This is a genomic window from Butyrivibrio sp. AE2032 (assembly GCF_000702965.1).
The window spans coordinates 230,685-461,370 of the sequence record NZ_JNLF01000003.1; the positions used below are offsets into that span (position 1 = coordinate 230,685).

The 230,686-nt window shown below is 44.0% G+C and carries 177 protein-coding genes, 3 tRNA genes, 1 pseudogene and 2 riboswitches (2 of these 183 only partly in view); of the genes and pseudogenes, 33 read left to right on the plus strand and 148 right to left on the minus strand.

Annotation, left to right across the window (positions count from 1 at the left end; all coding sequences use genetic code 11):
• The 41 genes from BO18_RS02800 to BO18_RS02995 all read right to left on the minus strand — a co-directional run.
• A protein-coding gene (locus BO18_RS02800; RefSeq protein WP_034443412.1) for a hypothetical protein crosses the window boundary here: on the minus strand, window positions 1-330 show its start. 714 nt of this gene lie to the left of the window's left edge; the window shows 330 of its 1,044 coding nt (coding positions 1-330); its start codon is at window positions 328-330; its stop codon lies off the left edge, out of view.
• A 107-nt stretch (window positions 331-437) separates the two neighbouring features.
• Complete coding sequence (locus tag BO18_RS34185; RefSeq protein WP_242856504.1) at window positions 438-1,232, minus strand: hypothetical protein; 795 nt, start codon at window positions 1,230-1,232, stop codon at window positions 438-440.
• 38 nt (window positions 1,233-1,270) lie between these two features.
• Window positions 1,271-1,867, minus strand: coding sequence for a hypothetical protein (locus BO18_RS02810; protein WP_034443414.1), 597 nt, complete (start codon window positions 1,865-1,867; stop codon window positions 1,271-1,273).
• Window positions 1,833-1,988, minus strand: coding sequence for a hypothetical protein (locus BO18_RS34685; RefSeq protein WP_185752333.1), 156 nt, complete (start codon window positions 1,986-1,988; stop codon window positions 1,833-1,835). The genes BO18_RS02810 and BO18_RS34685 overlap by 35 nt, the downstream gene beginning before the upstream one ends.
• A 114-nt stretch (window positions 1,989-2,102) precedes the next feature.
• Window positions 2,103-2,741, minus strand: coding sequence for a hypothetical protein (locus tag BO18_RS02815; protein ID WP_034443415.1), 639 nt, complete (start codon window positions 2,739-2,741; stop codon window positions 2,103-2,105).
• 219 nt (window positions 2,742-2,960) lie between these two features.
• Window positions 2,961-3,809, minus strand: coding sequence for a hypothetical protein (locus BO18_RS02820; protein ID WP_034443417.1), 849 nt, complete (start codon window positions 3,807-3,809; stop codon window positions 2,961-2,963).
• A 149-nt stretch (window positions 3,810-3,958) separates the two neighbouring features.
• The gene (locus BO18_RS02825) at window positions 3,959-5,044 is read right to left on the minus strand and encodes a M56 family metallopeptidase (RefSeq protein ID WP_185752334.1); all 1,086 of its coding nucleotides are present in this window, start codon (window positions 5,042-5,044) and stop codon (window positions 3,959-3,961) included.
• Between the two features lie 198 nt (window positions 5,045-5,242).
• Window positions 5,243-5,638 (minus strand): BlaI/MecI/CopY family transcriptional regulator, encoded by a 396-nt coding sequence (locus BO18_RS02830; protein WP_026667539.1) that lies wholly within the window; start codon window positions 5,636-5,638, stop codon window positions 5,243-5,245.
• Window positions 5,639-5,744: 106 nt separating this feature from the next.
• Complete coding sequence (locus tag BO18_RS32340; protein ID WP_051688461.1) at window positions 5,745-6,317, minus strand: hypothetical protein; 573 nt, start codon at window positions 6,315-6,317, stop codon at window positions 5,745-5,747.
• 332 nt (window positions 6,318-6,649) lie between these two features.
• Window positions 6,650-6,802: a hypothetical protein gene (locus BO18_RS34690; RefSeq protein WP_185752335.1), complete on the minus strand. Its 153-nt coding sequence runs from the start codon at window positions 6,800-6,802 to the stop codon at window positions 6,650-6,652.
• 440 nt (window positions 6,803-7,242) lie between these two features.
• Window positions 7,243-8,415, minus strand: coding sequence for an IS110 family transposase (locus BO18_RS02840; protein ID WP_034443423.1), 1,173 nt, complete (start codon window positions 8,413-8,415; stop codon window positions 7,243-7,245).
• A gap of 611 nt (window positions 8,416-9,026) precedes the next feature.
• Window positions 9,027-9,848 carry a hypothetical protein gene (locus BO18_RS02845; protein ID WP_034443425.1) on the minus strand — a complete coding sequence of 274 codons (822 nt, stop codon included), beginning with the start codon at window positions 9,846-9,848 and terminating at the stop codon, window positions 9,027-9,029.
• A 531-nt stretch (window positions 9,849-10,379) separates the two neighbouring features.
• Window positions 10,380-10,452: transfer RNA gene (locus BO18_RS02855), tRNA-Pro, on the minus strand.
• A gap of 190 nt (window positions 10,453-10,642) precedes the next feature.
• Window positions 10,643-12,979: a glycoside hydrolase family 9 protein gene (locus BO18_RS02860; protein WP_034443429.1), complete on the minus strand. Its 2,337-nt coding sequence runs from the start codon at window positions 12,977-12,979 to the stop codon at window positions 10,643-10,645.
• A 25-nt stretch (window positions 12,980-13,004) separates the two neighbouring features.
• Window positions 13,005-14,039: a galactose ABC transporter substrate-binding protein gene (locus tag BO18_RS02865; protein ID WP_034443432.1), complete on the minus strand. Its 1,035-nt coding sequence runs from the start codon at window positions 14,037-14,039 to the stop codon at window positions 13,005-13,007.
• Window positions 14,040-14,059: 20 nt separating this feature from the next.
• Window positions 14,060-15,037, minus strand: a complete 978-nt coding sequence (locus BO18_RS02870) for a substrate-binding domain-containing protein (protein ID WP_034443434.1) — start codon at window positions 15,035-15,037, stop codon at window positions 14,060-14,062.
• Window positions 15,027-16,829 (minus strand): cache domain-containing sensor histidine kinase, encoded by a 1,803-nt coding sequence (locus BO18_RS02875; RefSeq protein ID WP_081861032.1) that lies wholly within the window; start codon window positions 16,827-16,829, stop codon window positions 15,027-15,029. The genes BO18_RS02870 and BO18_RS02875 overlap by 11 nt, the downstream gene beginning before the upstream one ends.
• A gap of 74 nt (window positions 16,830-16,903) precedes the next feature.
• Window positions 16,904-18,502, minus strand: a complete 1,599-nt coding sequence (locus tag BO18_RS02880) for a response regulator (protein WP_034443436.1) — start codon at window positions 18,500-18,502, stop codon at window positions 16,904-16,906.
• Window positions 18,503-18,517: 15 nt separating this feature from the next.
• Entirely contained in the window at window positions 18,518-18,826 is a 309-nt protein-coding gene (locus tag BO18_RS02885) for a hypothetical protein (protein WP_034443437.1), read from the minus strand.
• A gap of 14 nt (window positions 18,827-18,840) precedes the next feature.
• Window positions 18,841-20,226, minus strand: coding sequence for a DUF4832 domain-containing protein (locus BO18_RS02890; protein ID WP_081860890.1), 1,386 nt, complete (start codon window positions 20,224-20,226; stop codon window positions 18,841-18,843).
• A 23-nt stretch (window positions 20,227-20,249) separates the two neighbouring features.
• On the minus strand, window positions 20,250-20,921 hold the full coding sequence (locus BO18_RS02895; RefSeq protein ID WP_034443439.1) for a DUF4956 domain-containing protein: 672 nt from the start codon (window positions 20,919-20,921) through the stop codon (window positions 20,250-20,252).
• Window positions 20,922-20,950: 29 nt separating this feature from the next.
• Window positions 20,951-21,676: a polyphosphate polymerase domain-containing protein gene (locus BO18_RS02900; protein WP_034443441.1), complete on the minus strand. Its 726-nt coding sequence runs from the start codon at window positions 21,674-21,676 to the stop codon at window positions 20,951-20,953.
• 5 nt (window positions 21,677-21,681) lie between these two features.
• The gene (locus BO18_RS02905; protein WP_034443443.1) at window positions 21,682-23,442 is read right to left on the minus strand and encodes a CotH kinase family protein; all 1,761 of its coding nucleotides are present in this window, start codon (window positions 23,440-23,442) and stop codon (window positions 21,682-21,684) included.
• The gene (gene pelG, locus BO18_RS02910; protein ID WP_034443445.1) at window positions 23,439-24,875 is read right to left on the minus strand and encodes an exopolysaccharide Pel transporter PelG; all 1,437 of its coding nucleotides are present in this window, start codon (window positions 24,873-24,875) and stop codon (window positions 23,439-23,441) included. Before pelG ends, BO18_RS02905 begins: the two co-directional genes overlap by 4 nt.
• Window positions 24,876-24,878: 3 nt before the next feature.
• On the minus strand, window positions 24,879-26,276 hold the full coding sequence (gene pelF, locus BO18_RS02915; protein WP_034443447.1) for a GT4 family glycosyltransferase PelF: 1,398 nt from the start codon (window positions 26,274-26,276) through the stop codon (window positions 24,879-24,881).
• The gene (locus BO18_RS02920; protein WP_034443449.1) at window positions 26,273-28,099 is read right to left on the minus strand and encodes a DUF2194 domain-containing protein; all 1,827 of its coding nucleotides are present in this window, start codon (window positions 28,097-28,099) and stop codon (window positions 26,273-26,275) included. The genes pelF and BO18_RS02920 overlap by 4 nt, the downstream gene beginning before the upstream one ends.
• Window positions 28,096-28,995: a hypothetical protein gene (locus BO18_RS02925; protein WP_034443451.1), complete on the minus strand. Its 900-nt coding sequence runs from the start codon at window positions 28,993-28,995 to the stop codon at window positions 28,096-28,098. The genes BO18_RS02920 and BO18_RS02925 overlap by 4 nt, the downstream gene beginning before the upstream one ends.
• The gene (locus BO18_RS02930) at window positions 28,992-31,097 is read right to left on the minus strand and encodes a DUF4118 domain-containing protein (protein WP_034443453.1); all 2,106 of its coding nucleotides are present in this window, start codon (window positions 31,095-31,097) and stop codon (window positions 28,992-28,994) included. The genes BO18_RS02925 and BO18_RS02930 overlap by 4 nt, the downstream gene beginning before the upstream one ends.
• A 90-nt stretch (window positions 31,098-31,187) precedes the next feature.
• Entirely contained in the window at window positions 31,188-32,237 is a 1,050-nt protein-coding gene (locus tag BO18_RS02935; RefSeq protein WP_034443455.1) for a threonine aldolase family protein, read from the minus strand.
• Window positions 32,230-32,451 (minus strand): hypothetical protein, encoded by a 222-nt coding sequence (locus tag BO18_RS02940; RefSeq protein WP_034443457.1) that lies wholly within the window; start codon window positions 32,449-32,451, stop codon window positions 32,230-32,232. The genes BO18_RS02935 and BO18_RS02940 overlap by 8 nt, the downstream gene beginning before the upstream one ends.
• Window positions 32,452-32,538: 87 nt before the next feature.
• Complete coding sequence (truA, locus tag BO18_RS02945) at window positions 32,539-33,291, minus strand: tRNA pseudouridine(38-40) synthase TruA (RefSeq protein ID WP_034443459.1); 753 nt, start codon at window positions 33,289-33,291, stop codon at window positions 32,539-32,541.
• Between the two features lie 3 nt (window positions 33,292-33,294).
• Window positions 33,295-36,360, minus strand: coding sequence for a hypothetical protein (locus BO18_RS02950; protein WP_034443461.1), 3,066 nt, complete (start codon window positions 36,358-36,360; stop codon window positions 33,295-33,297).
• 47 nt (window positions 36,361-36,407) lie between these two features.
• Window positions 36,408-39,176 carry a GH36-type glycosyl hydrolase domain-containing protein gene (locus BO18_RS02955; RefSeq protein WP_034443463.1) on the minus strand — a complete coding sequence of 923 codons (2,769 nt, stop codon included), beginning with the start codon at window positions 39,174-39,176 and terminating at the stop codon, window positions 36,408-36,410.
• 22 nt (window positions 39,177-39,198) lie between these two features.
• Window positions 39,199-41,646 (minus strand): glycoside hydrolase family 3 protein, encoded by a 2,448-nt coding sequence (locus BO18_RS02960; RefSeq protein ID WP_034443465.1) that lies wholly within the window; start codon window positions 41,644-41,646, stop codon window positions 39,199-39,201.
• 108 nt (window positions 41,647-41,754) lie between these two features.
• Window positions 41,755-42,744, minus strand: a complete 990-nt coding sequence (locus tag BO18_RS02965) for a galactose/methyl galactoside ABC transporter permease MglC (RefSeq protein ID WP_034443467.1) — start codon at window positions 42,742-42,744, stop codon at window positions 41,755-41,757.
• A 21-nt stretch (window positions 42,745-42,765) separates the two neighbouring features.
• Window positions 42,766-44,277, minus strand: coding sequence for a sugar ABC transporter ATP-binding protein (locus BO18_RS02970; protein WP_034443469.1), 1,512 nt, complete (start codon window positions 44,275-44,277; stop codon window positions 42,766-42,768).
• Window positions 44,278-44,514: 237 nt separating this feature from the next.
• Complete coding sequence (locus tag BO18_RS02975) at window positions 44,515-45,633, minus strand: galactose ABC transporter substrate-binding protein (RefSeq protein ID WP_034443472.1); 1,119 nt, start codon at window positions 45,631-45,633, stop codon at window positions 44,515-44,517.
• A gap of 253 nt (window positions 45,634-45,886) precedes the next feature.
• Complete coding sequence (locus BO18_RS02980) at window positions 45,887-46,279, minus strand: hypothetical protein (protein WP_034443474.1); 393 nt, start codon at window positions 46,277-46,279, stop codon at window positions 45,887-45,889.
• A gap of 43 nt (window positions 46,280-46,322) precedes the next feature.
• Window positions 46,323-47,261: a transglutaminase domain-containing protein gene (locus BO18_RS02985; RefSeq protein WP_185752336.1), complete on the minus strand. Its 939-nt coding sequence runs from the start codon at window positions 47,259-47,261 to the stop codon at window positions 46,323-46,325.
• A 111-nt stretch (window positions 47,262-47,372) separates the two neighbouring features.
• Window positions 47,373-48,491 carry a hypothetical protein gene (locus BO18_RS02990; protein ID WP_034443477.1) on the minus strand — a complete coding sequence of 373 codons (1,119 nt, stop codon included), beginning with the start codon at window positions 48,489-48,491 and terminating at the stop codon, window positions 47,373-47,375.
• A gap of 208 nt (window positions 48,492-48,699) precedes the next feature.
• Window positions 48,700-50,655: a hypothetical protein gene (locus BO18_RS02995; protein WP_185752337.1), complete on the minus strand. Its 1,956-nt coding sequence runs from the start codon at window positions 50,653-50,655 to the stop codon at window positions 48,700-48,702.
• Window positions 50,656-50,882: 227 nt separating this feature from the next.
• Here BO18_RS02995 and BO18_RS34695 point away from each other — a divergent pair, with 227 nt between their 5' ends.
• Window positions 50,883-53,465: a hypothetical protein gene (locus tag BO18_RS34695; RefSeq protein ID WP_051688463.1), complete on the plus strand. Its 2,583-nt coding sequence runs from the start codon at window positions 50,883-50,885 to the stop codon at window positions 53,463-53,465.
• A gap of 183 nt (window positions 53,466-53,648) precedes the next feature.
• Here the strand turns inward: BO18_RS34695 and radA are convergent, their stop codons facing one another.
• From radA to yfbR, 13 genes are all read right to left on the minus strand, one after another.
• The gene (radA, locus tag BO18_RS03005) at window positions 53,649-55,028 is read right to left on the minus strand and encodes a DNA repair protein RadA (protein WP_034443482.1); all 1,380 of its coding nucleotides are present in this window, start codon (window positions 55,026-55,028) and stop codon (window positions 53,649-53,651) included.
• A gap of 240 nt (window positions 55,029-55,268) precedes the next feature.
• Complete coding sequence (locus BO18_RS03010) at window positions 55,269-55,679, minus strand: hypothetical protein (RefSeq protein WP_034443484.1); 411 nt, start codon at window positions 55,677-55,679, stop codon at window positions 55,269-55,271.
• 147 nt (window positions 55,680-55,826) lie between these two features.
• Complete coding sequence (locus BO18_RS03015) at window positions 55,827-59,036, minus strand: hypothetical protein (protein WP_034443487.1); 3,210 nt, start codon at window positions 59,034-59,036, stop codon at window positions 55,827-55,829.
• 224 nt (window positions 59,037-59,260) lie between these two features.
• The gene (locus tag BO18_RS03020; RefSeq protein ID WP_034443488.1) at window positions 59,261-61,816 is read right to left on the minus strand and encodes an ATP-dependent Clp protease ATP-binding subunit; all 2,556 of its coding nucleotides are present in this window, start codon (window positions 61,814-61,816) and stop codon (window positions 59,261-59,263) included.
• Window positions 61,817-61,833: 17 nt separating this feature from the next.
• On the minus strand, window positions 61,834-62,211 hold the full coding sequence (locus BO18_RS03025; protein WP_034443490.1) for a GntR family transcriptional regulator: 378 nt from the start codon (window positions 62,209-62,211) through the stop codon (window positions 61,834-61,836).
• A 128-nt stretch (window positions 62,212-62,339) separates the two neighbouring features.
• Entirely contained in the window at window positions 62,340-62,903 is a 564-nt protein-coding gene (locus BO18_RS03030; protein ID WP_034443492.1) for a GtrA family protein, read from the minus strand.
• Between the two features lie 33 nt (window positions 62,904-62,936).
• Window positions 62,937-65,357 (minus strand): glycoside hydrolase family 3 C-terminal domain-containing protein, encoded by a 2,421-nt coding sequence (locus BO18_RS03035; protein ID WP_034443493.1) that lies wholly within the window; start codon window positions 65,355-65,357, stop codon window positions 62,937-62,939.
• 45 nt (window positions 65,358-65,402) lie between these two features.
• On the minus strand, window positions 65,403-68,339 hold the full coding sequence (locus BO18_RS03040; protein WP_034443495.1) for a glycoside hydrolase family 3 N-terminal domain-containing protein: 2,937 nt from the start codon (window positions 68,337-68,339) through the stop codon (window positions 65,403-65,405).
• Between the two features lie 227 nt (window positions 68,340-68,566).
• Window positions 68,567-69,697 carry a GGDEF domain-containing protein gene (locus BO18_RS03045; protein WP_034443497.1) on the minus strand — a complete coding sequence of 377 codons (1,131 nt, stop codon included), beginning with the start codon at window positions 69,695-69,697 and terminating at the stop codon, window positions 68,567-68,569.
• Entirely contained in the window at window positions 69,694-71,004 is a 1,311-nt protein-coding gene (locus tag BO18_RS03050) for an ATP-binding protein (RefSeq protein ID WP_034443499.1), read from the minus strand. Before BO18_RS03050 ends, BO18_RS03045 begins: the two co-directional genes overlap by 4 nt.
• Window position 71,005: 1 nt before the next feature.
• Window positions 71,006-71,710 (minus strand): LytR/AlgR family response regulator transcription factor, encoded by a 705-nt coding sequence (locus tag BO18_RS03055; RefSeq protein ID WP_034443501.1) that lies wholly within the window; start codon window positions 71,708-71,710, stop codon window positions 71,006-71,008.
• 19 nt (window positions 71,711-71,729) lie between these two features.
• Entirely contained in the window at window positions 71,730-72,788 is a 1,059-nt protein-coding gene (locus BO18_RS03060; RefSeq protein ID WP_034443503.1) for a type IV pilus twitching motility protein PilT, read from the minus strand.
• Window positions 72,789-73,036: 248 nt separating this feature from the next.
• Complete coding sequence (gene yfbR / locus BO18_RS03065; protein WP_034443506.1) at window positions 73,037-73,630, minus strand: 5'-deoxynucleotidase; 594 nt, start codon at window positions 73,628-73,630, stop codon at window positions 73,037-73,039.
• A 140-nt stretch (window positions 73,631-73,770) separates the two neighbouring features.
• Between yfbR and BO18_RS32350 the strand changes: the two genes are divergently transcribed.
• The 4 genes from BO18_RS32350 to BO18_RS03085 are packed head-to-tail and all read left to right on the plus strand — an operon-like array spanning window position 73,771 to window position 78,854.
• Window positions 73,771-74,577 (plus strand): formyltransferase family protein, encoded by an 807-nt coding sequence (locus tag BO18_RS32350; RefSeq protein WP_051688464.1) that lies wholly within the window; start codon window positions 73,771-73,773, stop codon window positions 74,575-74,577.
• 1 nt (window position 74,578) lies between these two features.
• Entirely contained in the window at window positions 74,579-75,451 is an 873-nt protein-coding gene (locus tag BO18_RS03075) for a phosphatidylglycerol lysyltransferase domain-containing protein (protein WP_034443508.1), read from the plus strand.
• Entirely contained in the window at window positions 75,448-77,202 is a 1,755-nt protein-coding gene (locus BO18_RS03080; RefSeq protein ID WP_034443510.1) for an MATE family efflux transporter, read from the plus strand. The genes BO18_RS03075 and BO18_RS03080 overlap by 4 nt, the downstream gene beginning before the upstream one ends.
• Window positions 77,199-78,854, plus strand: a complete 1,656-nt coding sequence (locus BO18_RS03085; RefSeq protein WP_051688465.1) for a PP2C family protein-serine/threonine phosphatase — start codon at window positions 77,199-77,201, stop codon at window positions 78,852-78,854. Before BO18_RS03080 ends, BO18_RS03085 begins: the two co-directional genes overlap by 4 nt.
• 44 nt (window positions 78,855-78,898) lie before the next feature.
• On the opposite strand, the gene BO18_RS03090 is transcribed toward BO18_RS03085, so the two are convergent.
• Genes BO18_RS03090 through rlmN form a run of 5 tightly spaced genes read right to left on the minus strand, consistent with a single transcriptional unit; the run spans window position 78,899 to window position 84,327 of the window.
• Window positions 78,899-79,474 carry a histidine phosphatase family protein gene (locus tag BO18_RS03090; protein WP_034443511.1) on the minus strand — a complete coding sequence of 192 codons (576 nt, stop codon included), beginning with the start codon at window positions 79,472-79,474 and terminating at the stop codon, window positions 78,899-78,901.
• 16 nt (window positions 79,475-79,490) lie between these two features.
• A complete protein-coding gene (gene rsgA / locus BO18_RS03095; protein WP_034443513.1) occupies window positions 79,491-80,402 on the minus strand; it encodes a ribosome small subunit-dependent GTPase A in 912 nt (303 codons plus the stop codon).
• 6 nt (window positions 80,403-80,408) lie between these two features.
• Window positions 80,409-82,463, minus strand: a complete 2,055-nt coding sequence (gene pknB, locus BO18_RS03100; RefSeq protein ID WP_034443515.1) for a Stk1 family PASTA domain-containing Ser/Thr kinase — start codon at window positions 82,461-82,463, stop codon at window positions 80,409-80,411.
• Window positions 82,456-83,217 carry a Stp1/IreP family PP2C-type Ser/Thr phosphatase gene (locus BO18_RS03105; protein WP_034443517.1) on the minus strand — a complete coding sequence of 254 codons (762 nt, stop codon included), beginning with the start codon at window positions 83,215-83,217 and terminating at the stop codon, window positions 82,456-82,458. Before BO18_RS03105 ends, pknB begins: the two co-directional genes overlap by 8 nt.
• A gap of 54 nt (window positions 83,218-83,271) precedes the next feature.
• Entirely contained in the window at window positions 83,272-84,327 is a 1,056-nt protein-coding gene (gene rlmN / locus BO18_RS03110; RefSeq protein ID WP_034443519.1) for a 23S rRNA (adenine(2503)-C(2))-methyltransferase RlmN, read from the minus strand.
• A gap of 80 nt (window positions 84,328-84,407) precedes the next feature.
• Between rlmN and rsmB the strand changes: the two genes are divergently transcribed.
• Window positions 84,408-85,829: a 16S rRNA (cytosine(967)-C(5))-methyltransferase RsmB gene (gene rsmB, locus BO18_RS03115; RefSeq protein WP_034443521.1), complete on the plus strand. Its 1,422-nt coding sequence runs from the start codon at window positions 84,408-84,410 to the stop codon at window positions 85,827-85,829.
• A gap of 47 nt (window positions 85,830-85,876) precedes the next feature.
• Here the strand turns inward: rsmB and BO18_RS03120 are convergent, their stop codons facing one another.
• Window positions 85,877-87,526 carry an InlB B-repeat-containing protein gene (locus BO18_RS03120; protein WP_034443523.1) on the minus strand — a complete coding sequence of 550 codons (1,650 nt, stop codon included), beginning with the start codon at window positions 87,524-87,526 and terminating at the stop codon, window positions 85,877-85,879.
• Window positions 87,527-87,649: 123 nt separating this feature from the next.
• Window positions 87,650-87,928 (minus strand): hypothetical protein, encoded by a 279-nt coding sequence (locus tag BO18_RS03125; RefSeq protein ID WP_034443524.1) that lies wholly within the window; start codon window positions 87,926-87,928, stop codon window positions 87,650-87,652.
• A 123-nt stretch (window positions 87,929-88,051) separates the two neighbouring features.
• Here BO18_RS03125 and BO18_RS03130 point away from each other — a divergent pair, with 123 nt between their 5' ends.
• Together BO18_RS03130 and BO18_RS03135 are read left to right on the plus strand one after the other, a co-directional pair.
• Window positions 88,052-88,588, plus strand: a complete 537-nt coding sequence (locus tag BO18_RS03130; protein WP_034443527.1) for a hypothetical protein — start codon at window positions 88,052-88,054, stop codon at window positions 88,586-88,588.
• The gene (locus BO18_RS03135) at window positions 88,585-88,776 is read left to right on the plus strand and encodes a helix-turn-helix transcriptional regulator (protein WP_034443529.1); all 192 of its coding nucleotides are present in this window, start codon (window positions 88,585-88,587) and stop codon (window positions 88,774-88,776) included. Before BO18_RS03130 ends, BO18_RS03135 begins: the two co-directional genes overlap by 4 nt.
• Before the next feature lie 34 nt (window positions 88,777-88,810).
• Here BO18_RS03135 and BO18_RS03140 read toward each other — a convergent pair whose 3' ends face one another.
• The 18 genes from BO18_RS03140 to BO18_RS03225 form a co-directional block, all read right to left on the minus strand.
• The gene (locus tag BO18_RS03140; RefSeq protein WP_051688466.1) at window positions 88,811-89,521 is read right to left on the minus strand and encodes a zinc metallopeptidase; all 711 of its coding nucleotides are present in this window, start codon (window positions 89,519-89,521) and stop codon (window positions 88,811-88,813) included.
• A 27-nt stretch (window positions 89,522-89,548) separates the two neighbouring features.
• The gene (fmt, locus tag BO18_RS03145) at window positions 89,549-90,544 is read right to left on the minus strand and encodes a methionyl-tRNA formyltransferase (RefSeq protein WP_034443531.1); all 996 of its coding nucleotides are present in this window, start codon (window positions 90,542-90,544) and stop codon (window positions 89,549-89,551) included.
• Between the two features lie 21 nt (window positions 90,545-90,565).
• Complete coding sequence (locus BO18_RS03150) at window positions 90,566-92,284, minus strand: hypothetical protein (RefSeq protein WP_034443534.1); 1,719 nt, start codon at window positions 92,282-92,284, stop codon at window positions 90,566-90,568.
• 2 nt (window positions 92,285-92,286) lie between these two features.
• Complete coding sequence (locus tag BO18_RS03155; RefSeq protein ID WP_242856567.1) at window positions 92,287-93,138, minus strand: GNAT family N-acetyltransferase; 852 nt, start codon at window positions 93,136-93,138, stop codon at window positions 92,287-92,289.
• A 23-nt stretch (window positions 93,139-93,161) separates the two neighbouring features.
• Window positions 93,162-94,214, minus strand: a complete 1,053-nt coding sequence (locus BO18_RS03160; RefSeq protein WP_034443539.1) for a YncE family protein — start codon at window positions 94,212-94,214, stop codon at window positions 93,162-93,164.
• Window positions 94,215-94,216: 2 nt separating this feature from the next.
• The gene (locus BO18_RS03165; RefSeq protein WP_034443541.1) at window positions 94,217-95,992 is read right to left on the minus strand and encodes a DUF6020 family protein; all 1,776 of its coding nucleotides are present in this window, start codon (window positions 95,990-95,992) and stop codon (window positions 94,217-94,219) included.
• A complete protein-coding gene (def, locus tag BO18_RS03170) occupies window positions 95,989-96,495 on the minus strand; it encodes a peptide deformylase (RefSeq protein ID WP_034443543.1) in 507 nt (168 codons plus the stop codon). The genes BO18_RS03165 and def overlap by 4 nt, the downstream gene beginning before the upstream one ends.
• Before the next feature lie 58 nt (window positions 96,496-96,553).
• Window positions 96,554-98,803, minus strand: a complete 2,250-nt coding sequence (priA, locus tag BO18_RS03175) for a replication restart helicase PriA (RefSeq protein ID WP_034443545.1) — start codon at window positions 98,801-98,803, stop codon at window positions 96,554-96,556.
• Window positions 98,804-98,897: 94 nt separating this feature from the next.
• Entirely contained in the window at window positions 98,898-100,385 is a 1,488-nt protein-coding gene (locus tag BO18_RS03180) for a UDP-N-acetylmuramoyl-L-alanyl-D-glutamate--2,6-diaminopimelate ligase (RefSeq protein ID WP_034443547.1), read from the minus strand.
• Between the two features lie 155 nt (window positions 100,386-100,540).
• Window positions 100,541-102,337 carry a single-stranded-DNA-specific exonuclease RecJ gene (gene recJ / locus BO18_RS03185; RefSeq protein ID WP_034443549.1) on the minus strand — a complete coding sequence of 599 codons (1,797 nt, stop codon included), beginning with the start codon at window positions 102,335-102,337 and terminating at the stop codon, window positions 100,541-100,543.
• A 96-nt stretch (window positions 102,338-102,433) separates the two neighbouring features.
• A complete protein-coding gene (locus BO18_RS03190) occupies window positions 102,434-104,710 on the minus strand; it encodes a protein translocase subunit SecDF (RefSeq protein WP_034443550.1) in 2,277 nt (758 codons plus the stop codon).
• 20 nt (window positions 104,711-104,730) lie between these two features.
• On the minus strand, window positions 104,731-106,170 hold the full coding sequence (gene scfB, locus BO18_RS03195) for a thioether cross-link-forming SCIFF peptide maturase (RefSeq protein ID WP_034443553.1): 1,440 nt from the start codon (window positions 106,168-106,170) through the stop codon (window positions 104,731-104,733).
• 101 nt (window positions 106,171-106,271) lie between these two features.
• Window positions 106,272-106,418 carry a six-cysteine ranthipeptide SCIFF gene (gene scfA, locus BO18_RS03200; RefSeq protein WP_013281386.1) on the minus strand — a complete coding sequence of 49 codons (147 nt, stop codon included), beginning with the start codon at window positions 106,416-106,418 and terminating at the stop codon, window positions 106,272-106,274.
• A 101-nt stretch (window positions 106,419-106,519) separates the two neighbouring features.
• A complete protein-coding gene (locus BO18_RS03205; protein ID WP_034443556.1) occupies window positions 106,520-106,975 on the minus strand; it encodes an aconitase X swivel domain-containing protein in 456 nt (151 codons plus the stop codon).
• A gap of 2 nt (window positions 106,976-106,977) precedes the next feature.
• Window positions 106,978-108,255 (minus strand): aconitase X, encoded by a 1,278-nt coding sequence (locus tag BO18_RS03210; RefSeq protein ID WP_034443558.1) that lies wholly within the window; start codon window positions 108,253-108,255, stop codon window positions 106,978-106,980.
• 48 nt (window positions 108,256-108,303) lie between these two features.
• A complete protein-coding gene (locus BO18_RS32355; protein ID WP_051688467.1) occupies window positions 108,304-109,842 on the minus strand; it encodes a PP2C family protein-serine/threonine phosphatase in 1,539 nt (512 codons plus the stop codon).
• A 106-nt stretch (window positions 109,843-109,948) separates the two neighbouring features.
• Window positions 109,949-111,328 carry a glycoside hydrolase family 53 protein gene (locus BO18_RS03220; protein WP_081860892.1) on the minus strand — a complete coding sequence of 460 codons (1,380 nt, stop codon included), beginning with the start codon at window positions 111,326-111,328 and terminating at the stop codon, window positions 109,949-109,951.
• 25 nt (window positions 111,329-111,353) lie between these two features.
• On the minus strand, window positions 111,354-112,019 hold the full coding sequence (locus BO18_RS03225) for a spermidine synthase (RefSeq protein ID WP_185752339.1): 666 nt from the start codon (window positions 112,017-112,019) through the stop codon (window positions 111,354-111,356).
• Between the two features lie 175 nt (window positions 112,020-112,194).
• On the opposite strand from BO18_RS03225, the gene BO18_RS03230 reads away from it, so the two are divergent.
• The 5 genes from BO18_RS03230 (at window position 112,195) to BO18_RS32365 (ending at window position 116,020) form a co-directional block, all read left to right on the plus strand.
• The gene (locus BO18_RS03230) at window positions 112,195-113,220 is read left to right on the plus strand and encodes a DUF2804 domain-containing protein (RefSeq protein WP_034443563.1); all 1,026 of its coding nucleotides are present in this window, start codon (window positions 112,195-112,197) and stop codon (window positions 113,218-113,220) included.
• A gap of 26 nt (window positions 113,221-113,246) precedes the next feature.
• Window positions 113,247-114,359, plus strand: a complete 1,113-nt coding sequence (locus tag BO18_RS32360; protein ID WP_051688468.1) for an alpha/beta hydrolase-fold protein — start codon at window positions 113,247-113,249, stop codon at window positions 114,357-114,359.
• 45 nt (window positions 114,360-114,404) lie between these two features.
• Complete coding sequence (locus tag BO18_RS34700) at window positions 114,405-114,554, plus strand: hypothetical protein (protein WP_185752340.1); 150 nt, start codon at window positions 114,405-114,407, stop codon at window positions 114,552-114,554.
• Between the two features lie 195 nt (window positions 114,555-114,749).
• A complete protein-coding gene (locus BO18_RS34705; protein ID WP_185752341.1) occupies window positions 114,750-114,893 on the plus strand; it encodes a hypothetical protein in 144 nt (47 codons plus the stop codon).
• Window positions 114,894-114,910: 17 nt separating this feature from the next.
• On the plus strand, window positions 114,911-116,020 hold the full coding sequence (locus BO18_RS32365; protein WP_051688469.1) for a helix-turn-helix domain-containing protein: 1,110 nt from the start codon (window positions 114,911-114,913) through the stop codon (window positions 116,018-116,020).
• Window positions 116,021-116,065: 45 nt separating this feature from the next.
• Here the strand turns inward: BO18_RS32365 and BO18_RS03245 are convergent, their stop codons facing one another.
• The 7 genes and pseudogenes from BO18_RS03245 to BO18_RS03275 form a co-directional block, all read right to left on the minus strand.
• Window positions 116,066-116,548 (minus strand): gamma carbonic anhydrase family protein, encoded by a 483-nt coding sequence (locus BO18_RS03245; protein WP_034446983.1) that lies wholly within the window; start codon window positions 116,546-116,548, stop codon window positions 116,066-116,068.
• A 4-nt stretch (window positions 116,549-116,552) separates the two neighbouring features.
• Window positions 116,553-117,185, minus strand: a complete 633-nt coding sequence (locus tag BO18_RS03250; RefSeq protein ID WP_034443565.1) for a hypothetical protein — start codon at window positions 117,183-117,185, stop codon at window positions 116,553-116,555.
• Window positions 117,175-118,740, minus strand: coding sequence for a xylulokinase (locus tag BO18_RS03255; protein ID WP_034443567.1), 1,566 nt, complete (start codon window positions 118,738-118,740; stop codon window positions 117,175-117,177). The genes BO18_RS03250 and BO18_RS03255 overlap by 11 nt, the downstream gene beginning before the upstream one ends.
• A 325-nt stretch (window positions 118,741-119,065) precedes the next feature.
• Window positions 119,066-120,151, minus strand: coding sequence for a tyrosine-type recombinase/integrase (locus tag BO18_RS03260; protein ID WP_051688470.1), 1,086 nt, complete (start codon window positions 120,149-120,151; stop codon window positions 119,066-119,068).
• Between the two features lie 126 nt (window positions 120,152-120,277).
• Window positions 120,278-122,491 (minus strand): EAL domain-containing protein, encoded by a 2,214-nt coding sequence (locus tag BO18_RS03265; protein ID WP_022762337.1) that lies wholly within the window; start codon window positions 122,489-122,491, stop codon window positions 120,278-120,280.
• 224 nt (window positions 122,492-122,715) lie between these two features.
• Window positions 122,716-122,844: pseudogene (locus tag BO18_RS36590) on the minus strand (4Fe-4S ferredoxin); the annotation flags it as partial.
• Window positions 122,845-122,927: 83 nt separating this feature from the next.
• Complete coding sequence (locus tag BO18_RS03275) at window positions 122,928-124,415, minus strand: radical SAM protein (protein ID WP_026523006.1); 1,488 nt, start codon at window positions 124,413-124,415, stop codon at window positions 122,928-122,930.
• A gap of 164 nt (window positions 124,416-124,579) precedes the next feature.
• On the opposite strand from BO18_RS03275, the gene BO18_RS03280 reads away from it, so the two are divergent.
• Window positions 124,580-125,164: a TetR/AcrR family transcriptional regulator gene (locus BO18_RS03280; RefSeq protein WP_013282475.1), complete on the plus strand. Its 585-nt coding sequence runs from the start codon at window positions 124,580-124,582 to the stop codon at window positions 125,162-125,164.
• Window positions 125,165-125,313: 149 nt separating this feature from the next.
• Here BO18_RS03280 and BO18_RS03285 read toward each other — a convergent pair whose 3' ends face one another.
• The 9 genes from BO18_RS03285 to BO18_RS32375 all read right to left on the minus strand — a co-directional run bounded on the left by BO18_RS03285 (window position 125,314) and on the right by BO18_RS32375 (window position 133,750).
• Window positions 125,314-126,516: an MFS transporter gene (locus BO18_RS03285; protein ID WP_013282474.1), complete on the minus strand. Its 1,203-nt coding sequence runs from the start codon at window positions 126,514-126,516 to the stop codon at window positions 125,314-125,316.
• Window positions 126,517-126,562: 46 nt separating this feature from the next.
• Window positions 126,563-126,931, minus strand: coding sequence for a fluoride efflux transporter CrcB (crcB, locus tag BO18_RS03290; protein ID WP_013282473.1), 369 nt, complete (start codon window positions 126,929-126,931; stop codon window positions 126,563-126,565).
• A 32-nt stretch (window positions 126,932-126,963) separates the two neighbouring features.
• Window positions 126,964-127,890 carry a GNAT family N-acetyltransferase gene (locus BO18_RS34195; protein WP_013282472.1) on the minus strand — a complete coding sequence of 309 codons (927 nt, stop codon included), beginning with the start codon at window positions 127,888-127,890 and terminating at the stop codon, window positions 126,964-126,966.
• A 279-nt stretch (window positions 127,891-128,169) separates the two neighbouring features.
• On the minus strand, window positions 128,170-128,517 hold the full coding sequence (locus BO18_RS03305; protein ID WP_013282471.1) for a type II toxin-antitoxin system HicB family antitoxin: 348 nt from the start codon (window positions 128,515-128,517) through the stop codon (window positions 128,170-128,172).
• Window positions 128,514-128,774: a type II toxin-antitoxin system HicA family toxin gene (locus BO18_RS03310; RefSeq protein ID WP_034443574.1), complete on the minus strand. Its 261-nt coding sequence runs from the start codon at window positions 128,772-128,774 to the stop codon at window positions 128,514-128,516. Before BO18_RS03310 ends, BO18_RS03305 begins: the two co-directional genes overlap by 4 nt.
• A 78-nt stretch (window positions 128,775-128,852) precedes the next feature.
• Window positions 128,853-130,181, minus strand: a complete 1,329-nt coding sequence (locus tag BO18_RS03315) for a hypothetical protein (RefSeq protein WP_092331979.1) — start codon at window positions 130,179-130,181, stop codon at window positions 128,853-128,855.
• Window positions 130,162-131,160 (minus strand): ATP-binding protein, encoded by a 999-nt coding sequence (locus BO18_RS03320; protein WP_022766335.1) that lies wholly within the window; start codon window positions 131,158-131,160, stop codon window positions 130,162-130,164. The genes BO18_RS03315 and BO18_RS03320 overlap by 20 nt, the downstream gene beginning before the upstream one ends.
• A gap of 3 nt (window positions 131,161-131,163) precedes the next feature.
• Window positions 131,164-133,101, minus strand: coding sequence for a Mu transposase C-terminal domain-containing protein (locus tag BO18_RS03325; RefSeq protein WP_034443579.1), 1,938 nt, complete (start codon window positions 133,099-133,101; stop codon window positions 131,164-131,166).
• Window positions 133,094-133,750, minus strand: a complete 657-nt coding sequence (locus BO18_RS32375) for a hypothetical protein (protein ID WP_051688471.1) — start codon at window positions 133,748-133,750, stop codon at window positions 133,094-133,096. The genes BO18_RS03325 and BO18_RS32375 overlap by 8 nt, the downstream gene beginning before the upstream one ends.
• A gap of 334 nt (window positions 133,751-134,084) precedes the next feature.
• Between BO18_RS32375 and BO18_RS03335 the strand changes: the two genes are divergently transcribed.
• Window positions 134,085-136,142, plus strand: coding sequence for a methyl-accepting chemotaxis protein (locus BO18_RS03335; protein ID WP_034443581.1), 2,058 nt, complete (start codon window positions 134,085-134,087; stop codon window positions 136,140-136,142).
• 76 nt (window positions 136,143-136,218) lie between these two features.
• Here the strand turns inward: BO18_RS03335 and ltrA are convergent, their stop codons facing one another.
• The 18 genes from ltrA to BO18_RS03425 form a co-directional block, all read right to left on the minus strand.
• Window positions 136,219-137,613, minus strand: a complete 1,395-nt coding sequence (gene ltrA, locus BO18_RS03340; protein ID WP_034443583.1) for a group II intron reverse transcriptase/maturase — start codon at window positions 137,611-137,613, stop codon at window positions 136,219-136,221.
• Entirely contained in the window at window positions 137,597-137,971 is a 375-nt protein-coding gene (locus BO18_RS35465; protein WP_242856505.1) for a hypothetical protein, read from the minus strand. Before BO18_RS35465 ends, ltrA begins: the two co-directional genes overlap by 17 nt.
• A gap of 135 nt (window positions 137,972-138,106) precedes the next feature.
• On the minus strand, window positions 138,107-139,381 hold the full coding sequence (locus tag BO18_RS03350) for an HlyC/CorC family transporter (RefSeq protein WP_034443585.1): 1,275 nt from the start codon (window positions 139,379-139,381) through the stop codon (window positions 138,107-138,109).
• A gap of 15 nt (window positions 139,382-139,396) precedes the next feature.
• Window positions 139,397-140,662 carry a histidine--tRNA ligase gene (hisS, locus tag BO18_RS03355; protein WP_034443587.1) on the minus strand — a complete coding sequence of 422 codons (1,266 nt, stop codon included), beginning with the start codon at window positions 140,660-140,662 and terminating at the stop codon, window positions 139,397-139,399.
• Between the two features lie 103 nt (window positions 140,663-140,765).
• Window positions 140,766-142,721 carry an EAL domain-containing protein gene (locus tag BO18_RS03360; RefSeq protein WP_034443589.1) on the minus strand — a complete coding sequence of 652 codons (1,956 nt, stop codon included), beginning with the start codon at window positions 142,719-142,721 and terminating at the stop codon, window positions 140,766-140,768.
• A gap of 3 nt (window positions 142,722-142,724) precedes the next feature.
• Complete coding sequence (locus tag BO18_RS03365; protein WP_034443591.1) at window positions 142,725-144,680, minus strand: EAL domain-containing protein; 1,956 nt, start codon at window positions 144,678-144,680, stop codon at window positions 142,725-142,727.
• Window positions 144,681-144,776: 96 nt separating this feature from the next.
• Window positions 144,777-146,981 (minus strand): beta-galactosidase, encoded by a 2,205-nt coding sequence (locus BO18_RS03370; RefSeq protein WP_034443593.1) that lies wholly within the window; start codon window positions 146,979-146,981, stop codon window positions 144,777-144,779.
• A gap of 54 nt (window positions 146,982-147,035) precedes the next feature.
• Window positions 147,036-148,034 (minus strand): LacI family DNA-binding transcriptional regulator, encoded by a 999-nt coding sequence (locus BO18_RS03375; protein WP_034443595.1) that lies wholly within the window; start codon window positions 148,032-148,034, stop codon window positions 147,036-147,038.
• A gap of 108 nt (window positions 148,035-148,142) precedes the next feature.
• Window positions 148,143-149,006, minus strand: a complete 864-nt coding sequence (locus BO18_RS03380) for a sugar ABC transporter permease (RefSeq protein WP_034443597.1) — start codon at window positions 149,004-149,006, stop codon at window positions 148,143-148,145.
• Window positions 149,006-150,403, minus strand: a complete 1,398-nt coding sequence (locus tag BO18_RS03385; protein ID WP_034443599.1) for a carbohydrate ABC transporter permease — start codon at window positions 150,401-150,403, stop codon at window positions 149,006-149,008. Before BO18_RS03385 ends, BO18_RS03380 begins: the two co-directional genes overlap by 1 nt.
• A gap of 99 nt (window positions 150,404-150,502) precedes the next feature.
• Entirely contained in the window at window positions 150,503-151,828 is a 1,326-nt protein-coding gene (locus BO18_RS03390; RefSeq protein ID WP_034443601.1) for an extracellular solute-binding protein, read from the minus strand.
• Window positions 151,829-152,122: 294 nt separating this feature from the next.
• Entirely contained in the window at window positions 152,123-152,791 is a 669-nt protein-coding gene (locus BO18_RS03395; RefSeq protein ID WP_034443603.1) for an HAD family hydrolase, read from the minus strand.
• Window positions 152,792-152,797: 6 nt separating this feature from the next.
• Window positions 152,798-154,327, minus strand: a complete 1,530-nt coding sequence (locus BO18_RS03400) for a Na+/H+ antiporter NhaC family protein (protein ID WP_034443605.1) — start codon at window positions 154,325-154,327, stop codon at window positions 152,798-152,800.
• An 81-nt stretch (window positions 154,328-154,408) separates the two neighbouring features.
• Window positions 154,409-157,672, minus strand: a complete 3,264-nt coding sequence (locus BO18_RS03405) for a mechanosensitive ion channel family protein (RefSeq protein WP_034443608.1) — start codon at window positions 157,670-157,672, stop codon at window positions 154,409-154,411.
• Window positions 157,673-157,776: 104 nt separating this feature from the next.
• The gene (locus BO18_RS03410) at window positions 157,777-158,508 is read right to left on the minus strand and encodes a hypothetical protein (RefSeq protein WP_034443610.1); all 732 of its coding nucleotides are present in this window, start codon (window positions 158,506-158,508) and stop codon (window positions 157,777-157,779) included.
• Between the two features lie 375 nt (window positions 158,509-158,883).
• Complete coding sequence (locus BO18_RS03415; protein ID WP_034443612.1) at window positions 158,884-159,264, minus strand: type II toxin-antitoxin system VapC family toxin; 381 nt, start codon at window positions 159,262-159,264, stop codon at window positions 158,884-158,886.
• Window positions 159,264-159,461, minus strand: coding sequence for a DUF2281 domain-containing protein (locus BO18_RS03420; protein WP_034443613.1), 198 nt, complete (start codon window positions 159,459-159,461; stop codon window positions 159,264-159,266). The genes BO18_RS03415 and BO18_RS03420 overlap by 1 nt, the downstream gene beginning before the upstream one ends.
• A 59-nt stretch (window positions 159,462-159,520) precedes the next feature.
• Complete coding sequence (locus BO18_RS03425; protein WP_034443615.1) at window positions 159,521-159,952, minus strand: helix-turn-helix transcriptional regulator; 432 nt, start codon at window positions 159,950-159,952, stop codon at window positions 159,521-159,523.
• 154 nt (window positions 159,953-160,106) lie between these two features.
• On the opposite strand from BO18_RS03425, the gene BO18_RS03430 reads away from it, so the two are divergent.
• From BO18_RS03430 to BO18_RS03450, 5 genes are all read left to right on the plus strand, one after another.
• On the plus strand, window positions 160,107-160,745 hold the full coding sequence (locus tag BO18_RS03430) for a flagellin N-terminal helical domain-containing protein (protein ID WP_051688472.1): 639 nt from the start codon (window positions 160,107-160,109) through the stop codon (window positions 160,743-160,745).
• Window positions 160,746-160,841: 96 nt separating this feature from the next.
• Complete coding sequence (locus tag BO18_RS36140; RefSeq protein ID WP_051688473.1) at window positions 160,842-162,707, plus strand: flagellin; 1,866 nt, start codon at window positions 160,842-160,844, stop codon at window positions 162,705-162,707.
• A gap of 387 nt (window positions 162,708-163,094) precedes the next feature.
• Window positions 163,095-163,994 carry a hypothetical protein gene (locus BO18_RS03440; RefSeq protein ID WP_034443618.1) on the plus strand — a complete coding sequence of 300 codons (900 nt, stop codon included), beginning with the start codon at window positions 163,095-163,097 and terminating at the stop codon, window positions 163,992-163,994.
• 334 nt (window positions 163,995-164,328) lie between these two features.
• Complete coding sequence (locus tag BO18_RS03445) at window positions 164,329-164,709, plus strand: nucleotidyltransferase domain-containing protein (protein ID WP_013280164.1); 381 nt, start codon at window positions 164,329-164,331, stop codon at window positions 164,707-164,709.
• The gene (locus BO18_RS03450; RefSeq protein ID WP_034443621.1) at window positions 164,702-165,142 is read left to right on the plus strand and encodes a HEPN domain-containing protein; all 441 of its coding nucleotides are present in this window, start codon (window positions 164,702-164,704) and stop codon (window positions 165,140-165,142) included. Before BO18_RS03445 ends, BO18_RS03450 begins: the two co-directional genes overlap by 8 nt.
• 170 nt (window positions 165,143-165,312) lie before the next feature.
• Here BO18_RS03450 and BO18_RS03455 read toward each other — a convergent pair.
• A tRNA-Trp gene (locus tag BO18_RS03455) sits at window positions 165,313-165,384 on the minus strand.
• Window positions 165,385-165,637: 253 nt separating this feature from the next.
• Here BO18_RS03455 and BO18_RS03460 point away from each other — a divergent pair.
• Entirely contained in the window at window positions 165,638-167,206 is a 1,569-nt protein-coding gene (locus BO18_RS03460; RefSeq protein WP_034443623.1) for a YifB family Mg chelatase-like AAA ATPase, read from the plus strand.
• 3 nt (window positions 167,207-167,209) lie between these two features.
• On the plus strand, window positions 167,210-168,418 hold the full coding sequence (dprA, locus tag BO18_RS03465; protein ID WP_051688474.1) for a DNA-processing protein DprA: 1,209 nt from the start codon (window positions 167,210-167,212) through the stop codon (window positions 168,416-168,418).
• 33 nt (window positions 168,419-168,451) lie between these two features.
• On the opposite strand, the gene BO18_RS32385 is transcribed toward dprA, so the two are convergent.
• The 4 genes from BO18_RS32385 to BO18_RS03485 all read right to left on the minus strand — a co-directional run bounded on the left by BO18_RS32385 (window position 168,452) and on the right by BO18_RS03485 (window position 175,831).
• On the minus strand, window positions 168,452-170,890 hold the full coding sequence (locus tag BO18_RS32385) for an EAL domain-containing protein (protein ID WP_051688475.1): 2,439 nt from the start codon (window positions 170,888-170,890) through the stop codon (window positions 168,452-168,454).
• Between the two features lie 43 nt (window positions 170,891-170,933).
• Complete coding sequence (locus BO18_RS03475; protein WP_034443624.1) at window positions 170,934-172,580, minus strand: ABC transporter substrate-binding protein; 1,647 nt, start codon at window positions 172,578-172,580, stop codon at window positions 170,934-170,936.
• A gap of 138 nt (window positions 172,581-172,718) precedes the next feature.
• Entirely contained in the window at window positions 172,719-174,374 is a 1,656-nt protein-coding gene (locus tag BO18_RS03480) for an alpha-glucosidase (RefSeq protein WP_034443626.1), read from the minus strand.
• 11 nt (window positions 174,375-174,385) lie between these two features.
• Window positions 174,386-175,831, minus strand: a complete 1,446-nt coding sequence (locus tag BO18_RS03485; protein ID WP_051688476.1) for a glycosyltransferase — start codon at window positions 175,829-175,831, stop codon at window positions 174,386-174,388.
• A gap of 88 nt (window positions 175,832-175,919) precedes the next feature.
• On the opposite strand from BO18_RS03485, the gene BO18_RS03490 reads away from it, so the two are divergent.
• The gene (locus BO18_RS03490; RefSeq protein ID WP_034443627.1) at window positions 175,920-176,579 is read left to right on the plus strand and encodes a 4'-phosphopantetheinyl transferase family protein; all 660 of its coding nucleotides are present in this window, start codon (window positions 175,920-175,922) and stop codon (window positions 176,577-176,579) included.
• A 96-nt stretch (window positions 176,580-176,675) separates the two neighbouring features.
• On the plus strand, window positions 176,676-177,029 hold the full coding sequence (locus tag BO18_RS03495) for a response regulator (protein WP_034443628.1): 354 nt from the start codon (window positions 176,676-176,678) through the stop codon (window positions 177,027-177,029).
• A gap of 79 nt (window positions 177,030-177,108) precedes the next feature.
• Here BO18_RS03495 and BO18_RS03500 read toward each other — a convergent pair whose 3' ends face one another.
• The gene (locus BO18_RS03500; protein ID WP_034443630.1) at window positions 177,109-180,135 is read right to left on the minus strand and encodes a hypothetical protein; all 3,027 of its coding nucleotides are present in this window, start codon (window positions 180,133-180,135) and stop codon (window positions 177,109-177,111) included.
• Between the two features lie 30 nt (window positions 180,136-180,165).
• Complete coding sequence (locus BO18_RS03505) at window positions 180,166-182,241, minus strand: MMPL family transporter (RefSeq protein WP_242856506.1); 2,076 nt, start codon at window positions 182,239-182,241, stop codon at window positions 180,166-180,168.
• A gap of 182 nt (window positions 182,242-182,423) precedes the next feature.
• On the opposite strand from BO18_RS03505, the gene BO18_RS03510 reads away from it, so the two are divergent.
• Window positions 182,424-183,035 (plus strand): TetR/AcrR family transcriptional regulator, encoded by a 612-nt coding sequence (locus BO18_RS03510; RefSeq protein ID WP_034443631.1) that lies wholly within the window; start codon window positions 182,424-182,426, stop codon window positions 183,033-183,035.
• 228 nt (window positions 183,036-183,263) lie between these two features.
• On the opposite strand, the gene BO18_RS03515 is transcribed toward BO18_RS03510, so the two are convergent.
• The 12 genes from BO18_RS03515 to BO18_RS03570 form a co-directional block, all read right to left on the minus strand.
• A complete protein-coding gene (locus BO18_RS03515; RefSeq protein WP_034443632.1) occupies window positions 183,264-184,313 on the minus strand; it encodes a tetratricopeptide repeat protein in 1,050 nt (349 codons plus the stop codon).
• A 21-nt stretch (window positions 184,314-184,334) separates the two neighbouring features.
• Entirely contained in the window at window positions 184,335-184,709 is a 375-nt protein-coding gene (locus BO18_RS03520) for a RidA family protein (RefSeq protein WP_034443634.1), read from the minus strand.
• A gap of 42 nt (window positions 184,710-184,751) precedes the next feature.
• Window positions 184,752-184,994, minus strand: a complete 243-nt coding sequence (locus BO18_RS03525; RefSeq protein WP_034443635.1) for a hypothetical protein — start codon at window positions 184,992-184,994, stop codon at window positions 184,752-184,754.
• Between the two features lie 20 nt (window positions 184,995-185,014).
• Window positions 185,015-185,983 carry a GDSL-type esterase/lipase family protein gene (locus tag BO18_RS03530; RefSeq protein WP_034443637.1) on the minus strand — a complete coding sequence of 323 codons (969 nt, stop codon included), beginning with the start codon at window positions 185,981-185,983 and terminating at the stop codon, window positions 185,015-185,017.
• Between the two features lie 28 nt (window positions 185,984-186,011).
• Window positions 186,012-187,382 (minus strand): MBOAT family O-acyltransferase, encoded by a 1,371-nt coding sequence (locus tag BO18_RS03535; RefSeq protein WP_034443638.1) that lies wholly within the window; start codon window positions 187,380-187,382, stop codon window positions 186,012-186,014.
• Window positions 187,375-188,730: a tetratricopeptide repeat protein gene (locus BO18_RS03540; RefSeq protein WP_034443639.1), complete on the minus strand. Its 1,356-nt coding sequence runs from the start codon at window positions 188,728-188,730 to the stop codon at window positions 187,375-187,377. Before BO18_RS03540 ends, BO18_RS03535 begins: the two co-directional genes overlap by 8 nt.
• Window positions 188,731-188,732: 2 nt before the next feature.
• A complete protein-coding gene (locus tag BO18_RS34715; protein WP_034443641.1) occupies window positions 188,733-188,897 on the minus strand; it encodes a hypothetical protein in 165 nt (54 codons plus the stop codon).
• 14 nt (window positions 188,898-188,911) lie between these two features.
• On the minus strand, window positions 188,912-190,291 hold the full coding sequence (locus tag BO18_RS03550) for a bifunctional folylpolyglutamate synthase/dihydrofolate synthase (RefSeq protein WP_081860894.1): 1,380 nt from the start codon (window positions 190,289-190,291) through the stop codon (window positions 188,912-188,914).
• Window positions 190,292-190,312: 21 nt separating this feature from the next.
• Entirely contained in the window at window positions 190,313-192,985 is a 2,673-nt protein-coding gene (locus BO18_RS03555; RefSeq protein ID WP_034443642.1) for a valine--tRNA ligase, read from the minus strand.
• A gap of 58 nt (window positions 192,986-193,043) precedes the next feature.
• Window positions 193,044-194,681 (minus strand): GGDEF domain-containing protein, encoded by a 1,638-nt coding sequence (locus BO18_RS32390; protein WP_051688478.1) that lies wholly within the window; start codon window positions 194,679-194,681, stop codon window positions 193,044-193,046.
• A 468-nt stretch (window positions 194,682-195,149) separates the two neighbouring features.
• On the minus strand, window positions 195,150-197,618 hold the full coding sequence (locus BO18_RS03565) for an ATP-dependent DNA helicase (RefSeq protein WP_034443643.1): 2,469 nt from the start codon (window positions 197,616-197,618) through the stop codon (window positions 195,150-195,152).
• Between the two features lie 102 nt (window positions 197,619-197,720).
• A complete protein-coding gene (locus BO18_RS03570) occupies window positions 197,721-197,960 on the minus strand; it encodes an HPr family phosphocarrier protein (RefSeq protein WP_034443644.1) in 240 nt (79 codons plus the stop codon).
• Window positions 197,961-198,172: 212 nt separating this feature from the next.
• Here BO18_RS03570 and asnA point away from each other — a divergent pair, with 212 nt between their 5' ends.
• Complete coding sequence (gene asnA / locus BO18_RS03575) at window positions 198,173-199,183, plus strand: aspartate--ammonia ligase (protein ID WP_034443646.1); 1,011 nt, start codon at window positions 198,173-198,175, stop codon at window positions 199,181-199,183.
• Window positions 199,184-199,456: 273 nt separating this feature from the next.
• On the opposite strand, the gene BO18_RS03580 is transcribed toward asnA, so the two are convergent.
• Entirely contained in the window at window positions 199,457-200,158 is a 702-nt protein-coding gene (locus BO18_RS03580; RefSeq protein ID WP_034443647.1) for an energy-coupled thiamine transporter ThiT, read from the minus strand.
• Between the two features lie 80 nt (window positions 200,159-200,238).
• Window positions 200,239-200,343: riboswitch (TPP riboswitch) on the minus strand.
• A gap of 63 nt (window positions 200,344-200,406) precedes the next feature.
• Between BO18_RS03580 and BO18_RS03585 the strand changes: the two genes are divergently transcribed.
• Together BO18_RS03585 and BO18_RS03590 are read left to right on the plus strand one after the other, a co-directional pair.
• On the plus strand, window positions 200,407-201,081 hold the full coding sequence (locus BO18_RS03585) for an HAD hydrolase-like protein (RefSeq protein WP_034443649.1): 675 nt from the start codon (window positions 200,407-200,409) through the stop codon (window positions 201,079-201,081).
• On the plus strand, window positions 201,078-201,518 hold the full coding sequence (locus BO18_RS03590; RefSeq protein ID WP_034443650.1) for a CPBP family intramembrane glutamic endopeptidase: 441 nt from the start codon (window positions 201,078-201,080) through the stop codon (window positions 201,516-201,518). The genes BO18_RS03585 and BO18_RS03590 overlap by 4 nt, the downstream gene beginning before the upstream one ends.
• On the opposite strand, the gene BO18_RS03595 is transcribed toward BO18_RS03590, so the two are convergent.
• The 3 genes from BO18_RS03595 to BO18_RS03605 are packed head-to-tail and all read right to left on the minus strand — an operon-like array spanning window position 201,513 to window position 211,221.
• On the minus strand, window positions 201,513-205,544 hold the full coding sequence (locus BO18_RS03595) for a UvrD-helicase domain-containing protein (RefSeq protein WP_034443651.1): 4,032 nt from the start codon (window positions 205,542-205,544) through the stop codon (window positions 201,513-201,515). The genes BO18_RS03590 and BO18_RS03595 overlap by 6 nt on opposite strands.
• A complete protein-coding gene (locus BO18_RS03600; protein ID WP_034443653.1) occupies window positions 205,531-209,067 on the minus strand; it encodes a PD-(D/E)XK nuclease family protein in 3,537 nt (1,178 codons plus the stop codon). Before BO18_RS03600 ends, BO18_RS03595 begins: the two co-directional genes overlap by 14 nt.
• A 15-nt stretch (window positions 209,068-209,082) precedes the next feature.
• Window positions 209,083-211,221: a GGDEF domain-containing phosphodiesterase gene (locus BO18_RS03605; RefSeq protein ID WP_034443656.1), complete on the minus strand. Its 2,139-nt coding sequence runs from the start codon at window positions 211,219-211,221 to the stop codon at window positions 209,083-209,085.
• Window positions 211,222-211,330: 109 nt separating this feature from the next.
• Between BO18_RS03605 and BO18_RS03610 the strand changes: the two genes are divergently transcribed.
• Window positions 211,331-211,861, plus strand: a complete 531-nt coding sequence (locus BO18_RS03610; RefSeq protein WP_034443658.1) for an ECF transporter S component — start codon at window positions 211,331-211,333, stop codon at window positions 211,859-211,861.
• A 23-nt stretch (window positions 211,862-211,884) separates the two neighbouring features.
• Window positions 211,885-212,448 carry a TIGR01440 family protein gene (locus BO18_RS03615; RefSeq protein ID WP_034443660.1) on the plus strand — a complete coding sequence of 188 codons (564 nt, stop codon included), beginning with the start codon at window positions 211,885-211,887 and terminating at the stop codon, window positions 212,446-212,448.
• Between the two features lie 58 nt (window positions 212,449-212,506).
• Here the strand turns inward: BO18_RS03615 and BO18_RS03620 are convergent, their stop codons facing one another.
• The 4 genes from BO18_RS03620 to BO18_RS03635 all read right to left on the minus strand — a co-directional run bounded on the left by BO18_RS03620 (window position 212,507) and on the right by BO18_RS03635 (window position 217,731).
• On the minus strand, window positions 212,507-214,267 hold the full coding sequence (locus tag BO18_RS03620) for a methyl-accepting chemotaxis protein (protein WP_034443662.1): 1,761 nt from the start codon (window positions 214,265-214,267) through the stop codon (window positions 212,507-212,509).
• Between the two features lie 10 nt (window positions 214,268-214,277).
• Window positions 214,278-215,570, minus strand: a complete 1,293-nt coding sequence (locus BO18_RS03625; protein ID WP_034443664.1) for an ABC transporter substrate-binding protein — start codon at window positions 215,568-215,570, stop codon at window positions 214,278-214,280.
• A gap of 258 nt (window positions 215,571-215,828) precedes the next feature.
• Window positions 215,829-217,007: a phosphoribosylaminoimidazolecarboxamide formyltransferase gene (locus tag BO18_RS03630; protein WP_034443666.1), complete on the minus strand. Its 1,179-nt coding sequence runs from the start codon at window positions 217,005-217,007 to the stop codon at window positions 215,829-215,831.
• A gap of 4 nt (window positions 217,008-217,011) precedes the next feature.
• Window positions 217,012-217,731, minus strand: coding sequence for an IMP cyclohydrolase (locus tag BO18_RS03635; RefSeq protein ID WP_034443668.1), 720 nt, complete (start codon window positions 217,729-217,731; stop codon window positions 217,012-217,014).
• Window positions 217,732-217,984: 253 nt separating this feature from the next.
• Window positions 217,985-218,070: riboswitch (ZMP/ZTP riboswitch) on the minus strand.
• A gap of 167 nt (window positions 218,071-218,237) precedes the next feature.
• On the opposite strand from BO18_RS03635, the gene BO18_RS03640 reads away from it, so the two are divergent.
• Window positions 218,238-219,776 (plus strand): alpha-amylase family glycosyl hydrolase, encoded by a 1,539-nt coding sequence (locus tag BO18_RS03640; protein WP_034443670.1) that lies wholly within the window; start codon window positions 218,238-218,240, stop codon window positions 219,774-219,776.
• Between the two features lie 211 nt (window positions 219,777-219,987).
• On the opposite strand, the gene glmS is transcribed toward BO18_RS03640, so the two are convergent.
• The 3 genes from glmS to BO18_RS03655 are packed head-to-tail and all read right to left on the minus strand — an operon-like array spanning window position 219,988 to window position 223,902.
• Window positions 219,988-221,859, minus strand: a complete 1,872-nt coding sequence (gene glmS, locus BO18_RS03645; protein WP_034443673.1) for a glutamine--fructose-6-phosphate transaminase (isomerizing) — start codon at window positions 221,857-221,859, stop codon at window positions 219,988-219,990.
• 33 nt (window positions 221,860-221,892) lie between these two features.
• Window positions 221,893-223,239: a phosphoglucosamine mutase gene (glmM, locus tag BO18_RS03650; protein WP_034443674.1), complete on the minus strand. Its 1,347-nt coding sequence runs from the start codon at window positions 223,237-223,239 to the stop codon at window positions 221,893-221,895.
• Window positions 223,240-223,902, minus strand: a complete 663-nt coding sequence (locus tag BO18_RS03655; protein ID WP_034443676.1) for an acyltransferase — start codon at window positions 223,900-223,902, stop codon at window positions 223,240-223,242. It lies immediately after the preceding gene.
• Between the two features lie 182 nt (window positions 223,903-224,084).
• Between BO18_RS03655 and BO18_RS03660 the strand changes: the two genes are divergently transcribed.
• Window positions 224,085-225,032: an SH3 domain-containing protein gene (locus tag BO18_RS03660; RefSeq protein WP_034443679.1), complete on the plus strand. Its 948-nt coding sequence runs from the start codon at window positions 224,085-224,087 to the stop codon at window positions 225,030-225,032.
• Window positions 225,033-225,159: 127 nt separating this feature from the next.
• Window positions 225,160-225,232 (plus strand) — tRNA-Thr (locus BO18_RS03665).
• Between the two features lie 170 nt (window positions 225,233-225,402).
• On the opposite strand, the gene BO18_RS03670 is transcribed toward BO18_RS03665, so the two are convergent.
• The 5 genes from BO18_RS03670 to BO18_RS03690 form a co-directional block, all read right to left on the minus strand.
• The gene (locus BO18_RS03670; RefSeq protein ID WP_051688479.1) at window positions 225,403-225,918 is read right to left on the minus strand and encodes a DUF4364 family protein; all 516 of its coding nucleotides are present in this window, start codon (window positions 225,916-225,918) and stop codon (window positions 225,403-225,405) included.
• Window positions 225,919-225,934: 16 nt separating this feature from the next.
• Window positions 225,935-227,089 carry an NAD(P)-dependent malic enzyme gene (locus BO18_RS03675; protein ID WP_034443681.1) on the minus strand — a complete coding sequence of 385 codons (1,155 nt, stop codon included), beginning with the start codon at window positions 227,087-227,089 and terminating at the stop codon, window positions 225,935-225,937.
• A 22-nt stretch (window positions 227,090-227,111) separates the two neighbouring features.
• Entirely contained in the window at window positions 227,112-228,932 is a 1,821-nt protein-coding gene (locus tag BO18_RS03680; RefSeq protein ID WP_034443683.1) for a DUF5722 domain-containing protein, read from the minus strand.
• Between the two features lie 31 nt (window positions 228,933-228,963).
• The gene (locus BO18_RS03685) at window positions 228,964-230,289 is read right to left on the minus strand and encodes a replication-associated recombination protein A (RefSeq protein WP_034443685.1); all 1,326 of its coding nucleotides are present in this window, start codon (window positions 230,287-230,289) and stop codon (window positions 228,964-228,966) included.
• Window positions 230,290-230,370: 81 nt separating this feature from the next.
• Window positions 230,371-230,686 carry the final stretch of a ComEC/Rec2 family competence protein gene (locus tag BO18_RS03690; RefSeq protein WP_051688480.1) on the minus strand. It continues 539 nt past the right edge of the window, so the window shows 316 of its 855 coding nt (coding positions 540-855); the start codon falls outside the window, past its right edge — the gene reads right to left on this strand; it ends in the stop codon at window positions 230,371-230,373.

Sequence of the window (230,686 nt, forward strand, 5' to 3'; positions counted from 1 at the left end):
GAGTTCTTTTAACCTGGCATCATTCTCCAGTGTATCCGCAGTCTTTTCGTTGATCTCGTCCTGAAGGCGCTTTATCTCATCTTTAATAGACTGCATCTGTGCATCCAGCTTCTTCTCTCCGCCAAATGCATCGGAAACCACCTTGAGTGCCTGTTTTCTGGCTAGGCCCTGCCTCTGCTGGACAAGGCTTTCACCCTTCAGATTGGCACCTGATACTGAGGACAAATTGCCGCTCTTATGTGCAGTTTTACCTGCCCCAGTAGTCGACTGGGCATTATTCTGATTTTGGAAAGGATTTATTTGAACATCCGTGTTCTGTTGTATCCTCATAAAGCACCTCCACTTATGGCAAAACTGATACTATCTTGTATCATTCATAATTATGGTCATCTATATGTATATCGGCAAAAATGATTCTTTATTAAAGCCTGAATAGCTCACTCTTTTTTATCAATATTTGACGGCAGAATTGATGGCAGCACATCTGAATAATTTCCAGTGCTCGTATACGTGCCACCAGCTCTTGCTGCGGCGTTTGTCATGGACTGCGCCTTGTCGTAAACCTTTGATGCAAAAGAGTTATAACCTGTAAATACACTCTTCAAAGTACTGATATCCGCCTTTTTAAGGGCATCCTCATCAAGCTCAAGCTTATTATCAGCACCTACCGATATACCGGCACGTTCCAAAAGTCTTTCTGTAGACTTTGTGGTCTTGGTCATCCATGCAGCATTTCTTAAAACATCCTTGGTGTTCGAATTACCGGCACTCTCAATAGTTTTGTTGTAATTATCAACAAATGACTTTACAGCCTTGGTAATTGAATCCCAGTCATAATCTTCTTTTGTAGTCTCTTCGCCCGTCTTCTCATCTTTGGTCTTGATCTGTTTCTTTTCCCAAAGAGAGTCCTTCATAAGAGCACTTGCGGACTTTGCCAGAGTACCTGCTGCACTTCCCATGGAAGTAAGTTTTGCAGATGAATCCCTGCCTGATGAAGCACCATCAGCCTTCTGCTTGGCATAATAGGCCTTAACAAGTTTCCCATAGGATCCATTCTTTATACCGGCGTAATCTGAGAGGTTTATTCCACCCATGATGCCATTGTTATTGCTGTTCCCTGAATTGATACTTAACCCAGCCAGGAACGAACTGGCATTTTGGTTATATGCACTATAATCGTTATCTGCGCTGTCATAATAGTTGCTCTGTGAATATCCTCTGATTGTTGACATATATCCACCCTCCTTTGCTATTACCCGGAATCCATTCCTTAAATGTGGTAATCAATATGCCTGTATTTTTCAGGCAACGCTTTATCAACCGGCATGTTGTTTAGTTCCTTCGCCTGTGCTATTGCAGCGGCATCGGATTCAGCAATTGCTTCATCTGATAACGCCTCAAGATTCTCTTCATTAAGCTCTGCCATGTCCTCTGCCATTTCGGTAAGTTCTTCAAGCTGATCCTCAAGTTCATCCATGACCTCAGAAAGAATACCTTTATCCTTATCGATACCGGTTGCTTCCTCGATCATTTCTTCACGATGCTCTTCCGGAGTCTTTGGAGCCATCTTCTCAGCTTCTTCAGCAATCTTTTCACCACGTTCTCTGGCCTCATCCAATATATGGAACATCTGAGAGTTGTTATATGAGGCTTTAGCTGCATCAATCTGGTCATCATACTGCTGGAACATATCGAGCTTTCTCTGGATATCCTCAAGAGAATTGCTTTTTATGTTCTTGAGGTTTTCCTTCTGCTTTTCAAAAAAGGCTATCTGATTATCACGCTTGGCCTGTCTTTCCATTCGGTCCTGCGTTGCTTTGCTCATAGGTCTGTTAAGAAGATTTAACCCTTGCATGTTTATATTCATAGGCGTTCTCCAATATTCTCTGAAGCTCTTCAAACTGCTCCATCGTGAGATCAACGTGCTTTTCTTTGATAGGACTTGGATCTAATAGTTCCCTAATAAATGTTTTAAGACCATCTGCCATTACCACCAGCCCCCTTATTATGATCAAACCACCGGTTGTTTAGAGTTGAGCAGAGCACTTAGCGAAGTACTTTTGAGCTTAGTGCGAGCCATGCAAGTTCACTTAGCGAGGTTCTTACGAGCTTAGTGAAGCTTGCTGATAATAATCCTCAAACAGCTTATTGGCTGCATTTATAGTCTCTTTGCATATAGCCGGAAGTTCACGTTCCCAGGTCTTAGTAGCCTGCTTGAATCCCTTTTCCATGGCTTTCTGCATTTCTTTCATCTTGTCTACATCATCTCCTGCAAGGGCTGCAGCAAAATCAAACAATCTTTGGGATGTCTGCTTTACACCGTAGTATCCGTCTTCCGAAATATCGTTCTGTGCCTGCGCTCTTGTAGCCGCATCAACCTTGATATTTCCACCAGCAAGCTGTTGCCACATGCTGTTTCCTGTAGCTTTGCCATATGCACCTACCTGTCCCTGCAGAGTTTTCTGAACTATAGTCATCAGCTGGTTTCTCTGTTGTTCCTCTGCTGCTTTCATCTGCTGAACAATAGCTGCTCTGTCAGTAGCTGATTTCTTATAGATTGCCTTGGAATCATCTTCCTTACTGCTCTTTTCTGTGACTGTCATCTCATATACAGCACCCTGCTGGTTTACCGCAGATTCCTTCTTTTCATCTTTCTCATCGTTCTTTGCCCAGCTAGGCTCAGCATTATTAACGCCTGCATAGTTGTAGTTCCCATAGTTTGTGTTAATCCCGATACTCATAATGTAATTCCACCTCCGTTTCACTTCGGATACAGTCTTACTAAGCTCGCAATGCTCGCTAAGTGCGACTAGCATCCTTTTATTAACATTTGTTAGCAGTATCTGTTAAAATAAAGAGCCCTAAAGGCTCGTTGCGCCCGAGCGGATTGCGCAAGCAATAATTTTCCTTACCACGAGGTGCGCATCCTCAGCGGAGCGACGTGATTATCGAAGATAATCTCAAACTTCAACATCAAATGATCCACCCGTTTCCACCGACATACTTTGCGATGATGTGGTGGTTACTGGCATATCCATTCCTCCAAGTGACAACGATACTCCGCAGTCATATCCTCCAGCTAATGAGGCTTTTCCAGCGTTTTCCTTTTCCGATTGTAATCTGTCAAACAAGGCTTTCAGATATTTTAGGTCAGCTTTCAGAATGTCCCTTGCTTCATCCGATCTGTGTTTCACTTTAAGCTGCTCCAGATCTTCCGGTGTCATAGATCCGGAAAGAGCTTCTGCCATCTCATCCAGATCCTCATCAAGCTCAGCTGTTTCTTCTGCCATCTCCATCATATCCTCAGCAGCCATCTCCAACTTTTCCATGAGAGCTTCAAACTCTTCCTGTTCCAGCTCTTTAATCTCTTCCTCAGAAGCCTCTTCCTCAATGTTTTCTTCAGGTTCAACAGGCATTTCTTCTTCGCTCTTCATACTCCTTTCTGCCTGTTCTTCCATCTTCAGATTCTTTTTTTTCTTGTCACAGGCACGCTGGACCATTTCCGCATGAAGTATAGCCCTTAGGATTTCTTCTTCATCATAGTCGCCGTTCTTTAGCTGCTTACGCAAAAGACCTATCTTCATCCTTATGCTCGTTGATACCTGTGCTGCTTTTCCTGAAGTCTTAGCAGCAAGCACCTGTGACGAGACCTGTTTGAAACTGTAAAGAGCTGCCTTTTTCTTTTTTCCGGTCTGTTTGGTAGGCTTGCAGATTCCTATGGTTCCAACATGATTGCCATAAACATCATAAAGTTTTTTTCTGTAATGCGTTGTATTTCCGCTTACATTTACTTCCCATCCGCCATTCACAGCATTATCACCTCCTATTCGCAGCAAGCTGCTCATAGGATTCGGAGCAATAATGAAATTTTCTTCGCAAAGATTGCTCCTCACTCCTGAATCATATTCTCACGAAATGTGCAGTAAATGCACATTTCTGTTGCTCACACATCCTTTTGTCATAGCCACATGATAATGCGGTCCCAAATATCCATATCAGTATGATTACCCAGCTTTATAATTCCATCATGTATTTCTTTTGCATTTATCTCTGCCCAACCACCACCGCCGCCGATTCCAGGGATCTTATAGTATCCGCCTGATGAAATGTAAAACCATCCATCAGCCTCTTTTGCCTCAGGATACTGTTCCAAAAGTGCTTTCCCATCAACATAGATATAGTCTTCATCAAAATCAACTACAACTGTTTTGTCAGTATCTGCATAGATTTTCTGGTTATTTCCCGTATAGCAAATACTGCTTATTATTCCCAGATTATTAATTCTTTTATATGAATTGGCTTTAATGATTCCCACAGAAGCCACCACCAAAATCATTATAGTAACTACCCCAATGGTCAGAATCTTTGGATTGTAGACTTTTCTGGCAACAATCCTTTCCAATCTCTTTTTCAGGATTGTATAACTGTCATCCCATGCAAAAGACATTCCGCCCTCACATCCAAGCTTTTTTCTTGTCTGCATCATATTCCTGGCGCAGCCTAAGATTGTCTCGCCATAATCACATGCATCAATTCCGCTTCTCTGGATTGTAACTGTGTCGCAGATGTCCTCCAGATCTCTTTTTAAAAAACTTACGCAAATATGCAGAAATACATTAGGCCATAGCAAAACACGAAAGATGTCATATGCCAGAAGTATCCAAAGATGTCCGAGCATAATGTGCGTCTCTTCATGCTTTATGACAACCCCAGCTTCATCTGATGAAATGCTTTCAGGGATAACAATTACAGGTCTTATGCATCCAGTGCAAAAAGATGACAGTTCACCGGGGAACACCTTGATAACATATTTTGAACTGTACTCTTCGGAATCATAAAAACGCTTTACTGAATCAGTAAGCTTTTTTCTTCTCCACCAAAATTTGAATCCCAATGCCAATATTACAATGATGTAAAGTATGCCTATCCATGTGTGCCTTACACATAGATCATGCCACCAAAGCATCAGATATAAACCGGCCTTAGTCTCATAGTAAACATGAAGCTTCCCGCAAAAAATAACAGGAATCAATAGACACCACAAAGCAGCCTTCCCAAAAACGCTCTTAGAAAACAGCGTGCTCCGCAGAATCATAATGATTCCCAAAACAAAAATCGATATAATCGCACAAAAACCAAGTATGGTCGCGAAATAGACACATACAAATTCTAAAAATCCATATAGCTTATTAAAGAATAACAGCATTCCCTGCATAACTGCTCCTTTGCTCATCCGTGAGACTCATTTATTCTTTTTTGCCTTAGCTATTAGGTTTTCCAGTTCCTTTATCTGTTCTTCAGATAGATTTTCTTTATCTAATACTGCAAATGCAGCTGAAAGCCTGTTGCCTTCAAAATAGCTTTCAACAAAAGCACTGCTCTTTGCCTTTTGGCACTCCTCTCTTCCTCTTGCAGCTGTATAGTGATAAACCCTGCTGTCATCAGGATCCACGGTATATGTAAGCATTCCCTTCTTGCAAAGTCTGTTTATCAGGACCCTTACCATTCTCTGTGTCATCTTGGAAGATTTCGGAAGCCTGTCTGTTATCTCAGCAGATGTAAGGTCATGGCCGCATCTCCACAGTACCTCCATGATCATCCATTCGCTTTCACTTGGAAGCATCTCTTCTCTTGGCATAATGTACCTCCCGCATGTGCTTAATCAGATTATTTCTCTATTTATAGGATAACACATGAAATAACAAACATTAATTATAAACGCAAATTAATAAACATTTAAGATTTTAAGTCTTTATATCCACGCTATGATTTACAGAAATGCTGGCAGAGACCTCTGATGGTGTTGTTGGAGCAACTCTTTCATCAATGTGAGGAACACTGGTATTATAAGTTGATGCAGACTTAGTTTTAACTTCTACACCGGCAACAGTAATCTGTTTTTCTTCGCCTTCACCCGGAATCTGAACATTTCCTGAAGCCTTTTCAGCGATCTGTTCCTGAAGCTGTTCGGCCTGCTCTCTTCTTTCGGCACGTTTCTTCTCGCGCTGCTTTTCAATACGTTCATTCTGCTTTTGTTCTTCAGCATCTGCTTTGGCTGCTTCGTTCATATTGCTGTTAAGCTCATATAGCTGTGACATTTCCTGCTGGCCTATTTCAGTAGCTTTTTTCTGTATGTGCTCCAGTTCTTCTTTCTTTTTAGTAACATCTCCACCTCTACCAGAATCCTGCTTAATCTCAGCTTCAAGCACTCCGGCCTTGCCTTCCATCTGTGACTTTATTGCATGCTGAGCCTTAACCTGTTTTATGGAGCTGCTGGCAGATATAAGTGATCTTGTCATTACATTTGATAAAGCCATTTGCCTACCTCCGTGTATTATGCTTCTATCCATAAAGTGCCTAAAAATATGTATCGTTTCCCTTACATCTTATTTATCGGATAACAATTGTTAATAGTTAATAGGTGTTATCAAACTTTTTTAATTTATTAATGACTAAAGCTGGAAGCTAGATGTTAAAAAAGGAGTGGGAACCACCCACTCCTGATGATAATGATCACATGATGTTTTCGCCATGTTTAATCCTTCTGTGTATTTTATAGATGATCACAATTGGAAGTGCACTTACAACATAGATTGTTGAGCCTCCTCCTAGAACAACCATGAACAATATAAACAGATATATAAATATATTACTCATGATTATCTTCCTCTCCATCTTCATTTTCCAAATCAATATTTGTGTCATCCTTTAAATCAGGTCTGAACTCATTTATTGCTGCCCATACAACTGCTCCAAAAGCCAGTACGCAGCAAACACCAACAATAATATCTGAAAGTATCATAAATCTCCTTTTCCAGCTGCCTATGCAGCATATCGAATAATGTGTACGCAAACTAGGACAGACAAAGTCTGCCCTGACATAGGAACACTAACGCCGTGCCCTAATCTCTTTTCATATTTGTGGGAAATAGGAGATTACTTTTCTCCGTCCTGATTGTGGATGTAGCAGATAGTGCTACACCTTGAAGATATAATACTGGTCCACGGGAATATGGAGGGCAAAACAGAAGCGTAATATGCGCCCTCACAAATCAGAATATATAAGACTAAAGAAAGACTAACTATTAGAAGTCAAGAAAAAATAAATGATTTTTAATCAAAACGCAGAAATGCGATTTGTATAGTGGCTGGGACTTATTTCCAGCAATCAGTTCCTTGAAAATTGCATGACAAACAGAGCATCCGATTGGGTGCTCAAATAGAAAAGGTATATCTGATTGATTAGCTCGGAGAGTAAGCTTGTCCGGTTAGTTCCATCCTATAGATTGTTCGGATCAGCTTTTTCGCCGCATGTGATACGGCTACATTGTAGTGCTTGCCCTCGGATATTTTTCTTCCGAGGTAGATGCCGAAGGATTCATCCCATTTACAGACAAACTTTGTGGCGTTGAAAAGCGCATACCGTAGGTATCGTGACCCACGTTTCTCCATGTGCGAGTGTGATGAATCAAGCTGCCCGGATTGATATGTTGATGGAGATAATCCTGCATAAGCGAGAATCTTGTCTGCATTATCGAAACGTGCAAAGTCACCTACTTCCGCCAGAATCATCGCTCCCATACGGTAACTGATGCCGGGGATGGTCATTATCGGGGATTGCATTTCATCCATGATTGCTTTTATGGAGGCTTCGATTTCTTCAATCTCTTCGGAAAGTATCCAGATGAGATGAATGGTATGTCGTAGTTCCATGGATTTTGCGTCCATAGGTGTGCCGATAGAATCGATAGCGGCATTCCTGATCTCAATAGCTTTATCTCGGCTGTATCGTCCTTTGGAAGAGGATTCGAGAAGCTTTTTGAGATGTGTCAAATGACATCCTGCAATGTAATCGGCACCGGGGAGTTCTTCTAAAAGCGTGTAGATGGAATTAAGGTGAAGCGAAGGAACAAGTTTCTCCAGTTCGGGGAATAGGATGTTCACAAGCCTGGCTAAAGAAGACTTGAGCTTAGAACGTTCATGAACCTTGTCAAAGCGATAGCGGGTTAATGATTTCAGCTCTTCTTTGTGATATGATATTTCCGAGTAGGGCTTGAGTGTCCTATCGGTCATCAACATCATAGCGATCGAAGAGGCATCGACTTTATCCGTTTTCGTCTTTCTAAGGCTTAGACCTTTTCTGTAAAGATTTGTGTGTAGCGGGTTGATAACAACGGTCGGGAAACCTTTATCAACGAGCGACGCCAGAAGATTGTTAGAATAGTGACCGGTAGCTTCAAGACCTACTTTTATTTCTGTCTTGTCAGAAGTCACTTCTTCGATTCTGGAGAAAAGCTCATCAAAACCGACCTTGTCATTTGAGATGGTGAAGACTGGATAGAGCTTCCTGCCTTCGTCGTCAAGAATACAGCAGTCATGCTTGTCCTTGGCAACATCGATACCAACATAGATCATAATCATGATCCTCCTTAAAAGTATTTGATGCTGCTGTTATAAGATCCACAGGGCTCTTTGCATGCTGTAACCTCGTTCTACATAAACCGTCATGCGGTATCTAACTGATTAACAATTAAACAAAGAGACTGTGGTTGGAGCCTTTCTTAAACCGTCTACGCGGTAGGACAAACACACCAATCCACAGCATCTTTAACAGCATACCTTATACCTATAGAAAAGGTAAAGAATGGGTATGACTATATAATACGAGGATGATAATTCTTTTGCAGGAAGAATTGTTTTCCATCCTTTTCAGTACTTCACTAATAGTTCTTACATCCCTCACTTCAGGGGTAGAGACAATAAAGGTGCTGCCAGACTTTATATACTGATTGCTATGTAATGGCAAACTTCGGTTATCAGCATTAACTTCAGCCGAAATGCATTGGCGCTCTGAATACTCTAATGTCTCATGCACATCAAAAAACAGACCACCAATTATGATGGTCCATGCCAAGATGAACAATATGAAGCTATTACAAGATAATTTATGATTCATTTCAGCAGTAATTGTCCTTTGATGTTCAGTGATAGTATACATCAATAGATAAGTGATTCAAACTATAAGATTAACTATGATAAAAACTGAGATCACAGAACGCCATCCTTGCTTTTTCATCTACAACTTTTACATCTAAGGGGCGCTCTTGCGTTTCAAGGGTTATGATGAGATTCTTCCCAAGTATCAAACCACACTCCTCATAGTCCAGTATCTTCTCGAAATTTCTGGAAGCATATCCTTCCTGTTCAATAAGCCCCAGATGCTCCCAATACATCGTTTTATTCAATCTAACATTGAGTATTCCAAAGTCAGGATACACGCGTTTTCCACTTTTTAATCTTATCTCCGGTTCACATACATAGGGGATTCCCTTGTTGTAAAAGTAATCCGCCAGGATCTTTTCTGACTTCGAACGGACAAGTTCTCCCCTTAGTGTAGGGAATTCATACTTTCTCTCATATGAATTCTGGTTACCCTTGTGGGTGGCGTACCAATTGTTAATGATCATTTCTCTTGTGGGGCGAATGGGAGTGACAAATTCCCTGCGACCATCGCGAAGATTTTCATAAAGATCATCTATGCTATCAGCATCATACTTACCATTAAACTTCTCCAGCCTGTTTATCATATCCTTCAGAAGATTATGTACCTTTTCATCGTACTCTCTCTGTACCAAGAGTCTTATCCTACTAATATCAATCTTGGAGATGTATTGTTCTTTTTCCTCGCCTTCCTTTCTGAAGTGATACTGGAAATGCCCTCTGCTTTTGGACACACGGATGCTCCCTTTTTCAAGGCCCTTGTATGTCTTCTCTCTGTTGGCAGCTTTCTTTTCAAGTTGTCTCAGTTCCTCCAACTGCTTGTTTAATTCATCTTTGTAACTAATCATGTTTCCCTTCCTGTCAATTTATCTTTGCTAATATACAGTCAAAATGATTAAAACCGTGTCCACTTCATGGGTATCACTTGGCTCATTTCAATCCCGTATTTACGTCTTTTTTTACGTTTTTGTTCCTGCGGATGCTTAAAAATAAAATCGTAACGTCTGGATTTTCGTTTTCTTTTCCTAAGACGTATAGATGCGTTGATTATTGTGACATTCATATAAACTCCGTACTGCTCATTTTCATATTTTTCGATTCTAGCAGTAATAAATGGCATTAAAGAATCATTAAAGACTCCACTATAGCCTCGCTAGTACTAATTCTTACTGCTATTTCCTTGAAAAGTGGAATTGAGACGTTGTCATAGATTTTGACGACATCTTTTTTGAACAAAACTGAAATAAAGACGTAAATCCCTATGTCGAGCCAACGAACCAGTACGGGTCTGGGGACAGTTCTCGACAAATAGTTCCTTCAGGAACCACTTTATGCGATAATGAAATAGAAAAACCGCTCAACTGAGCGGTTCTTCTAAATCGGAGTGACGTGATTCGAACACGCGGCCCCTACCTCCCTAAGATAGTGCTCTACCAACTGAGCCACACCCCGATTGGCTTCTGACTGTGTCAGCCATCAGCGACGTTTTTCATTATATAACGCATCCAAATGAAAATCAAGATGTTTTTTTCGTCGTCAGAATCATTAACAAAACCATATCAAAAAAGAGCCGCAACACCTTTTCCTGGTACGTCTAACAGCCAGGGCATAGAAATGTTGCGGCTCTTTCAAAATTCGTAATTTACTTAGTCTCTGCAATCTCGCCGGCAAGTAAGAGGATAACCGGTGAGTTCCAGTAGATTGTGATCTCGTTGGTTGAGTAGCTTTGGGAGTTGTCTACGTAGCACTTAGCGGAAGGAACGCCCTTGAGCACGTTGGCTGCGTATGGATCTCCGAGAGAGTTACTTGGACCACCGACGATCATTCCGGGAACAGTCTTACCAAGAGCCTGTGAAGGTCTGTGATGTGGGTGATCTGAGTAATTGGTTCCAAACTCTGTAAGGAAGCAGTAGCCGGTAGCATTGTTACCAAACAGGTAGTTAAGCTGTTTATCAGCAATAACCTTGTCTGCCATATCTGTAACGCCCTGCATCATCAGCATGAAAGCACCGTTGTTGGCAATGGTAAGGTTACTGCCCCAAGGATAATCGCCAACGATAGAAGAACCGTATGGATACATATTAGTCTTCTTGTCCAGAACTTCTGCCAGGTTGTTTACACTGTTAGTGAACTTCTCCACAAGAGCAGAATCCGTATTCTTGGCAGTAAGGTATGCGTAAGCGCCATAGCCTGCCATGCCCTGCCAGCCCAGTGAAAGACCATTGTTAGGGATCCACTCGCTCATGGATTTCTCGTAAGCCTTGTCACCGGTAGTCTTGAACAGCTCTGCATAAGCCCAGTATCTCTCGTCCAGATCATATTCATCTTCATATTCACCGGTCGAAACATCGTTAGGGTTCTTGTAACCGATCTTATCTGAAGGAACCTTGTCAAGATAAGCTGCTGCCTTCTTAGCTGCCTCGAGGCACTTATCTGCGTAAGGTTTATCAATATCCTCGTATACTCTGGCTGCCAAAGCCATGACACCTGCGAAATCGCCGGTAGCTGTTGTAGAAACAGGCATGATGATAAGCTCATCAGTCTCTTCCTCTGGCATTATTTCACCGGGGAAATTGCTGCAGGTAACCTTGTGATAAACACCGCCGTTATCTGCCTGCATCTTAAGAAGCCAGTCAAGCTCGTACTTAGCTTCATCAAGAACATCAGGAATTCCGTTTCCGCTCTCAGGAATATCCAGATCATCTCCGAATACATCCGGATATCTCTCGTAAGCGATCAAAAGATCTGCTGCCGCCTTTGCACCTGCTACAGAATATCTTCCGTAATCTCCTGCATCGTGCCATCCACCTGAAACATCAAGCTTCTTGGTTCTGTCCTCATAAAGAACAGCCTCTTCGTTGTGACATACAGGATGCGCAAAATCTCCTGCGTACTTGGCCGGAAGCTCAGTTCCGCATCTCTGGTAATAAAGCATCTTTATTGAAGCCTTGAAGGCCTCCTCATAAACATCTTTGCCGATCTTGAAACTTGGTGAAACCGCTTCTCCGGACTCAACGTGATAGGTTCCCTCATCTGTAACCTCTGTGAAAACAAAGGCTTCTTCCTTCTCACCTGTATCAGGATCCTTTATTCCGCCGCCAATTTCAGCCTCAAGAACAACCTCGCCTGTTGCTTCATTTATGAGCTTTGCAGTCTGCTTAAGCGCACTCTTTCTTAGGGTTGCAGACTTATATGCGCCGGGCAAATATCCAATCTGATTAACAGCTATGTCAGGCATCTGCACCTCCCCACTTCCTGCTACCTTTCCGGAATCATCAACAACAGTCAGTACAAAGTTATCAAAATATACATGGTGCTCAGCCACTGACTTATCAAGATCAGGAGTCAGCCCCATGTTGAAGCAGAATCTCGGAGCAGGATCAGTAGTCTCATTCATCGTGAAGGTGTACTCGTAGCTCTGAGTCTCAGGTCCCACAGCAACATTGTCGCTAAAGTAAGCGTGATAATCGCCGCCGTTTATCTGGAATCTCATCTCCAGGTTTCTTTCAATGTCGCACCTTGCGTCAAAAGTAAGCTTGTACTCACAGCCCTCATAAAGAGAGAAGCCATCATGGTACATCTGAACACCGTACTCAACTGTGCCCACATTCTTGATGTCCACATCCAGCTCGCCTTCGCTATTTATAGACATATCGCAGATACCGTTCTGGCAGAAGTATGACCAGGGATCCTTACCACTGGAGAAATCGCCGTTTGAAAGAAGGTTCTCACCTGTTACCAGTGAAGCCTCCTCTTCCTCATCTTCCTCTTCCAGGTCTTCCTCCTGGCTTGCTTCCTGAGTTGCCTCAGCTGAAGTCTCTGCCCCAGCAGCCTCATCAGCTGCAGTCTCCGCTTCAACTGCCTGTGTCTCTTCACCCTGTGTAGGTTGTCCTGTCTGCTCTCCACAGCCTGCTGCCCCAAACACAAGCATCGCAGACAATGTCACACAAAGCAGCTTCCTCAAAGCTTTGTTCTTCATAACACTTAATTCCTCCTCAAAAAATTTACTTCGAAAGGTAATCATGAACATTATCGATGGTCACCTTACCATAAGGAAGCCTCAAATACTTGCCCCCTGTAATCTCATAATCGCTGCTAAGATCCTCAATGGATCCGCCATTCGCAAGGGTCATGGCAAGCCTGTACATAGCCAGCGCCTGCCCCTCCTTGTCATTGTAGACTGTTCCGCACATTTTGTCATCACGAACTGCTTCAAGTCCCACATCTGTTCCGTCAACGCCGAAAATGGCGGGCCAATTTTCCCTGTCTATTCCTGCAGCTTCGTAGGCATCAATAGCTCCAAGAGCCATATCATCGTTGTTTGCAAGGATCAGCTCCAAACTATCACCGTAATCCTCAATGAACTGGGCCACCTTGGTCTGTGCCTGTGCTCTGTTCCAGTTGGCTATGGCATACCCAAGCTTATCCACCTCTACACCTTTGGAGATCAGAGTCTCCACAGAAAGCTCAGTCCTTACAATGGCGTCCTGATGCCCCGCTTCGCCCTCCAAGACCACGTATTGGATCAGGCCGTCACCGTTTCTGTCAACAGTCTTATCCCTGCGACACTTTGCAGCCGCCAGCTCACCTTCCATCTTCCCGGACTGGGCAGCATCCGCTCCCACGTAAAAGAGCTTGTCCCACCTTACAATATCTCCCTCAACCAATTCCCTGTTGAAGAATATTATAGGTACATTGTTCTTCCTGGCCGCATCAATAACAGCCGTAGGATCTGTCCTGTCCACCAGGTTTACGCAGATAACACTGCACCCCTCCTCGATCATTTTTTTGACCTGAGAATTCTGGGTCTGCTGGCTCTGGGATGCATTGTAGACAACCACCTCCACATCATCCTCCACCAGCTTCGTAAAGCACTCCGTCAGCTGGGACATAAAGGTGTCATACTGATCGTAGACCGTAACACCTATCTTTATCTTACCGGGTGCGACACTCCGACTTTTTGCTGCGCAGCCGCTTAAAAGAACTGTCAGAAGAATTATGATCATTCCCAAGGAAAGAACTTTCCTTTTTCTCCCCATTATGTAACTACCTCCAAAAACTACTGAACTACCGGGAACAACATTCTCTGGTTGTTCTCGTCAAAAAGATTATCCCTGTTCACAACCCTGAAGGCTATGGTCTCATCCTCCATGGGAGTAAGTTTGTTGTCCAGACGACTGGAAACAGCAGTAATTGACTGATATCCCATATAGTATTCATTGGGAACTACCATACTTGTAATAAGCCCGTCATCAAGATAGCTCACCACCTTTATGGAAGTACCCTCTCCAAAGATCGTCGGCGGTCCACTTTGCCTTAAAGCATACTCACAGGCTGCTTCAAGGCCTGAATTATCCAGTGCCACCAGTATATCTGCAGGGTTGTCCTGCTGCCTCTGACCAATCTTATCACTGACATAATTGATGTTGCTGTCGATCCAGGCTGTGGTCGCTCCGGATGCCTTGATATTTTCGGTAAATCCCTGAAGTCTCTCCGAATTGGAATTCTGCCTGAGGTTCCCTGCAACTATTCCAATCTTCTTGCCCTTAAGCTCCTTGCCGTAAGCAATGCTTACCTCATTAGCCAAAGCTCTTCCCAGCTCCACATTGTTGACCTGAATGCAGGCGCTTCTACCCTCAACATCAACGTCCATGTCTCCACTGGTATCCACCAGAAGAAGTACTGCCTTTCTGCTTATATCGGAAATCATATTCTCAGTGCCACGACTGCTGGTGAGCTGAAGGATTATCCCGTCAGCCCCATCATTGAGTTCCTGATTTATCAAAAGATTCTGCTGACTAAGTGACAGATTTTTCGTGGTGTTAACAACCTTCACCTTGATCCCTGTGTCTTTTGCAGCCTGCTCAAGCCCCGAAATAAAAGAGGTCCACCTTACCGAGGAGGAGTCATCCAAAATAACTGAAACCTGTACAGGTTCTTCACTTATGCCACTCATTATAAGAGCCGATGTGGATACAATAAAAGTAAAGGTAAGGAGCACTGCAATTGCAATGATAAAAATGTTCTTATTCTTCATTTCCTTGCTCCTTTCCGGTCTCCAGTGCCTTGGCATTTTCCGGATTATAAGGAATTGCCGGCAGATGAATAGTCACAACTGTACCTTCATCCGGCTCAGACTCGATCTTAAGCCCATACTGCTGACCAAAGCGCAGCTGTATCCTTCGCTGCACATTGATAAGGCCCACTCCTGAGCCCTTCTTCCGGACTCTTGTATCATCAGTTAAAAGAAATTCCAGCTGCTCTTCACTCATTCCAAAGCCATTGTCAGAAACAGTGATATAGATGTCACCATCCTCTCCCTTATAGCCCTTAACCTTGATCTCTCCATCCTCCATGTCCTTAACACCGTAGTACACAGCATTTTCCAGGATAGGCTGGACAATGAGCTTAACGGTGCAAAAGCTCTTTATCTCATCATCAATGTCAAAGTCTATGGAGAAAGCATCCTTAAAACGAACCTTCTGAATGTTCATATAATTGCTGGCGTGCCTTATCTCATCCTCAATGGGGATGATGGTCTTTCCGCTTGAAAGGGACACCCTGAAAAGAGATGCCAGCTGAGTTATCATGAATACCGCATCGCTGTACTTTTCACCCTCGATCATCCATACAATGGAATCCAGGGTATTGTAGAGGAAGTGTGGATTTATCTGGGACTGAAGAGCGTCCAGTTCGGATTTTCTCTTTTCCTCCTGGGAAGCAACCATTTCCTTCATAAGAACATTGATCTGGTTATAACTGTCTCTAAGTGTCCTTCCCAGATGCTCGATCTCAGATGGCCCTCCGATATAGATACTGGGCTTAACATTGCCCATCTCGATTTCCCTGATGGAATCGTTTAGCTTTACGATAGGTCTTGTAACGCGCCTTGCCACCAGTCTGTTCAGTATAAGCATGGCAAGAAGGGTTATGGACAGGACCATGACAGCAAAGTATCTGGTATCCTTCATTCCAAGATATGAATTACTTGTGGGAATAACACTGACAAGTTTCCAGCCCGTGTAGCTCATGGTCTCCACCGTAACGATCCTGGTCTGTCCCTGGAACACTTCCTTGTGGCTGCCATCATCGTAGGCGGCAGCATAGGCATTGTTTTCCCTGTAAAGACCTGCTGAGATCTGCATAAGCATTGGATGGTAGATTATGTTTCCGTTTCTGTCGCAAAGGTAAACATACTGCTCCGAGGGGTTATCGTTAACACCTTCCATCATCTGCTCAATGACAGCATAGTTCATGTCAACCAAAAGAACTCCCTGCCCCGGAACGCCGCCTCTGTTTAGCTCAACGTTTCTGCTAAGGGAGATTACCCAGTAGTACCTGAAGGTTGGGTCATCCACGAAAATATTCTGAACATGGGGAAGGGAAAAATGAAGGTTCTCAGGCTTTTGAAGAGCAGACTGGAACCAGGTCTGATCTGTCACATCAACATCCGGCTTCTCAACTCCAACCGGGGAAGCACAGATAAGCTCTCCCTTGTCAGAGTACAGCGCAAGAGATATAAGATAGTCCTTGTGAGCCTCATACAAGAGGTTCATCTGGTACACAGGGGTCTCCTTGCTGATGTCCTGATCCTTTATGACATTATAGTAAATTGCATCAGACATTCGTCTCATGCTTCGAAGGTAATCCTCAAGATTGATAACCGTCTGGTCAAGGGTAAGCTGGGTGCTCTCAGTAAGCATCTTTTCCGACCTTACGGCAAATCTCTGATAAAGAGCTATTCCCATGGCAAGCATACAAACAAGGGCTACGACCGTGAAGGATATGGAGATCGTAACCTGAATGCTTCTTGGCGCAGCGCCCTTCATAAATCTGGAGACCAGCCACTTAGCCTTTATGTCATTTGCTTTTTCCTCAACTTTACTCTTAACAGACACCCTTGTTATTCCTTGCCGGCTTTATACTTGGATGGCGAAACTCCGAACTGTTTTTTGAATACATAACTGAAGTAGTTAGGATCGGAATATCCCACTCTCTGGGCGATAATGTAGGTCTTCTCATCGGTCTCCACCAGCATCTTTTCAGCCTTCTCCATGCGGTAGTCCGTAAGATACCCGACAAAAGTCTTTCCGGTTTCCTTCTTAAATACAGTGGAAAAATAAGCGCTGCTTACCCCCAGATAATTGCAGATAAAATCTATTGAAAGATCCTGATCATCAAAGTGATCAGCCACATACTCCTGAGCCTTCGTCACAAAGCTCCTGGTGTTTCCGCTTCTCTTATCATCAATAAGCTCATGCATTCTTACACAGGTTGCACAGAACCAGTTGCTAAGCTCATTCCTCTCCAGCTGTTGGACCTTGGCATACACATCCGTGTTCATATCAAAGACCTCATTGACCTCCAGCTGATTGTTCCTGACAAACTTGTACAGCTCGCTCACAAGCTCCATCACCATGAACCTGTAGTTCTGAATGGACCCCTGCCCATCAAGACTGCTCTCGATATATTTTCTGGCTGCCTCTTCCACTGTGGCCTTGTCAGCCATCTTCATCTTCTTAAAGACATCCGTCAGGGAATCAGCGTTTTCCGCAGATTCAGTCTCTTTTTCCATAGGCGAGATCTCGTTAATATTGATAGCCTTGGTATGTCCGTATAAAACCCTGTAAGAAACTGCATCCCTGGCTCCCTGGTAAGAAGCGCGGATCTCGGAAAGGTTCTTTTCAATGCTGCCGATGCCGATGGTGACACTGGCCTTACACATGCTCTCAGCCAGTCTGCAAAGTCTGTCGCAGTCATCGGTAAAGGCAGATGCGTCCTTTTCACTTTCAAGCTGAGCCAGCATCACAGTACTGCCCAGATAGGAAAAGAACTTACAGCCCCATTTAGGATCCATCCTCTCCTCTAAAAGCTTTCTTACAGACACAGAAAGAAGCACCGGATTCATTCCCTCCGGTACGCTTGATGTGCTGATATGAACGATGGCTATAAGATAATATGGCCCGTGAAGCTCTATTCGGTAGTCGCTTAAAAGCTTTCCAATCCTGTCCTCTGCTATCCTTCCGTCCACCAGGGATGCAAAGAAATCCTCCTGCAAAAGAGGCAGTGAATCCATGTAATAATTCTCAAGTTTTTCCACATTTAGCTTCTCGTCCAGATCCCTGTCCAGAGCCTCGTGAACCCTTGAAAAAACACCCTTAAGCTCATCCGCATCAATGGGCTTTAGGATATATTCCTCAGCCTCCAGCCTTATGGCTTCCTTGGCATATTCAAATTCATCATAACCGGAAAAGATGATGATCCTTATGTTAGGATAGAGCTTACGAAGGTTCCTTGAAAGCTCCATTCCGTCCATGTAGGGCATCTGGATATCGGTCATGACAATGTCAGGTCGATACTCCTCGGAAAGTTCCAGTGCTTCCAGTCCGTTGTGAGCATACTTTGGAGTCTCGAACCCCATTTCCTCCCAGCTCATTTTCTTCATTATAGCTTGTGCAACATCTTCCTCGTCATCCACAAGCATTACTTTATATCTGTTCATTGTGCTCCTGATTCTTTACGCAAATTTATCGTATATGATCTTCCACATAACACTCATGATCACCACTGCAGCCACTATGATGACCACAGCTGCTGTAGCATTGAAGAAAGACACTACTCCCATAACGATGGCAGCAAGCCCAAGGAAAAGAATTATCAGCCCTCCATAAAGGGTATACTCCCTTGGATGCTTAATGCTGTCCGGGTCCTCTTTCTTAAGGATCTTGGGATCCCTTGTGATAATAAGCCTGATCCCAAAGAACATGCACACGGCAAATACTAATATTTCAATGCCCATCTGGTTTATAATTTCCTGAAAGTTCATTTTTCTCTTTTCTCCTATTTATTCTCCCACAAAAGGCTAAGCTTCCCTTTTCTCTCAGTCTCCATGTCGAACATGGCTTCCACCTGGCCTGTCCGGTCATTTTCTATGCCGGCATAGATCTTTGCTCCTTCCACGTCCAAAAGCTCTTTTGGCAAATTCAAAACAACTTCTTTTTCCTGATCCTGGCACAGAGTTTTCAGATCAACATCAAGCTCGTACCTTCGCATATTTTCCGGATCTCCGGGGACTTCCACATAGATGCAGGGCGTGAAATCAAAATAGATTGGTGCCACGCCGTCATTTATGAGTTTTAAACCACATTCATAGCTTTTTCCCCCAAAGGGCCGTTTAATGCTCAAAGTACTGATCCTGTACCTGTACCCCACATACTTTAGTAGTTTATCAGAGGATTCATAAAATTCAAGGTTTTCTCTTTTGAGATATGGGACCATGGGCCCAATAAAACTCATGTGTGAAGCCTTTAGAAGCTCTGCTGTCTTATCGTAGTCTTTTCCAAGCATAACACTTATGGGAACAGAGCTGGCAAACTCGCCGCCCACAGGGGCATACTCCCATATACCGGGCACCGCTTTCAGTGCTCCCTTTTCGCCGGTTTCATTGTAGTCGCCACCTTCATTTATCCAGGAAAGCCACATATTAGTGTCATTGGCTATACCTGTCATGTCATTAAAGACGCCTGCCCCCTCAGGAAGTTCTGCAAAGGGCCTTCTCATAAGGAGTTTACAATAATCAAAAGAGCTTACATAGTGCTGAACATATCTGGCTCTCACTATCGTTTCCGGCATCCTTGGCAGCCCAGCCATGTAGTAGGTATGCCATTCGCCCCAATGTCCAAGGCTTCCCAGTTCCACATAGGCAAGATAATCTTCCCCCCTGAAATGGTCAGCAATCTCTTTTATGGCCTTTTCATGGGCAGAAATGAAGATCTCATTATTGTAATCAGGGCAGTATCCTCTGCCATACTCCATGTCGTATGCAACGCCATCTCCGGTCTTGTCATAAAGCCACTGAGGAATATCCATGTGCTCTGTTTTTCCCGGCTTATCACACACAAACCGAATCACCAGTTTTTTGCCCTTAGTACGCCATCTGTCTATATAGTGATTATATTCTATATTATCCCAGTTAAACTGTCCTTCTTCCGGCTCAAGCTCACTCCAAAGGATCTCAAAATATACTAAAGAAGCTTTTTCGCAAAGGCTCACAGAATCTGAGCTTGGAGCATATCCGATATAGGGATTTAGCACAGTAGTACTTCCTTCGCTATATTTATAGGTTTTTCCCGTCATTCTTCCGAAATGCATTATCGAAACTCCCAATGCAATGCCGACCACAAGTAACACCCCTAGTAGTATCAGAGGCATTTTTATCTTATTCATATGAGCATTCCTCTTCTACCGAACTAGCCTACATACTCACCATTATACTGGATCAGAGTAACATCCTTAACTCCCTTGATATCCCTTATTCTCTCCTCAAAAGCAAAGTTGTCACCCCTGCAATATACTTCCACTGCAAGCTCCGTCACTTCGCCCCTGAGGGTCTTGGACTTCAGGAAGTGTTTGTTCTTGCCAAAGGCTCTCATGATATCATCACCGGCATCAGTCCCTTCGTAATGGATAACAGCCACATATACACTGCCTTTTGAAGGCCTTCCATAGAAGATCGCGATCATTATAATGACGATAACTGCAGAAGCTACCATGAGCACATACATTCCCGCTCCTGCCGTTATTCCGCTTGTTATTGCCCAGAACAGATACAAAAGATCAAGCGGATCCTTGACGGCAGTTCTGAATCTCACGATAGAAAGGGCACCTACCATACCAAGAGAAATAACGATATTGGTACTGATGGCCAAAGTCACCATGCAAGTAAGTACACACATGCCTATAAGTGTGATTGCAAAGCTCTTGGAATACACCACTCCTGCGTAGAAGCGCCTGTATACCAGATAGATAAGTATCCCAAGGAAAAGAGCTATGACCAGCGACAAAATGATGCCAACAACATCGTTCTGGCTGTAGTTCTCAGATGTAAGAATCGAATTCTTAATAAAATCTTTTACGCTCATATTTTTCTCCCATTAGTTCATCTAAGCTTCTATAGATTATATTTCGCATCCACATAGTACTGGTTTTTATGAAGGTAATTGGTTCTGTCACAGCAGATAACGTATTTTGAGGCATTTACAAATTCGCTGCTTCGCGGAGGAAGTAACTGCCTTACCAGCTGCGGAAGAAACTCCGTGTACTTGACCTCCATAATGAGTTTATCCAAGTCCATAGCTGCCAGTGCCGGCAGGTCTTTGTCGAAGATATCAAATCCACCAACTGCTGCCCTTACTTCCTTATCAAAGGTTACTCTCACGGTCCCTTCATCAAGAATGAATGGGGTCCTTTCATAATCCACTATCACTCTCGGTCGCATCATATTGCAGATGCATTCTATGTAGAATTCCTGCAGGAGCTTTTGGTCACTCCTTAAAAGAAATTCATAGTCACCCTCAAGTATCTTCTCAAACTCTTCTCTGGTGAGATTTGCCGATTCTTTGTATATGTACTTGTCCTGTTTTTTCTTTCGCTCAAGCTTTATGCTGCTATCGGAATAATTGTAGATCCTGATACGATACTTTTTTCTGAAAAAGATGCCGTCCTCTTTTTCCTCATAAGCACTTCCTCGAAGGTCGTCAAAATAAAGACTTCTTATGACGTACTCTCCATCCTTTGCATGCTCATCCAGGCTAAAGTAGGGAAGCATCCGGCGCCTTATGCCTTCATATTCCGGATAGCTTATCAGGTACTTGAGCTCATGTCTGTATTTTTCCATACTCGTCACTCTACTACTGTATATCTTGTAATATTGCCCTGAGCATCTACATAGATGCATAACCTTCCATATTCCTTGCCCTGCTCAGTTTCGTAGTAATCAAATGCATCCTGAGTAAAGCCACTTTCATTGGTAGCTGTAGCTCTTACAAAATACTGCCCCTCCGGCAAGTCATCACCTCTAAAGGAAGTCCAATTTCCCTCATACTTGTAGACTACGTCAGTACACTCCAGATCCCTTGCCACAATGACCTTATAGGTTATATCTTCCTGATCAAAATCATAACTGTCTCCCCACGTATAGGTCACTCCCAGATTTGTCTTCTGTGGTGTGTCAATATAGAACGGCATGGGCTTTTCTAAAGACTCTAAATACCTCTGGTAATAATCATCCACCAGGGATGGCAGGGCCTTTTCCACGATGTCATAGTTTTCAGGCGTCAAAGGTGCGTATGTGATATCCGGTTCTGAATAAAGATAGGGTTTTACCACCTGCTCATAGGCCTTAGTCATTGAAGATAGTCTCTCATAGCTAAGATATGATTTCAGGTCTAATATTGCAGCATCCAGTTCCTGCCTGAACTTCTCGGATTTAAGGCATCTGCAAAATAGCACATTTCCCCAATAGTTACTTACACCCTGGTCCCAGCTGCCGGCATCCTGATTCTGCACGATCTCATTTTCTGTTCTTCTGAAAAATGCATCCAGATCCCAGTTATATAAGTACCAGGTATCAAGATTCTGAGGACTGTACAGATAAGTATTTCTGCTCTGGGTATCAATATTTCCTGTCAAAATATTAAATGCCATCCAGTAAGCAAGGTTTTCCATGTCAAAGTGCTTGTCTATCACATCTTCAATAGGCATTCCATAGTTATTCACATCTTCCAGCATAGCTATGAGTTTTGTGTGATCCTCATTTCCTTTTATCTCCAGATACTTCTCAAATTCTGTCCTGTTATAGCCACTGTCTGTATTTAACTTAATAACATCCTCATATCTGAAAAACTCGAAGAAATTGATCTTGTATAGATGTCCTGTCCTATCCAGTCCATGATTCTTAAGGGCAGTCTTATTGAGCTGCTCAACCTGGGTATATAATCCATAGTCTTCAAAGCCGTCATCAGAGCCATCTGTAAGGTCATTCACATACAGATGCACAAAGTTGGTCCTAAGGCTCATGAGCTGATCAATCCCAGATAGGAGGTCAAAGCCCATTTTATTTCGGTATCTCAGGCCATCAGTCATGTGCTTATTTAGTGCGATTGTGGTCTGTCCCTTCCAGCTTCCCTGGTTTTCCTTAAGTTCTATCTTATAGTTCTTTTGATCATTCCTACTTGATGTCTGCCCTCTTATCTGAACTATAGCGTTGGGCACAGTCTCACCATAACCAAGGTTTCCCGCAGGGATTCCCTTCTCATCTCCCACCTGCAAAAGAGCTTCCACCTTATATCTGTCTATTCCCTTCTCGTCATAGTAGTAGGCAGAATAGGTATTGATCTCTTCCCAGGTATGATCAGTACCTTCTGAGGCGTTACCCTGTCGTACTGTAAGGTACATGGTCACCACTTCATTCCCGTCGTCATACAAAAGATTTTTGTCTCGAAGGTGCTTACTGCCTTCTGTCTTTACCACGTTCTCAGTAATGGTGTACTCAGCTTCTTTTCCTGCTTCCATGGCCAGATATCCGGAATACAGCCTGCTGCCTGCAATTACAACCAGCAGTAAAAGCCCTATTAAAATGATCGTTCCAATGCCCTTCTTCATTTCTTGATCCTCATATACAGCCTGGTTCCAAGTCCCCGCTTAGGTTCTACGTACATTGGCTGTGTACTTAATATGTGATAAGGAAGTTTCTTTGTATATTTCATAAGTCTGCTTGTGGCATAAATAAGGTAAACAATGCTTCCGAAAGCAAAGGCAAAGCCATAGTACTTTGCTTCCAGGAAAACAGATGCCAATGAGCAGACAGTTGTAGTCACTGCAAAAACTATATTGGCCTTTTTGGCATCCTCATAAGCTGTAAAATACATGAGCACCAGGGTCAGCACATTTGCAACGGCGTAGGCGCCATATCCCACGCACAGTATCCTGAAGTACCCTTCCATAAGTGCGTCAAAGCCCAGAGGAAGTCTTTCCAGGATAACCAGTCCCACGCTAAGGATCAGTGCCGTTCCGTAGAACTGTCTTCTGGCGGTATAAATAAGTTCATGGTCAAGAACTGTCAGCATCTCTTTTTCCGCCTGCTCTATCTCCGAGATGGAGCCCTGACCGTTGAACAGGTCGTAGTACTTCCTGTACTTGGGATAGAGATTTACTTCCACCGATGCCACGAAGTTGATGGTGGTGATAAGTATAGTCATGAATGCAAAAAGAGCTGATATATCGTGCTGGGGTGCTGAATAAAACAGTCCGGTGATCTTATGTCCAAAGCCGCTGAACCAGGCTATCACAAGATGTGAAAAGAGCCCTATGTTGGTGGTAAGGCCTATGACCATAAGGTCAGAATACTCATCAAACCAGGGAAGGAAATCAAAATGGTTTTTCTGGGAGTTCGGGAAAAAGCCATACAAAAGTGCAAAGTCTATGGACATCATCATTCCGTAGCCCAGAACCACGCTAAAGAGCATCAGCTCAATGCTCCCACCAAATATATTGCAGCCAATAATTGCAACAACTATTGCAGTTACAATTGAACCCACATAGGAAATAAGAATTCCTCTGTAATCCTTAATGGCAGACAGATAGTTCATCTCAGTCCAGGCTGCCAGAAGGGTTGTAAAGAGCATAAGCGCCAAAAATCCCTGAATAAAAGTCACCCCTGAGAAGAACAAAAATACGCCCCATAAAACTGCTCCGGAAGGAAGCATCAAAGTCAGTATTCCTTCCAGTGAAGGTATAACGTCCTCCTCATTATGTTCATACAAAAGATCCGCAACGTATCTGGTCAGCACCATGGAAAAGATACTGCTATAGATCATTGATGCCAAAAGTGAATAGGTAATGATGCTGGTCAGGGTCTCGCTGGCCTGTTCTGAAAAGCCAAAGCGCTTTGCGATAACCTGAATTGACAGCAGGAAGAAAAAGCCAAGGATCATAGGACCTGCAGTTACCATACCGGTGTAACCGTAAGCCCTAAGCTTTGACAAAACGCCTGTTGCCTTAAACAGCTTTTTTAACTCAAAACCTATTCCTGCCATATATCAGATACCCTCATAGAGCGATGCATATCTCTTTATCATGTCGGGGTGCTTAAAGTACTTCTCCACCCGCATCCGGCCAATCTCTCCCATTTCCTCCCGAAGTTCCCTGCTGTGACAGAGCTTGTCCATTGCATTTGCAAGACCTTCTCTGTGCATTGGTGGAACGCAAAAGCCTGCAGTTCCGAAAAAATCCCCCTCTTCACCATCTATCAGCTGTCTGCAACAGCCAACGTCCGTTGTTACAGCCGGCCTTCTTGCAGCGAAGGACTCAAGTACCGACAGAGGCTGACCTTCTGAGATACTGGTGAGGATAGTGAAATCTATTTTTCTCATGTACTCTATAACATTCACCTGTCCCACAAAGAGCACATCCTTAAGCCCCAGGCTCTTCACCAGGTCATAGCACTCCTTGGCGTATTCCTCGTCATCCGTTCCCCCAAGGATATGAAGCCTTGCGTTTTTCCTCATGCCACAAAGCTCGTTAAAGGCGTATATCAGAGTCTTAACATCTTTAATGGGTGCAAGTCTGATAACCGCAGCTATATCCACATATCCATCCTCTTCCTTCAGCGGAATGTCGCAGAACTTGTCATAGTGGATCCCGTTGGGGATAACTTTGCACTTTTCCGGAGCTGCCCCCAGCTCCATCTGGATCTTTCCTGCATTTCCAAAAAGGCAGGTGATGAAGGTAGCTCTTTTATATATTGCATCTGAGAGCATGTAAAAGAATCTTATCCAGTGTCTTTTAAATGCCGGCGTAACCCACCTGGCTCTTATGATCTCCTCTTCTCTTTCTCTTGAGTAGATGCCGTGCTCAGTAAGGATTACATGCTTACCTGTTACGTAATGGGCAAGGGCTGCCAAAAGCCCTCCATAGCCGGTGCAGATGGTGTGATAAACCTCTGCTTCCGGGACCTTGCTCTTTATGATGTGAAGCACAGGAAGGAGCATAGATCTGATGGTGTGGAAGGTATCAGCAAATGCCACGTAAGGGTACTTTTCTCTGCAAAGGTCCGTTAAGACATCCAGAAAATTTTCACTCATAAGAAAGCTTGCCGGGTTGTAATTTTTGCTCTGGAACATGTCAAAAAGGATGTCCCAGTCGGGCTTTTCACAGTCGATGAATTTCTTCAGTGTCTCTTTTTCTGCATCGTTTAGTTTGAATCTGTCTCTTTTATTGGCCTTTATGGTAAGTGCTTCATCCAGGAAAACCTCATGGATCTCCGACACATTTTCAGGAAGCTCGTACTTGAACACGCCTCTGTCTGCAGATTTTGCCCCTATTACCCACAGAACAAATTCGTGCTGGGGCATTGCCTTTATGTAATTGTGCATCCAGGAGGAAACACCACCAAAGGTGTAGGGATAGCTTCCCTCCAAAATAAGGCATATTCTCATTCCTGCACACCCCTGATCATAGTCACCCTTTGAGCCTGAGCCTTTAAGAGATAAAGAGTATCATTCAGCTTTACCAGTTCACCACCATAAGCGTTCTCTATAGTCCCGTCATTGTCGCGGATCAGGTAATAGCAGCTGTCGATGATTCCTTTACTGGAAAGAGATATGCTGTTGTCTTCCACGGTATAATCCGGAATCAGATTTACATATCTCTGGACAGCTCCTGCCACTTCAGATCCCTTAAGGTGTCTTATTTCTTTTCCAGATTCATCAACCCAGGTCATATAGTCATTAAGTCTGCCCTTTAGAACTTCCCATCCGATGTCCGCGCCTCTGTCCTCATCCAGAAGGTCATCGGGATGCATGAAGTGGGAGCTTATGAAATGAAGATTGAGCTCTCCAAGGGCCGTTATCTTCATGTAGTCATCAAGGATACATCCGGAAACCACACGGGGTGTCTCCACAATTCCATCCTCAGCAACTGAAAACTCCTGCACGTATTCGTCCTGGCCTTCCAGGTAAATACTAGCGATACACTTGATCTGTGGAAAATCCACACCAAGCATTCTTCGTCCCTCATCAGAAAGGACATCTGAGGGCGGCACATATACGCTCATCTCCTGGCCGGGGAAAATACTGGAGGAGAATCGGATAAGTTCTTTTATAGACTCATTCATCACCTCATAGTTTTCCCAGGTCCTGTAGCCAAGATCCTGTTTGTATTCAAAGTTATCAAGGCACAGGGGTTGGTGATTGTAGCCGTGATAGCCCAGTTCGCCTCCCTGGTTTAGCAGCATATTTCCGTAGTAGTAATAATTTGAAGTGCTGTTATTGGCGGGAAGTTCACCGCTGGTCTTATCCTGATAGGTCTCTATGATAAGTCCTGTGTACTTAATGTCGTGGTCCTTGGCCATGGACAACATATCAGGCCACCACACTCTGGAATAGAACTCAGCTATTCCCATGTTGTAATCTCTTTTTACATACTCGCCATTTCCCGCCGGAACAGGAGATGGAAAATCGTCCAGGTAAAACACCGAGGCGTTGATAACAGGATAGATAAACACATCATCCAAAAGGGTGTAGGCACTTGAATAAATCCCTCTGTAGGCCTTTTCTGTGTAGCCAAAGTTGCAGACCACAAAGCGCCCATCCTTGTAGTTTCTTGCCCATACCAGAGGAACATTCTTTTCCTTGGTATGGGCATAGACCTTGGCCTTGGAATCCAAAACTACGGACAGGGCTGACTCATAGCCATCAATTATTGGGTATGACATCTGGGCTCCCAGCATGAAGTTCTCATCGGAAATAAATTCCTCCACCAGGGCATATTCATCAGCACAGCTCAGTATTCCCAGTTTCCCGGAAACAAAATTAAAGATATCTCCTTTGTATGGCGGAACCCCAAGAAGAAGCCTGCCTCCATTTCCTACCCAGTTTGTAAGAGTCAGGATATCTTCACCTATTTCCTCCAGATTTCCTGTAGCCAGCACTATATCTTTATACTGTTTTATGAGTGTTTCAATATCCTCATGATCTTCGTCAATATCCACGCTCTCGTAGGGAACTCTCATATCTATGAGAATCTGATCGTAGATTCTGTAGGCCTTTTCGCTTGCCACATCACCTGACTGCCAGAGCAGGAGGCATGTCTTTTCCCTCTTACTCTCCTTCATATGAGTGATGTTGTCATCTGTAAGAAGTGCAACCTCAGACGCAGTCTCTTCATACATGATTCCGATTCTTTCTACAAGGAGCACCGCGAAGATGAGGATAAAGCCTATCGCGATGGCAATGAGCTCGCGAAATCTCTTATTCTTCATGCACTGCTCTCCTTCTTGTGATCATCCCAAAGGCTGACCATATCACGGATTTCCTTGGAGTAATATCTTCCGCTGTTATTGACCTGATTCACCATTTCCCTGATCTTTGATCCGGCTCCTGTCATATAGCAGTATCTGAAACGGAGCTTGAAGGTCTTGTCATCCTCAGGGAACAGTTCCTCCATCCTGTTGATTGCCTCGTCAGCGATAGACAGCTGTCTTGAGGATAAAAGAGCCAGTATCAGCTTTTCAAATATTTCCGGATTGGGGTCTCTGCTGACCTTTTCCATCAAGAGCTGCTGCAGGGTATTTTTCTGGATCTCAAGGAGCTGTCCCTGGATCATGTTGCTGGAGACGTACTGTTCCAGGAAAGTAATGTACTTATCAAGAAGTCCTTCTTTTTCAGGATCAAGTGCGTACTCGGTGCTGTACTCCTGAAGTCTTAGTTCATATTCCTTGGAAAGCTCCACCATTGCAGTAGTTGCATAGTGAACAACTTCAACGTCATCATTCATTCTTGCCTCGTTAATAACTGGCAGGTAATCTTTTGTGTCGCTCATGAGAACGTCCAGCATAACAGATCTCTTGGTGGCAGAATCATTCATCATAAGGGCATCCTGCAAAGGCACTACGTTGGCGCTTTCCGGAGCCTCAACAACGATAGTCTCTCCGGCTTCCATATTGCTGTGCATAACTTCCAGATCCTTGGTGTTTCGCCCAACTCTGTCCGTCCTTATAAGGAAGCTGACTATAAGCGCACTAATCAGGCCCCAGATGGGAATGCAGGCGATAATGACAAGCATCTGCTTATCAATGCGCAAAACATGCAGTCTCATCAGGAGATAGGAAAGTGCAACTATGAAGAAATGGACTAGAATGATAATCAGGGCAATCATGAAACTTTCTCCACAATGTCACAGGTAAGACCCATATCTCTGAATCTCTTAAGTACTATTCCTTCACTGCTTTCATCAACCTGAGCAGCAAGGAGGTAAACATTTCCATCACTTCCAAGTCCCACAATGTCGTTGTTTCTAATCTTGGACTGGAACATATCATCTATTTCACCAAGGCTCCTGCCCTCAGGTTTGATCCTGATGAGTCTGAAGCTTGTGAGCTTGTTGTCCATCATTTCTTTCTGGATCGTGAACTGTTGGATGAAGTATTCTGTCTTGGTAATACCTGTTCCTTCGATAAAGGTCTTGGCAGCCACAGCCTGCTGGTACTCCCATGCCTTAATGATGAAGTTCTCCATAAGGCCGCTGAGGATGCGGATAAGGTTTGAATAATAGGTGCTGATCTGCAGATACTCCACCTGGTAGATCATGATAAGAACCGTTACAAGACCATCGTTTTTGATACCTGCCACATAGGTTGGATATCCTTCCCGGACATCGTTGTTAAACCAGATATCATTTTCCTGAAGACACTCAATGACGCTTCTGTACTCATCCAGATTGATGGATTTTTTCAGCACCTGGTTCATCTGCTCTGAGCACACGTTAAGTCTTGCAAATCGGGCCTTGGAATCGTTTATGGTGTATATGGCGATGGACTTATTATTCAGTACGTCCTCCATAACCGGAATGGATTCAGCAAAGATCTCCTCAGGCACTGTAGTACTCAGCTTTTTAACAACATCGAAGATACGTCCAAAGCCGTCTCTACTGCCGATAAGATCAGCCTTATACTGATTCTTGTAATCCATGGCCTCCTGATAGAGCTGGGTGATAAAAGAGTTTTCGTCCTTTAAGGTCTCATTGTCTTCATTGACAAAAGCCATGTCCTCTTCAGTCTTTTGCTTGATGTAACCACAGACTGCAGCTGCAACCATCAGAAGAATAAATGCCACCCAGTTTCCTGGATCATAGAATAAAAGTAGCGCATTGGTGCCCTCGAAATAATATGCCACTATCAGGGAAAGGATTTCTATAATAGCAGTCAGGGCGCCAATCTTCGTTCCATATACAAGCGACATAAGTATGACAAAAAGCATCCTTACGTCGATCATCTTGAACTGTACGCTACCGTTGGCAAGGTAGTTATAAACTTCTACAAATGCCACACCTGCGATCAGCTCCAGGATCATGAAAGGTGTGCGGTTTAGCTTTAATCTTTCCCTTATTCTCTGGCTGATACTGGGCTTTTGATGATACTCTTTCTGGTAATCTCTGATAAAGCCTTCAAAATCCCAGCAGGCGTCCTGCTTTGCATACCAGCCATAGGTGGTCCTGGCCTTATCTTCACCATGTTCGATCTTTCCCTTGATACCGGACTTTGTAAGTGCAATATGGGCTTCCGGATAAAAGTCCAGGATAACCTTCCTTATCTCGCCATAGGTTGTCCTGCCACCGCTTTTTAGATATATTTCTTCAAAAGAGCTCTTCCTGTCTTCGTCAATTGTCCAGTCGTCAAAAAGGCGGGACAAAAACTCTGCAAGATCAGGCATCTTTAAAAAGTATGCCTTCTCATCTTCCAGGGATTTGATCTCTACCCACTCCTTGTTTTCAACCTGCTTTAAGATCTTGCACCAGTAGTCGTTCTTGTTGCTTATTCCCATAAGGTAAGGGCTGTAAACGATCTTCACGTCGATATGGTAGGTTTCTGCATAGTATTTACAGATGTTTGCCGTGGAGCTGAAAATGATCGAATCGCTGTTATCAACGTCAACAAGCGCTTCGTCAGAAACTATATACAAAAACTGCTTTACGGAATGCTTCTGGCTAAGAGAAAAGACGCGCCTGAGCTCATCCATTTCACCGATTTCATTGGTGTTTTTGCACAGTGTTTTGGACATAAAAATGACTCTTTGAAAACCATAGGTATCAAAGAGTCTTTTAAATTTGTCACTCATTATGGGCTGCTTAAAGTAAGTGATGTTTCCATCCCTGTAGGCATCACAAAGCTCATCACAAATAACAACTGCATCATTTGCAAATGCAGTCTCCAATGTATCCTTTGTAAAATATGCTGTATTGCCTACTAAGAGCGTATCCATCAGGCAAATCTCCCTAAAAGCAAGGCTTTTTATCGTATACTATATTATAATATATCGTCAATCCTTGTGCCATGCTTTATGGTTTTTTCATTATTTGCCCGGAAGATATTTCATCAGTTCCTCTATATCAGCTTCAGTTGTTGCCCAGTCAGTTGCAAGTCTTATGGCAGTGTGATCTTCGTCAACCTTCTCCCAGAAGCCGTATCCCACATGCTTTGACAGCTCTTTTAATTTCTCGTTCTCAAGAACTATGAACTGCTGATTGGTTGGAGAATCGATGTAAATCTTATAACCGCGCTTAACGAGGTTATCCTTAAGGATCTCGGCCATATCTATGGCGTTTTTGCTTATCTTAAAGTACAGATCATCTGTAAAAAGAGTATCGAACTGAAGTCCAAGAAGCCATCCCTTTGCAAGAAGCGCTCCATGCTGCTTAATTATCGGAATTGGATGTCTTGTAGGTGCACCCTTAGTGAAAACCACTGCTTCTCCAAACAGCGCTCCCACCTTGGTTCCGCCTATATAGAAAACATCGCATAGGCCGGCAATATCGGAAAGAGTCACATCAGCCTCTTTACTCATGAGACCATATCCCATTCTGGCACCATCGATAAAAAGAGGTATCTCAAATTCTTCGCACACCTCTGAAATAGCTGTCAGTTCTGCCTTTGAATAAAGGGTTCCATACTCAGTAGGAAAAGAAATGTACACAGCACCGGGGAAGACCATGTGCTCATGATTTCCGTCTTCATAAAAGTCCATAAGAAGCACCTTCAGATCTGTGGCATTTATTTTTCCTGCTTCTTCAGGAAGGGTAAGCACCTTATGCCCTGAAAACTCAATGGCTCCTGCCTCATGAGCTGCCACATGTCCTGTCCTGGCTGCCACCACACCCTCGTAGGGCTCAAGCAGCATATCAATAATAGTCTGATTTGTCTGGGTTCCGCCCGCAAGGAAGAACACGTCAGCATCAGGACAGTCGCAGGCTTTCTTTATCTTCTCTGCGGCACTTTTGCAGTATTTGTCAGTGCCATAGCCATCCTGCTGCTCCATATTGGTCTCAATCAGGCGCTCCAGTATCTTGGGATGCGCCCCTTTTGTATAGTCGCTGGAAAAAGAAATCTTGTTTTGTTCAGCCATAGAATTTGTGCACCTCTCCGCAGTATTTGCATCTTACGCTCTTTGCTTTTCCTGTAAACCTGATGTTATTGCCACAGGAACACTTAATCTCTAAGACCTGCTGTGGCTGCTGTGTTGTATCCGGATTACTGCTTTTTCTTCCGCCGCTTACCTGTTCAAGAGCTTCCTCCGTGAGCTTAAGCTCTTCAAGTTTTCTGTTTAAAATCTCTCCCATGGATCCATACCTCCTGCATTATTTCTTTACTCAACATAATACTTTATACGAACCTTTCTGCACAGGTGGCAACAAGGTCCGGGATCCTTAGTAATCTACCTTCATCATGCAAAGGCCTTCAGGTCTTGCCATGGGACCTGCTTTTGAACGGTCCAGGGCCTCAAGGATGTCCTTCATTTCTTCAGGCTTAATGTTTCCGTAGCCCACTTCCAAAAGAGTACCTGTCATGATCCTCACCATGTTCTGAAGAAAGCCGTTGCCATGATAGTAGAACCTGATATAATTACCACTTTCCTCAATCTTGATCGTATCCACGCACCTTACTGTGGACTTCTTCATCTTTTTATTACCGCAAAAGCTCTTGAAATCGTGGGTTCCTTCAAGGTACTTTGCAGCCTGTTCCATTAGTTCCACATCCGGCTTTTTCTCAAGAATAGTCACATATTTCCTGTCAAAAACAGGCTTTGAAGCTCCTACCCAGCATGTGTAGCGATAGGTCTTTCCAATAGCATTGAACCTGGCATGAAATCTGTCCGAGCATACCCTGACCTCATTTACGCTGATGTCATCAGGAAGATACTCATTCATGTAATCCTGGATCTCTTCCTCAGTCATGTCTGTGTCAAGAAAAGCATTGGCCACCGTTGCCCTGGCATGAACTCCTGAGTCAGTCCTTCCTGCACCTATAACAGTTACCGGCTTATCCTCAGGGGCATTCGTCATCCTTGAAAGCAATGTCTCAAGCTTTCCCTGGATAGTCATATCCTGGGTTACCTGTTTTTCCCAGCCGTAATATCTGGTTCCGTCATAGCTTATGGTGAATTTATAGTTACGTTTCATGAATTATTTAACCTTTATCTTCACAGTAATGCTCTTAGCCTTACCGTCTCTTATTGCTTCAGCGTCCTTTCCGGTAACTACGCCTTTGTCGAAGGTCTTGGAATCACCCTTTTCGAACTTTACGGTGATCTCCCCTATCTCATACTTGCCTGGGATAACATCCTTCTTGGCATCCATCACGTAGGTGAGCTTTGTATTTGATAAAAGAGTGCTCTCCACTGTGTACTTGCCCTTTTCCTCCATGATGAGATACTCAGGGATTGCAGGCTGTGGAGTGAAGGCAAGCTTGCCATCTGCCAGGCTGAAGATGCTCTTTCCAAAGAACATGAGCTTCCACATGCTGATAAACTCAATGGTTGATCCTGAAAGTCTTGCAACAAAGCCCTTTCCGTGGATATCACTGTTGGGGTTCTTACTGCTGGCAATGAAGGAAGAATTCTCCAGGGTGCTTCTGCCGTACTCCTCCTTGTCAAGGAAAGGAATTGCCTGGTCCTTGAAGTCCTCAAAGAACTCCTTGTAAAGTCCGCTTCTGATGAGCTCAAGAAGGTACTTGTACTCCATGTGGAGCCAGATTGACTCATTCTCAAGCCATCCGGGAGTAAAGGACTTACATCTTCCAAGCTCAAAGCTTGCGTTCTCAAGGGAAGCATTTACCTTGTACATTGACAGGCTCTTGTCGTACAGGTCGCTTGCCTTAACTCTGTCATAGATCTTTTTCTTCTCTTCATAGGTGTTCTCAAGCTTGAAGAATCTTACAGGTCCCTCAAGGAAGTAAGGTACCATCTGAACCTTGAAGCTTTTTGGCATAATGCCCTCTGCGCTCTTGTCATACTCAGGAACGTCATAGGTAAAGTATGCAGGAGAGATACCCTTTCCAAGGTCGAAGGCCTTTGAAACACCAGCCTCCAGTCTCTTTGCCATAAGGCCCAGGATCTCAATTGCATCTGCTGCAGTGATCACCTTAGTTTCACCGGAAAGCTTGTCATAAACCTTACTTCTGTAGCTCTCCTTAGCATCGTTTCTCTTATTCCATGCATCCATATCAGAGGCAAAAGACATTTCGATGGTCTTAAGCTCTTTTGCAAAATCCACAGACTCTGCTGGAAGAACGATGTCTCCGCCAAACTTCGAAAGAGCGTCCTTTGTGAATCTGATCATTCTAAGAAGCTCATAGGTCTCGTTCATAGATGAGCCGAACATTCCAGGCATACCGTTAAGGGCATCGTACCAGCCTGGCTTTCCACCTTCCATCTCAACGCCCATGCCCTCAGCATCAATTGCTGCGAACTTGCAGGTGCTCATAAGGAAAAGCTTTGACATGAGATTCATCTCGATATCCTGACCATTCTTATAGGTCTCAAAGCATCCGGCCTTCTGAGCGTTATCTCTATTTACAAGATAGTTGTACTGACGAAGTCCTCCTTCTGTCTCCTCATATCTCTTTGCTCTTGGAAGGATCTTAACCTTTGCCTCAAAGGACTTAACCTTTGTATCAAGAAGCAGCTCTTTTTCCTTGTCAGGATAAACCTCCAAGAAGTCCTCGATGAGGTCAAGGTTGTAATCCCAGTGATCTGACCAGTAACCCTCACCAAAGTCGCCGTTGATGGTCTCAGATGCCTCCTCCATCACAGCCTTGAATTTCTTATCCATATCCTTATCAGAGATACCTCTGTTAGAATCCTTAATAGCGGAGATCATCTGTCCGGGAGTAAATGGCTGCTTAAGCTCAAGTCCCTTAAGGGCACTTTCAGGAGCAGTAAAGGTCAGCTGCTCAATCTTGAGAGGGTTGTAACCGTCCATCTGGATGAGGTTATAAAATCTCTTGATGTTCTCGTTCTGAACAATGGGACTAAAGAAAGTATCGCACCTTCTGTTCTGGTTAACATCTCTGAAGTTACCATTACCCTGTGAATAGAACTCCGGAGACATGGAGAAGTAGTTGTAATCTCTCTCAAGATCTCCATGCTTTCTGGAATATACATAGAAGGTATGTCCGCCGGGAAGATCTATTGGTGTGCCTCCCCTTAAAACGTTGTCCATATAGTTATATCTGCAATAGTCGTCAAAGACCTTGTTGGCAGTCTTTGTGGCAACTGCATCTGTCAGCTTGTCTGTGAGTTTCTCAGCTTCCTTAAGCTTATCCTCAAAGAACTTCCCATCAATATCTCTGGTGAGGAATTCATCAAAGATGTCCTTGCTTCTAACCTGGCCAATGAGTTCATAAAGAGTCATGCTCTTTCCGGGAGCCAGCTCTCTCTTATCTGCAAAGAAGCATGAAGGGAACTCGTTGGATACATTCTGGTGAGCCTTTACAAGGGCCTCAAAGCTTCTCTCCTCAAATCCCACTGCCTCTGAAAGTGAAAGGTCATAGTCAAAGACAAGGCCGGGATCAACGATGGTGTCAAGGAGCCTTCCCTTGTCATCTCCTGCTATAGCGAAGTTACCGCCTGCAACCTTTTTTACTACAGCAGAATCTTCCATGGAAAATCTAACTCTGAAGAAAGGCCTCTTCTTATCAGCGTCCTCAACCTGCATATAAGCCTTGGTGGTCTGGACCATGTTCTTCATAACATCGATATGGCAGCCATATGGGATAAGAGCAGGCATTCCATCCAGAATCTCTAAGGTTCTCTTCTTATCTGAGGTATTGGTGATGGTCACAATTCTCATCAGCGCACCAATTTCCTCCCCGGGAAGTGTGGTGTAGCTGACCCTTGTATTAAGTCCATGCTTTTTAGAACTCTCCTCTATGAAAAGAGCGTTCATGTGGATCTCCATGGTACTGGAATTTTTGGGCTTTTTGAAGGGCTCATAGACCACTCCGTCTTCCTTGATAAAGGTCCTGAAGCCTGTACGGCTTACATTCTGATAAGCTGTGTGGGCAGGATAGAACTCCATGATGCTGTGGTCCTTGTCCTGAACGCCAAAGCTTACAACTGCCTGTCCCCTGTTGACGTAGTAGCACCAGATAGGTGTTCCCTTAACACCTGCAATTCCCGGAAGAAAGCTGGCAAAGGGACTCTTCTTGCCATATCCTTTGATAGTATCCTGTACTGTTGTAGTCTTCATAATCTACTAACTCCTCGACAATTATAATAAGTTTATATATGTATATTTTACTTAAGAGTCACTTCAATCCTGTGCTCAGCACCGCTAAGTCCATCAATCTTTTCTGCTGCGATCACTGCTGCGTTCTTGTCAAAGCCTGTCAAAGCCTCTCCATCAATTGAAACTCCGTCAATCTCATAAGCGCCAAAGTTCTTCTTAGCCCCGTTCTTATATACAACTTCGAAGTTCTTTCCCCTGAATGGAAGAAGGATTGTAGCCTCGCCCTTTTCATCAAACTGCTGCAAAAGAAGCTTTGGCTCAATGCACAGGTCTCCAGCATTTCCTCTTACACCGAAGTTCTCAGTAACAACAGTCATAAGGTACCAGCTGGCTGCTCCGGTAAGATAGTTGTACAACCCTCTTCCGTCTCCGTTAAAGTATTCCGGAACTCCGGGATAGATCCTGCTGACCTCAAAGTTCATAGCAAGGTCATAAAGTGAAGAAAGAGCCTTGTAACCTTCCTTAGCAAAGCCTCTCTTAAAGAGGGCATTACCAAACATAACTGCCATGTGGGAGAATACTGCGCCGTTCTCTTTGTCACCATAGGAGAATCCAAACATTCTTCCAAGGTCTGTTCTAAGAGCCTTGAAATCTGTATTGAGACGATATCCGCCAATCTCCTTTACATAGAGGTGCTTATCAGTACTCTTTATGATCTCTTTAACATTCTCAGTGGTTGCAGTTCCTGACATAACAGAGAATACCTGGCCAGTAAGCATCATTCTGACGTTCTTTCCGTCAGGAGTATCAAACTCACCCTCTACCCTGTCACCATTGTCATCATAGTATCCGTTGAACCAGCCGTTGCCTTCAGAGTCGGTTACCCACTCTTTTTCCCTGATTCTATCCATAAGGATCTGGGACTTATTCTCAAGAGCTTCAGCAATCTCCTCGATGTTGTACTCTTCCTTTTTACCGCTTAAGCTGTGAGATACGCTGTCCATGTACTCCATAAGAAGACCACGGCGTCCCTCAGGATTTCCAAGAACTTTACTGTCATCTGTGAAGATGAGCTTCCTGATCTCACCAGCCATAGCACAGGTGCTTACACCGGCCTTTTTAGCATACTTTCTAAGGTACTCGGCTATGTCCTTAAGGCTTCCTGCGTACCCACAGGTAAAGGCAACGCTCTCACCCTTGTGTGTAGCCATATCCAGAGCATCGTTCCAGTCAGCGCCGCGAAGTCTTATCTCTCCGTTATCTCCCACATCGTAGAAGGCTGTCAGGTTCTCAATAAGAAGGTGTTCCAAAACGCTTCCCTGATACTCTGCGCCGGCTTCGTCCTTCTGAACTACGCCATCCTTCTCATCATATCTGTCATCCCTCTTTTCTGCTCTGCAGGCAAGGGCATCCTTAAAGTAGGTAGCAGTCTCAGAAAGGATCTCCAGATCTCCTGTCTGATCCATATAAAGCTTAAGTGTAAGGAATGGCCAGAAGCCATGATCCATCCATACTCTGGGGATTCCATTTCTGTCAGCCTTGAACTCACCTGGCTTATCACCGATGATGGTTGCATTTGTTCCGTCAAGTCTCACACCCTTGAAGTTATCAAGGATCATCTTCCTTACCCCGTCAGGGTCTGTAAGAAGAAGTGCAAGACAATCCTGCCAAAGGTCTCTCCAGCCTCTTCCGCCGCGGCCATAGTCGTGATGCGGAAGGAATGAACAGCCATAGATCCTGCGAAGCTGTGGCTGGAATGCGATCCATTCCATAAAGCTGTCAAAGCTCTTATCGCCGGTCTTAACATGTATATTAGTAAGGTTGTTCCAGTAATTATTAATGCTCTCAAGTTCAGCAAGAGTCTTGTCTGCGGAGGTGATCACACCTAAAGCTTTTTTAACATCTTCGCTCTCAAGCTCCTTCATGTACCTTGCGCCAAAAGGAGTCTCTTTTCCTATCAAAGTTGCACCGATTGCGATCTGATAGGAAACACTCTCGCCGGGCTTTAAGGTAACCTGTTTGAACTTCAGGGCTCCGATCATCTCTTTTCCATCAGTCTCAAAAGGTGCCTTCTGCCAGGAGCCTTCGCCGCTGTGGCCCTTAATGATGCTTCCCGGTCTTGTGAAGGTTCCGCCCTCGCCCACGAAAAGATCTGCATCTGCGATTATAGTCTCAGGACAATTTCCCTGGGCATCAGAGCCAAAGACAAAGTAAGCTGTATCGTTGATCTGATGACCTCTCTCATCAAAAGAAAGTGTAGGCTTTACAACAACACCTCTCTCGCAGGCATAGGCCCTGTGAAGCAGAGAAGTTACATGTCTGTGATCCCTTAAATTATCAGCACTTCTGCCATATACAGGCACAGCTGCCACCGGGGTAAAAGAAATTTCGGCGCCGCTTTCATTTGACAGGCTGACGCTCATCACCTCTGATGCCACATCAAGAAGTGAGAAGATTGTAACCTTGGCTGTAATTCTGCCGTCCATAGGCTTTCTTGTTACGCTCTGCCACATACGTCCGGCTTCAAGGGTAACCTCATCCTCTTTATCAGTGAACCTCTCTGCCTCCTGGATTGCAGATGCTCCACAGGCTGACCAGATCCCATCATCAAATACACAGAAGAAATTCCTTGTATCCCTGTCAGCGTGAAGATTTGAAATACTCTTTGGTGCAATCAGAAAATGGTTCTGATCCAGCTTGGCATCTCCGCCAAAGTCCGGTGCTACAGCACTTCTAAGGCCTGCATTTCCCGATACCGGTAGGTAAAGGCCGCTGGTGTGCTGTGGGTCCTTCATGGAAAAAGAACCGTGATCATCAATAAACTTGTATCCGCTCATTTGTTTATTCCTCACCCTGTCATTAGTCAAATTTTAAAAGAGTATTAAGTATATGCTCAGCGCAGAACTCAAGATCTGCCCTGTTAAGCTCGCCCATATCCATGGCCTTTCTAAGGCGCTCCGGGAAGCCACAGGCCATCTTAAGGTCATTGCCTGCCTTAACTTCCTTGTAGTGCTCGCCTCTGGTCCACCAGTCTGATGTGACCATTCCCTTATAGCCCCACTCATCGCGCAATATTCCCTTAAGAAGGTCCCCACACTCAGAAGCTCTGTAGCCGTTGATTGCATTGTAGGAAGACATGATGGTGTAAGGGTCTGACTCATGAACTATCATCTCAAAGGCCTTAAGGTAGATCTCACGAAGTGCTCTCTCTGAAACCCTTGAGTCGCTGTGCTTTCTGTTGGTCTCCTTGTTGTTGCAGGCAAAGTGCTTAACGCTGGCACCTACATGATTTCTCTGGATTCCTCTTACCATGGCAGCTGCCATACGTCCTGTCAGATATGGATCCTCTGAGTAGTACTCAAAGTTTCTTCCGCACATAGGATTTCTGTGGATATTGATGGCAGGTGTGAGCCATACGCAAAGGTTGTTCTCCTTAAGCTCCTCTCCTCCTGCAAATCCGATATCCTCAGCAATCTCCTTATTCCAGGTGCAGGCAATAAGCGTTGCACATGGGAATGCTGTAGTAACAATTCCTGTCTCAGGAAGGATTCTGACACCAGCAGGGCCATCAGCTGTAACTGCGTTCGGAACACCATACTCAGGCATGTTACCCATACCAAATACGTTACCAACACCGGTGTTTGGCTGTCCACCAACCAGGAACATCAGCTCATCATCTGAAAGCTGAGCCATAAACTCTTTTACTGTGTGTTTTCCTTCTGCCACATCTGTAAATGGAATCACATCCTGCTTTACAGGATATGGGAAGTAATGACCTTTCTCTGCCCTGATTGCAGGAGTAAGAGCCTCTTCTGTGCCAGGCTCCATCTTCTCAATGACAGACTCGTTAATGTCTCTGTGCTCGCCCTTTGGAAGCTCCTCGTAGCTGCCATCTGCAAGCATTCTCTTTGTAAGTTCATTTGGTGTAACCTTGTGGCTAAGCTGAAGGACTGTGATATCCTCAGCATTATTCCATTCAAAAGAAACTTTGGCTGCATCTCTTACGTTCTCGCCAACGAAGAACTCATAACATCCTGCCTCCAGTACGTAAGCTGCATCCTTTACCTTTCCAAGATCGTCAAAAGAGCTCATGGCGTACTTGGACACTTTTAAAGTAAGCTCCTGGCTTTCACCGGGCTTAAGTGCCTTTGTCTTTTCAAAATCGCCAAGGGCTCTTGAAGGCTTTCCAAGCTTTCCGGCAGGAGCCTTGTAGTAGAGCTGAACTACCTCTTTTCCTGCTACAGAACCGGTGTTGGTAACCTTAACCTTGAACTCAAATCCACCACAGGTACCTGTTGGATCAGTAGCACCACCATGGATGTCCGGTATCTCTTTTCCCTCTAGGACTTCTATATCAAACTTAGTATATGAAAGTCCAAAGCCAAAGGGATAGATAACCTTATCCTTAGCTCCGGGAACAGTCTCGAAGTAGCGATATCCAACATAGATATCCTCATTATATTCAACATAGTCGAAGGACTCATGATAGCCTTCAGTAGAAGGATAATCAGTGAGCCTACCTGCGAAGGTGTCAGAGAGTCTTCCTGATGGATTTACATTTCCAAGAAGCACGTCTGCTGCTGCATCTCCGCCTTCCATACCGCCCTGGCACATGTATACAGCTGCATTCACCTTGTCATTGTCCCTGATAAAGCTGCAGTCTACTATTCCGCCGATGTTGAGCATTACAATGACCTTATCAAAGTTTGTCATTGCTGTATCAAGGAGCTTTTTCTCATTGGGAGTCAGATAGTAGTCTCCCTCAGGGAATATCTCTTTTGACAGCTCAGGCATGCTCTTGGACTTAGGCCAGGGATTGAACTCCCAGTTGGTCTCAATGTCACTTCTATCCCACCCCTCGCCGGAGAATCTGTTTATTACGAAAAGTGCTGTGTCCGAAAACTGGGCAGCTTCCTTCACCATATCATCAGAAAGGACAGGCTCAGCAGTCATTCCGGGGACTCTTCCCATCTCATGCTGCTTTTCTATATCTTCTTTATATAAGTCAACAAGCTTTTCAAAGACACTGATGCCCCTGCTCTTAAGGCCATCGTAAAGAGAGTGGATGTACTCACAGTAAACATCACCTGATCCGCCGCCACCCTTTACGTATTCTACAGATGCCTTTCCAAGAAGAACCAGTTTCTTATCCTTGCTAAGGGGAAGTACTCCGTCATTCTTCAAAAGAACTATACCTTCCCTTGCAGCGTTTCCGGAAATCTCAATGTGCTTCCTGCTTCCGGTCACCCTGTCTGCGCCATATAACGGCAAAGAAGGTTGATAGTTAAGTCTCGCCCATTTCTGCATATATATTTACCTCCAAAAATAGTTTCCACAATTGTCCTATCAAATATTACACTAAAAAAGAGACATAGCATAGCCATGTCTCTTCAAAAAGATATAAATTTTTTATTATTACTTCTTTGCTACGTACTTACGGATATCAAGTGAGATAGCTACGAAGATAACCAGTCCGATGAAAATGTACTGTGCGTTAGCATCTACACCAAGATACTGAAGAGCTGCCTTCAAAAGCTCGAATACGGCAACACCGATGATAGCTGATGAAACCTTACCACGTCCACCTGTTACTGATACACCACCGATTGTGCAGGCAGCGATAGCTTCCATCTCATATCCAAGACCAAGGTTAACTGATGCACCACCGGCCTTAGCACCAAGCATGAAACCTGCAAGACCATACATCATAGCAGCCTTCATGTAGATAAGAACCATTGTGAGACGAACAGGAACACCGGCAACCTCTGCAGCCTGTGGGTTTCCACCGATTGCATACATGTACTTACCATGACGAGTCATGTTGAAGATGAACCATGTGATAGCTGCTACCAGGATTGCGATCCAGATCAGATAGCTGATTCCAAGGAACTTACCTGTTGCGATGTTTGTGTACTGAGTTGTGTATCCACCAAGAGGAGTAGCTCCTGTGTAGATAAGTGCAAGTCCATAAACGATTTCCATCATAGCAAGTGTAGCGATGAATGGAGGTACGTGAAGGAATGCAATGAAGAATCCTGTTACTGCACCGAAAGCTCCTGTGATTGCCAGGACGATAAGAAGTGCAACGAAGATGTTAAGTGGCTGCATATCAGGGAAGAACTTTCCTGAGTAGTCAATCTTCTGAAGAAGTGTACCTGCGATACATGCTGCAAAACCGATCATACGTCCGGCTGAAAGGTCACAACCTGCTGTGATAACGCATCCTGCGATACCAAGGGCGATAACCAGTCTGGAACTCATATTCATAAGAATGTTGAACAGGTTGTTTGATGTAAGGAACCTGTCGTTTGTGATACCTGTGTAAATAACCAGGATGAACATAACGATGATAACACCGTTATTTATAAGAAAATCTGCTGCTTTTTGCTGCTTTGTTTTAACCATTTTTCCTCTCCTATTCCCATATTAGAACTGAGTAGCGTAGCTCATAACCTTCTCCTGGGTCATGTCGCTCTCTTCAGTTATTTCGCCTCGTAGTTTACCGTTACACATTACGTAAATTCGATCTGACATTCCCAGAAGCTCTGCCATTTCTGAGGATATCATTATGATTGCCTTACCCTGCTTGGCAAGGTCTGTCATGATCTCGTAAATCTCATGCTTGGCTCCTACGTCGATACCTCTTGTAGGCTCATCCATTATAAGAATATCAGGATCATTGGCAAGCCATCTTGATACGATAACCTTCTGCTGGTTACCACCTGAAAGGTTGGAGATGTGCTCCTGCATGCTTGGTGTCTTGATGCTGAGCTTCTCAATACTGTCATCAACAACCTTGTTAATTGCTTTGTGATTAAGAACAAATCCTGCTTTCAGGTATTTGTTGTAAACGGAAACGCCTACGTTATCCTTAATTGAAAGACATCCGAAGATACCGTTTCCTCTTCTGTCCTCGGTGATCATTCCTATTCCTGCATTCATTGCATCCTTAGGATTCTTGATCTTAACCTGTTTTCCGTGGATCTTGATCTCACCTGCTGACAGATTTCTGATTCCGAAAAGACCTTCCATAAGCTCAGTTCTCTGAGCACCTACCAGTCCGCCAAATCCAAGGATCTCACCCTTTCTTAAGTTGAAGGTTACATCCTGGAAGGATTTCTCGTGGATAGATGAAAGTCCATTTACTTCCATAACCACTTCACCCGGAGTTCTGTCTTTTGCAGGATAAATATTTGTAAGCTCACGACCTACCATCTTAGCGATGATATCGTCGATTGTAAGGTCTTTTGCAGGCCATGTTCCGATGTAAGTACCATCACGCATGATAGTAACATCATCTGCAATACGCTTGATCTCATCCATCTTGTGTGAGATATAGATCATTGCAACGCCCTTATTTCTGAGCATTTCCATGATCCTGAACAGCGCTTCTACTTCACTATCTGAAAGAGAAGATGTAGGCTCGTCAAAGATGATAACCTTCGCATCATGAGAAACTGCCTTAGCAATTTCTACTGACTGCATCTGTCCGATGGACAATGTGTCCAGCTGGGCCTTAGGATCGAAATCCATGTTAACTTCCTTGAGCCACTTCTCTGTTTCTTCGTACATTGTCTTGTGGTCAATTACTTGTAATGGACCAAATTTCTTTACCGGGAATCTTCCAAGGAACATATTCTCTCCAACGCTTCTTGCAAGAACCGGCTGTAATTCCTGATGTACCATGGCTATACCTTTTTTCATAGCCTCATCAGGATTGTCGATTGTTGTCTTTTCTCCGTCTATATAGATCTCTCCGGCATCCATCTTGTAAATACCGAAAAGACACTTCATAAGTGTTGATTTACCGGCTCCGTTCTCTCCCATAAGTGCATGGACGGTACCGGGCCTAACTGCCAATTGTACGTTATCCAGTGCCTTTACACCGGGAAAGGACTTGGATACGCCCCGTAGTTCCAATTTGTACTCTGATGCCATATCGTGTCCCCTTTTCTTCCATAAAGAATGCGGGAGCTTAAGTGCTCCCGCACCATATCATCTAAACATTTTGGATGAGAGTGATATACGGATTGCTCCGCTGCACTCTCGCAATCCTACATGCATTCGGAATCCGCACTGCCGCGCTACTTCCTCATGTATGTTCGGTCTTCAAGGTCATCTGATGTATCATGCAAGCATGACATCATATGACTTTGAATCCCTATATCACTCAAATTATTTAAGAGAGTCTAATACTGACTGAGCGTTCTCAGTTGTAACCTTTACGTAGTCACATCCGATGTAGTACTCGTTGCCAGCACCTGTGATGTAGTTGATAGCTGCATCAGCTGCACCATGTGACTGAGCGATGTGATCGTTGAATACTGTACCTGTCATTGTTCCAGCAAGTACGTCCTCAAGAGCCTCTGTAAGAGCGTCAACACCTACAAGGTAGATGTCCTCGCCAACCTTACGTCCAGCTGCCTCGATTGACTGAAGAGCACCAAGAGCCATAGCATCGTTGTTGCAGAATACTACTTCTGTCTCAGGATGAGCTGAAAGTGAGTTAGCAACAAGCTGCTGAGCTGTAGCCTGATCCCAGTTACCTACCTGATCATCAAGGCAATCAACTGTCCAACCAGCATCCTCAAGAGCCTTAACTGAGAACTCTGTTCTGTACTGAGCATCAACGTTCTCAGGGTCACCCTCGATCATGATGTACTGGATCTTGCCATCGCCGTTAAGGTCTACTTTATCCTGACCAAGGTCAACGATGATCTCACCCTGCATTGTTCCAGACTGACGAGCGTCACATCCAACGTATGTTACGTTCCAGCTGTTTGACTGCCATCTTGCTTCCTCGTCAGCATCAGGCTCACGGTTGATATAAACAAGAGGGATATCAGCGCCAACTACGAGATCTGTGATTGTAGCAGCAGATGAAGAGTTAACTGGGTTGATGATAAGTACATCAACACCCTGTGTGATGAAGTTCTGGATCTGGTTTGTCTGTGTAGCCTGGTCGTTAGCACCATCTACGATTGTGATGTTATCCTTTGAGAATCCCTGAGAAATGAGATAGTTCTCAAGCTCTGTTCTGAACAGTGTCATGAAGTTATCAGCGAACTGATAGATACAAACACCAACCTTCTTGTCTGCAAGATCAGCGCTTCCTGCTGTCTCTGCTACCTCAGTTGCAGCTGTCTCTGCTACATCTGTAGCTGTCTCTGCTACCTCTGTAGCTGTCTCTGCTACCTCAGTTGCAGCTGTCTCTGCAGCACCCTGTCCGCATCCAACAAGCATAGACATTGTCATTGCAGAAACTGTTAAAAGACTTACCAATTTCTTTTTCATTTATTTCATCCTCCTTAAAGATAATGTGTTGAGGCGCACGTGAATTAGAGCCCCAACGTTTGTTTACAATGAGAATTATAGCAATGGCATTTGTGCAAAAACATAGAGAATACTTCTTTGTATCTTAGAAATCCTTTTATATTTTAGGTCTATTTGTCGCTTTTGGACAAAAGAAAACACTCTGTTTTGTGCACTTTTTCCTTCCGGAAACGTTTTCTAAAAACAGAGTGTTGTCATTTTGTATTTTTTTCTATTATTCTATTTCAGTACTGCCGTCTGAATAGGTTATTACCCAGTATCCTTTACCTGTTCCGCAGTCCTCATGGTACTGCTTATCCACGATGACCAGCTCTGGTTCACTAGCTGTATCATCCGTAGCTTCCGGTGAAAGTGCCACTTGCTCATCTGCAAAACTCTGAACCACTGTCTCCTCCGGAACTACCTCTGGTACAGGAGACTCCTCTTTTACCATCTGGGGAGTAACCACCGGAATACTTCTGTCTGCCGTTTCAGTCATAGAATCGGTGACCGAAGCGGACACTGCATCGTGGTACGCCGGCCAAAAGGCGTACAAAAGCAGGTTAAATATGAAAACCATAAAAGCCGTTCCCGTAAAAAGAAGCAGGAACATAAGGACTTTTCTCATATGAACTCCCTTTCAAAAATCATTTCCTGATTGATCCAAAACCTTAGAAAGTTACTGTCCAGCTGGTTTCCTTCACTAGTGGACCTGCCGGGTAACTGTCGTAGGTCTGCTTGTAATACCCTGATCCCTTTGCACCCTGCATTTCCGGGTCAAAGATGTACCACTTATCGCCAAGCTTAACCTCAGTCCAGGCGTGGGCTGTACGGCCACCTAATGATGAAGTCACAGTCCCTGCGCACACTCTCGCCTCATATCCAAGGCCCTTTGCAATGTAAGCAAAGCCCGAAGCATAGTTGTAGCAGTTGCCCTTTCCCGTGGACAAAATCTCTTTTGCATAGGCACCAGTCCAGTCACCAAGGGGATAATCCAGCTTTCTTTCGTAGGAGGATGTTTTCACGAAATAGTTAAAGCACTTTTCAAGCTGCTTTCTCTGGGTCATTCCTTCAGTGGTACTGGTATCAACGATGGATGCTGCCAGCTTCATCAGCTCAGTATCCGGATCTTTGATACTTCCATCTGCATTCTTCCACTTAAGACCTGATGGGGTGTGGATGAAGTGTGCTCCCGGAACCTGGGCCTCTGTCATGCTTTCGCTGGCCTGCTCCTTGACTACACTTTTCACCTGCTCCTTCAGGTCTTCGCCCACTCCGTAGAGGGCATTTTCTCTTATTGAAACAACACTGTCAGGGATCACAGCCCCTGTAAGTGCTGCAGGAAAACATAAAAGCTCTGTCATATCTTTGTTGTACAGGCAGTTACTGTAAGAAGTATAGAAAGGATTACTCTCACTTACGGTTATGGACCGAAGATTCATCATTCCCCTAAAGGAGGCAGATGAGATATCAGTTACATCACTTCCTATATGAATAGTAGAAATACCTGTGTTGCCTCTGAAGGTAGAGGCATCGATCTTTTCAAGTCCTTTAGCTCCCGCCTTCAGTTGGGGCCCTACCAGCAGGGAAGCCATAAGCATGATGCACATGCCCAGGACTCTTATGCTATTTTTATGTTTGTAATAGAGCCTTTTCATATCTCCACGAACCTTTATACGAAATATTTTCTTCCTGTGGCAAAAGAAATTTATGCAATCCGATCAGTTACTGCCGTTATTAATCTGATGGTTCATATAAACAGGGCTTCCGCCATCCACCAGCTGTGGCCTTGTTGTAAAGATATCAGCCTCAGTGGCAAACTTGATGTAACTGGTAATATCCTTCTTGGATCCACCCTGATTTGGATGCTTTCCATACCCTGCTGAAGCGTATGTAGGGTTGGCATCTGCATAAGCTTCATGGTTATCACACACAACCTGACACCACTGGTCATCCCACTTGTTTGCATTTACGTGAACCCACTTAAGTGGCGGATATATAGTTGCGTTATTGTTTGTGTTTGATGTTTTTCCTGCGGCCTTATCTTCTTCCTGCTGTTTATAAACCTTTGCGTTGTTCTCCTGGCACAGCCCATCCAGATAGTCAAGGACCAGTCCCAATGCTCTTGTAGAACCTGCACTGGTATATTCCCGGGAGATAAAAACACCATAGGCAGTTCTATAGTCCTTATTTTTTGCTTTTTTAGCCTCATCATTAGTAAGGTGCCTGCCAACACTGCAATAAGCACTGACCATACCTGTAGCGTAGGCAACCATCTCAATCTGAGTTCCCTTGCCCTTTGTTGTAACCTGGGTATACACATGATCAGCTATCTGTTTGGCAATACTTCTGGCAAGATCCTCCTGTACCCTGGACATGCCTCCGTTACTATGAAGCTCGCCGGGAATGACGTTCAAAACTTCACTCTGCTTGGATGTCTTTTGATTTGATGGAACAACATATTCATAGCTGCTGCTTCCGGTTTGAGCATTTCTGACAACGAGCTTACTGGACACGCGCCTTTCATTAGCGGACCTTCCGTAAAGTGCCCAATGCTCTACAAGCTTTTCCGGGTTAGCCCCATAAGCCTCTCTAAGGTCAGAATAATTCATGAAATAATAAAGTGGATTATAGCCATCAAGCTTTCCATAATCGACACCATTGTAAACTTTGGTAGCATTAAAAAGGGTATTATAAGTATCCTCTGAAATTTCTACTCCAGAGACATAAACTTTACCATCAGCTTCAGCTTTTATTGAGAAAATCGGAGAAAACAGAACAAGACAAAAAAGAGCTAAACATAATAGTTTGCTAAAGGATCTGTCAAAAAGACACTTCATAGAACCCTCCTTCCCATCATACAGGATTTCATATATCTCTTTTATCGACATTATTGTTTCGAAAGTTTACACAATAGTAAAAGAAATTAAACAGCTCCACATTTGTCCTTTTTAAGCCCTAAAAAAAGAGCAACAAAAAACGCCATCAAGACGTGACACGTCATGATAGCGCTTCTTGCAAGAAATTTCCTGACCTTTGCTGACCTTTTTAATTCATATCACTGCTTCTTGCAGCCATGGTTAAAACGGCTAGGCAAGCAAAAATAATAAGTAATTTAGTCATTTCTCCACCTTCTCCTGTTTCCGCCCGTCTTGCACCTAGAACAGCGGCCTGAGTACTGTTAGCGCTTACTGCTCCTACCCTGTATGGTACATTTACATGGGTAGCAGAGTTTTCACCCTTGGCACTTCCCCCGCCGGAAGTTACGCCATTTCCCGGATCAACAAGGACAAGTCTTCCATCCTTATAGTCAATGTCGTACTGGGAAGTAACATCTCTTCCTTTGGAATCTACTATAGTAACACTGCTGATGTGGTTGGCCGTCTCGCCAACTCCTGTCTGAGTGCCATTGAAAACAACTTTTTCTATCTGATGGCCTTCATCCAAATTTCCTGAAATGATCTCATAGTTATCATTTGTCAGGGTCTGGCCATCATCATTTTTCACGGTGGTTCCGGCCTCAATAACAATTGGGGTTGTAACCTTAACCTTCTTTTCCTGATTCAGAGTGACACTAAAGAACGTGCTGATGACAGTACCGCTTTCATCTTTGATCTGAATATCTTCAGGACCATTTAGTTTTCTGCTTCCGCTGTAGAAATCTACGACTACTTCTCCAAGCTCTTTTACCATCGCGTAAGCTCCGGTGATATTAATGGAAAAGACTCTGTCTCTTACAGGAAACGTTGTATACCCATCTTCTGCATTAGAAGTGATCTTTCTAAGATAAACGCCGTTATAGTTATAGATAAGTTTTTCCCAGATATTTGGATTGCCCTTATCAATTACATTGATGGCAAAGCCTCCCACAATGTGCTCCTGACCATCAAAGACTATTTCATTTACTTCATTTCCGTTCTCATCCAGCAAAAGAGCTTCTACCTGGATCTCAACTTCCTTGGATAGTTCAAGGATCTTAGGATCAACCTGAGGGGCTTCCGGATCCGGGGTGACCGGAGTCGGTTTCAGTTTATCCGATGGCTTATCTTCAGTGATTGCTGTCGGGTCCGGCTTATCAGGCACTGGGTCTTCCGGTGTTACAGCCGGATCCGGTTTTTCGGGTGCTGGATCTTCTGTGGTCGCTGTTGGATCATCGCTGCCTGGCGTTATCGGCTCGTCGCTGCCTGGTGTTGCTGGCTTGTCGTTTTCAGGCTCAGGTGTTTCGTTGCTACCCTCGCCTGTGGACGGGTCTTCGCTGACATTCTCTCTGGTCCTGATAACACCATCTACGTGGATCACAACATCAGAGTTGTTGCCAAATGTGAGCGCAGGCTTGATCACGTACCAGATCACATAATGTTTTGCCGGATCAAATTCAGGAACCACGGCCTTAATAGCATTAGTGTCAGGAACACTTGTTAACACATTTGTTACGGAATTGGAGGCTGTAATGCCGTCCTCCATAAGGTTATCTCCGCTTCCGCCTGTTACTGTTCCGACGCCTTTTACATAACCGGAACCTGGAACAGCACTGTTTATTCTTATTGGATCTGAGTAATTGCTTACAATCTGCCAAAAGAAATCTGATGGAATCTGTGCATCAATGTGATCTCCACGGGCAATGTTTTTTCTTATATAAAAGCAAACGTCATATAGACTGTTTGAACTATTCAGAGAAGCACCAAGCATAGGCTGCTCATTCTCTGTGATTCCGTCAGGATTCTGCACTCCCTGGAGTTCTTGCATAGTAGCTGACTCTGTATCATCTAAAGGCTCTTGATCCTCATATAATTCCGAGGCAGCTTCCTGTGTCCGATCCGGCTCAGCGCCTAATCCTTGCGTCTCATCTAGCTCTCCGCCTTGAGACTGCTCATCAGGAATCGTTATATCTTCAGTTTGTTCGTTTGCATATGCACATAATGAATAGCTGCCACTTGAAACTGCAGCCACAAAGACAATCGGTGCAAGAAGAAGTCCCAAGACTCCCCTTCCTAACCTGTTCATTGCAACCCCTCGCTCCCTAAAAGCTCAAAAACACTGAAAACATCATAGCAGATAGTTAATCATATATCCAATCATATTTGAAATTTTTTATGTAAAATCTATAGAAATTATGAAATAATTTTTAGAAATCTTTTATCTCCATTTAATGGCCACAATGGGCTATTCAGTCGAATAAATAATAGAGAAACAATTGTATTGCAAGTATGTTTGGGTGAGGAGATAGAAAAATGAGAGGAAAGAAAAGAGTTTACACAGTCAAAAACTTAATAGCATTTATGCTGAGCCTGATTCTTATTTTCAGCTCAGCAACTACAGTATTCGCAGAAGGAACCGAGGTTCCAACAGATGAAACTACTGCAGTTACACAGGAAGAGGCTTCCGGGGAAGAGACTCCTGCAGTAACAGATGGTGAATCTTCACAGGAAGAGACTCCTGCTACTGCTCCTGCCCCTGAACCTGCTCCCGTAACTGTTGAAGAAACAGTTCCTGTTATACAGGCAGCGGAAGCAGAAGTAATCGCAGATATTCCTGAAGAGGAACGCAAGCAGACTGACGAGACCGGTAAAGAGGTTGGCTTAGAGGTAGATCTTAAGGCAGCCGAGACAATCCTTACCGAGGCAGATGTGGCCGGCGATGAGACCACTACCACTGAAGGCCACTACCAGAGCGCAGTTGACAACAAGGCTGAGGCTGATTCAAACCTCGCAGCTATTACAACTGAAAGCCAGAATTTCGACACAGCAATCGCCAACGAGGCTTCACAGATCACAGACTACAATACAAACGACACAAAGGGAACTGATTATTCAAACGATACTATCGCAGATGCAAATATAGCAAACACAGCGGAGACTTTTGAAGAAGCTTCAGCTGCAAAAGACAGCGCAATTGCAAACCTGGCTGTAGCTGAGGAAGGTCTTGATGCCGCAACAACAGCTTATGACAACGCAAGCGCAGAATATGATAAGGCTGATAAAGCTTATCAGAACGCAGTAGCAGATCTTGAGGCTGCCGAAAATCAGGTACAGGCAGCTCAGGCAGCAATAGCAGAAGCAGGGAATGATGCTACAAATGCAAGAAAGGTCCTTGAAGAAGCTCAGAAGAAGGTTGATGCCCTTGAAAAAGAGGTTGAAACCTGCGCTGAAAAGAAGGATGAACTTCAGGAAATAAAGGATCAGTACTATGCTACTCTGGTTCAGTACTATCGTGATGCTTATGGCGGAACAACAGTAAAACAGTACTATGATGAAGACGGACATCTCAAAACAGATGAATGCGCTGATAATATTACCACTGCAAAGGTAAATCAGCTGGCAAATGCTCCCGGCGACAAAAACATGAAGCTAGCCAGGGATCTGATGAAGAAGATCATCACTTATAAGGTTTTAAATGACGAGAATGTAGATCCTGACAACGCTAACCTTCAGATAGGTGTTCAGAAACTCGGAACATCAAAAATAGAATCCAGAGAAGGAATTGTCTTTTCAGATGATGACGGTCTTGACCAGGTCGTAGTTGATAAAGTTAGAGGATACGGTACTATTTTCCCAAATGACCCTGAATATATGTATATCAACAGATCCACTTCAGGTGATCAGGGAAGAAGTAACTATATCACTGTAACCTATACTGACAAAGATGGTGTAGACCACGAAGAGTATTACAACTACGTTTTCAAGCAGAACAACGGAACAACAATTACTGATGAGCTGGATATGAGGAATGGTCATATCTACCTGGCTCAGATCACCATTGACGAGAACAATAACAGAACAATTAACAAAGTAGTTGATACCAACAGCATGGACAACTACAGCAAGCTTAACTCCGCACTTGGTGCAGCTATAAAATCAGCTCAAAATCTCGATGCCTACAAGGCTGCACAGGCAGCTGTGAAAGCTGCAGCAGAGAAAGTTGCAGACCTTGAAGGAACATACTTAAAGCTTCAGAACGAACTTAACACCTACAATGCAACAATAGCAGGAAACAAGACAGCGCTTACTCTTCTCCAGAATAAGCTTACTGCTACAAAGGCAGAACTGGATGCAACAAAGGTAAAAAAGGCAGCTTTAGAGGACAAGGTTGACGAGGCAAGAAAGGCAGTTAAGGATATAGATCTTTCAAGATTCGATCCAGCTCCAGCACCTGCGCCCACACCGGCTCCTACTCCTACACCAACTCCTACTCCTGCACCTACACCAACACCAACTCCTGCGCCTACACCAGCTCCTACTCCTGCACCTACACCAGCTCCTACTCCTGCACCTACACCAGCTCCTACTCCTGCACCTACACCAGCTCCTGCTCCTGCACCTACACCAGCTCCTGCTCCTGCAACAGCAGATACTCCTTCATCAGAAGAAGCTCCTGCACCGGCAGCTGAAACACCTGTAGTATTAGCCAACGTAGCAACACCTGCAGATGCAGCAGTTGTAGCACCAGTAAACACAGCAGCCCCATCTGATGCAGCAGTTGTAAATGTAGCAGCTCAGGCAGTAAATGGTAATCAGGCAGCTGATCAGAATGGAGACAACGAGCAGACATTAGCCCCAGTTCAGAATGGTGTTCAGCAGCTCACAGCTCAGATTCCTGAAGGAGAAATAGCTCTTTCAGCAGCACCTTCAAAAGAAGAAGAAAAGGTTGATGAAAAGGTTACACCAGTTTCTACAGTAGAAATTGAAGATGAAGCCTCAGCAACTGCAGCAGGAATTGAAAAGATGGGCTTCAACCTCTGGTGGTTATTCCTTCTTATAATCATCGTAGCCATTGTAAAGAAATACATGGACTACCGCAAGGAATCTAAAGAATAATAAGAATAATCCATAATCGAGTAGGCTGACTCCTACTCGATTTCGCACACGAACATTCCGCACTTAGTGCTCCATGTTCTTACGACCGGCAAATGAATTTGTATGCAAGCATCCATTCGCTTGCCGGTCTTGTGCAACATAAAGAAATGCAGTCCGAAAGGGCTGCATTTTCTTTTGAAAAAATCATATGAGTCTCATGGCATCGGCAACTGATGAAACGCCGATTATTTCAATACCTTTACAGCTCTTTTTAAGCTTATCTTCCAAGGCCTTTGGAACTATGCAGGTCTTAAAGCCAAGCTTCTTAGCTTCTGATACTCTGGCTTCTCCCATGTTAACTGAACGAACCTCACCGGAAAGACCAACTTCTCCGAAGGCTATCACATCACTTCCTATGGGGATGTTCTTAAAGCTGGAGATAAGAGCAAGGCAGATACCCAGATCCAGGGAGGGCTCTGCGATACGCATTCCTCCGGCAAGATTAACATAGGCATCGAATTCTCCCATATTAAGCCCAATTCTCTTTTCCAGAACGGCCATGAGAAGGTTTACCCTGTTGTAATCTGTGCCGTTGGCCTGACGACGAGGGAAGCCGAAATTACTTCTGCACACAAGAGCCTGAACTTCGATAAGTATAGGTCTCGTGCCCTCTACAGAGCAGGTTACTATTGAGCCACTGGCGTTTTCAGGTCTTCCGTCCAACATGAACTCTGAAGGGTTGGCCACTTCCGCAAGCCCCTTCTCCTGCATCTCAAAAACTCCGATCTCATTGGTGGAGCCAAAACGGTTCTTCACTGCCCGAAGGATTCTGTAGGATGCATGTCTGTCACCCTCGAAGTAAAGAACAGTATCAACCATGTGCTCTAAGACTCTTGGGCCTGCCACCTGTCCTTCCTTTGTAACATGACCAACAATAAAGATGGAGATGTTCATGCTCTTGGCAATCCTGAGAAGTACCGAGGTGGACTCCCTTACCTGGGATACACTTCCAGGAGCTGAGGAAACAGATTCATTGAACATGGTCTGAATGGAATCGATTATCACAACTTCCGGCTTTGCCCTGGTGATAGCCTCCTCAATGTCCGAGAGATTGGTCTCACACATGAACTTAAGGTGTTCAGAAAAATCACCGATCCTGTTGGCACGAAGTTTGATCTGGCGAAGGGATTCCTCACCTGAGATATAAAGAACTTCCTTTCCATCGCCGGAGATATTTCCTGCTACCTGCAAAAGAATTGTGGACTTTCCTATTCCGGGATCGCCTCCCACAAGGATCAGAGACCCTTTTACAAGGCCGTCTCCCAGGACTCTGTTAAGCTCCCCAATGTGGGTGTCATATCTCTCCTCATCGTTCATGACGATCTCAGAAAGAGTTTTTGGAGCTGAGCCCCCTGAAGCTCCAGAAGCAGAGGTGGTTGTGCCCCTTGTAGTCTTTGGAGCAGGTTTTACGGTTTCCTCCACGAAGCTGTTCCACTCTCTACAGCCCGGACACTGCCCCATCCACTTTGATGATTCATACCCACAACTCTGACAGAAAAAAACTGTCTTGATCTTTGTTGCCATCGTTCCTCCCTAGTTATCAGTATCTAATCCGAAGTTTAGGCGCATATAATGAAATACTTGTTTGCTCCTGTGTCGTGATTTTCTAGAACTCAAAAAACAGCAAGTGCCTCATTTCGACGTTGCTCAAAGCAATCGGCACCTGCTGTTTTTTTCATTCTGAAAATCATCTCCTCGTGCGAGAACTGCGCATTTCCTCATATGCGCCTAAACTCCTCATTGGATGATTGAAATTCTTACTAATTAGCACTCGACTCTAACTGTAACAGGTGCATCTCCTGACAGTTCTACGCTTAAATTCAGCTTGCCTCCAAGGTTGGTGCTCATCTTACCAATACTGCTACCATCTACAAAAACATTATACTCTGTGTTCTCAAGGAGTCCCAAAGTTATCTGTGCGTCGCTGGCGCCTTCCACAGTGAATTCAACGCCTTTGTCTGTCTCCTTAAAATTTGTAACTGCTGTGCCTGGAACTGACTCATATACAAAGTTCTCATTGCTCTCAAGCTTTGTGATATCCTTAAAAGTCTTTACCTTAAGGACATTTCCATTGTGTTCAAAATTCTCAAGCTTCTTCTTTTCCGGAAGCTCGTAATTACCAAAGCTGATACTTCCATCCTTCTCAGCTCTGATCAACTGTTCTACGACAGCCATAGTAGCCCTCCTAAAATGTATTGAACTTAAGTAAACTGTGTACATAATTATTATAATTCACAGGAAGACAATAGGGAATTAAAAATTTCTAAAAAGGCTGCCACACCGATTTAGTGTGACAGCCTTCTATAAATGTATGTAAAGATTTTATTTCTGCTCTGATTCCTTGCGTGAATCGTAATACTTTTTAGCTGCGATGGCTAATATAACCAGAAGCAGAAGGAGTAACCACCAGTAGTTAAATCCTGTCTCTTCGATTCCTGCCGCCTTTGCAACATCGCCTTCGCCGATATCAGCTAGAACTTTAGGCTTATTATCATTTGCAGGCTTCATGTTGTCAGGAGTAGCTGCAAGAGCAGGTCCTGCTTCAGGGATCTCAGCTATAATCTGCTGATCACCTGCTGCATCATTTCCGCCCTGTGCTCCGGCGCCATTTCCTGCACCAGCACCGTTACCAGCACCACCTGCTGCCTGTCCGCCAGCTCCACCGGCTGCGTTTCCTGCTGCTCCGCCTACTGCGCCACCTGCTGCATCTCCAGCTCCGGCTGCAAGAAGGTTTGCAGGATTACCAGCTACTACTCCATCAGATGTAGGAACTATTACAGGTGTATCTGCTGTAGGAGCCACTGCAGGTGCTACGTCATCTGTTGCCGGATCATCTGCCGGTGCTCCACCTGCTGGTGTTGCTCCACCTGTAGGAGTTGTGCCACCTGTTGTTGGTGTAGTTCCAGGAGTAGGTGTTGTTCCGGGTGTTGTACCAGGTGTAGTTCCAGGGGTTGTGCCGCCTGTTGTATCATCTTCCGGAGCAACGTATGGTGTCAGCTTAGCAAGCTGAACTTCACCATCAAAGCCTGCCAACTTAATATTCTTAGCTGCTGTTACAGCTTCTCTAGCAGCCTGAACATCAGTCTCAAGCTTCTCCTTCTTGGTCTTTGCTGCAGTCAGTTCACCTCTGGCTTTTTCCAGTTTGGTCTTGGCATTTGAAAGATCAGCTTTCTTTGCCTTAAGGTTAGACGCAAGTGAACCATCCTTTTTCTCGTTCAGCTCATCCTGAAGAACCTGAATCTTAGCTTCCAAAGCAGTAACCTCAGCTACTGCATCATCTACGGCCTTCTTTGCAGCCTGATATGCTGCTAAGTTCTTAGCTACATTTATTGCCCCCGTCAACTTAGTGTAACTGTCCATGTTATTTGCATCAGTAACTCTTGTTACCTTTGCGCCATCTATTTCAGCCAGGAAAACCTGTCCATCTTTCAAATTAATGCTTCCTGCTTCATCCTTGTCTAAAGCCTCCTGTTTGAAAACGTAATTGTAATGCTTGGTCTGAAGCGTATTATTCTTATCCATGTAAGTTACAATTACATAGTTAGATCTTCCGTCATCATTATTTTGGGGCCTATACATATTTAGCGTATAAGTCTTTTTTGGTGAAACATCTTCCTGTTTATTGTTTTTTCTTGTTCTATCTACTGCAACCTGATCATGATTTTTATTAACACCATCAGAAGATTTGAAAACAGTTCCTTCTACTGCTTTTGCATTAGCATCAAGCTTATCTTTTACTTTACCATCGGTTATACCTATCTTAAGATCAGGATTTTGGGGATTAACATCGTCGCTATTTAAGATCATGTATGTAATGAGCTTAGTCATCAGATCTCTGCCAAGGTTTTTTTCAAGTTCTGTACTCTTCTTAGCCTTTTCGTCCGCTTTTTCTTTATAGGCATCAACGGTTGTCACTAATCTTATGCATTCTTCTAAATTTAGTGTTCCATCTGAGTTGTAACAGTTAAAAATATCTTGACTATTATCTGCCTTTTTTACTTTGATAGTTTTGTCAATGCTCCCACCAATTATATCTCGGTAGTACTGCACCATCATCGCATAGTACTGCTGCCTGATAGCTTCCAATTGCTCCTGTTTATCAGCATACTTCTGAACTTCAGCTTCCAGAGCTGCTGCCTTCCTCTGGGCCTCTTCCAGCTTCGCCTGAGCAGCAGCCTTATCTTTGCCTGCTGTTTCAAGAGCAGTCTTCGCATCTGCAACCTGCTTTTCTGCTGTCTCAAGTTCTTTGTTTACAGCGTCATAAGCCTTATCTGCTGCCTTGCAAGCGTTATCAGCTATATTATAAGCTGCTACAGCCTCTTTTAATCCATCTTCTGCCTCACCGAGAGCTTTTTCAGCATTCTCCTGTGCCTCTTTCATGTTTCCGGAAGCGTTCGAAACTTTGTCATTTGCGTCAGCCTTTGCACCAGCTACTTTATTCTGGGCTTCTTCAGCCTTCTTCTTTGCTTCCTCAGCTGCAGCCTGATTCTCAGCGGTCTTGTTTGCTTCTGCAGCTGCTATAAGCACATTTGCTTCTTCAATGACCTTATTGGCTTCTTCAATTATCTTATTTGTATCCTGTATAGCTTTGTTTGCAGATTCTCCACCAGAAGTTGCCTTCTTAGCCTCATCCTTAGCAGTAGTAATAGCATCTTCAGTCTTTTTCTCAGCCTTTGCTAAGTTTCCGTCTTTTCCAAGCTCTGTTTTTACAGAACCCTCAAAGGCCTTCTCTGCTTTTGCGAAGTCACCATTCTCTCCATTAAGAGAATCATTTGCCAATTTAACATTTTCTTTTGCAGCCTTAATATCAGCATCTGCAACATTATATAAACCGTCTGTATTAACAGTACCGGTCTTCTTAGATTCATCTACATCATCAGTCCCCTCGTACTTATACTGGTGATTTGTTTCAAGGGCACTATTTGCATCAGTAAGAAGCTGGTTGATAGCCTGCAATTCACTTTTTCGAGTTGCATCCTCTTCAACTTTAGCAGCCTCATTAACAGCTTTAATTGCTCCCTGATCATCATTGCCGATGCTATTTCTTAAATGCTGTAAATCCTGTGGAATTGTAGTCTCTGGTTTTGTTTCAGAAGTAGCCCCAGTAGCGGCTTCTGTAGTTGCTCCTGTAGCAGCATCTGTAGTTGCTCCTGTTGCAGCTTCTGTAGTTGCTCCTGTAGCAGCATCCGTAGTAGCTCCTGTTGCAGCTTCTGTAGTACCTTCTGTTGCAGCCTCAGAAGTAGCTTCTGTAACAGCAATTGAAACCGACACTTTTTCCACAGATGTGGACGCAACAAATACTACAGGATCTTCCTGGACTGCAGGCGCAGCTGATTCTGTGCTTCCTTCAGATGCTGAATTTTCTATCACAACAGGTCCATCTGCAGTTGCTGCAACAGGCGCGCCAGCAGGAGCTGATAAAGGCTCTGTTTCGCTAGCAAACGCTGTGATGGTTCCGCCAAATGTAAGAACCAGGCATAGAAGAAGAGCCAGAAAACTTCTTATTACAGATTTTCTTCCCATTTTCTTCATATTTAGTTTCCTCTCCACACACACATTTAAGATATAGTTTATATCTTATCCAAAAGAATTATAGAAAAATGATAATCATATAAATAATCATAAAGAAATGCTAAAACGTAGCATATATCTTAAAATATTATAAACATTTTAAATGCTCCCAAAGAATTAGCCGAACAGCTTATTTATACTAACAATAGTAAAAAATTCGTCGTTCGGCTTAGTCAATTCATTCTTTAAGCTTTTTTCTTAGCTCTTTTCGTGCTTACAACGCCCTTGGTCTTGGTGGAACCCTTAGCCTTGGTGGTCTTGACGGAAACCTTCTTAACAGAAGCGGACTTCCCGTCTTTTCCCTCGAAGACGATCTTATTGTCCTTAAGAGCTACAGTAACATCCATGCCGGCCTTGATATTGCCCTTTAAGAGCTCCTCTGCCATGGCATCCTCAATAGTGGACTGGATAGCTCTTTTCAGAGGTCTGGCACCCATCTTGGCATCGGAGTGCTTACTTACCAGGTACTTCTTAACCGCAGGTGAGATAGTCAGATTGATATCCATCTGAGTCTTGCATCTCTTTGAAAGGTTCGATGAAAGAAGGGTTACAATATCCATCATCTCCTTCTCCGTCAAGGTGTGGAATACCATGATCTCATCAATACGGTTGATGAACTCAGGCTTAAAGAGCTTCTTCACCTCGTCCATTACGCCGCTCTTCATATCCTCGTAGTCCCTCTTGGCATCAGACCCAGCGCCAAATCCAAGCTTCTTGGGATCAACGATCCTCTGGGCACCAACGTTGGAGGTCATAATAAGGATGGTGTTCTTAAAACTTACCTTCCTGCCCTTTGAATCAGTAATATGTCCGTCATCAAGAACCTGCAAGAGCACGTTGAAAATATCCGGATGAGCCTTCTCTATCTCATCGAAAAGAATTACTGAATAAGGGTGACGTCTTACCTTCTCAGAAAGCTGTCCGCCGTCATCAAATCCCACATATCCCGGAGGTGATCCGATCATCTTGGATACAGAGTGACCTTCCATGTACTCTGACATATCGACTCTGATAAGGGCATTTTCATCCCCGAACATAGCCTCTGCAAGAGCCTTTGACAGCTCTGTCTTACCTACACCTGTAGGTCCCAGGAAAAGAAATGAACCGATAGGTCTGTTTGGATCCTGAAGTCCAACTCTTCCTCTTCTGATAGCCTTAGAAACTGCTTTTACAGCATCCTCCTGGCCGATAACTCTTTTATGAAGTACTGACTCAAGCTTAAGGAGCTTGACTGACTCTTTCTCTGCGATCTTCTTTACAGGGATCCTTGTCCAGTCAGCAACAACCTCAGCAATGTCATTCTCATTTACAATGAAGCCTGCGCTTGCTTCCTTCTTTTTCTCAGCAGCCTTAACCCTGTTAAGCTTGGTCATAAGCTGGTTCTGCTCTTTGTTCAGGGTTCCTGCAGCAGTAAAGTCTGCATTCTTAAGGGCAGTCTCTATCTGAGAATCAAGATCCTTTATCTGCTCCTCCATAGCCTTAACCTTTGGAGAAACTCCCATGGTGCGAAGTCTTACTGCTGATGCTGCTTCGTCAATAAGATCAATGGCCTTGTCAGGAAGATTCCTGTCATTGATATATCTCTCGGAGAGATCAACTGCAGCCTGAAGCGCCTCAGGAGTTACAGTAACCTTGTGATGCTCCTCGTACTTGCCAACAATTCCTTTAAGGATGTCCAGAGCCTCTTCCTTGGTGGGTTCATCCACATTTACAGGCTGGAAACGTCTCTCTAAAGCTGCGTCCTTCTCAACATATTTGCGGTACTCAGTAATTGTTGTGGCACCGATCATCTGAATCTCGCCACGGGCCAGTGATGGCTTTAAGATATTGGAAGCATCAATGGCGCCCTCTGCTCCGCCGGCACCGATAAGTGTGTGCATCTCATCCACGAACAAGATGATATTGCCGTCCTCCGATACCTCTTTTATCACCTTCTTGATCCTCTCCTCAAACTCACCTCTGTACTTGGAGCCTGCGATCATTCCTGAAAGATCAAGAGTTACAAGGCGCTTGTTCTGAACGGTGAGTGGAACATCTCCCACAGCGATCCTCTGGGCAAGCCCCTCAACTACTGCAGTCTTACCTACACCGGGCTCACCGATAAGGCATGGGTTATTCTTGGTCCTTCTTGAAAGGATCTGGATAACTCTCTTTATTTCACGCTCTCGTCCGATTACAGGATCAAGCTTATTTTCCCTGGCCAGTGCAGTCATGTCGCGGCTGTACTGTGCAAGGATTGATGCCTTTTTTCCTGCCTTCTGAGGATTAAGCCTTCTGCCAAGATCCTCTTTTACAAGATTAGGGTCTTCACCCATGGCAGCAAGTGTCTCTGCGTAGATCTTCTGGGCAGGGACATTCATAGTACTGATGAGCCTTACTGCCACATTCTCCCCTTCCTTGATAAGTGCAAGAAGAATGTGCTCTGTTCCGGTCTTATCTGCACGAAATCTCTCAGCCATTCTGTGGGCCTCTTCAAGGACCTTTTCTGCCCTTGGAGAAAAGCCGTCTCTGTCAAGTGTGCGGACATTGCTGTCAGGAACGATCAGATCCCTTATCATGTCCATCATCCTGTTCTCATCGATTCCATTATCAATGAGGATCCTGGAAGCTACGCAGCCATCCTCAAGGATGAGTCCCATAAGGATGTGCTCAGTTCCAATATAGTTCAGCTTAAGGCTTCTTGCGGTCTTTCTGGCAAGCTTAAGCGCATCGTTAGCCATTACAGTAAACTTAGATTCCATATAGCCTTTCCTTTCATCTAAATGTGTGACTCATAGTTGTCATACAGCTTGTCTACCAGGGCATGGATATCATCTCTTCCGATCCCCTTGCAGATGGCCCTTGCCAGCACCACTGCCAGCTCCGACTGGGCTTCCTTGAGGGCCTGGAGCTTATTGATGTCGATGGCAATGATAGCCCCTCGCCTTCTGTCGATCTTAACAAAGCCGTCCTGCTGCAGGATTGAATAGGCCTTGTTGACTGTATGCATGTTAATACCTATGGTCTCTGCCAACTGTCTCACACTGGGAAGCTGTTCACCCTCCCTGAACTGAGACGTTGCAATACCAAGAATGATCTGATTGCAAAGCTGGATGTATATGGCTTCATCACTATTAAAATCAATCTCTATGATCATAAGATAACGCCTCCTTTCTGTGATATGTTTAGTATAACACATATTACAGATTTTGCCACATATAAAAAGCCTGAGAAAACTCCCAGGCTTTAAGCAGTCTTACCAAGTGATCTGCGCAGGCTTTGCGATTATGCCTCTTCCTTCTCAGCCTTTGGTGTCTGAGGGAAGATGATCTTGTTAACAAAGAAGAATACGATCATTGAAATACCACCATTAAGTACTGTGGTTCCGATGTTGTAGATCCAGCCGGGAACGAACTTACCGGCAACTGCAACCCAGATACAGTTGATGGAATTAACGATGCAGGTTATAAGAATGAAAGCCAGTGTGTACCAGGCAATCTGCTTTCCTGTGTTTCCGTGGCTTCTGAAGACAAAGAGCTTCTGAATTGGGAAGTTTATCACCTCACCAATGACCATGGCTACCATGTAGGCTGCAAAATATGCAACACCACCATGAGCCTGATCGTAACCTAAGATATTCCACTGGAAAGTTTCGCCGAGTATTGTCATGGGGATTCCGGGCCAGCCAAAGGATCTGTCTCCAAGACCTGCAAATGCTGCAGGAAGGAAAGTGAGCATCAGGTATTTGAATACCGTGATCAGATTGGACACGATAACGAAAAGACCTCCCTCTCTGATCCACTGTGCTGCCTTTGGATGCTTTTCAATAAAATTATTTAACCAGTTCATTTTTTATTTCCTCCAAATCTGATATCCCCGATATCATCCTTTTATCTTAGCTTCATAAGCCTTATTCTTCTTGCTGTTCCTGATAAATCCACCAATAATGGTTCCCAGACCTCCAAAGAAATGTCCGTTGACCAGCTTCACAATTCCATCCACCATCTCCATGCTGACAGCGCCGGCAGTCATCTTAGCCATAGCTCTGAAAGGCATGTTGTAGATGAAAAGAATGTTCAGATCAGGAACTCCGCTCTCATCAGCCTTCTTCTTTTTCTTTGTAAGGATATTGTAAGCAAGCCTTGCAAGACCGCTCTTTGCGTAGTACATCTGGCAGATAGCGTCATTTGAAGATAGCTCTCCGCTCCACTTTCCGTCAGGAATAGGTCTTCCGAGAAGCTTCTCAAACTCAGCATCGCTAACATTCTCAATCTTTCCTGAGTAATAAGCCCCAAGCTCTTCCTTGACATAAGGCATAACCTCTGTGGTCTCGCCCTTAAGAACATCGCCTGTCAGAAGGATATTGGCGCTGCTGCTTCCAACCATTATCTGGTACTTTCCATCCTCGATCTCCCACTTGTTTGTCTTCACATTGAAGTAACGGAAGGTCTTGTCATCAAATGGAATTGTTACAGTCTTGATCTCTCCTGCCTTAAGGAATACCTTTGCAAAGCCCTTAAGTTCCTTTTCAGGTCTGAATACTTTGCCATTTGGAAGTCCCACATACATCTGAGCAACTTCTGCTCCGTCCACGTCGCCAGTGTTCTTTATGGTAAAAGAAACACCGTCTTCATTCACGCTTATATCTGAATACTCAAAGCTTGTATATGAAAGTCCAAATCCAAAAGGATAAAGCACAGGGATATCAGCAGTATCATAATATCTGTAGCCCACATACAGGCTCTCCCTGTACTCAGAAGTCCTCTGCCGGCTTGGATAATATCTGTAAGCAGGTGTATCCTCAAGCCTCCTAGGAATAGTCTCTGAAAGCTTTCCTGAAGGATTTGCTTTTCCTGTAAGGATATCAAGAACTGCTCCGGCTCCTGCCTGTCCATTCAGATAGCAGTGCAAAAGAGCTTTGAAATAATGATGCCAGGGCATCTCAATCGCTGATCCTGCGCTGATAACACCAACAAGATTAGCATTGACCTGTCCAAGCTCCTGAAGAAGTTCAATCTGGTTCTGAGGAATGCGCATATGAGTCCTGTCCATTCCCTCTGACTCAGAATCCTCGTTAAGACCGAAGAAGAAAAGAACTATATCTGCTCTTGCAGCAAGATCCAGAGCCTCTTTCTTTGTGGCTGCATCTTCTTTTCCGTTTCTGGAATAGCCTCTGCTCATGCCTACGATCTGAAGGTCATAACTTCCGGCAAGCTCAGCCACAGTCTCAACCTTGGTTGGATTAACCAGTGATGATCCGGCTCCCTGATATCTGGGAACAAAAGCAAAGTCTCCGATAATGGCAACCTTTGCTCCGCTCTTCAAAGGAAGGATCTTATCCTCATTCTTCAAAAGGATGGTGCTCTCTGTTGCAGCTCTTCTTGCTACAGCATGATGGGCATTCTTGTCAAAATCCTCAGGTCTTCCCTTAGCCTTAACTGACAGAGTAATAACCGCATCCAAAAGCTCATCGACTCTTGCATCCACATCTTCTATGGAGATCTTTCCGCTCTCTACTGCAGCGATAAGCTCTCTTGCAGAGTCAAGTCCTGGATTTGGCATCTCAAGGTTAGAGCCTGCTGCCACACCAAGGGCATGGTCGTTACTTGCGCCCCAGTCAGTGATAACAATTCCGTCAAAGCCCCACTCATCACGAAGAATGTCTTTTAAAAGATGCTTGTTTTCATTGGCATAGACACCATTTACCTCGTTATAAGCAGACATGATGGTCTTTGCCTTACCCTCTTTTACTGCAATCTCAAAGCCAGTAAGGTATATCTCTCTAAGGGTTCTCTCATCAACCACAGAATTCATGGCCATACGGCGAAGCTCCTGAGAGTTTACTGCAAAGTGCTTAGGGCAGGCATATACGCCCTTAGACTGGATACCTCTCACATAGGATGCTGCCATCTTACCTGCAAGATATGGATCCTCTGAGAAATACTCAAAGTTTCTACCGCAAAGAGGGCTTCTCTTTATATTAAGGCCAGGGCCCAGGAGGACGTTAACGCCCTCCGCCATAGCCTCTTCACCAAGGGTTTCTCCCAGGGTCTCTCCCAGTTCCTCATTCCAGCTGTTTGCAATAGTTGCAGCCGTTGGGAAGCATGTGGCAGGAAGTGAAGCATTAAGCCCCAGATGATCTCCTGCTCCAGCCTGTTTCCTTATTCCGTGAGGTCCGTCAGAGCAGAATATTGAAGGAATGCCGAGTTTATCAAAATTCCTTGTCTCCCACTCTCCCTTTCCGCTGAGGAACGCAGCCTTTTCTTCTATTGTCATGCTTGAAATGATGTCCTGATATTTCATTCTATGTCCTTCTTTCCTGGTGAAGTTCTTTTCATAATGGCTTTATTAAGCCTGTGCTGAAGTGTCAGCAGCCTTGTTCTTTTTGTAGTTCTTAATGAAGATTGCCATAAGGCAAACCATAAGTGCTCCGAAGATCACATCAAGAACGATCATGAGTTTCTTCCATGAAGCCATGCCCATTGTGAGGTTCTCAGGAGCATATGCTCTGGACTGAACTACTGTGTAGAGAATGTTCTTGGTAGCATCACGCATAGCCTGCTGAGCACCGTTTGTATCTCTGAACTGAACGTTGTTTGTTGCTGTAGGATAGTTAACCAGCATGCAGTCTGTACCGTTACGGATAGCCTGATCTGATGACATGTATCCATAAACGCCGAAGTAGTCAGTAAGTACGAATCCGTTAAAGCCCCACTCATCACGAAGAACTGTCTTAAGAAGTGAAGCAGATCCACCTGCCCAACGGTTTCCGATGTAGTTGAAGGATGACATAACTGCAAGGATAGGTGTTCTCTTTACGCACATCTCGAAAGGTCTAAGGTAGATCTCACGGATAGCCTGCTCGTTAGCCCATGTGCAGAGCATGTCGCATCTGTTCTCTTCCTGATCGTTGAGAGCAAAGTGCTTCATGTAAGCGTAAACTCCCTGTGACCATGATCCCTGGCAGGCATTAGAAGCGATTATACCTGAAAGGACTCCATCCTCAGAATAGTACTCGAAGTTACGTCCTGCAAAAGCAGTTCTGTGGATATTCATAGCAGGCGCATACCAACCTGATACATCCATCTCGTCAGCCATCTTACCGATTGACTGTCCAAATTCATAAGCAAGTGCCTTGTTAAAGGTTGCTGCTACAGTTACTCCAACAGGGAATCCAAGAGAACCAACACCTGTGAAGTTGTTGTTGATTGAAGCAGGTCCGTCACAGTCATTTGTACGTACCTTTCCAATTGAATCAACAGAGTTTGTCTGATATCCGCCAAGAGAGATAAGAGCATTCATATCGTCAAGGCTCATGCTGTCAAGGAGCTCATCCCACTTTGGATCATCCTTAGCCACATCACGAAGATCAGCAAGCTTAAGGTTTGTAGCTGCGCCTGTTGTAACTGCTGCAGCATTAGGATCTTCGTCTGCTGCTGTTGCTTCAGGTGTAAGGTAATTGCTGATGTTGTAGAAATCAGCCTTAGCTGCTGCGCTCATCTCATAGTTTGAAGGAGCTGCAGTTGCCTTTGCATAATTAGCAAATCCGTCTTTTCTTGAAAGATATGTAACATCACCTTCAGCATAATCAAATGCGTTTGTAGCTGTTACCATATCAGAATTTCTGTTGTTTGAACCGTTGTAGACAACTTCACTGCCTACTGTGTAAGTCTTTGAATCAAGGATTGTGTGTGAATCCTTGTTGATGGAGATCACATAATCTCCTGCCTCAAGTACATATCCCTTTGCATTCTGGTAATCGTAGGATGCAATATCCTCAAGGGCAAAAGAAATATTGAAGGTCTGTGAAGCTCCTGGCTCAAGAAGATCAGTCTTTTCAAACTCGATAAGGTTTGCTGTTGCCTTCTCAATTCCGCCGTTTGTGTAAGGAGGATTGTAGTAAACCTCAACAACATCCTTACCTGCTACAGAACCAGTATTTGTTACAGTGACGTCGAAGCTGATCTGTCCGTCAGCCTCTGTGATGTCTCCCATTGTCTGCTCGAAAGATGTGTAGGAAAGTCCATAGCCAAATGGATACTGAACCATCTTATCGTAATCGATAAGTCCCTCAGCATCTGCTGTCTCGTAGAACTTGTAGCCAACGTAAATGCCCTCAACATAGTTGATGAATGAAACATATGCTGTAGACTCTACGCCTGTGAAACCTGTGGATGTGTAAGCAAACTCATCCATGTTTGTGTAATTGAAATCACCAAAGTTGTTCCACCAAGGTGTCTCTTTCATGTTGTAAACATAAGTATCGATTGTCTTACCTGAAGGGTTAACCTCACCGGTAACGATCTCACCAAGGGCCTCCATACCAACGTGACCCATTCCAGCTACCCAAAGAGCTGACTTAATCTGAGGGTGATCATTAATGAAACCAAGTTCGAATGCATTTGCACCATTGTAAACAAGGATAACCTTGTCAAAATTAGCACATACAAGGTCGATCATCTCTTCCTCTCTGTTTGTGAGCTGAAGGTAGTGATCACCTGCATCCCAGTCATTACCTGCATTTAAAGTATCGTCATATGTGCCGGCTGTGTATGTTGTGCCATCCTTATATGAACCATCAATAACTGCGTTCATATTTGTAGGAAGGTCAGCACCCTCTCCGCCTGAACGGCTGATAACGATCATTGCTGTGTCAGAAAAGCTCTTTGCATTTGCCATAAGATCATCTGTGTAAAGAGAAACGTTAGGCTCAGGAAGTGTCCAATCCTGATTCCACATTCCTACAACAGGTCTGTCAGCCTTATAGTCTGTGTAGAACTTTGTAAGATCCTTATTTGTCTCAATTCCTGCATCAGCCAGTGACTGAAGAAGATCGATGGTCTCATAAGCATCATTAAGAGCGCCTGAACCAGCACCACCGAGGATAGGATTTGTTGAAGCCCATCCAAAGACATTGAGCTTAGAACCACTTGCAACAGGAAGAGTGTTTCCTTCATTCTCAAGAAGAACAATACCTTCTCTTGCGATATCCTGTGCAAGAACTGTAGATTCGTCAGAAGTTTCTTTTGAAATAGTTCCTGATCCGCTTACCAGGTCAAGCATTGTGCTCATAGGGCCTGAACAGATCATGTTTACGCATACTACAATACCTGTGAGCATTGCAACAAGCGCTGTTCCTCTGATAAGCTTCTTAAGTGGCTTATTAAGCTTCATTACAGCGATCATGAGAACCACTGCAACAGCTATGATAATACCAATAGCTATCAGATAAGATTTGATGGATGTTATGACGTTCATGACGTCATCCATGTTGATAGATAACATATAAGTACCTCCCTTTTATAAGATAGTCTAAGCTTATCACGCAAAAAAAATCGTGCCGTTTTTGTCACAAACGGTACGATTTTTGTCACGAACTGCGCGTTGAAGTGAGAAGGGCGAATATACAAATGGAAATCTGATGTGAACTCGTTCACAAGCAGGTTTACATTTGTATATTCATGCGGCGAACGCCGCGACAGCGAGGATCTGTGATCCGAGCGGCGCGCTTCTCACTTACCATGTTTCAGGTTCTTTTCCTCATACATGTTATCATCCATGTGTTTCAGGAAGTCATCAAGGCTTTCCGCCTTGGGATCATAGATTGCATAACCGGTGGACAGGGAAAGCTTGTATTCACGGCCTTCCGTTTCATTAAAAAGATCCACCTCGTCATGAATATTTTTAATGATCCGCTTCATTTCATCATCACTTGTATCCTTAACAAGAAGAATGAACTCATCGCCGGCAAATCTCGTAGCTATTGCCTTATCGGGCTTTGAGAAATTGATGATCCTTGTAACATCCACCAAAGCCTCATCACCGGCTGAATGACCATAGGTATCATTGATCTTCTTGAAATAATCCACGTCGATCATAATACCGCCCAGGCCCTTGCCTTTGCCCTTTAGGGCACTTTCAAGGCAGTAATCAAGGTAGGCCCTATTATATAATCCCGTAAGCTTATCCTGATAGGAAAACTCATTCTGAAGGGACATATAGATGGAAGTCATACCTACAGCCAAAGATACCCAGATAAGGGAAACACCATAGAACAGCAACTGAAGGCCACATCCCAGGACCACAGGACCTATCATGAGGAATATAGGGAAGAATCTTACCTTTCCGTACTTTTTCTCATACTTCCTGAGAATATATACGCCAAAGAGAATATAGAACAGATCCACAACATAGTAGGCGTAGCTGAAAGGCAGCCTTACGTAGCGATTCTGCTCGTCAACAAAGAATATTATAGGAACAAACATGTTCAACAAGGCTATAAGTTCCAGCACTGCAGCAGGAATAAAGGCATATACGTAGATCTTCCTGATCCTTTTCCTGGACTTATAAAACTTCAGGTCCTCGAAAAGGCACCAGCATGATATAAAAAGGGGATTAGCAAGAAAGCAGAAGGTGTTGGAAAGAATGTTTATGATCTTCCATGTTGTTCCAGGCTTTCCATCTGCGTAGAAGGCAAAGAAATCCACGAAGCATGCAAACAGAGCCAGGATTGCATTAAAGGAAAAGACATTCATCTCAATCTGGTCTCTATTGGCATTTCGTCTGATACGGCTGCTGAAAAGAAGTGCTATCAAAAGCACTGCTCCGATATAATCTGAAGTTGCAACTGCGATTAAATTCATCCAATTCCTCCCTGGGGAATCAGGATATTAAGCTCAAACCAGTTTTTGTTAACCTCAAACTTTACGGTTCCATGGTATTTTTCCACAGTATACCGAATGCTCTTAAGGCCGAAACCGTGATTATCCTTATCCGCCTTGGTGGTTACAGGATAGCCATTCTTCATCATGATCTGGCTTTCACAGTAGTTGTTTATCTGAATAAGTACAAAATTCTTCTTAGGAGAAACTGTTATATGAATAAGTCTCTTTTCCGGATCCTCGATGAGAGTAACATTCTCAATGGCGTTGTCCAGTGCGTTTCCGAATATGGTGCATATATCAGCCACGTGCATAAAATCCAGAATGTTGCCATCTGCAACGCAGGTAACCTTTATGTCATGGACCTGGCAGTTCATCATCTTGCCGGCAATAAGAGTATCAAGAACGCTGTTGCCGGTCTCAAGCTCCGGTGAGTAGGATTCCAGCTCCTGTTCAAGGGAGTCGATCCACTTTTGTCTCTCGCCCTCTGTCATCTCTGCCCTAAGACCTGCTATCTGGTGCTTCAGGTCATGGTACTTCATATTGATGACATCAAAGGTAGTCTGGTAATTTCGATATTTATCGTACTGAGCCTTCAGCATTGAATGGATATTACTCAGCTCTTTTTCCGCCAAAAGCTCACAGATACGGCTCTGGTAAACGTACAGTATCATGATCCCCGCCAGATCCACCAGGGTTCTTACATAGAACACATCAGCAGTGATCTGGGTCGTAAAAGGGGTATTGGGGAAAATAAAACTCAGGTTACTAAAAGCAAATACTGCTGCAGCAATGATCACAGCAGCCAAAAACTCATGGACGTTGATCTCCAGTTGGAAAAAGCCTCTGACAATGCCCTTTTCCATGTGATAGGCCCACACAAACACAAGTGAATATACTACCACAAGAATTAAAATCTGAATGACAGGCGCAGGTTTTATCACTGCCGTGTAGCTGGCCAGCTGCCATTCCAGTGAGGCTGCCAGCTCTGCCAGAAGAAACGCCCTGGCACAGTAATAACCGATAACCAGCTTTGTGTCATCGCATATCAGGTACATGAACAGGTACATCAAAAGAACTGCTGCCAGCATACAGGGAATCCAGAGATATATATGGAGATTCTTGGTATATACAAGAAACAGGCTCTGGATCAAAAGAGCTGCTGCCGATATGGCAACAAATCTTACCCCTCGTACCTTACGCTTTAAAATCAGACAGTAGGTCAGGCAGGCAAGCCACTCTGCAAGGGCTGTATATATTCTTGGGATGTCCTGATAAAGCTCGTTCATATTATAATCCCACCATATAATCAGTCAGAGCATTCATAAAGTCGCTCTTTCTGGATCTGCTTATAAGTAGCTGCTTCCCGGCAATGATACAGGCGCCGTTTTCTACTCCGTCCACATACTTAAGGTTCACTAAATATCCCTTATTGCTCCTGAAAAAATTGTATTCAGAAAGCTGCTGCTCAAAATCCGCCATTCTTGCCCTTACTGAAAACTCCCCTGCACTGGTATAGAAATTCAGGTTGTGGCCTTCACTCTCAATGTAAAAGATATTGTCTATATCAAGCTTTTTTACGCCGGAGGGCATTTCAACTGATATTATCTTGGAATCCGACTTACGGATCCTTGATATGGCTCTGTCCAGCTTTTGCGAAAAAGCAAAGTAGCTAACAGGCTTTAAAACGTAATCAAGAGCGTCTACCTGATAGCCACGTATTGCATAGTTTGTCATATTGGTGATGAACATAATGACAACTTCCTGATCCAGCCTTCTTATTTCCTCTGCGGCTGTCATTCCATCCATCAGTTTCATCTCTATGTCCATGAGGATAATATCAAACTGTCCCTTGTAGCCATTAGTTATCTCGTCGCCATCAGAAAACCTGGTGACCTTAAAATAATTGCCACTTTCCTCCTGGAATTTTTGTATAAATTCTGTCAGCTGCTGAGCATAGGAATCCTCATCCTCAACAATTGCGAGGTTTATCATCTTGCTTCTCCCGGATCTGTTATCTTAGCATCTTATTCTGCATGGTATCAGGATCCTGTGCAAACTGAAGAGCAATTTCTCTCGAAATCTTCTGTGCCCTGTACAGCTCTAAGATCGCATCATCCATAGTGATCATACCCTGCTTCCTGTAGGTCTGCATGTAGGTAATGAGCTGGTGGGACTTACCTTCACGGATAAGGTTTCTTACAGCACTGTTGATATGCAAAACCTCAAAGGCTGCTATTCTTCCGCCATCTCCTGTAGGAAGGAGCTGCTGGGAAATAATAGCCTCCAAAACTCCCGCCAGCTGTATTCTGATCTGCTGTTGCTGATGGGATGGGAATACGTCAATAAGTCTGTCCACAGTATTGGAAGCTCCAATTGTATGAACAGTTGAAAGAACCAGGTGTCCTGTCTCTGCTGCAGTGATGGCTGTACTGATGGTTTCCAAATCTCTCATCTCACCTACAAGGATAACATCAGGATCTTCACGGAGAGCAGCACGAAGGGCGCTGGCATAACTATTTGAATCAGTACCGATCTCCCTCTGGTTAACGATGGACATTCTGTGCTGATATGTGAACTCTATAGGATCCTCAAGAGTGATAACATGAGCTTCCCTGTTATTGTTGATACGGTCAATTATTGAGGCAAGAGTTGTAGACTTACCGCTACCTGTTGGTCCTGTAACCAGTACCAGGCCTCTCTTCTTGGTATAAAGGTCTACTACAGTTTCAGGAATTCCAAGACTCTCGGCACTTGGGATCTCTGTTGCAACAACACGGAATGCCATAGCAAAGGAACCCCTCTGTTTGAATACATTAAGTCTGTAACGACCCACTCCGGGAACAGAGAAGGACATATCATGCTGACCGTTTTCTTCAAGCTTGGCCAGCTGTCTGTCATCCATGATCTCCTCAACGATCTCCCTTGTGTTTGGAGGAAGCATCTTGCCATAGCTTTCCATGGCAATGAGCTTTCCGTTAAGTCTCATCTTAGGTGGAAGTCCTACAGTAATGTGAACATCAGATGCGCCGTTTTCTTTTGCTTCTCTTAAGATATCCTGAATCTGTGACATGATGCCTCCTTATCGAGTTGATTTTTCCCTTACAATAAGTATGATATTAAAACAGCAAAAAATCAATTATATGATGATAAAAGTCAAAAGTCTGAGACCACGACATGCTTGCATGTCAGTGGATGAAAGACTTTATGACTCGCCGAAACATGAGGAAAAAGTGGGGCAGGGGCCCCATGATTTCCGAATATTTCGCGGGATTGCGGGAGTGCAAAGCACGGAGCAATCCATATCATCATGTTAACTCGTCAGGTAAGCTCATCCAGTGTACTTCCGTAGGAGGCCAGGAATTCATTGACAAAATCAAGCACCTCCGGCAGTTCCTGGTACAGACTTCTGATGGATTTTCCTGTGCTTTCCTTAGCTGTCCTGAACTCTGAGTTTCCGGCATTCATTTCCCCTATACACTTGATGAGGGCTGAGAGCTTATCTGCTGCCTTTACCAGCTTTCTCATATAGCGCTCTTCCTCTGTGTCAGCGGGCTTAAATATATCCTCAAAGGATGGGCGAAGGTCATCGGGAAGTTTTTCCAAAAGCTTATCATCTGCGATTGCCTCTACTTCCTTGTAGGCAGACTTAAGATCTGCATTAAAGTACTTAACGGGAGTTGGCATATCTCCTGTGATTATCTCAGATGCATCGTGGTAAAGGCCAATGAGAGCTGCCTTATTGGCATCAAGATTCTTGCCGTAGCGCACATTTCCGATAACGCAAAGTGCATGGGCGATCATTGCCACCTCCATGCTATGCTCGCACAGATTCTCCTGTCTTGTGTTCCTCATTAAAGCCCAGCGCTCTATGTACTTCATTCTTGAAATAAGCGCAAAGAAATTGTAATTCATGGTAGTACCCCCTAATCCAAAACTATCCGCTTTCTCGGCGGTAATAGAATTATTTTATCATATCTTCATAATTATTTTCTTCAATAAATGGTAAAATGATATTAACTATACGATAATATATTTCCTTTTTGGGAGCAGATATGAAAGTAGCCTATATCGGGATCGATATTCTCTACCCGGTTCTAAGTAGCCTGTATGATTCAGGCTGCGAGATAATAAAGATCTTTACCTGTAAAACAGACAACGTTACGGAATTTAACACACAGACAATAGCTTTTGCAAAAGAGCATGGCATTCCTATTCAGATAGAACGTATAACCCGGGACGATCTCTTCGATCTTCTGGCAAACGGATGCAGATTTGTACTGGTTGGCGGGTATTACTACATAATCCCCGTCATAGAAGAGCTCCCAATAGTCAACACCCATCCTTCTCTCCTTCCCATTGGAAGAGGTTCCTGGCCGATGCCACTGACCATTCTTAAAGGGCTTTCCGAGAGCGGAGTTACAATGCACAGGATGGTAAAAGAGCTGGACTCTGGGGATATACTTCTTCAGGAAAAAATACCGGTCTATCCCGAGGATGACCTTGTAGTCCTTACAGAAAGGCAGTGGAGCGTGATCCCCTCCATGGTAAAGCGCCTTGCAGAAGACTTTGATGATCTTTGGGACAACGCCACTCCCCAGGACTCATCTAAGGCCGAATACTGGGACACCCCCACTCCTGAGGATTACACAATACGCAGCGATATGTCTTTTGCCCAGGCAGATCTCATCCTCAGAGCCTTCAAGAGCTATGAGTGCTTTTACATAAGCACTGAAGATAACAGTAAATTTGAACTGATAGATGGCATTGCATATAAGTCAGAGGATGCCCACCTTAGACCACCGGAAGCACTCAAATTGCAAGATGGTTACATTCTCTGTGAAAGGATGCGCAGGCTTTAAAATGGATAACTCAGAACCCAAAAATATCGGCTTTGATATGAAGGATGCCATATCTGATCTGTACCGTAAGTACGGCCACGGCGACAGTGCCCATGCCTTTAATTCCTTACTTATCTGGTCAAAAGACATGAAGATATCGGCATACGTTCGTCCGGGCCTATATTCAGCAAAGCTTTATGATGCAGGACCTAACACCTGGTTCTTCCCTGTCGGAAGCAACGAACAAAAGAAGGCTTTTATTGAAGACAGGTTGCAGGAAAAGGGTCTGGTCTTAAGGTATATGACACCTGAGGATCTGGACTTTGTAAAAGAGTCTTTTCCGGACACCTTCGAGATTGAGCCTGCGGTAAGTGACAGCGAGTATATCTGTGACAGGGACACCATTGAAAATCTTCCCGGAAAGGGCCTGTCCAGAAAAAAGAGATACGTAAAACAGCTTGTAAAAGAGCATACTTTCCGGATAAAAAACCTGGATAAGGATACTATTCCGGACGTAAACTACATCCTCAATATCTGGAGGCGAAACAAAGACTTCGATCCGGGCTGCAAAGACCACAATGCTCTGGAAGCGATGTTTGAAAACATGGATGCTCTGGGAATATTCGGGATAGTTCTTTATATGGATGAGGTTCCCTGCTCAGTGATGGGTGGATATTTACTAAGCGATGATACGGTGGACTGTTGTGTCCAGAAATCAGTTATCAACGAGTACGGACTTCAGTATTATGTGAGACAGTGTTTCTCAGCTACTGTGCCCGAATTGGTCCGGTACTATAACTTCGAAGAGGACCTTGGAATTGAAGGCCTGAGACAGGCAAAAGAATTCATGCATCCCTGCAAAATGATAGATATGTACACAGGAATACAAAAATGAAAATACCTAAGATATCGACCTTTACAAAAAACATGTTCCTTAGGCAGTATATGCCTGCGCTGATAGCCGCCCTTGTTTATTCAGTGGCGGACATGGCTGATGCCCTCGTAGTAGGAAACAGTATGGGAACGGTGGGTCTTGCAGCCATCGCCTTTTCCATCCCGATCTTTATGCTCTTTAACGTTATTATGCACTCCTTCGGCCTTGGTGGTTCCATCACCTTCTCCAGCAAAATGACCGAAGGTAAGGAAAAAGAAGCTGTTTCTGAATTCCAGGGTGTATTAGTCACTCTCCTTATCATCGGCGCAGCCATTGCCCTTCTTGGAAACCTTTTCCTGGATCAGATACTTATGCTCCTTGGTGCCAGCAAAGATTACGATACGCTGTTTATTGCAGCAGGCACATATCTTCGCCTGGTGCTCACTGCAGCTCCTATCTTTTTCTTCGACTACAGCATGGGTTATTTCATGCGAAACGATGACATGGAAAAGGCAGCCTCCATCTGCTCTTCCATCGGAAGCATCTGTGATTTCTCCCTGAACATCGTGCTGGTTCTTTTCTTTGGCATGGGTGTAAAGGGCGCTGGACTGGCAACGGTTTCCGGCGTTGTTATCAGCAGCATTTTCCAGATTATATTCATGTACATTGAAAATAAACGCCTGAAGTTATTCCCTCTTAAGCCCAGCTTTAAGAGCGTGTTCTCCAGCTTTAAGACCGGTATAGCTTCCTGCGTAAGTTATATCTATTCCTTCATTTTCATCTGGCTTGGAAACAATGCAATGATGAGACTTGCAGGAGAAGCCGGTGTTGCTGTATTTGATGTGGTACAGAACATGAGCTATTTCATGGCATATATCTTTGGTGCCATCACCATGGCATCCCAGCCCATCATCAGTACCTACGAGGGTGAATGCAACTACGAGGAGTGCGATAAGCTGCAAAAGAACCTGATAGCTATTTCTGTAATAACAACAGCAGTTCTTGTCACTATCATCGGAGGCTTCTCACCATTTATCCTAAGGCTCTTTGGTATAGTCGAAAGGCCTACCGTTATTTATGGCTCTTTTGCCCTTAGAGTATTCTGTGTCTGCATACTGTTTGCAGGACTTAACATCATATATTCCAACTACTACACCTCAAGGGAGATTCCATTCCCGGCATTCCTGCTGTCAACACTAAGAGGAATCGCCATTTTGCTGCCGGTTATGCTGGTCTGCATCTTCCTTGGAAAAGAAGCTTTCTGGTTCACCTACCCTGTAACAGAGGTACTGTCATTTGTGATAATTCTCTTTTACCTGAGTAGAATGGAAAGGAATGCCAAGCGTGTTTCCAAGGAAAAGATCTATACCACTACCCTTGGTGGCGACACAAGTCAGATAGGTACTGCAGTTGGCGAGATCGAGGGATTCTGTGAAAGATGGGAAGCATCTCCCAAGCAGATGTATTACGTTCAGATGACTGTAGAGGAAATGTGCTCAGCCATCATGAGTAATGGCTTTAAAGAAGCAGACCGTGGAAAATGTAATATCCAGCTTACCCTTGTAAAAAAGGCAGAGCAGGATTTTTCACTTCATATCAGGGACAATGCCCACACCTTCAACCCTTTTGACATGAGCACAAAAGCGTTAAAGGAACTGGAGGATGCTGATTCGGATTTCAATGCCCTGGGCATGGATATCATAAAGAAAAAAGCAAAATCTTTTTACTATAGGCGTTATCAGGGATTCAATACAATGGTGGTGAGAATATGAAAAAAATGTCGTTAGGTCAAAAAAGCGTTCTCCTGGTTATTATCATGGTCGTAGTAATGGGTCTGGTGGAAGGTGTATTAACCTACGTGGTTTTTGACAAGACCATCAACTCTGAATACGAAAAAAACGTTACCAATCTGGCACATACTGTGGCAGTAAGTGTGGATGGTGACAATATCGGGCTTTTACGGGACAAGGTAGTGGAGGTCTATGAAAGCCTTGATAAAAAAGTCGGCAGTGACATGATGGGCACTCCCGAGTTTGATGAATACATCAGTCACTATCAGGGGATCAAGGAAACTCCAGAATTTAAGACTGAGCTGAAAAAGCTGCAGCGGATCAGTGAGGCAAATGGTGTGGATATCTACGTTGTTTACGTATATCCCAAGGAGAAGATCACCTTTTACCTGGCAGACGGTTCCGAGATAGCCAATGATCCCGGGGTATATGATCCCTTATACGAAGTTAACTACGCAGTACTGGATGACCCCTCCATTGGTTACCCTGCGTATATTACCAACACTCCAGAATATGGCTGGCTGGTTACTGCAGGATATCCTATCTACGATTCAAAGGGCGAAGTAGTAGCCCTGGGTCTTGCTGATATTTCCATGAATGACATTAAGTCGAAAGAAACAGCCTTTACCTGGTTACTTGCAGGTCTCACACTTCTCATTGCAGTTGTACTGAGCAGCATCTTCATCCTGCTTATCAAGCAGCAGGTTGTATCACCGATCAATAAGCTGTCCAAAGCAGCCCTTAACTACTACAGTACTGAAAAGGGTCATGCCTTTAGCGGACTTAATATCACCACCGGCGACGAGATTGAGAACCTCTCCGATGCTATGAAGCACATGGAGCAGGATATCAACGAGTACGTAGACAATATCACCGCCATCACGGCAGAAAAGGAAAGGATTGGTGCAGAGCTGAACGTAGCTACCCAGATCCAGGCGGACATGCTCCCAAGGATCTTCCCATCCTTCCCGGAAAAGACAGAGTTCGACCTCTACGCTTCCATGGATCCGGCAAAAGAGGTTGGTGGCGACTTCTACGACTTCTTCCTTATCGACGAATCACACCTGGGACTTGTGGTGGCTGACGTATCAGGTAAGGGAGTTCCGGCAGCTCTTTTCATGGTGATCGCAAAGACCCTCATAAAGAACCGTGCCCTCATCGGAGGCACACCTTCAGAGATCCTGAGCTATGCCAACGAGCAGCTGTGTGAAGGAAATGATGCAGAGCTCTTCGTTACTGTATGGTTTGCAATCCTTGATATCAAGACAGGTAAAGGTCTTGCAGCCAACGCAGGTCATGAGCATCCTGCCCTTAAGCGCGCAGATGGCACCTTCGAGCTTGTAATGTACAAACACTCTCCTGCCCTTGCTACCATGGAAGGCCTCAAGTTCAAGGAGCACGAGTTTGAGCTCCACCACGGCGATACGCTTCTTTGCTACACCGACGGTGTCACTGAGGCCACCAACAAGGACAATGTGCTCTTCGGAAACGACAGGCTTCTTGAAGCTCTTAACAAGGAGCCAAATGCTGATGTTTACGGCGTTGTAAACAATGTTAAGACAGCTATTGATGAGTTTGTTGCTGAGGCTCCTCAGTTCGACGACATCACAATGTTGTGTATCCACTACAATTAAATGTGAACGTGCAAAGTGCCAAGGGAAAGTCCCTTGGCACTTTCTTATTTGATGTCTTCAACAAGGCGGTGTTTGCCACCTACTGATTCATAGACGAATATTTCGCAGTTCTTGGGGCGAGGGCGCCAGATGATACCATTTTTCTTGTCTTCAAGGTAGCCACGGATTGGGCGGATAATTCCGCCGTGGCAGACCACAAGGACGTTCTCGTAGTTCTTTTGCTCCAGTTCACGAAGGAAGGAGGAGGTACGTTCTCTCATCTCCCTGATGGTCTCAACTCCTGAAGGAGCTTTGAACAGCTCAGGGAATGACCAGTAAGCCATCATTGGAAGTCCTGTGCTGTAGTAGCCCTTCAGCTCATAGGGGCCGAAGTCAGCCTCAATAATACGCTCATCTATAATGATGTCCTTCCTGTCCACGTTTCCGATGATCTCCGCAGTCTGGATGGCTCTGCAAAGAGGGCTGGCATAAACAGCGTCAAAGGTCATATTTCCGATGCTCTTTCTTCTGTTGGTAGCCTGGGCGATACCAACCTGATTTAAAGGAATATCGCTTCTTCCCTGCATCATGCGGCTCTTATTGTAATCTGTCTGCCCGTGACGGGTAACATAGATCTTCATATCTGTAACACTTCTCCTATCTCTTCCTGGAATAGTCAGGCTTCATGCGCTTAAGGTCCTCGTAGATGATACGGTAATTTTCGTATCTGACCTTTGATACCTCTCCTCTTTCAAGGGCATTTTTAACTCCGCAGTCAGGCTCTGCAATGTGAGAACAGCCACCAAACCTGCACTCAGGCTCAAAGGGAACAAACTCCGGATAGTAGTCCATGAGAGAATCTGCCTCCACTCCACGAAGCTCAAGCGAGGTAAATCCGGGAGTGTCGATTATGAATGTTTCACCAGACTCATCCGATAGCTCTTTTACCACAAAGATCTCAGAGTGGCGGGTTGTGTTACGTCCCCTGTCGATCTTCCTGCTAAGCTCTCCGGTCTGCATATCCGCATCAGGGACAAGCTTATTTAAAAGAGATGACTTGCCCACGCCACTTGGTCCAGCCAGGGCTGTGGTCTTTCCCTTCAAAAGAGCCTTAAGCTCATCCAGGCCCTTTTCTTCCTTTACAGAGACGAACAGTACCTGGTAGCCACATTTCTCATAGGCGTCGTAAAGCTCTTTTGCCTCCTCCCTGGTAGCTATGTCCTGCTTGTTGAAGCAGATGATAACCGGGATATCCAGCTGTCTCATCATGATAAGATATTTATCCAGCAGGTTGTAGTTGGGGTCCGGCTTTACAATTGCAAACAAAATAACCGCCTGGTCAACGTTGGCAACAGGCGGTCTGTATAGACTGTTTTTGCGAGGAAGGACATCCGTAAGGTTTCCCAGCCTCTTTTCTTCGTCAATGATCTCTATTTCAACAATATCGCCTACTATGGGTTTTATTCCGGATTTTCTGAAGATCCCTTTGGCCTTACATTCGTAGATGATGGCCCCTTTGGTCTCCACGTAATAGAACCCGGCGATGCCCTTGATGATCCTTCCTAACATATGGGCTTAGTTCTCCTGAGTGAATGTCACTGCTCTTGTAACTGTGTATTCAACTGCCTGACCACCTGTGGTCTCTCCGGTCTCCGGATTGGTGGTGGTAGGTGTAGTTCCTGTATAAACAAAGGTGATTGTTCCTGTAGGAGCTGTAATGCCCTTGTAGGTGCCCTGTACAGGGAAATCTGAGGTGGTGGTACTAAGTAGGGTTGTTCCGTCTGATGTAACCAGGGTAACCCTTACCTGAATACCGTATGTATAGTTCTCGCCCTCTGTAGGAGCGGAAATATCTGCGTTATAGCTGTAGGTAACTGATGCAGGGCCTGTTGAAAGCTCCATGTTGATAACAGTACCTTCAGAAACTGAAGTCTGGGCTGCTATGCTCTGGGCACAGATAAGCCCTGTGAGGTTTGAATCCTCATTGGTGGTCTCCACAACCTTACCTGCCTGAAGTCCTGCCTCAACCAATGTAATGACAGCTTCTTCTGAAGTAAGTCCGATGATGTTTGGCACAGTAACCTGACCGTCTGACTTAGCAGTGGAAACCTCTGTAGTTGCTGCTGATGCCTTGTATGCAGAACCGTCACTTACGTAAACAGTAACCTTGGTTCCGCTCTTAGCTCTTTCTCCTGCTGAAGGAGATGTGGATACAACTGTATCCTTAGCTGCTGTGTTAGCAGAATCTGCTTTCTTTTCAACCTCAAAGCCCTTGTCGTCATGGAGAATTGAAACAGCCTCAGCATAGGTCTTTCCTGTAACATCAGGTACCTGAATGCCGTCTTTGGTCTCAGTAACCTGTGCAATACTGGACTGATCGGAACTGTTCTCTCCTACTGTATCATCGGAGGAACCAAAAATACCAAGGCTTCTTCCAAGAAGCAGGATAACAATAAATCCAACTAAAGCTGCTGAGATGATAGCCATGATAATGGTCATCTTCTCAACTCTTGATGTGCCGGCTGGGGACTGGGAGCCTGATCCGCTCCTTCTCCTGTCTCTACCCTTATCGTAGTCGTAGAGATCCTCCTCATCGTCGTAATCTCTTCTCTTGCGCTTTCTGTCTCTGTCGTAATCGTCGTAATCGTCGTCTCTGTCATAATCCTTAAGGACATCATCCTTAAGTCTCATCTGCTCTGTGTCAGTAAGTCTTCCTGTAGAACCGCCATGGAGCTGATCCTTCTCATCTTCAGAGGCAACCCTTGTGGCATTCTCCTCATCGGGATTAACCAGTGAAACGAAGTCCTTATCAGGTGTTATGAGTGATTTCTTAAGATCTGTAATGAGCTCTGCTGCGCTCTGATAACGTCTGTCAGGGCTCTTCTGGCAACACTTAAGGACAATCTTCTCAACACTTATCGGTATCTCATCATTGTACTCAGCAGGGCTTGGAAGCTCCTCCTGGATATGTTTAATAGCTATTGCAACAGTTGTGTCCCCATTAAAAGGAACTCTTCCTGTGAGCATCTCAAACAATGTAATACCAAGTGAATAAATGTCACTCTTGGCATCACTGTAACCACCTCTTGCCTGCTCAGGGGAAGTGTAGTGAACTGATCCCATTACATTTGAGGTAATGGTGTTACTGGTGGCAGCCTTTGCGATACCAAAGTCTGTAACCTTAACCTTACCATCTTTTGAGATCATAATGTTCTGAGGCTTGATATCCCTGTGGATAATGCCATTGTTGTGGGCAGCCTCAAGTCCCATTGCAACCTGGATTGCAATGCTGACAGCCTCTTTTACTGAAAGCCGGGATTTCTTCTCGATATATTTCTTAAGAGTGATACCATCAACCAGCTCCATAACGATGTAGTTGATGCCATCCTCGTCACCTACGTCATATACGTTAACAGTGTTAGGATGAAGGAGTCCTGCTGTGGACTGAGCTTCTACTCTGAACTTTGATACGAAATTCTCGTTCTCGGAAAACTCCTGCTTCAGAACCTTAACTGCAACAAGCCTGTTAAGCTTATGATCTTTTGCTTTATAAACGTCGGACATTCCGCCGGTACCGATCTTCTCCAGCACCTCATAACGGTCTCCGATCACCATTCCAATCTTAACCATCTATTCCTCCATCGTGTCTGGCATCGTCCGCAAAGGGCTCAATCAAAATAACAGCTATGTTGTCCTTGCCACCGTTGTTATTGGCCTTTTCAACAAGCTTTTGAGCCTTCTCGATAATATCCCTCTGACCACTTACTATCATTCGGATATCTTCATCCTCAATCATGTTTGTAAGTCCGTCAGAGCACATGAGAACAATGTCCCCACGATTTAATTCCACATTAAAAAAGTCGATGTCTACTGTATCAGTGGCACCGATAGCCCTGGTAATAATATTCTTATCCAGGTGAGTCCTGGCTGTCTCTCTGTCAATACCGCCCATGCGGACCATCTCCTCAACCAGAGAATGATCCCTTGTGATCTGGGTGATCTTGTCGTTTATTACATATAATCTGGAATCGCCCACATTGGCAACCTGAAGGTATCTTCCAAGAACCGTTGCAGCTACAACAGTTGTTCCCATTCCAAAGAGGTTAGGATTCTCAGAAGCCTTCTCCCTGAGCTTCTTGTTGGCAATCTTGATAGCGTGCTCCAAAATCTTGACAGGGCTTTGTTCAAAAGACCTTTCGATCTCCTCAACCATAGTGTCTACGGTAAATCTTGATGCGTAGTCACCGGCATTGTGGCCTCCCATTCCGTCAGCAACAATGAACACATTGGACAGATTTCCAATCCTTGTATCTGAGGAAAAGACATAATCCTGATTCAGTTTTCTCTTTTTTCCTATGTCCGTAACGGAAAAAGTCTTAAGCAAAGTAGCCTCCCACTTAAGTATTGCGATTTTTTCACGGAAAAAAAGCAGGTGGTACTAATTCTCTTCCAAATGACGCCTTCTTAGCTGTCCGCAGGCGCCATCTATATCCCTGCCCATTTCTCTCCTAATTGTACTATTAATGTGGCTTTTTTCAAGTTTATTTTTGAACGCCAAAGCCCCGGACCGGTCTGTAGGCTTAAAGGACCGCTCCTTGATTGGGTTCACAGGAATCAGGTTCACTACTGCGTTAAGTCCCTTTAAAAGCTCCGACAGCTCTTTTGCATCCTCGTCTGTATCATTGACTCCGGCAACAAGGGAATATTCGAAGGTCAGCTGCCTTCCCGTCTTCTCAAAATAAGCCTTGCAGGCATCAAGAACCTCTTTAATGCTGTAGGTGTTGGCTATCGGCATAAGCTCTTTTCTCTTGGCATCATTGGAGGCGTGGAGTGAAAGAGCCAGGTTGATGGAAAGGTCTTCATCAGCCAGTTCATAGATCTTTGGCACGATTCCGCAGGTGGAAACCGTCAGGTTCCTCTGGCTTAAGTTCATGCCGTTCTCGTCGGTAAGGAGGGTGATGAAACGAAGGAGATTGTCGTAGTTGTCCAAAGGCTCTCCGCTTCCCATTACCACCACTCTGTGAACCTTCTCACCGGTATAATTCGAGATTGCATAGATCTGGTCCAGCATCTCCGAGGGGCGAAGATTTCTTTCAACGCCGTCCAGTGTGGAAGCGCAAAACTTACAGCCCATGCGACATCCAACCTGAGAGGAGATGCACACGCTGACGCCAAACTTGTACTTCATAAATACGCTCTCAATAACGTTGCCGTCCGCAAGAGCGAAAAGAAATTTCTTTGTGTCGTCAAGCTTTGACTCCTGTACCTGAATAGCCTCCAGGCAGGTGTATTCAAAGTTCGCTTTTAGCTTCTCCTTAAGGGCCTTGGGGATGTTGGTCATCTCATCGTAATTTCTGGCCTGTTTTACATGCATCCACTCATAGAGCTGCTTGGCACGAAAGGCCGGCTCTCCAATGCCCTTTATGGCCTCCTGAAGCTCAGGAAGGGTTAAAGACTTTATATCGTTTTTTAGTTCATCTGAAATAGTAATCATGTATTAAGTTTACCATATTATTTGACAAGAGTTTCTTTGAAAGGGGATAATTAAAATATCATTTTTTAGAGGTGAATGCAATGGCAAACATCAGGGAAATAACTCTGAATATTCTTCTGGAGTACGACAGAGGCGGCGTTCGTAAGCCCTCTTTGTTAAAAGACTCCTTGGATAAATATGACTATCTGGATACCAGGGACAAGGCCTTTATGAAGAGGGTCGTGGATGGATGTCTGGAGAGGCAGATACAGATTGATTTCATTCTCGACTCTTTTTCCAAAACAAAAGTAGACAAGATGCAGCCCTTCATCAGGAGCCTTATGAGAATGGGCGTATATCAGATAATGTTCATGGACTCAGTTCCTGATTCAGCAGCCTGCAACGAGTCCGTTAAGCTTGCTGTTAAGCACAGGTTTTCAGGCCTCAAGGGCTTTGTAAACGGGGTTCTTCGCAACATTTCAAGGAATAAGGACAAGATTGAATATCCTGATCCCAAGCTTGGAGGAGGCATCAAGTACTTGTCAGTTCTATATTCAATGCCTGAGTGGATCGTCATGATGTGGCTTGACCGTTACGGCTTTGATAAGACTGAAGAGATGCTGAAGTTCTTTTTGGAATCCCGTCCCACCACTATCCGTCTTAAGAAGGATGTAGTTACCAAGACCTTTGCAAAAGAACTGTCGGAAGCAGGAGCCATTGTTTCTGAAAGCGACATTATTCCCTATGCTCTGGAACTTGAAAAGACAGATAATATAAGGTTCCTTCCGGGATTTGACGAAGGTAAGTTCTTTGTTCAGGATGTAAGTTCCATGCTGGTAACAGAGATTGCAGATCCAAAGCCCGGACAGGTAGTCATCGATGTGTGTGCTGCTCCCGGAGGAAAGAGCCTTCACGCTGCAGAATGGGTAGCCTTGGCAGAAAAAGGCACTTCAGAAGACGTGAAGTCTAAGGGTGTAGTCCTTTCACGTGACGTATCAGAAAGAAAATGTGGTCTGATCAGAGAAAATGCTGAGAGAATGGGCCTTTCAAATGTTAATGTTGAGATGCATGATGCCAGGGTCCACGACAGGAACCTTGAAAACAAGGCTGACATCCTCTACATGGATCTGCCCTGCTCCGGTCTTGGAATAATCGGCAGAAAGACAGATATCAAGTACAATATCACCCGCCAGAGCCTCTCAGACCTTGCAAAGCTCCAATGGGAGATCATCAAGACAGCCTGGGACTATGTTAAACCCGGCGGAATCCTTATGTACTCCACCTGCACTGTTAATCAGGCAGAAAACGAGGATATGATAAATCAGATCTGTTCAGAGCTCCCCTTTGAAGTTGTGGACTTTACAGACAGACTTCCTGAAGCTTTGAAGAAATCTCCCCTTAAGGATGGAGAAGTAAACATGTGCCTTCCTATTGAGAAACAGGCTGAAAAAGGCTGCATCCAGCTCCTTCCCGGAGAATATGGTACTGACGGCTTCTTCATCGCGAAACTCAGGCGCAAGTAATATGCGACAATAAAAGACACCTTTGACGGTGTCTTTTTTTGTTGTCGTTAATGTGCGGTTGTGTATCCAAATTTTCCTGCCAGATACAGGAAGCCAACAAAGCCGTTTTTATCAACAAGTGACATTACATCAGTTCCTGCAGGTATTGTCACTATCATTCTGTTTCCTTTGTACTCTCCGTCAAGGAAGCTTATTTCCATGGAAACATCAGTTTTTTTTGCAAGGGCCTCCATAACCGATTTGTGGAATGAGATAAAGCTTGAGGTCTCTATCTTTACAGTTGAACCTTTTGCTGCACTGCCAATCTTTTGGGTCACATCACTGTTGAAGGTATAGTACGCTGTTACCGGCACCTTAGTCTCTTTTGTTCCGGAAGAAGTTACTGCACCACCGGAAGCGACTTCGCCACTTGAAGGGGCCAAATTCCTTGTCCAGGTTACCAGAACCGGTGACAGGCCATTAAAGGTAGTCTCAATTCCATCAGAGGTATTTGTCACATCTGGAGTCTCAATTGTTCCTGCCGCTACGGAGCCTACTGTTGTTCCGACGAGATGGGCAACACTAAAGGTATAGTCGTCTCCATTGGTCTGTGTGCCATCCTTTGCCTGTGGATACGGAATTACTATCTTAAGGCCTCCTGCCGGAATATTTGCGGTTGATACAGGCACCCAGTTCGATCCTCCGTCAAAAGAAATAAGGAGACCGGCGTCAAACAGGAAAGAATTATTCTTTTGCTCTGCTGTCTGTACATTAAGCGCATTTTCAAGGGCAGCCAAAACTTTATCTACTGTTGTATAGCCCAGGGCTCTTAGCTCTGCGGAAAGAGATGCTGCTGTAAGCCCATCCTCATTAACCCTCGTCACAACCTGTTTATTTTTATAGGTAGCTGTAACTGTGACTGCTTTCGCTGGCATATCAAAAGTTGTGGTTGTAGCTGATGCATCGGCAAAGGTCACACCATCTTCGCTTGTCCACTTATCAAACAGCTTTTGAGAAGACGGTTCGTCTGCTGTTATTGTTACAGTGGCACCCTCAGGGTAAGAACCATCACCGGTTCCGTGATTGACTGTAACAGAATAGGTTCCCACAGGGATTTCTTCAAAATTAGCCTTTACCTCAACATCTGAGCTTCCAATATCAAAAGTAGTTGTGTTGCTATTTGCGTCACTTAAGGTTACTCCGCCGGAAACAACATCCCAGTTTTTGAACAGATAACCACTGTCCGGAGTTGCTGTTATGGTAACTGTTGTCCCCTCTTCTCCTGAGGTGGGTGTTGCTGATGCACTTCCATGCCCGTCATTGGATGCGGTTACAGCATATACTGTTGGCGCAGGACCTGAACCTGCGTAGGTGTAGGTGTATGTGAAATTCTGGCTCTCGTTGCCATAGGTCCTTTCTGTATTGGGAAGGCCATCCCATGATCCTGCCGAATATCCCGTATCAGGCATATCTCCTACACTTGGAATATCCGAAGGATTCAGAGTAAGGCTTTTATCTTCGTTATCATATCTCCAAAGATTTACTACTTTATCTGCCTTTGTTCCATCGCTCCAGGAACCGTGCACTACCTTGAAAGTAAAATTGACATCAATCCTACTGACAGCGTGTGCAGTCATTGTGTTTGATGGGTGAATAATGGTCAAAAGAGCTAATAGAAATGTTAAAAGAAATACTGCTGATCTGGATGTTTTTTTCATATAGATATACCCCCGATTCTTACAACTCCCATAGCATTATTGTATCAGTTTGTTATCATTTTTCCACACAAAAATAGAAGACTGCCACACTTTCATGCGACAGCCTCTAAAAGGATTATGATTTTATTTAAGTTCTTCACCGCCAAGGATTGAGAGAAGTCTCAAGAATCCGCAGTAGCCGTTTGAGTCAAGAAGTGTCTTTACATTGTATCCGGCAGGAATTGTAACCTTAAGTCTCTTTCCACCATAGGTGAATACTACGTTAACATCAACGTCAGGACGGGCTGCAAAAGCTTCGATCATCTTGCTGTCAAAGCATGTTACTCTGTCAGTTTCAATATTGAATGCACCACCCTGTATAATCTTTATCAAATTCGCCGAGCAATATGTCTCCTTTTTCATCCTAAATGATATCCTCAAAAGATTTTTGTAAAATATACTTGACATTATTCTATTGTAAGATTATATTGTATTCATAGACAAGAAAACATAACAAAACTTTTTTCACTTATGGAGGATTAAATAATGAATACAAAAGTATCAGTAGGAATGGCAATTGGACTTATGTGTGGATTGGTAATCGCAGTAATTCTTTTAAAGATTGCCAATAAGGATCACAAGGTTAAAACACAGTATGATGAAAGACAGGAAATGATCAAGGGACGCGGATACAAATACAGCTTCTACACCATGTTATTTATGGAGGTTGTAGTTATGCTTCTGGAAATGTCAGGCATAGAGCTTCCAATCGATAACTATCTAGTACACACTATTGCAGTTCTTATTGGATGTCTGGTTCTTTGCATACACAGCATCTGGAACGGTGTTTACTGGGGACTTAATAACAATCACAAGCGCTACGCCATCATCATTGTTATTGCTGTTGTTCTGAATATCATTCCTCTTGCAGGGGCTATAGCACATGATTCTCTTTCAGGACATGGCATCAACTCAGTTCCGGTTCTAAACGTAATAGTACTTGTCTGGATGGCAATCATCGGAGTTGCTGCACTTGTAAAAAGGTTTGTTGACTCTAGGAATAGCGAGGAAGAGGAATCATGAAGAATCTAAGATTAAAGGCTGCCCGTGCAGGAAAAGACCTATCCCAGGATCAGCTGGCAACTCTCTGCGGAGTATCAAGACAAACCATAAGTGCCATAGAGAAAGGAGACTACAACCCCACCATTAATCTCTGCATCGCAATCTGCAAAGCTTTAGACAAGACCCTTGACGAACTGTTCTGGGAGTAAATAAAAATCAGCCAGAAAACCCTGGCTGATTTTTTTAGTCTCTGCGGTTGTTTAACATTACAAGTCGGAGGAGCTGGATTACTGCTGAGGCGGCGCTGGCAACGTAGGTCATGGCAGCGGCGCTTAGTACCTTTCTGGTGGAACCTGCCTCTTCGGCGGTGAGGATTCCGTACTCCTGAAGCATTTCCATTGCTCTTCTGCTGGCATTGAACTCTACAGGAAGAGTAATAACCTGAAATGCTACTGCCAGGGAGAATACCCAGATACCAATAGTGATAAGAGGCGAGTAGCTGAATATCATTCCTGCGATAATTATAGGAATGCCGGCCTTTGAGCCGATATTGGCAACAGGAACAATAGCTGTCCTTATCTGCAGGGGAACATAGCCTGTGTGATGCTGAAGTACATGTCCACACTCATGAGCTGCAACTCCTATGGCAGCTACAGAAGGTGAACTGAAGGTTGCATCGGAAAGGTTCACCACCTTGCTCCTTGGATCATAATGATCTGTAAGCTCACCGGATACGTGCTGTACTGTCACGTCTGTAATCCCGTTTCGCCTTAGTATCTCTACTGCTGCCTGAGCTCCTGTAAGTCCGCTCATGCTTCGAACCCTGTTGTATTTCTTGTAGACGGATGAAACCCTTGCACTTGCTATCATGCAGACAACTGCCATTATGAGAGTAAGTATATACATAGGATCTATTCCGTATCCATACGCAACTCTATCCATACCGTAATACATTGTGTTACACCTCTTTTCACAAATATCTTAATCGCCCAGCTTATCACCGGCTGAAATCTTATAGCCAAGAAGGAATGCCTTTACATCCATTCTCTTTTTACCCTCAAGCTGAACCTCGGTTATCTTAAGATAGCCTCCTCCTGTGAGGACCACAAAAGAGTCTTTAAGAACCGCTACTACTGATCCAACGTCTCCGCTTTGTGATATCTCTTTTGCCCTGGAGCCATCTTCAGGAGACATGGAGTTTATAAGCGCCCCAAGATCAACTTCGCCTAATGTTTTAGCCTTCCAGATCTTAAGCATTTTTCCTCCAAGGTAGGTGTAGGCTGAAGGCCATGGGTTGAGACCACGGACCAGATTCCTTATGGTCTCTGCATCCTTTGAAAAGTCTATCTTTCCCATATCCTTGGAAAGCTTTCCACACTTGGTGGCTTTAGCTTCATCCTGAGGGATTGGTGTCAGCTCTCCCCTTTCGATCTTAGGAAGCGCCTCTACGATCAGCTCGCCACCGAGATCCGAAAGTTTGTCAAAAAGACCTCCTCCGGTCTCCTCTTCATCTATGGGAATTTCCCTCTGAAGGAGGATATCTCCTGTGTCCATGCCTGCTGCCATCTGCATGATGGTAACTCCGGTAGTCTTCTTTCCATCGATGATAGACTGCTGGATCGGAGCTGCTCCCCTGTATTCAGGAAGGATCGAAGCATGGATATTGACGCAGCCAAACCTTGGGATATCAAGGATCTCCTGGGACAGAATCTGGCCAAAAGCAGCAACCACATAGATATCTGCATCTATGCTTTTAAGGTATGCCACATGATCAGCCTCTTTTATCTTAACTGGCTGAAAAACCGGTATGTTATGTTCCAGCGCACAGGCCTTCACATCAGATACCTGAAGTTCTCCGCTTCTGCCCTTTGGCTTGTCAGGCTGGGTTACCACAAGGACAACCTCATGCCCTGCTTCAATTATCTTTTCAAGAGCCGCCCTTGCAAAATCAGGGGTTCCCATAAATACTATCTTCATTATTCCTCCAAAATTACCATGTTATCTTAAAAGCTTTAATTCATGCTCCATCTTACCAAGGTCCTTTATAAAGTCCTCAAGGAGCTTCTTGTATTCCTCAGTATCTGTCATGGAGCTGATAACTTCATCGATCTCCTGGGCTGAGCTGAATACCTTGCCCTTTACCTCAACACCGCCATCGCCTTTTGTAAGAGCTTTGATCTCGTTAAGGGCCTCTACTCTCTGACCGATAAGATTCAGACGATCCTGCTTATCTAAAAGATCATAATATACCTTGGGATGATCAACCAGTTTCCACTTTGCAGCTGTATTCTCATAACGCTTGTGATCAAACTTGATCTCGTTTGCTGTATTATGAAGATCGAGGATTCGCTTATCAAGTGCTTCCTTGGTCTGCCCTACAGATTCAAGTCTCATAAGGGTCGGAGCCTTTGTACAGAGATCACTTGCCTCCCCCGGGGTAAGCTTCTTATACTCAAACTGTTCATCTGCAGCAGCTTTGAGGATTTTCTTTCTGTTTTCCTGCTCCCTTATTTCTTTCTTCCTTAGCTTATCCTGCTCCTTATCCCTTTCAGCACGCTTTTTCTCTTCCTTTTTGGCCTTCTTCTCGGGCTCAAAGTACTCCTTGAAGATGTCCTCAGCCTTACGGCCCTTAGTGAATCCGAAGTTCTGACGGTTCTCAAGCATCTTCTCCAAGTAAGTCTTTACATAAGGATCTTCTGTCTTTTCAATTCTGGATCTAAGCTCCTCATCGGAGAAGCTGTCCACATCCTTGCCTGCAAGCAGTGCATAGTAAGGAGACTGAAGGAACAAAGCCCTCCTGTCGTAGTCAGCAAGGATCTCCTGTACTGTATCTGCTTTTGCATTAAGTGTTGGATAATCAGTTCCAAGCCTGCAGCGCTTTATTATCTCCCTTACATGGGAATAGGCCCTGAGGGCTGCGTAACGCTTTGCAAAGGTATTCTTCCCGTCACCCATTACAAATTCTTTGTCGCTGCTATAGTCAAACTGTGAAAGATCAAGATTCAGGAAATCATCCAAGACTCTTTCATAGGCTTTATCTCTGATCTTTTTATCCTTGGAGACGATATCTTCCATTATCTCCATCTGTCTGCTGTCATCAAGCTGCTTTCCAAGGTCGGTTTCTTCGTAGCTGATGCCGTAGTGCACACCTCTGTAATAATGTGACAGATCCCTCATGATGAGAGCTGTTTCAGGATCAACACCAGCTGCATTATCCAGGTAGTCCTTCTGAGCCTTGTGACTTTCAGTCTCCATCATATCGTACAGAGCTTCCTCTCTGTACCAGTTTGCTTCAGTTACTTCACTGACCATCTTAGCCTGGAGCTTTGCTTTTTCCTTGAACTTTTTGCCGCGCTTGGTCCTCTGGGATTTACTCATACTCCTGATTCCAAAGGTTTCCTCTGCCTTGCTCATCTCCTCATCCAGGGCAGCCTTCTTTGGAACCTTATAGGTGGAAAGCCATGAAGAACGCTTTACGCTCTGCCTTGTGAATTCCTTGATCCTGTCAAGGAGAGTATCCTGAGCGTTAGCCTTTTCGCTGACCTGCCTGATCTTCTGACGTTCTTCAGATTTATCAAGCGTTACTTTCATGTGGTCCATACTGGTTCCAGCAGCTAAAGTCATCTGTTTTTCATCATGCTCAGAAAAGGCTTTCTCATAATCATGCTTCTGAGCTTCTGTCATAGACTCGCTTCCGTAAGGTGCATCATTTCCCATGGTCAATCCTCCTTCCCGTATTCGGAAATAACCCTGACTCCGCTAATGACCGCTCCTTCATCCTGTATGATTCCGTCGGGGCCAATGAGCTTCTTGGGCAGTTTCTCCATACCTTCATTCATAGCAACAAAGATAAGGTCACAATCCTCCAATTCTTCTCTTATAACCGCTTCCTTGAGGCCATCTAAAAGGTCCACAAGGTAAACCGGATTGGATGTAAAATTAACCAGATAGTCGATCATGATCTGGGTCCTGCTCCTTGAGCAGAGTACCAGCGCCACAACCTCTTTATTCTTTTTATCAAGGACAGCAAGGGAAAGAGGCAGACAAAGAGCGTTTGAATCAATGATACCAGACTCCATGTCGTTATCTTCCAGCTTGCGCTTAAGCTCTTTTTTCTCATGCATTGTCAGGCCATCAAGAGTCACAATAGGATTCTTTTTTCCTGCCTGAAGAAGCTTATCAAGGGCTTCTGATTCAAGAAGATTCTTTACCGGTGTCCTGAAGGAAAGACCATCCCTGAAAATCCTGAATCCAAGGGCACGTGAAAAGCAATACAGTTCCTCCTGCTTCTCCGGGTAATTGATATACAAAACCCTGGGGCCGGCCTCTTTTATCTCTTCGATAAAATCCTCCACAAGGGCTCTGCCGATGCCTTTGTTGCGATGAGCAGGTGACACAAAAATATAGTCCAGCATCAGCGCGTCACCAATAGTATTGTAAAACGCCACTCCTGCTGCCTCATCATCTGCTATGGCTCCAATGCAGATCTCGTAATCGGAAGGATCAAGCCCGTTCATCAGCGGTTCGAAAGCCTCCCGATTCTCTTCCCCTACAGCTGTCAGTTCATGCATCTTTTCCACCGTCCTTTCCCTCATTAGTAAAGAGATGTAACCTCTGTTATCTCACCACTCTCCACCTTAAAGCTCCAGATGGAATGTCCTGTGAGTCTGTGTTCAGTAAGAAAATAGGTGTCATCCACTCTTGAAATATTGTAGGGTGTACCTCCACCGATGAAGTACTGAGAGTAGATGTCCTCGTAATTGCCCTTGGACAGATCTTCTATGGAAGCTGCCCTTACAATTGTTGCATAGTCCTGATTTCCGGTGATGTCCGTAGATATTGTCACATAGATCATGTTGTCTATTGGTGTCATCTGGACCATTCCGGCGATAGCGTCCGGAACCGGGTATTTTTCTTTTACCTCAAAGGTATCAAGGTCACATCTAAGGATCTGTGAAGCCTGTCCATTAGAGGAAACCCCTGATACAAAAAAGATGTCTCCGTCCATTATGGTAAAGGATCTGACGTAAGTGTTTGAGAGCTGATCTACCTTCCTGACGTCAGTAAGATACATTCTGGTGGAATCCTCAGGGTGTCTGAAGCAGTACATCTCGCCATTTTCGGAGCTCCAGACATAAAAGGTATCCGACATCTCGTCATAGTAGGAAAAATGTGGCCTGGTGCCGATGTTCTCAAAGACCTGGGTGTTTACAAATCTGTCGTCAAACTTCTCATAAATGAGAACCCTGTTATTCTCTGTGTCATCGATCAGATAAACCTTGCCGTCACTGGCCAATGTGTGGGGATAATGGGCCTCCTGACACATCATATACCAGCTCTGGATCGGTGCCCCAAGCTCTTTGGTATAGATGACCTTATTGTGGTAGCAGTCAACTATAAACCATAGCCCATCCACCTTAGTGATATAGGTAGGAACGCTTAAGGTAAGGTCCAGCCCCATAAGGAGCTCATGGCTTTCCAGATAGGCTGCCGGATCCTGGCCTCCCTCGGTAACCTCAGATATCTCCAGGTACTCTTTTCCATCGTAGGGCGAAGCCTTGGCAGGCTCCTTTTCTCCGCAACCTGAAAGGATGGTCCCCACCAGTAACACTATTGTAAAAAGAATTGATAATCTTCGTCTGTTCATTATCACAAAGTCTTCTTGTTGTTAATTATTGCTGCCAGTAAAAATGGCACTGTGCAGAAAATCGAGTAAACATATCTGAACTCGGAATAGACCGGCGAGGAAATCTGAAGGGTAAACACAAGGGCTATAACAGGCATAGCCATAACTACTCCAGCCTTGTCCCCATTTACTGCTGCCAGATACAAAAGGAGCCAGTCAATCCATACGTAAAAACCAATACACAAAAACAGTATAAGCACAGGGTTATTTTCATACATCCACTGATACTCATAAAAATGTCTTGCTGCAAATTCTGAGTTAACGGTGCGGAAAAGGTCGTACCCTTCCTCACTGGTGACATCATCAAGCCAGCGCCAGTAGTTATATCCGCTGTTCCAATAGCCGCAGGTCTGATCCACCCAGGCCTTCAGATAGGTGTTGGGGTGCTTAAGTCCCACCCGGATATAAAGGAATGCATACTCCAGCTTATTATCCCTGATTGTAAGCTGATTACCCTCAGCTCTTATCAGGTCTTTTTCCGGATCGGAATACTGTGGATGATATACCTCTCTCATGCGATCTATGGAGATCACATCGTTTATCAGTTCCAGATCTTCCTCGGAAAAATCATCATATTCAACAGCAGTTCTTGATATCTGCTGAAGCGGTATTGAAAGCATCTCAACCGTATCGGGCTGGGATACATCAAGGGCTTTAAGGACCGGATGCTTTAAGATAAAAGAGCTGATCAGCACTGCCACAAACATGAAGATCACCTTATCTTTTCCGGCAAATATGTTCTTTCTGAACAGGAACAGGTAAACTACTGCAACCACCAGGAACATCACGTATCCGTTGGAGCGGAAAAGACATATTCCCAAAGCACCAATAGTCAGAAAAACATAGTTTAGCTTCTGCAGACCAATACTGTGCATTGTCCTGAAAAAGTATATGCAAAAAAGGAGTACAAAGCCTCCAAACCAGACATCCTTCCATACAGCAAAACTGTAATTGATATGGAAAGGCATCACAGCATAAAAAACTGCCAGAAGAATAAAGTAGCTCCTCTTTGCTGATACCTGCCATATGGTCATGACTGCTGCAGAAAAGCATGCTGCCATGAAAAAGATCTGAAACACGTTAAAGAACGCTACTGCAGCGTTCAAATCTCCGAACAGCTTTAGTCCAAGGCTTACAAAGAGCCTTATTACCTGTGTATGGTAGAAGGGATGATGGTTGTTGTACCAGCCCTCCATAAACATCTTGATCTGAGTAAGGGAATCTGACGAAACAGTTCCCGGATACCTGCAGGTAAACAGGATAATGTTGTCGATTGCCACAATACTTAAAAATGGTATCAGGAAAACCTGCCAGGGCTTCCAGCCTGATGTCCTGAAAAGCGCTATGCTTTCGCCTTCTAATGCGCCTTTCCTGTCTGCCGCCGCAAGGGCCCTATCGTACAGGTACTGGCATATGTTAAAGGCCTGAAAATAAGCACCCACAAAGATGCCGAGAAACATACACGCACTATGAAGGAACCTTCCTGAAACACCTATCTCATCGGGATAGGAAAACCCACTCCAGATGGTATAGTTCGCTGCCATAACAGCGAGACCATAGATCATAGGTGCCACAAAAAGATGCCATTTATAGTGGTATTCTTTCACCTTCGTATAAGCGAAAAGAGCAAACACCAGCACAACCAGATATGGCTGATAATAAGCGTTTGTATTTATCAGGTATCCCATGCCCACAAGTACTGTCAGAGCCTGGATTATCCCAAACACTTTCCTGTTCATTCTGCTTTATGCTCTTCTTCCTGCTGAGCCAGTAGTTCCTCGTTGTCCACAAGGTCACCCTCAACCTTCTCAACATACATATGTCCGTCAAGGTGATCAAGCTCGTGGCAGATAGCCCTTGCAAGCAGCTCCTCACCCTCGATAATGTACTCATTCATATCAAGGTCATAGGCCTTTGCCTTAACATAGTTAGGTCTTGTAACCACGCCTGACTTGCCGGGAAGGGAAAGACATCCCTCATAGCCTGTCTGCTCACCGTCTGTCTCAAGGATAGTAGGATTGATCATAACAAGTGGCTGATCTGCCTCAGGTGAAACATCGATAACCACAATCCTTTTAAGTACGCCAACCTGAGGAGCTGCAAGTCCCACGCCGTTTGCGTCATACATGGTATCCAGCATGTCCTCAACCAGTTCCCTGATTCTTGGTGTTATCTCTTTTACCTCCCTGCACTCCTTGCCAAGGACGTCATCTCCATATTCGCGTATAGTACGTAATGCCATATTTCTTTTCTCTCCATTTCTAAAACTACTTTTATAATATCATAAGTCAAAGGATGTATCAGTCAAAATCAAACTGTACACTTATATTCCGAAGCTTTCCCACAGCTTCCAGATCCTTGATGTACTTCTCCAAAAGGTCCTTAAGGGTGACCAGCTTCTCATAGTCGTCAAGCTTTGCATAAACCGCCATTCTGAAGACATCATTTATCTTGCCGATTGGAGCCATGGCAGGGCCGATAAATACTGCTCCCTGAACCTTTTGCTGTTCCATTATTGCCCGGAGCCTTGTGGCAAACTCCATGCCTTCAGTTTCCTCTTTTGAAAAGAGCTGCACACACATCATATGTGATATCGGTGGGTAACGCAGAAGATCCCTGTAGGCTATCTCTTCCTGATAAAAAGAGATATAGTCCTGCCTGGAAGCTGCTACAATGCTGTAGTGCTCAGGCTGGTAGCTCTGAATAACAACGTTTCCCTTCTTCTCACCACGACCGGCTCTTCCTGCTGCCTGGGTTATGAGCTGGAAGGTTCTCTCGCTGGCCCTGTAATCGCTGGCATAAAGAGACATGTCAGCTGCCAGAATTCCCACCAGAGTAACATCCGGGAAATCATGGCCCTTTACGATCATCTGGGTTCCTACCAGAACATCTGCCTCTTTATTGGCAAAGGTTGAAAGGATCTTGTCGTAGCTTCCCTTTGTCCTGGTGGTGTCGGCATCCATGCGAAGTACACGGGCTGTGGGCCAGAACTTCTTCACCTCATCCTCTATCTGCTGGGTTCCTGCTCTAAAGGAGGAGACATACTTTGATCCACACTTGGGGCAGAGCTTCGGTCTTATCTCTTCATGGCCGCAGTAGTGGCACACGAGCCTTCCTCCCCTGTGCTCTGAAAGAGAAACGTCGCAGTGTGGGCACTTAAACACATGGCCACAGGATCTGCAGGACACAAAGCCCGCCAGACCTCTTCTGTTTATAAAGAGCATTGCCTGCTCTCCTTTAGTAAGCCTGTCCTCCATAAGTTCCTGAAGTCTTCTGGAAAAGATGGATCTGTTGCCACTTCTAAGCTCTTCCCTAAGGTCTGCCATTTCCACCTCCGGAAGGGTACCTCCGGTGAGCCTTCTGTTTAGCTCAAAAAGATGATACTCACCCTTCTTTGCCCTATAGTAGGACTCCAGTGAAGGGGTGGCGCTTCCAAGCACCACAGCTGCCCCGTCGGGAAGGAGTCTTGAAAGCTCTATAGCAGTCTCTCTTGCGTGATATTTGGGCATAGTCTCACTCTTGTAGGTGGACTCATGCTCCTCGTCAATTATTATTATCCCGGTGTTCGGGAACGGGGTGAAAAGAGCTGATCTCGGCCCGATAATAATATCGATATCTCCGGTCCTTGCTCTCTCCATCTGGTCATATTTCTCTCCCGGTGAAAGGGAAGAGTTCATAACAGACACCCTGTCGCCAAAGTGCCTGTAAAATCTCATAAGGGTCTGATAGGTAAGGGCTATCTCCGGAATAAGGACTATAGCCTGCTTTCCGCGCTTTATGCAATCATCGATAAGTGCAATATAAACTTCAGTTTTACCGCTTCCGGTGATTCCGTGGATAAGGTAGGTATCTCTTTTGCCTTCGTCGAAGTCCTTACGCACGGTATCAACAATGTGCTGCTGCTCAGGACTCAGGACTTTGTCCTCATATCGGGAAGTAGTACCGGCAATGGGGTTCCTGTAATACTCCTCGGAATCTATCTTGATAATCCCGGCATTACTCATGCTGGTCAGGGTTGCAGATGCTACATTGAGCTTCTCAGTAATGAGTTCGTAGGGTATCCTCTCTCCGGGATTATCCAAAAGCTCTTTTAATACCCTCTCCCTTGCCTTCTGCTTCTTACGTACACATTCATAGTAGGTTTCGGTAGCTTCTCTCTCAGAGAGCCTAAGGGACACAAATTTGTGAACCTGTCTCTTCATCTTCTTCCCGGAAGGAAGCACAGTCTTAAGAGCCGCAATCATTGTGGAACCATAATGACTCTTCATCCAGGCTGCAAGCTTTATGGAGATATCCTCCGCCGAGACTGAATCCGTCACAACGCCGCTTATCTCCTTAATCTTGTCCACGTCCCAGTTGGGCTCATCGGTAAGCTCGATAACGTAGCCCTTCCTCTGGGTGTCTCCCCTGCCAAATGGAACCTGAACGCAGTCTCCCACATCCACGTGTCCAATTAGCTTCGTTGGCACCTTGTATTGAAAGAGCCTGTCCACTTTCTCGTGAGATATATCTATTATTATATTGGCAAACTTATCACATGCCTCACCCAAAGCAATACTCCAACCAAGTTCATCTTAATAACTAAGCTTTTTATGCTGGCCCTCACCACGTTACCCGACAGCTTTGGCCACAGCGCCGTGCCTCTTACTTGCGCTCGTCAAGGATTTCCTGGATAAGTTCGCGCTCGTCCATGTGGTACTTGACGCCCTTGATCTCCTGGTAATCCTCGTGGCCTTTGCCGGCAAGAACAATGATGTCGCCCTGCTCGCCGTGCTCTATGGCGTAGCGGATGGCTTCCTTACGGTCTTCGATCTTGATGTACTTGCCATCGGTCTTCTTCATGCCGGTCTCGATATCATTGATGATGTCCATAGGCTCCTCAAAACGAGGGTTGTCAGAAGTAATGATGGTGAAATCCGCATACTTTCCGCTAACCTCGCCCATCTCAAAACGGCGAAGCTTACTTCTGTTACCACCGCAGCCAAAGAGACAGATCAGCCTGTTTGGACGGTAATCCCTAAGTGTGGTAAGAAGGCTCTTTAAAGCCATAGCGTTGTGGGCATAATCGATCATCATGGTGAATTCATCTGAAGCCTTCACCATCTCAATTCTTCCCTTAACCTTGGCGCCCTTAAGAGCAGCTGCAATCTCCTCAGGAGTGCAGTCAAAGTGCCTTGCAACTGCAATTGCACAAAGAGCATTGTAAACACTGAACTTTCCTGGGTTTGTGATCTCAGCATGCATGTTAATAAGACCTTCTGTGTCGAAGAACACGCCAAGGTTTCCTGGCTTTCTGATATAAGCCAGATTGATGGCTCTGATATCAACATCGCTGTTAAATCCGTAGGTCTCCACCTCACAGGTATGTCCCTGAAGGATGTCCTCTGTATGGATGTCATCGCCGTTGCAGATTCCCACCTTACACTGCTTGAATAAGAGTCCTTTGCAGTGCATATAGTCCTCGAAATCCTTGTGCTCGTTAGGTCCGATATGGTCAGGCTCAATATTTGTGAAGATTCCAAGGTCAAAGGTAAAGCCCTGACTTCTGTGAAGCATAAGTCCCTGGGAAGAAACCTCCATAACCACGCTGTCGCATCCGGCCTCAACCATCTTTGCCATGTACTCCTGAAGAGTAATGGACTCAGGAGTAGTGTTCTCTGCGTGAATATGCTCATCACCGATGATGACCTCGATAGTTCCGATAAGTCCTACCTTATGACCGGCGTTTTCAAGCATACTTCTTATAAGATATGTAGTTGTGGTCTTACCCTTTGTACCTGTAATACCGATGGTTTTGAGCTTGCTTGCAGGGTTATCATAATATTCAGCTGCGATAAAGGCCATTGCATATCTGGTATCCTTCACCCTTACTATAGGTGTTCTGCAATCATCGGGAAGTTCCACGTCCGCCTCAACAACAATAGCTCCTGCTCCCTTTGAAGAAGCATCTGCAGCGAAGTTATGGCCATCGAAATTAGCTCCCTTGATACAGATGAAAAGAGATCCTTCCGTAATCTTACGGTTATCGTTGCAAATATCCTTTATCTCAATTTCTCCGGCATTAAGTCCATCAGAACTGTTACCAGCAGTCAGTGTAAATTCCAGATTTTTAAGAAGTTTTTCAAGTTTCATGACAATTGCCTCCATATTTTATTTTTCTGACACAAATCGGTCACAATTATATACTAAGATGTATTTATAGATGTGACATAACATCACATCTCCCCCTCATAAGAAACCGCAGACACACGCTCCCCCGCGTGTGTTTTTGTGGTTTTAGGGATAACTTATATGTAATTGCTCATAACTATCTGAACTTTTTCCCTGCCCATATAGCTGTTAATACTTGGATAATATGCCACTCCGATGGCAATGTCACCATTTCCGGAGCCTGAATAAAGCTCATCCACTGCCTCAGTGCCAAATCTTTCCCTTAAAAAGTCATTGAAATTTTCCATGTCTCCAAAATACATCATATCATAAAATCTTCCGCTCTCATCTGATACTCTGTATTTCCCGCAGTTTTTATTTCTGCCAAGGACACTTCCAGAAAAGAGCCTTACGTCCTTCTGGGCAAAAACAGGCTTAGGATTCCCATTTCCAAAGGGTTCAAGCCTCTCAAACTCCTTTACTAAAGACATATCATTAGCATAATTAAGGGGCATCACCATGTCTATATGAAGTACCTGAATAAAAGCCTCATCTGAGAGCTTACAGTTCTCATTGAGCCTTTGCCTGAGTTCTTCTATGTTTTCTTCAGGCAGTGACAGCCCGGCTGCCATTTTATGACCGCCAAACTTGGTAAACAGTTCCTTGCAGGCAGATAGCTCCTGGAACATATCGTAGGCCTCTATGGACCTGCCGGAACCCTTTGCTCCGCCTTCAGCCACTTTAGTAAGAACTATGGTAGGTCTGTAGTACTTCTCCTTTATCCTTCCGGCAATGATCCCAGCCAATGATTCATGAACCTGTGGAAGGTAGATAACCAAAACCTTAGGAAGTCCCTCACTTTCCACCATTTTCTCAATAGCTACCTGCGCCTCTTCCACGCCTTTAACTGTCAGATCCTTCCTGCTGTCATTAAGGTCCTTCAGAACCTTTGCCATTTCGGCAGCTGTAGCCTCATCCTCCTCAAGGAAAAGAGCCATAGCGCGGCTTGCCAGTTCAAGCCTTCCTGAAGCATTAAGGCAGGGACCTAACACAAATCCGTAGTGATAGGCAGAAATAGCTTTTGCATCAAGTCCATTTACATTTATAAGTGCCTTTAATCCTTTATTCCTTGTGGTTGCGATTCTTCTTAAGGATTCCTTTACAATAATCCTGTTCTCGTCCTTAAGCTCCATTACGTCACATACAGTGGCCATACCGGCAAAAATGAGCATCTCTTCAAAGAAAGCCTTTATCTGGCTATCCTCATCCCTTCCTGAAAGCCTTGCCATCATCTGAAGGAATTTGTAAGCCACAACTGCTCCGCAGATTTCCTTAAAAGAACAGTTTCCATCAGCTCTTTTAGGGTCAACAACAGCGTCAGCCGGAGGCAGTATCTCTTTTGCTCCATCCTGATCCTCGCTATTCTCAAAAGGAACCTCGTGGTGATCCGTTACCACCACTGTCATGCCAAGTTCCTTGGCATGGGCCACCTGATCGTAGGCTGCAATTCCGTTGTCGCAGGTAATAATAGTATCTCTGCCATCATCCTTTGCTCCGTCCACAAGCTTAACACTAAGACCATAACCGTCCTTAACTCGATCAGGAAGCACATAGTCTACATCCGCTCCAAAGAGCTTAAGGCCCTGTACCAGAATGAAAGAAGAGCAAATGCCATCCACATCATAGTCTCCGATGACCCTTATCTTAGCTCCCTGACTGATCCTGTCCAGCATGATAGCTGCGCCTTTTTCCATGTCCTGAAGGTCTGAAGGGTCATGAAGCAGAGTCGCATCTCCGTTTAAATAGGCCTCTATATCCTCATCTTTTGTAACTCCCCTGTTTGTAAGGAGCCTTGCAGTAATATTCCTTATTCCAAATTTAGAAGCTGTGGCATCAAAGTCTGACTTCTTCATGGTGACCATCCACTTAGCCATAATAATCCCCTTAAAATAAAAGTTTCCCGAGTCTAAAAGAGCCGCCTGGGTATAACCTAAATTATACCCAGACGGCGTCCTATAAAACTCTCTTTATCAATCTGCTTTCTTTGCAAAGAATGTGGAGAACTTTGTTTTAAGGTCATACCACATAGGTGATGCAATAAAGATTGAAGAATATGTTCCGCAAAGCACACCGACCATAAGAGGAAGGGCAAACGCCTTGATATCAGCTACACCAAAGATATAAAGTGCAAATACTGTGAAGAATGTTGTTGCTGATGTAAAGAGGCTTCGTGTGATTGTCTGAGATACTGATCTGTTAACAAGATCCTGAAGCTCTTTCTTTCCTGTTGCAAGGTGCATGTTCTCACGGATACGGTCAAAGGTAACGATTGTATCGTTGATTGAGTAACCGATGATTGTAAGTACTACTGCAATGAAGGTACTTCCTACAGCAAGTCTTGTGAATGCATATGAAACAATAACTATAAGTGCATCATGGGCAAGAGCGATGATAGCTGCTGCTCCAAACTTGATATCCTTAAATCTGATCCAGATGTAGATAAGCATAAGGATAAGTGCGATAACAAGAGCCTCAACAGCACTTGTTCTCATTTCTGAACTTATAACACCACTGATTGTCTCAGCTGCAATGTTCTCAGCAGTTACACCGTAGTTGTTCTCAAGAACCTGCTCAACAGCCTCTCTCTGAGGAACTGTAAGAGTTGTTGACTTGAAGATAACCTGGTTTGTTCCTGTTACTGTCTGGATCTGAAGCTCGTTGATTCCTGCTGCATTCTTGATGTCTGTTGCTACAGAAGACTCAAGCTCTGCAAGGTCATAAGCTCTGTCAAAAGTAACTGTTGTTGATGTACCACCAACAAAGTCAAGGCTGTAGTTAAATGCGCCCTTTCCTGCTGATGCGTTAACTCCCATTACTACAACGCCTGCAACTACAATTGCAAGAGAGATAGCGTAGAAGATCTTTCTCTTTGCGATGAAGTCTAACTGCTTAACGCCCTTAGCCTTACCATAGAGAACCGGGCTCTGAAGGCCAATGCCGTAAAGAAGTGATGTAATGCCTCTTGTGATAACAAGAGCTGTAAACATTGAAAGGATGATACCAAGAATAAGTGTCTCAGCGAATCCCTTAATGCTTCCGGTTCCAAGGAACCAAAGAACTGTGGCAACGATAAGTGTTGTAATGTTACCATCAAGGATTGATGAAAGTGCCTTGTTGTATCCGCTCTTTCTTGCCTCATCCACTGCCTTGCCTGCTGCAATCTCCTCTTTTATTCTGGAGAATACAAGCACGTTAGCATCAACCGCCATACCGATTGAAAGGATGATACCTGCAATACCAGGAAGTGTAAGTGTCATCTCAAATGCTGAGAGAAGGAACACCATAAGTCCTGAGTAGAAACCAAGAGCAAGTGTTGCAGAAAAGCCCAGGAGTCTGAAGAAAAAGATCATGAAGATCGCAATAAGTGCAAATCCAAGAGCTGCTGCATATAAACTTGTTCTGATAGCGTCTGAACCGAGCTGAGCTCCAACTACGTTAGAACGAAGCTCTGAGAGCTGAAGCTTAAGTCCACCGATACGGATGATGGAAGCAAGGTTCTTTGCCCACTCGTAATCGCTCTGTCCTGTGATAACGGCCTTACCATCTGTGATAGCTGCCTGTACTCTTGGAACAGAAATGAACTCGCCATCATAGTAGATACCAATTGTCTCGCCAGCTGCGTAAGCCTTTGTTGTAGCCTCCGCAAAAGCCTGAGCTCCTGCATCTGTGAACTCCAGTGAAACTACAGGCTCCTGTGCGCCGTAAGAATCCTGCTGGTAAACAGCCTGTGCTGAAGCAACATCAGAACCTGAAAGAACGATGTCTCCGCTTGCTGTAAGTGACTCTATTGTCTTGCCCTCTGAGAGGATGTAAAGGCCTGTGCTGTAGCCAAGTGCCTCTGCATAAGGGTCATAGTAGTTTGGATTTCCCTCGTCATCTGTCTCACGAATGAAGTACAGATTACCGGGCTGACCAAGATCCTCTAAGATCTTGTTTGCATCTGATACTCCAGGGATCTCGATGTTAATCCTGTTTGTACCTTCCTGATAAACCTGAGCCTCTGTGCTGTACTGCTGTACACGCTGCTGAAGCTTGTAGATTGTATCAGACATGTCCTCTTTACTTGGTGTTTCTTCGCCTTCTACCTGATAAGTGATGCTGACACCACCTGCCAGATCAAGACCAAGGTTAATGCTTGAAAGTGATCCTGACTTATCAGAGCCAAGTCCGTAGACTGCTGAGTATCCCAGTCCCCCTAAAAGTGCCAGGGTGAGGATCAATCCCAAAACATACTTTAAACGTTTCATAGCTTTTTTCCTTCCTCCGTTTAACCTTCTTCTTCGGCTAATGCCGCTTTTATCATAATCGCACACTCAATTCGCTTTCTCTGAAGCTCACATCCGTGCTTATATGTCGTATTTATATCTCCGTTAAAGTTGTAAGCATTGGCAGCACATCCGCCACTGCAGTAATATCTTGCGAAACATTTCTCGCATTCAGGTCTTGAGTAAACGTTACTCTTTTTGAACATTTCCCTGATGTCGTTTCTGGTAATGCCATCATAAACGTTACCCATGATGAAATCCTCATTACCAACGAACTGATGACAGGGATAAAGGTCTCCCCAGGGAGTAACTCCAAGGTACTCACAGCCTGAACCACATCCGGATAATCTCTTGGCAACACATGGTCCGCCCTCAAGATCTATATTGAAATGGAAGAAGTTAAAGCCGTTTCCTTCCTTTTTCTTATCAATATAATACTTGGCAAGCTTGTCATACTCCTCACAGAGCTTAGGAATATCCTCATCCTTCAATGAGTACCAGTCCTCAGGCTTTGCTACAACAGGCTCAACTGAGATCTGCTTAAAGCCAAGTTCTGCAAGATGCTTAACATCCTCTGAGAAATCCAGATTGTTATGAGTAAAGGTTCCTCTAACGAAATATCTGAGCTGGTGACGGGACTCTGCTACCTTCTTGAACTTAGGTACTATCTCGTCGTAACATCCCTGTCCGCCCTTCTTAGGTCTCATGGCATCATTGACTTCCTTACGTCCGTCAATAGACAGTACGATGTTGCCCATCTCTTTATTTACATAATCAAGTATCTCATCATTAAGAAGAGTTCCGTTTGTTGTGATAGTGAAACGGAAATTCTTGTTATGCTCTTTCTCAATACTTCTGCCGTACTCGACGATCTTTTTTACTACCTCCCAGTTCATGAGAGGCTCGCCTCCGAAGAAGTCTACTTCAAGGTTCTTTCTTGATCCTGAGTTCTTAACCAGGAAATCAAGGGCAGCCTTACCAACCTCTTCGCTCATAAGAGCACGTCTTCCGTGGTACTCTCCCTCATCTGCAAAGCAGTACTTGCAGCGAAGGTTACAATCGTGGGCGATGTTCAGGCAAAGGGCCTTAACTACTGTTTCCCTGTTCTGGAAGTCGTCCACATAATTCTCATAAACATCATCAGTATAAAGAACTTCTGATGCACGAAGCTCTAACAGCTCCGAAATAGCTTCTCCGATATCTTCAGGTGAATACTTGCCGGAAATCTCAGGGATCTGAATTATCTCATTAAAGAGTCTCTGGAAATCCTCATCACCTTCCTTGTCCTCACCTTCCTGTGCTGCAGCTGTGCCATAAACTGCTGACAGCTTTTCCTCCACAATAGGGACAAGGTCGAAAACAACGTCATCAACCACGTGCACAGATCCGGAATTAACATCAAGCACGATGTTGTAGCCGTTGTTCTTATATGCGTGTATCATTAAAAACTCCTAACTAAGTGCAACATAAAGAAAATCACACTAAATGAGCAGCGACCTCGGCCGCTGCCCGAAAAACTGCGTTTACCTGAAAACTTACTGAATTACTTGCTAAGCTGCTCGCAGCTCTGATTTCCTACTGTGCAGGAAGTCTTGCAAGCTGACTGGCATGATGTCTGGCACTCGCCACATCCGCCCTTCTTCATTGACTCCTTAAGATTTCTTGTAACTAATGACTTTACATGCTTCATAATATTGCCTCCTACTTGAAAATGTTGAAAATAATCCACTTTCGAGTTTTTACGTCAGCTAAGTATATCATATTATCCCCAAAGATAAAAGTACTTTATTTTTATCTGCCTTCTGGGTCCAAAACTTCGACAATTCCGCCATCTTTTACATTAATCTTCATGCCGGTCTTTACGAAGGACAAAAACTCTTCTCCAAGGCTGTCAATTGTGGGCATCTTTGCATCAGTCCAAATGTCTGAAAGAAGGACTCCTGCTGCCCCGATGGAATCTATTGGATTGGCAAACAGCATACATGCCGGCTGTCTTCCATAGTCCGCTGCAGTAAAAAGGATCATTCCACCTGTTGTAGATCCAATTGTCTGTGGCAGACAAAGAGCAACTCCTGCCATTGGTTTCTTATATATATCAGGATTGTTCTGATCGGAGCATGTAGCTTTTTTGTCCCCTGTCAGAAAGCTGGTCTGATAGCTGGCAAGTGTATTGAAACCGCCATGGGATACAAGTGCTGTTGCACTGCACTGTCCCGGAATTACTACTCTTCCCTTAAACTCCTTCATGATCATGCCCTCCCCTTTCCTGTTATCATCTCAAGTATCTTATCATCCTCGTAGAACCTGCAGGATGTATATGTTCTTAGCTTATTAGAGTTAGTAATGATCGGCACAGAATGAACCAGCGGATTGTCACAGTACATAAGCGGACAGATGTAGCTTATGGTCAGATGAAGTTCTTCAGCCATTTGTTCTTCCTTACTTCCTCTGATCGCACTAAGGACGCCTGGAGCTGCTGTCAGTACAGTTGGCACGGTAGTTGTCTTTCTTCCGCTTTCCTTAACTCCGTCATAGATCTTATGTATCCACCCAAGGAGCTCATTCTTCGACAGATGAGGGCATCCAATAAAGCACATTTTAGGCTTTGCATATGCGTTTTTCCATATAATAGGATAGCTGTCAATAACCCTCTGTATCTCTGCATCATCGATAACATAAGTTTTGGCATTGTCGGCAATAAGGCTCTCACCAAGCTCTACTGCTTCAGGAGTGAGCCCATCAATATGGTAAAGACCTACTGCTCCGTTTGAGGCAGTAGCAGCCCCAAAGTTTTTGAGATAGTCGCACACGTTTGGCGTTAGCTCTTTTCCCAGATATTCAGACAACCCAAAGACATAGGGTACATCCTCCATAACCTTCATGCCAATGGCTGAGCCCAGAACCTGAGCCGGTGGAAGCTTTGTTGTCTTTACCTCAACTCTCCAGGTGGCTTTTCTACCCTCATCAGTTAATAGCCCAAACTTGGGAACGCAGCCAAGTATGGAACCAAAAAGTTCGATAATGCCTGAGTTTCTGTTACACCTTGCTCCCAGAACCGAATTGGCATAAACAACCGCCGAGGATTCAGCCCAGCTTAAAATATCACCTTTCTGTGGTCTGTTTCCCTGCTCGTCGAAGTAGCAGGCACAGGAAAAGCCTTCTTTGCTTTTTAATCCAAGCTTTTCAAGCTGCTTCTCATATCTCATTTGCTCGGAATACATAAACTTATAGAAAACCAGATCCTGAATAGGTCCGGATGGAACGTTCTTATCAAGGGGCCTTGGATCCATGGTGAACTTCTGCTTGGAAACAACTCCGGCTTCAATAAGCTCATCCATCAGCTTATAAACCGGATCGATCACCTTAAGTCCAAAACTGGTCACAAGATGCCCATATTTTCCTGTAACCTCGGCCATCTCCTCTGCCCCAAAGAGCTCGCCATATCTGACAAGGGTCTCCATGATCTTGGCATAGGTCTTGCCTTTTTTGCCATCAAGTATCTCCTGCTGCTGCGTTGTTAGTTTCATACGCTATCTCCTCCTTAAATCCCATTTTACCGGGAATCATCAATCCTTTTAATCTGCGTAGCGATGCCCTTTTCCGAAGTACTTAAATGAAAGCATCGTTATATCATCGAACTGATCTGTGCCGTTAACAAAGGCTGTTATATCTTCCATAACATTTGAAATCAGCTCTTCCGGTGAACCATCAGGATTCTTATTAAGTCCATTCAGGATGCGCTGTTCGCCAAACTGCTCCAGCTGTGAGTTAGTTGCTTCTGAAACGCCATCGGTATATACAAAAAAGCTGTCCCCGGGGCTTAGTTCAAATTCATGCTCTTTAAATTTAACTCCCTCCATGGTTGCAACTGCCACAGAGTGCCTGTATTTTACCATTTCAAACTGTCCGTCACGTTTGCGGAGAGCCGGATGCTCATGTCCTGCATTTGCAGCAAGCCCTTTTCCTGTGTTGAGATCAAGTATGGCAAGCCACACAGTAACAAAGAGCTCTGCCGTATTTCCTTCACATATCTGTTCATTGACATGCTCAAGGATATTTGCAGGAGAATACTGCCCGGTCAGAGCGTAATTTTTGATCATGGTCCTTGCAACCATCATAAACAGCGCTGCAGGAATTCCTTTGCCGGAAACATCTGCCATTACCAGCGCAATGTGATCTGGATCCACCATAAAGAAATCATAGAAGTCTCCGCCCACTTCCTTGGCTGCAGTCATGGTTGCGTAGATATCAAATTCTTCACGCTCAGGAAGATATGGAAAGATCTGAGGCAGAACATTTCTCTGGATTGAAGATGCCACAGAAAGATCCCTGTCTGCCACAGCCTTGGCTCTTCCCTGTGATATGTTGAGTACGCAATACATAAGGAGAAGAATCAGCATGATCACACCGGCACTGAGAGAAAGGCCGTAAACCATGATGGTAAAAATGGTGACAAATAGTGGCGCGATAAGGTAAGCAGCCAGTACAACCAGCTCATATACCTTTAGCTGCTTTCGCTCTTTTATGATGATCACAACAATTCCTATTATCGTAAAGAAAACAAAGACCATTGAGATCGGATACAGTGGTCCTCTACTGTATATACCGTCTTCGGATACTGAAAAATACTGATGAAAAATTGCATTGAGGAGTCTCAATGCGATGGCTACTATAAGACCGCCCTTCATAACCTGCTCAAAGACACGATACTTTCTGTCCTCAAGTCTTATGACTGTGGAAATATACTTAAAGTAGCAAAAAGCCTGAAGTGGTGCGCACATAAAGTACAGATAATTATCAACGACATTCAGCCAGCGAAGCTGTGGAACTCCATCCACAAGCCAGGAGACAGCGTCAGTAAACAGTCCTAAGTACGCTGCATTATGGAGCAGGAAAAAGTACTTCAGATTAGAGCCTGTCTTTTCCGCATCAAATCTGCAGCACACATAGAGCACATAGCCCATCAGCATGCCAAACAGATCAACCGTAACATTGATGATGTACGTATCCTGCAGCTGGTCCAGTCCCCTATACCAGAGAAGAAAGATAACAAATGCAAAAGCTAGTGGATAAACGATTATTGTAGCAATGGCAACTTTAGTCTGTTTATTCATAGGTTTATTCCTTCACTATAGCGATCAACTTTTACTATTTATAAATTATTATAACGTTATTATTCGTTTTGTTCATCCATAAGCGCTATAACTATGGTTTTTCCTATTATCTTCTGCCTCTCATGTAATTAAAAACATTGATAGATTCCAGTGGATGGCCTTCAAAATCAAAGAAAGCCTGGTTATCCCAGGAAGAACCACCATAATAAAGACCTGCATCCTCCGGATCGTAATCTGCTGCATAGCTGCTGGCCCATCCGCTGCCATACTGCTCCCATATTGGTGAATTGTCAGCATTTGCAGGGCCAACGGGGATCCATGCGCCTTCCCAATAGAAAATGCCTAATCCCCCAACTTCATTAACACTTTTGCAGATATCCCGGATCATTGTGGCCTGTCCTTCTACAGAAGCAGGATATCCCTTTACCAGGTCATTTGCTGACAGGCTGTTTGCGCTGCCATCACCATCTGCGGTGGTGTAGCAATAGGATGTTTCTGCGATAAAGGCCTTTTTGCCATACTTCTCATTTATAAGCTCAAGTACACGGCTCATATTCTCAAAGCTGCCATCCCAAAACGGGTAGTAGCTCATACCTATCATGTCAAAATCAAGTTCTCCCCTTATCAGCCTGTCCACCAGAGTCAGTACGTCAGCTTTATCCTGGATCCTTGTGTAATGAACAACCACATCAATGTCTTTTCCATAGCTTTCAGACACTTCGCGAACTGCCCGGCTTCCAGCCTTTAGCAGTTCCAGAACCTTTTCAAATTGTTTCTCACCGGACATGCCATAGTTGATCTCGTTTCCTATCTGGACCATTCCCACATCAACACCGGAATCAAGTAGCTGCTCAAGGCTATCTTTAGTGAAGTCATAAAGGGCATCAGACTTTTGTTCCACACTCATACCTTCCCAGGCTTTTGGTGCGTGCTGTCTCTTAGGATCTGCCCAGAAATCAGAGTAGTGAAAATCAATCATGACTTTCATCCCGTTGTCAGTAGCTCTTTTCCCAAGTTCTATTGCAGTGGGCAGGTCATTGTTGCCTCCGCCGTAGCCATTCCCGTTCTCATCATAAGGATCATTCCAAACCCTCAGGCGGATATAGTTGATACCGGAATCAGCAAAGGTCTTGAACACATCCTGTTCATTGCCGTCAAAATCGTAGTATTTTACACCGCTGTTTTCCTCAACAAGGACTGATGAAGCGTCCATTCCAAAAACGAAATCAGCAGGAAGGCCCTCGATTGGAGACATCCAGGTTTCTTCCGGTGTAACAGGAGCCTCGTTATGAGCATCAGGCTCACTCTCTGCGATTTGTTCACTCTCCTTAGTGGGCTCACTCTCTGTGGCAGCTTCGCTCTGCTCCTGTTGTACTGAGGAACCAGAAGCCGTCTCAGAACTTGCCCCACAGCCAGAAAGAACTATAGCAGCCCCAATAAATATCCCGGCTCTGATCATGCCTCCCCAAGACCTTTGTTTTCTCATATACAAGTCTTACCCTCTCTCCCTATTACAATTTTCTGTCCGAAGCCAAAAGGATGCAGTTCCACCCCATTTGGCAATTAACTATCTTGGTATGCTTAAAGATATTGTTAAGCATGGCCTTGGCGAGATGAGTCTGCATGGAATTTACGCCCGGCTTTTCATTTAGCATATTCAGAGCCAATATCCCATCGCTGCCCATTATCTGCCTTGTAAGTTCGAACATCCCTTCGGAAAAGAGCTCCTTCGGCGGTTTATTGCCAACAAAAGCATCAAAGATGACGAAATCATACCGTTTAAGGCCATTTCCATCGGTGCAAGATGCGTTAGAAATTGCTGTTTTAGAGATATACTCTGCTCCGTCACTTACGATGGCCCTGATATGCTCATTTTCTGAATAAAAGAAATATTGCCCGGCAAGCTCTATCATTCCCGCGTCGCTCTCAACAACGTCCATATGACCTTCAGGAACACAGTTTAAGTAATACTTGGGAAAAGCCATTCCACCGCCGCCGATAAGAAGGACTTTATCAAGGCCTTCGTAATAGAGACACACTTCTTTTAAAGTCTGCATGTAAAAAAAGAGTGGATCATTGTCCATTCCTTCATCAAGGTAAATTCCGGATTCCCTTGTATCTTCGCAATAGAGCACCCTTACAGGTCGCTTATTTTCGACCTGATCACGTATTGTCACCTTGCCGTCCCTTGATCTATACACAATCTCGGGCTTTATTGTCAGTAAAAGCTTCTTAAAAGCTGATATTTTCTGCATAGGTATATTATAGCGTTAATTTGGCTCTTTTCCACAGATTGGTGGTAATATTATAAATGTTAGTTATCTCTTTTCCTGCAAATCTCTGGAGGTCAGCATGCCTAGAAACCATGAAGTTACAACAAAGCACCCATTACTCGACAATAAAGGAGAGCTGTCTGAGCCCGGATGGTCAAGAAGTCTCCTTCAGAAGTATGACAGGTCAATGATCAAGGCTCCAAAATGGAGGATCAAGGAATGGGACTACTACCTTGTGCTTTCAGATGAGTTTGCCGGAGCTTTTACCATATCGGATGATGGATATATTGGCCTTCAGTCTGTATCTCTTTTGACATTTGGAGATAAGCCCTGGGAACATACCGAGACTGTCCTCAATGCATTTCCCATGGGTAAGATCAATCTGCCATCAAGCTCTGAATCAGGCATAACCAAGTATGAAGATAAGAGGCTTCAGATGAAGTTTGAAGTGCTTGAGGGGAAAAGACATATCACCTGCCACCTCGAGAATTTCCATGAAGGAAAGCCTTTTGATTGCAACATTTACCTTGAGCAGCCGGACATGGACTCAATGGTAATTGCTACTCCCTGGGATAAAAAGCATGCCTTTTACTACAACCAGAAGATCAACTGTATGAGGGCATCAGGCTACATGCAGTATGATGGAAAGAAATATGAATTTAACCCGGCTTCTGATTTTGGGACGCTTGACTGGGGAAGAGGCGTTTGGACATACGACAACACCTGGCACTGGGGTTCAGGCAACAGCGATATAGATGGTAATACCTTCGGTTTCAATATTGGATACGGCTTTGGTAACACAAAAGCTGCCACAGAAAATGTGATCTTTTACAACGGAAAGGCCCACAAGTTGGATGACATCACATTCCATATTCCCGAAAGTTCCTACATGGACCCGTGGAAATTCACATCCTCTGACGGCAGATTTGAGATGGACTTTATTCCTGTTCTCGACAGAGCCGCCTGCCTTGATTACAAGATTATTGTTTCAGACCAGCATCAGGTTTTCGGAAAAATGAGCGGAACAGCAATCCTGGATGACGGAACAAAGATCCATGTCAAAGACATGATGTGCTTTGCAGAAAAAGTACATAACAAATACTAAAATGATTACGCCAATAAAGGAGATATATGAAAAGAAACAACTTAAGACTTGCACTAGGACTTTCCTGTCTTTTGGCTATTCTTTCCGGTTGCGGAGCCAAGGCAGAAGAAAAAGCTGCCGAAGACAATGAAAAAGTGGAAAGTGCAGAACTACAGCAGAACGGATCAGCAGAAAATGCAGAAGAAAATGAATCCACTGATAAACAAAATGACGGAATAGCCAAGGCAATTGCCGAAGAGACTTCTGCGGTAGATTCCTCCGCTGAAGTAGCTGATGAAAACGAGGCGAGGGTTCCTACAGCAGAGATTTCCGATTCAACAATACCTGTAAAATATTCCAGTATTCGGACTGATGAAGCAGGAACAATTGAGCATATAGAATATTCCACCAAAGACTATTTTGGCGATGAATCTGAGATCACCAAGGAAGCCAACGTCTACCTTCCTGCAGGCTACAGCGAAGATAAGAAATATAACGTTTTGATTCTCATGCACGGTATTGGTGGGGATGAAAATGAATGGGGAATGACAGGTGATAATTCCAAGATCAAGTTGATAATGGACAATCTGGCATTTTACGGAGACATTGATCCGTTTATTGTTGTAACACCTAACGGACGAAGCGCAGCTAACCATGCAAAGGATGGATCCGACTACAATTCTTTTTATGTATTTGGAAAAGAACTAAGAAATGACCTGATTCCTTACATCGATTCACATTACAGCACCTACGCAGATTATAACGAGGATGATTACGATCCTTCGGAAAGCAGAGATCACCGTGCCATGGCAGGTCTTTCTATGGGCGGTATGCAGACCATCAATATTGGAATTGGAGAATCTTTAGACCTGTTTGGATACTTTGGAGCATTTTCAGCAGCGCCCACCAGCTACCCTGCTGCGAAGACAGCCGATCTGATAAAAGACAGCGACTATCCAATTTATTACTTTTACAACATATGTGGAGAAAGCGATAATGTAGCCCTGTCTGCTCATACGGCAGCTGCCAAAAACCTTCCTGATGTATGTGATAGGTTCGTAGATGGCGAGAATTTCATGTGGCAGGAAGTGCCAGGTGTCCATAACTTCGACGTATGGTACCTGGGCTTCTACAACTTTGCACAGTTAGTATTCAAATAAGAAGATTCCGATAAAAACATGTTGGGGAAAGGAAGGTATATTTACATGGGAATGGAGAAGGAAAACGAAGAGAATAAGAAAAGCACGGAGAGGACCATAACCATAAACATTGGTCCAGCTGCCATCATCTCAGTACTGGCAGTTCCAGTCGTTCTTCTTACAAGCCTGCTCATATCAAATAAGAAAAAGAGTTAAGTAGATTCACCAAAACTGCCATCCACAATATTGGGTCGGCAGTTTTTTCTTAAATAATAATATATGTCTCATCGCTTTCCATATCGGAAAGTTTTTCTTATAGCAACTGTATAAATAGTATGTTAATATTCCCTATATAGCCTTGTAGAATTAAGTCATAACAAAGACACGCACACGAAAGGAACGGTGGACATTATGACAAAGAGAATCAATTTCAAGGCTATGCTGAGCAACTTAACAACAGGATTTCTTGCAGAAAAGAGTCTGGCTGATCAGAACTACAAAAACGCAATAAATGGTGGCTACAGCTATTCCATGAGGGCAAGAACAATCCTGTAAATCAGGGAGAGAATATCATGCAGTTAAAGCTTTCGGACAATATCAGGAAATACAGAAAAGAAATGGGACTCACCCAGGAGGAACTGGCAGAAGCCTTTGGCGTCACCATCGGAGCAGTTTCCAAGTGGGAAAATGGAAATAACGTTCCGGATATCATGACGATGATGGAGCTTGCTAACTTCTACAACGTCTCCATGGATGAACTTTTAGGCTATGACATGTCTTCAAAAAAGATAGCGGACATGGAAAAGATAATTGAAGATTTATGCCATGAATACAGATTTGAAGAGGCTGTAGCAGAAGCAAAAAACGCTCTGGTAAGATATCCCCACAACTTCAGGATACTCTATGCCTGTGCAGAAATGTATTTTCTTAAGTATATAGAAGGGGACGATGATCAGGACCGTGATACAGCCATTGACCTTTATCAAAAGAGCATGGAGCATCTTTCCCAGAACACAGACAAACAGATAAGTGAATACTCCATCAGGTACAGAATTGCAAAGCTCTACACCAAGAAAGACCCTGATAAAGCCCTGGAAGAGCTCCACAAGATCAATTATGACGGATGCAACGACTCAGCTATTGCATCAGTACTTATGAATGCCGGCAGATTCAAGGAATCACTAAACTACGGAACAACTGCCATGATACGTCTTTGCGCCGACCAGTACGGAACTATAACCAACATGGCCATGGCCATGGCAGCATCAGGTCGTAAAAAAGATATTGAAAAGGCAATAGAACTGGTGGATCTTAACATGGATCTTATCAGACATTACAGCATTCCCGGAAAGATTACATACTTCCACAAGCTTCGTGTAATAATGCTGATACTGAAGGCCTGGTGGCTTTCCTGCCTGCATGAACAGGAAGCCATGGAAGAATGCGTAAAAGAAGCCTGGGAACTGGCTAATCTGTTCGATCAGTCAGCCTCAGGCCATGAGCTTTCATCAAGCACAAGATTTTACTTCTCTGAAGATAAGGCGTATTCATTTGACTCCACCGGAGCCGGCGCTATTTCCGGCGTAGAGTCAATGTTTGAAGATAACGACAGCATCGTTACAAAAAAGAACGCCAAATACATGGATAATGTTATTAAAGCCTGGAATAGGCTTAAAGGCTGAGCACTTATCCCGAACCACAGCACTATTGTGCCCACAGGCTGTTCTTCAAATATTCTTACCTGCCATTGCGTGCTGAACATAAAGCTCGGCGTTATCTAGTATCCTTGCAATTTCCTCATCAGTAAGCTGCCTGATCACCTTGGCAGGGCTGCCAAAGGCCATACTTCCGTCAGGTATCACCATGTTTTCTGTGACCAGTGCTCCGGCTCCGATGATACAGTTGTTTCCAACATGAGCTCCATTCATGATTATCGCGCCCATTCCGATGATAACGTTATTGCCGACAATGCATCCATGAACTATAGCGCTGTGGCCTATTGTTACATTATTTCCTACTTCCAGCTTATTCTGCATGTCCACATGCAAACATGCCAGATCCTGGATATTCGTCCGCTCCCCTACAATTACTGTGGAAGAATCCCCACGGACAACTGCGTTGTACCAAATGGAACTGTCCTTTCCAATCTGCACGTTACCAGCCACCTGGGCTCCGGGAGCTATATAAACACTTTCATCTATATTCATCATTTTTTTATCTCTCTCTTTGCTCTCCTGAAACATTATTCCTTCCAGAATAGAATACACCACTGACAATCAGGGCAAAAGATAAAAGTATAGATGTTACCAGTTCAAACTCCCTGATTCTTTGCCATCCGGGGATTACAACCAGGATGATCAGCGTCAGTGCCACCCCTAAGTCTGCCAATGACTTCAGTAAAAGAAGTCTTCCCTGAACCTTTACGCTTTCGCTCCCACCGGAATTTCTAAAATACCTCATGCTCATCCAGAAATTATTGAAGCTTCCTACAAGGGATACGAGTATTCCGAACCACAGAGCTCCATGATAAGATACATGGCTCAAATATCTCATGACGCTATAGCAAAGCATGCATATACCGGATAAAATAAACGCCCATCTCGTCCAATATGTAAGTCGTTTAGCCAGGGCACCTGTTAAGTCACTGTCCTTTTTCAGACAGAATATGCACCATACAACCACTGCTGTAGTCTCTATCAGGCTGCGAACACAGTCTATTTTTTGTATTGAAGATCTACCTATTATCGCCGAGATCAGCTTGAGTACAAAGCTAAGAGTACAAAGCCCGGCTGCGACCACGGATGTATTCCTGACCGGGGAGGATACCCTTTTTTGACTATTTACCATTTTCCACCTTTACTAATTGTTTGAATATGCGCTTGTTTTGACGATACAATTGCCGATAGACTCTATATAGTTTTTCATATTTTTCATGCCTGTCCATATCGGGTGCATATCTTTTACTGCACCTTATCAGCTTCCCGATTTCAGAAAAACCTTTAAGTTGCCCTACAGCTATAGCGGACAGGCAGCTAAGTCCTATAGCTCCGCAGTTCTGAGGCCATTCGCTTTTTTCTATCGTAGTCCCAAATACATCTGCCAGTATTCCGCACATCACTTCAGAGTTAGCTGCACCACCACAGACTCTTATTGTCCCGGGACTTGTCCTTAATGATTTCATCTGACTGTCGAACAACCATCTTAATTGAAATGCTATGCCTTCCATGACACTTCTGGCAAGAATAGCCTTATCGGTACCCAGATTCATATTAATGAACATTGCTCCTATATTATCGTCTGCAAAAGGTGCTCTGACCCCTTCAAGCCACGGTGCAAACAACACCCCATTACTGCCGGGAGGTACATCCTTTGTCAGATTATCAAAAAATGAACCTATTGCTCCCTTTTCAAGTACCAATCCCTCAATCCAGGATAATGCGCTTCCCGCTGTCTCCACCTGCCCATACATGTTATAACTGTCATCCTGTGCTCCAACCATGGTTGCCATATATACGGTCAGATCTGCTTTCCGTTTGGCAGTCACAGTTGAGACCCATCCACATGTTCCAAGATACAGATTGATATCTCCTTTTTTAACTGTTCCAGCTCCAATGGGAACAATATTAGTATCGTTAGCTCCTGCAACAACAGGAATTCCCTCGCATAATCCCAGTTCATCGGCTGCTGCTTGGGTGAGGAGGCCAACTATATCTGTTGTTTTTACAATTTGAGGAAAGAGATCCGGATCAATGTCATAAAGCTTTAGAAGTCGCTTATTCCAGCCCTTGTGACCGTCTCTGGTATCATACAGAAAAGTAGACCAAGCGGTATCTGTACTCATTACAAATTTCCCAGTGGCACGATAAATAAAGTACTCCTTATAGTTTAGCCATTTGTACACTTTTTTAGCCGCTTCAGGGTTATACTGCTCGAGCCACTTTATTCGCCAAATGAGATCCTTTCCGGACATTGGAATTGCGAGAGCCTGTGAAATACCTGTTGTTATCTGTGAAATAGTCAGGCCATCATAACGAAATGGTTTTTTGCGCATTTGTTCTAAAACCGCAATTCCTCTGTAATCCATAAAAGAGAAGGCTTTGCAGACGGGCTTTCCCTGGCAGTCAACAGCAACTGACCCTATAAGACAGCCGCAAAAAGCTATTGCAGAGATTTCCTTAGGACCTATATCTGAATCCTTCATTATTGACCTGGATGTCAGCGCAATGGCGTTATAAATTTCTTCAATATCCTGCTCTGCAATCCCATCCTTGCCATGAAAAAGACCATATGACTGCATTGCGGTGTCCAGTATGCGGATAGACTGGGCATCAGAAGTGCTTTCTATAGAAATCAGGCATCCTTTAACCCCTGATGTGCCTACATCAAATGTAAGATAATACATTTTCAAGCCCTCGCAATTTAGAAGATCACTTTATGATCCGAGCAACAGTTCTGTATAGATATATTATAGCGAAAAATTTAATAAAAGAATTATATTTTGTTTATATGAGCGTTACTATCTTGATGTAATTGTCGGTTTAAGCTAAAACTGTAAAATGATTAAAGATAGAAGTGTAAAAAGTCAAAAGTTCGGCTTTTTACACTTTTTAACTTAAAAAAATAAAGCTTGAAAATGTAAAAAGCCGTACTTTTAAAGAAAAATCTGTAAAAAGCCGAATGGATTAAAGCTAAAATTGTAAAAAAACGGGCACTGTAGTGTGTGCAATTTAATCATTATCCTGGTTATCATCAGTTCCATAAACGTCTACCTGGGATGCCTGTCTTTTATGTTCTTCTTCTATAGCAGCATAGTGTTTAACAGTTGTATTTACGTCTTTATGTCCCAGAACATCAGCGACCATATAAATATCACTTGTCCTGTTATAAAGCGCTGTACCATAAGTTCTACGGAGCTTATGAGGGGTGAGTTTTTGAGTAAGTCCTGTGTTTTTTCCATATTTTGAAATCATATATTGGATGCTTCTTATCGATAAACGCTTATGCTGAAGAGATATGAAGAGAGCAGGTTCTTCAGAATCATTGAGTAGGGAAGGGCGTTCATGATTGATATAATCCCTCAGCGTATTCCGGATAATCTCGTTTATGTAGAGATGATCTTCATCGCCGCCTTTTCTGACGATAGTAATTGTATTTTCATCAAAATTTATATCTGAAAGATCAAGCCCTGCACATTCCGAGACGCGGATTCCAGTATTTAACAGAAGAGTTACAATTGCCAGATCTCTTTTTGCAGTAGGTTCAGACATGACTTTGGAATGGTAACTAGCAGAATTCACAGCTGCGACAGAATCCATTAGAAGCTGAACCTGGTCAGGATACAGCCTTCGGATATCTTTCTTTACCTTTTCTTTCTTCTTTACAGCAGCTTTCACTGTGGGATCAATCTTAAGATAGTCATATTTGATCAGATATTTATAGTAATTCCGTACAGCCGCCATTTTTCTTGCAATTGCACGTTCTTTAGCAGGCTTTACATTGCCTTTTTTATCCGGTTTGTGGCCTGATGCAACATAATTTTGGAATTCATTGATGTCCTGAGGACCAAGATTTTCGACAACTTCAAAGGGGATATCTTTGATTTCAAGATTCTTGCACAGGGGATTCTTTTCCTTGAGAAATCCGTAGAAAAATAGAATATCCTGCGCATAATTTAAAGCGGTGCTTTCCTGATATTTGAGAAGACATTCCTCAACAAATCCATGTGTATGCTGAGGAAGAATGTTTTTAATGCTTTCAGTATCTTTACGGCGTTTCTGCCTCAATGAATTGTAATATTCTGAATTTTCACCCATGACTTAACTCCTCCGCTTTTCAAAATAATCGTAACACAAAAGAGGAATTTTGTGCAATGATATTTGCGTTAGCAACGCGTTCCAGCGGGAGGTGGACCCCCTGTCTGACATCGTTCTTTATTGGCTTTATTTCTTTGTTGGATATGCCGTTAATTCTTCAAACTCATCTACCGGCATAGGCTTGTAGAAATAATATCCCTGCATTTCCTCACATCCAAGACTTCCGAGGAAATCAGCCTGTTCCAGTGTCTCAACACCTTCTGCGATAATAGAAGTTCCAATAGCATGGATCATCTGGACCATGTAGCTAAGTATTGTCCGACCCATCTTTTGGTCACCTGAACCGGTAATAAATCGAAGATCAAGCTTTATGCGATCAAGGATAACTTCTTTTAACATATTCAGTGATGAGTAACCACTTCCAAAGTCATCCATTTCAACTTCAAAGCCTGCTTCACGAAGTTTGGTTGTTGTTTTGATGATGGTATCGGAGTTTTCGACATATGCGCTTTCCGTTATCTCAATACGAAGTTGACCAGGCAATAGGTTATAGAACTCTTTTAATGTATTAAAGTGGTCGGCTACATCAGGGTTCTTTACTATATCAAGTCTTGATAGGTTTACTGATACACACAGTTGTCTGCCCTGATCATTCCATCGCTTCAAATCCTTACACACAGTGTCCCAAACGTGACAGTCAAGATCATAGATAAGCCCAGCATCTTCCAAAACCGGAATAAATTCTCCCGGAGAAATGTTTCCATCCTTCTTGCTTTTCCAGCGGCAAAGAGCCTCTGCACCAGTTATCATCCCAGTCTTATAGTTGACCTGTGGCTGATACCATACTTGTATTTCCCCAGACTCAATAGCTGCAGGAAGGCGACTTGCGATACCGGCACTTTTCCTTCCCATGTCCCACTGCTTTGGGTTATAAAACTCAAATCCTTCTTTCTTGGATTCTCTGACTTTTCTTTCTGCAATGCGGGCATAATCAAGCATCTTATCCACGTTTATGTCTTTATAGTCATCAGGCATAAGAACATAAATACCAGAGCAGAGCCTTACAACAAAGTCTTTTCCACGATCGCTAAAATAATTGCGAACAGGAGTCAAAATATATTTTTCATCCTGAAGAATCTGTTCATTGCCGCCAATACATCGAAGGATAACAAAATGATCTCCATCATACCTTCCTATAGCTTCTTTATCGGTAAGTACTTCAAGGCTTCTCTCAGTCCAAAATTTTAACAGCTCATCTCCGGCCTTCCAGCCAAAGCTGTCGTTGATGAACTTAAAGTCTTTTATGTTGTTATAGGATATCGTATACGGTGTATCAGGGTTGTTAGTGAGTAGTTCCTCAACTTTTTTACGGAATCCATTGTGGCTGAGCACACCAGTGAGAGGATCGATATCCTCCATTATCCGCATCTTTTCCTTCTGCTCTTCAAAATATGCTTTCTGTCTTAGGACAAGCATTATAACAAGAGCAGCAAAAAGGATAGTCCCAATAATAAGGAAGTATTTATATTGGTAGAGATAGTCTTCAAAAGTATATACATAAAGATCTCTGGTAGTGTAATCAAGGGCTATAGCCTGTTTTTTGGTTTCAGGAATAGCTGCAATTCCTTCGTTCAGAAGTTCAATTCGTTTTTTTCCCTCTGGGGTTTCAAGAGTTCCGGCACGAAAATCCATTGAAAACATGGCAGAAGGCTGTACTTTAAGATCATTATAGGATGGCTTTTGAAGCACATAGCTCCACGCATATGAGTTATGTAAAAGTGCATCTACCTCTTCATTTCTAAGCGCTTTAATGCAATCAGCCATGGAATTGTAAAGGTTTATCGTTATTCCAGGGTATAACTGCTTTACAGTTTCTGCTACACCGCCCTGTGATTTTAGCATGCCTACTCTGATGGTATTTATGTCAGAAATAGAGTGCTTATCTGTAGTCACAAGGGTAAATGGGGTCTGGATGAGATTGTCCGATACGATGGTCGCTTGACCAGATGCACTTGAAACAGCACTTCCAAAGGGCATAACAAGATCGTACTCAGTACTATCAAGGGCTTCCTTAAGATTTGATTCACTTATAGCTTTGAATGCGACATTGAAACCAGCTTCTTTGGCAGCGGATTCCATAAGATCAACGCCGATTCCTGCAATCTTGCCGTTGTCTTTATCAATGTAAAACATAGGACATCTGTCTACAGGCACACCGACTGTAAATTCTGTAGCAGGAGAATCAGACGAGGCATAAACAGGCGTCAAAAAGACTCCCAGATAGATTACCAGGAAAAGGAGGGCTATGCTGATAGTAGTATGGATCCTTTTTGATTTCATGATACACTCGCCTTATTGTTTGTTCTTTGCTTTAGATACTCACACTTAATTCTAACATTATTATGTTAAAATACGATAAATAATAAATAACAAATCGATAAAGGCGACTTCTAGTATTCCGGCATTGCTAACTTATGCGCATACGGGACTTGAACTAGGGATTCACGGAGCACCATTAGAACATAAAAAAGTGTTCCGACGCTATATGAGTCATCGGAACACCATAGACCGACGCAGCATGGCATTTCCATCCTTGCAATAGTAACATCCCTTATGTCCTTGTTACTGATAACTTCTGTCAGTTTCTCAGTGTAATCTCCCTCATCCGGTTTGGGACATCCGATCATTGTAAACCTGCCCTGCATCATAAAAAGAAAAGTATAAAACTTTTTTCGACAGGGTAAATGAAACAACAATACTATAAAATTCGAGGCATTTAAGCTCTCTTATGTTTAAAGTGATGCTGTCTGGGTTTGTGCTTAAATGCAACTATGTTTAGAGGCTTTTCATCCTTTTTTGCATAATTCTCATATGCCTTCTTATAGTGTTTCTGTCCGGCCCAGATATCGTCAGCTACAGGCGCCCACTCTTTTGCGTAATCATCACACTTTGCACACAGATGTTCAACACTTTCTTCAGACTCTTCATTGGTACCATGAGCTCCGGATATTTCAACCATGTCCCTTAAAAGAGCCGGATTTTCAAGCATTGGGCATGGCCTTAAATGATTCTTATTAAATGGCTGCCCCTTATGATATTCCATGAAAAGAGGACTTTGAAGCATCTCAAGTATTGAATGTGTATGTATATTCGTGTTGGAGAAGTGGATAAATACGCATGGCTCAGCATCTCCGCTTGAATTGATGTGGAAGTAATTTCTTCCGCCTGCTATGCATCCGCCAACTGCTTCGCCATCATTCTGGAAATCCATAGGGAAGAATCCCAGGTCACATTTGTCACTTCTCAGGAATCTAATCTGATCCACCATCTTCTTTCTCTGTTCTACCGTTGGCATAAGCTCAGGAACAGCATTGTTTCCAACCGGCATATAGTGAAAGAAGAATCCAAATCTTGCTCCTTTTTCAGCTATAAACTCGATGAACTTAGGATCAGTAACTGCCTCGATGTTGTTTCTTGTATAGCAGATGGAAGTTCCATAAACTATTCCGTACTTTTTGAGTAGATCCATGGCATTCATTACTGCATCATAATGACCAAGGCCACGTCTTGCGTCATTAGTCTCAGGAGTTCCCTCGATAGAAAGCTGGAATGTGAGATTTCCAAGCCTTACAACTTCTTTACAGAAATCCTCATCAATAAGTGTTGAATTGGTATAGATAGAGAACTCAACATCATTGTGCTTTTCTGCCAGTTTCAAGATATCTTTCTTCCTTACAAGAGGTTCTCCTCCTGTCATCATGTAAAGATATACTCCCAGCTCTTTTCCCTGGGTAACGATTTTGTCCATATCTTCAAAAGACAGATTGTGCTTAGGTCCATAAGTACCTGACCAGCATCCCGCACAGTGCATATTGCAGGCGCTTGTAGGGTCAAAAAGAATAAGCCATGGGATATTGCATCCGTATTTTTCCCTGTTTGCCCTGATCATTTTTGTGCCTCTGAAAAATGCCTCATAGCCAAGATTGAGCATCATCATCTTTGCAACATGCGGATCTGTCTCATCTATTACTTTATTCAAAAACTTAACCCATCTGTTATCCGGATCTTTAAATGCCGCTCTTACTTTATCAAGGCTTTCTTTTCTGGCTCCATCTTTACCCCAGAATTTCTCTGCCTGGTCAACAAGCTTAAGATAAGTAGCAGTCCTGTTCTCCGTTTTATCGAGATTTGCAAGGAACCTGTCAATCAGTATGCTAAAAGCCTGTCTTTGTACTTTGTGAGAAATGTTTTTTGCTAATTCCATACTTGTTATGCCTCCCCAAACGATGCTACAATTATTCTGATGTAACAAGTGTAACGCCACAGCATATTAATAACAATGGCTCTACCATCGGACATGACAATATTTCGTTTAAGTGAACCGATGTTACATTCTTGCATTTTTTGTAACGTCGAGAGGGAGAAAAAATGAAAAGCTCAAAAGAATCTTTAACAGAAATGCAAAAAAAAGAAGTTCTGAGGATGAATAATAAGGAGTCCAATCAGCTGACAAGAGAGTGTCTGCAGCTTTCGCTTATGCATCTAATGAGCGAACACCCTTATGAGAAGATCACCATCAGCGAGATAGTACGCCGTGCAGGAGTATCAAGGACGGCGTTCTATCGAAACTATACAGATAAAGAAGATATCCTGCATGAGCTTGGGGATGAAATAATAAAGCGTATAGCGGAGATCAGCGAAAAGCCCGAACTGCACGAAAACCCACATCTGTGGTTCGAAGATATTTTTCGGGCTGTCAAAAACGATAAAGATATAATATCTCTGTTTGACCAAGCCGGAATTCTTCAGAATGAACTCTTTCTTGAAAAAGCGGTCTCAGAGCGGCTCTATCCTACAGCTGACCCAGAAAAGAAGTATCTCAGACTTGCTGCCGAAGCTGCCATTTTACAAATACTCATAAGCTGGTTCAGGGATGGGATGCAGGAAGACGAAAAACAAATGGCTGATATCTGCGTAAATATCTTTGATAACGCTTTGAGCAGACTGCCATAATTAACAAGGACCTCTTCTAACATGAGAAATGATCCTTCCTGGCGTAAACGAAGTAATTCTTGCGCATATGAAGCTTGACCCCGGAATTCCCTTAGCACCAATAGAACATAAAATTCCGATATAATGCTCATTCCAGCAAACTGGAATTGTTAGCACTCTGTCTTATTGCACCGGAGGCATAAAACATAAAATGCAATCGCCAGAAACTGTGATACCACAGACACAGTGACAAGATACACAGGATTCAAATCATACAGGGCACCGAGAAGCCAACTGCCCAGAAACCACGCAATACCAAATCCTGTCTCAAATATTCCGAAACCGGTGCTTCGCATGGAACGCGGGACGATTCCGCTGACAGCTGCTTTCATAATACTTTCCTGCGCACCCATTCCAATCCCCCACAGAATTATCCCAGCTCCGATCAACCAGGCATTTCCAGTCATAAAAACAAAATATGAGAAGAATGTGCTGCATAGTGTGGAAATGATCAGAGCCTTCAGCCCGACCTTATCATAAAGCCAGCCAAAGAATAGTGCAGCAAAGGCATCCACAGCCATTGCCCCAGCATATAGCAGGCTGAGCATGGATTCATTAAATGCTCCGGTATTAGCCGAATGAAGTGTGATCAGGGTGAAGTCTGCAAAGCCAAAAGCAAAAAAGCAGATGGCCGCCATGAACAGAACAAATGACTTCCTGAATTCAAAGCTTGCCGGTTTATCTTCCTGCTTTTCAAAGATCTCCGGATCAGGGTATCTTATCTTTGCTGTCAAAACAAGAGCTATGGTGATCATTGCAGGAACAAGCAGTATCGCAAAAGAGATTCTATATGTTGTAAAAAGGTCGTCTGTACCTTTTACAAGAGCTGTTACAAAAAGCAGTACCGGTCCGAGAAACGCGCCAAGCTGATCCAGAAACTCCTGATAGGCAAAGCCTTTTCCGGTTCCGATCTCGCTTGCCGCAAAGCTTACCAATGTGTTTTTGGCAGGCTTTTTTATCGCTTTTCCGATACGCTCCAGGATCACAAGACCGCAGGCCCAAATCCAGCCATGTTCAGGTACGAGTGCCAGTGCAGGAATCGCCAGAGCCTGTATTACATAGCCTGTGATAACAAATGTCCAGTATTTCTTCGTTTTATCTGCTATAAATCCGGATATGAGCCTTAGTGAATACCCGCACAATTCTCCTATACCGGACACAAATCCGATGGTTGTAGCGGATGCCCCTGCGAGGTTCAGATATTCGCCCAATATGCTTCTGGCGCCTTCATGAGTCATGTCCGAAAACAGACTTACGATTCCCATCAGGGTTATAAATATTATGGCGCCAGACAAAGCCCTTTTTTTATCCATGTTCTACTCCACTAATCCCGATTTGCTTATTTCATTATCCTGAAATTCAAAGTTTTATTATCGTCGCAAGTTTCTTTCCGCATAGAATTCCAAATATGCAGCAACAACAACTCAGTACCACATATAATCCGCCATTCATATATTGTTTCTTCTCAAACAAATTAAAAGCTTCAAGGGAAAATGTAGAGAATGTGGTAAAACCTCCACACACCCCTGTCTTCCAGAAAAGAATGGTATTATCAGATACACTTTCTCGGTTACTGGTAATTCCAACAACGAATCCAATTAGTATGGCACCGAGGATATTTGTAATCAGAGTTAATATCGGAAAATAAGTCTTAACAGGAATCAGACTTATTGCATATCGCGCTACTGCACCCAAGGCACCACCAAGTGCTACAAATAGAAAATTCATATCAACCTCTCTATTGTCATATATACTGAAATTTAAAAAGTATTCTCTGCCTTACTCTTAAGATAGCTATCAGCCTTTTTAAGCATCTCTTTTTTGTTATCATACTCTATGGTATTGATAGCATCTTCAAGTTTAAGAATCTTCAGAGCTTTGACCTCGTCTGGTCTTGTTATGCTCGGAGATGAGTCTTTATACTTAGCAAGGAAATAAACTACCTGCTTTGTCACTCCAGGTTTTTCTGAAAGCGTATACTGTTCGCTTGCTCTAAATTCAGTGTCTAACTCGACTTTCAGATTTGTTTCTTCCTTTATTTCACGAAGCGCAGTTTCTATTTCAGTCTCGCCTTCTTCCATATGTCCTTTTGGAAAGCTGTGAGATCCGCTCATTTCCTCAACTAAAAGATATTTTATTACTCCACCGTCTATAGTGTATACTATTGCCCCGCAAGATTTTTCAAACTTATCATTGAATTCTTTTTTACCCAGTTCCATGTAAATATAAAGAGAAGGATCTTCTCCTAAAGCAATAACATACTCAGGCATTTCTTTCTGAATAAATCCCAACTTACGGTACAAATTTATTGCCTTGGCATTAGCTGGATGGGGATCAACCCACAGATTTTCAGCTCCTTGTTTAAAAGCTTCTTGAATAGAGTATAGTAGCGCCTGCGTTGCAATCCCTCGGCCCCTGGCAAATTCAAATAACTTAATATCCAAAGAAGCATTTTTAGTTTCCGAATCAATACGATATTGAGTCTCACCGCAGTATTTGCCATCTTCAAAAATTGAATAATGATTTTGCTTTGGTCTTGCAGATATGAATCTATCTAACCATTCTCGTACTGCTTCCCCTGTCTCATGCAATCCTCCTGGCCAGATATACTGCATGACGTCTTCATCTGCCCACAGGTTTTGTATATTCTTGATATCATCATATGTTGATTCTTTAATAGTTATCACTTAGTTCAGCCCCTAAATCTTTAGTTTGTCTTAGTCAGTTTTAACTGAAATCTAATCAGCGAAATGAATCACTTCTACAGATTATAATGTCCTAATTTTCTCCACAACTTTTTTAAACTCATCATATCTAATTTGCTCAGAAAAGGTTTCATACCCTTATATTTTAATAGTTGAAACAAATAAGGAAAAGCCTTGTCATCAAGGCTTTTCCATTATAAAATCCATCTTTAGTTATCAGTTCTCGAATCGGCGGATTAACAAAAATATTGCGTCTTTGGGCTAACCTTCTAGGATGTCCAGTTCATCATCAATAGCTCTGGATACAAACTGGTTTATTGTGATTCCTTCATTGGCAGCATATAATGCAATTTTCTTATGCTGTTCGGGTTTAATACGGACATTGAAGGAGCCTTTAAACTCACGCTCAGGCTCTTTACCAATCTTTTTGCAGTAATCCAGGTAATTATCTATACAGTCATGCATTGACTGGGTAAGCTCTTTTACCGATTCTCCATGAAAGTTCAGAGAATCATTGATTCCGAGAACATGACCGATAAAAATCTGATCTTCCTGGTCAAATTCTACCTTTGCATGATATCCGTTGTATTCCATCAGTGAACTTATCATTCTATCTCACCTACTTCCTTTAGAAATGCTATGACCATCTTTACATGATACCTGTACAGCTCATTGCCTGGGTGTGGACCGTCAAATTGGAGGATACGTTTGGACTCGATGTGGTAATAACCTATCCCGGATCCTCTTCCGCCCTCGAACTTTTCACAGCCGCACTGTTTCATAAGTGCATCAAGTTCCCTGATGGTAAAGCTAGTTGGCGCCGGCTTTGATAATAGTTTTTCCAGTAATTTTGATTTCTTTGGCACAGTAATTCCTCTTGCAACTATTTTCTAGTTACAATATAACACTTTAGCCCTACCTCGTCAATTCCAACAGAGTAACAGCTAGCATTTCCTTATTTCATACATATCTTCATGTTTCAGATACAATACCTGATATGTCGGGATTATTAGTGTGTTCCATGGATCAGATATATATACTCCGCCTGTAGACGTTGCTGATTTCTTGAACTGGATCCATAGGTCATCTATCATATCTGACATGATGAAAAGTTTAAGATAAACTTTATCTGCTTCAGATTCGCCAATTTCGTAAAAACGCATCCCACCTACACAAGTAACATCTTCCAGAGTATATGACCGTAAATTTCTTTGCATTACAGGCCGGATGTTGTGTCCAAGGCAGGCTGCGCTGATAGCATCACTGGGCTCTTCGAAGCCCTGCATTATCCATGTGAAGCATATTGCGAGCAGTGTCATATCCGAATCACGGATACTGTCCACGTAATGTAAGGTGTTAACATCGTTTTCTGACAGTGAGAAAATGCCCTTGCCTATGATAGACATATATTTTGCGAATAAAAAGCAGTCAACCATATCATAAGAGTCATACTCTGCAGGCATAATACGGAAGAACTTCTTTATGCGCTCAAATGGGTTATATACTACATTCTGCTGATTAAACCACGTGAAGAAACCCGCTTGAAAACAATCATATGTTTCCGGGCGTCGATCAACATACATTTTCGATATTATAGGCGTTTTATCTGCTTCTTTAGAAAGAATAGGTGAATAAAGATAACTTATATTTGAAGTGTACACTTTCCCATATTTTTCAAAAGATCTATTGATCACATCTGTATCATAAAAGTCATTTGGATTAGTCCTGCAGCAAGGAAGGGGTAATAAATAAGCATTAAATCCTGTCCCTTTCTCATACGGACTGCATCTGATTCCTTCTGCGTGATAGAAATTATGTTCAAAAACAAATCTCCCATCCGTCCCTGTTCCCGGGTGGAAAGGGCAGGTCTTTACATAATGGAACTGATGGATTATGCTATGATATCCATCTTTCAGGCATTTGGGGCATATTCGCATATGATATGTACCAAAATAAGATCTTGCAGTGTTATAATCCATATGCGCAAAGATTTCCATTTTGTCTATATACCACTGGGGCAAAATTTTATTAAGGCACTCGATTGTTTCTAAACTGTTTCTGCAATGTCCATCCATCTGAAATCCTTCTATATATTTCTTCTCGTTGGTCGCTTCAGCTCCAAGCATTTTGAGCGCATGTTTACTTGAACATATGTTGACCCTGCAAAAGTTTGCAAGAATGCTGAATATGGATTCATAAGGTCTCACCCATTTTTTATCCCATCTGTATTTTCTGGAAAAAAGTAAATCCTCTTTATTTAGTGTATTCATCATCTGATTCACCATAGCCCGAAAGCGCTACACAACTTTCAAGTTCCTTTCTCGTAGGGAATGCAATTGGACTGCTTCCCAGTTTTCCATGCTTATTGAGGCAGATCACCAGTGAATCTATGAAATATTTCATGGGAATATCTTCTGCCGCAATCCTCTTTTGGATCCTTACACTCTGAAATGCTTCCCAGAAGTCATTGCTGATATCAAAAAAGGTCTTACCATCTGCGTAAGGAAAATAAAAATCCACAAGTCCATCCGATAATATTTCATAGTCTGTAATGCAAACATGAAGTTTATCTACCGAAGCCATGCAGAACTGGAGCTCTTTGGGATCCTGTATACCAAAGAACTGGCTTTCATTGATCATGAAACGTCCAACTATCTGATCTTTGCCCTGAAGTTTAAAGGAATGCTTAAGATCCTTAAGTTCCCTTGTCCCGTACATGAACACAGATAACTGGATATCTTTTCCGCTAAGATTGTTATATAAATCCATAAGCCAGTAAAAATCCTTTTCCCTTAGTTTCCAGGCTTCATCAATGAACATGACTGCTTTCTTAAAGGGGGTCTCGTGAGCACGTAATATAAGCTCATTAAGAACTCGTTCTTTTAGTATTAGTGCGGTACTGTATCTGGGACATTCATAGCCCATAGCCATAAGTATCGAGGCATAGAAGTTTCTCTCAGTTTCGGGGTGATCAGTCACATTCCATATAATGACCATTTCACGGCTCCCATATTGATTTCTTATGGATTCAGCTACATAGTTCATGCACACCGTCTTGCCTATCCTGGCTCTTCCATAAGTAATACTCCCACAAGCTCCTATGCCGAGCCATGAATTGATTCTCCGTTCTTCATCAAGGATGCTCTTAGTCGGAAATACAAGCTTACGGGAAGTAAGATAGCGGATAGTCATCTGTGATATGAACTGTTCTGATATATTATTAGCTGATACAGCTTCTTTTGCAGAATACACGCATTAACCCTCCTTTCTGTTTTGGAACATCAACGTATAAAGGTCTTCCGGTGAAAGACCTTTAATATCTTCATATCTTAGTACAGCCCCAGTTTCCTGTTTTTTACGTACAGTCTCCAGGTTAAATGTATTATCACTTTGCTGTTCTGCTGCTATGCCCTTGCTAATCTCACGTCTGACTATATCTGCCCTGGTAGCGTTTCTCCGGCTTTTCTTTCCCTTGACATCAAGGCTTGATATATATGCATCTATCGGTGTATCAAATATTAGTTTTGATCTCCCACGCTCTCTGGCAAGCTTCAGGGCATTCTTTCTCGTCCTGACGGAATGTGATTTTGTACCGAATTCCCCACTTGCCTTAAGCGTGTCTATATATCTGCCATCCTGATCATATGCCTCAATACTGGAAATATCCCTGGGGTCATAAAGGATGGTCAGTGACTGTCCAAGGTAGAGTTCAGTGGCAGAGAGTATCTTGCTACGATACTCAGTACCCATAAACTGAATATATGCGTGTTTGCCATGTGCTGCCCTACCTCTGACAGTGCGTTTGTCCATCCTCATGTTCAGACGTTCTATGACTGATATGATCATATCTTCGTCAGCCACATATGGGTAAAGCCCTGCTTGAAACAATTTGCAGCTCATGCACTCTAAGGGTGAAAGTCCATCTACCCCTTTATGGGGTGTGTTATTATACTCAGCTATGAGAACATCTATCAGTTCAGTCATCTGTTCATATGTGACATCATATTTTATTGCATTTTTTTCAGGGTTTTTTCTGACAGGATCTTTGGTATCTGACCCGGTTGTTGATGGCAGCATATGGAATCCTCTGGACTCTAGCGTTCCGAAAAATCTTTCAACAATTCCTCTTGTTTCGGGAGTTGCAACAGATCCATAGTTAACGCAGCAGCCAAGCTCATCTACAAGTTTTCCTACCGTGTATGCTGACAGATGCGATTTTGCATTATCCAGCATTATTGAATCAAAGACTGCATATTTGAAATCAGAAAACGCGGTTGAATAGAAACCGCCATTAGATGGATACTGAAGTCCTTCGATGGTCAGATCCAGCAGAGTTTTCGGTATGATGGCATTTTTAATAGCATCCATGACATCATACTGGTCGTAATTAAATTCCTGAGAAAGGGAATATCCAAGGATACATCTTGTTGCTATATCTATCACGGCTATTAACCACGCCCTTGTAGCAACAACCTTGCTAACAGTGCCGTCTGTATTGGGTACATCAATTACATATTCGATATCTATGATGTGGCCGTCAATCTGTACTGTAGCAAAAGGAGCCACCGGATTGACTGTAAGTCTGTGCCCAATCCCTGTAGACGCAAGCTTCTGGGCAGTATTTTTATCAAATCTTCTGGCATTTAAAGAAATGTTATCAGCTTCAAGTTTATGGACGTAGGCACACATGCTGACATATCCACGGTTTTCTGTAGTAAATGGGTACTGCCACTCTGTAATGCCAAGATTGCGGCATTCTTTAAGAAATAACCTGTGAAGTGATGTTATGTTCATGTTCCTGACAAGCGTATATTTCCTGTCACCAAAATAACACCCTATTATGAACTCTTTCAATTGAGGATACTTCTCCAGAAGCTGATCAAACTCTCTGCCATGTCCTGATCTCGTTTCTCTAAAGGGTTTACCTCCTGTTAAAAGACCGTGATATCCAAGAATATTCCCTGCATCATTTGAAGAAAGACATCTTTCTATCAGCGATACCATCCTCGAACCGGGGATACCTGTCATTTCAGTAATCTTTTTTACAGATTCGCCATCTATGTACATATCTACAGCCTGCTTTTTTAGCATATATCTACTTCTTTTAGATTCAGGGACAGTACTGATAAGCGGTTCAGTCCACATGCTCCTTGCCTGGCGGAGTTCTTCGATATTATATTTTTTATTAGCCAATGGAGATCACCTCCGTATCTGCAGAGATGCAGTCTGTATTCATATTGCTCAGTGTGACCAATCCTCTATAGTACAGATCTGAAATATAATCCAGCGCTCTGTACTTTTCTAGGCGCCCCATCTTTTCAAGTTCACCGATACATATATGCCTTTTTGCCTGGATAAAACTTAGGAAGATCCTGTCTGCATTTACTCCACAAGCTGTGAATCTTCTGGCCCTGGCTGCAAGAAGCGATATATTTCGGATATAGAAAGGTCCTGTTTCAATATTCTTTTCGTTTCGGAATACAAAATTGACATCATTCTGTAAGCGCCACGCCGACTGGCAGGCAACCTTCACATGATCCTTACTATCATCAGAACTGCAAAGATATGCAACACCTTGATATTCTTCTGTTCCGTCTTTATATTTTACCCATGCATTGAACAGAACCTTTGACTCCTTCCCTCCTATATAGACAGTAGTTTCCAAAGGATATTCACAGTACCACTCCACATCAGGATTCATCTCAAGAGTAAGAATATTCTCATATTCAAGGTTAGAAAATACTGCTACTCTTCTCCGAAGTTTTCTGCTGTGAAATACCCAATAGTTACTGCCATAGCTTGAACTTCTCAGCCTGAAAATAGGTTCCTCGTATCGATACATTTTTAGTGCACCTCCTATCGATAAAATTAAGTTTATATAACGATAATATTATCGGCATAATTATATCCTTGGCATTCATATTCGGCTTTTTACACTTTTATCTTTAAAATTACGGCTTTTTACAAAAATAGCTTAAATGGTACGGCTTTTTACGATTTTTAGCTTTAATAATTTAACCTAAATGGAGAGTAATGTAAAATGTGAAAAAAAAGAAAGCCCATGGTTGTGAGCTTTCTCGTATATGTATATTTTACTGTTTTAGGTTAATCTGACAGTAATTTAGTATATGTACGGAGTATTATATTCTTTTCAAACTTATAGGAGGGTTTCTTCAATGGCAGATGCTAATACTAGTAGTAATGCAGCTAAAAAAGGTGCTCCAAAGGCCATCAGTGTAAGACTGGCGGCAATGTTTGTAGGACTACTTATCGCCAGTATCCTGGTGGCAGAATTCCTTGTTTTGGGCTTTGGTTTCAATCTGGTAAAAGACCTTATTGACACCTCTCTCAGCAATCAGGTTAGCGCCAGTGCTTCTGAGGTCAACAAGGATCTGACTTCAACATTCTACTATCTGAATGGTGTTGCTGATGCAGTTGAACAAACCGAGTTTAAGAACAATGACGATATAATGGAATACCTGATAGGAACAGTAGGAAGATACAACATGATCCCTACAGGTGCTTATCTTGCTCTTAACGACGGAACCTTCCTGTATCCAAGTGAACCAGACTTTCAAATGGATGGCATAACCGAAAAAGCCTGGTATAAAGAGGCTATAGGCTACGACAATTCCTGGTTCTATTTCTATGACCAGCCATATTTTGATGAAGTAACAGGTGGCCTGTGTGCTACAGTTATCAGACACGTACACTTAAAGGACGGCAGAGAGGGCTGCTTTGCAGCAGATCTCTTCATGGCAGCGTCCCAGGAAAAACTGAATGAAGTTGTTATAAATGAGACCGGTGGATCAATGATGATCACAAAGGGCGGTCTCATCCTCTCCTACAGAGATGATACCAGCCTTTGCGGAAAGAACGTCTCCGAAGTTACAGATCAGCCCATTGTAACCGCTATAGCAGAGCTTGTAGCAGGTGAGAGTGAGGAAGATGTAGGAAAGGTTGTACCTCTTAAAGCAGGCGGTCAGAAATACTATGCAGTAACAGCAGGCGTCAGCGGAACTGACTGGAGTGTTGTAAGTTATGCCAAGCAGAAGGAAGTTCTTTCAACTCTCTTAAGACTTATCTTCATTCTCATCATAGTAACAGTTGTATCTGTAGTTCTTGTTATCATCATCATAACCAAGGCGCTTCACAGCATGATCAAGAAACCTGTTACAGCGCTTACTGATAACATTGAAAAGATTTCCGGCGGTGACTTCACCGTAGACATCACCTCTAAGGGCGATGACGAAATTGCATACATGAACAGAGCCATGGGCGACTTTATCCATGGCATGAGAGATTCTCTTTCTGAGATCAAGGATGTTTCCGGAAAGCTTATGGGAGATGCTCAGACCTCCAAGTCCACAGCTGAAGATCTGGAAGAAGCAGCTAACAACCAGTCCGTAAGCATGACTCAGATCAGAGAAAACATCGACAACATGGCAAGTGCCGTTAATGAAGTTGCTGAGAACGCTACTGTTCTTGCCCAGACTGTTGCCAGTGTAACAGATCAGGAACAGCAGATTGAGGCATCCATGAACGAGCTTGTTAAAAAAGCTGATTCCGGACAGCATGATATGTCCACAGTGGCAGATGGTATGTCCGACATTGTTGAGTCCATGAAGGATATGGCAGACGCTGTAGCTAACGTTGATGAAGCTGCAGATAAGATCAATCAGATCATTGACCTGATCAACTCCATTTCTTCACAGACCAACCTCCTGTCTCTTAACGCATCCATCGAGGCTGCAAGAGCAGGTGAAGCAGGTAAGGGCTTCGCAGTTGTTGCTCAGGAGATTGGACAGCTGGCACAGAACTCTGCAGATGCTACCAACCAGATTGGTGAGATCATCAAGGATATGTCCCAGAAGGTTCAGATGCTGTCTGAGAAGTCCGAGACAAATACTACTCTTATCAACAACAGTGCTGAAACCGTAAATGTAGCAGCCAACACCTTCAAGGAGATCACTCAGGAGCTTTCAGACGCTAACAGCATCCTCACAGAAATGGCAGAACAGATGCAGAAGGTTAACGATGTTGCCACCAACATGGCTTCTGTATCCGAGGAGCAGTCAGCATCTACTCAGGAGATTGCTGAGAACGTAGAAAGGGTTACCGAGGCAGCCAAGGGAGTTGCATCCTCCTCAGAGCTTGTTGCCAACGCAGCTTCTTCAGTATCAGATGCGGTTGACACAATCAATGGCAACCTTGAAAGATTCACGATCAATTAAGCCTGATAGAGTAGGAGGCGGTGGCTAACCGCCGTCCTCTCACAACACCGTACGTACCGTTCGGTATACGGCGCTTTCAATAGTTGACGTGCACAGACTGATAGGCTGTGGCTAAATCATAGAAGCCACTGCTTATCAGTCTTTCTTTTGACATAGCTCGCTTCACCGCAGAAAGGTTGGAGCAGAACCAATGTCCTTTACGGCAATTCGCCGCCATGTGTGCATAGTACTCTGGTATACCCATCCGAATCAGATTTCTCTTCTTAGTCTTAGGCAATTTCCATTGTATCCATATGCACATGCGTATTCTGTGATAGAGCCATCCATTGATGTCATCTAAGTTGTTCTTCATGCTGGCAATCCCATAATAGTTAAGCCACCCTCTAGCATATGCCTTGATTTTCTCTAGGCTTGGCTTGATGGACTGTACAGACTTACGGGAAGATAAGTCTTTCAGCTTGGACTTAAACTTCTTCCATGACTTTGGATGAACTCGGACATATATGCCACTTCCGTTCCTTCCCAATGCAAAGCCAAGGAATTTAAAATTTCGGATTGCAAACACACTTACAGTACGGCTTTTCTCTCGGTTAACTGTAAGTTTTAGTTTCTCTTCAAGATATCTCGTACTACTTTCCAAGAGTCTTTCCGACGCCCGCTTGCTTTTGGCAAGGAGAACTATGTCATCCGCATATCTGATGCAGGGAACACCTCTCTTTAGAAACTCTTGGTCGAACTCATTGAGGTAGATGTTCGCAAGTAGTGGCGATAGGTTACCACCTTGGGGCGAACCTTCCTCTGTATCAATGACCACTCCGTCTTCCATAACTCCACTTTTCAGATAGCGCTTTATGAGCTGTACCACACGTTCGTCCTTCACATTCTTTCGGAGAAGATTTATAAGGATTTCGTGGTTCAGAGTATCGAAATACTTGGATAAATCAAGCACCACCGCAAATGTGTATCCTTGCTCTGCGTACTCTTTGACCTTTAGTATGGCTCCTTTTGCATCTCTGTTTGGACGGTAACCATAGCTTCCATCCGCAAACAGTGGTTCATAGATAGGCACTAACTGTTGGGTTATTGCCTGCTGGAGTGTACGGTCTATCACGGTAGGTATGCCAAGCTTACGCACACCACCATCTGGTTTTGGGATCTCAACTCGCCTGACCGGCGACGGAGTGTACTTTCCACGAAATATACGGTCGGTTAGCTCCTGTTGATGTTCCTTGAGATAAGGAAGTGCCTCTTCGATAGTCATGCCATCAATTCCTGCCGCTCCCTTGTTTGCCTTTACTCTCTTGTACGCTCTGTTAAAGTTGTCTTTATACAGTATCGCTTCTAAAAGTTTCGGCTGTGCACTGTCTCTTTCTTTCCATATCCGATTGAATGACCTACGCGCTTTCGCATACCCTTCATGTTCCGCATTATCTCTTTGCGAACAGCCATTGTTTTCAATGTTTTCTGCCATAAATGGTCATTCCTCCTTTCTCGGTCATACTCAAGACTCCTATTGATTTGGTCCTTCGCCTCTTGGCTACTATGACCTCTGCTGACTTCTGTGCGTTCAGCACCGCCTCGTTTCCTTGTACAGTGGTTACTCCTTTCAGAGCATTTCGCACAGACCTCCCTAGGTACCACACGTTTCTTCCTCTCCATCCGTCTGCCTCATCTATCATGCATGATTCCGTGTAGTTATCGGGCTTCGGCTTGATATGCAGTCTTACCCTCATGCATGACCTCTTATGAGATTTCTGTTCGTCAGACCAGAGATTTGCCCGTGAGTTAGTATGTTCCTCACATCCGGCTTCCTTCAGATTCCACCTCACGATGGACACCCTTGCCTTCGGCTATATCCTTCCCACTACCGGGCGGATTCGGGACTTTAACCCGTTAGAAACGTGCGCCGCTAGGCGCACATACAAAGGGGCGGTACAAAAAGTACCGCCCTCTTTTTTGTCTCATTATTCTTTCTCTTCTTCTGTAACCGGTGTGTTTACCGTGATCAAGACCTTAGTGATACGATTACCCTTGATTCCACGGGCTGTAAGAGTAATGCCGTTATCAAGAGTAACGGTCTCTCCGTAGCCTGGGAGTCTGTCCAGAGCCTCGATCATAAGTCCTCCGATGGAGTCGTAGTCCTCTGAATCAAGGTCTGTCTTAAGCTCATCGTTGATGTCATCAAGCTTCATGTTACCTTCAACCAGGTAACGTCTTCCGCCTACGTTCTTGATCAGATTGATCTCATCTGAGTCGTACTCATCTCTGATCTCACCGACTATCTCTTCAAGCAGATCCTCCAATGTGATCATTCCCACTGTTGCGCCGTACTCAGAGAGAACAAAGGCAACGTTCTGGGACTTTTCGCGCATCTCCACCAAAAGATCAGCGGTCTTTTTAAACTCGTAGGTGTAATAAGCTTTTCTCAGGTGATCCTTTATCTTGAAGTTCTCTTTATCCTCAAGAAGGATCAGGTCTTTTACATTTATAAGTCCAATAATGTTATCCTGCTCATTTCCCTCATAAACAGGTATTCTGGTGTACATATCCTCCTTGAAGATCTTCATAACTTCATTATAGGTGGCTTCTGTACTTACACAGGACATGTCTATCCTTGGTATCATGATGTCCTTGGCTACTGCGTCGCTGAAATCAAATACGTTGTAGATGATCTCCTTCTCGCCGCTTTCTATGACACCATCCTCGTGGCTTACGTCCACGTAGGTCTTAAGTTCATTTTCAGTCATGGCCTGATGGTTGTCTGTGTTAACATGAAGGATCTTCAGGATAACGGTAGACACGCCATTTATAACAATGCTGACCGGTGTAACAATAGTCATCAGTGCCATTACAACGCCTGAATACCAGATGGAAATATTCTCCGCATAGGAGGTAGCAATGGTCTTTGGTACTATCTCACCAAATATCAGTACAACAAGAGTAAGAACTCCGGTACCGACACCAATTGCAAAGCTTCCGAACCTGTCAGTTACAAACACTGTCATGAGAGCTGAAGCACTAAGATTTACTATGTTATTTCCAATGAGGATTGCCGATAAGACCTTCTGGGCATCCTCCGTAATCTTAAGAACCCTTGCTGCTCTCTTATTTCCTTCATCTGCCAAAGCTTTCATCTTGACCTTATTACAGGTCATAAGCGCCGTCTCGGCAGAGGAAAAGAACGCCGACAGCAGCACTAAAATTATAAGAACTATTAACCTGACCAAATGAACGTCCAACTGTCTGAATCTCCTTTAACTAAGTGGATTAAGGTAGAACTCCTTGAAGTCCTCATATCCCTGATCTGTGAGCTGCTGCTTCTGGAACTTCTTGTTCTTGTTCATGCGAACTACAAGCACCTGTCTTCCGTCTGCTCTCTCCTTCTGAGCCTGGGCAATGATCTCGGCAAGTCTTTCTCCCTTGATGCCCTTTTCGATGAGGAATGCAGTCTTTTCGCTGGCTCCGGGAATCTTAAAGCCCTCATCCATCATGATCATGATGATACGCTCAAAGCCGATGGAGAAGCCACAGGCAGGAGTTTCCTGTCCAAGGAACTTTCCAACCATCTTATCGTAACGTCCGCCGCCTCCACAGCTTCCGCCGTACTGTGGCATAGCTACTTCGAAGATTGTACCTGTATAGTAGCTCATTCCGCGAACCAGAGTGGGATCAAATACCATCTCAAACTGAGCTGTCTTGGTCTCCTCAACTGAGCTGATGATCTCTGCAAGTCCTTCCTTGGTCTCTTCATCAAGGAAGTCACCTATCTTATCAGCGATGACCTTAAGGCCCTCCAAAGAGTCTTTTCCCTCTGCTGCCTTGAAAAGGTCAAGGTACTTATTAACACTGTCCTGTGAAAATCCAGCCTTAACAAGCTCCTCTGAAACACCATCAATGCCGATCTTATCCATCTTGTCCAGAGTGATGAATACGTTGTCGTACTCCTCCTCAGGGAATCCACTGTAGGCAGCCATAGCCTTTAAGATCTTACGGTCATTGATCCTGATCTTGAAATCCTTAAATCCAAGTCTGCCAAGAGTTGTGGTGGTGGCAAGGATAAGCTCTATCTCAGCAAGATTTGAAGCCTCGCCAAGGATGTCGATATCACACTGCATGAACTGACGATATCTACCCTTCTGAGGTCTGTCTGCTCTCCATACATTTCCCATCTGAAGTGCCTTAAATGGGGAAGGCAGCTCTCCTGCATGATTTGCATAAAAACGAACCAGCGGAACTGTAAGGTCATAACGAAGTCCTGAATCAGTAAGGTCATTCTCCTCCTTAGCTGTCTCAAGATTAAGCTTCTCACCTCTCTTCATTACCTTGAAGATGAGCTTCTCATTTTCTCCGCCCTGCTTGCTGTTAAGGTTTGCAAGGGACTCAACGGCAGGAGTTTCAATGGATGTAAATCCGAACTCTCCATAGGTCTTTTTGATGATGCCGATGCAATAATCCCTAAGAGCCATTTCCTCGGGAAGTATGTCCTTCATTCCGGTTACCGGTTTCTTAATAAGCGCCATATAATATCTCCTTATTACAATATCAGTGTGCCGTCATATCCTGCAGACAGCACACTGATTGAATTTTACTATTATGTCCCTTAGTTTGCAAGAAATTACATTTTTATTGGTTGTTCTTTCTCAAAAATTCAATAAATCTGTCCTTTGGCATTGGCCTTGCGTAAAAGAAGCCCTGAATGTGGTCGCAGCCAACTCTTATTATCTGCTTTGCCTGCTCCTCAGTCTCAACACCCTCAGCCACGATCAGCTTGTCCATGGCCTTTATGATCTTAACCAGATTGATCATTACCATGTAAGAGGTCTCTGACTCAAATGCCGACTGGATTATGCTCTTGTCCAGCTTAAAGATGTCCACCGGCAGTGAAGATATTCTGGCAAGATTGGAATAACCTGTTCCAAAATCATCCATAGAAAAAGACATACCAAATTCCTTAAGGCTTCTGATATTCTCGTCCATTGCTGAAGTTATTCCCTCTTCAAAGGTCTCTGTGATCTCCAGGTTGATCTGATCCGGACGAACATTGTATTTGTTCAGAGTCTTTTTCACATTGTCCGCCAGGTTAGTCTGGATACAGTCAACTACCGACAGGTTCACCTCCACGTAATCCAGTCCCAGGCTTGCCATATCCGTTGATGAAATAAGCTCACATACGGATTTCAAAACGAAATTATCTATGGCAATAACTGTTCCGTTTCTCTCCGCAACCGGCATGAAAATCGCAGGAGATATAAATCCAAGCTGTGGATCCCGTAACCTTAGCAGCGCTTCACAGGAGGTAAATTTCTTTTCCTTCGGATTATAAATAGGCTGATAATAAACCTCCAGAAGTTCATCATCCAGAGCATGCCTTACTATGTTATCGATCTTTTTGTCGTGCTCAACATGCTTTAAGTTGAGATCCCTGAACCTGAGAACTTCCTTGTTATGCCTAAGTAGGGCCTTCTTTATCACATCCCTGACTTCATTGAACTTCTCCAGGGTATCCACTTCGTCCGGGAATCCGATGGCGTACGGGCTCTGGAATAGCCTTATCTCCTGGCCGCTCATCCTCCAGGGCTCTTTAAATCTCTTTTGAATGATCTCAGCAGTCTTTTCTATCACAGGGTCATCAGGCTCGGCCTCTGGGAATATCATGATGTAGTGGCCATCATCCGTATAGAAAGTGTTACCCTCAGGACAAAGCTGCTTCAGATACGCTGTAATCTGGTTTAGAAGCTCTGACACAGCCTCAAGGGGCTCTCCACCTGTTATGACATCAATTCTTTCTATAGCGATTCCAAACACGGTAAACACTTTTTTCTGAAGGAGATTCGTAGAAACCGTGAAATTCAGGGCGTTCTTGGTTCCTGCACCGGATATCCTGTCAGCAAACTCGCTTGGATTCTGGAAGGTGTACACACACATTAAAAGAGCTAAGGACACACTAAACTCAAATACAGAACTGGACTTTGTAAGAATCCTTATAGGAATTCCCGCCAGCATCATGAGATAGTACATGATCAGCGCCACTTCCTTTTCCGAGCTCAGAGTCCTGATATATTTAACGAACAGATAGCCAACAAAGGGGAAATAGATAAACAGGCACAGATTAACAGATGCCCCCTGAAGGTAGTTGTACTCTAATTCTCCCGCTTCAGAGAAGGTAAAATAGTAATCTGTAAAAAGTCCGCTGGCAAAGAAAACAATGCAGTACAATTCCGGAAGAAGAAGCACTACCTTCTTTATGAAATTGTCCGGATAAATCCTGAAAATGGACAATACATAAAGGGTGGAGAAATATGCCATCAGGTAAGAACATATCTTTTCCGTAAGGACAAATACCACATTCATGTCCGCAGTGATCAGATTATTGAAGGTCTCATTGTATAGCCATGCATTATGAAGAAGCCCTGCCACATTGAGTATCAGAGCGTCAAAAATAATCATTCCAAAAATCTGCTTCTGCCTGTTATTATGAGCTTCCTCGGATACATCGATGACAAGCACTATGATAACAAGAAGCAGAGATGCAATGGAAAAGGCGATATTATAGCTTTGTGGACTGGTTATCAGACCCATTCTTTATCCCTCGCCGAAATACGAATCAATACGTTTGACAAAAGAGCTATCGGCAACCGGAACACCAAGATAATCCCCCAGAAGGAAATCGCAGCCCAGCTCTTCGGCCATGAGCTTGTCTTCCTCGGTACTAATTTTTGATGCTCCCACAAAAATACTAATATCATGGAAAAGATTTACAATTCCCTGTGCAACCCTCTTCATCTGTTCAGATTCCTGAGCCTGAAGGAGTATGCTGTGGTCAATATTGACCTCTATGACAGGCAGTGAAAGGATTCTGTCGAGATCTCCATAGCCGCTTCCAAATTTATCGACTATGATATAACTCTTCATTTCTGCCATCATTTTCAGATTTCGCTCAGCTACCGGGTTCATTGTAGTTATAGTTGTCTCAGTAAGCTTAAGGGTTATCCAGGAAGCTTCAGCTCTCTCTTCCCTGAGGATCTTCTTGATCCTCTTAAGGAAATCATGCCTTGAGATCTCACCCTGAGACATGCCTACTACCGCCCTGTACTTTCCGTTTCTGTCTCCTGCGTTCCAGAAATTCAAAGATCTGCAGGCTATGCGATAGGCGTATTCATCCGCATCCATCAGCGCCTGAGTTACCCTGATATCAGGAATATGGCCTCGGGGATCTATCTCATTTCCGCACTCATCATAGAAATAGCACACCACGTCTGCCGTATAATTGATCTTGTAAACCTTGGAAAGGACAGGCTGGAACTTGACTACAATTTTCTTTTCATCCAGATTTTTTCTTACCATCAGGTCGTAATCAAGAAGTCCACCATGATTCTTATAAATGTCTTTGTTGGCATCAATGATCACGTCCACTTCATTTTCCACATTGTCGCAGATAAAATCCACCTTGCCCATCAGTTCTACTGAAGTGCTGTAGTGTTCAGGATATCTTAGAAGGAAGCAGTGGCCCTCCACTTTTATGGCCATGTTTGAGAACACCCATGGTTCCTGAAGCCTTGCTGCTATTGCCTGAAGAAGGCTTTCTGTCTTTTCCCTGTCATCTGTATGGGCAGATACAGCAAAAACATTTTCTGAATACCTGTAGGTATAGGTCTCAATCCTAAGTTCTCTGTTTCCAACGCTCTTTAAATACTTTGATATCCTCCTGAGAAGATCCTGGGTCTGGGTATATCCCATCTCCTCACTCAGAGCACTGATGTTATCAACAGTAAGGAAAACAGTGCTGTGAGGACTCTTTCTGTTGGTCTTAAGATCAAGTCCCTCCAGAAAAGCCTTCCTGTTCAGGATGTTGAGATGCTCATCTACCATCTCTGTTGGATTCTGCAAGGAAATATATACCAAAGATATACTAATGACGGTAAACAGATTCTCTATAAGAACTGTCGGATAGAAGTACTGGATTATCATGCCCACCCCGATAAAGCCCACATAGGAAATGATAACCATCCTGGTTCTTCTCCTCATAAGCTTTTTATATCGTATAAGCAGGTAAAAGCCGTACCCAATATAGTACAACGCAAACAGATAAAAAACGAACACCAAAGGTCCTCTGTTATAGAGGCCATTTTCATCATAATAAAAGACAATAGGAACAAAGATATTAATGATGATCAGGATGATCCCAGCAATGTAGGCCAAAAGAACGCCTACAAAATCCGAAAACTTTCTGAAGTCAATGTAGATATCAAGAACAGCCTTGATGTACAAAAGATAGCAAAAACCGGTACCCATGTGGGCAATGAAATACACGGAACCGCAGAGCATTTCCGCCGGATGATACCAGACACTAGAAGGAGAAGGAAACATCTGAAGAAAGGTCTCTATTCTCTCCGCAAGAGTAGCCAGGAAGGTAGCAGTAAACAGCATAGTATAAGCTCTCTGTCTATAGGCAGGAACCCACCTTCTGGACAGAGAGGTTATGGCAAGCGTCATCAATATACATAAAGCGCAGATATCAAAGTAATAGTTATACTGCATACGCTGTCTCCGGTCGCCTCAAAAGCGCCCCAAATGAAAAATAGTGCTACAGGAGCGCATAAATCCCATAGCACTATTATACGTCAAATCAATAAATTATGAAATATTGACACGATATTGAACTATAAAATGTATATTAACAATTCTGCAGGCCTTTCCATCAACCATTTCCGGCCACTTCTGGAGATAGAGCTTATCTTCCTTGAAAAGAGGCTGAAGCTGCACCTTAAGTTCCAGTTCATCGGAAGTGCCAAACCTGTCAAAGTACCTCTTTAAGCCTATTTCCCACTCCTGACCAGTGTAAAAGCTGTCAGTAAGAACCTGGTCTCCCTTAAGAAGCTTTGCGCAGTCTCCCTCGTAGTCAATGTGAAGGAAGATTTCTTCTGCCCCCTTGAGGTTTCCGGGAACTGTGAGAGCGTACTCTGTTTCAGAAACTGATTTAAACTCACCCTTGCAGTCATTCTTAAGCGGATTTAGTCCCTGGTAAATTGCAAACGCATCTCCGGTTATAAAATCTGCTGCCTCTCCTGCATTTTTCTTGAGTTCAAAGCCTGAAGGAGCGCTCATTTCCGGGAAGCATCTGAAAACAGGTGTTATTTCTTTTGCCTGGTCAGGAACTTCAAAATAGAGCTGAACATGACCATCGGCATCAGTAACTGCATCTGCCTCGGATATGATCAGGTGATCCCTGCCTCCGATCCTGACCTTTACAGCATGTATCGCCTCATTCTTGGTGATGGTCAGGATGCTGTTTCCATCAAGGTCTCCCCTGACGTCCGCACTCACTTCCCTGTCAGTGTCAGTGTAGAACACGTAGGTGCTGTGGCCCTTTCCGTCAGCATTTTCCAGTATGCAAAGTGGAGTTGCATCTATTGTCAAAAGAGCTTTGGGCCCAACCTCCAGGTTGAAGGGATAGAAAAAGAAATCTCCGTCCTCGATATTTCTTTTAGCAAAAGAAGCAAGAACCGTGGTGCCATCTTCAGCAAAGGCTTGAAGCTCAGCGCCTTCGTGACGGGCCATCTCATATCTTCTCTGATAGTTGTTTACAAAAAGATAACCTTTGGGGATCTTCTGTCCTTCTGAGTCTGTCACTGTCTTGTATCTGACTGCAGTTCTAAGGCTCTTAAAGTCATCAGGCTTTTCGGGATTTCCAGGCTGCTCAGTGTAGGCCATGTCCGTAAGGTCATCTCCGAAATCATGGATGAACTGCGAAAGAAGCCTTACCCTTCTGTAGGTATCCTCCATCTGACCAAACTCACGAAGTGGAGCGTTGAAATCATAAGAGTATTCCGGAAGGTCATTGGGATAGCCGGTTTCTCTGGTCTCCTGAAGGGTTGTCAGCTTTCCGTAAGGATTGGTTCCGCCATGGTACATGTAGTAGCCAAGAAGGTTCGCTCCGCTTCCCAGCTTTGTCATGGTCATGGCCTCTGTGTCAGTTCCGGTGGCAACGGGTCTTCTGTGGTGAGTAACCTGAAGGCCGCCTCCCAGCTCTGCAGTAAGGTAGGGGAACTTATCCATATCAAACGTTATCCCAACTCCAAGGCCATGGTCAGAGCCGATATTGTGGTCATTGCGTTCTCTTGTGAAGATGTAGTTACCGCTGGGCTCAATCTCAGTAAGGCGCTGATCCCATGGAGCCTCGCAGTATCCGCCCATAACAGGAAGCATTCCGCCTGTAACAGCTCCGCCCCAGCCTGTTGCTGTGTAGATAGGTGCTTCAAAACCAATCTCCTTAGCCATGGAAAGCAGGGTCTTCATGTGGTTCTCGCCCTCCTGACCGTTTCTCCCACCGCAGTGGCCGTATTCGTTTTCAATCTGTATGCCAATGACAGGACCGCCATCCTTCAGGAAAAAGCCTTTAGCCTGTTCATAGGTCTTTTCATAAAAGGTTCTTACATGCTCGAGATATCTTGGTGCATCGGTTCTGGTCTCATAGCCGTTTTCCTTTGCATCCTCCAAAAGCCAGTCCGGGAAACCTCCGTTTCTTGCCTCACCGTGGGCCCAGGGGCCAATTCTAAGGATACAGTAAAGGCCGCTTCTTTTTACTGCTTCAAGGAAGCTCTTAAGGTCTCTGTCGCCGGTAAAATCAAACTCTCCCCGGATCTCCTCGTGATGGATCCAGATCACATACAGAGAAACAATGTCTATTCCTCCGGACTTCATTTTAGCCAGTTCCTCATCCCAGTACTGCTTCGGATATCTACTAAAGTGCATTTCTCCCATCATTGGAAACCAGCGATTTCCGTCAACCATCAGGCTAACAGGATCATAGGTGATGTGAGAAGCTGATGTAATTTTCATATTGTACTCCTCTTAAAAAGGGGACCAGTCACTATGGCCGATCCCCATCAATAGTTACTTGGTACTTTCTTTTAATACAACTTCATAATTACTGAGCATTCTGCTTTTGGCCGTTCCGTTATCGATAAGGTCCAAAAGTGTCTTTGCTGCCACTGCTCCAAGATTCCTGTCATTGAAATTCAGGGAAGTCACTGAAGGAATGGCGCTTTCCAGGATGGAGCTGTTGTAGAAGGAGGCCAGTCTCAGCTCCTCCGGAATCCTGATATGTTCATCCCTGCACCTGGATATCACTTCTCCCGCCAGGTAATCATCCATGCAGATAACTCCATCAATGTTCTTTTTGAGCAGCTCTTTTAAGATGTTGCCCACCTTTGAGATATTCTCAACGTCCAGATAAACAAGTCCTGAATCAACAGGAAACCCGGCATTTTTGAAAGCTTCCATAAAGCCATCGTATCTGGTCTTTGTTATGACATGACCGGTGGATCCTCCGATAAGAGCCAGACGCCTAAGCCCCTTGGCAATAAGGATACTGGTAAGCTCGGAACAAGCCGAGAAATTGTCGTTATCCACTGAAATGATCTCAGGATCATCAGTACTTCCAACAGTTACAAAAGGTATACCACTTTCCTTAAGAAACCTGGCCGGCGCATCATCCACCAGAGTCCTTGTGAGAATAATTCCATCAACCTTATGATTGTCGATGATCCTCTTTAGCCCCGAGATGTCATCTCCTGTGATAAGAGAAACCACAATATCGTAGCCATAGCTTGATGTTATCTCGCTCATGCCTATCATACAGCGCTGAAAGAAAGGGAGGTCCACAGCGTTGTAATCATCCGGCCAAACTACACCGATGTTATAGGTCTTTTGCTGTGCCAGGGCTCTGGCCATCATGTTCGGTTTGTAATTATGCTCCTCGATGAACTGTAGTACCCTGGATCTGGTCTCTCCTCCTACACGGCCCTTACCGGAGATAGCTCTGGAGACTGTAGTCTTGGAGATTCCCAGTTCCCTGGCAATGTCATCGATGGTGATCTTGCTTTCTGGCATATCATTTGTGTCCTTTAATTCCAGTATAATAAGGTAGTTCTGCTCTCGCTTCGCTCGCCAGAACGAACTTCGTTTCTAAGCTCGACACTACCTCGCTAAGAACTCAGTTCAGCCTTTTACTGCGCCTCCTGTTACGCCCTCAACATAGTACTTCTGGAGGAACATGAACAGTAATGTTACAGGGATGGCAACTAAAACGCCGCCTGCGCAGAATCTTGTGAAGTAGCCCTGATAATCATTGGTCCATACCCACCTTGTCATACCTACTGCAACGTTGTAGCTGGTGTCGTGACCGAAAGCTACGTAAGAAGCAAATACGTAGTCACACCATGGTGCCATGAATGCAACCAGGGCTGTGTAGATGATGATAGGCTTAGACATAGGTATTACCATGGTAAAGAATATCCTGGCCCTTGTTGCGCCATCGATCATGGCAGCTTCATCCAGAGCCTTAGGGATTGTGTCAAAGTAACCCTTGCAGACATAGTATCCCATTCCGGAGCTGGCAACTGATACCAGGATCAATCCAGGGATGGCACCTGCCTGTGTCAGACCGAACTGCTTAAGCAGGAAGTACAGACAGATCATGGTAAGGAATCCCGGGAACATTCCAAGGATCAGCCAGAATCTCATAAGGAAAGTCCTTCCTGTAAATCTCATTCTTGAAAGCGCATAGCTGACACACAGCTGCATCAATGTCTGGAACAGTGACACGAAAAGAGCTATCACAATGGTGTTCTTGTACCAGAGAAGGTAGTTGGTCTGGCTTGTATCAAAAAGGAATTTATAGTTATCCAAAGAAAATGCCTTTGGTACCAGGTAGTCCACCATTCCGCCGTACTCAGTGGCATAGGACCTGAAGCTCTGAAGCACAAGCCCCACAAATGGGAACAGCCAGATAATGCTTATAAGTATCAATAAGATGTAACCGAGGATATTTCCAACGGTTCTTTTTGTCTTGTATGATTTCATTATTGGAAGCCCTCCTCATCTTTAACTGATGGAAGCATGTTGTAAACAACCAGCGAGATAACCGCTGTAACAATGAATACCATAATACCGATTACTGCTGCCATCCTGTAGTTAGTGTCATTGACCGTCATCTTGTAGAGCCAGGTGATAAGAAGGTCTGTGTTTCCTGCCTTTTCAGCCAGGTTAACTGACTGTGGCTTACCCTGAGTAAGAAGGTAAATGACGTTGAAGTTGTTGAGGTTTCCTGTGAACTGTGTCAAAAGGAAAGGTCCTGTGACAAAGAGCATGTATGGAAGTGTGATGCTTCTGAACATCTGCCATGGGTTTGCTCCGTCAATCCTTGCGCTCTCGTAAAGATCCTCAGGAATATTCATCAGAAGTCCTGTTGCGATAAGCATCATGTAAGGAATACCGATCCAGATATTTACAACGATGATTGTGATCCTTGCAAGCATTGGATCTGTCCAGAATGGAATATAGCTGTCTATGATTCCCCACTTGATCAGATATCCGTTAATAAGTCCATCATTAGCGAACATCTTCATGACATAAAGAAGTGATACGAACTGAGGAACAGCAATGGTAAGAACCAGGATTGTTCTCCAGAGCTTCTTGAACTTTATGCCCTTTTTGTTGATGAGCATGGCTACTGCCATACCAAGGAAGTAGTTTGTAAAGGTTGCAAACAGAGCCCATACAAGAGTCCATGCCAGAACCTGCAAGAAAGTAGGGCCAATGCCCGCTCCTGTAAATGAAACCAGATTCTTGAAGTTCTCAAGTCCAACCCAGGTAAAAAGATTGGTTGGAGACTGGTGGTTTTTGTCGTAATTAGTGAAGGCAACAAGGATCATGAACACAATAGGAAGTACTGTGAACACGAAAATACCTGTTACCGGAATTGCTAAGAGTGTCTTGTGGAAATTCTTGTCAAAAAGTGAATGGAAAACTTCTCCGTTTGTAGGAAGCTTCTTGCCCTCTTTAAGGCGAAGCTCTTCCTTTCTGTTTTCCTTCACATTGATGTACCAGATTGCAATAAATGCAAGAATTGCAAAGATACATAAAACGCCAAACAAAAGGATCAGGAAGCTGTTGTCACCGTAAACGGTCTTTCTTCCTACCTTTTTGGTCGCTACTGTTCCAAGAGTTGAAAGCTTGGAAAGATACTGCCATCCAAATCCTGTCATAAAGTAGATGAAAAGCACCTCGCAAAGAAGAAGTGTTACTCCTATCAGGATCTGTCCCCTAAGTATCGGACCAAGTCCGAGAATAATGAAAGAAAGCTTTGTCTTAAAGTCTCCCTCAGTAAATGTTACCCCTATTTCCTTAAAGCCCCTTCCCAGAGCCTCAAAGAAGGTCGACACCGCATTTTTCTTTTTATTTGCTGCGCCCTGTGCCATACCTTTGGCCTCCTTTGTACGTCATAAACAGGTTTACTAGTTAAATACAGGCCCGGAAACCTGAAGAATCCGGGCCTGAAGAATATGCTTATTATCTATTTATTTCGCGTAACTCTCACAAGTTGCCTGGAAGTCTTCAAGAGCCTTCTTGAATACGTCATCGCTTGAATCCTTTGTGATCTCGCCAGAGATTACAGAATCACCAAGTGATGTTGCAAGTGACCAGTAGTCGCCAGGGTACTGTCCCTGAGGAATTGTGTACTGGAGCTGCTCTGCAAGAGCTGAAAGAGCTTCGTCAGACTTAACTGCATCAGACTGCTGTGCCTTTAAGTTTGAAGGACCCCAACCTACTGCATTGTATCTGTCGAGCTGAACTTCTTCGCTTGAAAGGAATGCTGCAAGAGCATCGCAAACTGCAAGCTTAAGATCATCTTCCTGAGGCTTAACACCAAGGAGCTTGAATCCACCGAATCCGCTCATCTGATGTGTCTCGCCATTTGAGCATGTGAATGTAGGAAGCTTAGCGCATGCATAGTTGTCACCGAAGAGGTCCTTAGCTGCCTGTGCATCCCATGTACCATCAACGATTGCACCAACGTTTGTTGCATTGCTGATAGATGAACCGTTCTGGAATGACTTTGAAGAAGCAACCTCGGCGATCTTCTTAAGAGCCTCAACACCCTTGTCGCTAGCGTATGTTGAATTGCACTTTGTGAAGTTACCCTGATCGTCTGTCTCATATGTAAGCTCAGCACCTGTTCCGAAGAAGAATGCTGTCTGGTACCAACCTGAGTTGATCTCGAAGTAGAAGTTCTTGCCAGCTGCTTCGCAATCAGCGATGATGCCTTCAAGAGTTGAAGGATCCTTTACAACGCTCTTGTCATAGTAAAGGAAGTAACCGTTATCTGATGTAAGAGGATATGCATAAAGTGTGCCACCTACTGTAGCAGCGCCAACAGCACCGGCATCGTTCTCAGCCTTAACAGCTTCTGCGTTAGAATCTTCAACAACCTCAAGAGCTCCGGCTGTAACAAGTCTAGCGATCTGATCCTGAGCGAATGCGTAGATATCAGCACCAGCCTCAACGTCTGTGATCATGTTTCCTGCTGCATCGCCCTCACCTACTGCCTCAACAGTATATGTGTATCCAGCGAACTCTGGATGAGCTTCCTGGAACTTAGCAAGCTCAGAATTTGTGAAGTCAACAACGTTATCAGCTACCCAGATCTTGATCTCGCCTGTGCCGTAGTCTGTAACCTCTGTTGCCTCTTCCTTAGCTGCTTCCTCAACTGTAGCTGCGACCTCTTCAACTGCCTGCTGAACCTCTTCCTCTGATACAGAGTCAGCTGCTCCCTCTCCGCAGCCTGCAAGAAGTGTTGCACCCATTGCAGCTGTCAAAAGAACTGAAACCAATTTCTTTTTCATAATTTTTATCCCTCCGTTTTTTGATAAAAATGACTGCGCAACTTTGCGCAATCGGTTGCTCACATAAAGAGTTTATCCTTTGTGCATATTTTTGTCAATTAAGCACTGTGAATGATATTTTTGACGAATTTTTATAAATGTTGCACATTGACTTTTGGAACGGTAACGTTTCCGGAAACGTTGTCGGTAACGTTTTGCGCAAACGGTATCTCTTCGGTATTATGTGAGAAACTGTGGGTTAATGCGCAACAAAAGGCCCTTCAGGTTGCGCCTGAAGGGCCTTTTTCTTGTGCTTTACAGTGTTCTAAAATATCCCATTGTTTCCGTAAGATCTGTGAATATCCGCTCAGAGAGACTTCTCATTTCCTCATCCGCAGGAATCATATCCGGAACCATTATAGGTCTCATGCCTGCTGCCTTCGCAGCTCTTATGCCATTGAAAGAATCCTCTATGGCAAAGGTTTTCTCAGGCTCAAAGCCAAATTCACTGCAGGCAAGGAGATATATCTCAGGATTGGGCTTACTTATCTTTACAGCATCTCCCCCTACTATTCCGTCAAAGTAATGGGAAAGTCCTGCTACGCCGATCTGTCTTTCTACTGTCTCTTTTCTGGAAGAGGAGGCTATGCCAATCTTGATGCCAGTCCCGTGGAGATACTCCAGGATTTCTTTTACCCCGGGCTTAATGGGAAATAGTCCGTCCTTATACCTCTCTTTGTGGAGAGAATTGCTCTCATCCCAGAAATCCCTGCAGCCCTCGGGCCCAAGAATCGGTAAAAAAGCATCCTCATAGATCTGTGTGGTCTGGTTGTTGTTGGTGCCTATGCATTTTATGTAGGTCTCCCTTACCAGATCCAGGTCATAACCATGCTCTCTGGCCACTTCCACCCAGCAGTCGTAAAGAGCTCTTTCAGAGTCAAATATAACTCCGTCCATATCAAAAATAACGTTGTAATCGTTCATGAGCTTTTATGCTTCCTTTGTTGTAATGCCTTTTATCACTAATATTGTACCGATCATCAGCACAATTCCCAGTGGAAGGCAGATAAACCAGCTCTTGATGAATCCTGCAAGGATGTAAGCCACAAAGGAAACTGCTGCAGCTGTGATGGCATAGGGAAGCTGTGTGGATACGTGACTAATGTGATTACACTGAGCTCCCGCGCTGGCCATGATAGTAGTATCAGAAATCGGTGAGCAGTGGTCTCCGCAAACAGCACCTGCCATGCAGGCTGAGATAGAAATGATCATAAGCTCATTTGCAAGGTCTGCGCCAAATACTCCAACTACGATAGGAATAAGGATTCCAAAGGTTCCCCAGCTTGTTCCTGTAGAGAATGCGAGGAACAATGCCACTACAAATATGATAGCCGGAAGCATTGAGATCACTGCGCTGTTTCCTGCGAATCCGGACACAAGTCCTGCCACATAATCCTTTGCTCCAAGTGAATCTGTCATAGACTTCAAAGTCCAAGCGAAGGTCAGGATCAAAATAGCCGGAACCATGCTCTTGAAGCCTTCAGGAATTGCATTCATGCACTCGTTAAAGGTAAGCACCTTCGTAGCCACATAGAAAACAATCGTTATCAAAAGAGCTGCTACAGATCCGTACACGAGTCCTACTGAAGCATCTGAATTTGAGAAGGCATCAATGAAATTTTCACCTGAGAAAAATCCACCTGTGTAGATCATTCCGATAACGCAGCTGATAAAAAGAACTACGATAGGAACTACAAGATGCTCCACACGTCCCTTCATGGAAACAGGTGGTGTAGGCTGGTCGTCAGCACCTGTGATACTTGATGCAACTTTTTTCCTGAAGTCAGATTCATCCGGTTTGATCTCCAAAACAGTCTTTTTCATTGGACCATAATCAAATCCGGCAAAAGTAAGAGTAAACATCATGACAATGGTAAGAATTGCATAGAAATTATAAGGAATAGCCCTCACGAAAAGGGTCAGTCCATTGGCCCCATCTACAAATCCTGTAACAGCTGCTGCCCAGGAAGAAATAGGTGCAATGATACAGATTGGAGCTGCAGTAGCATCAATAAGATATGCCAGCTTCTCTCTGGAAATCTTGTGCTTATCAGTAAGTGGCCTCATTACAGAACCTACTGTAAGGCAGTTGAAATAGTCATCGATAAAGATCAGGATACCAAGTACTATGGTTGCAACCTGTGCGCCTGCCTTGGTCTTAACGTGGTTGATTGCCCACCATCCAAAGGCTGATGATCCGCCGGCTCTGTTCATAAGCATAACCATGCTTCCCAGAACCACAAGGAAGATCAGGATTCCCACATTCCAGGAATCTGACAGCTGTGCGATCATTCCATCTACAAACACATGCTGTATGGTTCCCTCAAAGCTGAAGGAGGAATACAGTAGTCCCCCTGCAATAATCCCCACAAATAAGGAAGAATAAACCTCCTTAGTAATCAGTGCCAAGACAATGGCAATAATCGCCGGAACCAGCGACCAAAAAGACCCAACAAACATTCTTTTCCTCCCGTTTTTCTTTTTTTATAAGTACATTGCTCTCATTATATTACATGGTTTTCACAATTTAAAGTGTTAATGTTATAAAGATTCCTGGTCAACATACTCAACATGTATATCAAGCTGATTGTACGGGATAGAAATATTGTTCTCGACAAAGATCCTCCTGATCTCATTGCGCATGAACCCCATCACACGCCCCCTGTCACTTTCTTCGCACATGAATTTAATCCTTAAGGTTATAGAACTATCCCCAAAATCATCTATGCCCTGGCAAACAGGGATTCCCTTAAGAAAACGATTGTTTTCATATAATGCCAGAAATTCACTATTGAGAAGCTCCTTGATCTTGTTAATATCAGCATCGTAAGACACCGGAATTGTAAAGAATACCACCGAGTACTTCATGGACATATTGGTGAAGTTCTTTAGCTCGTTGTTACACACCACCCGGATATTCTGATTAGCATCCTCGTATCTCGTGGTGCGAAGTCCTATATCTATTACTTTTCCCCTGATTCCATTTATCGTGACGATGTCGCCTACTCGGATTGTGCCCTCAAGAATAATGAAGATTCCAGCCAGCAGATCACCCACAAGGCTCTGGGCTCCAAGACCTACAACCACTGACATGACTCCTGCAGATGCCAGAAGATTTCTACCGTCAATTCCTATGATATAGAGGCAGTAAAGGGCTACCAGCACAGCTGCCACGGTTTTGATAAGGGCGATGATCATGTGCATCATGGTCACAACCCTGCTTCCAAATGCTTCCGCCATAAGGTGAGCCACTTTTCCAAAAATGCTGATCAGAATTGCTGAAACGATTATTATCAAAATACATGCAGAAACGGAAAAGATATGCAGGCCTCTATCCCATTGTCCGCCTACAATGTACACCAGTGCAGAGTATTCTCCGAGTCTGTAGCCCTCCCTGGCCATTGCAAGGAGGAAGATGATTCCCACAAGCAAAAGACTGTTCTTTACTATCTCCTCAAATTTCTGGGCTGATGTCCTGGTATTCCATCCCTCTGACTGTAATCCTTTTCCAAATAACGCAAAGGGATCCTGGCTATCCTTATACAAATTTGATTCTCCGGAATCACTTACAAATATCATCAAAAGACCTATCAGCAGCATTGCCGCAAGAGCATATATCGTACATATCCTTGCAGACAACAGGCTGGTTTTATACAGCTCGCTTACAGACATGGCAGTGGATATAAAATAATCTTCGCCCTGTCTGAAGCTCTCAAGATACATCTCAGAATCATAGGAGTGGAATCCGTTATAGTTGCCACTAAATGCTTCTGCCGAGATTCCCAGCTCTTTTGCATACTGGTCTTCAAATTCCGGATTCTGAGAATAAAAGACTTTATAATCATCTTTTTCCTCATCATAGGAATAGCCTGTAAGAAAACCGCCGGAAATAATGGTGTTCTCCAGCACATATTGTGGTCTGGCGCTGTCCAATATAAAGTCGATTTCCTGTGCCAGGACTTCTATCAGGATGAGTCCCCTATGACGAGTAATCTCTTTTTCCTGTTCATCCTCATCCCTGTTCATGTAATCAATGTAGTTGGCAAAAACGGTGTTCCCATCATCATCGGTGTAAGTATAGTAATACATGGGACATCCCACATATTTAGAAACCGTGCCTTCATCAGTCGTTTTTCCATCCTCAATATAATGATCACTCTTTCCACTTAGAACATCCCAAAATCCATAGAACTCCTCAGAAGGCTCTGAAGGCAGAGTCAGATTCCAGTAATTGGAAGAAGTTGCCATTGTGTACCCCTGATCAGAAAGAAGGGAGATATTCACCACATCATTGTTGACCCTGAGATCCTGAAGTGCCTTGGAATTGTTCAGTACATAGATCACATTTTTGGAGGTGGCATCTGTGTTGTTACCCTGTTCTGAAGTGTCACTGTTCTGGGTCTTAGTTATGGCCTTAACGTTCTTATCTGCATTAAGGTACTTATCTCCGTTTAGAGAGACGATCACGCCAATAAGCTCGCCCCTGCTGGTATACTGCATGTTGTAATAGTCCTTAAATTCCTTCTGAAGGTTTCTACTGTTCTGCATGTCCAGCATAATATCCTGTTCAATGGATACAGTATCCGAGAAGGTATCAGAGAGCATGATAAGGGTTTGGTAGTAGGTAACTGCTCCCCACAAAAGCACAACCATGGTAAGGACTATTGGAATTATCTTTCTTGAAAGAGTACGGCTGTAAAAGATATCTCTTCCTCTGAATCTGATGAACTTTTTCTTGTTCAGGCTTTCCCCCTTTCTGATGACCTCACCGCGAATATAGGAAGCATAGGCAGTCATCAGAAAAAGGGTTATGGCAAAAAGACATATGTTCCAAAATACAACAGACATATTGATGGAATACAGATTCTTCATGGGAGTCACGCAGGTAATGAGCATTTCATTACCATAAAGCTCGGATGAGAATTTCCTGGTTGATACATAGCAGGAAACGCCATCAATCTTAGCTTCTCCTTTGTATCCCCCGGTCAGGACCTCGGGAGTTAAACCAATTTCTGATGCCACTGAGCCAAGCATATCTCTGCCATTAAAGGAGCCATATATAACTACGTCCTTAGAAGCATCCGATACAATAGCTGTTCCACCATTGATTATTATGGAGTCGTTTACCCATGAAGACATATCCTCCAAGGTATCCTCCATGGTATCGATGATCTGAGATGTAAAAGCAAGAAGGATATATTTAACTCCATCTGCATCGTAGGTTCCCGGAATAGCCTCACAGTACAGATACAGCTGGGCTCCCGAATATCCTTCCTCATCACCATACGGATTACTGATTACAATATAGTCTGTGTCATCTTTGCATAAGTTCACAAACTCTTCCATCGTCATCTCGTTGCCGGTATCTTCAACTATGTTTTGTCCGACGTTTGAAGCGGTGTCAGATATAAGAACATTTCCGTTCCTGTCTACAATAAGAAGCCAAGCGCAGTTTTCCATACTAACAGATGCACTATGAAGAAGCTCAGCCTGTTCTTCTACAGAAAGAGCTCTCAGCCTCCTGTAGTTAAAGTCCGAGAAAGCTTCTACCAGGTTATCCAGCATTATGTTGTTGTTGATGTGATAATCCTCAATGAGATTAGTTATTTCCTTGGCGTTGCTGTTCAGATAGGATGAGGCGGACGAAAAGAACCTTCTGTTGCTCCTTTCCTGTTTTTCAACAGCTTCAGACTGCATCTGCAATAGCAGAAGCAGGATATATGCCAGCATGCTTACAATGATAATGCCAAAGATTAGGAATGCTTTTTTTCTATAGAACCTTTTGATATCCTGAATGTCATGCATGGTTTTTCGTCCTCCATTATTCTTAATATCAATTATATCAAAAATAGCCCCAGGCTACGAGCCTGAGGCTTATAAACGTTTTCTTCAATACTTCATTATTGCATTCACTGCAGTGAGTTAAGACTCTTTTGAGCGGCATCTTTTGTTATGGCGCCGGAATTATACTGAGCAAAGATAGTAGCAACCTTCTGGGCTTTAGCAAAGCCTCCGGAGGCGGGTATCTGACAGCCATATTCAAGTTCAGACCCCGTATGATCTGCATTAGCTACAACTGCGCTGATCTCTCCCCATACACCATTGTGCATAAAGAAATAGAAGTTGCCTCTGAAATCTGTGGTGTCTGCCTGGGCAAAAACTTCTCCAGGTACATCTGAATAGGTAACAACATTTATGTATCCAAGCCCTTCCAGGTGAGCCTTCATAATGGAAACATAATCCGGTGCAGGTGTATCTGCATAGGATGAAATACCGAAGGAATACTTAAAGGGCGCCGTATTACTTTTGCCAACACTTCCTGTATATGCTCTTGTAACTCCCACCAAACCGCTAAGATCGTTTGTTCCCAAAGCCGGCATCGTTCCTGCGCCGCAGACTGTAAGATCAACATTCTTTCCGCCAACAGAAACAGTGGTAAGCGTTGCAGGAATGAAGGCATATGCACACACTGCCCCATCCACGTTATAGTAATCTCTTGTATTTACAATTGTTCCGACTATAGTAACCTCCGAAACAGCGCTTACTTCCTGAGCTTGTGCAGGCGGAATCACCATAAAAAGTGAAACAAAAAGTGCAACAACTGAAACAACCGAAATTATTCTCTCTTTAGTTTTTTTCATATACCCAGCCACCTCTCTGCATTCGAAAAAGCGTGATTTTGTGTGCTTAATATTATATGATATTCAGCTCGGAATGTAAATATATTGTATTCTTAGGAACAACATAGTTTCGCTTTTTCAAATTTTTTTGAAAATTTTTTGCCACATGTAAAAAATGGTTCGTATAAAAAAACTGTACGAACAAAAACAAAGAAAAAAGCCTGAAAACAAGTGGTTTTCAGACTTTTTCACAATGAGCAGGGGAAGCAGGATTCGAACCCGAAGGCCTGATCCCTTCAAATACTGAAAGAAAGGAGAATCGAGCATCTTCCTTGGTTTGAATTTAACCACTTCTTAACCAATGCTATTTTATGGTAATACCTTAAGCGGATTTAATTACCATATCACATTAACGCCATCATATTTGGCAATCTTTTCATCTTTGGTTACAAGGGACAAACCTTCTGTAATTGCCTGTGAAATAATAAGTCTATCAAACGGATCATTATGAATGCTTGGCAGCTTAGATATATAATCTAATTGCTTGGGAGTAATTGATAAGATATCTATTCCGGCTTCAGAGCATTTATCAGCAAGTTCAACAGAAGTAACTTCAATATCCAGTTTGCCAATGGATTGCTTAATAGCTATCTCCCATAAAGAAGCAATACTTACGTAAACCTTATCTTCTGTTTTGATGGTGCTTAATGCCTTGTCTGACAATTGTGTATCATCAAACATGAACCAGATAAGGGTATGTGTGTCTATTAGTGTCATTACATGTACTCCTTAAAGCAATCTGGTGTCTCATCAAAATCATCTGCCATATATTTTAATTTTCCCCTAAGCAGATTAGATTGACGCTCTTTTTTATTATCCTGTTTAGAATTAAGAAATCTTATAAAATCAATCACTTCAGGAATATTATCTTCAGAAAGCTTTTTGGCTTCTTCTATCAGTTCTGCGTATGCCATAACAAAAACCTCCTTCTTGATTAAAATATACCATAAAGGTCATGTTGCTTCAATCAATGTTAGTCTCTCAATTTCTTCGCCTTGATCTTTGTAAATTCTATAATTTCCTTTTTATCTAAATCAGATAGTTTCTGGAAATAATACAAAATCTCTTTTTCAAGATTAGTGTGATAATGGTACTTCTTCTGATTCTTAGGATCATTAAAGTATTCAAGGTACGCAGAAAGATCTTCGCTTTCCTGAGATGGTCTGGGTGCATCAAAATAAACATTCTCATCTAGTTCAATAGATAGTTTTAAAAGATCTTCTACAGAAATTTCGTATAATCCTGCAAGTTTATATAGAGATTCTGTAGATGGCTTTCGCAAACCTGTTTCATAGTGAGAATATGTCTGTCTTGAAGTCTGAAGAACTTCTGCTACATCGTCTTGGGTATAATTGTAAACCTTTCGTAACTCTCTTAGTCGTTTTGATAATAATGAATCCCTCATATCTATACCGTCCTTTTAGACTCAGTATAGGAAGACTTTGAAATTAAATTTCTACAATACGTAGCAGAATGAGAATATAAATGTTAATAAAATGTATCGTTATGCCGATATTACTAGTACAAAGTGTAGCATTATATTGCAATTAGGTGTCTAAATGGTAATTAGTCATAATTTGACGGCAATGAACGCCCAGAGACAATTTAATATAACAACAAACTCCAAAGCTAAATCATCAGAAAAATTATCGTCAGGCTATAGGATAAACAGAGCTGCTGATGATGCAGCTGGTCTCGCTATTTCTGAAAAGATGAGAAGGCAGATCAGAGGACTTAATCAAGGTGCACTAAATACACAAGATGGAATATCCCTCCTAAAGGTAGCTGACGGTGCCTTAAACGAAGTCCATGACATGCTTCATAGAGTGACAGAACTATCTATACAGGCGGCTAATGGAACAAATTCGACAGAGGATCGGGAGGCTATCCAACAGGAAGTGAACCAAATAATGTCTGAAATCAATAGAATTTCAGATACAACTACATTTAATGAAAGAAAGCTATTTAGAGGCAACTTGGATATAAAAAGTATAGAAAATTCAGGACAAGCCTCCACTGGGACAGGTACTGCGCCTAGTCCATCAATAGAGCCTCAATACAGAATAGAATATGAGACAGTAGAAAAAGATATATATACACCGAAGCAGTTGAATATAACCATTACTGGAATTCCTGAAGTTAAAGAGAATCGTACATACACTGTTTCAGCCAATGAATCCGGTATAAGGATAGGATAAGATAGCATTGGTTGGGATTCGGTTAAAGATATATATGGAAATTCAATCGATCTATCAGATGTTAAAACTGGAAGCTATTCTTTTAGCTTTGGAGGAATGAATATTAATTTTGACATAGATCAAAAATTAGAAGCTTCCGAAGTAGCAAGTGCTATTGATGGTTTACGCTGGTCTACAAAAATAGTGCCTCTTGATTCAGGATTGTACTATTCGATGTCGGCATTCATGCAGGAAAAGGAAGGAGCAACCAGTAGGCAAATACGAATTAGTGCACAAGACAACGGACTTGTAATAGATGGACAAATTATTACCTGGGACAATTTTCGCGATAAAAATGGTAATTCTTTGGATAAAAATAACCTACAAAATGAATCATATTCTCTTACTTATGATGATGTTACTTACAGTCTGACAATTGGCTCAAAAAATACCGCTGATTTTTCAGAAATAATAAACACGATTCCAACGCAGATAATTACCAGTACAAGCCGTAATGTGAATTATGGTACACCAATTAATCAGGTGGCATTTAAAAGTACATTTACACCTGATGATGTGAACAAGATGGGAAATGTTGGGAATAAAATGTTCGTAAGAGCAGATGAAGATGGAGTATGGTTACAGTTTGGAGATGGTAACACGCCGGCTTACAAAACAGAAAAAAAATCCTGGGAAGATATGGGATTGGATTCCGCATCCAAAAAACTTACATATGCTTCTAACGGTATAGAATTTGAGCTTAACATAACACAAGGTTTTACCAAGGCTGAATATGCAGAGACCATAGATAACGAGCAAATTATTTTTGATTTAACCGGTAATTTCTCTCAGATTAGTTTTAAAAGCGGGAGCTCTAATTCTGAATTAAATAGAGTGTTGTATTTTGAAAACCCTACCGATGCATCTTTGGATAATCCTCCTATAGTCTTTGCGCCAGAAGATTCGGACGCAAGGTGGTTACCATTTGCTCAATTTGTTAATGTTCCAGCGTCAACTCATGATATGAATTTTAGAGCCAATATACTCAATTCAAATAATAAAATGGGTTATTTATACAATGCCAGTAATGGATTTACTATTACTGATGAATCAATGAATGCATTGCATGAATACTTTGATACCATCAGAAAAGATCCAAATTTCAACGGAGAAGGTATAGAATTAGAGTTTAAAACTCAGGGAGGGTCCTATTTAAGACTGCAATTACATGATACAAGAGAGGATGTTAAAGCGGGAACACCTTATAGCTTCCAGGAATTTGTTGATTCATTGAGTGGCTCGAAGGTTGGAATTGTTGGTGATACAGCAGTATTCACATACACGTTTTATGATAAAGATATAGTGAAACCAGTGTACAAAACATGTCAGTCGATAAACAAGACTATAGCTGCACAGTCAAGTGCAAATAATAGTTGCGTTATAGACAAAATAGAGAATATACCAATCTTCATGAAACATGATGTAATAGCAGAAACAATTGAGGTAAAGATACCTATAGTTCCCGATCCAGAAGTTCCACCTGAAGATCCATCAGATCCAGAAAATAAGCAAGAAATCGAGTCTGAAAACCTGAATCTTTGGATCCAATCGGGAGCTGAGGTAGGTGATGGTATGTTTATTACCATAGGAACTATGGATGCAGATACACTGGGTATGACTGGGTTGGATGTAACAACTGAAGAAGGAGCTGGCGAAGCAATAGAAGCGACTTCAAGGGCGACAGAAATAGTATCATCACTCAGATCCAATATAGGTGCTCAGCAGAATCGTCTTGAACATACATATAAGAACGTGACTAATACGGCAGAAAATACACAGGCATCTGAATCAATAATCAGAGATACTGATATGGCTAAAGAAATGGTCCAGCTTTCTTTGAAGAATATACTTGAACAAGCGGGTGTATCTATGATGGCTCAGGCAAACCAAACTAACCAGGGGGTGCTTAGCCTGCTATCATAAACCTTTGTTGAGTACATCATATTTTAATTACAGATACAAAAAAAGGAAAGCAACTGCTTTCCTTTTTTAGTAGCAAGAGGTGGACTTGAACAGTCCGCCTCGCAAACAATTCAGTATTTATTTGGATTTTTGATGTCATTCACCTATAGTTCCCAATACATTACATATACTCCTTAAAGCAATCTGGTGTCTCATCATAATCAACAACATCAACAATTTCATTTTCGGATAAGTCTTTAGCGGCTCCAATAAATGATATTGCCTGATAATTCTGCATGTTAATAATACTATTATAAATTAATCATTATAATATTATAGATAGTTTACATACTGTATACTTTTTAGTGGTAATCTATACAAACAGTAGCAATACGAGGAGGTATTTATATGGGATTACCGGAAAGAATAACAAAATTCACACTATCAACAGCGTTATGCTTATTATGCACTTTAGCTCTGCCCATCAGTCAGTTTGGAATATTAGCCAATGCCAAAAACGAATCAGCAAAATATGAAAAAACAGATAGCGGCCTGATTGTAACATCTAATACATTTGATGAAAATATTGAAAAAGTTGAAATAGGATATGATGTAATTGCTATACTAGATGGATCCTTTTCTAAGCTCAAGAATCTCAGCTATATCAATGTTGATAGCAGAAACCGTTTCTATGCATCATATGAAGGATGTTTATATACCAAGGATTATACAAAATTGCTATGTATTCCCCAAAATACTGATGAGGTAATTGTGCTTAATTCCGTAGAAAGCTACAGTGAACATGCTCTTGATGGATTATCTCAGGAAAGGAAGAACAATCTTGATAATCTTATAGCTACAGGTTTTAAAGAGAATCAGAATACCAAGGAGCCTGACGATTATGTAGCTATAGAGAACTCAACTAATACCAGAACAGCTGATAAAAAGAAAACCGGTGATACTGACAGTAAAGAAAATACTAAAGTAGCAAGTGAAGAAACATCTGCTGTTACAAATAACAATTCTTCGGTATCTGTAGGTAATAGTTCTAATACAACAAATCAGAATAATTCAAGCACTAACGCACAAGTTAATAACTCACAAGTTAACAACACATCTAAACCAAGTAACGGATGGTGGTTTAATGGTGAAGAATATTATGAAAACGGAAGAAGTCATTATGATTGTGGTTTATTAAGAGATTTAACTTTTGACGAAATAGTAAGTAGTGCTTTAGAAACGAATTCAGATCCTGATTTTGTTACAGATATTTTATGGATATTCGGATGGAGTAAAGTAGGAGAATAAAGGTATTGGACACAAAAGAATAATAATATATTACAAGATTAGTGTGATAATGGTATTTCTTCTGTTTTTTGGATCATTAAAGTATTCAAGATATGCTGATAGATCTTCACTTTGCTGCGATGGTCTTGGGACATCAAAATAAGTATTCTCATCCAGTTCTATAGATAGTTTTAAAAGACTGTTACTAGTTGTGACAATGATGGGATGGTGGAAATGCCATCCTATTTTTGTTATTATAATTCTACCAAGACATCATCAAGAACTGCCAATATCATAGCAATAAGATGACTTGGTTACCCTTTTTAGACTATTGTTTGCGATGAAAGGAGTTATCATGTGCAATATTGTAACAATGAAGAATAATGTTGGTGACTCTTTTGGAGTTGCGGACATAAAAAAGGATATTATCGAGGAAATAATCAAGATTGCAGCAGAATGTAAGCTAATTGATACTATTTATCTGTTTGGCTCATCTCTGGAAAAGAGATGCACTAAACGGTCAGACATCGATCTTGCTATTGTGAGTAATGTAACAAGGTCAAGATTGTTTAGATCGAAGTCGTATGATGACTTCAAGACTAAACTCTATAAGATAAACGAAGATCAAGACTATGATATCCTGACATTTAATTCTCAGGCAGCTCTTGATAAAAGCAAAGAGTTTGTAGCCAGAGATATACTAACGAAAGGGAAGATTATTTTTAAGAATGTTTGAAGAATATCTTACAAAATCATTGTCCGATTTAGTGTTGGCTCGACAGGCAATATGTAATTACCAGAGTAATAATGGACTTAAAGACATGAAGAATCTTGCTTCATATCATGTTCAACAGGCAATTGAAAAAATGTTGAAATATTGCATCTATAACAAGCAAACAAATGGAGTGAAGGAATTATATATCCATGACTTGGATAGGCTTATCAAAGATCACTGTGTAAAATATGGCATTTCAGTCCCCAAAAAGATTGTCAAAAATGCAAATGAGTATACCAGATGGGAAGCCGAAAGCCGCTATTCATTAAAATACTCTGTGAGAATTACATCTATTATCGGTGCATTAGTTGAAGCAGAGGATTGGCTTCTTACGCTAAAGCCTGCCTACAAGAAAAATATTATGCATTATAGAAGCAAATACAAGTTCAAATAATCTTTTTTAATACGATTGACAAGCGATTTACCACCCTAAAATCACCCTAAATTTACTGTTTCAAAACGTACTTTTTTGAACTAAAACAGACATTTACAACAAAAGATTTTTATCAACAAAAAAGACTGAAACTCCAGTAATTATCTGGATTCCAGTCTTTTCTTTAAGAGCAGGGGAAGCAGGATTCGAACCCGCATGAACGGTTTTGGAGACCGTGATACTAGCCATTGTATGATTCCCCTATTTAGTTCCGGGCTTTCGCACCGACAAGGGAAATAATATCACAATAGCTTGTGGTTGTAAAGAATTTTTTGCTAGATTTTCTGAAAAACCTGTGCTACAATCAAAACGATTTTTATTCTATACTCTATACGCGTGTTATCACGCACCAGGTGGGCGAAAGCCCGTCATTGCTACTGACGTCTGGTTCTGCAGACGCCGCGAAGGTAGCGCAATTCATATCTACTAACAAATAAATGAAAACGAGGAAAATAAATGTTCAGTTCAGTTACTTCGGGAGCTGTTAATGGCATTGCTTCTTACCTTATGCAGGTGGAAGTGGATGTTTCAGACGGTCTTCCCAGCTTTAATATGGTTGGATTTATGAGCAGCGAGGTTAAGGAAGCAGGGGCCAGAGTTAAGGTTGCCCTGAAAAACGCAGGTTCAAAGATCCCAGCCGCAAAGGTCACTATCAATCTGTCTCCTGTAGATATCAGAAAGACCGGCGTTGTGATCGATCTTCCCATCGCCATTGGCATCATGGCAGCCATGGGCGAGATCCGTACAGATGCCCTAAAAGACACAGTAGTCCTTGGTGAGCTTGGCCTTGATGGCGAGGTGAAATCCATAAAAGGTACTCTCCCCATCGTCTCAAAAGCCAGGGAAGCAGGCTACAAAATGGTCATTCTCCCTAAGACAAACGCCAAGGAAGGCGCTGTAGTAAAGGGCATAAAGGTCATCGGCGTTGATACTCTGCAGGAGACAGTCACTTACCTAAATGCCCTTGACTCCGACCGCGACAGCCTTATAAAACCCACACAGGTGGATGTAAAAAAGCTTTTCGAGGACGCAGAGTACCTTGATGAAACCCTGGATTTTGCAGATATCAACGGTCAGGCAGCAGTTAAAAGAGCTGCTGAAATAGCTGCAGCGGGCTTCCACCACATCATGCTCATCGGTCCTCCCGGCGCAGGAAAGAGCATGGTGGCAAAGCGCATCCCCACTATTCTTCCGCCCCTCACCTTAAAAGAGAGCCTGGAGGTATCCACAATCTATTCAGTTGCCGGGATGATGGGCGAGGAAGATGCCCTGATCACCAGACGTCCCTTTATGAGCGCACATCATTCAGTCACTGACACTGCCCTAATTGGAGGTGGCAATATTCCAAGACCTGGAATCATTTCCCTCGCCCACAGAGGTGTGCTGTTTCTGGATGAGATGCCTGAATTTCCAAGGTCCAAGCTGGATCTCCTTCGCCAGCCCATAGAGGATAGAAAGGTCCACATCGTCAGAAACCGTGGAACATACACCTATCCTGCCAACTTCCAATTAGTAGGTGCTCTGAACCCCTGTCCCTGTGGCTACTACCCTGACAGGAATAAGTGCAAGTGCACACCAAATGATATCAAAAGATATCTTGGCCACATCTCAGGTCCTATCCTGGACAGGGTGGATATCTGCGTAGAAGCCCCAAGAGTGGACATTGCTGACCTTGCAGTTAAGACCAAAAGCGCTAATGAACCCAGCAGCGCCATAAGAGAGCGTGTCCTTAAAGCCAGAGAAATTCAGGAACAGCGATTTGAAGGCACAGAAATAAAGTTCAATTCCGAGATGACACCAAAGGATATTGAAAAGTACTGTAAGCTTGGTCCCAAGGAAGAAGCCTACTTAGAGCATGCTTTTTGCACCATGGAACTCAGCGCCAGAGCCTATCACAAGATCCTGAGGGTCGCCCGAACAATAGCAGACCTGGACGGATCAGCAAACATCATGCAGATCCACCTTATGGAAGCCGTGAGCTACAGAATTACAGACGGAAAATACTGGCATCAGATGGAGGAATAAGATATGGAATTACTCGAAAAAGACTATGCCCACTGGCTCTCAAATGTACCAGGCATCGGCAATAAAACACTTATCGCACTCACCCAGAGCGGAATGACCTGCAAGGAGGCCTATACGGCATCAGCAAAAGAACTGTCGGCTATCCTTTCACAAAAACAGAGAACCAGCCTTGAAAAATCCAGACTGGAATGGAATTTTGAACAGGAAAAAAAGAAGCTTGAAGAGAAGCAGGTTCGCTTTGTATCGATCCTTGATCCGGAATATCCTGATAAACTAAGGCACATTCCTGATCAGCCCTTTGGTCTTTACGTAAAGGGTGAACTTCCGGATCCTAAAGTCCCATCCGTAGCAATTATCGGAGCCCGCATGTGCTCAGATTACGGAAGGTACATGGCAAGACAGTTTGGACGAGGCCTTGCTCTTTCAGGAGTGCAGGTCATAAGCGGAATGGCAAGAGGAATCGATGGCCTTGCACAGCACGCAGCTCTTTCAGCAGGAGGGAAGAGTTTCGCAATTCTTGGAGGAGGCGTAGACATATGTTACCCTGAGGAAAACAGGGATGTGTTTGAAGCCCTTCCTGAAAATGGAGGCCTTATCTCAGAATTCCCGCCGGGAGTCCAGCCCATATCCAGGTTCTTCCCTATGCGGAACAGAATCATCAGCGCCCTATCCGACATTCTGCTTGTAGTAGAAGCAAGGCAAAAATCCGGAACCTCAATAACCGTAGACACAGCCCTTGAGCAGGGCCGTGAAGTCCTTGCAGTCCCCGGCAGAGTAACCGACAGACTAAGTGACGGCTGCAACTATCTCATCAGCCAGGGTGCCGGCGTCGCCATCAGTGTAGAAGATGTCCTGGAAAGGCTGTGGCAGGTTTCAGGAGGGGGCTACAGCCCTGCCAACAAAAGTTCTGAAGGAGAAAAAAAAGCTTGCAATGGCATTACTGGCATGAAGACCGCGAACGAATCCGAAAACGACAGTCCTGAGATTATTGAAGACTGTGAAACAGCTGACTCACCTCATCACGAGCCCACCATGGAAGATGATATCCTCGGCATCGTAGACATCATCCCCGTCTCCACCTCTTTCATCCTAGAGGAACTATATAAAAAGGGCCGCGACACCACTGTCCCAACCCTAATGACCACCCTAATGGATATGACCTGCAAGGGCCAGATCGCCCAGAACGGAGCCTACTACCGGCGCATTTCCTAAAAGCGGGGGCGGTTCTCACCGTCCCCGTCACCTTTACTCAAACGGAGTGGGCTTGCCGTAGTAGTAGCCCTGGATCTTGGCGCATCCTGCCTGGCGAAGGAACTCTACCTGGTCTGCTTCTTCTACGCCCTCGCATAGGGTCTCCAAGCCAAGACCCATGGCCATGTTGAACATGTGGGTGAGGATGACCTTACCACCGTCGCCTTCGTCAAACTTTTCCATGAAACGCATATCGAACTTAATAAGATCAAAGCGGATCTGGTGAAGAACATCAAGGGAGGAATAACCGCTTCCAAAGTCGTCCATCCAAACAGGGAATCCCAGCTCCTGGAACCTTGCGATCTGCCCCTTCATAAATTCGAAATCACCACCGATAACGCTTTCTGTGATCTCAACAGAAATCATTGATCGTTCTATTCCTGCATCATCTACCCTTCTGCGGATCTCTTCAACAACGTCACAGCTCTCAAAATCCATGCGGGAAAGATTGATGGACTGGGAAATAATCTTAGCACCAGTTTCTTTCTGCTGATTCAGCTTTTTAAGTACCTGATCCACAATGTAAAGATCAAGCTTGTAGATGAGCTTTGACTGCTCCAGAGCAGGAATAAAATATGCAGGTGAAAGGAATCCAAGTTCCGGGTCTATCCAGCGAGCCAGAGCCTCTTCATCGCAGAGCTCTTCATCTTCTGACCGAACAATCGGCTGATAGTAAACCTTAACCCATCCTTCCTCCAGGGCACGGTCCAGGTTGTGGATAATGTGGTGGTCAACCTCAGTTCTTTTCATCATTTTCTCGTCATAATAAGTAATTGAAGAGGAAAGTTCGCCCTTTTTCTTATCGGCGGCGGACTTAGCACGGTCACAGGCCACATCCGTGCCAACTCTCCCAAGACTGTCGGGATAGATTCCAACACGGATAGGAAGTCTTTTCCCGTCCATTGCGGTCTCACACTCATTGAGAACTTGAGCACAAATCTCTTCCACCTCCGCCCCGTCAGCAACTGCCGCAAACTGGTCTGCACTAAGTCTGCATACCCTGTCAGCACCAAAATTCCGAGACAATATCTGCGAAAAGTCCATGATCAGCTTATCGCCATTTTTAAAGCCATACTGATGGTTATAATTCCTCATTCCTATAATATTGAAATATACCATGACAGCTTCTTTTCCCGCCTCTTTAAGAGTATCCCTCTCCTGGGCTGCAAGGGTAAAGAACCTTCTCATATTAGGCAGGTCTGTGAGCTTGTCGTAAAAGAGCTGATGGTTAAGGTCATCAATATTTTTCCTGATCTGATCTCTCATCTTTCGGAATGCGCTGGTCAGAACACCAATCTCATTCTTACTGTGATAAGTCAGATCCACGTTGTAATCCGATTCAGCCAGCTTTTGAGAAGCTTCAGTAAGCTGCTTCAAAGGCCAGGTAATAACTCCCATCATGAAGAAGATCAAGGTCACAAAAACTATAATTATCACTATAGCGATAATAGAAGTATCCCACAAAAGCCTAGGCCATGAGTCATTAACCTCATCTACAGGCACAACACAAGCCAACTTCATACCATTGGAAAGAGTAGAAAAAGACAGCTGTCTCTTTTCCCCATCAACCGAGTAGCGGATCAGCCTTTCATTGGAATTATCCTCCTGCAAAATCTCGCTTTTAGCTTTTTCCTCAAGCTGATCGATATGGCTTCCTATGGGCATATCGGGGTGATAGATCACACGGCCATTTGCATCCATAAGGCATACATACCCTGTCTTGTATAATCTTATATCTTCCACAAGCGCAGACAGAGATTCACAGGAAATGTCCACTCCCATAACACCTATGAGCATTCCCGCATCGTAGATCGGAACCATATATGAGCAGACCCACTGTCCCTGGCAAATGTATGGTCCAAGCCACCCGGGAGCCCCCATGGCAACTACCACATCATACCAGGTTCCGCCAAGGTCCTCATTGGGCTGGAGGTTAGTCGCATCAAGAGGAGGTTGCTCTATAAGGCCAGTCTTCCCCTTCTTCATATAAAAGAAACCATGTTCATTACTGCTAACATCCGGACTTATGCAGTAAAAATATGATATTATACCCTGCGTATTGTCCGCGACACCGGAAAAGAGAATTTGGAGTTTTTGGCAGTACTCCCTAAGATAACTGTCCAGAGCCTCGATCTGTTCAGGACTCCGGTAACTTTCTTCTTCATCAGGTCTTACCACACTATTTTCCACCAGAAAAACACTGTCAAGATCATCAACTGCAATGTTTGCTATGATCTCCACAGAATTCTGGATACCCTGAAAATAGTTGTCTAAAAGCCTGTCGGTACCATCATTTATCAGATTCATGGTATCCACAGAAATATCATCCGTCTCATTGCGTATAATGATCTGACTGGCAACGGAAACGGATATTATACTTGTAAGGATTACGAGGATGGTGATCAGCGTAATCGTCCACCGAATCGAACGCATCAGCATTCATCTCCTTTTTCCCTGTCCATGAAAAGAGCTATCTCTAGTACTTAATTGACATCTCGCGATACTTATTTTTCACAGACCCGTTCCACGATGCCTGAATACCTTCAAGCCTTTCTGAAGTAACATAATAACGTTGTCTTGAATACAGCGGGATCCAGGCTGCATCATCCTGAATGATGATGCGCTCAAGTTCCTGATATTCATTGACACGCTTATCTCTGTCTGATATAGCCCTGGCATTCTGCACCCGCTCCATTATGCCTGCATCAGGATAGCACAGGCTTCTGTATTTGGTGTTATGCTCATTCCCAAAGAAGGTATAGATAAAGTTGTCAGGGTCATTAAAATCAGCCATCCACTGTGCTGTGTAACATGCCAGTTCACCGTTCTTTCTCTGGCTTATAAAGTCACTTTCATCAATTACATCAATATGAGCTCTGATTCCGACCTTTGCCCACATGGATACTGCAAGCTTCATGACAGAAAGTTCCCACCTGGTGGATGAAGAGTTGATACTTACAGTGAAGTCAAATCCATCTGAATAGCCTGCCTCATTCAAAAGCTCTTTTGCTGTGTCATTATCATGAGGGATAAGCGGAAGATCAGGGTTAAATCCATAAAGCCCATGAGGGAATATTCCATTCTCAACATAGCCATTGTCGCCGTAAACAGCAGCCAAAAGAGACGGACGGTCAAGGGCCAGCTGCATAGCCTTGCGGACCCGGACATCGTCCAGAGGCGCAATGCTCTCATTAAGCGCAATATAAGCTATACCAATGCGCTGTACCTTAAAGAGCCTGTCCTTATATTTTTCACCATGGAGGAAAAACTCAGCAGAATCGCCGGCCTCATCCAGATCCAGCACGTCGATCTCACCATCTTCAAACATCCTGCGGATCTCGCTTGCATCGCTCAAAAACCGCAGATCAAGACCTTCGCATTTAGGCGCCCCCTGCCAGCACCTTGGATTAGCAGTAAGAAGCATTCCTTCTCCGGGGGTCCATTTCCACAGGATAAAAGAGCCTGTTCCGATGGTGCATTCAGGCTTTTTACCAAAGTCATCCCCTGCATCCCTGGTTGTTTCCTCGTCAAGAATAGATGCTCCGGGCATGGAAAGGCAGGCTAAAAAAGCCTCAAAAGGCTGTTCCAGAGTAATGACAAAAGTAAGGTCATCTACGACCTTAAAGCCCTCCAGATGCTCTGTTTCGCCATTTTCCAGAGCAGAAGCTCCGGCTATAATGTCTACTATATCCTGATTGCAGGCATCAGGATGAGTCAGCATTCTTTCAAAAGTGTACTGAACATCAGCCGCAGTCAAAGGAGAACCATTGCTAAAGGTAACTCCTTCCCTCAAATGGAAAGTATAGTCAACTCCATTCTCGGAAATCTCCCAGGACTCAGCCAGAGAAGGCAGTATCACCATATCGCCATTTGCGTCGTTTTCCATCTCCACAAGGCGGTTAAAGACATTCTGTGCAATTGTATAGTGGATTGAAGTGCATTGAAAATCGACTGTGTCAGGTTCATCCTCCACAGCTACAAGAAAATGTGATGTATCAGGTTCTTTAGACAAGCTCTGCTGGTCCAGGGTATTCGAAGCCCCAGACCCGCAGGCAGTACCTGTAAATGTAAAGACCATTAATAGAGCAAAGACTACCGTCCTCTTCCAGGCAACACGATTCATGACGGGCTCCTTTCGTAAGTCCGAAAAAGCGCACTTTGGCTACATTAATTCCCTACATATATATTACTATGAACAGATGTAAATTAATCCTTAAATTAGCATAAACATTTTTATTATTTCGTCAATTTCTTCCCAGACTCATTCCAGATTATACCGATAAACTCTGGCCTCAAACGGGCGCAGTAGTCCCTTCTTATGCAAAAGCTTTGATTCGCCCTCATAGTTGCAAAGAACAAGTTCTCCCTTGTGCCCTTTAAACTTCTCCGGCTTATGAGCACGAACAGGAAAACGGGAGAAAGAACAGATTATCAGGTAACTCTCTTTTCCAAGGCTTCTCTCATACATGAAGATGTTCTTATCTTTTGGGAAGTACTCGGTATAATCGCCATAGATAAGAGTTTCTGAACCTTTTCTAAGAGCCAGGCATTTCCTGTAAAACCACAGGATACTTTCCTTATCCTCCTCTTCCTTGGCAACGTTGACCTTGCTGTAGTTGGGATTCACATAAAACCAAGGCTTAACCTTGGAAAATCCCGCATTCTCAGAGGTATCCCACTGCATAGGCGTTCTGGCAGAATCTCTGCTGGACAGATGAATTCGATGAAGTCGCCTTTCAGGATCCTCCTTCAGATGATAGGTGTGATAATTGGTGATGGAGGAAACATCCACGTACTGGTCGATGGACATGAGCTTAATGTTGGTCATGCCAATCTCCTGGCCCTGATATATAAATGGAGTTCCCTGTTGGAAGATGTAGCTGGCCGCCAGCATGGTTCCGCTCTCACGCCAAAAGAGCTCACTGCCATATCTACTGATGATCCTGGGGTGGTCATGGTTCTCAATATACAGAGCATTCCATCCCTTTCCTGCCAAAGCATACTGCCATTTGGTAAAGGCCTTTTTCAACTTCACCAAAGAAAATGGCCTGTGGAGATACTCAGTGTACATGCAGTCTGCCATCATGTGGTCAAAGGAAAACATCATATCCAGGGACTTTGTGGGCCCTGTCAGATACTTCATGGCAGATTTTACGGTGGTCATAGGTCCTTCCCCCAGCTGGAAACAGTTGTAGTCCTCACAGACCTTCCTGAACTCAGCCATATATTCGTGAATATGGGGACCATCCTTGTAGTGGGACATGCCCTTTGCTGCAGGCAAAAAAGGCAGTCCGTTAGGAAGCCCTTCTCTCTTGGATATGAAGTTGATAACGTCCTCTCTAAAGCCGTCAACTCCCATATCAAGCCAGAAGCGCATTATGCTCTTAACTTCTTCCCTGACCTTGGGATTATCCATATTTAGGTCAGGCTGTTTTTTTGCAAAAATATGGAGATAGTACTGTCCCCTTGAAGGCACATATTCCCAGGCTTCTCCCTCAAACAGGGAATCCCAGTTATTTGGCTTATCACGCCAGATATAATAGTCGCTGTAGGGATTGTCTTTGCCCTTACAGCTCTCCACAAACCAGGGGTGCTCATCAGAGGTGTGATTCACCACCAGGTCCATAATGATCTTAAGTCCCATTTCATGGGCCCTTGTCAGCACCTTCTTAAACTGGTCCAGGTCTCCAAAATCAGGATGGATATTCTTGTAATCAGAAATGTCATACCCATAGTCTGCATTTGGCGAAGGATAGATCGGCGAAAACCAGATTCCGTCTACTCCCAGTGACTTTACGTAGGAGAGCTTGTCGTATACTCCATAAAGATCTCCGATACCATCACCATTTCCGTCTGCAAAACTTCTGACCCAGATCTGATAAAAAGACATGGGCTTATACCATTCTCTATCATCCATCTCCTAGTACCTCAGTTCTTATTTATTTTATCCCTGATCTTTTCAAAGCCATCATTCAGCTCACTCTTAAAATCATCCATGCTGTCCTTCATATCATTCCTGAAGTCCTCCATGTTGATCTTTAAGTCTTTTCTGAACTCTTCCACGTTTTCTTTAAACTCCTGGAAGTTGTCCCTCATGCCATCGTACATGATTCTTGGATTATCAACAAAAACCTTGTGGGTTCCATCAAGGACCGTGGCAGCGGAATTCATCAGGTACTCAAAACTCTGATGCTTTCTGACTCCGATGTCGCCATTTTTCACCATCTCCCGAAGTTCTTTATACCTGTCAAAAGCCAGGCGCACAGCCTGTTCCCAGGAAATATAGATCTCGTCCATAGCCTTCTGTCCCACCTGGTGAAGGTGGTCCAGGTCTCCTGAAACCTCATACAAAAGCTCCGCCATAGCCTCTGGCGTCTCGTCGATCACGAAGCCGTTCCTGTCATGGGTTATACCTTCAGCCGCGCAGGAACCCTTAATAAGAACGCTTGCAAGGCCACAGGCTGCTGCCTCTCTAACAACAATTCCGTTGGTGTCATACACCGAAGGGAAAAGAAACAGATCCGCCCTTGTGTTCCAAGCCCTGAGCTTTTCTCTGTCGTGCTCTGCCCCGGCGAAGATGACCTTGCTCTCAAGCCCCAGCTGTCTTGTCATCTCCTGCATTTCCTCGGCGTCTGCTCCTCCGCCCACAAATACCATCCTGAAATCCACGCCTTTTTCCGCAAGGATCTTAAGAGCATTTATGATCAAAGGCAGTCCCTTGTACTTCATTATCCTTCCCACAAAAAGAAACAGCGGAATTCCTTCAGGTATGTCGTAGGGCGCCGTTATTTCTTTTGCCTCCTTATCGCTGACTCTCCCCTTTGGAAAATCAACGCCGTTTGGCATAACCCTGTACTCACCTTCAAAGCCCAGGGACCTTAAGTTCTCGCCAGCTCCTTCGGAAACAACCCATACATCGTCGCAGGCCTCAATGTTACTGACCATAGTCTTTATGGTTTCCTTCTTAAGAAAACCCTCTCCCACAGCCCTTGCTATATCCACATCAAACTTGGTGTGATAGGTAAAGACGATTGGCGCTCCTGTTTCTTTTCGCAAAATCCTTGCCATTACCGTAGAAGCAGCGGGACAATGGGTGTGGATGATCTCCGGCTTTATCTCAGCCATCTGGGCAATCTCCCTGATGGAAAGCGGATTTCCCGCACGATACCCATGGACAAATTCCGTTGTATCAAGGCTTGGATAAGCCACAACCTTGTAGGGATACCCCTCGTAGGTGGCATCCGGATACCTCGGAGTTCCCACGACCACGTTTGACTGAAGAGTGTTCGTAAGAACAGCCCCATAATTCATTACTACATTAGCAACGCCGTCAATTACCGGCGGAAAAGAATCATTCAAAAGAACTATATTCATGGCCAAAACCTCCCGTATTTATTATTTTATCACTTATTTGTTGTTTTATTGTATACTTAAGCAGAACATATAATGCGAAGGAAAAGAAATGTCCATAACTAATCAACTTTATCTTTTAGACGTATCCGTCCTTACCGATGAAAAGAGCTTTAGGGCCTGGTATGACAGGATGGATGAGACAAGAAAAAACAAAATAGATACCTTTAAACCTGAAAAAAGCAAGCGCCTTTCCCTTGGTGCCGGAATCCTTTTATATAAAGCTCTGGAGGAGGCCGGAATAAAAGATTATGAGCTTTGCTACAAAGGCCGGGAAAAGCCATATATCAAGGGACATGAGGATGTGTTTTTCAACATTTCCCACTCAGGGGATCTGGTAGCCCTCGGTATTTCGGACAAAGAGATCGGAGTGGACATAGAAAAGTGCAGAGTGTTCAAGGATACCCTGATCAACTATGTCTATAATGACGTGGATCTTTCTTTTGCCAGTAATCTCCCTATAGAGTGGGCCTACACCAGATTGTGGACCCTGAAAGAAAGCGTAATGAAACACAGCGGAATGGGGATAGCCCTGGTTCCTAAGCAGATTGAAATATACAGCGAGGCAGGGGAAGTAAGGGCCCGAACAAAGGACTATGACTGTGAAAAGCTCCGTTTTTCCAGCCATATAATCGGGGATTATCAGCTCAGTGTCTGCTCTGAGTATCCTCAGGGAGCTTTCTCAGAAGTCCGTTTCATTAACATTACCTGAATGATTATAATATGATTTATTTTATTGATGAAATTGTGATAAAATACATCCATAAGAATTGATCTTTGGGCAAAACTTATTTATGGAGGTCTCACCATGAAGAGTGTACTTGTAGTTGACGATTCCAGCGTTTCAAGAAGATTATTGGTAAATATGCTTGAAGTTAAGGGCTACACCGTTGCCGGACAGGCCATAGATGGAAAAGAAGGATTTGAGCTCTACAAGAAGCTTAAGCCCGATGTGGTTACAATGGATATCACAATGCCAGAAATGAACGGCCTTGAGTCCTTAAAACTCATAAAAGAATTTGATCCGGACGCAAAGGTGATCATCCTTTCTGCTGCCGGTCAGAACGAAAAGAGAGCTGAAGCCGAGGCTCTGGGAGCCTGTGAGTTTGTAACAAAGCCTTATCAGAACAAAGATATCCTGAGTGCCATTGAAAGGTGCTAAATAGTTAAATAAAACTAAGCCAGGGGGACGATGTGATCACCACAACGTCCCCCTGTTTTATCTTAGAGAGGATAATATATCAAAGATCCTTAATGCTGTCTGTCTTGATGATGAACTTGCAGCTGCTGTTCTCATCATCATTTGATCCGCCGAAGGACTTGTACTCCTTTGCAGCTTCCTGAATAGCTGTCATTCTGTCTGCAAATTCTGTAAAATCTCCATCAAATGCTTCATAGAGCTTCTGGATTCCTTCCTTGTCCAGCTTGCAAACGCCGTCAAGAAGTTCCTTTACGCCATCATCAAGAGTGATAACACCATCGTTAAGCTCTTTTGCTCCGCTGTTAAGGTCATTTGCTCCGTTGCTGAGCTTTCCTGCTCCGTCTGAGAGCTCATGTGCTCCGCTGTTAAGCTGTCCTGCACCGTCCTGAAGCTGACCTGCGCCATCCTTAAGCTGTCCTGCACCGTCCTTGAGCTGTCCAGCTCCGTCATCCAACTTAGCAGCACCGTCATTGAGCTGGGAAGCTCCGGAAACAAGGCTGTCATTGTTTGAAGTAAGCTTCTGTGTTCCTGCTGCAAGAGTATTTGCACCGGTCTGAAGCTCCCCAAGACCTGAATTGATTGCTGCTGTTGCATCATAGATTGAGTCAACACCGGCTGCCAGCTGAACGCTTCCATCAGTGAACTGCTGAATAAGAGCGAACTTCTGCTTAAGTGTCTCAACTGTTGCAGGATCGTAATTATCAGGATCAATGCTTACCTTAGCAAGAATGGTCTTGATAACTCCCTTCATTCCCTGTACTGAACCAAGGGCCTGATTGTAAGAACCATAGTAAGGGATTCCTCCCTGAAGCTTAGTTGCACCTTCTGCAAGGGATTGTGAGCTTGTGGAAAGAGCGCTTGCTCCAGCTGAAAGCTGTCCAATGCTGCCCTTTATTGTATTAAGCTGACCTTCCATAACCTGACACTTGTACTGAAGTGCATCGTAATCATCGTATTTAGCCTTATTATTCTGGAACTCTCTGTATGCTGCAAGGTCATCACCGGTAAGTGTAATTGACTCTTCACTGTTATTTGGTGCTGCCTTGGACTCCAGAAGCATTTCAGGAGTTACTTCCCCAGAACCTACAGGAGCTGTAACCATTACGAAAGAAGATGTGAGTGTATCTACGCTTTCTACAGGTTCCTCTTCTACAGGTTCCTCTTCTACAGGCTTCTCTTCTACAGTCTTCTCTTCTACAGGCTTCTCTTCTTCTGTCTTCTCTTCAACAGTCTCTTCAACTACTGGCTGTTCTTCTACAGGCTGTGCTTCGTCCTTTTTAACTTCACCAAACTCAGCATCAACTACGTTCTCTTCATAGTTCTCAGTCTGTGTAACTGTCTCGGTTGAAGCAGTAGGTGCTGCATTAGCTCCCCCATTAAGCAAAGAATTAAGTTGGCTCAAGCCTGTGCTTAAATTGCCAGCGCCTTTCGAAAGCTGTGACGCTCCTGCCTGAAGAGTATTAGCACCATCTTCTACCTGGCTCTTAGCACCCTTAAGTGCTGCAGCAGTCTCAGCTGAAGAAACCTTACCATTTGTTGCAATAGCAAGACCAGAAACCGCAGCTGCTGAAAGCTCTCCGTCTCCTGTAAGATATGCTTCTGCTGCTGAAAGGCTGTCATACATTCCCTTCAAAGTTGTGATGGCATCTACTGCTGTGCCGAACTTGCTAAGCTCTGAGCTGATCTGAGTTCCGCCCTTAACAAGCTTGTTGGCATTTGTCTTTAAGTCTTTCTGCTGCATGCCACCAAGGAGCTGATCAGATCCAGCCTTTGCCTTGGCAATACCACCAGCCAGCTGGCCTGCGCCTGCATTTATCTGAGCTGCTCCGTCTGTATAATCCTTAACGCCCTTATAGAGCTTTTCTGTACCATCCTTCAAGGATACTGTTCCATCCTTAAGAGAGCCTGTTCCATCATAGAGCTTTGATGCTCCGTCTGATAAAGAACCTGTTCCATCAAGAAGCTTTGCTGTTCCGTCTGAAAGCTCTGTTGCTCCGCTGTAGAGCTTCTTAGCTCCATCCGCCAGATCTGTTGTACCGTTATAGAGCTTTCCAGTACCATCTCTAAGCTCTGTTGTGCCATCCTTTAAGGTCTTTGTTCCATCAACAAGCTTACCTGAACCATCTCTGAGCTCGCCCATGTCATCCTTGATCTTCTCGACCTCATCTGAATCTGTGAGATCTGAAAGACCGAAGTCTGAAAGGATATCTGAGCTTGCCATTGTGATAGTCATACCAAGCTCAAAGTCTGTAGTATCAGCAGTGATCTCGAAGGAATTTGAGAGCTTCTCTTTGATCTCATCTGCATCCTCAAGCTTATCCCAATTCTCATCAGAGATATCAAGACTCTCCTTAAGACCTGGTGTTGCAACACCCATGATCACGTATTTGCCACCATCGGAGATAACCTTACCATTTGAGATCTCAACGTTTGCAAACTTGTCTGAATCCAGAAGCATTCCTGAAACAACAGCAAATGGTGTGTAAACCTCAATATCGTTGCCCTTTACATTTACAGTCTGCTTTGCGTTGTTCTCATACTCAAAATGGATAGTAACTTTTCCGCTCTTTCCTGCAAGTTCCTCAGGAGCAATCTCTTTTCCATCAAGAGTATAAGTGATCTTCATGCTTACAGGAAGCTGCTTGTCTGTAGTTCCCTGATAGTAGATATCTGAACCATCTGCATTCCAGGTAAGTGTTCCGTCACCGTTATCTGTGAAGGTTTCTGAACCCTTAACGTTTACGATGTCCTTAAGCTCTGTAGTATCAGCAAGTTCTGAAGAAGCTGTTACGTTCTTGAGCCACTCACTTACTATTACGTCGTTTACTGCTCCGTTAGCATCAGCTGTAACGTATACAGTCTCAACCTTTCCTGCCTCTGACTCTGTTCCTGCGATCTGTGTTGCAGTTGCTATTGTCTGTTCTACGACATCTGTCTCCTGAACCTGAGCAGCTGTCTCTATTGCTGTAGAAGCTTCAGTTCCGGCCTTGCCACATGCTACTGTCATTACTGCAAGCATGGCAGCCATTATAACTGATAGTGATTTCATTAAGTTCTTTCTGATCATTACTTTTTCCTCCTCTATTGTGGCTGCGATTTATGCAACCTTATGTCTGTGGAACATTCCATTGGTGTGATGATCTGTCTTTTCCTGAACATTCATACCGAAGGTTGTTCTCATAATGAGCTTGTCGAATATCATGTACATCGCCGGCAGAACCAGAAGAACAGTGAACATACTGATGATGGCACCCCTTGCCATGAGCATGCACAGTGATCCGATCATATCGATGCTGGAAATAAGTCCAACGCCAAAGGTTGCTGCGAAGAAGCTAAGTGCACTGACAATTACTGACTTCATGCTGGTGGAAAGAGCTATGAGTGTAGCCTCTTTCTTGTCATGGCCTGCATTTCTCTCATTCAGGAACCTTGTTGTCATAAGGATCGCATAGTCAACAGTGGCTCCAAGCTGTATTGTTCCGATTACCACCGATGAAATAAAAGGAATGGTGGTCTTTGTGTAGTACGGAAGTCCCATGTTTACGAAGATCGCAAATTCGATGACCGCTACCAGGATAAATGGCAGTGATGCGGACTTAAGTACAAAGGCGATGATAAGGAATACCAGTCCGATGGAAACGAAGTTTACCACCTGGAAGTCATGGTTTGTGATATTGATAAGGTCCTTTGTACATGGAGCCTCACCAACTACCATAGCCTTTGGATCATAGCTCTTTACGATGCTGTCAACATTTGCGATCTGAGCGTTGATCTCGTCGGAAGCTATCTTGTAATCAGTTGTTAAAAGAATCATCTTCCATTCATCGCTCTCCAGATCATTTAAAAGATCCTCAGGGATGAAGTTTCTTGGGAAAGCAGGTCCGACAATTGAATCAACTCCAAGTACAGAAAGGATTCCGTCTGTAGCCTCAAGCTCTTTTATCATCTCATTCATTGAAGCTGTATCCAGATTCTTGTCTACAAGGAGCATGTATGCTGAGTTCATATCGAACTTCTCATCCACCTTGTCAGCACCCTGTACACTCTCAAGACTCTTTGGAAGTGTCTGTGTTAAGTCGTAATAAACTGAAGTGTGGTTGTTACCATATATTGCCGGTAAGAGCAGTGCCAGGAAGATTGCAAAGAAAGCAAGGTAATGCTTTGCAACAAACTTAGGGATCCTGTCAAACTCAGGCATAAGTGGTTTATGCTTTGTCTTCTCTATAAGATTGTCGAAAATAAGGACCATACTTGGCAGGATTGTTACGCATCCGATAACGCCGAAGATAACACCCTTTGCCATTACAACTCCAAGGTCAAGGCCCAGTGTAAAGCTCATGAAGCAAAGAGCAACGAAACCTGCGATTGTTGTAATTGAGCTTCCGATAACTGACTGGAAAGTAGCTGTGATGGCATTTGCCATAGCCATTTTCTTGTCTGATTCCTTTTCCAGCTCCTCCTGGTAGCTGTGCCACAGGAAGATTGAATAATCAAGGGTAACTCCCAGCTGAAGTACTGCACTAAGTGACTGGGTGATAAAAGAGATCTCTCCCTTAAATACGTTTGTACCCATGTTGTAAACGATTGCCATTCCAATGCTCAAAAGGAAGAACAGTGGAATAAGGTAAGAATCCATTGTAAGTGAAAGAACGATAACCGCCAGGAGAACTGCGATTCCAACGTAAATTGGTGTCTCCTTCATGGCAAGGTTCTTTGTATCTGTAACGATTGCGCTCATGCCGCTCATGAAGCACTGCTTGTTGGCAATCTTTCTGATCTGTTCAATGGCGTCCATGGTGCAGTCTTCTGAAGTTCCTGAATCAAACACCACAAACATCATGGTTGCATCATTTGCGTTAAAAGCTTCATATACTTTGCTTGGAAGCATTTCCATGGGGATGCTTAAATCCATTACACTGTCGTACCAGATAACATCTGCCACATGGTCCACGTCCTCAATCTTGGTCTTAAGATCTGCAACGTCCTTTTCCTCCATGCCCTCTGCCACAAACAGAACAAAAGCACCGGTTCCAAACTGGTCAAGAAGAATGTCCTGACCCTTCATTGTCTCTATGTCCTTAGGCAGGTATGTAAGAATATCATAATTAACTCTTGTGTTCAGATATCCGATTCCTGATGGGATCAAAAGAGCTATTGCCACGATCAGGATCACATATCTAAGCTTTACTATCAGTTCAGATAGTTTTTTTCATATCCTTCCTCCTAAAAAAATAATTATTGACCAATGGTCATTTTCTATAGTATGGTATAACACAGAAATGACCAATGGTCAATAATTTATTTCAAAAATTATTCTTCGGGATGATATAATTATGCTAGAAAGGGAATAAAGCTATGGGAAAAGCTGACCAAAACAAAAAGATGAAGATGGAAAGCCTTTTAAATGCCTCCTTTGAGCTCTTCACGTCTCAAGGCATCAATAAGACCTCCATCTCAGATATAGTAAATAAAGCAGAGGTTGCCAAGGGTACCTTCTACCTTTATTTCAAAGACAAGTATGATATAAGGAACAGGCTCATCGCCCACAAGTCCAGTCAGCTCTTTATACAGGCCTACAATGCGCTGGAAGAGTCCGGGATTACCGTTTTCGAGGACAGGATAATCTTCATTATGGATTACGTCCTGGACGAGCTGGATGCAAACAAGGGGCTTTTGGCCTTCATTTATAAGGATCTTTCCTGGGCTGTGTTCAAAAGAGCTCTCATTACTCCCGTAAGTTCTGAGGACGTGGATTTTGGCGCCGTATATCAGCGCATGATAGAAGAATCGGAGGTAGAGCTTAAGGATCCGGAAGTCATGCTTTTCCTTATAATAGAGCTCGTCGGCTCCACCGGCTACAGCTCCATCATGTTTAATGATCCGGTTTCCCTTTCTGACTTGAAGCCCCACCTGGAAGAGGCTGTTAGAAGAATCGTCCGCCAGTACACAGGGAAGAAGAAAAAATGAAGTCTTCCCAGACTCCAGGCCCCGAAGCCATACATTCGCAAATACTTGTTTGCTCCTGCGTTGTGATTTTCTAGAACTCAAAAAACAGTAAGTGCCTCATTTCGACGTTGCTCAAAGCAATCGGCACTTACTGTTTTTTTCATTCTGAAAATCATCGCCTCGTGCGAGAACTGCGCATTTCCAAATGTATGGCTTCGGGGCCTGGAGTCTGGGAAGGCTACATTTTCCTCATCGGCTAGACAGGAAGATGCTCTCACGAACTGCTTCCTGATCGTCGGGATATGTAGCAAGGTACTCTTCCATTAGGGAAGCTGCCACCTTGAACTCGCCCATGTACTCGTAGGCTGTGATCTCGTTTAGTCTAAGGGCCTGATCCAGATCCTTATTGTCCAAAGATATGCCAGACTGGAAGGATGATACAGCCGACTCGTAGTCTCCCTGTCTTATTTGGCAGATACCAAGCTGATTGTAGACTTTGGCACTGTTTGGGTCTTCTGCAAGGTAATTTCTGTAAACGCTGATGGCGTAGTTGTAGTCACCCTGCTTTTCCCCTGTCTGTCCAAGAAGGATTACCACAGGCTCTTTTTCCTGGCCCTTCTCATTTCTGGCTGCCTCAAGGTAACTCTGGGCCTCAGCATTATTTCCAAGATAAAAAGAGATCTGACCCTTTTCATAGTTTGACATAAAATCACTGCCGTTATCCATGGCTGTCTGCAGGATAGAAAGAGCCTCATCGCTGTAGCCATATTCATCAAGAGACTTATAGATCATGATCATCATGGAATAGTCTCTGGAGTTAAGAGCAATGGCCCTTGAAAAGTCAGCGTAGCCCTGGTCGTGGTTCCCGGCTGCAAGTTCCGCTGTACCACGAAGATAATAGGCATTGCTGTCCTTGTCTCTAAGAGCGATAATGGCGTCATAAACCTCTTTTGCCTTGTCATATTCCTTGAGATTAAGGTATGCTTCCGCCAGGTAATAGTTGGAATCAAAGTCCATGTCATCAACTATTCCCTCATCAGCTGCAAGAGAGGCCAAAAGTTCGGTTGCCGCCAGGTCATATTCCCCGCGCTTTAAGTGAACAATGCCCTTTCCCCTGTGGATAAGGCACTGATCCTCCCCACCTTCCTCAGCTGCCTCGAAGCTTTCCAAGGCGCTCTGATACTCGTGGCTCTCAATATAGCTGAAACCGGAATCTATATTGTGTCTGCCTGCCAGGCTTCCGCAGCCGGACAGCAATGTGGATAGCAGCAAAAAGCTGGCCACAATCCGTTTCTTCATAAATATTCCCTCGCTAGGTGATTACTTAAGGTAAGCAATAATTTCTACTTCGCAGAGAACGTTTCTTGGGAGCTGCTTTACTGCAACGCAGCTTCTTGCAGGCTTTCCTGTGAAGTACTTCTCATATACTGCATTGAAAGCAGCAAAATCGCTCATCTCTGCAAGGAAACAGGTTGTCTTAACAACATGGCTGTAATCTGTGCCTGCTGCCTTCAAGATCTCACCGATGTTTCTGCAAACTCTGTCAGCCTGATCAGTGATAGTTGTGGTGTCGATCTCACCATTTGCAGGATTGATCGGGATCTGGCCTGAAGCATAAAGAAAATCTCCAGCCTTGATAGCCTGTGAATAAGGTCCGATAGCTGCTGGTGCCTTGTCTGTTGATACGTATTCCATGTTGTTGTCCTCCTCGTATATTATGATCTTGTAAAAAAAGCTTTACTCTTCCTTTGCCTCAAATAGAGCAGTAACGTAGAATCCCCGGGCGTTTTCCTCAACTTTTGTTACCACGCCCTCTCTCTCAAGCATTCTTTCCCTGAAGGGGAAATTGCCTGACATGGCAAGGGATGGGTCAATTGTGTAGTAGTAATTGCTGGGAAGGACACCCTCTGTTACTGTAACGTGATCCCCTTCCTTCAAAAGTCCCGGCCTTTCCATCTTAAAAGTCATTTCTCTGGCCATTTTTTATATCTCCTAGTCTACTATTTTACAATCGCATTATGCAACAAGTACTGATGCCATCTTTCGTAGGATGAAGCCTTAAGATGCACATCATCAAAGGTCAGTGTGCTGTCAAGATTGCCATCTTCATCGTCCACCGACTCGTTCATATCAAGGTAAAAGATATCCTTCTGATCTGCCAGCTCACTGATAGCTGCATTTCTCTCGTTAATTCTGGCATTGTTAAAGTACTTGTCATTGTCACTCTTCTTGCCTGTTACGTGCATAATACCCTGGATATAGATAATGGCATCAGGCTGAAGCTCTCTGATCCTGTCCACTACCTCCTTGTAGGCATCAGTGAAATACTGGGTATCTCCTGTTCCTATCTCATTAAGCCCGAGCATTATATAGATCTTTCCAAACTGATTCTCAGAAAGAGCCTGTTCTACACCTATCTTGCCATCATCAGTCTTGATGAATTCCTTCTTCATCACGTCGAAGATAGTAAGAGATACCTTTGAATAGAAGGTTGCCCTTGTATCCAGCTCCTCGCAGTACTCTGAAAGTCCCACAGTTCTTGAATCACCGATAAAGAGAGCATCAGTGAAGTAATCGTCATCAACCTCAGTAAATTCATATACTTCCGGCTCACTATTGCCTGAGATATCATTTCCCGACACATCATTTGCTGAAACCTGCCCAGGCTGGAACTCCTGCTTCTCACCGGCAATTATCAGCGTAGTCCCTTCCTGCTCCTCTGCAGCAGGCTCTACAACCTCCTCCGGTGCAGGTAAAAGAGCTTCCTCCTCCACTGAAGGCGTGCTCCAGGGGTAAACCTCATCCCTGGCACCCTTAAGTACCAGCGAAAGCACGGGAATCTTGCCATCAGAGACAGTATCAGCGTACTCTGAGTAAACCGTATCCTTAAAGATAAAAGATACGATAGTCAGTACCACGCCTATCAGTACAATCCCTATTAAGATTGGACATTCCTTCAAAACTTTCATTCAATATATCCTAACGTTAATCTATCCATCAGAATCGGAAGTACATGAACGGATTTCCTGCAGCACCTGAGATACTGTAGATGCAAACCCAGAAGAGCGCAATCCAGAGCACTGTGAAAAGTGGGTTCCTTCTGTGGTTTTCCCAGGTTTCAAACACCTTGGGAATAAGGAGGATAAGCCCCGGAACAAGCACTGTCCAATACACTCCCACATTCTTGAAAAAGTCATTATCATTAACTGCAATACCCTGTCCAAAGAATGGGAACAGTCTCATGAAGTAGTCCCCAAGCATCTTAAGATCAGATATTGCAAACACAACCCAGGTAAGTGGTATAAGAACCAGCACATTTATCTTCCCGATAATCTTTGAAAGAAAGCCGGGAAGTCTTTTAAATACAATGAGGCGCTCCAGCACGATAATAAGGAAAAGAGACAGTCCCCACATGATAAAGTTGGGAGTCACGCCATGCCAGAAACCTGTTATAAGCCATACTACCAGGAGATTGAAAACAGTCCTTCCCTCTCCCTTTCTGCTTCCTCCAAGAGGAATATAGATATAATCCCTGAACCAGGAGCCAAGGGTTGCGTGCCATCTTCTGTAGAACTCGGAAACACTTCCTGACCCGTAAGGCTGATCAAAGTTAACTACAAAGGGAAATCCCAGCATCACACCTATACCTGCAGCCATAAGAGAATAGCCCCAGAAATCAAAATATAGCTCCATTGAATAGGTAACTGCTCCAAGCCAGGCCAGAGGTGTAGAAATACTCTCATAGCCTATGGTTCCTATATCCTTCCAGAGCATAGCCAGATGATCAGCCAAAAGAACCTTCATGGCAAGACCTGCCACAAAGAACCTCAGTCCATCCTCAATGGCTCCTACTATCTCAATCAGAGCAGCCTTTCCGTCTTCTTTAAAAAGCATGGGATTATCAAGAAATTTCTCATATCGCATGATGGGGCCTGAAACAATCTGAGGAAACATGCAAAAATAGGCTGCCACATTCAGGAATGAAGCATCCTTTTCTATCTTTCCCCGATATACATCCATCTGATAGGAGATCATTTTGAACACATAAAAGCTGATGCCTATTGGCAAAAGAGAACTGTCAACAAACTGACCAAGTATCTTGAATTCTATAAGCATTCCCGCGTCTATAGCCAGAATAAATAAAAGCAGGGACTTACTCTTTTCCCCAAACTGAGCCTTGGCAAAGAGGAAATTGACCAAAACTGCCACAATAAGTGCCGGGAACATTCTAATATCACCCACAGCATAAAACAAAAGACTCCCTAAGAGAAGAGTCCATGTTCTGAATCTGGTGGGCGTTACATAATACGCTATAACAAATAAAGGCAAAAACCTGAATATAAAATTAAGGTCCGAAAAATTAACCATTTGAGTTATTGATCTCCGCAAGCTTTGTCTCAGCAGCCTGGGCACTCTGAGTATCCGGGAAGTTTGTGATCACGGCATCGTAGATCTCTTTTGCCTTGTCGATATCTCCGCTGCTGTAATAAGCATTTCCCAGGTAGTAAAGGGTGTTTACATTAGTGTTGTCATACTGATAGGCCTTTGAAAGATTTGTGATTGCAAGCTCATAATCCTCTTTCTTGAAGGCATCATAACCTGTATTGTAGTAGGAATCAGCAAGCTTTGGTCCAACCTTGGTCATAAGATAGTCGTAAAGTGACTTGAACTCAGGAGACACATCTCCGCTTATGGCGTCAAGATCAAGGCCTGCCATAGCCTCTGCCATGCCCTCGATATCTGAAGGCTCCTCCATATATATGTTTACAGCCTTCATAAGACTGTTCATAGCTGCAGATGTTGAATCCACACCCTCGTAGTCTGTGACCTGGGTGCTGAGCTTATCAATCTCCTCCTGAAGGGACTTGACCTGCTGCTCATAGGAAACGATCTGAGCTGACTTGGCGTCAGACTCCTCGCTGATCTGAGCTATCTTCTCCTGATTGCTTCCGTTTATGTTCTGGATTCGCTGCGGAAGAATAAGAAAGCAGGCTACAGCCACACCAAGAACGATTCCAAGAACGATTCCCCAGATGGAATTGCTCCTTGTGATAGCTGACTTTTTAACAGGCTGGATGATCATCTCGTTGCCACTGTTATATCTGATAACATCGTCGCTCTCAGATGCTGCAACGTCTGATACAAGCTTTCCGCTTTCACCGGGAAGCAGCATACTGTCAGCTTCCTTAAGGTAGCGCTTTGCCATAACATTACCGGTATCAAGCTTGAGGGCCTTCTGGCACTCTATCTTTGCTCTATCCCAGTTTCCGTTCTTAAGATATAAAAGCGCAAGCAAAAGATGTGCTTTGATAAAACCTGGGTTTAAGGAAAGCACTTTTTTAAGCTGGATCACTGCCAGGTCAAGGCTGTCCTGGTGACAGTAATTAAGCGCAATATTAAACTTCTTGATGGTCTGATTGACGTTTTCCAGATGAGAAGGGCTGTTTCTGACTGAATCCATATAGTAGTCAGCAGCATTGTCCTCAGGTTGAAGGTTCTTACTGATAACCCATTCTGAAAGAGCCGGTACTACTTCACCGGTCTCATAATAAACCAGTCCTAAAAGGTTTCTGGCGTTTATGTTGTATTTATCAAGCTTAAGGCTCTGTCTTAAGGACTCTATGGCTCCGGACATATCCCTGATGCCGGCCTTTTCCAGACCCTCATTGTAATATCTATTAGATAAGCTCTTGAGCTTCCCCTTGGTCGTAGCCATTATTACTTATTCCTTTTCGTAGAATCTGATTCGTCTTTCGCTTCCTTAAGGAGCTTCACCAGTACATCTGACATATCATCGATGTCCTGATTGTAAATGATTTCCTCAGCATCCTCGATCTCAAGGCTTGGCCTGAACTTTTTAAGCTCTTCTTCAAAATTTAACATAATGCCCCTCTTTATCAAATAAGAGCCTTGATCTGTCCTGCCAGATATAGTGAACCGGCGGAAAATACATAGTCTCCTGATTTTCTCATGGTAATGATGTCGGTCACGGCATCTCTTACATTGCTGTAGTACTTCATTGGAAGACCAATGATACCCAGCTCCTCCTTGCTGTCCTCAAAGGCAGTCTTAAGATCCGATACAGATACAGACCTTGATGTCTCCAGAACTGCAACATAAATTGCATCAAACTGCTGACTCTTTAGAATCTCCAGTATGATGTCCTTGTACTGCTTATCTCCAACGATACCAAACAGTAAAAGCTTTCTTCCTTCACAGCTTATTCCTGATACGCTTTTAAGAAACGCATCGATACCATCCAGGTTATGGGCGCCATCCACATATATTCCCGGACGCATCTCTTCCATTCTTCCCTCCCACTTGGCGGAAAGAAGGCCTTCCCTGATATCAAGCTCAGTAATGGAAGCGCCATTATCCCTTAAGATCTCCAGACTTGTAACTGCAATTGCAGCGTTCTCAGGCTGATAAAGAGCCTGTGTGGAGAGCCTAAGGTCAGCATATTTATCATATAAAGAATTATACGAAAAAGCAATGTATTTGTTGCCGCTCTCATCCTTCAAAGACTGGACATTTTCGATGTTCCGACTCTCAATGGCAATTGCCCTGGAATCGTTCTCTAAAGCGACTTTTTTGATAACTTCGGTGGTCTCAGGTCTTTTGTCAAAAAAGACTACCGGAACTCCCGGCTTAATGATCCCTGCCTTTTCACCTGCAATAGCCTCAAGGGTATTGCCCAGATACTGCATATGATCATATCCAATCTCAGTAATAACTGTAAGAAGCGGCTTAGAAATTGCATTGGTAGCATCAAGCCTGCCTCCAAGGCCGGTCTCCAATATGAGATAATCCACCGGATAAACATCATACAAAAGCATGGAAACAAAGAACAGGAACTCAAAATATGTAGGGAAATAGTCCTCATGTCCGTATTCCATGACTCTTCTCAAAGTCTCTATAAATACTTCCACGAAGACACCCTCGGATATGGGCTTCCCATCAATAGCAAATCTCTCATTTATCCTGACCAGATGGGGTGATGTAAACATTCCCACCGAATAATCAGCCTTTATGAGCACTGATGAAAGGTAATTACACACAGAACCCTTTCCGTTGGTTCCTGCCACGTGTATTATCTTTATATTCTCGTCAGGAGACCCCAGGTACTCCAAAAAAGCCCTGGTGTCTTCTATAGTATGTTTGTCAGTGAAGCCCGGAACCTGATTGAGAAAGGCCTCGCATTCATCAGCAGTGATCTTGGCGCTGTTATCAGCTCTTTCTATCAGTTCCTGGGCAGTTCCTAGTAAATTATCGTTCATAGTTTCCCTATAAACTTATGATCACTTTGATAACTGAGCAAGTCTTTCTGTTATCTGATCATAAGTCTGCTGGTATTTTTGCTGTTTTTCTTTTTCCTCAGCAATCTTGTCTGCCGGGGCCTTAGCAAGGAATTTCTCATTGGAAAGCATGCCCTGAGATCTCTTAAGCTCTCCGGCAAGCTTAGCCTGTTCCTTCTTAAGACGCTCGATCTCTGCAGAGATATCCACAAGATCTGAGAAAGGAATATATACTGTTGCATCAGCAAGGACTACAGACACAGCATCATCTGCAATTCCATCCTTGCCAGACTGGCATACTGACTCTGAAGCATAAGCAAGGGCCTCAAAGAAGAGCTTACCTGTTGTAAAGATATCAAGTGTTTCTTTATTATCACTTACAACAAATACCTTTGCCTTCCTTGAAGGAGCAACATTCATCTGAGTACGTACGTTACGGATTCCGCGAACTGCTTCCTTGATGGTCTCAATAGCCTTCTCGTCAGCAGCAAAGTTCCACTCCTCCTTGTATACAGGCCAGTCGGAGATCATGATTGATTCCTCCTCATCCTGAAGAGTACAGAAGATCTCCTCAGTTACGAATGGCATGTATGGGTGAAGAAGCTTAAGTGAATTGATAAGTACAGTCTGCAGTGTCCAAAGAGCTGCCTCGTGGGAAACAGCATCATCAGAATTGTACAGACGAGGCTTAACCATCTCAATGTACCAATCACAGAACTCATCCCAGATAAAGTCATAAACCTTCTGAACTGCAATACCAAGCTCAAACTTATCCATGTTCTCAGTTACTTCTTTGATAGTGTTGTTGAGCTTTGAAAGGATCCAGTGGTCAACAGGCTCAAGTCCTGCCGGCATAGGCTGATGAATAGCTGAAGGAGCGTCCTCTGCCATATTCATCATGATAAATCTGGATGCATTCCATACCTTATTAGCAAAGTTACGGCTGTTCTCTACTCTTTCGTTGTAGAAACGCATATCATTTCCTGGAGCGTTTCCTGTAACGATGGTAAGACGAAGAGCGTCAGCACCGTAATTCTCGATAACCTCAAGAGGATCAATTCCGTTGCCGAGGGACTTACTCATCTTTCTTCCCTGAGAGTCTCTGATAAGACCATGGAAAAGAACTGTCTTAAATGGGTAGGTTCCCATCTGCTCGTAGCTGGAGAATATCATTCTGATAACCCAGAAGAAGATAATGTCATAACCTGTTACAAGCACGTCTGTAGGGAAGAAGTATTTAAGTTCCTTAGTATCGTGAGGCCATCCAAGGGTCTCAAATGGCCAAAGTGCTGATGAAAACCAGGTATCAAGTGTGTCAGGATCCTGTGTGAAGTGGTTGTGTCCACACTTAGGACATACTGAAGGCATCTCTTTTGCAACTACTACCTCACCACACTTGTCGCAGTAATATGCCGGAATCCTGTGTCCCCACCAGAGCTGTCTGGAAATACACCAGTCTCTGATATTGTCTGTCCAGTTGAAGTAGATCTTGTCCATTCTTGGTGGAATGAGTTTGATCTCACCCTCTTTAACTGCCTTAACAGCAGGCTTGATGAGCTCATCCATCTTTACAAACCACTGAGCCTTGATCATAGGCTCAACTGTTGTGTGGCAACGATCGTGAGTTCCTACGTTGTGAGAGTAATCCTCAATCTCAACAAGGAGTCCCATCTCCTCAAGCTCTTTTACGATGGCATCTCTGCACTCGTATCTGTCCATACCCTCGAATTTGCCGCCATTAGCGTTGATGGTCGCATCGTCGTTGAGGATATTAACCTCCTCAAGGTTATGACGCTTACCAACCTCGAAGTCGTTAGGGTCGTGAGCAGGTGTGATCTTAACTACACCTGTACCAAATTCCATATCTACATAAGCATCCTCTACAATAGGAAGCTCTCTGTTTACTATAGGAAGAAGAACCTTCTTGCCCTTGAAATCCTTGTATCTTTCATCATCAGGGTTTACAGCTACTGCTGTATCACCAAGCATGGTCTCAGGACGGGTTGTGGCAAACTCGATGAACTTTGTAGTGGAAACACTTCCGTCATCCTCAATGAGAGGGTACTTGATGTGCCAAAGATGTCCAGCCTGCTCCTCGTACTCAACCTCTGCATCTGAAATAGAAGTCTTACATACAGGACACCAGTTTACGATCCTGCTGCCTTTGTAAATATATCCTTTCTCATGCATCTTGAGGAAAACTTCTGTAACAGCCTCGTTACAGCCCTCATCCATTGTGAAACGCTCTCTGTCCCAATCACAGGAAGAGCCAAGCTTTTTCAGCTGAGAAACGATGGTTCCGCCGTACTCTTTCTTCCACTCCCAGGCCTTCTCAAGGAATTTCTCCCTGCCAAGCTCTCTTTTATCAATGCCCTGCTTCTTAAGCTCATTTGTGATACGAACCTCAGTAGCAATGCTGGCATGGTCTGTTCCAGGCTGCCAGAGAGCATTGTAGCCCTGCATTCTCTTCCATCTGATAAGAATATCCTGAAGAGTCTGGTCAAAGGCATGTCCCATGTGGAGCTTACCTGTGATGTTTGGGGGTGGAATAACAATAGTAAAGGGTTTTTTGGTCTCATCTACTTCAGCATGGAAATATTTCTTTTCCTCCCATCTGGAGTAGAGACGATCCTCAATATCCCTGGGATTGTAGGTCTTCTCAAGTTCTTTCTTCATTCGTTAATTCTCCTATCTTTCTTTCAGAGCCAAGACTCGAAAATGCTCTGTATTTATATCAACTATATGTGGCTTCGTCAAGGGACTCCTGGGAAATAATGGCCTTATGGAGAAGGACCACCTCACCCTTCTTGTGCTCTTTGACGTCGTAAAGCGCGTTGTCAGCCGCGTACATGTAATCCCACAGCTTGTTGGTCTCGCTTGGAATGGAATTCCTGATACCCTGAGAAATTGTGAGATTTCCTAAGGTTCCGGTCTTTCTGTCACCGATCTTCATTGATAACACCTGGTCTCTTAAACTTGCTGCACAGACCATGATCTCATCATCAGTCATTCCTTCATATATAATGACAAATTCATCTCCGCCGTACCTGAAGCCATGGATGGCCTCGGAAGAAGCACAGACTCGTTTGATTATATCAGATATTTTCTTAAGGCAGTCATCCCCCACCTGATGTCCGTAGGTATCATTGTAGTGCTTGAAGTTATCCACATCCAGGATCTCGACAGCAAGGGATCTGTGATTCTGGTAGGCATCCTCGAACGCCTTGTCTGCAAACTTATTGAGGCCGTACCTGTTTCCAAGTCCTGTCAAAGGATCGGTCTCAGCCTGCTTCATGAGCTTAATGTTCTCTTCTTCTATAGAAGATAGCCTATTCCTTATATTTAAAAAGAACTTATAGTTGGCAATTCCGTCTTTCTCCTGCTGAAGGGAAGCTTCATAATACTCCAAAAGAGCTTCTGCCTTATCCTTAGGACTATCCATGAGTTCATAAAAGTCCACCTTCAATTTGGCATATCCCTTCCTCAGGTTAGGTATGTTCAGTTCATTGAGGGATATCTCCGCATTTTTGATGATGCGCTTCACTTCCCCGAGACGCCCCACTTTCATAAAGAAGCGACAGATTGTATAGATATCCTCCATGCTATCTAAAGGGAACTTATTGTTCTGAAGCTGATAAGAAAGCATGTCGGCATATTTCTCGTAGTATTCCATTTCACCAAGATAGTGGTAACCACGCATCTTGATATCCAAAACAGGAAGATCCTGGAAAAGTTCAGGCTTAGCCGCAGGGTCCTGCTCAAGCTGCTCAATGCCCTGAATACACTTTTCCACAGAGTCACGTTTATTCAGAACTATATAACAGTCGGCCTGGAAACAATAGCAATAAAGAAGATTCCTAAGATATAGGCTGTCCTTCTTGTTTTTCCTGATTCCCTTGTATGCTGCTCTTATATAAGAAAGAGCCTGCTTCACTTCGCCGATGTCATAGTATATCTGGCCAATATTGAACATGATCATGCCAGGAACAGAGCTTATCTCATCAATAGCCTCACTGTACTTAAGACCCTTAAGGAAGAAATCAAGGGCAAGCTCAGAATTGCCATGGTTAAGCGCATCTATTCCCAGAAGGTTATAGCATCTTGCCAGATGCTCCATGTCACCACAGGCCTGAAGATATTCAATGGCCTTCAAAAGGTTAGTATTAAATTTCTTATAATCAGTACTAAGGAGATAGTAGGCATCTGCAAGGTAATAATAGCTGTATCCCAGGATCCTGACATCATCAATCTCTTTTGCTCTCTTTAAAAGACGATTACAGGAGCTTATCATTTTCCCCGACATGATTGCTCTTTCAGCCAGCATCTCCTTATTCAAAAGAACAACGTCCTGACCGAACTTTTCTAATTTCATATGTTCCCCTCTTTTAATAAGCCTATACCAAGACATTTTACAACATAGAGTCAAGTCTATCAAGAAAGATATGCCTGCTTTTGAAACGTGCATGGATACTGGGTTTCAGGATTTTTAATGACACAAATGTCATTTAAAGCAGTGGTTTACATATATGTATTGACCATGTTGGTCATATATCATTTTATCCTCTACATTACCCCCTGTTTTATCAATCTTTTTGAATAGCCTATTTATGCGGTATTGAATATATGTTCTATCGACTAATCCCCAATTTCCACAGAGTTATCCACATGACAGGGTCGTCATTTATCACCAGCTTTTGTATCATTTATCTGCCTTTTGTATAAATTATATCTACAATTTCATACAATTTATTGTTTTCTGTGGTTTACATATTTTTATTTATGCCTGATTTATGTCAACCATTTTGCCGTTTTTGCATGATTTTTTGTTCAAAGTAGCACATCATTTGCCTTCAAATCCGCTCCAGAACTGGGATAGTTCGTTTTTGACCGAGGTAGTCGAAACCGTCCTGTAGCCCTTCCACTCCCTTGGGAAAAGAGCTTTATAACTTCCCTGAATGAATCTGTCGTCCAAAAGAGCCACAACTCCTGTGTCATCCTCAGTGCGGATAACTCTCCCGGCAGCCTGGAGAACCTTGTTCATCCCCGGATATCTGTAGGCATAGTCAAAGCCGTCCACATCTCTTTTGTCAAAAAATCCCCTGATGATCTCTCTTTCATTGCCCACCAGTGGAATTCCGGTCCCAACCACAATGACACCGATAAGGCTGTCGTACTTAAGATCTATGCCTTCGCTGAAGATTCCGCCCATAACACAAAAGCCAAGAACGTTTTTGTCTTCCACCACCTCAAGGTCCATGTGGATAACTTCCGAAAGGTCCATATCGTTGCCACTGGAAAACCTTCCAAGGAATGCTTCCCTGGCTTCCTCTGTCATAAAGCTGTTCTGGACAAGAAGCTCCGTTGTGTCTGGGTCGTAAAACTGTTCCTCATAGACTTCGTAAACCTCCTCAAGGAACTGATGAGAAGGGAAGAATATCAGGTAGTTTCCTTGCTTAGCTCTGATGACCTCATCTATATAAGTAGCTATCTTCAGGTACATCTCAGGACTTCGCGCAGAATACCTGCTGGTAACGTCTGTTCCAATGAATAATCCCAGCCTTTTGGGGTCAAAGATGGATTTTGCATAGATTTCGAAATCCTCCCTTGTTCCACCAAGCAGGGACTTATAGTACTGAATGGGCAAAAGTGTGGCAGAAAACAGGATTGTGCTTACTGCCCTTCCCATGCAGGTTGCAAGGTTCCTGGAAGGATCGATGCAGGCAAGGCGCAGCAAAAAGCTGCCATCCTGGGCATACTCCCCGTAGATTACGTAGTGGTCGTCCAAAAGTTCATATATAGTAAGGAATCTATTGATATCAAAGTAGAAAAGAAGTATTTCCTCCCTGCAAGGGCCCTCAGAGTGGTCCTCCAGATACTGGGACATGATGGATGAAAGCCTGTTAAGGGCCTGAATAAAGCCTTCTATGGAATCATATATTTTGCACTCGTCGCACTGTCTTTTCAGTTCCAAAAGAGCCTTGTTGCACTTGTCAAGATGCCCGGCAATTCTGGGGTGATACTCCTTTATGGTCCTTTTCAGGTCCAGAAAGCTCTCTTTTCTTAGAACTGCGCTATACATCTCCCTTCCTCTGTCCAGAAGGTTATGGGTCTCATCCACCAGAAAAGCATAATCATGTTTCGTGCTATCACCAAAAAAGCGCCTCAGATACACGAAGGGATCAAAGACGTAGTTATAGTCACAGATTATGGCATCAGCAAAAAGGCTCATGTCCAGAGACATCTCAAAGGGACACACCTGATGCTTTTTCGCATATTCTACGATGGCATCCCTGTCAAATTTGTCACTGCTGGTCATCAGATCGTATATAGCATCATTTATCCTGTCAAAATGCCCCTTTGCATAGGGACAGGCCTCAGGATTACAGCCTCTTGTAAGCTCATCTATAAAGCATATCTTGTCCTTGGCTGTTATAGTAACAGTCTTCATCTGAAGGCCCTGAGCGGATCTCAAGGTATCAAAGGCCTCCTCAGCCACTGTTCTTGTTATGGTCTTGGCTGTAAGGTAGAAAATCCTGGATATCTTTTCCTGCCCCATGGCCTTAACTGTAGGAAATACGGTGGATATGGTCTTCCCGGTACCTGTAGGAGCCTCTAAAAAGAGCTTTTTCCCATGGACAATGGTCCTGTAAACCGCAGCAGCCAGGTCCTTCTGGCCTTCTCTGTAGGGGAAGGGGAACTGGGTGGCTTTGATGGACTCCTGCCTCTTTTCTATCCACTTACACCTGTAATCAGCCCATTTTCTGTACATTTCAAGAAGATCATAAAACCAGGTGGTTATCTCATCATATGTGAAGGTCTGGTCGAAATATCTTTTCTCCTCAGTATCCATGTTGCAGTAGGTCATTCTGACATCCACTTCAGGATAATGGCGATCTATCAGATACATGGCTGCGTAGCACTTTGCCTGGGCAAGATGGACATCCACCGGCTCTTTCATCCTGGCCAGGTCTCTGTAGGTTCCCTTTATCTCATCAATGAGGGGCTTATACGGCTCTTTTTCAAAAAAGGACTCCTGGCCTGCCTCCACTGAAGTAAGTGGCTCATCCATGTATTTGTCAAGGATACCGTCTGCCCTTCCCTCAACTAAAAGGTCATAGCCTTCATAGCTCTTTTCATAAGAAAGAGATACCTCCGGGTGATAGTCAGGCCCCATGCTCTTCTGGATCATGCGATGTATCCTGCTGCCTTCCTGCATGGCATCGGCGCTTACCTGATGTATTCTGTTGTCTATATCGCCGGACCTTAGGATAAATTCCACAAGGCCGCGGACGGAAATTGTTATCTTCATAGTATGCAAAAAGCCCTCCCGGGTGTTTACTAATGAATTGTACCACACCCGCAGAGAGCTTTCCTTATATAACGATATTTACTTTTGTGGACATCATGCGCTTTACGCCTGAACAGCCAGGCCCTTGAGATACTGCTCAAATCCCTGATCGTAACCTCTGTACTCTACTGTGAGAGGCTTTGTGAGGTCAAGTCCAAATACGCCGAGGATTGACTTAGCATCAACAACATACCTGTTGTAATATATATCAACATCAAAGTCACACTTTGTTGCTGCCTTTACGAAATCATTAACCTGATTTGGACTAAGTGTAATATGCTTTCTAATAAGTTCTCCAAACATTTTTCCTTTACTCCTTATCACTGTGTGCTCGCTTTTTCGAATTAAAGTTGTCAAGTGAAAACGTTTAAGTTATTACATTAGAACTATACCAATACTATGTGAAAATTCTGTGACAAGTTTTTGAATTTTTACACGCATTTTTTTCTTGCAATATACTGGCAAAAGTTATTAAATGGAGAATGGAATAAATTATAAGAAAGTGGCGGAAATATATGGAAAACCTTAAAATCCCAAAGAACTATGAATCTGCGCTTGATCTCCACGACACTCAGGTGGGCATCAAGACCGTTAAGGACTTCTTTCAGGGAATGCTTGCAACAAGGCTTAATCTGCAGCGTGTAACCGCTCCCTTGTTTGTAACTCCTGAGTCAGGTCTTAACGACAATCTTAACGGCGTTGAGCGTCCCGTTGCCTTTGATATTCTCAATGAGAACGGAAGGCCTGCTGAGATCGTACACTCTCTTGCTAAATGGAAGAGATATGCGCTTAAGAAATACGGCTTCAATGTAGGCGAGGGCCTTTACACTGATATGAATGCCGTTCGCAGAGATGAAGTTCCCGATAATATCCACTCTATCTTCGTTGATCAGTGGGACTGGGAGAAGGTTATAAATAAAGAGGACAGGAACATTGATTTCCTTAAGGACACAGTAAGGAACGTATATAAGGTTCTTCGCAAGACCGAGAAGTTCATGTCCATCCAGTATGATTACATCGAGGAGATCCTTCCTGAGGATATCTTCTTTATCACAACTCAGGAACTTGAGGACATGTTCCCGGATAACACTCCAAAGGAGCGCGAATACTTCATTGCCAAGGCTAAGAAGGCTGTCTGCATCATGCAAATCGGTGATGAGCTTGCTTCCGGTGAAAAGCACGACGGACGTGCACCAGACTATGATGACTGGCAGCTCAATGCCGACATCATCGTATACTACCCTGTTCTTGACATCGCTCTTGAGCTTTCCAGCATGGGTATCAGAGTAGACGAGAATTCCCTCAAGGAACAGCTTGAGAAGGCCGGATGCACTGAAAGAGCTGAGCTTCCATTCCAGAAGGCAATCCTTGACAAGGAGCTTCCTTACACCATCGGTGGTGGAATCGGACAGTCCAGAATTTGCATGTTCTTCCTGCGCAAGGCCCACATTGGAGAGGTACAGTGCTCCATCTGGCCAGAAGACATGGTTGAAGAAGCTACCAAGCACGGTATGCAGATCCTATAAAAATAAGCTGTCACACTTAATTGTGTGGCAGCTTTTTTGTGCGAGTCAGCGGGGAAGGTTCTGTTGGCAGATGCAGCCATATCTTTGAAAATGCGCAGTTCTCGCACGAGGCGATGATTTTCAGAACGAAAAATAACAGCAAGTGCCGATTGCTATGAGCAACGTCGAAATGAGGCACTTGCTGTTTTTTGAGTTCTAGAAAATCACAACGCAGGAGCAAACAAGTATTTTTGAAGGTATGGCTGCATCTGTCAACAGAACCTTCCCCACCTATCAGCTTAAGGAAACCTGCTTCTTAAGGCTCTTTTCATTGGCCTCAACCTTGATGCGGTTAAGTGCTGCGCGAACTGCAGGTACAAGAAGTACTACTACTGTGAGAGCGCCTTCTGCTGCGATGTAGCTACCGTTGTAGGCTGCTGAATAAGCAAGAGGGTGCATTCCTTCGGGAGCGTAATCTGCAAAGAAGATAACTCCGGAGAGGGTTGAGAAAAGGAATCTTCCGAAGATACCTGCAAGATAGCCCTTGAACATTCCGTAGCGGCTGTTGTAGAAGAATCCTGCTACTCCAAGAGCGCCAAATGCAAGGATGTAATCACAAAGAAGCTGTGGAACGCTGATGATATATGGATCTACGATCAGCTGGAGAAGTCCGTAGGCAAAGGCTGCGGAAAGACTAACTCTAGGTCCGTAGAGATATCCGATATAAGTAACAAAGAACATGCTGAATACTGTTACTGAGCCGCCCATAGGAAGCTTGAAAAGCTTAATGTTTGAAAGAACAAAAGCAAGCGCCAGGCAAAGAGCTGAAAAAGTAAGCTGCTTTACACTCATCTTGAACTTTCCGTCTGCGTTCATAAAGTAACTTACAACAGCAAAAGCGATGATTGCGAGGATGATAGCTAGAACATATCCACCTCTGGTGATATTGTACGATGTGTAGCCGTCTTCAACGACCTTTTCCAAGAATAACTGCATAAAAAATCCTCCCTTTATGTCACCGACATCTGGGGAGGTTAACTTTTGCATATTCACTACATGCCTAAAAGTATGTATAATGGCATATAAATGTGCTTCCCTACGCCGGCATTATCCGGGTCAGGTAAAAAGGGTTAGACGTGCGATGCACGTACACTCTCAGCATAGCTCCCCTAGCGGTTTTATTATGTTCAAGAATCATTAAACACTTATACCCCGGGGTTGTCAATAGAGTTTTTGGAGGTTTTATGGATAAATACAGATTTCTTTTGTTTGATCTTGACGGTACAGTGACTGATTCCGGCCCTGGGATCATGAATGCCGCACAGATAGCGCTTTCCAGATATAATATCGAAGAAGCAGACTCTGAGCGGCTTCGGCTGTTTGTAGGTCCTCCTCTGGACAAGAGTTTTATGGAAAGATACGGCTTTTCTGAGGAGCAGGCCTGGGAAGCCATCGGATATTTCAGAGAGTATTACAATAAGACCGGAATCTTTGAGAACAGCGTATATCCAGGGATGGATAACCTGTTAAAAGAGCTAAAGGAAGCGGGTTACGTTTTAGCCATCGCCTCCAGCAAGCCCATTGTGCTGATCCACAGGGTTTTAGGCCACTTTGATATCGATAAATACTTTGATGTGGTGGTTGGCTGTGAGCTGGATGGCACCAGATCCAAGAAGTCTGAAGTCATTGAAGAGGTGATAAAGCAGCTTAGCGAGTTGGCGCTTGAGCGAGGGCTTCCGGAAGTTAAGGAACTGTCCATAATGATCGGGGATCGTTGCTACGACGTAGAAGGCGCTCACAGCTTCGGAATGCCCTGCGTTGGCGTTCTATATGGTTATGGAAGTCGTGAAGAGATGGAAGAAGCTGGGGCCGACTATATTACTGAAACAGTTGAAACTCTTGGGGAACTATTCTTATGAAAATCAAATGGTATGAGTTCCTTATCTGGACAGGAATTGGGGCTCTGGCAGCCTTTATCCTGACCCTTATATTCAATGTCACAGGCCTTACTAGGGTTTCCTCTTTTGAAGAGGCCAGTCAGGGCCTATTTTACGTATCAGATTCCATCTGGGTTCTCATTGCCCTTTACTGCTTCGCAACTCCCCTGATTGAGGAGCTTATTTTCAGATACTGTATCTACAATCTGGTCCTTAAATACACGAAAAAAGCTGCAATAGCGATTATACTTACTGCAGCTCTCTTTGGTATCTATCATCTAAATCCGGTACAGATGCTCTACGGTTTTCTCATGGGGCTTCTCATTACCTACAGCTATCACAGGTACAAGATTCTGACCATTCCCTTCCTGGTTCACGCAGCAGCCAACGCAGTGGCGCTAGCCTACACCTTTCTATAGGGCAATTACCTTTCCAAGGGCGAAGGAATAGATATAGACTTCCTTCACCTTTTTAAGAGTGGCGGCTTCTAATGCCCTCTTATACAGGTCAAGCTGAACTTTGTATCTGTCTGTCAGGGTCTTTTCTTCTGATACCCTGTCTGTCTTATAATCCAGAAGTACCAGCTCATCTCCCTCTATAAACCAGGCATCAATGATACCCTGAACCAGCACCATTTCTTCCTTAGGGAACTTGGAATCCAGCTCATTTGCCGGAACTCCCATCATGAAGGGTTTCTCTCGCATCAGCTCCCCTCTTCTGAAAGCTTCCCCCATACGCTGCCCCAAGTCTGTGGCCAGGAAAGCCGTAATATCCGGCGTCCAAACAGCCTGCTGCTCCTCGGGACTAAGCCACCCTTCCTCAGCCTTCCTGCATCCCCATGCGTAAAGCTTCTTTGAAATCGGATCGAGGGTTTCTTTTGAGGCAAAGATTTCCTCGTCTAGTAGCTCCATGATACGGTGATATGCCGTTCCGCGCTCTGCACCGGTGAGGCCGTGGGAACGAACTGAGCTGTCGGCTTGAGCGAAAGGTGCCTCGTGGACGCTGACCTCTGCCTCTTCCACGTAGCTCTTTTTCTTAAGCTCTGAAACAGAGGTCTTCGTAAAAAGACCTTTCAGGTTTTCATGGGCGTATCTTGCTGAGAATTTGGTTCTGAGGTGCTGGCAAAGCTCCTCATCCCAGTATTCATGCATGTTTACGATATAGCCTGCCGATGAGCTTGTTTCCTGGTCTTGTGCAGTGATTTCTCTCGAACCCCAGTATTCATGCATGTTTGCGATATAACCTGCCGATGGGCTTGTTTCCTGACCTCGGAGCTCATTATCATCATGCAGTCCACTGTTTTTCTGTGTTTTTCCAAGTGCGGAGCTAAGGATACTCTTCAATTCCTCTCTTCTAAGAGTCCCATGGAGGGCATCACGGATAAGATTCTCCTTCAGATCCTTTTCGCCCAGTGTACAGATTCTGAAGTCCGGAACCGGACCTTTGTCCATGTGCTCTTTGTAGGTGTCACCGAGGAGCTGATACTTATCAAGGACTGGTTCGAAGGCAGGATGCCTTATGAGTGATGGCATCAGAAGGTCTAAGAAGCTCTTAGCCCCGGATCTTGTGGTATAGGGAAGAAGTCGTTCGCTACCTGAAAGAACAGGAAGCTGCATAACCGATCCCTGGAGTCTGGCTGACAGGTTCTTGTCGTATGCTGTGAGGATAAGCTTTTCCTTTGCTCTTGTAAGGGCAACATATAAAACTCTGATTTCCTCACCAAGGCTATCCATATTCATCTTGGAGGCGATAACCTGGCGCTTTAAGGTGTCGTATTTGACACGAAGCTCAGTGTTTATGCACTTTACCCCTATGCCCAGATCCATATCCGTAATAAGGTCGCCCTGAGAATCCCTGAAGTTGATCTCCTTGGAAAGGCCTGATACAAACACAACAGGGAATTCAAGTCCCTTACTCTTATGTATACTCATAATGCGGACAACGTCAGCGTTCTCGTCGATTATACCCGCTTCACCATAGTCCACCTGAACAGTCTTAAGGTGCTCAATATATCTTACAAAATGGAACAGCCCCTTAAAGCTGGTCTTCTCGAAGTTTGCAGCATTTGTAAGAAGCAGCTCCACATTGGCCCGTCTCTGATTTCCTGCAGGCTGCGCAGCCACAATGGCCTCATAATCCGTCCGATCAAGAATGACCTGCAGCAGCTCATGAACCGGGGTATATGTAGACATAGTGCGCATCTCTTCTACAAACGCAATGAATTTTCGCACACGAACTATGAGCTCATCATCCAGACCAACAGTCGTTTCATATTTTCCAGAAACATCTGCATTTCCATTCTCACCAGACTTCATAAAGGCATTTGCATGATCGATTTCGGCCACATCGGACATATCTGCGTTCCCGGCGCCACCCTTCTCCTCGAGGCTGGAAATTATCTCCAGTCCTTCGTAAAAAGTCTCAGAGAGGGAACGGTCAGCACACTTATCTATCGCTATGCGGATCCTAGCTAGGTCCTCGTCGGAAAAGCCGCCAATAAGGGAGTGCATTACTGCCACCAGCGGAATATCCTGTCTTGGGTTATCTATAACTGATAAGAGGTCCAAAAGAACCGAAACCTCAGGTGCCTCGAAATAACCGCTCTTTGACTCAATATAGGTGGGAATTCCCTGGCTTTCCAGCACATCCTTAAAGACGTCATCCCATCCGGACAAAGACCTTAAGAGGATCACTATGTCCTTGTACTTAAGATCAGGATTCTCACGCCTAAGTGCCAGTATTCTTTCTGCCACAGCCAAAGCTTCCTTTTCCTTGGCTGTCATTGCGCTTATCGTCTCATCAGCATCACTGTCATCAAGCACATCACTGCCATCTAAAAGCATCAGTTCAGGACACACGTCATAGGTAGGTTCTTCAAACTCTCTTCCCAGCCTAAGCAGTGCATCTTCATCGTAGTCAACGCCTCCCAGGTCAGTTCCCATGATCTTCTCAAATATATAGTTGGTGCCTGCGAGAACCTCAATCCTGCTTCGGAAGTTGTTGTGAAGGTCAATCCTCCTGTCAGAAGCCTTATCATCCTTGCTAAAACTTCCCAGTTTTTCCATGAATATCTCAGGTCTTGCCAATCTGAACTTGTAAATGCTCTGCTTGACATCACCTACCATGAACCTTTCGGAAACACCAGCCTCTTCTCCGGAAATTGCCTTAAGGATCATCTCCTGGACATTGTTACTGTCCTGATACTCATCTATGAGAACCTCCCTGAAGAACTCCCTGTATTCCAGCGCCACATTGGAAGGCTTGCAAAGCCCCAGTATCTCCTCGCAGAAAATCCCCTTGCACTCATCCTCATCGGGATGTTCCACCAAAATCTGCAGTGCAAAGTGCTCCATATCCGAGAAATCAATAAGCTGTTTCTCTCTCTTTTTATTATCAAACCTTGACTTAAATTCCAGGGTAAGCCTGCACAGTTCTTTTACTGCCCGGTCGCAAAGTGCCATCTGGGCAACAATGGTCTCTGAGGTGAGAGCAAAATACTTCTCCACAAGTCCATTTATGCCCTTCTTAACCCCGTCCCTGAGGTCCTTTATATAGTCTCTCTTTTCCGTATTGACGGAAGGGTCCTTACTTGCTGACAATCTCCCGAAGCTGATGCCGCGAATGCCGTCAAACAGGGCATCGTAGGTATCATATCTCAAAGCCGCTAAAATACTGTCTTTGTCATCATTAAGGGTCTTTTCATACATATAAGGCCCGTCGCTCTCAAGAGCTATCTTAATTGCACTTTCAGTCTTATCAGCAGCTTCCTTAAGAACTCTCCTTGCGTGAGCCACGCATTCTTTTACCCAGGGAAGCTCATCGAAAGGCACATTCGGTACCTCATAGTCCCTTGCCCTATCCCTGATCCAATCCTCGGGAAATGGCATACTCATGGAAAACTTAAATAACTGATTAATAAATCCGATAGCTTCAGTATCTTTGCTGCCTGAAGCGAAATAATCCATGCAAAAGAGAAAGTCGCTATTGGTCACGTCCTTTGCAGCTTCATATTCCTCTTCCATGAGGTCTGACATGACCTCTTCCCTGATAAGCGTCAGCTCTCCCTCATCTCCAACTCTGAAGGAAGGATCAAGTCCAATGGTATTAAAATTGTTCCTGATAACGTATTGACAGAATGAGTCAATTGTCGTTATCTGGGCGTTATGGATCAGGGTCTCCTGCCTCTGAAGATGGGCATTTTCAGGATCCAGTGCCAGTTCCTTCTGGATAGCTGCAGTGATCTTCTCCTTCATCTGCGCTGCAGCTGCCTTTGTAAAGGTAACCACCAGAAGATGGTCCACATCAAGGCCTCCTAAGATCATCCTGATGATGCGCTCAACAAGTACAGCCGTCTTACCTGAGCCGGCTGCAGCTGATACCAGTATGTTGCAGTCCCTTGCGTCGATGACTGCCTGTTGTTCAGTAGTAAACTTAACTTCTGCCATTATTATCTTCTTTCATTATCAGATCCATTGCATCATTGTCAGAAAGCGTAAGCTTCCTCTTTTCAAATCCACGGATCTTCTCATCATATCCACAGATAGATCTGTAAGCACAGTAAGTACAGGACTGTCTCTTACTCTTTTCATCCTCGTAAGGATTTATCTGAATGTCTCCATCCAGAATCCTCTTACCAAATTCTCTGACCTTCCGGTTCACAAAGCCAGAAATCGCAGAATACTGCTGACTTGTAGCCACAGAAGATCTAGCAGAGAAGTCTCCGTCCTTCTTTATCTCCACCGGAATGATATCAGACTTAGATATAATGCCCTTATCCAGCATCTGTACAATGGTCTGATCTGCGTTAACCAGTCCGGTCATTTTTAGCTTGCTGATTATGTCTTTATTGATATCATCTGCTATTTTTTCTTCTTTCGCGTCAACCATGGGATCATTCACATGGTAATAAAGAATAGCTGCAGGAATTACCTCTTTTCCCGGAGATAGTTTCTTCTCAACTGCCATAGCTACGTTCATATACATCACAAGTTGCAGCTGAAGTCCATAATAGAGATATGCCATGTTAAAAGAATGAGTTCCGGATTTAAAGTCCATTACCTTGATATAAACCTTATCCTCATCCTTACATAGATCAATTCGGTCAACTTTCCCAACAAGCTTCATTCGCTCAGTAATGCCGTTTTTCTCATCCTCTGAGAGGGCCACATTGATCTCCTCAATGCTGCCTGCTTCCTGGAAAGTCATCTCAACAAACGCCGGTTCAAATGTCCCCTTTGAGATCTGATACTTAAGGGTATCCACCGTACGCTGAAGTATCCTTCGTATCCTCTCGATCATGTACTGATTGCGGGAACTGCTGAGAAGTATGGTATCTCCATAACTCTGAACACATTTTGTTAAAGCCTCATTTAATATTTTGTCTGATTCTTCTTTTGACAGAGCATTCCAATTGATACCTTTTGTTATTATTTCTCCTGTATATTCCTCCAAAACCTTATGGAATACATTGCCAAGATCAGAGGCTTCAAATTCGTATTCCTTCCTCTCATCCAGGTGCAGCCCATACCTTATAAAGTGGGCATAGGCGCAGCTTGCAAACTGTTCAAGGCGGCTTACGCTGTTTTCAAGGGTAGCTCCGTAAAGAGCAACAGCCAGAGCCTTTGCCATGGGCACAGACTCATAATGCTTAAATGCTGCTTTCACGAGCCCTTCCATATACTTGCCGTTTCCTTCCTCTGACAAAACCCTGCAGAGGCTGAAAAACTCTTTTCTTTCATCATCAGAAAGTCTTCCGGAGGCATATTCTCTCATCATGGAAGAAAGATTGTCAAAGCTGTCTCTTACTGCCACATTCTGGCTTTCAAAATCCCCCTCCTCAGGTCGTTCAACTGTAAGACCATCAAACATTGAAAGGAGCTTTGGAACAAGATATGCAGGCCCAAGGCTCTTTCCATCGCCTCCGATCGCTGCATAGGAAAGAAAGAGCTTATCCGTGGGTTTCGTCAGGTTCATGTACAGATAGAGTCTTTGAATGTACATCTGCTGTCTTGGTGTAGGAGCAAATTCCACCTCAGTCCCCAGGTCAAGAAGGAACTGCCTGTCAATATCCGAGAGGATTCCGCCACTTCCGGCGCTCTTTGGTATGTTTCCGTCATTTACGCCCACGAAGAACAGGACCTTAACCTCTTTAAGCCTGGTCCTTTCTATATCTCCAACTATTATCCTGTCCACATCCTGAGGAATAGTGCCAACGGAGATCTCGCCAAAGCCTGTGGTAAGAAGCTCCTTGAATTCCTTTAAATCCAGCTTCTCATCACCAATAAGAGCGTCCATCTGATCCAAAAGAGCCATCACCTTGCCGTAGATCTGGTCATACTCCCTGGCCTTCTTGATATCCCCTGCTGCCTCAAACTTCTCTCTATAAGCAAGTAGCTTATCCGCTGATTCGTTTCCTTCTATAACTGCCTTAAGAGCCGCCGTAAGCTCTTTTACCGTGCCATTCTTATTGTCAAATAAAGGCTCAAGATCTGAGGTTATCTTAGCCCTCATGCCCTCCAATATCTCAAGAGTCTTTACCTGGCGCTCATCCGCTTCATCAGCGTTTTTCCTGCGGCTGAATTTTGCAGGCATTCTCCTTAGGAACTTATCTTCCCAGCCTTTTTTGCCTTTGATACCCAGTGCCCTGACATAGTTCTCCAAAAGGTCAGTATCGTCCCTTTCAAAGCCCGTTAAGCCACTTCGCATGTAATGGAACACATCCTCGTACTTATAGCCCGAAATAACGATATTAAGGGCGCTGGTCACATATTCAATAAATGGATTGAGCAGGATACTGGTATTCTGGTCAATGTAGACGGGAATATCGAACTTTTCGGCCCCTCTGGCAATAATATCTCCATAGTTCTCCAGAGAACCGCAAACAAGGGCTATATCCCTGTAGGCATAGCCTTCATTCTTAACCAGGTCAGAAATCTTTATGAGGGTCTGCCTAACTTCCTGAGCGATATCTGACGCCTCATAGAGGAAAATGGAGTTATTCTCCCCGATGAACTTATCTGGCCTGTACCGGAAAAGAGATTTCTCCAGAAATGACAGGGGCTCATTCCCCTTAAGTCTTACTACAGGCTGTTCCCTATAGAAAATATCAGCGTTTTCCCTGTGCCTTAGCTGTCTGAAGGTCTCCAGGTCAGGTATGGATGAGCCCTGCTCCCTTTGCACCTCAAACTCAAGTTTTTCCAGGTCTCTGACGGTCTTTTTTGTGAGCATAAAAAGCTCCTGTTCCTGATAATGACCATCATAAGGATCCTCCTCCGGGCTGATGGTAAGGGATACCACCACTTCCCTTGAAAGCTTCAAAAGCTCTTTTATCACCCTGTACTGAATAGGTGTAAAGCCGGTAAAACCGTCAAATACAATAACGCTGTCCCTTACAAGGGCAGAAGAAGGCAGAGCCCTGCACAGAATGTCCAGAGTTTCCTCCGTTGTAATGAATCTTCCCTCTATGTACTCAAGAAAGCCCTTGTACAGGAGCCTAAGGTCCTTTATCTTGGCATTTAGCGCACCTTTTCCAGAGCTCTTTTCCTCAAGAAGGGACAGCTCCTTATCTCCGATACCATATTGCATGAACTCTGAAATAGTGGATTTAACCTCATCTATATAGCCTGCCTTGTGCATATTTCTGCCAACGACCGGCAGCAGATCCCCCAGCATGTCTGAAACACGCCTAAGGACAAGACTTTTCCCTATATCATCAAGCACAGAAAAAGAGCCATGGCCTGTTTCCTCAAATACTCTGTGAGAAAGTCTGCCAAAGCTCAATATGTCGATGTTCATGATAGCCTTCTTGGGATGCATATTTACCACATCCCATTGGGTCTGCATCGTGAACTGATCCGGCACGATTATCAGATAATCAGTGCCGGGATCCTCTATACTTTTGCTTATTACCTCTTCATAAAGACCGGTGCTCTTCCCCGCTCCGGACGCCCCAAAACAAAACTTCAGCATATGCTGCTCATCCCATCATTTCCAAGTGTCGTCTTTTATCTCATCTGCATATCTGCAGCAGGAGATATACTTCCACCTGTCATTATAATAGAATGGCAGGATCATGTACATCTGCATTCTTCCATTATCCTTTTCCATAGCTGAGTGGTAATAGTCGATCACATAATCCACACCCTGCTCCTTGCACCTGTCTCTGACAGTAGGGATGTAATAAAACTTCCTGAACCTCTCTCTGTCCTCGGGGTACAGATACATGTCGGAGTAGATCTTTACTGCTTCTACAGCATCCATTTCTTTTTCTGCAACAGCCAGCTGATCTGTATTAAGGAAGATGTTCTGCACAGTGCCATTATCATCATAAAGATCAACCCTGAAATACTGGTTAAACACATGGGCCATGGCCACCTGAAGGGAATCTGCCGTATCCGATTCACCGTGGATAGACACATTCCTGGAAACCAGCGCATAGGCTGCCTTATTCTCATGTCTCGAAAGGAATCTCACCTTGTGCCTTATGATATTTCCACTTGTGATAATATCCGCCTCAGACCTGTGACCCTTTGCAGCTTCAGCCCTATCCAAAAGAGCTATATACTCCTTTAACTCAGGAAGCACGTCCAGAGTAGTGTATTTTTCGTTAGCCCCTTCCATACCCGCCAGCCCAAGGGTACTGAGGAAATCACGGTAAGCACTGTTAACAAAAAGATATGTCGGAGCCTTTCCATCCTCTTTCTCAGCAAAAGCTATTGGAAGGTTATTGAAAACCTCCAGGGACTTTTCCCTAAGGGGAGTAGTTCCCAGAAGATTGATATTTCCAATGCTGTCATAGTACTTGCTAAAAGCAAAATCCTCACAGACCTCTAAGCTGCAATCCACCGGTCTGTCAAAATCAGCCACAGGCTTTGGCTTTCCAAAAAGATAGCCCTGGAGCTTCTCACAGCCAATTTTCTTAAGAAACTCATACTGTTCCTGGGTCTCAACGCCCTCTGCAAGGGTATGTATACCCAGCTCTTTTGCCATATTTACTATGGTTGCAAGAATAACTTTTGTTCTTTTATTTGTATCAAAGGTCCTTAGGAAATCCATATCGATCTTAAGCACATCAATGTCATAGTTCTTTAAGTTGTTAAAAGAGCTATAACCTGATCCAAAGTCATCCATCCAGACCTCATATCCTGCCTCCCTGAACCTTTCTATCTGCTGTCCAAGGAAATCAGAACCTGATGTGAGAGCACTCTCAGTCACCTCCACATGTAACAGTTCCACAGGAATATTGTATTTTTCTCTGCACTTATCTACCTCTGCCAGAATATCGCAGAGCTCAAAATCAAGCTGTGACAGGTTTACAGATATGGGCTCAACAGCGAAGCCACTGTCAATGTCATCCCTAAGATCCGAACATACCATATCTATGATGTAAGTATCCAGTTTGTGGACCAGATGTACATCCTCTAAAACCTCAACGAAAATAGCAGGTGATATCAATCCCATCTCAGGATCCTGCCACCTTGCCAGGGCTTCATAGCCACATACCTTTCCTGTAAGAGTCCTTACTTCCTTCTGGTAATATACCTTGAAATACTTCTTTTGGAAGGCGCTCTCAAAGTTGTCGATAACGTACTGCCTGAGCTCATTTCTTTTGCTGAGCTCCTCATCAAAGAAATTGATGTCCTTATCGTAAACCTTAATGATGTCATCACAGGCAATCTTTGCCTTGTCAACCATGATAACAGGGTCCTTTTCCTCTCCGTTGGCCTGATATATTCCAGCCTTTATCCGGACACTAAGTCCCCTCTCGTATTTTACAGCCGCTTCAAAAAGGCGTGACAGCCTGTCCGTTATTTCTTTTGCATCCAGGGAATCTGCAAGAATAATAAACTGATCACCGCTGGTTCTGGCTGCCAGTTCATCAGGGAAAATATTCGTAATCTCTTTTGCTAAGCCACGAAGGAACTCATTGCCTCCTACAAAGCCATATTTCTGGTTGAAGGCCTTGAAGTTCATCACATTCAAATAAATGATAACCGAACTGCTGGTAGCAGAATGGTCACCACTGCCCTGTAAATGGCTCAAAATCCCGTTCAGATTATGAAGCCCGGTGAGCTCATCGATATGATCGTACTCTTCGCGTGGGTTCTCAGAGTTATTAATCATCTTCACCTCATTGTAAAGAAATTGACTATATATCATTATACCATATTTCCAGCACATTTATTCAAATCATTTTATTGCAGATAAGCCGGAATGTGGCTATTATTTACTTATGAAAACATTACGACAGACAAACAGAATCAGATGGGTAACCATCACCGGGGTATTTATGGCCCTGAATATCATCATGTCAAGCTTTGGAATCCCGGTTCCCGGAGGGCATCTGTACCTTTGCGATATGATAATCTGTACAGCAGCTCTTTTGCTGGATCCCGTGGCAGCCTTTATCGTTGGCGGTGTAGGGTCTTTCCTTGGTGACATGATATTTTATCCCCTGCCAATGTTCGTTTCCCTTGTGACTCATGGTCTTCAGGCAGTAGTTATTTCCCTGATTGCCCATTCAAGCATCGGCAGCTCAAAACATGCACAATTTATCCGCTCTCTTATTGCTACTTTGGTTGGTGCTGTTATAATGGTAGTTGGGTATACATTAGGTAAAACCTTTGTATACAGCACTTTTGAGTATGCAATGATCAAGCTCCCTTATGAGATTGCCCAGGCACTTCTGGGTGTCTTCGGATCCCTCCTTCTATGCTACAGAGCGGGACTAATCAGGATCTTCAAGGCCATGGAGCTTAACTAACTACTATAAGGCGGTGAATAAAAATGGATTTTTCTGAAATAACAGACCAGGCAAGGCAGGCAGTTACTGAGATTCTTGATGCAGCCGGTCTTAAGGAGGGCTCCATATTTGTGATTGGCTGTTCCTCCAGCGAAATTCTTGGTGATCAGATTGGAACTGCCACCAATATGGATTCTGCAAATGCAGTATATGACGGCATTATCCCGGTCCTGAGAGAAAGAGGCATTCTTCCTGCAGCCCAGTGCTGTGAGCACTTAAACAGAGCTCTTGTGGTGGACAGGACCGCCATGGAAAAGTACGGTCTTGAACAGGTTAACGCCATCCCTCAGCCCAATCACGCAGGTGGTGCCTTTGGAACTGTATGTTATGAGCGTTTTGATGATCCTGTTCTGGTTGAAGATATCAGGGCAAAGGCTGATGCAGGTATCGACATCGGCGGGACTATGATAGGAATGCACATGCACAGCGTAGTGGTTCCAATGCGAATCTCCCTTAGGAAGATCGGACAGGCTCCAATAATATGTGCTCGCCACAGGCCTAAATACGTGGGCGGACAGCGCGCTATCTACGATGAAAAGTTAATGTGACAAAATAAAAGTCCTCAGAGCTTTTGATAGGCTCCGAGGGCTTTTTTCATGGTCTTTATTACAGTGATTTGAACTTCTGGGTTGTATCGGAAAGCTGCTCCGTAACTTCATTGTTCCTGTCGATGGCCTCAGTGATCTTCTTGATACCTCCAACGATCTCCTGGGAGCTTTCTGCAGACTGGGAAATAGCCTGGGAGCTCTCAACAATGGAGTTGCTGATAAGCTGAACGGAATCAACCATCTCTGTCATGATATCGTTGAGGTTTTCAGCCTTGTCGTTAAAGTTGCCAAGCATTTCCTCCATAATATCTGCGGTGTGCTCGTATTTCTCACCGGTCGCTACAAATTCATCGTAATCGCTGATAACCTGACCGTTGATGTAATCAAGCACTGCCTGAGCATTCTTAGCCAGATTGTTAACTGCCTCAGTAACCTCGTTACTGATATCCTGAATGTTGGCAGCTGTCTGTCTGCTGTTGTCAGCAAGTGAACTGATCTCAGTTGCAACAACAGAGAAGCCCTTTCCTGCCTCTCCTGCTCTGGCAGCCTCGATGGAAGCATTCAGCGCCAGGAGGTTTGTCTGGCTTGCAATATCCAGGATGACCTTTGTAAGCTCGTTAATCTGGGCAACCTTCTCAGATTCATGAACAGATTCCATAAGTGTTCCGGAAAGCTGTTCCACTTGATCTCCAGCTTCTGCCTTTTTCTGGATGACCCTTGCCTTGAGTTCATCAGCCTCTGCCTTGATTCCGCTTGCAGTCTTTGTTCCTTCTGTAGCCTGGTCTGCAATCTCCTGAGCAGCAGCCTTAACGCCTTCCACAGATTCATTGATATGGGAGACATTACCGGATACAGTCTCCATACTGGCTGACAGCTCCTCTAAAGCTGCAGAGGTATTAGTAACATTGTCATCAGCCACACGAAGCTGGGATGTAACTTCGTCCGAGGAGGCTGTAAGTACAACAGATCCCTCTTTTACATCCTTCATGATTCCCTGAAGAGTCTCAATAAAGTGATTGATACCAGTTGTTATGAATAGAAGCTCTGACTTTGATTTTGTCTGTATCCTTGCGGTAAGATCGCCATTTCCCTGCTCAATATTGCTGATAATGACGTTGACCTCATCAGATATACTTCTGATCTTTTTAACAATATTCTGATAGCTGATCAGGAAGCTTATAGCAATAAGCCCAATGATGACAATTATGCCGATCATTGCTGTCAGATTTCCTGACTTCAAGAGGCCAGTCATATAGTCTGTGGTATAGTTTGCAGAATCATTTATCGCCTGATCCAGTACTTTTGTGGAATGGAAAATAGCAACCTTCTGGATTTCTGCCTTATCAAACAATATGGTATAGGCTGAATCCTGATCCCCCTCATCAGTCTTCGCTATAGAGGATTCGATGAATTTCAGCATTCTCTGATACTGGGCCCTGATCTCGCTCATCTGAGCAATGGCGCTCTCGTTGCCTATGGTGGCAAAATCGCTTTCAAGCTCCGAAATATCACCATCAATCGTGGTCTTGATGGCCTCTATCTGTGGAAGAAGAGCCTGTCTGGTCTCTTCAGCAGATGCAGCAACATAGCCTGTGGTCTGGTCATATAATGAAGTTACATCATTTTTAAGCTCAGCCTCATGCATGGTCAGATTCATCATGGTCTGAAACATGTCAATACTGGTGTTTGTGGAGTTCTTCATAGCTGTCATCACAAAGCCCATAACAACGATGAACGCCAGCAAGATTGCCACATTGGCCGCTGCAATCTGGAACATAATAGAATTGATCTTTCTAATGCGTACTTTTTCTTCTCTCATGTCCCCCTCCTTATAGCTTTGAATACCAGTCACTGGCTACTTTTTTGAACTCTTTTAAGAATCCAGCAGCATCAAGTTCTCCCTTTGCATATTTCTGATACACAAAGGAGAAACCGTTCTGGCCCAGGCCCTCTGCCATTTCCATCCAATGCCAGTTGGAGGTCTTTCCGGAAGAAATATAGCTGGAAATAACCGGTGCAAAGGGGTCAGATGCCACATATTTGGAATCTACGAAGGGGCTAGCAAATCCAGCCTGTTCCACAAGGATCTTCTGTCCATTATCCTCAGAACACCACTGAAGGAAAGCAAGGGCTGCATCAACCTGCCCTTCCTTTGATACTGCCCACCAGTTAGGCGCGTTTGTAAGGATAGTATCCATGCCATCTTCAAAGGCATAGGGAATCATTCCTACCTGGAAGCTGCCAGCTTTGGCATAGTCATCAGATGCTGAAAGTGTTGCGCCAATCCAGGACCCCTGGGTTACAAAGGCATACTTTCCTGCAGCAAAGTTAGCTACCTGGTCATCATAGGTACCATCTACCAGAAGGTCAGGGTCTGAATACTCATTGAAAAGACCTATCATCTCTGCGAAATGTGAAAATCTGGTATCATCGATACCGCCGCCATTTTTCATAAGGTCAATATAAGTGGTATCTGTTCTTGAAAGACCGGAGTCGATATATGCTCCTGTGATGTGGTTTCCGGCTGACCAGCCAAGGTTTTCAGGCTCAGCACAGTAACCTATTACCGCTTTAAGCCCCAATTTGTCCTTTTGAGCGTCAATGGTCTCAAAAGCTTTTTTCATGGCATCCGGACCTGTTATAGATGCAGGATCTACGCCTGCTTTAGAAAGAATGTCTGCATTATAAGCAAGGCCTATGGCCTCTGTGGTATATGGAAATCCCAGAGTCCCATAGGTTGGATCGATATAGGCTGCATCAGTTCTGGAAGCCCAGTCCTGATCACTCATATCAACAAGAAGTCCTTCCCAGTTGCCAAAACCTGAGGATTCACAGGCTATGATATCAGGCATCTGGTCAGATAGATAGTAGCCCTTCAATGTAGCCTGGGCATCGACGCCTGACTGAACAGTAATGATATTCACCTTCACTCCTGTTTCAGCCTCGTATGCCTTGCCAAGGGCCTCCATCTGAGTGGCTACCTCACTCTTAATATTTAATAAAGAGATAGAACTGGCGCTTTCGGTTGCATCAGCTTCTACCTCTTTACTTTGTCCACAGCCCACTGTGAGACACAAAAGTGACATCACAAGAGCCAGTGGGATTATTGTTTTTCTCTTCATGGCGCAACTCCCTTCTTTTCTACAAAAAAGCATAAGGCCGTAAAGATATTATACGGTATTGCGCGTACATTTTGTTTATTCTTGACGTTATATTATAAAACTTTAATAATTTGTTACTATTCAGAGCCAAGCAGAAATACTAGAAAAGGCAACTATCGAGCTTGCTCGAATAGATGCCTTTCTAATATTTCTATTTGGCGGATATCCGACAACTCGGAAACATTTATGTTTCCGAGTCTTGGCTCTGAATAGTTCAAATCAATGATGGAACAGACGAAGACCTGTAAATGCCATAACCATATCGTGGTTATTTGCTGCCTCGATAACATTGTCATCTCTTACAGAACCGCCGGGCTGAGCCACATACTTAACGCCGCTTCTGAAAGCTCTTTCGATGTTATCTCCAAATGGGAAGAAAGCATCTGAACCAAGGGCCACATCAGTGTTCTTGTCAAGCCAAGCTCTCTTTTCAGCCTGTGTGAATACCTCGGGCTTCTCCTTAAAGATATTCTGCCACTTGCCATCTGCAAGAACATCCATGTAGTCCTCACCAATGTAAAGATCAATAGCATTATCCCTGTCAGGGCGCTTAATGCTGTCAAGGAAAGGAAGGTTCAGAACCTGAGGAGCCTGACGAAGGAACCAGTTGTCAGCCTTTGAGCCAGCAAGTCTTGTGCAGTGGATTCTGGACTGCTGACCTGCTCCGATTCCGATTGCCTGTCCGCCCTTTACGTAGCATACAGAGTTGGACTGAGTGTATTTAAGGGTGATAAGGGCTATCTTAAGGTCGATGAGAGCCGACTCGGGAAGGTCCTTATTGTCTGTAACGATATTCTGGAACATCTCGTCGTTGATCTCAACAAAGTTATGTCCCTGCTCGAAGGTAATACCGAAAACCTGCTTCTTTTCGCTGTTTTCAGGAACATAATTGGGATCAACCTTGATAACAGCGTAGTTTCCGCCCTTCTTAGCCTTTAAGATCTCAAGAGCCTCATCTGTATATCCGGGAGCAATTATGCCGTCGGAAACTTCTCTTTTAACAAGTCTTGCTGTATCAGCATCGCAGACATCTGAAAGGGAGATGAAATCACCAAAGGAAGACATTCTGTCTGCGCCACGGGCTCTTGCATAAGCGTTTGCAAGAGGGCTCAGCTCTCCAAGATCCTCTACCCAGTAGATCTTCTTCTCAATATCTGTAAGTGGTGTTCCAACAGCTGCACCTGCAGGTGAAACGTGCTTGAAGGATGTGGCTGCAGGAAGTCCTGTAGCTTTTTTCATCTCAGCAACAAGCTGCCATCCGTTTAATGCATCAAGAAGGTTGATGTATCCTGGTCTTCCGTTGAGAACCTCGATAGGAAGGTCCTGTCCGTTTTCCATATAAACCCTTGAAGGCTTCTGGTTTGGGTTGCATCCGTATTTTAACTGAATCTCATTCATCGTATCAGTTCTCCTTTCTTATGTTCTTGTTGTAAATCCTGGTCTCTACTGCTCCTGTGGCAATCTCAATATATCTTGTGAAAAGAGATACCTTGTTATCAGAGTTTAATGCAGACCATACGGTATCTGTAAACGTATTGATATCACCCGTTATATTTACCTTTGTAGGCTCTCCCTCAAAGCTTGGAAGTGGGTTTCCATCTCCCATGTAGGTGTGGATAAAGAAGCCTTCACCTGCCTTAGGATTCTCATAGGTATAAGTAAATCTCTGGCATGAAGAAGGATCCCCATTATTGCTCTTTAAGATTGAAAGGGCAAAATCATACTTGCCGTTCTTAACGTTCATGATTCCGGAAATTCTTGGTGTGTAGTTAGGAGCATCAGGCTCGAACTCTCTGGTCCTAAGAGACTCCTCAAAGCTCTGTCCTGCCTGCATAAGCTCATAGATAGTATCTGTCTGGTCACCGTTTGTAACGATGGTTGAAGTACCTCTTACCCTTACAGGAGCGTAGATGATAAGGCTTGGGTCCTCCATCTTGGATGGATCAAAGGCTTCAGTGCGGATGCCCTGTCCCTCCTCTACAAATACTCTGTTTCTTGAGTTCTCGCTTCTTCCCATAATGAAGTAAGCGCATACAGCATACTTTCCATCCTCAGATGTTCCAAGGATGATTCCTCTTCCCGGATAGGTTGTGCTGCTGATTTCCTTTGTTAAATCTACCATGTGCTTCCCCTTTCTACGTTTTGCGTGAAGCAGACTCGAAAATGCTTCGCACATCTTCGTCTTGCGTGAAGCAGACTCGAAAATGCTTCGCACATCTTCGTCTTGCGTGAAGCAGACTCGAAAATGCTTCGCATTTCCTCGTTCGCGTCGCTCGCCATATATCGGAATGTATCCAGCTCTGCAAGCAGGCTGGATACATTCCGATGCATGGCTCTGCTTCACGCGCAAAAGACCGCCTGAGCATACCTCTAAAAGCGGTTGCCCAGGCGGTCGACTTATCAACAATATTTCTGTACTCCCTTGTGGTTACCCACTCATCCGCCAGTTGTACAGACATGTATACCATACACTTTTCAAACGAAAATTTCAAGATGGATTTTAGTTTCCTTTGTGAAAGACATGAGTGTTTCCGGTAACGTTTCCGAATAGTCTGGCAATTTGACCCGAATTGTGATAATGTTCTAATTAGATGCTTAAAAAACGTATTTTATTAGGGGAGGTAAATTATGCCCGGATGGTTAAGAGACGCTATTTTTTATGAGATATATCCTCAGTCCTTCAAGGATACCGACTCAGACGGAATCGGAGATCTTGCAGGAATAATTGAAAAGCTTGACTATGTTAAGAGTATTGGCTGCAATGCTCTTTGGATCAATCCATGCTTTGACTCTCCTTTCAAGGATGCAGGCTACGACGTAAGGGATTATAAAAAGGTTGCTCCCCGTTATGGTTCCAATGAGGATCTGGTGCGGCTCTTTGACGAGGCTCATAAGCGCCATATTCACGTGCTTCTTGATCTGGTTCCTGGGCATACTTCCGAGGAGCATGAATGGTTTTTAGAGAGTAAGAAGGCCGAGAGAAATGAGTACTCCGACAGATATGTATGGACAAAGGCTGCATTCCAGGGAATTGGAGGTCACCCTTATATTGGCGGAGAGGCAGACAGAGACGGCTGCTATATGCTTAACTTCTTCAAGTGCCAGCCCGCTCTGAACTACGGCTTTGGCAAGGTTACAGAAGACTGGCAGCTTTCCCCAGATGATCCTGCATGTATCGCAACAAGAGAAGCCATGAAGGACATCATGAGATTCTGGCTTGATAAAGGCTGCGACGGCTTCAGAGTTGATATGGCAGACTCTCTGGTAAAAGAGGATGATGAGAATAAGTCAGCTACTGGCGCAATCTGGAAAAACATTAGAGAAATGCTGGATGCAGAATATCCCGAGGCAGCAATTATTTCTGAGTGGAGCAATCCTAATCAGTCCCTTAAGAGCGGCTTCCATGCAGACTTTTACCTGGACCACCACGGAAACGGCTACAACACCCTTATAAGAGATAACGAGACCCCCGGAGGCGACCACAGCTTCCTTAAAAAGGACGGAAACGGCGATATCATGAGATTCTTAAGTGACTATCTGCCCAAGTATGATTCCACCAAGGACTACGGTTACATTAGTTTTATCACCTGTAACCACGACACTCCAAGGCCCAGAAGGACACTTGATTATCATGAGCTGAAGCTTGCATATGCCCTGTTCCTTACTCTTCCCGGAGTTCCATTTATTTATTACGGTGATGAGATTGGTATGAGATACCTTGATATTCCAACTAAGGAAGGTGGCTACCACAGAACAGGTACCAGAACTCCAATGCAGTGGGATCACAGCAAGAATCATGGTTTTTCCAATGCTTCAGAAGATAAGCTCTACCTGCCATTAGATCCTGCAGAGGATGCTCCCACAGTAGCCGACCAGGAAAATGATCCTTCATCCCTGCTTAACACTGTAAAAGAGCTCACCAGAATCCGCCACGAGCACGCAGACCTTCAGGCCGACGCAGAATTTGAAGTCATCTACGCCGAGCAGAACGAATTCCCCTTCGTCTTCCGCCGCGGAGATCTGGTAATCGGAATCAACCCATCAGAGAAGAAGGCAACTGCAAGCCTTCCCAAGAATTACATGAAGACAGTCTACAAGATTGGGGACATAGAGCTTAAGGATGCTTCGCTCCACATGCAACCTCAATCCTTCGTAATTCTAAAGTGATAAGTGAAGAAACACAGCACAAGGACTGGAAAAGTCCATTCAAGCGAACAAATTCAAGCGAGACGGCGATGATTTGCCAATAAAAAAACAGATAGGCTTCAACTGCTTTGAACAAGCGTGAAAGTTGAAGGCTATCTGTTTTTGAATTGTTGCAAATCGAGTTGGCGAGCATGGAGCAGAATGGACTTTTCCAGTCCTTATCCGTCATTCATCACTCAACCGTTACGCTCTTTGCGAGGTTCCTTGGCTTATCAACGTCAAGGCCCTTGGCAACTGAAGTGTAATATCCAAGAAGCTGAAGAGGAATAATAGCAAGGCTTCCTACGAAGTGCTCGTCTACCTTTGGAATATAAACAGTGAAGTTTACCTGATCCTCTACATTGTACTGTCCGTAAGTTGTAACTCCCATGAGGTATGCACCACGGCTCTTGCACTCTACCATGTTGGAAATTGTCTTTTCCATAAGGTCAGACTGTGTAAGAACACCGATTACAAGGGTCTCAGGCTCAATGAGGGAAATTGTTCCGTGCTTAAGCTCTCCTGCTGCGTATGCCTCTGAATGGATGTAGCTTATCTCCTTCATCTTAAGGCTTCCCTCAAGGGAAATAGCATAGTCAATACCTCTTCCGATAAAGAAGATGTCATGAGCATTGGAGTACTTTGCAGCAAACCACTGGAGGCGCTCCTTCTCATCAAGGATCTTCTCAATCTTCTCAGGAAGGCTCTTGATCTCATCTATGTAATATGCCATCTTTGCAGGATCTTCGATGGTTCCTCTTGCCTCGGCAAGCTTGAGGGTAAGAAGATATCCGCAAACAAGCTGGCAGCTGTAGGCCTTAGTTGTAGCAACTGAAATCTCAGGGCCAGCAAGAGTGTACATAACGTGATCAGCTTCTCTTGCAATAGATGAGCCAATAACGTTTACAATAGCAAGTGTTTTGATTCCCTTATCCTTTGCAAGACGAAGGGCAGCAAGAGAATCTGCTGTCTCTCCGGACTGGGAAATAATAACTGCAAGAGCATTCTTATCAAGATGCTGCTTACGGTATCTGAACTCAGATGCAAGCTCAACTCTTACAGGAATATCTGCCATCTCCTCAATGACATACTGAACTTCTACTCCAACATGCCATGCGGAGCCACAAGCAATGATATAAAACTGTGAAATCTCTTTTGCCTCTTCCTCAGTGATACCCACCTCAGAAAGATCGATCTTGCCATCCTTCACATACTTGGCAATGGTATCTGCTACTGCCTTTGGCTGCTCGTGGATCTCCTTCATCATGAAGTGCTCGTATCCACCCTTTTCTGCAGCTTCTGCTGAGAAAGTAACAGTTGTAACTTCCTTCTCAACCTCATCACCGTCAAGGTTAAAGAATGTAACCTCGCCGCCTTTGATCCTTGCCATCTCCATGTTGTCGATGTAGTAAACATCTCTTGTGTACTTTAAGATTGCAGGAACATCAGAAGCTATGAAGGACTCATCCCCCTGAACACCAATGATCATAGGTGACTGCTGCCTTGCAACATAGATCTCGCCGGGATGATCCGCAAACATAACCTCAAGGGCATAAGAACCACGTACTCTCACAAGGGTCTTTGCAATAGCATCGATTGGTCCAACTTGATATTTCTTGTAATAATAATCAACAAGCTTGATCAGAACCTCAGTATCAGTATCTGAATAGAACTTGTAACCATGTCTTATAAGCTTTTCCTTAAGTTCCTGGAAGTTCTCAATAATACCGTTGTGTACACCAACAACCTCAGATTCTACCTCTCCTGAGCCTGAGCCTGTGCAGTTTCCACTTACGTGAGGATGAGCATTGATAAGGCTTGGTGCTCCATGGGTAGCCCATCTGGTATGACCAATACCGCAGTTACCGGCAAGTGCAGTACCTCCATTGGTCTTGTTGGCAAGATTCTCCAGTTTGCCAACGGCCTTTACAACTACAGCCTGCTTTTCACCATCTCTTACAGCGATTCCGGCTGAGTCATATCCTCTGTACTCAAGTTTTGCAAGTCCGTCAAGCAGTACGGGACCAGCCTGTCTGTGTCCTATATAACCTACTATTCCACACATATGTCTTTTTCTCCATTTATGAATCTAAAATTTTTACTCAAGATGTCCCTTTGCACGGATAACATCAATTACCTGATCAACATACTTCTCGCAGATCTCATCAGTTTCAGCTTCTACCATTACACGGATAAGTGGCTCCGTACCTGACTCTCTTACAAGGATACGTCCTGTATCTCCAAGAGCCTCTGCCACCTCTTCAACAGCCTTCTGAACATCAGGATCGTTCTGTGCTTCAGGCTTACTCTTTACTCTGACGTTCTTAAGAACCTGAGGATAGAATACAACAGGCGCTGCCAGCTCGCTCATAGGCTTCTCTTTTGCAAGCATTACTTCCATCAGCATAAGGCTGGTAAGGATTCCGTCACCGGTTGTAGCATACTTGGTGAAGATGATGTGTCCGGACTGTTCTCCGCCCACACGATGGCCATAAGTTACCATGTTCTCGTACACGTACTTATCACCAACAGCAGTCTTCTCGTATTCGATACCAACTTTATCAAGAGCCTTGTAAAGGCCGAAGTTACTCATTACGGTTGTAACAACCTTGTTATTGCTAAGGGCGCCGATTTCCTTAAGGTAACGTCCGCAGATGTAGATGATATGATCACCTGTAAGGACCTTTCCGTTCTCATCAACAGCAAGGCATCTGTCAGCATCACCATCATAGGCAAAACCAACATCAAGGCCTTTCTCAACTACAAACTTCTGCAGATGCTCAATGTGTGTGGATCCGCAGTCTGTATTGATGTTAAGGCCATCAGGATTGTTATTGATAACGTAAGTCTTTGCACCAAGAGCATCAAACACAGCCTTTGCGATCTGCCATGAAGCACCATTAGCGCAGTCAAGACCGATCTTTTTATCCTTAAAGCTGGACTTGGAGTTTGAAATAAGGTAACCCACGTAGCGATTTCTTCCTGCCACGTAGTCAACTGTTCTACCAATCTCAGCTCTTTCTGCTACAGGTATCTCAATCTTGCCGTCAATGTAATCCTCAACTCTGAGGATTGTCTCCTCATCCATCTTCTCGCCATTGCCGTTAAAGAGCTTTATGCCGTTATCATAGAATGGATTGTGAGATGCAGAGATCATGATTCCGCAGTCAAAATCATCAACTCTTGTGATATATGCAACTGAAGGAGTAGTTGTAACGTGCATGATATATGCATCAGCTCCGCTGGCCATAAGACCTGTGCAGAGAGCATACTCAAACATGTAGCTGCTTCTTCTTGTGTCTTTTCCTATAACTACCTTAGCCTTCTTGCCATGGTTTGCACCATAGTACCAGCCAAGATACCTTCCTATCTGAACTGCATGCTCAAAGGACAGATTTTTGTTAGCCTCTCCTCTGAATCCGTCTGTTCCGAAATACTTGCCCATTTATCTCTCCTCCTTGTGGATGATCTCTCCATTGTTCTTATATATTGAATTCTCAGGAACGACACCCCTTACGCAGGATGTAGGATAAACATTGGAATTACGGCCAATAACGGTTCCCGGATTGCAAACGCTGTTGCAACCAACCTCAACATGATCTCCAAGCATTGCACCAAACTTCTTTATGCCGGTCTCAATATTCTCAGTTCCATTGTGGACAACTACAAGCTTCTTATCACTCTTTACATTAGAAGTAATGGAGCCTGCTCCCATGTGTGAGTAGTAGCCAAGAATACTGTCTCCAACATAGTTATAATGAGGAGTCTGAACATGATCGAACAAAATAACATTCTTAAGCTCAACGCTGTTACCTACTACACAGTCTGCACCAACAAGAGCGCTGCCACGGATAAATGCCCCATGACGAACCTCAGTATTTGGTCCAATGATACAAGGGCTTCCAAGATATGCGCTCTCAAAAACAGTAGCGCTCTTATGAACCCAGACATTCTCCTTAACTTCTGTATAGTCATCCCCAAGCTTTGGTCCCAGCTCCAGGATAAGATCTTTGATTCCCTTTAATGCTTCCCAAGGGTACGTAAACTGCCTAAGATAATCCCCGGCAAGAGTGTGATCCAGATCATAAAGATCAGTTATTGTATACATTTAATAAAAAGCCTCTCTTTCTATTATGCAAGATATCCTATCTTACATCTGAAGAACATTATATGTTTTCATCCCCTCTTAGTCAACAAAATGGATTTTTTCGCCGATTTGACATATTATTACGGCTAATGTAAAATTTTAACGCAATGAGAAAAAGAAATATTAATATAAGTAACTTAATATTGCTATCCAGTTTCGCAGGAGTCTTTTGCATTGTAGCAGGTGTCTGCGCAGGAATAGACAGAGACAGTCAGATTGTTTCCAGCAGCTCTTTTTCAAGTCTCGAGGTCATTGATACCATGGCATCCTCCATTGAGAGTGCAACCACAGAAGCAGTGGCTATGATCGACGAAGAGGAGGCAGATACTGTAAGTGTTTCGTCAAAAGAGAATTCGACTAATCTCGACATTCTTCATACAGTATTTACCGTAACTGAGTACGAGACGCCAGTAACAATGTACACCAGCGATACCGTCAATGTCAGATCCGGAGCGGGAACTGACTATGACAAGCTTGGTAAGCTCCGCTGGGGATCAGAGACACAGGTTACAGGCGAGACAGATAATGGCTGGTACGAGGTTTCCTACGACGATACCACTGCTTTTATCATGGCAGACTACATAGTATCTGAACTTCCCGGAACACCTTATGTTTTCGTGGGAGATTCAAGAACAGTACAGATGCAGATGGCTGTTGGTTCCTCAGATAAGGCCTATATCGCCAAGGTTGGCGAAGGCTACAGCTGGTTCCAGAACACCGCTCTTTCTGAGATTCCTCACTACGCCGGAAACGGCACTACAATGATCATCAACTTCGGTGTTAATGATCTTGCTAATGCCAGCAAGTATATAAAGCTCATTAACAGCAACATCGATGCCTGGACAGAGGCCGGCATTACCGTTTACTACGCCGCTGTTACTCCTGTAGGAAGCAGTGCTTCCGTATCCAATGCTCAGATTGAAAGCTTCAATGCCAAGATGCAGGCCGAGCTTGATCCAAGAGTTCAGTGGATTGATGGTTATTCATACCTGAGCCAGACAGGCTTTAGTTCAAACGATGGCCTTCACTACAATTCAGACACTTACAGGAATCTTTATTCCTATTACATGTCCGTTATCTCACAGGTTTAAATATCAAAACCCTCAGATCAATTGATCCGAGGGTTTCTTTTTAGTTACAACTGAGTAAACAAATGGCGTTGACAAACCCTAGTCACCCCGCTATAATAATTTTTGCGACTGTCGAAAGACATAGCAAGCTGTTGTAGCACAGTCGGTAGTGCGTCGCATTGGTAGTGCGGAGGTCACGAGTTCGATTCTCGTCAGCAGCTTGAATGATATAGGTATCATAAATAGAACCCCTTAACATACTTGTATGTTAAGGGGTTTTATTTAATGATCCGAACAAACATGAGAAAGTAGGCAGATATGCCGGATTTCGAATGTTTGTAGGATTGCGGGAACGAAGTGGAGCAATCCGTATATCATTCAAGCATTATCATCACAGGAGCTGGGAAAAGAGATACTGATAAATATCCTGGTTCTTGACCTTCCACTCGTCCATCATCTTCTGAGCCATCTCCTCAGTGGGAACCGGTATCTTAAGCTCCAAGATGCTCTGGCCGTTTTCTATGGCTGTCAGGTGTACCAGATACTCATTCTCACCGGTCTTCCTGTAATTTCCCTGAATAGCTGCTTCATTGCGGATCCTGATGCTGTTTGCTTCCATGTACTCATCCACCTGCTGCCTGATGGAAGGATTTATCCTGTTGCCGAAAAACTCTAAGGTCTGGGCACCTTCATCGGTGATCTCAAGATAAGTTCTGTTAGCCATGGTCTTTTCGCTGATAAGGGACTGGGAGGCAAGTTCACTGAATACCTCCTGCAGCGTCAAGAAATTCGTATACTCTTTTTCCAGGATAAAATCATAGATCTGGGACTTGGAAAGAGGTACATCGCTGCGCTTTAGCATGTACAGAACTATCATCTTATAAAGGGTCAGGTACTGGGAACTCAATTTAAAATTACTCCAATCAATCTACTACGTGTGCCTTTACAGCGGCGCTTATTACATCTGCAACTCTTGGATCAAAGGCCTCAGGAAGGATGTTCGTATCGCTAAGCTCCTCCTCGGGGACCAGTGAAGCCAGTGCCACCGCTGCAGCCAGTTTCATATCATCTGTTATCTGTTTAGCCCTTGCTTCCAGCGCACCCTTGAAGATGCCTGGGAAAACAAGAACGTTATTGACCTGGTTAGGGAAATCGCTTCTGCCTGTTCCGATGACTCTTACTCCTGCTTCCTTTGCCAGGTCAGGCATGATCTCAGGAACTGGATTGGCCATGGCGAACATGATTGCATCCTTATTCATCTGGGATGCCATTTCCTTTGTAACAATTCCAGGTGCTGAAACACCTACGAAAACATCTGCTCCCTTAAGGGCATCAGCCAGGGAACCTGTGAGCTGGTCAGGATTTGTCACATCCATCATCTTCTTTTGCATCCAGTTAAGGTCCTCGGAGTTCTTATGAAGGATTCCGGATTTATCGCACATGGTCACGTTCTTAAAGCCATAGGTCAAAAGAAGTCTTGTAATAGCAATTCCTGCGCTTCCTGCTCCGTTTACAACTACCTTGCAGTCCTCTTTCTTCTTGCCAACAACCTTAAGTCCGTTGATGATTCCTGCCAGGACAACAATGGCTGTACCGTGCTGGTCGTCATGGAACACGGGAATGTCCAGTATCTCTTTTAACCTCTCCTCGATCTCAAAGCATCTTGGAGCTGAAATATCCTCCAGGTTGATGCCGCCAAAACCGGGAGCAAGATAAGTCACAGCCTTGATGATCTCCTCAGTGTCCTGAGTATCTAAGCAGATAGGCACTGCGTTGACTCCGCCAAACTCCTTGAAGAGAACTGCCTTGCCCTCCATAACAGGCATTGCTGCGTAAGGACCGATGTTTCCAAGTCCAAGAACAGCGCTTCCGTCAGAAACAACTGCAATTGTGTTGGACTTAATGGTGTATTTGTAGGCAAGCTCTTTATCCTGTGCTATAAGCTTACAGGGCTCTGCAACTCCGGGTGTGTAGGCCAGCGCCAGGTCTTCTCTGGTCTTGACCGGTGCCTTGGATGTTGTGAGCAGCTTCCCCTGCCACTCTTCATGAAGCTTCAGTGCTTTCTCTGCGTTTGTCATTACTTTACTCCTCCACTACGAACTAAAAGGTCTTCCCAACTATATCATAGGCAAAAGATATTGCTTCGCTTCTTTTGTCTGTGTCGATGTATTTGAAGGTATTCCAGATCTGTTTCTTACTGCCACCGGTGGTCTGAAGTCCCAGAGCAAGGCCAAGAGCCGCTATCTCGTCTGCCGCATCCGTCTGCCTTGAGAGCATAAGGGCATCAATATAGCCGTTCTGCTCCATCTTCACGTAGGCATAGGCAAAGGCTGCTGCCTGGAGAGCCTGACCGGAGGTTGAAGAATAACCGATCTCACTAAGAATGATGGATCTTACATTTCCTGATGTATCAAGCATAAAGTCCTTTTTCATGTAATTTGTCAGAACCTCTATGTTATCCATGGTGATGCAAGGTGTAGATTCTGTGTGATTTACATACTTTGAGGACTTCCAAAAAGCTGTATTACCGTTAGGGAACGAGTATGGGTGGGCAGCCAGGCCCCAGTCAATGTTGCCATACTCCGACAGGGATTTTGCAAAGATGTCCAAAAGGTCTTTTGCATCATAATCTCCTGTCTTCTCGGTATTATAGGTCCAGCGCTGGTCCACGGACATGTAAACCTTGGCTGCTGAATTCTGGCTAACGACGGAGTTGTAGAACACCCTGAAGGCTCTGGTAAAGGCGATGGTGTAGGTGTTTACATCCGTGTATTTCATGTAATTATACTCTCGTCTGGCATTAACTTCATTGGCAAAAATCCACATACTTACATTGCCATGACCTGATCCTGAGTATCGATTTGCCAAAAAGCTTCCAACAGCTGCAATAGCCTTGACGCCTCTGTCTTCCGCAGCGTTGAACATGTAATAGGGCGCTGTAGAGCCGCTTCTTGCGCTTGGATGAGTAAACTCGGGATATGTGGAGGTGCTGGCATTGTTAAGCACGATTGCCGCAACATCAATACCCATGTGGTTGAGACGCTTGAACAGATTGTCATAATCGTTCATGATCTGGGAGTTGAAATGATAGGTAACTCCCCCGTAGGTATAAGGGATTCCCCCGGAAGTAACAAGGATGTGACTTAAGGGAATATTGTAGGTAGCGTACTCGCAGCCAAGCTCAGAAAGCTCATTGATACGCAGAGGATCCGGAAGTATTCCCTTAATGGAATCATGTGGCATCCCTGCGTAGCAGTAGCCTGCGCAGGCCTCAGGGTTTGTAATGTACTTTGCGTGGCTGACGGTGACATACTCGTCATTTAGCTTAACTGCGACCTGGAACTTGGAGAACAGTCTTGAGTTTGCTGTGCCCTTATTAAGATCCAGGCTAAAAGAGGTATCATCACTCTTATATATTTTGTCGATGGGCTCACTGTCTTCAGAAAGAGAGTCCTCGTAGGTAGCTTCCTCAAAAAGGTAATAGTACTTGTCGTCACTCTTCGGGATGCCCTCGGACTTTACAGAGATCTGCACCCTGGAGGAATCCACGATCCTGCTCTCGATTGTGGCAAACTCTGCTGTGTTTTCAGGAGTCATATCCACCATGGCAGGACGCATAGAAAGAGCTTTCGATACCTCTTTTCCTGCCGCTATAATGGCGTCAATGGTGTCGGCGCTGATATATTCGGAGTTCTTCTCCTCTTCAGCCTCCAAAGAAGCCTCAAAGATTGCCTCCTGCTCTTCCTCGGTGGCAGTTTGCTCCTGAGACACAGCGTTGTTCTTGCTGCTAATAAGGAGCCAGGTCACCAGGGTTCCAACCAATATAAGCGAAGCCAGAGCACCGGCGCCGGCGTATATGACTACTTTTCTGTTGTGGCGAGCCTTTTTACCTGTGTATCTTTTGCGTTTTTTGTTTTCCATTTATCCCTCATAAAATAAACAAAGCGCTTTATTATTGATCTCTTTCACGGAGTCTTTTCATATGCTCCTTGATCCTGACTTCATAGCCATTCCCCGAAGGGCTGTAGAACTCTTTTCCATTGAGCTCGTAGGGCAGATACTGCTGTTTCACATAGTTGTCAGGGTAGTCATGTGCATACTTGTAGCCAATTCCATGGCCAAGCTTTGCTGCTGACTTATAATGAGCATCCTGAAGATGTGGCGGGATTGGGAGATTTCCCGTCTCCCTCACTGTAGCAAGGGCGTCGTCTATGGCAACAATGGATGCGTTGCTCTTTGGCGCAGTAGCGATATAGGAAGCTGCCTGGGCCAGTGTTATCCGGGCTTCCGGCATTCCGAGCCTCTCAACTGCAAGAGATGCTGCCACTGCTACCTGAAGCGCCTGAGGATCTGCATTTCCCACATCCTCTGAGGCACAGACCATCATACGCCTTACTATGAATTTAGGATCCTCTCCTGCATTAAGCATCCTTGCCAGGTAATAAACCGCAGCATCAGGATCTGAACCACGCATGCTCTTTATAAAGGCTGAGATGGTGTCGTAGTGGTTATCGCCGTCCTTGTCGTATCTGGCGACCTTCTTCTGTATACATTCCTGGGCCACCTCTCTGGTGATATGGATAAGCCCGTCTTCACTTCTGTCTGTGGTGAGGATGCCCAGTTCAATGGCGTTCAGCGCATGTCTCGCATCCCCGTCAGCGATATCCGCCAAAAACTCCTCAGCGTCTTTTTCAAGAACCGCCTTATAGGCTCCCATGCCACGCTCTGTATCTGTAACAGCCCTGTTCAGCAATATCTTGATATCATCGCTGGTCAGTGGCTTAAGTTCGAAAATAATGGACCTGGAAATAAGCGCCCCGTTCACCTCAAAGTAAGGATTCTCAGTGGTAGCTCCCACAAGAACCACAGTTCCATCCTCAACAAATGGAAGAAGATAGTCCTGCTGCCCCTTATTGAAGCGGTGTATCTCGTCGATGAAAAGAATTGTCTTCTTCCCATACATTCCCTGGTTATCCTTGGCCTTATTCACCACCTCTTCCATGTCCTTTTTGCCGGCAATGGTGGCATTGATCTGTGTAAATTCTGCTTTGGTGGTATTTGCGATGACCTTCGCCAGGGTGGTCTTACCTGTCCCCGGAGGTCCATAAAGAATGATGGAACTTAACTTATCTGCCGAAATTGCACGATAAAGAAGCTTGTCCCGGGCTATAATGTGCTGCTGCCCAACAACCTCATCAAGGGTCCTGGGGCGCATCCTGGCGGCAAGCGGAGATTCTTTTTCCATATTGCTCTCGCGCATATATTCAAATAAGTCCATAGCATAACAATTCTACTATTTTTAGGCAGAAATTGGAAGGGTAGTTTTCTGATGGCGTGGGAGCATCCTAATCTCTTGATCTTACTGAGTAATAGTGATGTCTGTAGATGTCATTTCTATGGTAATGGTGCCATCGCGAGTCAAATAGGTAGTAACGGAGTTCTGGGCGAGGATATCCAGTACCTCCTGGTCTTCCGGGTCTGATTTACTTGAGGTTATGATGGCATATTCAGGATTGACATATTCGATGAGGGCTGCAGAGTTTTCTGCATATCTTCCGTGATGAGGGACCTTGAGGATTGTGGACTGAAGGTCTTCTGTAGCCAAGAGTTCTTCTATTCTCTCTGCCTCCGCATCTCCTGCAAAGAGCATGGAATTCTCTCCAAGAGTCACTTTG

Excerpts from the sequence above, each read along its gene's own strand:
- BO18_RS02940 (WP_034443457.1), bottom strand. The coding sequence starts at position 32,451 with ATGGGAGAGATTTTAAACAGAAAACTTGAAGAGCTTAAGCTCACGGAG.
- BO18_RS03675 (WP_034443681.1), bottom strand. The coding sequence starts at position 227,089 with ATGACAAACGCAGAGAAAGCACTGAAGCTTCATGAAGAGTGGCAGGGG.
- BO18_RS02865 (WP_034443432.1), bottom strand. The coding sequence starts at position 14,039 with ATGGGGAGAAAAAGGAAAGTTCTTTCCTTGGGAATGATCATAATTCTT.
- pknB (WP_034443515.1), bottom strand. The coding sequence starts at position 82,463 with ATGGTTAAGATTGGAATGGTGATCGGAGACCGTTATGAGGTGCTGGAG.
- hisS (WP_034443587.1), bottom strand. The coding sequence starts at position 140,662 with ATGGCGCTTATTAAGAAACCGGTAACCGGAATGAAGGACATACTTCCC.
- BO18_RS03370 (WP_034443593.1), bottom strand. The coding sequence starts at position 146,981 with ATGAAAATTACATCAGCTTCTCACATCACCTATGATCCTGTTAGCCTG.
- BO18_RS03565 (WP_034443643.1), bottom strand. The coding sequence starts at position 197,618 with ATGAAGATAACAATTTCCGTCCGCGGCCTTGTGGAATTTATCCTAAGG.
- pelF (WP_034443447.1), bottom strand. The coding sequence starts at position 26,276 with ATGAGAATATGCCTTATTTTGGAGGGAAGCTATCCCTACACCTTTGGT.
- BO18_RS03495 (WP_034443628.1), top strand. The coding sequence starts at position 176,676 with ATGAAGAGTGTACTTGTAGTTGACGATTCCAGCGTTTCAAGAAGATTA.
- BO18_RS03640 (WP_034443670.1), top strand. The coding sequence starts at position 218,238 with ATGCCCGGATGGTTAAGAGACGCTATTTTTTATGAGATATATCCTCAG.
- BO18_RS03590 (WP_034443650.1), top strand. The coding sequence starts at position 201,078 with ATGAAAATCAAATGGTATGAGTTCCTTATCTGGACAGGAATTGGGGCT.
- BO18_RS02810 (WP_034443414.1), bottom strand. The coding sequence starts at position 1,867 with ATGAATATAAACATGCAAGGGTTAAATCTTCTTAACAGACCTATGAGC.
- BO18_RS03630 (WP_034443666.1), bottom strand. The coding sequence starts at position 217,007 with ATGAATGAGATTCAGTTAAAATACGGATGCAACCCAAACCAGAAGCCT.
- BO18_RS02920 (WP_034443449.1), bottom strand. The coding sequence starts at position 28,099 with ATGAAGAATAAGAGATTTCGCGAGCTCATTGCCATCGCGATAGGCTTT.
- BO18_RS03280 (WP_013282475.1), top strand. The coding sequence starts at position 124,580 with ATGAAAAGCTCAAAAGAATCTTTAACAGAAATGCAAAAAAAAGAAGTT.
- radA (WP_034443482.1), bottom strand. The coding sequence starts at position 55,028 with ATGGCAACAAAGATCAAGACAGTTTTTTTCTGTCAGAGTTGTGGGTAT.
- fmt (WP_034443531.1), bottom strand. The coding sequence starts at position 90,544 with ATGAAGATAGTATTTATGGGAACCCCTGATTTTGCAAGGGCGGCTCTT.
- BO18_RS03035 (WP_034443493.1), bottom strand. The coding sequence starts at position 65,357 with ATGAAATATCAGGACATCATTTCAAGCATGACAATAGAAGAAAAGGCT.
- BO18_RS03420 (WP_034443613.1), bottom strand. The coding sequence starts at position 159,461 with ATGGCATACGCAGAACTGATAGAAGAAGCCAAAAAGCTTTCTGAAGAT.
- BO18_RS03250 (WP_034443565.1), bottom strand. The coding sequence starts at position 117,185 with ATGGTAAATAGTCAAAAAAGGGTATCCTCCCCGGTCAGGAATACATCC.
- BO18_RS03205 (WP_034443556.1), bottom strand. The coding sequence starts at position 106,975 with ATGAAGGAGTTTAAGGGAAGAGTAGTAATTCCGGGACAGTGCAGTGCA.
- BO18_RS02885 (WP_034443437.1), bottom strand. The coding sequence starts at position 18,826 with ATGAACTTTCAGGAAATTATAAACCAGATGGGCATTGAAATATTAGTA.
- BO18_RS03275 (WP_026523006.1), bottom strand. The coding sequence starts at position 124,415 with ATGGAATTAGCAAAAAACATTTCTCACAAAGTACAAAGACAGGCTTTT.
- BO18_RS02935 (WP_034443455.1), bottom strand. The coding sequence starts at position 32,237 with ATGGCTGAACAAAACAAGATTTCTTTTTCCAGCGACTATACAAAAGGG.
- BO18_RS03460 (WP_034443623.1), top strand. The coding sequence starts at position 165,638 with ATGTTCAGTTCAGTTACTTCGGGAGCTGTTAATGGCATTGCTTCTTAC.
- BO18_RS03445 (WP_013280164.1), top strand. The coding sequence starts at position 164,329 with ATGTGCAATATTGTAACAATGAAGAATAATGTTGGTGACTCTTTTGGA.
- BO18_RS03415 (WP_034443612.1), bottom strand. The coding sequence starts at position 159,264 with ATGACACTAATAGACACACATACCCTTATCTGGTTCATGTTTGATGAT.
- BO18_RS03265 (WP_022762337.1), bottom strand. The coding sequence starts at position 122,491 with ATGAAATCAAAAAGGATCCATACTACTATCAGCATAGCCCTCCTTTTC.
- BO18_RS03655 (WP_034443676.1), bottom strand. The coding sequence starts at position 223,902 with ATGTATACAATAACTGATCTTTATGATCTGGATCACACTCTTGCCGGG.
- BO18_RS03385 (WP_034443599.1), bottom strand. The coding sequence starts at position 150,403 with ATGGCACAGGGCGCAGCAAATAAAAAGAAAAATGCGGTGTCGACCTTC.
- BO18_RS03025 (WP_034443490.1), bottom strand. The coding sequence starts at position 62,211 with ATGATCATAGAGATTGATTTTAATAGTGATGAAGCCATATACATCCAG.
- BO18_RS02840 (WP_034443423.1), bottom strand. The coding sequence starts at position 8,415 with ATGATCTATGTTGGTATCGATGTTGCCAAGGACAAGCATGACTGCTGT.
- BO18_RS03050 (WP_034443499.1), bottom strand. The coding sequence starts at position 71,004 with ATGAACGAGCTTTATCAGGACATCCCAAGAATATATACAGCCCTTGCA.
- BO18_RS02905 (WP_034443443.1), bottom strand. The coding sequence starts at position 23,442 with ATGAAGAAGGGCATTGGAACGATCATTTTAATAGGGCTTTTACTGCTG.
- BO18_RS03555 (WP_034443642.1), bottom strand. The coding sequence starts at position 192,985 with ATGAAGAAAGAACTTGAGAAGACCTACAATCCCAGGGATATTGAGGAT.
- BO18_RS02925 (WP_034443451.1), bottom strand. The coding sequence starts at position 28,995 with ATGATTGCCCTGATTATCATTCTAGTCCATTTCTTCATAGTTGCACTT.
- BO18_RS03620 (WP_034443662.1), bottom strand. The coding sequence starts at position 214,267 with ATGAGAGAAGAAAAAGTACGCATTAGAAAGATCAATTCTATTATGTTC.
- truA (WP_034443459.1), bottom strand. The coding sequence starts at position 33,291 with ATGAAACGTAACTATAAATTCACCATAAGCTATGACGGAACCAGATAT.
- BO18_RS02845 (WP_034443425.1), bottom strand. The coding sequence starts at position 9,848 with ATGATTAGTTACAAAGATGAATTAAACAAGCAGTTGGAGGAACTGAGA.
- BO18_RS03075 (WP_034443508.1), top strand. The coding sequence starts at position 74,579 with ATGGATAACTCAGAACCCAAAAATATCGGCTTTGATATGAAGGATGCC.
- BO18_RS02965 (WP_034443467.1), bottom strand. The coding sequence starts at position 42,744 with ATGGTTAAAACAAAGCAGCAAAAAGCAGCAGATTTTCTTATAAATAAC.
- BO18_RS03570 (WP_034443644.1), bottom strand. The coding sequence starts at position 197,960 with ATGTTTGGAGAACTTATTAGAAAGCATATTACACTTAGTCCAAATCAG.
- BO18_RS03230 (WP_034443563.1), top strand. The coding sequence starts at position 112,195 with ATGCCTAGAAACCATGAAGTTACAACAAAGCACCCATTACTCGACAAT.
- BO18_RS03605 (WP_034443656.1), bottom strand. The coding sequence starts at position 211,221 with ATGATTAATAACTCTGAGAACCCACGCGAAGAGTACGATCATATCGAT.
- BO18_RS03315 (WP_092331979.1), bottom strand. The coding sequence starts at position 130,181 with ATGATGAATACACTAAATAAAGAGGATTTACTTTTTTCCAGAAAATAC.
- BO18_RS03135 (WP_034443529.1), top strand. The coding sequence starts at position 88,585 with ATGAAGAATCTAAGATTAAAGGCTGCCCGTGCAGGAAAAGACCTATCC.
- BO18_RS03085 (WP_051688465.1), top strand. The coding sequence starts at position 77,199 with ATGAAAAAAATGTCGTTAGGTCAAAAAAGCGTTCTCCTGGTTATTATC.
- BO18_RS02975 (WP_034443472.1), bottom strand. The coding sequence starts at position 45,633 with ATGAAAAAGAAATTGGTAAGTCTTTTAACAGTTTCTGCAATGACAATG.
- BO18_RS03180 (WP_034443547.1), bottom strand. The coding sequence starts at position 100,385 with ATGAAACTTGAAAAACTTCTTAAAAATCTGGAATTTACACTGACTGCT.
- BO18_RS02830 (WP_026667539.1), bottom strand. The coding sequence starts at position 5,638 with ATGCCAAGAGAAGAGATGCTTCCAAGTGAAAGCGAATGGATGATCATG.
- BO18_RS03260 (WP_051688470.1), bottom strand. The coding sequence starts at position 120,151 with ATGGGTGAAAATTCAGAATATTACAATTCATTGAGGCAGAAACGCCGT.
- BO18_RS02815 (WP_034443415.1), bottom strand. The coding sequence starts at position 2,741 with ATGAGTATCGGGATTAACACAAACTATGGGAACTACAACTATGCAGGC.
- BO18_RS02960 (WP_034443465.1), bottom strand. The coding sequence starts at position 41,646 with ATGCAGAAATGGGCGAGACTTAACTATCAACCTTCTTTGCCGTTATAT.
- BO18_RS32365 (WP_051688469.1), top strand. The coding sequence starts at position 114,911 with ATGCAGTTAAAGCTTTCGGACAATATCAGGAAATACAGAAAAGAAATG.
- BO18_RS03625 (WP_034443664.1), bottom strand. The coding sequence starts at position 215,570 with ATGAAGAGAAAAACAATAATCCCACTGGCTCTTGTGATGTCACTTTTG.
- BO18_RS03600 (WP_034443653.1), bottom strand. The coding sequence starts at position 209,067 with ATGCTGAAGTTTTGTTTTGGGGCGTCCGGAGCGGGGAAGAGCACCGGT.
- BO18_RS03610 (WP_034443658.1), top strand. The coding sequence starts at position 211,331 with ATGAAAACATTACGACAGACAAACAGAATCAGATGGGTAACCATCACC.
- BO18_RS03485 (WP_051688476.1), bottom strand. The coding sequence starts at position 175,831 with ATGAATATAGTTCTTTTGAATGATTCTTTTCCGCCGGTAATTGACGGC.
- BO18_RS03255 (WP_034443567.1), bottom strand. The coding sequence starts at position 118,740 with ATGTATTATCTTACATTTGATGTAGGCACATCAGGGGTTAAAGGATGC.
- BO18_RS03515 (WP_034443632.1), bottom strand. The coding sequence starts at position 184,313 with ATGAAGAAACGGATTGTGGCCAGCTTTTTGCTGCTATCCACATTGCTG.
- BO18_RS02875 (WP_081861032.1), bottom strand. The coding sequence starts at position 16,829 with ATGAAGGGCGCTGCGCCAAGAAGCATTCAGGTTACGATCTCCATATCC.
- BO18_RS02990 (WP_034443477.1), bottom strand. The coding sequence starts at position 48,491 with ATGAAGTGTCTTTTTGACAGATCCTTTAGCAAACTATTATGTTTAGCT.
- recJ (WP_034443549.1), bottom strand. The coding sequence starts at position 102,337 with ATGGCTAAGTGGATGGTCACCATGAAGAAGTCAGACTTTGATGCCACA.
- pelG (WP_034443445.1), bottom strand. The coding sequence starts at position 24,875 with ATGGCAGGAATAGGTTTTGAGTTAAAAAAGCTGTTTAAGGCAACAGGC.
- BO18_RS34695 (WP_051688463.1), top strand. The coding sequence starts at position 50,883 with ATGAGAGGAAAGAAAAGAGTTTACACAGTCAAAAACTTAATAGCATTT.
- rsmB (WP_034443521.1), top strand. The coding sequence starts at position 84,408 with ATGGCAAACATCAGGGAAATAACTCTGAATATTCTTCTGGAGTACGAC.
- BO18_RS03060 (WP_034443503.1), bottom strand. The coding sequence starts at position 72,788 with ATGTCACAGATTCAGGATATCTTAAGAGAAGCAAAAGAAAACGGCGCA.
- BO18_RS02970 (WP_034443469.1), bottom strand. The coding sequence starts at position 44,277 with ATGGCATCAGAGTACAAATTGGAACTACGGGGCGTATCCAAGTCCTTT.
- BO18_RS03190 (WP_034443550.1), bottom strand. The coding sequence starts at position 104,710 with ATGAAACGTTTAAAGTATGTTTTGGGATTGATCCTCACCCTGGCACTT.
- BO18_RS03155 (WP_242856567.1), bottom strand. The coding sequence starts at position 93,138 with ATGCATGAACTGACAGCTGTAGGGGAAGAGAATCGGGAGGCTTTCGAA.
- BO18_RS03055 (WP_034443501.1), bottom strand. The coding sequence starts at position 71,710 with ATGATAAACCTCGCAATTGTTGAGGATGAGGATTCCTATGCTCAGCAG.
- BO18_RS03080 (WP_034443510.1), top strand. The coding sequence starts at position 75,448 with ATGAAAATACCTAAGATATCGACCTTTACAAAAAACATGTTCCTTAGG.
- BO18_RS03395 (WP_034443603.1), bottom strand. The coding sequence starts at position 152,791 with ATGAACGATTACAACGTTATTTTTGATATGGACGGAGTTATATTTGAC.
- BO18_RS03580 (WP_034443647.1), bottom strand. The coding sequence starts at position 200,158 with ATGCAGTTATTCTTGGAAAAGGTCGTTGAAGACGGCTACACATCGTAC.
- yfbR (WP_034443506.1), bottom strand. The coding sequence starts at position 73,630 with ATGAATTACAATTTCTTTGCGCTTATTTCAAGAATGAAGTACATAGAG.
- BO18_RS32350 (WP_051688464.1), top strand. The coding sequence starts at position 73,771 with ATGAAAGTAGCCTATATCGGGATCGATATTCTCTACCCGGTTCTAAGT.
- BO18_RS02950 (WP_034443461.1), bottom strand. The coding sequence starts at position 36,360 with ATGAAGACTACAACAGTACAGGATACTATCAAAGGATATGGCAAGAAG.
- BO18_RS34715 (WP_034443641.1), bottom strand. The coding sequence starts at position 188,897 with ATGTTAAATTTTGAAGAAGAGCTTAAAAAGTTCAGGCCAAGCCTTGAG.
- BO18_RS03210 (WP_034443558.1), bottom strand. The coding sequence starts at position 108,255 with ATGAAACTAACAACGCAGCAGCAGGAGATACTTGATGGCAAAAAAGGC.
- BO18_RS03165 (WP_034443541.1), bottom strand. The coding sequence starts at position 95,992 with ATGAACAGGAAAGTGTTTGGGATAATCCAGGCTCTGACAGTACTTGTG.
- BO18_RS36140 (WP_051688473.1), top strand. The coding sequence starts at position 160,842 with ATGAATATTAATTTTGACATAGATCAAAAATTAGAAGCTTCCGAAGTA.
- BO18_RS03090 (WP_034443511.1), bottom strand. The coding sequence starts at position 79,474 with ATGAAGATCTATGTTACCCGTCACGGGCAGACAGATTACAATAAGAGC.
- BO18_RS03360 (WP_034443589.1), bottom strand. The coding sequence starts at position 142,721 with ATGGGTCTGATAACCAGTCCACAAAGCTATAATATCGCCTTTTCCATT.
- BO18_RS32340 (WP_051688461.1), bottom strand. The coding sequence starts at position 6,317 with ATGGCTTTATCAAATGTAATGACAAGATCACTTATATCTGCCAGCAGC.
- BO18_RS03405 (WP_034443608.1), bottom strand. The coding sequence starts at position 157,672 with ATGCATGACATTCAGGATATCAAAAGGTTCTATAGAAAAAAAGCATTC.
- crcB (WP_013282473.1), bottom strand. The coding sequence starts at position 126,931 with ATGAATTTTCTATTTGTAGCACTTGGTGGTGCCTTGGGTGCAGTAGCG.
- BO18_RS03535 (WP_034443638.1), bottom strand. The coding sequence starts at position 187,382 with ATGGTTAATTTTTCGGACCTTAATTTTATATTCAGGTTTTTGCCTTTA.
- BO18_RS03585 (WP_034443649.1), top strand. The coding sequence starts at position 200,407 with ATGGATAAATACAGATTTCTTTTGTTTGATCTTGACGGTACAGTGACT.
- glmS (WP_034443673.1), bottom strand. The coding sequence starts at position 221,859 with ATGTGTGGAATAGTAGGTTATATAGGACACAGACAGGCTGGTCCCGTA.
- BO18_RS34705 (WP_185752341.1), top strand. The coding sequence starts at position 114,750 with ATGACAAAGAGAATCAATTTCAAGGCTATGCTGAGCAACTTAACAACA.
- BO18_RS32390 (WP_051688478.1), bottom strand. The coding sequence starts at position 194,681 with ATGAAATTAGAAAAGTTCGGTCAGGACGTTGTTCTTTTGAATAAGGAG.
- BO18_RS03595 (WP_034443651.1), bottom strand. The coding sequence starts at position 205,544 with ATGGCAGAAGTTAAGTTTACTACTGAACAACAGGCAGTCATCGACGCA.
- BO18_RS03375 (WP_034443595.1), bottom strand. The coding sequence starts at position 148,034 with ATGCCAGAAAGCAAGATCACCATCGATGACATTGCCAGGGAACTGGGA.
- BO18_RS03440 (WP_034443618.1), top strand. The coding sequence starts at position 163,095 with ATGGGATTACCGGAAAGAATAACAAAATTCACACTATCAACAGCGTTA.
- BO18_RS34685 (WP_185752333.1), bottom strand. The coding sequence starts at position 1,988 with ATGGCAGATGGTCTTAAAACATTTATTAGGGAACTATTAGATCCAAGT.
- BO18_RS03365 (WP_034443591.1), bottom strand. The coding sequence starts at position 144,680 with ATGCAGTATAACTATTACTTTGATATCTGCGCTTTATGTATATTGATG.
- BO18_RS03010 (WP_034443484.1), bottom strand. The coding sequence starts at position 55,679 with ATGGCTGTCGTAGAACAGTTGATCAGAGCTGAGAAGGATGGAAGTATC.
- BO18_RS03525 (WP_034443635.1), bottom strand. The coding sequence starts at position 184,994 with ATGGCCAGAGAAATGACTTTTAAGATGGAAAGGCCGGGACTTTTGAAG.
- BO18_RS03520 (WP_034443634.1), bottom strand. The coding sequence starts at position 184,709 with ATGGAATACGTATCAACAGACAAGGCACCAGCAGCTATCGGACCTTAT.
- BO18_RS03140 (WP_051688466.1), bottom strand. The coding sequence starts at position 89,521 with ATGTATTACGGTATGGATAGAGTTGCGTATGGATACGGAATAGATCCT.
- BO18_RS02890 (WP_081860890.1), bottom strand. The coding sequence starts at position 20,226 with ATGAATAAGATAAAAATGCCTCTGATACTACTAGGGGTGTTACTTGTG.
- BO18_RS03245 (WP_034446983.1), bottom strand. The coding sequence starts at position 116,548 with ATGATGAATATAGATGAAAGTGTTTATATAGCTCCCGGAGCCCAGGTG.
- BO18_RS03685 (WP_034443685.1), bottom strand. The coding sequence starts at position 230,289 with ATGGACTTATTTGAATATATGCGCGAGAGCAATATGGAAAAAGAATCT.
- BO18_RS34700 (WP_185752340.1), top strand. The coding sequence starts at position 114,405 with ATGGGAATGGAGAAGGAAAACGAAGAGAATAAGAAAAGCACGGAGAGG.
- BO18_RS03635 (WP_034443668.1), bottom strand. The coding sequence starts at position 217,731 with ATGGTAGATTTAACAAAGGAAATCAGCAGCACAACCTATCCGGGAAGA.
- BO18_RS03510 (WP_034443631.1), top strand. The coding sequence starts at position 182,424 with ATGGGAAAAGCTGACCAAAACAAAAAGATGAAGATGGAAAGCCTTTTA.
- BO18_RS03015 (WP_034443487.1), bottom strand. The coding sequence starts at position 59,036 with ATGAAGAAAATGGGAAGAAAATCTGTAATAAGAAGTTTTCTGGCTCTT.
- BO18_RS03425 (WP_034443615.1), bottom strand. The coding sequence starts at position 159,952 with ATGAGGGATTCATTATTATCAAAACGACTAAGAGAGTTACGAAAGGTT.
- ltrA (WP_034443583.1), bottom strand. The coding sequence starts at position 137,613 with ATGGCAGAAAACATTGAAAACAATGGCTGTTCGCAAAGAGATAATGCG.
- BO18_RS02995 (WP_185752337.1), bottom strand. The coding sequence starts at position 50,655 with ATGAACAGGTTAGGAAGGGGAGTCTTGGGACTTCTTCTTGCACCGATT.
- BO18_RS02895 (WP_034443439.1), bottom strand. The coding sequence starts at position 20,921 with ATGAGCGTAAAAGATTTTATTAAGAATTCGATTCTTACATCTGAGAAC.
- BO18_RS03380 (WP_034443597.1), bottom strand. The coding sequence starts at position 149,006 with ATGAAATCATACAAGACAAAAAGAACCGTTGGAAATATCCTCGGTTAC.
- BO18_RS03150 (WP_034443534.1), bottom strand. The coding sequence starts at position 92,284 with ATGGGAAATGATGCACCTTACGGAAGCGAGTCTATGACAGAAGCTCAG.
- BO18_RS03430 (WP_051688472.1), top strand. The coding sequence starts at position 160,107 with ATGGTAATTAGTCATAATTTGACGGCAATGAACGCCCAGAGACAATTT.
- BO18_RS03490 (WP_034443627.1), top strand. The coding sequence starts at position 175,920 with ATGTCCATAACTAATCAACTTTATCTTTTAGACGTATCCGTCCTTACC.
- rlmN (WP_034443519.1), bottom strand. The coding sequence starts at position 84,327 with ATGATTACTATTTCAGATGAACTAAAAAACGATATAAAGTCTTTAACC.
- BO18_RS02985 (WP_185752336.1), bottom strand. The coding sequence starts at position 47,261 with ATGTGCATCATGCTTATGGCTTCCCTGCTGGTAGGGCCCCAACTGAAG.
- scfA (WP_013281386.1), bottom strand. The coding sequence starts at position 106,418 with ATGAAGCATGTAAAGTCATTAGTTACAAGAAATCTTAAGGAGTCAATG.
- BO18_RS03615 (WP_034443660.1), top strand. The coding sequence starts at position 211,885 with ATGGATTTTTCTGAAATAACAGACCAGGCAAGGCAGGCAGTTACTGAG.
- BO18_RS03285 (WP_013282474.1), bottom strand. The coding sequence starts at position 126,516 with ATGGATAAAAAAAGGGCTTTGTCTGGCGCCATAATATTTATAACCCTG.
- BO18_RS32385 (WP_051688475.1), bottom strand. The coding sequence starts at position 170,890 with ATGCGTTCGATTCGGTGGACGATTACGCTGATCACCATCCTCGTAATC.
- BO18_RS03130 (WP_034443527.1), top strand. The coding sequence starts at position 88,052 with ATGAATACAAAAGTATCAGTAGGAATGGCAATTGGACTTATGTGTGGA.
- BO18_RS03390 (WP_034443601.1), bottom strand. The coding sequence starts at position 151,828 with ATGAAAAAGAAATTGGTTTCAGTTCTTTTGACAGCTGCAATGGGTGCA.
- asnA (WP_034443646.1), top strand. The coding sequence starts at position 198,173 with ATGGAAAACCTTAAAATCCCAAAGAACTATGAATCTGCGCTTGATCTC.
- BO18_RS03045 (WP_034443497.1), bottom strand. The coding sequence starts at position 69,697 with ATGAATTTAATCGCAGTTGCAACTTCAGATTATATCGGAGCAGTGCTT.
- BO18_RS03120 (WP_034443523.1), bottom strand. The coding sequence starts at position 87,526 with ATGAAAAAAACATCCAGATCAGCAGTATTTCTTTTAACATTTCTATTA.
- BO18_RS03305 (WP_013282471.1), bottom strand. The coding sequence starts at position 128,517 with ATGATAAGTTCACTGATGGAATACAACGGATATCATGCAAAGGTAGAA.
- BO18_RS03680 (WP_034443683.1), bottom strand. The coding sequence starts at position 228,932 with ATGGAAAACAAAAAACGCAAAAGATACACAGGTAAAAAGGCTCGCCAC.
- BO18_RS02860 (WP_034443429.1), bottom strand. The coding sequence starts at position 12,979 with ATGAAGAACAAAGCTTTGAGGAAGCTGCTTTGTGTGACATTGTCTGCG.
- BO18_RS02955 (WP_034443463.1), bottom strand. The coding sequence starts at position 39,176 with ATGAGCGGATACAAGTTTATTGATGATCACGGTTCTTTTTCCATGAAG.
- BO18_RS03020 (WP_034443488.1), bottom strand. The coding sequence starts at position 61,816 with ATGGAATCTAAGTTTACTGTAATGGCTAACGATGCGCTTAAGCTTGCC.
- rsgA (WP_034443513.1), bottom strand. The coding sequence starts at position 80,402 with ATGTTAGGAAGGATCATCAAGGGCATCGCCGGGTTCTATTACGTGGAG.
- BO18_RS03125 (WP_034443524.1), bottom strand. The coding sequence starts at position 87,928 with ATGAAAAAGGAGACATATTGCTCGGCGAATTTGATAAAGATTATACAG.
- BO18_RS03480 (WP_034443626.1), bottom strand. The coding sequence starts at position 174,374 with ATGGATGATAGAGAATGGTATAAGCCCATGTCTTTTTATCAGATCTGG.
- BO18_RS03530 (WP_034443637.1), bottom strand. The coding sequence starts at position 185,983 with ATGAAAGTTTTGAAGGAATGTCCAATCTTAATAGGGATTGTACTGATA.
- BO18_RS02930 (WP_034443453.1), bottom strand. The coding sequence starts at position 31,097 with ATGGATACGCTCTTAGTAGGCAATACAGCATATTTTACAAAGGATACA.
- BO18_RS03550 (WP_081860894.1), bottom strand. The coding sequence starts at position 190,291 with ATGAACGATAATTTACTAGGAACTGCCCAGGAACTGATAGAAAGAGCT.
- BO18_RS03220 (WP_081860892.1), bottom strand. The coding sequence starts at position 111,328 with ATGAGAAAACAAAGGTCTTGGGGAGGCATGATCAGAGCCGGGATATTT.
- BO18_RS32355 (WP_051688467.1), bottom strand. The coding sequence starts at position 109,842 with ATGAATAAACAGACTAAAGTTGCCATTGCTACAATAATCGTTTATCCA.
- BO18_RS03400 (WP_034443605.1), bottom strand. The coding sequence starts at position 154,327 with ATGTTTGTTGGGTCTTTTTGGTCGCTGGTTCCGGCGATTATTGCCATT.
- BO18_RS02870 (WP_034443434.1), bottom strand. The coding sequence starts at position 15,037 with ATGAAGAATAAGAACATTTTTATCATTGCAATTGCAGTGCTCCTTACC.
- BO18_RS03030 (WP_034443492.1), bottom strand. The coding sequence starts at position 62,903 with ATGAACTGGTTAAATAATTTTATTGAAAAGCATCCAAAGGCAGCACAG.
- scfB (WP_034443553.1), bottom strand. The coding sequence starts at position 106,170 with ATGATACACGCATATAAGAACAACGGCTACAACATCGTGCTTGATGTT.
- glmM (WP_034443674.1), bottom strand. The coding sequence starts at position 223,239 with ATGGGCAAGTATTTCGGAACAGACGGATTCAGAGGAGAGGCTAACAAA.
- BO18_RS02980 (WP_034443474.1), bottom strand. The coding sequence starts at position 46,279 with ATGAGAAAAGTCCTTATGTTCCTGCTTCTTTTTACGGGAACGGCTTTT.
- BO18_RS03335 (WP_034443581.1), top strand. The coding sequence starts at position 134,085 with ATGGCAGATGCTAATACTAGTAGTAATGCAGCTAAAAAAGGTGCTCCA.
- BO18_RS34185 (WP_242856504.1), bottom strand. The coding sequence starts at position 1,232 with ATGTCAACAATCAGAGGATATTCACAGAGCAACTATTATGACAGCGCA.
- BO18_RS32360 (WP_051688468.1), top strand. The coding sequence starts at position 113,247 with ATGAAAAGAAACAACTTAAGACTTGCACTAGGACTTTCCTGTCTTTTG.
- BO18_RS03450 (WP_034443621.1), top strand. The coding sequence starts at position 164,702 with ATGTTTGAAGAATATCTTACAAAATCATTGTCCGATTTAGTGTTGGCT.
- BO18_RS03160 (WP_034443539.1), bottom strand. The coding sequence starts at position 94,214 with ATGAACAGACGAAGATTATCAATTCTTTTTACAATAGTGTTACTGGTG.
- BO18_RS03475 (WP_034443624.1), bottom strand. The coding sequence starts at position 172,580 with ATGAATCGTGTTGCCTGGAAGAGGACGGTAGTCTTTGCTCTATTAATG.
- BO18_RS03040 (WP_034443495.1), bottom strand. The coding sequence starts at position 68,339 with ATGTTATCTATCAACATGGATGACGTCATGAACGTCATAACATCCATC.
- dprA (WP_051688474.1), top strand. The coding sequence starts at position 167,210 with ATGGAATTACTCGAAAAAGACTATGCCCACTGGCTCTCAAATGTACCA.
- BO18_RS02900 (WP_034443441.1), bottom strand. The coding sequence starts at position 21,676 with ATGGAAAAATACAGACATGAGCTCAAGTACCTGATAAGCTATCCGGAA.
- def (WP_034443543.1), bottom strand. The coding sequence starts at position 96,495 with ATGGCATTACGTACTATACGCGAATATGGAGATGACGTCCTTGGCAAG.
- BO18_RS03500 (WP_034443630.1), bottom strand. The coding sequence starts at position 180,135 with ATGATCAGAAAGAACTTAATGAAATCACTATCAGTTATAATGGCTGCC.
- BO18_RS03540 (WP_034443639.1), bottom strand. The coding sequence starts at position 188,730 with ATGGCTACGACCAAGGGGAAGCTCAAGAGCTTATCTAATAGATATTAC.
- BO18_RS32375 (WP_051688471.1), bottom strand. The coding sequence starts at position 133,750 with ATGTATCGATACGAGGAACCTATTTTCAGGCTGAGAAGTTCAAGCTAT.
- BO18_RS02880 (WP_034443436.1), bottom strand. The coding sequence starts at position 18,502 with ATGAACAGATATAAAGTAATGCTTGTGGATGACGAGGAAGATGTTGCA.
- BO18_RS03410 (WP_034443610.1), bottom strand. The coding sequence starts at position 158,508 with ATGAAAAAAACTAAAGAGAGAATAATTTCGGTTGTTTCAGTTGTTGCA.
- BO18_RS34690 (WP_185752335.1), bottom strand. The coding sequence starts at position 6,802 with ATGATACTTTCAGATATTATTGTTGGTGTTTGCTGCGTACTGGCTTTT.